We start from the raw sequence: 222,984 nt of genomic DNA, 5'->3' as shown, positions 1-222,984 counted from the left end.
CGAGGGCAACGTCGAATTTCTGGTGGCGGCGACGAACGGCACGGCTTGACGCGCTTTGAACCAGCCGCAACAAGCCACCCGTTTTCCCGAGCGAAGACGAGGGACTATGCCGGGCGCAGTCGCGGCTGCACCTCTGCAATTCTCGCTTCGCTCGAAGCGGCCCCTCGTCTTCGCTCGGGGATGCGCGAAAATTATGGAAAGAATGTCCGCAATGACCGAACTCGCCACTCCCGATCAGCTGCGCATGTCCTTCGTCCGCTGGGCGCTGGTGACAGTGCCTGCGACGGTGCTGCTCGGCAGCCTGTCGGGCCTTCTTTCAAACAGCGGCTTTGGCAACCCCTGGTTCGACGCGCTGGTCATCCCCGATTTCATGCCGCCGGGGTGGGCATTTGGGGTGGTCTGGCCAGTCCTCTACGCGCTTTTGGGGCTAGCGCTAGCGATGATCCTGAACGCGCGCGGGGCCCAGGGTCGTCGGGCGGCGCTGGCCCTGTTCGCCACCGCATACCTTGCCAATTTGGCTTGGTCGCCGCTCTTCTTTGCTGCGCACCAGATATCAGCGGCTTTCTATCTGATTCTGTTCATGATCGCGGTGACGATTGCCACCGCCTTTGCCTTTGGCCGCATTCGTAGCATCGCCGCGTGGCTGCTCGTGCCCTATCTGTGCTGGATCAGCTTTGCTGCCATGCTGAATTTCGCGTTCGACCAGCTCAATCCAGAGGCCGAAACCCTTGCACCCGCCGCCGCGCGCTCCCAAATCAATGCCAGTCCGCTTCAACCGGCAGAGGAATGACCCATGCAAAGTGAGAACCGCTTTTTCGACGATCTGGCGCGCGTGATGAACGGCGTCGCCGGCACTGTGGCCGGGGCGGGCCGCGAGGCTGAGGCGGCAATGCGCGAGCGCGCCAAGGAATGGATTGGCCGCATGGACTTTGTCAGCCGCGAGGAATTTGAAGCGGTCAAGCAAATGGCCGCCACCGCGCGCGCCGAAGCCGAGGCGCTGAAACAGCGGCTCGACGCGCTGGAGGGCAAATCTGCAGCTGCCAAGCCCGCCGCGCCGAAGCGTGCCGCCAAGCCCAAGGACTGATTGACTCGCCTTCCCCGACCCTGCCCGCTAAAGCGGCGAGGTGATGAGCGACAATATCTACGACGACGACGAACAGGAAGCCGCGCCGATTGACATGATCAGCGCCTATTTCGAGGCGCATGGCTGGCCGCACGAAATGGTCAGCGAGGACGAGATTGTCGCTACAGTGCAGGGTAGCTGGACCAATTACGAGCTGCGCGCGGTGTGGCGCGGCGAAGATCGGGTGATCCAGCTGCTCGCCTTTCCCGACATTCGCGTGGTTGAGGACCAGAAGAGCGTGACGCACGAGGCGCTGGCGCTGATCAACGAACAATTGTGGCTGGGCCATTTCGAGCTGTGGTCGAACAGCGGGACAATCCTCTATCGTCACGGTCTGCTGGTGGGCAGCGACGGGGCGTTAGGGCTTGATGCCGCCGAAACGCTGATCGAAACCGCGATTGACGAGTGCGAGCGTTTTTATCCGGTGTTTCAGTTCATCCTGTGGGGCGGCAAGACCCCGACAGAAGCGCTGGCGGCATCACTCATTGAAACGCGCGGCGAGGCCTGAAACCGACCCCAACTCTGCCTACCCTGAGCTTTTCCAATGGTCGTTCTTTTTTGGCGACGGTCAAGAAAAGGACATCCCTTCGACAAGCTCAGGGCGGACGGGGTAGGGATTGCAGAGTGGCTTACCGCCGCTCAAACCTTACCAAACCTTCACCGAGCTCGTTCACGCCAATCGCCAGTGCCTCGCCGCTCCAGTCCGCGACAAATACCGTGCGGCGGCCCAAATCACTGGGATGCGTCGCTCGATTGCCCGCAATAACCAGCCCTGCCGACGGATTCTTGCGCTCCTCAGCAGCAACGGCGATCAGTGCCGAATAGTTTTCCTTGTTGCGACCCTGCACCAGCAGATTGTTCGTTATCCGCCCGACCGAGCCAGAGGGCAGGTCGATCAAATAGTTGGTGCCAATGCCTTGACTGTCGTCGAAGCTGTTGTCGCTGATGTCGACTTTAACCGCCCGCGCCTTGAAATAATGGCCGCCACTGCCCTTTTCAAAGCGGCTGCGCGTGACGATTACTCGGCCCCAGATGCCGGCGTACACGCTGTGCGCGCACGACAGCCCGCGGTCGCAGCGACCAAGGCGCGAAAAGGTCGAGCGGTCGATGGTCAGCGTCGCGGCGGGATCATCGTGCGTGAGGATGCCCTCTTCACTATTGCGGAACAATGTGTTGCTGACACTTAGGTCGCTGCGCTCCAGGCGGATGCCAGCGCCGTTACCGTCGGGCACGCGCAAATTCTGGAACACCAGCCCGTCGACGCTGGCCCCGGCACCGCGCAGCACCAGTGCAGCTTTGCCCTCGCACGTCACGCTGTCGAAGATGGCAGTACCCGGTTCGACCGCGACAAGAGCAATCTGGCCCGACACCTGCACTGCGCAATCACGGTGCGTGCCGGGCGCGATGCGGATGGTACCGACACCGTCGCCGACCGCGTTGACCGCGTCCTGCAGCCGCATGAACGCCTGCCCGGTTTCAGCGATGACATAAGGTGCGCCGTCGGTTTGCGACTGCGCTGGAATCACCATCGCCAGGGCAATCAGCATCGCTATCGCGGTCAGCGGGCGCGGGCGCAGGAAGCGGATGGACATTCATTGCCATTAGCTGGCGTTCACCGCCCGGTCGTTTGCAAGGCTGGTTAATTTTTGCAATGTGCCAGCCTGGGACGCGAGGCGCGGCGCCGGTTAACGCCGCACGTCGCATTGCCAATAGTCTCCAATCAGTTATGGCCGCGAAAGCTGGGGTCGCATGAACTTAACCGAAATTTATCTGATCGCACTGCTGATCATCTTTGCCGTGCCGTGGCTGGTGTGGCGGCTCGGGCGTACCGATTATTGGGCGCCATTGGTGGTGGTGCAGATCGTCGGCGGCATCTTGCTTGGCCCCGGCGTGCTCGGCGCGGCCTTTCCGGCCTATTATGATTTCGTCTTTCGCCCCGATGTGATCACCGCGCTGAACGGCGTGGCCTGGTGGGCGGTGATGCTGTTCGTGTGGGTCGCGGGCATCGAGCTGGAACTGGGCGAGGCGTGGCAGCACCGGCGCGAAACCAGTGTAACGGCGGGATTGGCCCTTGGCGTGCCGCTGCTGCTGGGATCTCTGGCGGCCGCTTTCCTGCTGCAATGGCCGGGCTGGCGCGGGCCAGAGGGCGCGCATTGGCAGGCAGTGGCGGGCATCGGCATGGCCTGCGCGGTCACCGCCATCCCGATACTGGTTCTGCTGATGGAAAAGATGGCGATATTGCGCGCCCCGCTAGGCCAGCGCATTTTGCGCTATGCCAGCCTCGACGATATCGCTATCTGGGCGGTTTTGGCCATCATTCTGCTGGATTGGGAACGGATCGGGCGCCAACTGGTCTTCCTGATCGGCTTTGCCATCGCCGCCTGGGCCATCCGGCGGCTCATGCCGCGCCTGCGCGAAGCAGATCGGTGGGCGGTAGGGCTGGTCTGGCTGGCATTGTGTGGGCTGGCTGGCGACTGGTCGGGGCTCCACTATATGGTCGGCGCGTTTCTGGCAGGCACAGTTCTTGATGCCAAGTGGTTCGGGCATGAGGCCATGGACCGGTTCCGCGGCGTCGTGCTGCTGACCATGATGCCGGTCTTTTTCCTGTCGACGGGCCTGCGCACCCAATGGGATGGCGGCGGTATTGCGGTCTTTGCTGCGGCCGCGCTACTGCTTGTGGCGGCCATCGTTGGCAAGCTGGGCGGGGTTGCCATCGCCGGGCGCGTACTGGGCTGGCAAAAGGGGGAGGCGTGGCTGGTCGGCTGGCTGCTCCAAACCAAGGCGCTAATCATGATCATTTTCGCCAATGTGCTGCTGGACAAGGACATCATCTCGAACACCGCCTTTACCGCGCTGCTGCTGATGGCGGTGGGCAGCACGATGCTGACGGTGCCCGTGGTAACGCCGCTGCTCAAGCGGATGCCGGGGCTGATCGGCAAGGCCGGGTAGGGTCAGCCCGCCGGAATATGTATCATTCCGGGACGAAAATGCGTGCATCAAGCGCGTGTAATGATTGCACAAATCATGGTTGCTGATAGGTAAATGCCGAAGGTCGCAAACCGAACAAGAACCGATTCGCTCTTCCATTGGGGATTAGAAACATGAAAAAATTAGGTTTTGTGGCGCTTGCGAGTGCTGCCGCGCTCGCCGCCGTTCCGGCGTCGGCCGCTACGGTGATTTTCACGTCGGGCTTTGAAGGCCCGGGCAATAGTAACAATTCGCGCACTCCGGCCAATGACCCCGGGGTCAAGACGCCAGCCGGCACTTATGGTCTCTACACAACTGCCGACGGCTGGACAGCTGACAATCCGACACACCCGATTGAGTTGCAGAATCGCGTGGCCGGCAATCCGGCTCCGACTGGCGGCGATGTGTTCGTTGAACTCGACAGCACCAAGAACAGCTCGATGTCGCGTACCATCGTTAGCGGCGGCAGCTATCTGCTCTCGTTCCTCTATTCGCCGCGTCCGGGTCGCCCGGATTCGACGAATGGCATCCAGGTGCTGCTCAATGGCGTAGTCTTCGACCCGCCGGGCACGGTCACGGGTACAGGTGGTAGCAACACCACTTGGTCAACCATTTCGATCGGCAAATTCTATGCTGCCGCTGGCTCGAAGCTGACCTTCAAAGCTGTCGGCACCAGCGACTCCTTTGGCGGATATGTCGACAACATCACGTTGGCTGCGGTTCCCGAGCCGGCAACCTGGGCGATGATGATCATGGGCTTTGGTCTGATCGGCGGCGCATTGCGCAGTGCCAAGGGCCGTCAGACAGCGCGTGTGCGCTTCGCCTAACACTTAATATCGTATCAAAATCGGGGCTCGCCAGTCGGACTGGCGAGCCCTTTTTGCTGGGTGAGTTCATGTCAAATTTGTTTCAAATGGGGACAAGGCGACCGGATGCGCATGCGGACTTTGCTTGCGTCGCAGCAGCGGGGTTAATAGCCGTTTAATCACAAATTCCCGGGTCGCGACGGAATTTTGGTCGAGTCGCAGCAATGTTAGGGCCGGCCTTCACGGGAGTGACGCGCATGAAGAAATTTGTCCTGACTGCTGCGCTGGCATTCGCCGCAGTCTCCGCTGCCGCTCCGGCGCAGGCGGCCTTTCCGGTTTACCCCAATCCCGGCACCCAAAACCCGCAAAATTATCTGGTCACCGCCGCCAACACCGGCGTGCTACGCGCGATTTTTGTTGGCAAGGATGCGGCGCACACTTCGCTGCTCGGCGTACTGGTGGGCGGCATCGATCGTGGCACCGGCCTCAACAACCAGACCGCGACCTTTGGCCAAGTTTACAACTATGGCGCAATCACTGCGGGCCAGACGATCGAATATTATATTTTCAACACCACCACCGGCCAGAAGTATTTCCTCGACAAGTCGAAAAATCCTGGGAACGTCCAGCATTTCTGGCGCGCCAACTATAGCGGCACCGATTTCGGCTATGCAGTAACTGGCGGCTATTATAGCGGCGAAGATCTGCCCAAAGGAGGCGATTTCGACTACAATGACATGTCCTGGGTCAGCACCACTGGTGCCGTCCCCGAGCCCGCCACCTGGGCGATGATGATCATGGGCTTTGGTCTGATCGGCGGCGCACTGCGCAGTGCCAAGGGCCGTCAGACGGCGCGCGTCCGCTTCGCCTGACGCCGCAATCTTTCCCTTGGGGGGGGAAGTGAGGCCCGCCGGTTCCATCCCCGGCGGGCCTTTTACATTGGTCAGTCCATATTCGGGCGCAGCCAACGGCGCGCGGTGTCGAGATCGACGCCGCGCCGCGCGGCATAGTCGGCGACCTGACCTTCGCCAACGCGCGCGACGCCGAAATATTCGGCCTGCGGATGGCCAAAGTAGAAGCCGCTGACCGCTGCCGTCGGCAGCATCGCAAAGCTTTCGGTGAGGGTCAGCCCGGCATTGGCGGGTGCATGCAGCAGGTCGAACAGGATCGGCTTCAAACTGTGGTCGGGACAGGCCGGATAGCCGGGCGCAGGACGGATGCCGCGATATTCTTCCTTGATCAGCGCTTCATTGGTCAGCTGCTCGCCCGGGGCATAGGCCCATAGGGTCGTGCGCACATGCTGATGGAGCCGTTCGGCAAAAGCCTCAGCAAAGCGGTCCGCCAACGCTTTCAGCAAAATGTCCGAATAGTCATCCTTGTCGGCCTGAAATCGCGCCAGATGCGGCTCGATGCCGTGGATGCCAACGGCAAAACCGCCGATCCAATCGCCGTCATGATCGATGAAGTCAGCCAGGCACATATTGGCGCGTCCCTCGCGCTTGGCGATCTGTTGGCGCAGAAAGGGGATGCGGACATGCTCCTCCTTCTCGACCAGATGCACCACTACATCATCGCCTTCACGGCGGCATGGCCACAAACCCGCTGTGCCGCGCGCTATCAGCCACTTTTGCTCGACAATCTGCGCCAGCATGGCTTGCGCATCGGTCCACAGGGCGCGCGCGCTTTCGCCGACCACCGGGTCTTCCAGAATGGCGGGATAATTGCCGTGCAGCTCCCACGCGCGGAAAAAGGGCGTCCAGTCGATGCACTGCGCCAGATCCGCCAAATCCCAGCCGTCGAACACATGCACCCCGGGCTGTTCGGGCGGCGGCGGTTTGATGTGCATGTCGGCGATGAAGGCGTTAGCGCGGGCATCTTCGATGCTGATCAGCGCGCTCTGCCCCTTGCCTTCGCGTACCTCGCGGATGTGCGCATAATCATCGGCATAGCCTTGGACATAGGCGTCGCGCCCGGTGTCGCTAACCAGCGCCGTTGCCACCCCGACCGCGCGGCTGGCGTCGAGCACGTGCAGAACAGGGCCATCATAGGCAGGGTCGATCCGCAGCGCAGTGTGCACCTTTGACGTGGTCGCGCCGCCGATGAGCAAGGGAATAGCCATCCCAGCGCGCTGCATCTCCTCGGCCACTGTGACCATTTCATCGAGTGACGGTGTAATCAGGCCCGACAGGCCGATCATGTCGGCGTCATTCTCGTTCGCAGCATCCAATATCTTCGACCATGGCACCATGACGCCAAGGTCGATCACCTCGTAGCCGTTGCACTGGAGCACGACGCCAACGATATTTTTGCCAATATCGTGCACATCGCCCTTCACCGTTGCCATGATGATGCGGCCCTTGGCCTTGGCGCCTTCGGCCTTTTCCGCTTCGATAAAGGGAATGAGGTGCGCGACGGCTTTCTTCATCACGCGCGCCGATTTGACCACCTGCGGCAGGAACATCTTGCCCGAACCGAACAGGTCGCCCACGACGTTCATGCCGTCCATCAGCGGACCTTCAATGACCTCGATAGGCCGGGCAGCGATCAGTCGCGCTTCTTCGGTGTCGGCGACGACATGCGCGTCGATGCCTTTGACCAACGCATGTTCCAGCCGCTTGTGGACATCCCACCCCCGCCATTCCTCGGCGGCCTTTTCCTGCGCCGCGTCGGTGCCGCGGAACTTTTCGGCCAGCGCAATCAGCCGTTCGGTTGGGCTTTCGGCCTCGCCATCCGTCTTGCGGTTGAGAATGACATCCTCGCACGCCTGGCGCAGCGCCGGGTCGATCGTATCATAGACATCGAGCTGGCCGGCGTTGACGATGGCCATGTCCATGCCAGCCGGAATAGCGTGATAAAGGAACACGCTGTGCATGGCGCGGCGGACAGGTTCGTTACCGCGAAAGCTGAACGACAGGTTGGAAAGGCCGCCTGAGATATGGACGTGCGGGCAGCGCGCCTTGATTTCGCGCGTCGCGTTGATGAAGTCGACCGCATAGTTGTCATGTTCTTCAATCCCCGTCGCCACCGCAAAGATATTGGGATCGAAGATGATATCCTCGGGCGGGAAGCCTATGCCCGTCAGCAATTTATAAGCGCGCGCGCAAATCTCGACCTTGCGTGCTTCGGTGTCGGCCTGCCCGGTCTCGTCGAACGCCATGACCACGACGGCAGCACCATAGGCCATGCACTTGCGGGCGTGCTCGAGAAACTGGTCCTCGCCCTCCTTCATGCTGATCGAATTGACTATCGGCTTGCCGGGGACGCATTTCAGCCCCGCCTCGATCACCTCCCATTTGGACGAATCGATCATCACCGGCACGCGCGCGATGTCAGGCTCGGCAGCGATGAGTTTGAGGAAAGTGGTCATGGCGTGGACGGCGTCGAGCAGCCCTTCGTCCATATTGACGTCGATAATCTGCGCGCCGTTTTCGACCTGTTGGCGCGCGACTTCGACCGCGGCGGCATAATCGTCCGCGAGGATCAGCTTCTTAAACGCCGCTGAACCAGTAACGTTGGTGCGTTCCCCGATGTTGACGAAGGTGGAGGAGGATTGGGTCATGCGGCCATCGTAAAGGCTTCGAGCCCCGCCAATCGCGTGCGTACCGGCACGTCTGGAAGCGCGCGGGGTGGCTTGTCCTTTGCCATCGCAGCCATCGCCGCAATATGCGCAGGCGTCGAGCCACAGCAACCACCGAGGATGTTGACCTGACCTGCTTCGGCCCATTCACCAACCAGCGCCGCAGTCGTATCGGGCAGCTCGTCATAGGCGCCCAGTTCGTTGGGCAGTCCGGCGTTTGGATAGACCATTACCAGCGTATCGGCGATGGCGCTGAGCGTGCGGACGTGCGGGCGCAGCTGCGCGGCACCGAAACTACAATTCAGCCCGATGGTCACCGGACGCGCATGGCGCACGGCATACCAAAAGGCTTCGACCGTATGCCCCGACAGGTTGCGCCCCGACAGGTCGGTCAGCGTCATCGACAGCATCAGCGGCAATTCGCGCCCGATGGCGGCTTCGGCCTGCAGCGTCGCGGCAATGCCTGCCTTGGCGTTCAGCGTGTCGAAAACTGTTTCAATCAGGATGAAATCGGCTCCGCCCGCTGCCAGCGCTTCAATCTGTTCCCGGTAAACGGCGGTTAGCTGGTCGAAGTCAATTTCGCGATAGCCGGGGTTGTTGACGTCGGGCGACAAGGACAGCGTCTTGTTGGTGGGCCCCACGGCTCCCGCCACAAAACGGCGTTTGCCGTCTTGCCGCGCCGCGTCATCGGCCGCCGCACGCGCCATTCGCGCCGAGGCGAGGTTGATGTCACGCACGAGATGTTCGGCGCCATAATCGGCCTGGCTGATGCTGTTCGCGCTGAAGGTGTTGGTCGACACAATGTCCGAGCCCGCCGCCAAATAGGCGCGCGTAATGTTGTCGACGATATCGGGCCGGGTCAGCGCCAGAATATCGTTATTGCCCTTTTGGTCGTGGGTCAGTCCCAGTGACCCGGCATACGCCGCCTCGTCCAGCTTCCAATTCTGGATCTCGGTCCCGAATGCGCCGTCGGTGAGCAACAGACGCTGCGCCGCGGCCGCCAACAGAGCTTCGCGCGCGCTCATGCTGCTGCCTCCTGCTGCGCCTTGGCAGGGCGTAGGCCCAGCATATGGCAGATGGCATAGCTGAGCTCGGCGCGATTCAATGTGTAGAAATGGAAATCGCGCACCCCACCCGCATACAGGCGGCGGCACATTTCAGCAGCCACCGTCGCGGCCACCAACTGGCGCGCGGCAGGATGATCGTCGAGGCCATCGAACAAGGCCACCATCCATGCCGGGATCGCGGTGCCGCACATATCGGCCATGCGCCGCGTCTGAGACACGTTCGACACGGGCAGGATGCCGGGGATGATCGGCGCGCTGATCCCCGCCGCCGCCGCCGCGTCGCGAAACCGCAGGAAGGCGTCGGGCGAAAAGAAAAATTGGGTGATTGCGCGGGTTGCCCCTGCGTCAAGCTTGCGCTTTAGATTGTCGAGGTCCGCCTCGGCGCACCCCGCTTCGGGATGTACCTCGGGATAGGCCGCAACCGAAATGTCGAAATCGGCAATTTTCTTGAGTCCTACCACCAGTTCCGCGGCGCTGGCATAGCCATCGGCGTGCGCCCGAAAGGGCCCGCCACCCGGCACATCGCCGCGCAGCGCGACAATATGCCGCACACCCGCCGCCCAATAGGCCTCCGCCACTTCGGCAATGTCGCCGCGCGAAGCCTCGACACAGGTCAGATGAGCGGCAGGAGCAACGTCACTATCACGTGCAATACGCGCGACCGTGGCGTGGGTGCGTTCGCGCGTCGAGCCGCCTGCGCCATAAGTCACCGACACGAAATTGGGGTTTAGCGGGGCCAACGTTTCAAAGGCGCCCCATAATTGCTCTTCCATCCGCTCGGTCTTAGGCGGGAAAAACTCGAAGCTGACCCCGATGTCGCCGGGTAGCCCGGCGAACAATGGGGAGGCAGCGGCACGGCGCGCTTCGCTGTCCAGATCGAAACTCTGCGTCATGCGGCAACCCTTTTTGCTTTTGTCACGGCGCTGGCGCCGCCTTGATCCTGTGCTGCTTCACTGCGCCGCCGCGCCAGCCAGATTTTAACTGTCAGCGGATCACCCGCCAGCGCCTGCACGGTTTCGATCACCAGCCCGCACGACGCGAACCAGCCGCGCATCTGGGCGTCGGCAAAGCCAAGCCGGGCGTGCGCCGCGCGGGTGCGCAAATCTTCCTGATCATGCGCCGCGAAATCGACGATCAGCAAGTGGCCGCCAGGGCGCAGGACGCGTCCGGCCTCGGCAATAACGCGCTGCGGCTCGTGCGCGAAATGCAGCACCTGATGCATCACCACCGTGTCGACCGACGTGTCGCCCATCGGTAGCGCCACAAAATCGCCCTGCACCAAATCGGCAGCGATGGCCCGATCGGCGAGTTTGGCGCGCGCGATACGCAGCATTTCCGGGCTGCGGTCGAGCGCGGTGATGCGCCGCGCCGTGGGCGCGAAGATTTCGGCCATTCGCCCTGTGCCGGTGCCAATGTCGAGCAGATGGCCCAAGCGGCGGTTGTGCATCAATCGCAAGATCGCGGCCTCGACTTCTTCTTCACCGATGTGGCGGGCGCGGATGGCGTCCCATTCGTCGGCATGGTCGGCAAAGTAGCGACGCGCCGCCGCTGCGCGCTCCTCGCGCACCAATTCCAGTCGCTCGCGATCTGCAGCCATTGCCGCCGCTTCGGCGGCCGCGCTTGGCCAGATATCGAGCAGCGCAGTCACAGCATCCACCCCCGGTCCACTGGCCAGCCGCAGAAATACCCAGCCGCCCTCGCGCTGACGCACCACCAACCCGGCGTCGTCCAATATACGGACATGGCGCGACACGCGCGGCTGGCTTTGTTCCAGCACCACCGCCAGCTCGCCAATCGCCAGCTCCATGACCCGCAGCAACGCAACGATGCGCAAGCGCGTCGGATCGGCAAGCCCGTGGAATAGATACGATTGGTGACCCATCGAGGCAGCCATATAAAGATATCTTTATATAGCGTCAATGACGATAGCAGCCCCAAGCAACGCCGACTATTAGGCCGAGCCCTTTCACTTCGCCGTGATTTTGCCGCAACCTAAGAATTTGCCGTTGCGCCCGCGCGTCCATGCGTTTAGCCAACGCAGCGATGCAGTCGGGAAGCCTCCCGGCGACATCTGTCATACCATGAGAAGAGGGGTGCACCCATATGAAGAAGTCGATCACCATGTCGCTGGTCCTGGCCGCATCGCTCGGTCTCGCCGCTTGCGCCGAAAAGGCTGCTGACGACGCCGCTGCTGGCGCCGAAACCGCTGCTGAAGGCGCAGAAGCTGCTGCCGAAGGCGCGATGGACGCCGCCGAAGGCGCTGCTGATGCCGCCGCCACCACTGGCGACGCGATGGCCGAAGGCGCGACCGACGCTGCCGCTGCCGCTGGCGAAGCCGCCGACAAGGCTGGCGAAGCCGCCAAGGCTGCTACCGAAGCTGCCGACGCAGCCAAGGGTGCGATGGAAGAAGCCAAGAAGTAAGGTTTTTTTCTGTTTCCGGCGTTGCCGGAGCAGCAGAACAACCACAGGGCCGTCTGCGCAAGCAGGCGGCCCTTTGTTTTGGCGTACAGGCTTGCATGGCGCACGGCGTCGCCCTAGTTCTTTGATTCCAGCTTATTCGGGAGATAAGATATGCGCAGATTGATGATTGCCTCGATCGCCGCTGCGGCGTTCAGCCTGACCGCCTGTTCGCAGGCCGCGAAGGAAGAGACCGGCGAAGCTGCTGAAGCCGTTGCCGACGACGCGGCCGCAGGTGCCGAAGCTGCGGGTGATGCCATGGCCGAGGGCGCCGAAGCCGCTGCCGCCGCCGCAGGTGAAGTCGCCGCGGACGCCAAGGATGCGGCGGCTGAAGCGGGTGCCGCCGCCAAGGAAGGCACTGCCAATGCGCTCGACGCCGCGGGTGATGCCGCCAAGGAAGCCGCCGCGGAAGTCAAGAAGTAAGGCGCCGCGCCATTTTGCGATCACGGGGCGCCGACGATGAACCGGTGCCCCTTTTGCTTTGCAGCCCCTTTTGCTTTGCAGCAAGGGACGCTAGGTTCACGCGATGTTGCGCCATTCTGCCGTTGTTCTGCTGCTCGCCGCGTGCGGGAGCGTCGATGATCAACCCGGTCCGGGTGGCACGACCATGGGCGAGGCGCGGGCTTTGGATGATGCCGCTTCGATGCTCAACGAACGCGGCAAGCCCGAAGCCGAAACTCCTGGCATGGCGAGGAAATGACCATGGCCGCGCCCGTCCACCTGGTCTTTCCGATCTTCCCCAATCTGACCCAGCTGGATTTCATGGGGCCGGTTCAGTTCCTTTCGCGCCTGCCCGGTGCAGAGGTGCATGTCGCCGCCGCAACCCTTGAACCGGTACCGACCGATTGCAACGTCGCGCTGGTTCCGAATGTCACCTTTGCCGACTGCCCTCAGGCCGACATCCTCTGTGTGCCCGGTGGCCACGGCGTGCGCGAGGCATTGCATGACGGCGGCACCGTGCCCTTCATTGCGCGCCAGGCCCCCGGCGCGCGCTGGGTGACGAGCGTCTGTACCGGGGCTTTCCTGCTGGGCGCAGCGGGGCTGCTGAGGGGCAAGCGCGCGACCTGTCACTGGGCCTATACCCACTTGCTACCACTGGTCGGTGCGGAGCACGCGCCGGGCCGCGTGGTCGAGGACGGGAATGTCATCACGGCCGGCGGCGTGACCAGCGGCATTGATTTCGCCCTGACGCTGATCGCGCGCGAGGCGGGCGAAGAGGTTGCCCGGATGATCCAGCTCGCGCTGGAATATGACCCCGCTCCGCCCTTCGCGGGTGGGCATCCTGACAGCAGCGGGGCGGAGCGGACAGAAGCACTGAACGCGCGCGTGTATCGCCAAGCCGCAGAAGCTATGCAGGCTGCACTGGACCAGTTGTAACAGCATCATTTTTTGCCCATTTACTGGACTTTCAGATTGTCCTGCCATTGCTGGCGGATGGCCCAGCGCATTGCCAATTTGGATCAACTCCAGGCCGAGATTGACCGCTGGTTTAGCGCGAGCCCTTATGGATTATTGCTTGAGGGCGAAGATGGCCGCATCTGGCGGCTAACCCCGGATCAGGCCGCCGAGCTCAAACAGTTGGCCATGGACAATATCCAGAAATTCGTCATCTGGCAGCAGCGTTGTCAATTTCTTGCGCTGGGGTTGCTGTTGGCGCTGGCCTATAGTTTTGATTGGCTCGCGGTGACCCTGACGGCCGTCGGCGCTCCATGGCTGATGATCCCGCTCGGGCTCGTTTGTTTTGCGCCTCTGATGCCATTTCTTTGGGGTGCCGCTTATCGGCGGCAACAGAAGCGGCTACGCGAAAATTTCATCGGCAAACTCGATCGCTCGCTACCCCTGAACCCCGACATGACGCGCCGATACATGCCAGACAAACGCTTTGCTGGCGTCGCGCGTTGGCTTTTCTTTGGGGTGTTCGCGATTGCCATCGTGTTGGATCAATTTCTGCCGCGAACGATTGAGGCGACGATCGGGCCGCAGGGCGTCGCGGCATTCTTGCTGACTGGAATGCTGCTCGTGCTGGCGTTCTACCTGCTCGAATTGGCAGGCCGACGGCGCGACAGGCCCTGAAGCAATAACCACCGCTTGGCGCAGCGCGGCGTACGCCGCAACCAGAACTTCATGCCCCTTCGAACCGGGGAAGCGAGCCTTAGGACAAAAAAAGGGCCGGAGGTCTCCCCCCGGCCCTTTCCTATTTCGACCGGATGGCCGAGCGGTTTGGATCAGAAGTCCATGCCGCCCATGCCGCCCATGCCGCCGCCGCCCATGGGCATCGCCGGCTTGTCTTCGGGCAGTTCCGAAATCGTCGCTTCGGTGGTGATCAGCAGACCAGCAACCGATGCAGCGTTCTGGAGCGCAGTGCGCACCACCTTGGTCGGGTCGATCACGCCGGCCGCCACCAGATTTTCATAGGTGTCGGTTGCGGCGTTGAAGCCCTGCGTCACGTCGCCGACGCGCAGCAGATTGCCCGCCACCACGGCGCCATCGACGCCCGCGTTGGTCGCGATCTGACGCAGCGGGGTTTCAATCGCCTTGCGGACGATATCGACACCGCGGGTCTGGTCGTCGTTGGCACCTTTCAGGCCTTCGAGCGCCTTGGTCGCATAAAGCAGAGCGGTGCCACCGCCGGGGACGATGCCTTCTTCGACCGCTGCGCGGGTGGCGTGCAGCGCGTCATCAACGCGGTCCTTGCGCTCCTTCACTTCGACTTCCGAAGCACCGCCGACCTTGATCACGGCCACGCCGCCAGCCAGCTTCGCGAGGCGCTCTTGCAGCTTTTCGCGGTCATAATCGCTGGTGGTGGTGTCGATCTGGGCGCGGATCTGTTCGACGCGGGCCTTGATCGCATCGGCATCACCGGCACCATCGACGATGGTGGTGTTGTCCTTGTCGATGGTAACGCGCTTGGCCTGGCCCAGCATGTTCAGCGTAACGTTTTCGAGCTTGATGCCCAGATCTTCGCTGATCATTTCGCCCTTGGTCAGGATCGCAATGTCCTGCAGCATCGCCTTGCGACGATCGCCAAAGCCGGGGGCCTTGACCGCCGCAACCTTCAGGCCGCCGCGCAGACGGTTGACAACCAGCGTTGCGAGCGCTTCGCCTTCGATATCCTCGGCAATGATCAGCAGCGGACGGCCGGACTGCACGACCGCTTCGAGGATCGGCAGCATCGACTGCAGGCTGGTCAGCTTCTTTTCGAAGATGAGGATATAGGGATCGGCGAGTTCGACGATCATCTTTTCTGCGTTGGTGATAAAGTAAGGCGATAGATAGCCGCGATCGAACTGCATGCCTTCGACGACGTCGAGTTCGAACTCGAGGCCCTTGGCTTCCTCGACAGTGATCACGCCTTCCTTGCCGACCTTTTCCATTGCTTCGGCGATCTTCTCACCGACTTCGGTGTCGCCATTGGCCGAGATCACGCCGACCTGGGCGATTTCGGCAGTGCCGCTAACCGGCTTCGACCGGCCCTTGAGGTCTTCGACAACCTTGGTCACGGCAAGGTCGATGCCGCGCTTCAGGTCCATCGGGTTCATGCCGGCGGCGACCGACTTCATGCCTTCGCGGACAATTGCCTGCGCCAGCACGGTGGCGGTGGTGGTGCCGTCGCCCGCGCTGTCATTCGCCTTCGAGGCGACTTCGCGGATCATCTGCGCGCCCATATTTTCGAACTTGTCCTTCAGTTCGATTTCCTTGGCGACGGTGACACCGTCCTTGGTGATGCGCGGCGCGCCGAACGATTTGTCGATGACGACGTTGCGGCCCTTGGGGCCCAGCGTCACCTTGACCGCGTCGGCCAGGGTGTCGACGCCGCGCAGGATGCGCTCACGCGCGTCGCGGCCAAATTTTACGTCTTTTGCAGCCATGAGGATGCTCCTTACAAATTGGCAGAAATCTGCCGAACTTCACACAGTCTTGTTGGAAAAAAGCGATCAGGCGATCACGCCCAGAATGTCGCTTTCCTTCATGATGAGCAGCTCTTCGCCATCCACCTTCACTTCGGTGCCCGACCATTTGCCGAACAGGATGCGGTCGCCCGATTTGACGTCGAGCGGAGTCACCTTGCCATCATCGGCGCGGGCGCCCGAGCCGACGGCGACGACTTCGCCTTCCTGCGGCTTTTCCTTGGCGGTGTCGGGGATGATGATGCCGCCAGCCGTCTTTTCTTCGGCTTCGATGCGGCGAACCAGCACGCGGTCGTGCAGCGGACGAAATTGCATGGGTTACCCTCCAAAAAATGCAATTGAAAATGGGGTTAGCACTCACACACGGTGAGTGCCAACAAGGGGCATATGGGTGGGCCATGTGACAGCGTCAAGGCAGGCCCAGCGAAAAATTTCACCTGTTGTTCGTTGTCGCTGGCCGGGCGCGCAACTTGCCTAAGCGCCTCTGCGTGATAGGCTTCTTCGTCTTGCAATGGCACCGTGCCAGCATGGCACGAGTCGCATCACCGAAGGGGAGACGAGCCGTGGCCGAAGATTGGGCAATTGACGTCAGAAGATATGCACCGGACGCCGATGACGCGGTCATCAAGGGCATCGTGCGCTATTGCGGTATCGCCCTGACGAAGCGCGATTCCGCGCTCGTATCCTTCACCGACCCCAAGGAAACGGCCCGCGTGCGCGACGGTTATTGCCGCAAAAAGCTGGGGCTGACCGATCCCGACGCGATCATCGATGCCGCCATCATGAAGGTTGGCGAGCGGATGAGCGGCGACACGACGCGCAACCGCGTGACGGTTTATTATTTGCTCGCCGAGGCGTTCGACAAGCTGGGGGTATTCGCGGCCAAGCCGGCCAAAGCTGCTGCCGAAACTCCAGCCAAGAGCCCGGCCAAGACTCCTGCCAAGACCAGCACCAAGGCCAAGAAGACCACTGTCCCCGCCGCCTCGCTTGCTGCTGCCACGGCCGTGGGCGCAGCAGCCCCACTGGCCGCGCCCGTCGCGGCTGCATCGCCTCCGCCGCCAACGCGCACCACTCCGATGACGGCCAAGGCGGCACCCCAAACCGCCGAGCCGGCCCGGCGGAGCGCAGCTGCCGCGGCGCTGCCCGGCAACGGCGACAATGGCGGTTTTCTGGGTTTTGCTGGTGCCGTTGCCGGAGGGTTGGCGGTGCTAGTGTTCGGCACCATGCTGCTCGGCAATTATATCGGCTCGCGCGGCGATGCCCCGCCACCGACCCCGGCCCCGGTGGCCGCCGTGCCCACGCCAGCGCCCGCACCTGTTGCCCCGGCCATCCCCGATGGTGCGGGGGTGGTAGGGGAAACGGTGGACGGCAAGCCCAAGGTTTCGGTCTATTTCGACACCGGTAAAGCCGACATCGCCCCCGATTTCGCAGTGGCGGCCGCGCCCATCAAGGCCTGGATCGACGCCAACCCCGGTGACCGGCTGGCTGTATCGGGCTTCAATGACGCAACCGGCAACGCCGCCCAGAACGCCGAACTGTCCAAGAACCGGGCGGAAGCCGTCGCCGCTGCGCTGGAATCCGCCGGCGTGCCCGCCGACCGCATCGACCTCGTGAAACCCGCCGACACCACCGCCACCGATGCCGATATGGCTGAGGCTCGGCGGGTGGAGATTGTGGTGACGGAGGGGGGGGGGGTGAGGGCGTTCGTTCGAACATTCTTCGTCATCCCGGACTTGATCCGGGATAACACGCCCTCGTCGCTCGTTATCCCGGATCAAGTCCGGGATGACGACTGCTTGTAATTTTCCGCTCCTATGCAGCACGTTAAGGGAAAATTGGCTGTCGCCGATTAGTGGCGGGATTATGGGTATTCATCAGCCAATTGAACATCCAGCGGGTCGAGATGCACTACGCCGCGAGGGGCAGATTCTGCGAGGCCGATTCTTGGACGCCTTTGCACGACTAGAGTCGAGCGTTCAGGAATATGGGCGAATGATTGGCGTCAAGCAGTCACCCAATGCCCCATTCAGTCGACACTTGAAGGCGCTGCAGGGCGCCAAAGACAGTCCAGCTAAGCTGACCAAATGGTTTGACCAAGTAGCGGAAATCAATCTCATTCGAGCGGATATTGTCCACTCAGTGCTTGAAACGGTGCAGATATGCGATGGCAAGTCTGAGAAGGGCTCCTGGCAATTCCGAAACGTGGGCAATGCATCGGCGGGGCCGCGTGTGTTAACGAGTGAAGACTTCAATGCTTTGGTCAATCGGGTCGCCGCCTTGACCAACACTCTTAATCAACGGCTAAAGGTACCAACCCCAACCGTGCCCGCATCACCCACCGGATAAGCATTAACACCGCCACGATGCCTAGCCCCGTTGCGAGCCCCGTCCAGATGCCGACGCCGCCCCAGCCCGCCTCGAAGGCCAGCCAGGCGCCGACGCCGATACCGATGATCCAATAACCGAACAGCGCGAACAGCATGGGCACAAAGGTGTCGTGCAGGCCGCGCAGCATCCCCTGGCCCACCACCTGGGCGCCGTCGAAAATCTGAAAGAAGGCGGCGACCATCAGGAAGCTGATCGCGAGCGATACGACTTCGGTATTGGCCGCGACATTGCGGTCGATGAACAGCCCGGCCAGCGTGCCCGGGAACAGCCACAGGACCAGCGCCGTTGCGGTCATGAATCCGGTGCCAAGCACAAAGCTGACCCAGCCGGCGCGCCGGATATGGTCGGCGTCTTGGCGCCCATGACCGATGCCAACGCGCACGGTGGCCGCTTGCGCGAGGCCCATTGGCACCATGAAGGTCAAGCTGGCGATCTGCAGGGCGACCGCGTGCGCCGCGACGGCCTGCACCGAAATCCAGCCCATCAGCATGACAGCGGCAATGAACACCCCGCCCTCCAGCGCCAGACTGACGCCGATCGGCAGCCCCAATGCAGTGAGCGTGCGGAACCGCGCCCAGTCCGCGCGCCACCAGCGCCCGAACAAGTGATAGCGACGGAACTGGCGGTCGCGCGACACCACCCAGACCATCAGCCCCAGCATGAGCGCGTTGGTCAGCACGCTGCCCAGCCCCGCGCCGACAATGCCGAAAGCGGGCAGGCCCAGCTTGCCAAAAATCAGCACATAGTTGAACACGACATTGCCCAGCACGCCAATGACCCCGATCACCAGTGACCACATCGGTCGTTCGAGCGCCGAGAGGAAGTTACGCAGCGACATGGTCACCAGAAAAATCGGGATCGACCACAAATAGGCGCGGATATAATCCTGCGCGAGCTGCGCCAGCCGCGCGTCCTGGCCCAGCAGCAGCAGCACCGCGCCGGTGTTCCACAAGAGCAGCACCAGCGGCACCGTGACCATCGCCACCAGCCACAATGTCTGGCGAAAGGTGCGGCGGATATCGCGCACCGAATTGCGGCGTCGGCCAATCTCGCTCGCCATCATCGGCGATCCGGCGTTGACCAGCCCCATGCCGAAAATGGTCAGAAGCATGGCAAGGTTGAACCCCAGCGAGCTCGCCGCCAGTTCTGCCGGACCGAGCCAGCCCACCATCAACACGTCGGTGGCGCCGATGCTGGCCATGCTGACGTTGGTGAGGATAATCGGCCAGCCGAGCGCCAGCGTGGAACGCGCCTCGGCGCGCCACGGGCGGGCGGTCTGGTCGTCAGCCAAGGCAGAGGTGCGCAGCATAGCCGTCCCGGTTAGGCGATGTGGGGACGCTCCCGCAATGCCGGTGCGGCGCTTTGCGCTGACAATGTTACCTTATGGCAACAGCCAGTCGGCGGTCAGCTGGGCTGCGAACACCACAAAGGTGATGGTCAGTCCCGCCGCGAACAGCAGATAGGCGCGGGCGAGATAGCGATATTTGCGCCGCGCCAGGACCAGCCCGTTTTGATAGGTATCGCGCAGCATCGTTTCGTAAATATCTTCCTCGCTGCGCAGCCGTGCCTTGACCGCGTCGATGAATTCATCCTCATCCATCTGTTCAAAGCGGCCGAAGAACAGGATATTGCTGTGATCCTTGCCGTCGCGGAACACCACCGGCGGGGCCTTTCCCACGCGCGGCAGCACCGCCGATACGGCGAGCAGCGCCGACAGGAACGAAAAAGTGGCGAGGATCGCCAGCGGCAGCGCCAATGTGCCGCTGCGCGCCTGTCCCACCGCAAGCGTGAACACGACAAAGGTTGCGCCCATCAGGATCGAGGCCTTCTGGTCGGCCATTTGCGACAATTGCATCGTCAGCTGCTGCGTCGTGCGCACCAGATGCACTGCATTGGGCGGAAAGCTGGCCGCCGGTTTGTCGCCCTTTGGTGCTGTCATGCATGGTCCCCCTGCCGCAGAGATGCCATGCAGGGCGGGTGTGAGCAAGATGCGGCCCCAATCCCGCCGCAAATGCTTGCCATTGGCGCGGCGAAGCGGCAAGCGCGCCGCATAGTATCAACCACCGGGACGCCATCATGAGCGACGCATTGCAAAACCAGATCTACGCCCTGATCACCCCGTTCAACAAAAAGGGCGTCGCGCTGACCGATGCCACCACTTTCGCCGGCGACCTTGAATGGGACAGCCTGACCGTGATGGATTTCGTTGCCGAGGTCGAAGACACGTTCGACATTATCATCAGCATGAACATGCAGGCCGAAATTGAAACCGTCGGCCAGCTGGTGACGGCGGTGGACAAGCTCAAGGGCTGATTTTCAACCGTAGGGCTGAGCTTGTCGAAGCCCGTGGCGCATTCCGGCGCTACGCCCTTCGACAGGCTCAGGGCTACGGTTCAGGGACAAAATATGACCGACCTCTTCTCCAAATTCGACCCCCTCATCGAACAGCGCGCAGCGCTGCTGTCGACCGGGATCACCGACCCGTTCAGCCTAGTGATGGACGAAGTGAAATCGCCCACGCGCGCCATCTGCAACGGGCGCGATACGATTTTGCTGGGCACCTATAACTATATGGGGATGACGTTCGACGATGATGTCATCGCCGCGGGGCAGCAAGCGATGGCCGAATATGGCGCCGGCACGACCGGCAGCCGCGTTCTCAACGGCACCTTCCGCGACCACAAGGGCGTCGAAGAAGCGCTCAAAGAATTTTATGCCATGGACCATGCCATGGTGTTTTCCACCGGCTATCAGGCGAACCTGGGCATCATCTCCACGCTGGCGGGCAAGGGCGACTATGTCATCCTGGATATCGACAGCCACGCCAGCATCTATGACGGGTGCAAGATGGGCGACGCCGAGATTGTCGCGTTCCGCCACAATGACGTCGAGGCGCTGGAAAAGCGACTGAAACGCCTGCCGCCAGAGGCAGGCAAGCTGGTGGTGCTGGAGGGCGTTTATTCGATGCTCGGCGATGTCGCGCCGCTGAAGGAAATGATCCGCGTGTCCAAGGAGGCCGGCGCGATGGTGCTGGTCGACGAGGCCCATTCGATGGGCTTCATCGGCGAACATGGTCGCGGCGTCGCCGAGGAGCAGGGCGTCATCGACGATGTCGATTTCATCATCGGCACTTTTTCGAAATCGGTCGGCACCGTTGGCGGATTTTGCGTGTCGAACCACCCCAAGTTCGAGGTGCTTCGCTTGGTGTGCCGCCCTTACGTCTTTACCGCCGCACTGCCGCCCAGCGTGATGGCGTCAAGCATCGCGTCGATCAAAAAGCTGATGCATGGGTCGAACAAGCGCGCTCACCTGTGGGAAAACAGCCGCACATTGCACAAGAGCCTCAAGGATTTGGGGTTCAAGTTGGGCACCGATGCGCCGCAAAGCGCAATCATCGCCGTGATCATGCCCGATCTGGAACGCGGCGCAATGATGTGGGAAGCGCTGCTGCACGAAGGGCTGTACGTCAATCTGGCGCGCCCGCCCGCGACACCGGCAGGGATGACCTTGTTGCGTTGTTCGCTCTGTGCCGAGCATAGCGCCGACGAAGTGCGCGAAATATTGGCGCGCTTCGAACGGGCCGGGCGGAAAATCGGCATTATCGGCTGATGCTTGGCCGCGCACGCGCGATGCGGTAAACGGTCGCCGTGGACGCATATCAGACCAATGCCGATGCCGGAACGTCCGAGGCGCGCTGGCGCTTCTGGGCCACGGTGATCCTGTCGATGGCAATGGCAGGCGCGGTGATTGCGCTGATCCTGTTGCTGGTGCGCGCCAATGCCGATTACACCCGTTCGCTGGAACAGCAGAACCGCAGTATCGACGTGATGACGCTGGCCAAATCGGTCGAAGCGTCGGTGGCGCGCGGCGAAGCGGCACTGGCCCGCTTCGCCGTCGGGCTCGACCGACAGGATGGCCAGATTTTCCAGCAGCAGTTCGGTTTGGCCGAGCGCTACCTTGACAGCCTGCGCCAGCAGGTGCGCGACGACCCCGAACAGCGCGCGCTGGTTGTGCAGCTGACCACCACGGTGCAAGAGCGCAATGAGATTTTGGGCAAGGTCGCGCTCAGCGCCAATTACCGGCAGGAATTGGCGTCGATATCCAAATATTATGCCGCCGCACCCGAGATCCGCCGTGCGCTGCCCGAAAAACTGCTAACCGCCATCATCGCCAATGAACGCGAACGACTGGCCGAACGAACCGCGCTGGCCAATCGCGACCGCGTCCAGCTCAACCAAGTCATCATGTTTTTCACATTATTGGGTGCGGCGGCGGCCATCGGCGGCACGGTGGCGGCCAGCATGGTGCTGCGCGCGCGCAGCGACCGCCGTCTGGCCGAACGCGAAAGCGCGGCCGACAATGAACGCGCCGTGCTGCTGGAACGTGCGGTCGATGAGCGCACCCGCGAGCTGGCCGCCGCCAACCAGGCGCTGCGCCATGAAATCGAAGAACGCACCGCGACCGAAGCCAAGCTGCGTCAGGCGCAAAAAATGGAGGCTGTGGGTCAGCTGACCGGGGGCATCGCGCATGATTTCAACAATATGCTGGCCGTGGTCGTCGGCGGCATCGAACTGGCGCAGCGCTGGTTGACCGACGCGCCTGACAAAGCGGCGCGGCACATGGCGAGCGCGCTCGATGGTGCGGCGCGCGCCTCGGACCTCACCCGGCGCCTGTTGACCTTTGCCCGCGCCGAGCCGACCCGCCCCGAAATTTTGGCGATCGACGATGTGATTGGCGGCTTTTCCGATCTGATTGCCCGCACCATCGGCGACCGGATTGCACTGACGCTGAACCTCGGTTGCGGCCAGTCCGGCGCGCGGATCGACCGGTTGCAGTTCGAAAATGCCCTGCTCAATCTGGCCGTGAACGCGCGCGACGCGATGGAAGGCCATGGACGGCTGGAGATCGCCACGGCGCGTTTTGCCTGTCCTGGAACGGGCGACATCCAGCTGCGCCTGACCGTCATCGACAGTGGGTGCGGGATGACGCCTGAAGTGCTCGACCGGGTCTTCGATCCCTTTTTCACCACCAAGAGCGCGGGGCGCGGTACGGGGCTGGGGATGAGCCAGGTTTTTGCCTTTGTGCGCAATTCGGGCGGCGAGATCGAAGTGGATTCGACCCCCGGCACCGGAACCAGCGTGACCGTGTCGTTGCCGATGGCGGTGCACGATGTCACCACACTGAGCGCTGATCAGGGCGAGGTGCAGCTGGCTTTGCCCTCAATCGGCGACAGCATGACCATTTTGGTGGTCGAGGATGATCCCCGTGTGCTGGTTGCCACAGTTGAAGCGGTGACCGAGCTGGGCCACCGCCCAATTGCCTGTTCCGACCCGCGCGAGGCAGCAGTTATCTTGGAACGAAGCGGGCCATTCGACCTCATCCTTTCCGATGTGCTGATGCCCGAAATGACGGGCCCCGAAATGGTCGCGGCGCTGGCGGCGCGCTGGCCCGACATTGCAGTGCTGTTCGTCACCGGCTTTGTTGGCGATGCGGGCGAAGTGCCGAGCTTTGGCGACCACCCGGTGCTGCGTAAACCCTATACGCTGGCGGCACTGGAAAGCGCGATCCAGGACGCCGCACGGCGGCCAGTACCGGCGGACTAGAGCCTGTCCTGAAGAGATTGAGGCACCGTGATTGCCGCTGGAGGCTTCTCGGCAAGGAAGGCTGCGCGCGGGCGGACCGGTCGTCCGTCCAAGCAGCCTGACGCAGACCGAGAGGCCTCCGGCGGCAACCGCAAAGCGGCGGGCCCTTTTTGGCCGATCACGGCGTCCCTCGTCGGTCCCTATGCTTCGGCATGGCTCCCTCCTCGCTCCTTGTGCTCGGCCAAAATCGGCTCCGTCACGGCGCCTCAATCTCTTCAGGACAGGCTCTAGCGAATGGCGCCGCGCCACAGGAGGCGCGGGACTAGCACCAGCGCGGCGGCAAGTGGCCAGCGCCGCATCCACGGGCTGATCACAATTTCGGCGCCAGCGTGGCGATTGATCTTCCACGCCAAATAATCAATTCCGCCAGCATAGGTGAAGGCGGCCTTAGCAAGTCGAACCACGCTCAACGCTTTGCCTTCGATCCGCCGCCGCCGCCATTGCCAACGTGCACGCGCCCCTATTGCCGGTTTCCAGCTCCACGCCACGGCCTCGGCCGGCGGGCCGAAACGCGCATAGCGTGCCGGGTCGGCGTCCACGACCGAGGTTGCTCGGCCACTGCGTTCGGATCTAATTTCGGCGGTATAGGTCATTGCATAGCCGCGCCGCCAATGACGCAGCGGGTCGCCATCGCGGTTTTTTCCGGGGTTCGATACCTCTGGATCTAGACCTGCAACGGACCACAGCACCGTCGCCGCGGCCCGTGAAATCGCATCGACGGCCTGGTAGCGCGCGGCATCGTCTGCCGCCCAGACCAGACGACTCGGCTGCGAAAAGCGTGCCCAGACCGACACATTGCGCGTCTCCGGCCCATTGAGCCTGTGAAAATCAGTCTCGCTGAGCACCGCATATTTGGCGATCAACCCGTCATGTTCGAACGGAAATACATTGGGCGGGATCAACTGGTTAGCCAGCGCGAGCCAGCGGTGCGGATAGGCGGTGCGATAATCGGCAACGATCAGATAAAAATCGAGCATCAACCCATCGAGCTGTGCCTCGCGCAGGCAGCTGCCGTAAAAGAGCACCGCGCGCGCTCCGGAATGCTGTGCGGCGATAGCGGCGGCCATGGCGCTAACGCGCGCATCGACCGGCTCGGCCAGCTCGGCCGCGACCAGCCGCGCCAGATCGCTGTCCGTTGCCATGCCGCTGGTTCAGGCAGCGAGGCGCAGGAAACGCACCGGCGGCGTTGAGGTCAGGATGATCGGCAGCCCGTGCCGTGCCTCGAAAATCTCGCCGTCAAGGATGACGTTCGACCGCTCGCCCTCGATGCGGATTTCATCGCCATGTTCAAGATGGACGCCGTTAACCGGCTGTTTGCCGAGCGTGCCGCGCCATGTCGAGGTCATCAGCCGGATCATCGCGCCAAAGCTGCGGTCGACCGCGAGCAAGCGCATGCTGCCAACCGGCAGCTTGCCATCACCGGTGCGCACGCTGAGCAGCAGCTTTTCCAATGTGGTGACGATCAGCACAGAGAAGCGGCCCTGCAGCTGACCATGTCGGACCAGCGACACGCTGAGCGGCGACGGCTTGGGCGGCAAACGCCCGCCGCCCAGCCCGAACAGCATGGCGAACAACCCGAGTAACGCTGCGAGCACATGCGACAGACCATTGGGCAGCCCCAGCGGATAAATTTTGTGGCGGCAATAAAGCATCACGTCGGCAAGATAGGCCCCGCCCAGAAACATCCCCAGCACGGGACGTCCCGATCCCGATGATAGCGCAATCAGCTGGCGCTGAATGACGTGGCTTTCCAGGTCACAAGAAGCAAGATCGACCACCCGCTGCAACGCCCGCAGCGGATCGCCCTCTGCCCCCAGATCGAGCGCGATCAAGTTGGTCTTGCCGTTGGGCAGCACCGCGACCGGCGGAGGCGAGCCGCCGAAATAGCCGCCCGAGTGCAGCTCGGTCAGCGCCGCCTGCACCGTGCCGTCGCCGCCATTGATGGCAATGACGCGCGGCCCGACCAGCGCGATGGTGCGCATTGCTTCGGCAATCTGGGCCACATCCTCCACCTCATAATGAAAGATTTCGGGATGATCCGCGCAAAATTGGCGCACCTGCGGCAACAGCGACCGGTTGCCGGTCGATCGCGGGTTGGACAGGAGCGCGACGCGGGCCATCGACGCCTAGCTCACCGGATCAAACGAAAGGCCGTTGACATAGTTCAACGTCACCGGAACGCGGCGCGTGGTAGTCCCCACGGCGAAACTGGTTTTGGCCAGTGCCGGTTTGCGTTTGAACACAAAATCCGCAATCGACACGTCGGGGTTGCCGGACAGGCCGCCGCCATCGCTGCGGTCCGACTTGCCATTCCCGTTCAGGTCATGGCGCACCGAGACTACATAGCTGCCGGGTTTACTCACTGGCAGGCACACCCGCATCGTACCCGATTTGCTGACTGGCAGTTCGACGCGTTCCAGCCACTGACGCTTTTCCAGATAGGTTTTGGGGTTGGCGGCATAAATCTGCACGCGCAACGTGCCCGACCGCGCTTTAAATCCAGCGACTTCGACCAGCACGGCGGTGGCATTGGCATCGCAGCGCGCTGCTGCCGGGCCAAGGGTGGCGGCCTGCGCGGCGAGCGGCACCGCGAGCGCGCCCGCGCTCAGCAGCCCCAGCAATGCGGCAGGTGTAAAATTCGACATGACCAACTCACTCCAAGAGGATATAGCCCGCTCCAACAAAGTGCCGGATTGGGCCGACTATGCCCCGAATTGGCAGATCGTCTTTGTTTGCGGCCAAATCATGGTGATGGGGCGTCGGAAAGTTGAACGTCATTCCTGCAATTGACCGCTACATCGCCAGGCTGATCTTTCTGCCCATGGTCGGCACGCTGGTGCTTTCCGCGATGCTGCTGGTTCTCGACAAGATGCTGCGATTGTTCGATTTTGTGGCGTCAGAAGGCGGCCCGGTCAGCGTCGTGTGGCGGATGCTCGCCAATCTGATCCCCGAATATCTCTCGCTCGGCATCCCGATCGGGTTGATGCTCGGCATTTTGCTCGCGTTTCGCAGGCTGGCGACGTCGAGCGAGCTCGACGTGCTGCGCGGCGTGGGAATGAGCTTTGGGCGGCTGCTGCGCGTTCCCTTTGCCTTTGCCATTGCCCTGGCCTTTGTGAATCTTGCGATTGTCGGCTTTGTCCAGCCCTATGCCCGCTATGCCTATGAAGGGCTGCGCTTCGAGCTGCGTTCGGGCGCGTTGGGCGCGTCGATCAAGGTCGGCGAATTCACCAATCTGGGCGACCGGCTGACCCTGCGGGTTGAGGAAAGCAGCGACGAGGGCCGCAATTTGTCGGGCATCTTCGTGCGCGGGACCAATCCCGACGGCCAGATGGTATCAGCAACGGCGGCGCGCGGGCAGTTTCTGGCCACCGACGATCCCGACACCATCATCCTGCGGTTGACGCGCGGCACTTTGGTGCATGAATCGCCCAAATTCGACAGTCCCCGTGTGCTGACCTTTGACAACCACGACCTGCCCATCCCGCTGCCCAAAATCGAGGCGTTCCGCATGCGCGGCGATGCCGACCGCGAACGCACTATCCCCGAGCTGCTCAAGGTCGGCAATGACGGCGCCGAATCGCTGGCGACGCGGCTCGAAAGCCGCGCCAATTTCCATTTCCGCATCGTCGAGGTGGTGTCGATGCTGCTGATCCCGCTGATGGCGGTGGCGCTCGCCATCCCGCCGAAGCGCTCGACATCGTCGCTCGGCGTGTTCCTGTCGATTGTCATCCTGGTCACCCAGCACAAGATCAATGAATATGCCGAGGCGATGGGCGCGCGCGGGGCGGTGGATCCGCTGATCGCGCTGTGGGTGCCCTTCCTGCTGTTCGCGGCGCTCGCGATCTGGATGTATTACACTGTCGCGCACGTTCCCGGCGGCCAGCCCATTGGCGCGCTTGAGCGCGTTGCCGGCAAGGCCAGCGCGCAGGTCCGCAAGCTCGTCGCACTGTTCAATCGCCAAGTCGCGGCGCCATGATCCAGCAGCTGCGTTTTTTCCCGTCGCGCCGCATGGCAATCTATGTCGGCAAGATGTTTCTGGTGCGCAGCTTTGCGATCCTGATCGCGCTGGTGCTGGTCCTGATGACGCTGGACCTCTTGGGCGAAAGCGGCAAGATCCTGGCTGTCGCGGGCAATGGCGAGGCTGAGGTGTGGCGCTATATCGGGCTACGCCTGCCGCAGATTGTCGCGCGTTTCCTGCCCTTTTCGGTGCTGCTGGGCACGATCCTCACCCTCATCACCTTGAACCAGAATAGCGAGGTGGTGGCGATGAAGGCGGCGGGTATGTCGGCGCATCAGGTGCTGGCACCACTGTTTCTGGCTGCGCTGCTGGTGGCGGGGATCAGCTTTACCTTCAACGAGCGGATTGTGGCGCGCGCCAATGCCGCGCTCAGTGCTTGGCAAAAGATTGAATATGCCGAAATTCCCACCGACAGCGGCGTGCGTACCAATGTCTGGGCGCGGCAGGGTGATGATCTGATCAACGCGCGCACCGTTGCGGGACGCGGGGCCAACACGGTGCTGACCGGCGTTGCCATTTATGAACGCAGCCGCGGTGCGCTGACCTCGGTCCTGCGCGCGCCGCGCGCCACCGTGACGCAGGATGGTTGGCAGCTGACCGACGCGAGCCGTTTTCATGTCCGGTCGGGCAATGTCCTGCCCATCGGCACCATCACCGCCGCGCGCGGGGTACGGCCCGACCAGTTTACGCTGGCCAATGTCGATGGCGACGCGCTGCCCTTTTGGCAATTGCGCAGCGCCATCGCCGACCTGAAAGCCGCCGGCCGCCCCACCGGTGCGCTTGAGGCGATTTTGTGGCACAAGATTTCGGGGCCGCTGTCATCAATCCTAATGCCGCTGCTGGGCGCGGTCGCCGCGTTCGGCCTCGCCCGTTCGGGCAAATTGTTCGTACGCGCGATTATCGGCATGGCGCTGGGCTTTGCCTATTTCGTCGCCGACAATTTCGCGCTCGCGATGGGCGATTTGGGTGCCTACACGCCGTTTCTGGCCGCGTGGGGGCCGTTCCTGTTGTTCCTGCTGATCGGCGAGATGATCCTCATTCGCACCGAGGAATGACCGTCAGGGGCGCGCCGACCCCGCCACGAGCCGCGTCACCAGCCCGGGCAAGCCGCGATAATTGGCCTTGTGATACTGCGAATCTGTCGGCAACGCGCCGCTCAGCCGCCGGTGCGCTTCAGCCAGATTATGATAGGGCACGCCGGGCAGCAAATGGTGGATGGCATGATAGCGCAGTCCCACCGGCGCCCATAGCTCGGGCAACAGTCCCGGCGGCGGAACATTCACGCTGTCGAGGAACTGCGCGGTTACGGTCAGCACCGAACCGTCATTTTCCCACAGGTGCGCGACCAAGGTGCGGATCTGGTTGAGCACCAGCGCCGCCGACACGATGCCGAGGAAGATCAGCACCGCGCGGAGCGGCAGCAAGCCGGTGGCCGTACCGATAATCAGCGTCAGCGCCCACAGGCTCGCCCCTGCTTCCTGCCACGCCCAGTTGCGGCGCAGTTCGCCTTCGGGAGGTTTGCGCCGGAACATGGGATTGATGACTAAACCCGAATAGCGCGCGACAACCATCCGGCGCAGCGGCGGAATGAGCAGCGACAACGGCGTCAACACGCCATAACGCAGGAGCAGCGCGAGCGGTGCGAACGCAGCCGCCATCACGAACAGCGGCACGGTCCACGGCTTCATTAGCGCCAGCGGCAGATATTCGGGGTCTTCGACTGTGCCATATTTGGTGCGGTTGTGGTGCAGGCTGTGAATGCCTTCGTACATGAAGCTGGGCGCCAGCATCGGCACGCCGACGAGGATGTTCCACACGAGCCGGAACCCAGGCACCGCACCGGGACGAATGTGAGTGATTTCGTGGATGAAGCTGCCCGCACGGTACAGCGCAAGCACGGCGACCAGCGCGCCCGCCAGCGCCAGCCAGAGCGGCTGCGCCATGATTGCCACAGCAACACCGGCATAGCCGAGCAGCGCCGAGGCCAGAAAATCGGCATAATAGAGGCGCGGATTGGCGCTGGTTAGGTCGCGCGTGAGTTCGGACGCGGCGCGGATCATCGCCATGTCGTCCTTGATCGCTGCCTTGGCAATCGGCGCAGCGCTGGGCTCGGGCGTGGCTTCGCGGGCAAGATTGGTCATCAACATGCTGCGCCCTTCACCAGAATATTGGGGCAGGAACATGGCACAAAGCGGCTCGCATCCGCGCACTACTTGGAATATTGGCGATGACAGTCATTGAATTTGCCGCTCTGGGAAAGCCTGCATGCACGAACCCGTCACCATCGTTCCGGTTAAAAGCGCAAGCGACCGGCGCGAATTTGTCGATCTGGCGTTCCGGCTCAACCGCGGCGATCCAGCCTGGGTACCGCCCCTCAAGAGCGAAGTTCACGCCCTGCTGAACCCGCGCAAGAATCCCTGGTTCGGCCATGCCGAGGCGCAATTGTTTCTTGCCCGGCGCGGCGAGCGCACCGTGGGGCGGATTTCGGCGCATATCGACCGGCTGGCGCTCCAGCAGCCGCCTGAACAGGGCATGGGCCCTGGCACCGGCTTCTGGGGCTTTCTGGAGGTCGAAGATGGCGAGGTTGCCGCCGCGCTGCTGGCAGCTGCGGAAAGCTGGCTGCTCGCCAAGGGCATGACGCGCGCGGTGGGACCAATCAGCTTTGCCATGTGGGACGAGCCCGGCTTGCTCATCAGCGGACATGACATGCCGCCCACCGTGATGATGGGGCACCACAGCCCGCTGTATGAAGCGTGGGTCGAAGCGGCGGGCTATGCCGGGGTTCAGGATCTGCACAATTACGCACTGCGCATTGATGCGGGCCTGCCTGAACTGACCAACCGCATCGTTGCGATGGGGGAAAAGAACCCCAAAATCCATATTCGCCGCGTCGACAAAAGTCGGTTTGACCAAGAGGCCGCGCTGATCCTGGGCATCCTCAACGATGCATGGAGCGACAATTGGGGCTTTGTGCCCTTTACCGACGCCGAGGTCGCCTATGCCGGCAAGAAGCTGAAACCCATCGTGTTCGAGGATCTGATCATGATCGCCGAACTCGAAGGACGGCCAGTTGCTTTCATGATGACGCTGCCCGACTTGAATGCAAAACTGAAGGAATTCGACGGGTCGCTGTTCCCCTTCAACTGGGCACGGCTATTGTGGTGGCTGCGGCGGCCCAAAGTCAAAACGATGCGCGTGCCGTTAATGGGCGTGATCAAGGAACTGCAGTCAAGCCGCATCGCCGGGCAACTTGCCTTCATGATGATCGAGTTTATCCGCCGCGAGTCGGTTGCCCAATATGGCGCGACCCACGGCGATTTTGGCTGGGTGCTGGCATCCAATAGCGCGATGGGTTCGGTCGGCGAAGCCGTAGGCGGCCATGTCGCCAAAGTTTACCGCATCTACGAGAAGAAACTCTAGCCCCCGCCATGTGCCGCGCGCTCATCTACCTTGGCGAGCCGGTGCTGATTGACGATTTGCTGTTCAAACCCGACAGCAGCCTGGTCAACCAGGCCTATATGCCCAAGATGCTGCACATGCTGAACCTTGCCGGGTTCGGGATGATGGCGTGGGATGCGCGCAGCCACGCGCCGGACGAGCCTTGGCGCTATCGCTCGCCGTCGCTCCCGATTTTCGACGCGAATCTGAAATCGCTGGCGGCCAAGGCGCGCGCCGAATGTGTCCTCGCGCACGTGCGCGGCGTTGCCTATTCGACGGCGGTTCAGGTCAGCGAGCAGAATACCCATCCGTTCCGATTTCCCGGTGCGGCGGTGGCGATGGCGCATAATGGCGATATTTATCGCATCGGCGAGATGAAGCGCGCGCTGGTGGAACACATCAAGCCGGAGCTGGTGGCCCAGATCGCCGGATCGACCGACAGCGAGTGGGTTTATGCGCTGCTCTTGTCGCAGCTGCCCGACTGGCAGGTGGAGCCCGATGGCGGCACGCTGGTTGCCGCGGTGCAGACGACGGTCGACATTTTGGCTGAGCTGCGTCGCTGCCACGGCATTTCCATCTCCTCCTCGTGCAACCTGTTCGTCACCACCGGGCGGCAGATATTGGGACTGCGCCATTGCTTCGATTTCGGCCGCTATCGCACCGGACACCCCGACCAGTTGCACGAAGCAAACCTCAATTTCCTGTCGATGTGGTTTACCACCGGACGCGACTATGGGCTGCACGACGGCGAGTGGCAGATGATTGGGGGTGAGCAAGCGCCGCGCGCAATCATGATTGCTTCGGAACCGTTGTCGTCAAACAGCGCGGCGTGGTTGCCGGTACCCGAATATGGGATGGTGCATGCCTGGCTGGAAGGTGAAACGCCGCGGTTTCGCGTGTTACCGCTACACCTCTGACGCGGCCGCGCGCTGCATCGCGGCGATACGCGCCTCTACCCCGTCAAGCGCGTCGAGGCTGGTGACCAGATCGGCATTGATGAGGGCGCCAAGCGCCATGGCGAGTGCATCATCGCGTGCCAGCAACCCGCGCAGGGTAGCGTCCTCCCAGCCGACGAGCAGGCTGGCTTCGGTCGCGGTCAGCGCGCCGCCGGTTGCGCTGCCCGCTAAGAGCATGGCAACGCCGGCCAGCCGACCCGGCCCCAGCACTTCAATTTGGAAATCGCCGCCCGGCAGCGGCAGATCGCTGCGCAGTGCGCCGCGTGCGATCAGCCAGACCCTGCTGCGCTCCAGCCGGGCGCCACTCGCGACCTGCTGTATCCGCCCCGACGCCAGCAACGCCGCCCGTTGTTGGGCATCAAGCGCAGCACCAAACGGCATTTTGGCAATGAAACCGCTGGGATCAAACCCCGCTTCGGCGGCGGCACATCGCTGGCGCGGCGCGCGGCGCGGGGTGAAGCTATTCGGCAGCGCCGCCAGCGTGGCGGCAATATCACCCGTCTTCGCCAACACCCGCGACGCCAGTTCGGTTCCCAATGCGCGCTGCATCGCCAGCGAATCGGGCCGCAGCTGCGCCAATGCCGCACGAAACACTTGAGCAGGCAAAAACAAGGTTGCGACCGGCCCATCGGCAAGCACTGTGGCATGCCGTTCCCCCCCGCGCCCCACCAGCGCCATTTCACCCACTAAGCTGCCAGCCGCCAACCGCGCTGTGTCGGCAAAGCCGCCGCCAGGCAGCCGTCGCCCGACCCGCACAATGCCGCTGCTGACGATATGCAGCCCATCGCCCCGGTCATTCTGAACCATCAACGCATCACCATCGGCGTAGCAGCGCAGCTCCATCGCCGCGGCCAGCGCCGCACGGTCATCGTCAGTCAAACCAGCGAACAGCGGCACCCCGGCCAGCGCATCCGCGCCGATGCTCACCGCAGCGTGATCCATGTCGGCGCGTGATCGCTCGCCTTTTCGCGGGCACGGTGGTCCCTGTCGACACCAGCATCGATCAGCCGATCGGCCAGCGCTGGCGACAGCAGGAGGTGGTCGATACGGAACCCATGGTCACGCTGCCATGCGCCGGCCTGATAATCCCAATAGGTCCAGACATGCCCGGCAGGATTACGGCTGCGCAGCGCATCGGTCCACCCGTCGCCGAGCAGCCGGAAATAGGCGTCGCGCGATTCGGGCTGCATCAGCGCATCCATCGCCATAGCGCGCCTGTCCCAGACATCGTCGTTGTGCGGAATGACGTTGTAATCCCCCGCGAGCACGGCTGGCACCTCGTCGCCCCAGATCGCCGCAGCACGCGCGCGCAGCCGCTGCATCCAGGCCAGCTTGTAATCAAATTTGGGCCCCGGCTGCGGGTTGCCATTGGGCAGATAGATGCTGGCGACGCGGACACCGTGGACATTGGCTTCGAGATAACGGCTTTGCTCGTCATCGGGATCGCCGGGCAGGCCCTGCATCACCAGTTCTGGCTGGGCATCCTTCGCCAAAATGGCAACGCCGTTAAAGCCCTTTTGCCCGTGATAGAGTGCGCCATAGCCGAGTGCCTCGATCTCGCCGCGCGGAATGGTGTCGTCGCTGGACTTTAGTTCTTGCAAACAGGCGATGTCGGGACGCGTTTCATCCAGCCATTCGATGAGGCGCGGCAGGCGCGCCTTGATGCCGTTGATGTTAAAGGTGGCGATGCGCACGCGGGCGGATCAGACCGAGAAACTGGCGCCGCAGCCGCAGCCCGAGGCGGCGTTGGGGTTACTGACCTGAAACGCGGCGCCGCCGAGCGACGAAACGAAATCAACCGTACAGCCGCGCACCAGATCAAGGCTGATGTCATCGACCACTAACTGCACGCCATCGGTTTCGGTGACCAAATCGTCACCCGCGACAGCATCCGCCAGTTCGAAACGATAGGTAAAGCCCGAACAGCCGCCACCGTCGACGGCAAGGCGCAGCATCGCGGGCACGCCACCTTTACGCTCGGCAATCCAGCGCACGCGCGCAGCGGCGGCAGGGGTCAGCGTAAGATCAGCCACGGGCGGGATGAGTGTTTCAGCCATGGGGTCAAGATAAGCCTGCGCGGCGCAAATGAAAAGGGCAGCCGAAGCTGCCCCGTTCGTCATCGCCAGCAAGCGGGGCTTATTCGGGCCCGCCCATAGCCACCTGTGCATCGGCATCGGCCAGTGCGGCAAGTGCAGCCTCACCCGATTCCACGAACGGAATGGGATTGACCGGCGTGCCGGCAATCCGGACTTCATAGTGGAGGTGGTTGCCAGTCGACCGGCCAGTCGAGCCAACATAGCCCAAAATGTCACCCTTCTTCACGCGCTGGCCGGCGGCGACAATGAACGAGGACATGTGGCCATATCGGGTCTGAATATTGTTGCCATGCTCAACCTCGACGTAAAGGCCATAGCCGCCGAGACGCTGGGCGCGACCGACCACGCCGTCGGCGGTCGCGTAAATGGGGGTGCCGTGCGGAGCCGGAATATCGATGCCGTTGTGGCGCGCAAGCCGGCCAGTGACCGGATGCACGCGCATCCCATAGCCCGAGGACAGCTTCATCGCGTCGATGGGCTTGCGCGATGGAACGGCGATATTGCTGGTGCCGGTCATGCCGGTGTCAAGCTGACGCCAGGCGCGAAAGATTGAGCGGGCCTCATAATCAGCGCGGATTGCGGCGGCGTCGGCCGCGGCTTGGTTCGCAAATTCTTCTTCGGGGGCATCGACGCTGATGTCGCCAGCATCGGCAGCGTAAGCGACCGGGAGGTTGGTACCGATAAACAATGCGGCGATGGCCAAAAGCGCGCCGCGCACCGGTTTTACAAACGCTGAAATTTTCACTCTATGCGACCCCGTCACTTTGCGACTGCCCCGGGTTCTCTGTCACCCGATCGCGGCCTTTAGTGGCTGAAGCTGGATTTTTCCCAACACCTGAAAGCATCTGTGCGGGGAGGAAGGTTAACAAGCAACACGAGTGTAAATAAGTTGCGCCCAACCGGCATTGGGGCACGGTGAGTCGTTGAACCGCAGATGAACGGAGCGTCAAACAGCCGGATTTTCGCCGCTTACAACGCTTCGCCGCCGATGAATCCCCGTTTGCCGCAGTACGCAGCGTTAGAGCGATTTGAGCGCCGCTAGCACCGCTTCAGCGTGCCCCTTGACCTTCACGCCGCGCCATTCGGCGGCCAGCCGTCCATCCGCGCCGAACAGGAAAGTCGAGCGTTCGACGCCCATATAGCTGCGCCCATACATCGATTTTTCGACCCATGTGCCGAACGCTGTGCAGGTCGTTTCGTCGGCATCGGCGGCAAGACGCACGGTCAGGCCATATTTGTCGCGGAACTTGCACAGCTTTGCGGGCGTGTCGCGCGACACCGCGATCACCTGCGCCCCATGCGCCGCAAAATCATCGGCGAGCCGCGTGAAGTCTTGGGCCTCGGTCGTGCAGCCGGGCGTATCGGCCTTCGGGTAGAAATAGACAACAAACGGCTTGCCGACGAGCCCAGCCAGCGGCAGCGGCGCCCCATCGGCGTCGAGCGGGGTCACGGCGGGCACGGGATCCCCAACTTTGATCGTCATTTTTCTGCATCCTTTCTCGCGAATCGTCCCCACCAGTCCGCCACCTGTTGCCGCGCCCTATCGTGCGCTGCAAGCAGCGCGGCCCAACTCTCCAGCCCGCACCCCCGCGCCACCATCAATCGCCCCGCATCGGTGGCCGGTTCGCCCTCGGGCGCGGCAAGGCGCAGCAGGATGAGCATGCGGGTGAGCAGCGATTCGGCCGCAACAATCTGCGGTGTAACTTGCCCCTTGGCCGCCAGCACAGCAAGCGCGGGACCGATGGCGGGGTCCAGCCCCTGCCCCGATTGCAACTGTGTCACCTGCAGCGCAAATTCCAGATCAATCAGACCGCCCGGTCCGGCCTTTACATCAAACGGCCCTTTGGCAGGTTTGTGGGCCGCCATCTTGGCCCGCATGGCCGACGCTTCGTGCAGCAGTGTCACTCGGTCATGCGGACGCCGATGCAATTCCGCCAAAATTTGGTTCAGCCCAGCCCGCGCTTCGGCGCTGCCATAAACTGGCCTGGCGCGCAGCATCGCCATATGCTCCCACACCCAGGCGTCCTGTTGCTGGTAACGGGCAAAGCTATCGATTGATACCACCAGCGGTCCCTGATCCCCCGACGGGCGCAGCCGTGTGTCGACATCATAAAGCTTGCCGGCCGCCGTCGGCACGGACAGTGCGGCGGTCAGCCGCTGTGCCAGCCGATTGTAGTATTGCGTCGCGCCAAGCGGGCGCGGCCCATCTGACTCCGCCAGATGGTCACCGGTGAAGAGGTAAATCAGGTCGAGGTCAGATGCGTGGGTCAGCATACGGCCGCCGAACCGGCCGAGCGCCAATATCACCAGCTCGCTGTCCTGAACCTGACCGTGCGCGCGCTGGAATTCGGCAATGGTCGCGTCGGCCAAAATTGTCAGCGCGGCCTCGGCCAGCGCGGCATAACCAGCCCCTACCAGCAAAGGATCATGCGTCCCTTCGACCAGCTGCACACCATAGGCAAAGCGCAGCTCGCCCACCCGGTCGCGCACCGCATCGAGCAGCGCTTCATATTCCAGCGCTGCCAGCTGTCCGCGCCATTCGGCGATCAGTTCGTCCGCGCCGGCGGGCGGATCGAAGGCGCGCGTATCGATCAGCCCCTCAATCAGGCTAGCGCGCGTGCCAAGCGCGTCGGCAAGTGTTGGGGCCAGCACCAGCGTGCGCGTCAACACACGGGCGAGCTGCGGTTCAGCGGCCAGCAAGTGGAAGAAATTGATCGCGCTGGGCAAGCCCGCAATCATCCGGTCAAACCGTGTCAGCGCGGCTTCAGGATCTGGTGCGGCGGCAAAGGCCGCGATCAGATCGGGCAGCATTTTTTCCAATGCCGCAAGCGCAGCCGCGCTGCGCAGCACCCGCAGCGACCCGCTGCGCCATTCGGCAATGCGCGCGACGGCAGCAGCAACCGGAACAAAGCCCGTCGCCGCGACCGCATCTGCCAGCGCACCGGGATCGCGCGGCCAGCCGGTCACGGCCCCGCGCTGCGCGACCAACTGGTCGTACACCCCCGCCACGTCAGTCACCGCCGGTGCAAGCAGCGCCAAGAGGGAGGCACCGTCGGTCAATCCATCCAGCCGCGCCACTGCGTCAAGTGCGCCGCCGCTGGTCGGCAGGCTGTGTGTTTGTTGATCCTCGACCATCTGCAAACGGTGCTCCATCCGGCGCAGCAGCCGGTAATGATCGGTCAGCCGCACCGCGACGTCTGCTTCGATCCGTCCGGCCGCTGCGAGCGCCGCCAGCGCATCCATGGTGGCCGGAGTGCGCAGGGCAGTATCGCGCCCACCGTAGATGAGCTGATGCGCCTGCGCGAAAAATTCGATCTCGCGAATGCCGCCGCGTCCGCGTTTCAAATCAAAGCCAGGTCCAAAATCTTGCCCCCCGGAATAATGGTCACGGATCCGGTCGGTCATCGAACCAATTTCGCCCAGCTGCCGATAATCAAGCGACTTGCGCCAGATGAACGGCTGGATTGCGCGCAAAAAAAGCTCGCCCAGCGCGCGGTCGCCAGCCGCAACGCGGCTACGAATGAAGGCCGCCTGCTCCCATGGCAGCGCCTGGCTTTCATAGTATGATATCGCTGCCTCGACCGGCAGCACGATGGGCGTCACCTCAGGGTGCGGACGCAGCCGCAGGTCCACGCGCAGGACATGCCCGTCGGCGGTGCGTGCCGAAAGCAGTTCGACCATCCGCCGCGCCACCCGCACCGCCGCTTCGTTCGCATCGTCGCGCGCGCGGTGGGGGAAGGTATCGGGGTCGAAAATCAAGATAGGATCGATGTCAGAGGAATAGTTGAGTTCGCGGCTACCCAGCTTGCCGAGCGCGATCACCGCCAGCCCGCGCGGCGCTTCGTCGGGCGTCCGTTCGATGATAGCTTGGTTCAGCGCCAGATCGCACGCCGCATCGGCAAAGCCCGACAATTGGCGGCAGGTGGCAGCGACATCGTGCTCGCCCGCCAGATCGCCGAGTGCGGTCAACAGGGCATGCCGCCCACGCCATTGGCGCAAAGCGGCGGTCAAGTCGCTACCTGCCTGAGGTGGATCGAGTGCCGTCAGCGCCCCATCGGCACCATCCGCAACAAAACGCGCGACATCGTCGGGCCAGTCGGCAATCAGGCGCGCCAGAAAGGGCGCGTACGCCTGTGCCCGGGCAAGCGCGCCAAGGCGGTCTGGGGCGCGCGCAGCGGCGTGGTCGGGTTGCACCATCGTGGCACTATCGGCAGCATCGGCGACGCTGGCAAGTGGAGGCGGTTACGGCTAGCGTAACCATCATGTCCGAACGCCCGCTTCTTGCCCGCCGCGCGCTGCGCCTTGCGCGCACGCGGGTGTTGCTGGCGCTTGCGGCCGTTGGCCTGATTCCACTGGCGACGCTGGCGCTGCTCGAAAAGACGATCACCGACCGGATGGCGATGTCGCTGGGCGCCGCGATGGCGGTTGCATTGGTCGTTATGGCCGGCCTGACCTGGTTTGTTGACCGGCACCTGTTGCGACCGATCGGGCGTCTGGTGCGCCATTTGGCCGAGGACCGTCCTCAGGATTTCGCCGAGCCGCCGCCGCGCTGGATGCTCGAAGTCGACAAGCGGATGGGTGAGGCTGCCGAGCGGCTGACCGCCGACCGTATTGCGCTGGGCGATGCACGCGCGCTCCAGGCCAAATTGACGCGCGAGGTCCACCACCGCGTCAAAAACAATCTCCAGGTCATTGCCAGCTTGCTCAACCTGCATCGGCGCGGTGCCGAAACCCCAGATGCGCGGGCCGCCTTTCGGACCATCCAGCACCGTGTCGACGCGCTGACCAGCGTCCACCGCCATCTGGTCAGCAGCGGCGACGGGGCTGACCGGATCGGGGCACGCCAGCTGATTGAAGACATAAGCGGCATTTTTGGCGATCCCGATGGCGTCCTCGAACGCCCGCCGGTCGTTGCCGACGTCCCCGCCGACGTCATGTTGGCGCAGGATGTGGCCCTGCCGGTGGCCTTTCTGCTCACTGAGCTGGTCGAACTGGCGCTCCGCCACGACCCGCGCGCTGTGGTGCAGGTTGCCTTTGCGCGGGCAGACGAATCGTTCCATTTGTTGGTGACGTCTCAGGTTTTTGCCGACCCGGCGTGCGACGCCGCGCTGACCGAAGGCTATCTGGTGCGTGTGCTTGCGGGCCTATCGCGCCAACTGCGGACCGAACTGGCGCGCAGCGACGACCGGACGGGGTTTCGTTTGTTGCTCACGGCGGCCTAATCTTTGGCGTAACGCGCCGCAAAATCGGATTGAAACGCCGCAAAGCGCCCCTCGCGAATTGCCGCACGCATCCCCGCCATCAGCGCCTGATAAAAATGCAGATTATGCTGCGTCATCAGCATCGCGCCCAGCATCTCGCCCGAGCGGACAAGGTGATGCAGATAGGCGCGGCTCCAGGTCGTGCACACAGGGCAATCGCAGCTTTCGTCCAATGGCCGCTGATCCTCGGCATGTTTGGCGTTGCGGATGTTGACGGGTCCATGCCAGGTAAAGGCCTGCCCATTGCGGCCCGAGCGGGTCGGCAGAACACAGTCGAACATATCGACCCCGCGCGCGACCGCGCCGACCAGATCGTCGGGCTTGCCCACACCCATCAGATAGCGCGGCTTGTCGGCAGGTAGCTGACCGGGGGCATAGTCGAGCACGCCGAACATGGCTGCCTGCCCTTCGCCCACCGCCAGGCCGCCGATGGCATAGCCGTCAAAGCCAATGTCGATCAGCGTAGCGGCCGAGTGGGCGCGCAGCCGTTTATCCAATGACCCCTGCTGGATACCGAACAACGCCGCGCGCGCGGCATGCGCTTCGCCGCTGTCAAAGCCGTCGCGCGAGCGCCGCGCCCAGCGCATCGAGCGCAGCATGCTCGCCTCGGCGCGGTCGCGGTCCACACCATTGGGCGGGCATTCGTCGAAGGCCATGACGATATCGCTGCCGAGCAGGCGCTGGATTTCCATCGAGCGTTCGGGGGTCAGCATGTGGCGCGACCCGTCGAGGTGGCTTTTGAACGCCACCCCCTCTTCGCTCTGTTTTGTCAGCGCGGCGAGGCTCATCACCTGGTAACCGCCGCTGTCGGTCAGGATGGGGCGGTCCCAGCCCATGAAGCGGTGCAGGCCCCCTAGCCGGTCCATCCGTTCCGCCGAAGGGCGCAGCATCAGATGATAGGTGTTGCCGAGGATAATGTCCGCGCCGGTCGCGCGCACCTCGGCTGGGCGCATCGCCTTCACCGTCGCGGCCGTGCCGACGGGCATGAAGGCAGGCGTGCGAATTTCGCCGCGCTGCATGGCGATGACGCCCGTGCGCGCGGCGCCCTCGGTGGCCGCAATGCTGAACTGAAAACGGGGGGCAGTCATAGGGTCGCGAGTAACTCACCGTAGCCCTGAGCTTGTCGAAGGGCGTGTCGAAGGCTGGGCGGGCTTCGACAAGCTCAGCCCTGCGGTTTTTGGGTCTCCGCGCGCTATGGCAGCAGCAGGGACGAATCGCCATAGCTGTAGAAGCGATAGTCGTGGGCGATGGCATGCGCATAGGCCGCCTGCATCACCTCCAGCCCCATTAGCGCGCTGACCAGCATGAACAAAGTCGATTTGGGCAGATGGAAATTGGTCATCAGACCATCGATAGCGCGAAAACGATAGCCCGGGGTGATGAAGATGCTGGTGTCGCCTTCCCATGACTGGATGCGTCCCTCGGCATCAGCGGCGCTTTCCAGCAGGCGCAGCACCGTGGTGCCGACCGCAATAATCCGCCCGCCGCTCGCGCGCACCGCGTTAAGTCGCTCGGCGGTCGCGGCATCGATCCGGCCCCATTCGGCGTGCATCACATGGTCGTCCGTATCGTCGGCCTTCACCGGCAGAAAAGTGCCCGCACCAACGTGGAGCGTCAGCGTTTCGCGTCCGATGCCTGCTGCGTCGATTGCGCCGACAAGGTCAGGGGTAAAGTGCAGCGAGGCAGTGGGGGCAGCGACGGCCCCATCCTTGTCAGCAAACATCGTTTGATAATCGCTGCGGTCGGCATCATCGGTCGGGCGTTTGCCCGCGATATAGGGTGGCAGCGGCATTTGCCCGGCGCGATCGAGCAAGATTTCGACCGGCTCGTCGCCGTCGAAACGCAGATGGAAACTGCCGTCGGGCAGCCGCTGTTGCGCCAGTGCAGACACACCGTTCGCAAATTCGATGCGGTCACCTGCAACCAGCCGTTTGGCGTTGCGGATAAAGGCCTGCCAGCGCCGCAGGTCGAGCCGCTTGTGCAGCGTCACGCCAATCTTCGCTTCGCCGCCCTTGAAGGTGCGGCGCACGCCTTCGAGCTGCGCAGGGATGACGCGCGTGTCATTGAACACCAGGCAATCGCCCGCGCGCAGCAGCGACGGCAGGTCGCGCACGCCATGGTCGGCGAGCTTGCCCTCCGCGACCAGCAACATCCGCGCCGCATCGCGCGGGCGTGCAGGGCGCAGCGCGATGCGTTCGGGCGGCAGCGTGAAATCGAAGGCGTCAACGCGCATTTACGCCTCCCTATCCTCCCTAAACCGTTCGTCCTGAGCCTGTCGAAGGACCGCTCTTTTCTTCAGCAATGGTCAAAGAAAAGGACAGCCCTTCGACAAGCTCAGGGCAAACGGCAATCGGTGCAAGTGCAGTCTCAGCCAGCAGGCGCGTTCAGTTCCGCGATTGATGGCACGGTTTCAGCGGGCGCAGCGTCCTCCACCAGCGCGCTGGCAGGCGGCATGGGCTTATTGTCTGCCGCCACTGACACCTGCACCATGCGGCTCATCACTGCAGGCGGCTCGCCGCGCTGGATGGCATCGACATATTGCATGCCCGATACGACGCGCCCGAACGCGGTGTAATTCTTGTCGAGGCTGAAGCGCGGCTGGAACATGATGAAGAACTGGCTGTTGGCGCTGTTGGGGTCCTGCGCGCGTGCCATCGACAATGTTCCGCGCAGATGCGGGATAGGGTTGAATTCAGCCACCAGGTCAGGCAGCTGCGACGCGCCCGTCCCGGTCGCGGTGGGATCGCCCGTTTGCGCCATAAAGCCGTCGATCACGCGGTGGAATTTTAGCCCGTCATAGAAACCAGCGCGCGCCAGTTCCTTCACGCGCGCGACATGGTTTGGCGCAAGGTGCGGATAAAGCTGCACCGTCACGCGCCCACCAGTCGACAGGTCAATGTGCAGCATATATTCGGGCACGCCCAGATACTGCTCGGGCGTCAGCGTTGGTGCAGCGGCAGGTGCGGGGCTCGCCGGCGCGGCGTCCTGCGCGGCGACAGGGGCAGCAAAGCTGAGCGCCAGAGCGGACAAATACACCATCCGCGAAACAATAGACTTCATCAAAACATCCTGATCCTTAAGCGCACCCTGCTGTGTGCGCGGTCCCTAGCGGGAAAAAGCTGAACCCTCAATGATTGAGCGTGTGCGTCATTCGCCTTGGCGCAATCCGCGTTCGGCGATCCTTGCAGTTACGGCATCGCGCACCGCCGGGGTTACAAATTTTCCGATGTCGCCGCCAAAAATGGCAATTTCCTTGACCAGCCGCGAGGCGATCGGCTGCAGCGCCACGTCGGCCATCAGAAACACCGTCTCGACGCGGTCATTGAGCTGACGGTTCATGCCGGTCAGCTGATACTCATATTCAAAATCGGTGACACCGCGGATACCGCGGATCACCACCGACGCGCCCTGTGCATCAGCAAAATCCATCAGCAGCGAATTGAAACCGACGACCTGGATATTGCCGCCCGCAATCGCCGCGACTTCGCGCTCGACCATGCCCAAGCGTTCGTCATCGTCAAACATGGGCGCTTTGGCGATGTTGGTGGTCACGCCAACCACCAGCTTATCAACCAGCTTCGCGCCGCGCCGGATGATGTCGATATGCCCCAAGGTGATCGGGTCGAATGTGCCGGGATAGACGCCGATGCGCATCAATGGTCCCTTTCGACTACGTATCGAGCAATCGCGCGCAGCAAGTCGGCTTCTTCGCCAAAGCTGCCCAGGTGCGCTACCGCTTGGTGCATCAAAAGGTCGGCCTGCGCTTTGGCGCGGTCGAGGCCCATCAGCGTGACGAACGTTTCTTTGCCCGCCGCATCATCCTTGTGCAGCGCCTTGCCCGCTAGCGCCTCGTCGCCTTCGACATCCATGATGTCGTCGGCAATCTGGAAGGCGAGGCCAATATCGCGGGCATAGGCCATGAGCGCACGGCGGCCTTCGTGCGGGACACGGCCCAAAATCGCCCCCGCCTCGACCGAAAAGGCGATAAGCGCACCGGTTTTCAGCTGTTGCAGCCGGCTGACGGTAGCGAGGTCGAAATTGGCGCTTTCGGCCGCCAAGTCCATCATCTGCCCGCCCGCCATACCTGCCGGGCCAGCAGCACGCGACAGTTCGAGCAACAGTTCGGCGCGCACGAAGGGGTCGGGATGCGCGTCAGGATGTGCGAGCCATTCGAAGGCCAGGGCGTGGAGCGAGTCGCCCGCCAGCACCGCCGTCGCCTCGTCAAATGCCTTGTGCACCGTCGGCTTGCCACGCCTGAGGTCATCATCATCCATGCACGGCAAATCGTCATGGATCAGCGAATAGACATGCATCGCCTCCACCGCCGCCCCGACGGTCAGCGACAGGTTGCGGTCGACCCGGAATATATCCGCCGCCGCGCGCACCAGCAGCGGGCGCAGCCGCTTGCCGCCTCCGATCGCCGCGTGGCGCATTGCCAGATACAGCTTGTCGCGAGGGTCGCCGGGGACCGTCAGGCGCTGGTCAAAAAAGCGGTCAACCGCCTCGGCGACGTCAGCGAGCGCATCGCCCAAAAGGTCACTGTCGGCCACCGTGCCGAGGTTCATGGCGCATCCCCGAACGGAACGGTGCCCGTGGCCGCCCCATCGGCACCGACGCTGACCTGTTCGACACGCAGTTCGGCGGCCTTCAGCCGCGCCTCGCAATGCTGGCGCAGCGCCTGCCCGCGTTCATACAGCGCCACCGATTCCTCGAGGCTGACATCGCCGCCCTCCAGTCGCCGGACGATGGTTTCAAGCTCGGCCATCGCGGCTTCAAAGCTCAGGCTTTCGGGCGCGGGCGGGGGGCTGGTGGGGTCACTCATCGCGCACCGCTTTGACCGCAGTGACGCGTCCGGGTCAAGCTTGACGTTATGGCGGCGCGCGATAGGCTGCGGCCATGTTCATCGGTCACTGGGCCCCCGCGCTGGCCGCCGCCGCGCACCCAAAAGCGCCCGGGCTGGGGACGCTGTTCATCGGCGGCCAGTTGGTCGATTGGGCTTTCTTTGCGCTCGTATTGGCGGACATCGAACATCTGCGGCTGGCGCCGGGGATCAGCGTGATGAACCCGATGGACCTGTACCATATGCCCTATACGCACAGCCTTCTCGGGACACTGGGCTTTGCGGCGGTGTTTGCCGCGCTGATCTGGCGCACCACCAAAAGCCGCACCGGCGCGCTGATTGGCGGCGCGGTGGTGATGTCGCACTGGTTCACCGACTGGCTGGTGCATGTTCCCGACCTCACGCTGTGGGGCAGCCCGCCCAAGCTGGGGCTGGGGCTGTGGGACTATCCGGCCATTGCGATGCCGCTTGAACTGGGGCTGACCGTGCTCGCCTTCGCTATCCTTATCCGCGCGCGGCGACCCTCGCGGGCGGGATATGCGGCGCTGGCCGTGCTTGCATCGGTGATGCTGCTGGTGCAGGCGGTCAACTGGTTCGGCCCGCAACCGACCGAGCCCGGTGTAGCCGAAGCCATTACCGTGTTCGCCATCTACGGCATAATTACTGCCATCGCAGCATGGGCCGACCGCCGCCTTCCGCGCCAAGCAGAAAGTCCCGCATGACCACCCAGTTCATTGCCGCCTATGTCCTCACTGCCATCATTTTCGGCATCCTTGATGCCGTCTGGCTGGGGAAGATGGTGCCTACCGTCTATCGCCCAGAGATTGGCGAAATGCTGATGAAGGGTTGGCGACCCGCCCCCGCGCTGGTCTTCTACGCGCTCTACATGGTCGGGATCCAGATTTTTGCGGTCGCCCCTGCGCTCAAATCGGGCGAGTGGACAACCGCGCTCCTCTATGGCGCACTATTCGGTTTCTTCTGCTATATGACCTATGACCTCACCAATTATGCGACACTCAAGGTGTGGAGCCTGAAGGTCACCATCCTCGACATCATTTGGGGCACAGTCGCAACCGGCGCAGCGGCCGGAACGGCAGCGTGGACAGTGCTGACATTCTTCCCCAAGGCGGGGTAGCGCGCCGCGCACGGCCAAGCTAAAGGCCGCGCATGAGCCAGATCACCCCCGCCATCGTTGCCGAGCACGGCCTGTCCGAGGAAGAATATGCGCGCGTCCTTACCGCGCTGGGCCGCGCGCCCAATCTTGTTGAACTTGGCATCTTCTCGGTCATGTGGTCCGAGCACTGCAGCTATAAAAGCTCGCGCATTCATCTCAAGAAATTGCCGACAGAGGCACCGTGGGTGATCTGCGGCCCGGGCGAAAATGCGGGCGTCATCGACATTGGCGACGGGCAGGCGGCGATCTTCAAGATGGAGAGCCACAACCACCCCAGCTATATCGAGCCCTATCAGGGCGCGGCGACCGGCGTCGGCGGCATTCTGCGCGACGTTTTCACCATGGGCGCGCGGCCCGTGGCGAACCTTAACGCGCTGCGTTTTGGCCGCCCCGACCATCCCAAGATGCGCCATCTGATCAGCGGTGTGGTGCGTGGCATCGGCGGTTATGGCAATTGCGTCGGCGTGCCCACCGTGGGCGGCGAGGTGAATTTCCACCCAGCCTATGACGGCAATATCCTGGTCAACGCGATGACCGTCGGCGTCGCCGACACCGACAAGATCTTTTATTCCGCGGCCAGCGGCGTCGGCAATCCGATCGTCTATGTCGGCAGCAAGACGGGCCGCGACGGCATCCACGGCGCGACCATGGCGTCGGCCGACTTTGGCGAGGACAGCGAGGAAAAGCGGCCGACGGTCCAGGTTGGCGATCCCTTCACCGAAAAGCTATTGATCGAGGCGTGTCTGGAACTGATGGCGTCCGACGCCATCGTCGCGATTCAGGATATGGGTGCGGCGGGCTTGACGTCGTCGAGCGTCGAAATGGCATCCAAGGGTGGGGTTGGTATCCACCTCAAAATGGATGACGTGCCGCAGCGTGAAACGGGCATGACCGCCTATGAAATGATGCTGTCGGAAAGCCAAGAGCGCATGTTGATGGTGTTGAAACCCGGCAAAGAGGCCTTTGCCGAGGCGATCTTCCGCAAATGGGAACTGGATTTCGCCGTCATTGGCCATGTCACTGACACCGGGCGGATGGTGCTGGAACATAAAGGCGAAATCGTGTGCGACATTCCGCTCGCACCGCTCGCCGACGATGCCCCGCTCTATGACCGCCCACATGTGCCGACGCCGCCGCGCGCCGCGCTGTCCGATGCGCCCGAAAGCGTCGATCCAGCGACGGACCTGCTCACGCTCATGGGTAGCCCCGATATCGCCAGTCGCCGCTGGATCTGGGAGCAATATGACGCCCAAGTCGGCGGCGATACGGTCGCGCTGTCGGGCGGTGATGCTGCCGTGGTGCGCGTCCACGGGCATGACAAGGCGCTGGCGATGACAACGGATTGCACCCCGCGCTATTGCTTTGCGGACCCGGTGGAGGGCGGCAAACAAGCGGTGGCCGAGGCGTGGCGCAATCTGACCGCCGTCGGCGCGACGCCGCTCGCTATCACCAATTGCCTGAACTTTGCTAACCCGCAGCGGCCGGAGATTATGGGGCAGATTGTCGGGTGCTTGGACGGAATGGGGCAGGCGTGCCGGGCGCTCGACTTCCCAATCGTGTCGGGCAATGTCAGTCTCTACAATGAATCGAAAGCGACCGGCGGCGGCAGCGCCATCCTGCCCACGCCCGCGATTGCCGGTGTCGGCTTGATGCCCGACTGGCGGCAAGCCGTCACCATCGCCTTCAAGCGCACCGGCGACATTGTGCTCGCGGTTGGCGAACGCGGCGGCTATCTGGGCCAATCCATCTGGCTGCGCGAATGTCATGGCCGCGAGGATGGCCCGCCGCCGCCCGTTGATCTGGCCGCCGAGCGCCGCACCGGCGACTTCATCCGCGCCAGCATCCGCAAGGGCTGGATTACCGCCTGCCATGATGTGTCCGACGGCGGGGTTGCGGTCGCGCTCGCCGAAATGGCGCTGGCCGGCGATATCGGTGTGATGGTCAATGAAGAGCAACCCTTCGGTGTCGCGGGCAGTTTTTTTGGCGAGGATCAGGGCCTCTATCTCGTCACCGTGTGCGACACATGCCTCGCCGACTTTCTGGCAGAAGCACATAAGGCTGACGTGCCGGTCGACCCGCTTGGCCGCACGATCAAGAACCGCATTGTTTTCGAACTGCCCGAAGGCGATTTCGCGGTCAGCCTCGCCGACCTGCGCACCGCGCATGAAGGATTCTTCCCGGCATTGATGGAAGGCTGACCCGGTGGAGACGGCGGGTTATTCGGGAACGCCGCTCGCCAAGAAGCTAGGGCTGAAACCCGGACTGAGCCTGTGGACGCACGCGCAGCCCGTAAGCGTGGCCGCGGAAGTTGCCGACGCCGGATACACGCTTCTCGCTGAACCCGCCGCAGGAATGGATGCTGCTCATATTTTCGTGACCGAAGCAGCGCAGCTGGCGGTGCTGCTGGACGACCTGCGCCACACCATAGCAACCAGCGGCTTTGTCTGGGTGAGCTGGCCCAAAAAGGCTTCGAAGCAACCGACCGACATTACCGAAGATATCATCAGGGACGTCGCGCTGCCAATGGGCTGGGTCGACGTAAAGGTATGCGCTGTCGATGCGGTGTGGTCAGGGCTGAAACTGGTGATCCGCAAAGAACTGCGCTGACGGCTAAAGGCCATAGCGCCAGCTGAGCAGCGCCGACAAAGTGACGGTCATAATCGCCACCAGCGGCACGCCGGTGCGGACATAGTCGGCAAAACGATAGTCGCCCTCCTTCATGATGAGCATATTGGTCTTATAGGCGACGGGCGTGGCCGCCAAAAATCGGTGAGTTCATAGCGCACCCTAGCCGCAATGATGCGGAGGGGCAAAAAGGACTCAGGCAGTCTGCGGCGCGAGCGCGGTTTCGGCGGGGTTCAGCCCCGCCGCGCGCATCACTTCATGCGCGCGGTGATAGTGCACTGGCTTGCCAATACCGAGGCGCGCGCGCGCCGCATCAAGCGGTTCGCGTAGCAACGCGGCAATGTCCTGATGCGCGATATTGCCGGCCGCCTTGCCCAGCCGCCGCGCCTCGCGGATGCAGCCGAAAATGCCCGCCTCACGCGGGACATGTTTGCGGATTTGTGCTGCTCCCGCCCAGGCGATGAACAAGGAGCCCCAGCTAGGCGTGTGGCATTCGGAAAAGGCCAGCACGCACGCCTCGCCCAGCGCATCGCGGCCATAGCCGGTCAGCACATGGTGCAGGTCATGCGTATCGCGCAGCCGGTTGGCGTAAAGTTCGATCAGGTCGGTATAGTGCGGCTGTCCGCGGCGAAAGCGGGCGTATTCATCGACCAGCCCTTGAGCAGTCAGCCCTTCACGCTCCATGAACGCCAGGTAGGCGCGCCCCACCGTGCCGGGTTCGAGCCGGCGCAGCGCGCTATGATCGTCGAGCAGCGCGACCAGATCGACCGGCTGGTCGAGCGTTTGACGTCCGAAATCGCTGGCGTAGAAACGTTCGGCCGCGCGGGCAAAACGCTTGTCGCGCAGCGAATTGATGATGTGGAACACCTGTTCGGTGTCTTCCTTGTCCGCGACCAGCTTCTTGAAATGGCCCCACGCCTTGAGGGGGCGAAAGCCGCCATTGATACGGTCGGGGTGGGCAAGGGGAATGGCAGTCATCAACTTTGTCCTGAAACAGCGATTCGCTCGCTTATCAACATCGATGTTAATAAGCCGTTTCGATGGCGCTTTCAAGGGAGCGATTATTGCGATAGCCAGCCCCGACATGACCGACCACCGCGCCATACCCTTTCCGCCCCTGCCCGCGATGACCGATGGTGAACGCGTTGCTGCGGCCCAAGCCTTTGCCGATCATATTGCCCGGCGACACACGGTGCGCGCCTTTGCGGCGACGCCGGTGCCGCGCGCGGTGATCGAAGCGGCAATCCGAGCAGCTGGAACCGCACCCAATGGCGCGAACCACCAGCCATGGCATTTTGCGGTGATCGGCTCGCCCGACAAGAAGCGCGCGATCCGTGAGGCCGCCGAGGTGGAGGAACGCGAATTTTACGCCGGACGCGCGAGCGATGAATGGCTGGATGCGCTTGCGCCGCTCGGCACCGATGCCGACAAAGCGTTTCTGGAGATCGCGCCTTGGCTGATCGTCGTGTTTGCGCAGCGACGCGGCGGGATTGAGCCGGGCGAAAAGCGGCAAAATTATTATGTGACCGAGAGCGTCGGCATCGCCTGCGGCCTCCTCTTGACGGCGCTACACAGCGCGGGGCTGGCAACATTGACCCACACGCCATCGCCGATGGGATTTCTGCGCGACTTGTGCGGGCGCGACAGCGACGAAAAGGCGCTGATGATCATCGTGGTCGGGCACGCTGCCGCCGATGCCACCATCCCGGTGCAGGCAACGCGCAAGAAGCCGCTGGAGGCAATTTCGAGCTGGTTCTAGCCAGTCAGTCGCGGGGTCATTTTTCCCTTTTCATCATGGTTTTATCCTGCTCTTGTCCGCGCTGGCAAGGGGGCCGCCATGACCGAACAGGACCGTTTCATCAGCCTTGATGCCATTCGCGGCATGGCCGTGATGGGCATTTTGGCGATGAATATTTATGCCTTTGCGCTGCCGCTGGCGGGCTATTTCAATCCGCTCGCGGGGGGCGAACCAGCAAGCGGCGACATTGCCACTTGGGCGTTCAACTTCATCTTTATCGACAGCAAGATGCGGGGCATGTTTTCCATGCTGTTCGGGGCAAGCACGCTGCTTGTCATGGAACGCGCCACAGCGAACGGGCGCAGCGCAGCAAAGAGCCATTATGCCCGCATGTTTTGGTTGTTCGGGTTCGGCCTTGTCCATTATTATCTGATCTGGTTCGGCGACATTTTAACGCTCTATGCCGCTTGCGGAGTATTGCTCTGTTTCTTCCGCAACCTGTCGATCCGAGCCTTGCTCTGGTGGGCGGGCGGCTTTGCGCTGCTGTCGATGCTGATCTTCGTGCCCTTTTGGGCGCTGCTCGCCGCTTTTGAGGCGGGGATGTTGGCTCCCGAAATGCAGGCAGGACTGGCCGAAGCGATGGTCGACATCAACCGCGATTTTGGCGTCGACAGCAAAGCCTTCGCCAAGGAGGTCGCACTGATGCGCAGCGACTATGGCGCCATCCTCGCCGACCGTCTGGGGCCGCAGGCTGATGGGCCATTGGCGCAGATCATCTCCTTCATCTGGGAGACAATGGCGCTGATGTTGGTCGGCATGGCGCTGTTCAAGGCGCGGATGTTGACCGGCGAGTGGGACGCCGCACGCTATGCCAAATGGGCGACGCGCTGTTTCCTAATCGCGGTGCCGCCGCTGGCCGCGCTCGCATGGTATCAAGTCAGCAGCGATTTTTCGGTGGCCAGCGTGTTCGGCAGCAGCATCGCATTGTCGATGCCGTTCGATTTCATCCTGACCGTCGGTTGGGCGGCGCTTATCATGCTGGCGATCAAGAGCTGGTTGAACGCCGCGGCCGTTACGCGGCTGGCGGCGGCGGGGCAGATGGCCTTTACCAATTATCTGGTCACGTCGATCGTCATGACCACCATCTTTTACGGCTATGGCCTGGGGCTGTTCGCCAGCGTATCGCGCCCGGTGCTCTATCTGTTTTGTTTTGGCATGTGGGCGGCGATGTTGCTGTGGTCCAAGCCATGGCTGGCGCAATTCCATTATGGCCCGCTCGAATGGCTGTGGCGCAGCTTGTCGCGAGGACAATTGCAAAAAATGCGGCGCTGACCATTTACCTATTGCGAGGCATTCGCACTTAGAGTAGCGAATGATTCGCAATAGTGAGGTGCGCCAGTGATCGTCTGCGTTTGCAATGCCATTCGGGAACGCGAAATTCGCGAAGCGGTGCAGAAGGGTGCGCGCAGCCCGGCGCGCGCCTACCGCGACCTCGGCTGTCAGGTGAAATGCGGTCAGTGTGTGCCGTTCGCGCGAGACATTATCGGTCGCGAGCGCGCGACTGCTTGTTAGTCGCAATAGCCAAAAAACCTTGATTTTCAGCCATTTTTTGACTGTTCGCATGGCGCGGACGGCGCTATGACCCTGCGCATTACATATCAGCAGGACAGGTCAGATGAAGGGCGACGCCAAGGTAATCGAGCTGCTCAACGAGACGCTCAAGAATGAACTCACAGCAGTCAACCAGTACTGGTTGCATTACCGGATGCTCGACAATTGGGGCGTGGCCAAGCTGGCCGCGTTTGAGCGGCACGAATCCATCGACGAGATGAAGCACGCCGACAAGCTGGCCGAGCGTATCTTGTTTCTGGGGGGGCTGCCCAATTTCCAGTTGCTGGGTCGGCTGCGCATCGGTGAGACGGTCGAGGAAATATTGAAGGCCGACCTCGAGCTGGAATATGAAGCGCTGGATCAACTCAAGGGCGCGATTGTCCACTGCGAAAATGTGCAGGATTTTGTGAGCCGTGAGCTGTTTGCGCACATCCTTGCCAGCGAGGAAGAGCATGTCGACATGCTGGAAAAGCAGTTCGATCTGATCGAGCGCATGGGTATTGCCAATTACATCCAGCTCAATTCAGAGCATGCCGGGTCGGAATAATCCCCGTATTGTCGTCCCGGACTTGATCCGGGACGACGATAGAAGGGCTGGAACTTGCGTGGAGGTTAAGCCGCAAAACCCTTCGCGCGTCCGAAGCCGGTTACCGGGCGGCGCTGAACCAGCGGGTTGGTTTCGGCCTCTAGCGCGTCGAGCGTCGCGTTGAACAGCGAGCGCAGGCCGACAACCTTGGGCAGATATTCCTCGGGCGACACCCGCATTTCGACGCAGCGGCGCGCGAAGGTTTCGATATCTTCCGCCAGCAGCGCCAGCGTTTCGGCTCCGAATTGGCGCGACTCGCCCTTCAATGTGTGCGCCGGCATTACTAGTCCGCGCGCATCGCCTTCACGCATCGCATTTTCGATGGCGAGCACTGATTTGGTTCCATCCTCGCGGAAATAGCCGAGAATGCGAACAAAGGCCGCCCCCAGCTGCGCGCGTGAGGCGCGATATTCGTCCCAATCAATCAGCGTCTGGTCCTGATCCGTCATCACAATAGCCCTTGGACCGCTACGGTCCTGCCACCCGTCATGGCAGCGATGCGTAAAAAAGCGGTTACGGGCAGGTTAGCGTGGGAGGGAGCTGCGCCGCACGGATGTGCCAGATCGGGCCATCGCGGCGGACCGACAGCTGCCAGCCGTGCAGCGCGGCCAGCGCCGCCGCTTCGCCTTCTGCCTTGGGATCGTCAGCCAGCAGCAACGCTTCGCTATGCTCGCGCATTGTTTTCGCAAGCCGCAAGGCGGGCCAAGGGCAACGCATGCCGCGCGCATCCACGGTCACCACCTTTGCTCAATCCTCGTCAAACGGATTGCGGCTGTTGCGGAAGTTAAGGCGGATAGGCACGCCTTCAAAGCCCAGCTCGCGGCGCATGCCGTTGGTCAGATAGCGCTGGTAACTTTGCGGCAACAGGTCGGTGCGCGATCCGAAGATGATAAAGGTCGGCGGCCGCGTTCGCGCCTGCGTCATATAGCGCAGCTTGATTCGTTTCCCGCCAGGCGCAGGCGGCGGATTGGCGTCGCGCGCACGTTCGAACCAACGGTTCATCTTGGCCGTCGAAACCCGCTGTGACCAGATGGCACGCTGTTCGAAGGCGACGCGCAGCAGCACATCAATACCCTTGCCCGTCGCGCCCGACACGGTGAGCAGCGGCACACCGCGGATCTGGGCCAACCCTTCCTCGAGCGCCGCCCGCACGCCGTTGAACAGGCTGCTCGCATTTTCAGCGACGTCCCACTTGTTGAGCGCGACGATCAGCGCGCGCCCCTCATCAAGTACGCGGTCGGCGATGCGCAGATCCTGTGCTTCCAGCCCCTTGGTTGCATCGAGCAGCAGCACAACCACCTCGGCAAAATCGATGGCGTGCAGCGCGTCGGCGACCGACAGCTTTTCCAGCTTTTCCTGAACTTTGGCGCGTTTGCGCATGCCGGCGGTGTCGAACAGCTGAATCTCGCGCACCTGGCCTTCGCCGTCGGTCCATTGCCATTCGACGCGGATGGAATCGCGCGTGATCCCCGCCTCGGGTCCTGTAATCAGCCTGTCCTCGCCGATGATACGGTTGATCAGCGTCGATTTGCCAGCGTTGGGCCGCCCGACAATGGCCAGCTTCAGCGGAGCACTATCATCCTCTTCGTCGGACTGCGGCGCATCATCCTCGTCCTCCGGCGGCTCGACATGAGGCCGCAGCGCGTCGAACAGATCGACCACGCCTTCGCCATGTTCGGCGCTCAAGGGGATAGGATCGCCAAGGCCCAGCGCATAGGCCTCAAGCACCCCCTGCTCGCCCGCCTTGCCTTCGGCCTTGTTGGCGACCAGCACCACCGGCGTCGCCTGGCTGCGCAACCAACGCCCGATTTCTTCGTCGAGCGGGGTCAGCCCGGCGCGGGCATCGATCATGAACAGCGCGACGTCGGCGTCCTGTACGGCCTTTTCGGTCTGCGCACGCATCCGGCCGGGCAGGCTGGCCGGATCTTCCTCTTCAAATCCGGCGGTGTCGACGATCAGGAATTTAAGGCCGAGGAGGTCAGCATCGCCCTCACGCCGGTCACGCGTCACGCCCGGCTGGTCATCGACCAGCGCCAGCCGCTTGCCAACCAGCCGGTTGAACAATGTGGATTTGCCGACATTGGGGCGGCCAATGATGGCCACACGGGCCTGCCGCGCCATGGTTTATTCCCTCTTCAGGCGATTCAGCGCCACGCCGTAATCCGCCCGCTGTCGTCGAGCAGATACAGGACGCCGCCCGCCACGATCGGCGGCTGCGACAGGGGCGACTTCAATTCCTGGGTTGCGGCGATGCTCCCATCTTCGGGCAGCACTTCGGCCAGCTGGCCTTCGGTGTTGACCAGGATCAGCCGCCCGCCCGCGAGCACCGGTCCGGTCCAGCGGATTGGACCTTCCTTGTCTTCCTCGTCGCGAAAGCGAGCGAGTTGCCCAATCCAGCGGACTTTGCCGGTGGCGCGGGCGATGCACAGCAGTTTGCTGTCATCGGTCACCGCGTAAATCCACTCGCCCGCCACCCACGGTGTGGAAATGCCGGCAATCGAAATTTCCCAACTGCGCTGCCCGGTCAGCAGTTCATAGGACGCCATGCGCCCACCCTGCCCCAGCGCAAAGACGCGGCCACGGTCGATCACCGGGTCGGCGTCCACATCGGTCAGCGTTGCCACCGACAGGGCCATGCTGGTCCGCGCCAGCGCATCATCCCACAGATCGCGCCCGTTTTCATAGCGATAGGCCTGAACCTCGCCCGAAGAATAGCCCGCCACGATGGTACCCTGTCCGGCGGCGGGGGAGCCTGCACCAAACACGCTGCCTGCCTGGAGCGAGGCCGATGCCTGCCACTGCACCGCGCCATCGGCGGCGGACAGCGCAATAATCTGGTTGTCCTGCGTCATCGCATAAACGCTGCCGAAAGCCACCGTCGGGGCACCCCGCAGCGGGCCGGCCGGTTTGACCTTCCACAGCACCGCTCCGGTTTCGGCATTTATCGCCGCGACGTCACCCACCCCACTGGTAGCGTAGACAAAGCCGCCATCCGCCGCGACGCCGCCGCCAAACAGCGAATCGGCAAAGTCGCGCCCGTCCGACCCGATGCTGACGCGCCACAACGCTGCGCCGGTGTCAGCGGCAAAGCCATGCACCTGTGCGTCAGTGCCAATGACGAACAACCGTCCGCCCGCCACCACTGGCGGCGAGGCGAGCCGCACCTTGTTGCTGTTACCCGCGATGCTGGCCGACCAGATTTGCGTCCGGCTGTTGCCCAGCGCGACATGCCCCATCGACTTCGACGCATTGCCACCCGATTGCGGCCAGTCGGCATTGGCCTGCGCATCGGGGACCAGCACGGCCTGCCCCGCGATGGTCGGATCGAGTTTCACGCTGGCATCGTTCGACAGGATCGACACGCGGTTGCCGATGGTCGGCGTCTTGGGGCCGCCGTCGCCGCCGCCGAGCACGCCGCATCCCGCCAGCGGAACCGCCGCTAGCATCACCGCACTCAGTCGCCACATCATCCCGCGATGCTTATTTTGCATTCTGTCCGTCCTTCTGTGCCGCCGTCGAGGCACGGTCCTCGACCGCGTCGACGCCCAGCATGCCCGCCATTTGAATGGTGCGCGATTGCAGCGCCGGCGGGATGTCTTTGATCTTGGCTATTTTTGCATAGAGGTCGCCGGCCTGATCAAACCGGCCCGCCTGATAATGGGCAATGGCCGTCAGCTCAGCCGCGCTAGGGTACCAGGCAGAAACGGGGTCGGTGCTTCCGACAATCGGCGCCAGCCGCGCAATGACGACTTCCGGCTTCAGCATGTCAAATTCCAGTGCGGTCTGGCGGATCAGCGCCATGTCGCGGATCGACTGGTCTACGGCCGTGTCGGCGGCAACCGCAGCCAGCAACGCGGCGGCGGCTTTTCGATCGCCCTCGGCGGCGCGCAAATTGGCGAGCTGGATGGTGGCGGCGGCACGATAGGCAGGGGTGGCGTCGGCCTTGATGGCGTCGAGCGCGGCGCGTGCACCCTTGGTGTCGCCGCCCTTCAGCTTGTCGAACGCAGCGACCAGCGCTTCGCCCTTTTCTCCGGCGGCTGCAAGCTGCTGGTTCTGCCAGAACAGAAAGCCGCCGAAGCCCAGCAGCCCGGCAACGACTAGCGCGATGATCCAGCGGCCATAACGGCGCGCAAAATTGTCGAGCGCATCTTTGCGGACGGCGTCATCGACTTCCTGCAACAGGGCGGCGTTGGCGGGGGGCCGGGTGGCCAAGGCTGGTCTCCAATATCTCTTCGGTCGCTGCCGCGGCAGCGCGTGGCCCGTGTCCATAGCGAGCGCCCCCGCAAAGGCCAAGCCTTTCGCGGGGGCAGTCGGCCCTTGCAGAGGTCAATCGCGGTACAGTTGTTGCTCGGTCGGAAATGAACGCGCCCTGACTTCGCCGGCATAGTCGGCGACCGCGCCGGTCACCACCGCCGCCATATCCTGATAGCGCTTCACAAATTTGGGCACGCGGTCGAACATGCCCAGCATATCGTCGGTCACCAGGACTTGCCCGTCGCACTGCGCCGACGCGCCGATACCGATGGTGGGGCAAGGGACGCGCTGCGTGATTTCAATGGCAATCGATTCCATGACGCCTTCGATAACCAACGCAAAGGCCCCCGCTTTGGCGACCGCTACTGCATCTTCGACAATCGCACGCGCTTCTTCCTCGCTCTTGCCGCGCACGCCATAGCCGCCCAGGATGTTCACCGCCTGCGGGGTCAGCCCGACATGGCCCATCACCGGAATGCCGCGCTGCGTCAGGAATTCGATTGTCGGGGCAATCACTTTGCCGCCCTCCAGCTTGACCCCTGCCGCACCGGTTTCCTTGAGCAATCGCGCTGCATTGGCAAAGGCTAGTTCGGGCGAGGCTTCATAGGAGCCGAAAGGCATGTCGACGATGACCGCGGCATGATAGCTGCCGCGCACCACCGCCGCGCCGTGCAGCGCCATCATCTCCATCGTCACTGCGACGGTGTGCGGCAGGCCGTAAATCACCTGCGCCAGCGAATCGCCCACCAGCAGCATGTCACAATGCGGGTCGCACAGCTGCGCCATGCGCGCAGTATAGGCGGTCAGCATGACCAGTGGATCGCCGCCCTTGCGCTGGCGGATGCGCGGCACGGTCAGCCGCTTCATCGGCTGCGGCATCGGGTTGGCACGGCTCGTCGAGGTGTCGAGCGTCAGCGTTTTGGGAAGCGTGGACATGGGCGCTGGCTTTAGCGGGGAAAGGTACGCGGCAAAAGGGCGGATGCAGCCTTGTGTGAGTTCTGCTTGACTCTATGTTAGATATTATTAACATTGAGTCGCATTCAACGAACATTGGAGCAAGGTAATGACATTCCGTGAAAAGACGCACTGGGTGGCGCTGGTGGTGATGGTTGCCGCCTTTGGCTGGTTCTTCATCCATTCGCACACGGTGCTGCCGCGCGGGCCCGAGCATTTGGCAGCGAGCGGCGGGCTGCTGACTATCAGCACCATCGGTATCATCATTGCCATGTCGATCATCATCGGCTTCATCGCCGCACGCAATCCCAGCGAGGCGCACGCCGCCGCAGACGAACGCGAGCGCACGATCCACTGGCGCGGCACCCATTATGCCTATTATCCGGCGGTGCTGGGGATGTGGCTGTGCATCTGGCTGATCTTCAGCGGCTTTGACCGCGTAACGCTGCTTTACAGCCTGCTCGGCGTTGTCGTGTTCGCCGAGATCATTCGCATCTGCGCGCAGCTTTGGCTCTATCGGAAGGGAGCATGATCATGACCTTACGTGAAAAAGCAGCCTGGGCCGGGCTGATCGGCACACAGGGCCTGTATGCGCTGTGGTTCCTTGAGTGGCTGCCCATAGGCGCACCCTTGCTGCTGCTGGTGCATTTCCTGTTGTTGGCGCTGGTGCAAGTGCTGCTAGCCGCACGCCACGGGGCCGAGGGCGCTGACGAACGCGACCGCCAAATTGCGGCGCAAGCGGCAGCCATTGGTTTCTTCGTGGCGATTGGCGGGCTGGCCTTTGCCGTGCTGATGCTCGGCTTTGGCACATCACCCGCCACGCTGACGCTGGTGCTTGTCGCGGGCTTCGCGCTCGCCGACCTGAGCCGCTATGGCACCCAGTGCCTGCTCTATCGGGCGGACTGAGCCATGGCGCTGCCCTTTACCAACGACATCCGCACGCTGCGCTTTCTGTCTGGCGAAATGACGCAGGCAGAGCTCGGCGAGCGCGTCGGTGTCACCCGCCAAACCATCGCGGCCATCGAGCAGGGCAAATATTCGCCCAGCCTGGAGGTCGCGTTCCGCATCGCCGCGGTGTTCGGCAAGCCGCTCGACAAAGTGTTTATTTGGGGCGCGCCGCCAACCCGCTGACCGCCGCCGCCGCTTCGGTCACATTATCACTGAACAGGCCATCGATACCGGTGGCGAGGAAGGCCCGGATTTCCGCCACCAAATCACCGGCGTTGCGGGGGTCCGGGCCGCTGCGATGATCGGCGGGCAGGAAATAATTTTCGCGGCGAAACGTCCAGACATGGACGGCGAGCCCTGCCTTGTGCGCGTCGGCAACCAGCGCGGTTGGGGTAGCCAGGCGGCCGTCGGCGCCGCGCGGAATTACCATGGCTTTGGCGACGCCAACACCATTGGCATAGACCGCAATCTGCTTCAGCCCGTCGGGTTTCGCCATATCGCCATAGGCAATGGCCGGGCGGTCGGCTGGCCCGCCAGCGTCCGCCATCAACTGAATCAAGCGCAATTTGGTGCGCCCGCGCAGCTCGATGAGGTTGCCGATTTCAAAGCTTTGGATGAACACTGGTGCCGTCGCATCACGGTGCCCGAAGCGCTCGAGCGCCGCAAGCAATGGTTCCTGATGGGCAAGGCCAATGCTGGCGAAATAGCTGGGATGCTTGGTTTCGGGATAGACGCCAATCACGCGCCCGCGCTTTTTCCCTTCATCGCGCGCCAGCGCCAGCACCTCGTCAAAGGTTGGGATTTCATATTGCCCGTCATAAGCAGTATTCGCCCCGCGCAATTGCGGCAGCCGCTCTTTGGCGCGCAGCATTTTGAGTTCGGCGAGCGTAAAGTCCTCGGTAAACCAGCCGGTAAAGCTCTCACCGTCAATCACCTTGGTTGCCTTGCGCGCTGCAAATTCCGGGCGATCAGCGACGTCGGTGGTCTCCGAAATCTCATTCTCGTGCCGCGCCACCAGCACGCCGTCTTTGGTCAGCACCAGATCGGGTTCGATGAAATCCGCGCCCTGCTCGATGGCAAGGCTGTAGGCCGCCAGCGTATGTTCGGGGCGCTCGCCCGACGCGCCGCGATGCGCGATAACGATGGGTTTGGCAGCGGCGGTCATGGGCAGCAGCAGGGCGAGCAAGATGAGCAGGAAGCGCATCCTGCGCGCCTTGCATCTGCACATGACAGATGCAAGACGGCGCTCACACCAGGCGCGCCGCCCATTCGCCTTCCTTAAAGCCGACCAGCAGCCCGCCAGGATATTCTACCACCGGCCGCTTGATCATCGCCGGTTCGGCCAGCATGAGCGCGCTGGCTTTGGCGGCGTCCAAATCGGCCTTGGCATCATCCGTCAATTTGCGGAACGTCGTGCCACTCTTGTTGAGCAGCACGTCCCAGCCGAGCGTCGCAACCCAGCCGTTCAGCCGCGCGCCATCCAGCCCGTCTTTACGGAAATCGTGGAAGCGGTGGGGAATGGCCGCCGCGTCGAGCCACCGCCGCGCCTTCTTTACCGTGTCGCAATTCGGTATCCCGTAAACCGTGATCATGCCGCTCCGCCCGCCACCAGCCCCGATTGGGCTGCGCGGGCATTGGCATCGCCCAGCTTGCTGCGCAAGGCCTGGGCAAAGCCATCTTGCAAGACTGCCCGCGCCGCCGGATTGGCCGCGAGAAAGGCGCGCAGCCGCTCGGCCGGCACAAACCACAGCCGCGCATTGGTGATGAGGCGCACGGTGGCGGTCGCACTGCCGCCGTCAACGACCGTGGCTTCGCCGATCAAGTCGCCCGCGGTGCATTGCCCTACGTTCACTTCGTCGCGGACCACCTCTGCGGCACCTGCCGCGATGAAGAACAGGCATGGCGCGGCCTGTGCCTGATGGATGAGCACATCACCGCGCGACGCTTCGATCCAATGCCCTTCATCGATCAACCGGCGTGCGGTGACCGGCTCGAGCCCGCCAAAATGCGCCTCGCGCAGCGCCGCGTCATCCGAAGTGAACCGCACATCGGCGCGCTTGAGCGCTCCCAGCGCATATTTGAGCAACATGGCCACAACGAGCAGGCTGAACAGCAGGGCATAGGATGGCCGGTCGATTACGAAAATACTGGTGGCAACGCCAAACAGCGCGCCCAGGCCGAACAGCATCGAACGCACTGGCTCGCGTGTGGCCAATACCGCCGCGATAAGCAGCAATATGCCAACGTGGCCCAACCACGCTCCATCCGCCAGCCAATTCATCTCATCCTGCCCGTTCTGTTTTTTCTCAGGCGCGACCCGGTGTTCAGCTTAACCCAAAGCCAGTCGATTTCCCATAGCAAGAAATCTTGTTTCACGGTGACGCAGATTTGGCGTAACGATCGCGCTGGATGACGGCATTATAGGAAACGGCGCGGCCTTTGACTTGCCTTATCGCTGCCACCGCGCCATGGGGCTGCCCCCATTGCCGTGACAATTTGGACTGAAACAAGATGACGCAACCTTGGCAACCGCACAGCTGGCGTAACCACGAAGCCCGGCATTTGCCGGCCTATCGCGACGCAGCCGCACTCGCCGCAGCCGAACGCGAGCTGGGCAATTATCCACCATTGGTGTTTGCGGGCGAGGCGCGTGACCTGACGCGCGAATTGGCACGCGTGGTCGAGGGCAAGGCGTTCCTGCTCCAGGGCGGCGATTGTGCCGAAAGCTTTGCCGAATTTCACCCCAATAATATCCGCGACACCTTTCGCGTGCTGCTGCAAATGGCGGTGGTGCTGACCTTTGCGTCTAAGCTGCCGGTGGTGAAGGTGGGGCGCATGGCGGGCCAATTCGCCAAGCCGCGGTCGAGCGATGTTGAAGTGCAGGGCGATGTGTCGCTGCCCAGCTATTATGGCGACATCATCAACGATATCGCCTTCGATGCTGCCGCGCGCGAGCCCGAGCCGCAGCGCATGGTCAAGGCGTACAGCCAGTCGGCGGCGACGCTCAATCTGCTGCGTGCTTTTGCGAACGGCGGCTATGCCAATTTGCATCAGGTCAACAGCTGGACGCATGATTTCATGGGCCGCAGCCCATGGGCGAAGAAATATCAGGAAACCGCCGGGCGCATTTCCGAAGCGCTCGCCTTCATGGAAGCGTGCGGGGTGACGCCGGAAACCGTGCCGCAAATCAAGGGCACCAGCTTCTTCACCAGCCATGAGGCGCTGCTGCTGCCCTATGAACAGGCGTTGACGCGGCAGGATTCGCTGACCGGCGGCTGGTACGACACTTCGGCCCATTTCCTGTGGGTGGGCGACCGCACGCGGTTCGAGGGCAGCGCGCATGTCGAATATCTGCGCGGCATCGGCAACCCCATCGGCATGAAGTGCGGGCCTAGCCTCGAACCCGACACGCTCTTGCGCCTGCTCGATACATTGAACCCCGGCCATGTACCGGGGCGCATGACGCTGATCACCCGCTATGGCCATGATAAGATCGAGGCCGGGCTGCCCAAGCTGGTGCGCGCGGTCAAGGCGTCGGGCCATCCGGTGGTCTGGTCATGCGATCCGATGCACGGCAATGTCATCAAGGCAGCGAGCGGGTACAAGACGCGTCCCTTCGATCGCATCCTCGCCGAAGTGCGCGGCTTTTTCGCCGTGCACCGCGCCGAAGGCACGCACGCGGGCGGCATCCACGCCGAAATGACCGGACAGAATGTCACCGAATGCACCGGCGGCGCAGTGGCGATTACCGACGAAGGGCTGTCGGACCGTTATCACACGCACTGCGACCCGCGCCTGAACGCTGCGCAATCGCTCGAGCTTGCGTTCCTGCTCGCCGAAATGCTCAATCAGGAAATGAGCGAGCGGGCGAAGGTCGCGGCGTAAAAATCCTCCCCGGAACAGGGAGGATTTATTTGCCCGCCCAGCGCTTGATGCTGCCGAATGCCCGCGCCAGTGCAACGTGCAGGTCGGCATCTTCGGCGGCACCGCCGAGCGGGTAGGGCTGACCAGGCTGGTCGGCGGGGCCGTGGTAATTGCTGCCAAGGAAGGCTTGCAGCAGCGCCATGTCCGAAAAGCTGCCGCCCGCCATCAGCGACACAACACCCTTCGCCCCGAACGCCCAGCCGTCCTGCCGCTGGACAAAGGCATCGGCCTCGCCGTCGGTATCGAGCTTGCGCCCCAGCTTGGTCGCGACTTCGGCAACCAGCGCATCATGCGGAACCGAACCGCGTCCGATGGTCGCGACCGGCGTCCCGCGCGGGCTGATGGCAATGGTATCGATGTTGAGCGCGACGGTAATGTCGGTCAGCGGCACCACTGGATTGTCGGCAAAATGATAGGCGCCCAGCAGTCCGCTTTCCTCCGCCGTGGTGGCGAGGAAATAGATGTCGCGGTCGGGCCGCGCGCCCTGTCCCAGCCTTTTCGCCACCTCGATCATCACCGCAATGCCGCTGGCGTTATCGACCGCACCGTTGCAGATGCGGTCCGGCGCACCTTCGGGGCGGCATATACCCAGATGGTCCCAATGCCCCATAATGACGATCGCTTTGCCATCGGGTTTGGCACCCGGCAGCTTGCCAATGATATTGTGGCTGTCGAAGGCTCGGATCGCGGTTGATGCGGTCAGGTCGGCGCGGATGCCCAGATCGCGCATCATGAAATCGGGACTTTTGGCCGCAGCGCGCAAATCATCCGATTTTTCGCCTGCACGCGTCACCAGCGTGTCGAAGGCGGTGGGGGCGAGGAAACCGCTGACCCCCGGGCCGCTCGCCGCATTGGTGCCCAGCGTCACATTGGCGTTCATCAACGCACCCTTAAGCTGCGCCCAGGGCAGGCTTTCGCCAGCGACCACCAGCACCGCCGCCGCGCCCGCTTCACCCAGCAACCGCCGCCGGTCGCGATAGCGCGGCAGGTTGGTGCCAAAAGGCACATTGTCGAACAGCATGACGGCGATCTTGCCGCGCACGTCGGCGGCGACCTTGCCGGTCGCATCGACGCCATAGCCGACAAAAACGACCGGCAAATCTTTGAGCTCGGCGCTGGCGGTGCGACTGGTCAACAAAATACCATCGTCTTCCAGCGCAATGGCGCGGCCATCGCGGCGAAAGCTGGCGGTTCCGCCCAGATTTTTGGATTCGACCAGCGGTACCGGTTGCAGCCACGGCGTCGCGCTGCCCGGCACCGGGACCAGACCCGCCTTGGCCCATTCGCCCGTAATATAGGCGATGGTTCGATATTCGCCGGTTGTCCCCGGCGCGCGCCCCTCGAAAATATCGCTGGCAAGGATGTCGATATGCGCGGCGAGTTCGGCCTCGGTAACCGGCTTGTCGGACTGCGCAGCGGCAATGGGGACAAGGGCGAAGGCCGCAGCGGCGGCAAGCAAAGCGCGTGTGATCATGGCGCGCAGCGTTGCCACGCGCTCGGCGTCAGCGCAAGATGCGCGCCAGCAGCGCGGGTCAGCTCGTTTGGCGCGCCAACAGCGCGCGGGCCTGCGCCACGTGCATATCCTCGATCATCCGCCCGCGAAAACGCTGCGCACCGCCGGTCGCGGCGGCGATAATGGCTTCGGCTTCCTCGATCTCGGCGGGCGTGGGCGCAAAGGCGGCATTGCAGGGATCGACCTGCGACGGATGCACCAGCGTCTTGCCATCGAAGCCCAGTCGTCGACCTTCGGCGGCCTCGGCGGCGAAGCCCGCAGCATCGTCGATGGCGTTATACACCCCGTCAAACACCAGCTTGCCGCCCGCGCGCGCCGCCAGCACGATCGTCTGGATGGCCAGGGTCATCGCGCCGCGGTCGGTGACGTCAGGGAGCTTCAATTCGATGGCGAGGTCATTGAGCCCCGCCACCAGCGCCGCGACGCTGGCATGCGCGGCAATATCGCGCGCGGCAAAAACCCCCGCCGGGCTCTCGATCATGGCGAACAGCGGTTTGCCGAGCGCGGCGGGCGCGGCAAGTTCGCCAGGCGCATCCACCTTGGGCACCACAATGGCGTCGCATACGACCCCAACCATTGCCGCAAGGTCCGCCGCCTGTTCGGGATGCCCGTGCGCATTAATCCGCGCCGCGACGCGCTTGCCGGGATACCCCATGGTCAAGGCTGCGCGCATCGCATCGCGCGCCTCGGCCTTGCGGTCGGCCGGGACCGAATCTTCAAGGTCGATAATCAGCATGTCGGCGGCCAGCCCGCGCGCCTTTTCCAGCGCGCGCGCATTGGCAGCGGGGACGTAGAGCAGCGAGCGCGGCGGTGGGGCAAAATTAACCGTCATGTCCGAATATGCTTGGCGCGCGTCACCGCACTTGGCAATGATACACGGTAATCAACAGGGGATAATCCATGGAATATTTCGTTCTGGTGCTGCTGGGTCTGGCCATCATCTTCCTGATGATGGGCGTCACCGTGGTCCGGCAGGGTTTTGTCTATACCATCGAACGCTTTGGCCGCTTCACCCACGCAGCGCAGCCCGGTTTCAACTTCATCATTCCGTTCGTCGATCGCGTCGGGCGCAAGGTGAATGTGATGGAACAGGTGCTCGACATTCCGGGGCAGGAAATCATCACCAAGGACAACGCCATGGTCGCGGTCGATGGCGTGGTCTTCTTCCAAGTCCTCGACGCGCCGAAGGCAGCCTATGAGGTTAGCGACCTCTATCTGTCGATCATGAACCTGACGACCACCAACTTGCGCACGGTGATGGGGTCGATGGACCTCGACGAAACGCTGTCCAAGCGCGACGAGATCAACGCGCGCCTGCTGCACGTGGTTGACGATGCGACGACGCCGTGGGGCGTGAAAATCACCCGCGTCGAGGTGAAGGACATCCGCCCGCCCGCCGATATCAGCAATGCGATGGCGCGGCAGATGAAGGCCGAGCGCGAAAAACGCGCGACGATCCTCGAATCCGAAGCCGCGCGGCAGAATGAAATCAACCGCGCCGAGGGTTTGAAGCAGGCACAGATTTTGGAGGCCGAAGGGCGCCGCCAGTCGGCCTTCCTCGACGCCGAAGCGCGCGAACGCGCCGCACAGGCTGAAGCCACCGCGACGCGGCTGGTGTCCGACGCCATCGCCGGCGGCGATGCGAAAGCGATCAATTACTTCATTGCACAAAAATATGTCGAAGCCGTGGGCCAATTTGCCACGTCGCCCAATGCCAAGACGATCTTGTTCCCGGTCGAGGCCACCCAGTTGATCGGCACGCTGGGCGGCATCGGCGAGATTGCCAAGGATGCTATCGGCAAAATGGGTGAGGGGCGTTGAACATGAACGGTTGGCTCGAAGGGATGGATCCACACTGGTTCTGGCTGTCAATCGGGCTCGCGCTCGGCGTGCTCGAAATGCTGCTGCCGGGCTTTTTCCTGATCTGGCTGGCGGGCGCAGCGATCATTACCGGGCTGATCGCGTGGGTGCTGCCCATCCCCTTCGCGGGGCAAATCGCACTATTCGCTGTGCTGTCGATTGTGGCGGTGTTCTGGGCACGCAAATATATGAAGGACAACCCCATCGAAACCACTGACCCGCTGCTCAACCAGCGCGGGGGCCGCTATGTCGGCGAAGTGGTGACATTGGTCAGCGCGATTCAGGACGGGCGCGGTCGGGCCAAGATCGGCGACGGCGAATGGCCGGTGCGCGGGCCTGATGCGGCCGCCGGTGCCAAGGTACGCGTGGTCAGCGCCGAAGGCGGGATATTGGTGGTAGAGCTGGCTTAAGGCCGCACCCGCGCCCACACATTGACCGGGTCGGGCTCCATGACATGGTGCCCGATCACCGCGAACCCCAGCTTCGTCGCTACCGCTTCGGATGCGCGGTGGCCGGGGTTGATGATGCAGCGGATTTCGGGCGCGGCGAGGTTCGCATCGGCCCAGGCGATCACCGCCATCATCGCCTCGGTTGCCAGCCCCTGCCCCCAATGGTCGGCATCCAACGCCCAGCCCGCCTCGGGCACGCCTTCAAGCAGCGGCACACCGCGCGCAAAGTAAGACAGGCCACCCATACCGATGAGCCGGTCGCTCGCCCTGTCGGCGAACACCCAATAGCCGAAGCCCATCACCGGCCACAGCCCGGCGGCGGCGAGGAATTTGCTCCAGCTCAATGTTTCGTCGCGCGGCTCGCCGCCGATGAAGCGCGTGACCCGCGTATCGGCCCACATCGCGACATGGTCAGCTTTATCGGATAGACGCTGCGCACGCAGCCGCAGGCGCGGGGTTTCAAGGGTTGGCGGGATCATCCACCGCGCCTAATCGCTCAGGCCGCTTTTGCCAACTCCACGCTCGACGGCATTTTGGCGTCGGCATAGTCGCTGTCATACTTGCCGATCAGCGCGCGGTCGTCGTGGTTCCACGGGTGGAAACCGGGCAGGAAATAGGCTGCCCACGGCACGAAAATCCGGCGCAGCAGCCCCGGATTGCCCAGCATGTACCAAGCAATCCGGGCGTTGACGCGCCAGCCGGTCAGGCCATCCTGCTTCAGCAATGCCTTCATGCCTTTGATGCGCTTGGCCCAGAACATGACCGTGATGATCAGCATCAGCCGCGTCTTGACGCTCCAGCGTTTCCAGCGCGACCAATGCTTGGTGGCGTGCAGCCAGGTATCATAGGCGACGCCCTTATGCTCAATCTCCTCGATCGCGTGCCAGCGCCACATATCCGCCCAGTCGGGGTCGGCCCCGTCGAAGATCGACGGGTCTTTGAGAAACAATTGCGCCAGCACCGCGGTATAATGTTCAAGCGCAATGGTCGCGGCCAGATTAATGATCGCCGGCCGTTCCTTGATCAGCGCCATAATATGATCGACATCGGCCTGCAGCGGCGAAAGATCATAGCCGGTTTCGGCGATCTTGCGGTTGAACACCACATGTTCGCGGCTGTGGATCACCTCTTGCTGCACAAAGGCGCGGATTTCGCCTGCCAGCTTCGGCGGCACGCCATCGCGGTGCGCCTTCACCGCTTCGATGAACATGGCTTCGCCTTGCGGAAAGGTCACCGACAATGCGGTGAACAGCGAAGAGCCGATGGGATCGCCGCCCAGCCACCAGCGCTTTTGCTTTGCCTCGCGGCCAAAGCGGATGTCGCGCGGCGTAATGGCGAGGTCGGCGGGGGTGGGCGAGATTTTCGAAAGGCTGGACATTATGACATTCCAAGCGAAAAGGGAGTCGGGAGCAATCAGTTTTGCGGCCAAAGGATTAACGGGTAACTTACATAGATGTCAATAGTTGAACTCGCCCCACGCAAACGTCTGTCGCCCGAGGAAAGCCGCGGGCAGGCGCTAGTCGCGGCGCGCGACATTTTGCTCGAGGCCGGGCCGCAGGCGGTAACATTGAAGGCCGTCGCGGCGCGCATCGGCCGCACGCACGCCAATCTACTGCACCATTTCGGCAGCGCCGCCGGGCTGCAAAAGGACCTTGCCGGATTCCTGACCGAAGGCGTGTGCGCGACGATCGCCGAAACGATGCGCGCCAGCGAGCTGGGGCACCGCGACGTCCGCGCGATCGTCGATATGGCATTCGACGCCTTTGACCAGGGCGGCGCGGGTGCGTTGGCAAGCTGGATGCTGCTTACCGGCAACGACGACGCGCTGGATCCCGTTGTCGCGGCAATCCATCGGCTGATCGACGATCTGACCCCCGATGCCGACGAAAAACGGCTGATGCGCGAAGACACGCTGGTGCTGGTGCTGATGGCGCTGGGTGATGCACAGATGGGCGCGCCAATGGCCGCGGCGCTGGGCCTGCCGCGCGACACCTCGCGCACGCTGGCCTGCGAGTTAATCGAAGGACGCATTGCGAAGTTTCACGCGGCCAAGACCGACTAGGCCAGCTGCCAGACTCGCGTTTTCTGTGAACCTCGCCTAAGGAAGCCGCCAATCCCTCTCCGTTCCTGTCGAGCGTAGTCGAGACACCCCGAAGGCGCGCATGACTTCACGGCCTCTCGACTTCGCTCGAGGTGAACGGGAATATGGCAACAGATAGGCCTCCATGCATTTCCTCGATCAAGCCAAGATTTTCGTGAAGTCCGGTGACGGCGGCCCCGGTGCCGTCGCCTTCCGGCGCGAAAAGTTCATCGAATATGGCGGTCCCGACGGCGGCAACGGCGGCAAGGGCGGCGACATTATTTTTGAAGCGGTCGAGGGTCTCAATACCCTCATCGACTTCCGCTATACCCAGCATTTCAAGGCGCCGCGCGGCACCCCCGGCGCCGGGCGCAACCAGACCGGCGCGGGCGGCGATGACATTGTTATCAAAGTGCCGGTTGGCACGCAGGTGCTGGCCGATGACGAAGAACGCACGCTGCTGCTCGACCTGACCAAACCCGGCGAGCGCGTGCGCTTCCTGCGCGGCGGCGACGGCGGGCGTGGCAACGCCAGCTATAAGTCGAGCACCAACCGGGCGCCGCGCCAGCACGGCCCGGGCTGGCCGGGCGAGGAATGCTATGTCTGGCTGCGGTTGAAGCTGCTCGCCGATGCGGGCCTCGTCGGCCTGCCCAATGCGGGCAAATCAACCTTCATCAACGCGGTCAGCAATGCCGGGGCCAAAGTCGGCGCCTATGCCTTCACCACCACGCGTCCCCAATTGGGCGTGGTCAGCCACCGGGGGCAGGAATTTGTCGTCGCCGACATTCCGGGCCTGATCGAAGGCGCGGCCGATGGCGCGGGCATCGGCGACCGCTTTCTCGGCCATATCGAACGCTGCCGCGTGCTGCTGCATCTGGTCGATGCCAATGATGAGGATGTTGCCTCAAGCTACCACATCGTCCGCGACGAGCTCGACGCCTATGGCGCGGGGCTGACCGACAAGCCGGTGGTGGTTGCGCTCAACAAGGTCGACACATTGGACGCCGAACTCATCGCCGCGCTGTCGGCGGAACTGGCAGAGGCGAGCGGCGCACCGGTGTTCGCGCTGTCGGGCGCGAGCGGTGCGGGCATCCCGGCTGTGCTGGACGCGTTGCAGGACGCGATTTTCGGCGACAAGGATGACGGCACCGGCGAAAGCATCGGCGAATGGTCGCCGGTTTGATCGATACGGTAGACGGCCTCTGCCGATTTCGCTTTCCTACATCGACACAGCTTTCTAGCAATGCAGTCCCATGACACCCGCTTTGCGCCCGCTTGACGCTCAATTTTGCGCCCCGACACCATCAAACTGGAGCGCGATAGAGGGGGGGTATAGCTTCTACTTTCTGAGAATTCGGCCATTCTTGACCGGTCCGCCAAGGTGCCGGATCGCCGATGACCGCAGGCAACCACCCGCGCCACAATGACCCTGTTCCCACCCCGCACCATGCCGCGCCTGATTGTGAAAATCGGGTCGGCGCTGCTTGTCGACGATGCGGGCACAGTCAGACGCGCCTGGTTGGAGGGGGTGGTGGATGACATCGCCGCCCGGATCCGCGAAGGCCAGCAGGTGGCGGTGGTATCCTCCGGGGCAATTGCGCTGGGCGCGCGGCGGTTGAACCTGCCCAAGGGCGGGCGCGCGAGCCTGGAAGATGCGCAGGCGGCGGCGGCCACCGGGCAGATTGCGCTGGCGGGCGTGTGGGCCGAGTTGCTCGCCGCCGAAGGGATGACGGCGGCACAGATGCTGGTCACGCTGGATGATCTGGAGGACCGGCGGCGTTATCTGAATGCCAGCGCGACGCTGGACCGGCTGCTGTCGCTTGGCGTCGTGCCGGTTATCAACGAGAATGACAGCGTCGCGACCGAGGAAATCCGCTTTGGCGACAATGACCGGCTCGCCGCGCGCGTGGCGCAGGCGGCCGGGGCAAGCGGCGTCATTCTGCTGTCCGACATCGACGGTCTTTATGACCGCAACCCCGCCGATCCTGCCGCGCAGCATATCGCGCGCGTCGAGCGAATCGACAGTGCCATTGAAGGCATGGCCGACAATCGTTCGGCCAGCGGCATGGGGTCGGGCGGGATGGTGTCCAAAATCGCCGCCGCGCGCATCGCCGCGAGCGCCGGATGCGATCTGGCGATTGTTTCGGGGCGGATCGAGCGGCCGCTTTCCACACCCGCGCGCCACACCTTGTTTGTCGCCGAGCGCGGCGCCACCGCGCGCAAGGCCTGGCTTGCTGGCGGGCTCACCGCCAAGGGGCGGCTGACCATTGACGCGGGTGCAGCCAAGGCGCTGCGGGGCGGCGCGAGCTTGCTTGCCGCCGGAGTAACCGCCATCACCGGCCAGTTCGAGCGCGGCGATGTCTTGGAAATCGACGGGCCCGATGGCCATCCGATTGCGCGCGGCCTGTCCGAATATCCGGTGCGCGATGCCATCCGCATCAGGGGGCTGGGCCGCGACGCGCAGGAAGCCGCGCTCGGCTATGCCCCGCGCAGCGCGCTGGTGCACCGCGACCATCTGGTGCTGCTGTGACCATCGCCATTACCGGCGCGACGGGATTTGTCGGCAGCCATGTGCTTGACGCGGCGTCAGTCACGGGCGTCCCCGTCCGCGCGCTGGCGCGTCGGCAGCAGCCCGAGCGCGCGGGGGTAACGTGGATCGCAGGCGCACTCGACGATGCGGCGTCGCTCGACCAGCTTTGCGCCGGCGCAAACGCGGTCGTGCATATTGCCGGCGCAGTGAACGTGCCCGACCGCGCTGCCTTCGCCGCTGCCAACATCGCTGGTACGCAGGCGATAGTCGATGCCGCAAGGCGCGCGAAAGTCGCCCGCTTTGTCCACGTCAGCAGCCTGGCTGCCCGCGAACCCGCGCTTTCCAACTATGGCTGGTCCAAAGCCGGGGCCGAAGAGGGCGTTCGCGCCGCGCCGCTGCCGTGGGCCATCGTCCGCCCGCCTGGCGTCTATGGTCCGCGCGATCGCGACATGCTGGAACTGTTCAAAATGGCGCAAAGGGGCTTCATCCTGCTGCCGCCAGCGGGGCGTGGATCGTGGATCCATGCCACCGATTTGGCCAAACTGCTGGTCGCGCTCGCCGTAACGTCGGACTTTCCGACTGGGGCACTCTATGAGGTTGATGATGGCACCCCAGGCGGCATTTCGCACCGCGCGATGGGCGCGGCCATTGCCGCCGCCGTGGGACGCAACGGCGCGCTCAAGTTCAGCGCGCCGCGCCCGCTGCTCAAGCTGGCGGCGCATGCCGACCGGTTGTTACGCGGCGACCGCGCGAAGCTGACCCCCGACCGCGCTGCCTATATGGCGCATCCCGACTGGGTCAGCGATCCCGCCAAGCGGCCTGATCCGGCGCTATGGGCACCCGAAATCGCCTTCGCTGCGGGCCTCGCCGCCACCGCCGCCTGGTATCGCGATGCCGGATGGCTGCGCTGACGCCGGTCGGTGTGGGAGAGGTGCCGGTCGAAGCCGCCATTGCCAAGCGGCCGGGCCAACCCTAGCTATAGCACCATGAACGATATCGCTGCGCCCGCCCCTGCCTCCGTGCCGCCTTCGGCCCCCGTCCGGCGCGCGCCGCCGCCGCCGACCGACGGCGTCAGCTTTCCGCGCAAAGTGTGGCGACTGCTGGTAGCCATCAAAGACGCGCTGGCGCTCTTGTTCTTGCTGCTCTTCTTTGTGGTGCTGTTCGGCCTGCTGACGGCGCGGCCCAATGCGGCGCTGCCGGTGAGCGAGGGCGCGCTGCTGCTCAAGCTCGAAGGCGTGCTCAGCGAGCAGCCCGCCGATATCGACCCCTTTGCCACGCTGACCGGCGCGGGCGGGATGCCGGTGCGCGAATATCGCGTCCGCGATGTCGTCCACGCGCTCGAAACGGCTGCGACCGACAAGCGTGTCAAAACGGTCGTCCTCGACCTCGACAGCTTCATGGGCGGCGGCCAAGTCGCGCTCGCCGAAGTCGGCGAAGCGATCGGCAAGGTGCGCGCCGCCAAGAAGCCGGTGCTGGCCTTTGCCTCAGCCTATGGCGATGATGCCTATCAGCTTGCCGCACATGCCAGCGAAATCTGGGTCGATCCCATCGGCGGCGCGCTGATTACCGGGCCAGGCGGGACCAATCTTTATTATAAGGAATTGCTCGACAAGCTGGGCGTCACCGCCAATGTTTATCGGGTTGGCACCTTCAAAAGTGCGGTCGAGCCCTTCATCCGCAGCGACCAGTCGCCCGAGGCCGAAGCCGCTGCGCGTGCCTATGTCGACGTCATCTGGACCAAGTGGCAGGCCGATGTTGCCAAGGCACGGCCCAAGGCGAAGCTGGCTGAGTTCATCGCCAATCCGGTAGCGCCGACGCTGGCCGCGCAAGGCGATCTGGCGACCGCCGCGCTACGCGCCGGATTGGTCGACAAGATTGGCGGGCGGCTGGCGTTCGAAGCCCGCGTGGGCGAAATTGCCGGGCGGCCTGACGACAACCAGCCCTGGGCCTTCAATGCCATCGACTATGACGCGTGGCTGGCCAACAACCCCTTCCCCACCAGTGGCGCGCCCATTGCCGTCATCCCGGTGGTGGGCGAAATTGTCGATGGCGAGCAGCCCAATGGCACGGCAGGTGGTGACACCATCGCCGGACATATTCTGACGGCTATTGCGGATAGCAATGTAAAGGCCATTGTCCTGCGCGTCGATTCACCCGGCGGCTCCGTTATGGCCTCGGAACAAATCCGTCAGGCACTGCTGCGCGCCAAGGCCAAGAAGCTGCCCATCGTCGTGTCGATGGCCAATGTCGCGGCATCGGGCGGTTACTGGGTGGCCACGCCCGCCGACCGCATCTTTGCCGAACCCGACACCATCACCGGATCGATCGGGGTTTTTGGCATTTTGCCGAGCTTCGAAAAAGCCCTAGACAACATCGGCGTCGGCGCCGACGGCATCAAGACGGGGCCGCTGTCGGGTGAGCCCAACATCTTGGGCGGTGTCAGTCCCGAATTTAACCAGATGGCACAGGCCAGTGTCGAAAATATGTATGCTCGCTTCACCGGGCTGGTCGCAAATTCGCGCAAGATGGACATCGCCAAGGTCCGTGAAATTGCCGAGGGGCGCGTCTGGGCTGGGGGAACCGCGCGCCAGCTGGGGCTGGTCGACCAGTTCGGCGGGATCGGCGATGCGGTGGCTTATGCCGCCAAACTCGCCAAGGTCGAGGGCGAATTTTACCCGCTGTATTTTGAAAATGCACCCGATCCCTTTGCGCAATTTCTGGCTGCTTTTACCCAGCAAGCTGCGCCGACAACAGCCAGCGCGCCGCGCGGCTGGTTTGCGCTGGCCGGGGTCAACCGCCAGCTGATCCAGGCACGGTTGGTGCAGGATATGAGCCTGCTCGCTGCCAATCCGTCGGTGCAGGCGGCCTGCCTCGAATGTCGCGGCTGGGTGCCGGCGGTGCCGCGCACGGCGAACAAGGAAGTCAGCTGGCTGACGCGTCTGCTAGATTAAGTTGCAGCCAGGACCCCGCGCGCATGGTCGGTGATGGCGTCGGCCAGCGTATCGACCAGCGCCAACGGCAAATCATGTCCCATGCCGGGGATAGTCAGCAGCCGCGCACCGGGAATATTGTCCGCCGTGTCCTTGCCGCCCGCGAGCGGCACCAGCGGATCGTCCTCACCATGGATGACCAGCGTCGGCACCGTGATCGTCCGCAGCAGCGGCCGCCGGTCACCGTCGGCGATGATCGCGGCCATCTGGCGGGCAAAGCCCGGCGGATACCAGGCGCGATCGAAATCACGGCGCACACGCCAGTCGAGCCGTTCTTCGGTCGGCGGATAGGCCGGACTGCCGATGATGCCGGCGGCGCGCTTCATATAGGCAATCATGTCTTCGGGGTCGCCGCTGGTCGGCCGCCCGGCGAGCGCTTTCATCGCCTCCGGCTTGGCGCGCGGCAGACGGCGGTTGCCGGTGGTCGACATGACCGACGTAAGCGACAGCAACCGCTCCGGCACACGCGCAGCCACGTGTTGGGCGATCATCCCGCCCATCGACGCGCCAACAACATGCGCGCGGTTGATATCCAGCGCATCCATTAGCGCGGTGGCGTCGCTCGCCATATCGGCAATCGTGTAGGGTGATGTGGGGCGCAAGCCGAAGATCGATTTGACCACCATCCATTTGACATTGGGCACCCCCGCCGCATCGAAGCGCGTCGAATGTCCAACGTCACGATTGTCATAGCGAATGGTGCGGAACCCGCGACCGTTCAGGGCATCGATAAATTCGTCAGGCCACAGGGTAAGCTGGCCGCCCAACCCCATGATCAGAAACATGACGGGCGCATCGCGTGGCCCCTTGTCCTCATAGGTGATGGTAATGCCATTGGCGGTAACTTGCTGGGGTTGCATATTGGCCTTTCAGGCAGTGGCAGGGCGATATTCCGCCGCGTTGCTGGTGAATTGCGCATGGCCATAGCTGTGCAGCTGGCGTTTGATGCGCGCGACGAGGCGGCGGTCCGCCAGTTCGCCGATGACGGGCAGACGGCTGGCCAAGCGATAAGCCGCCATCCGGCCCATCAGCGCGAGCATGGTCGCGGCGTGAATCGCACGGTCGGCGGGCGTGACTACCACGCCAACGCTCGCCGCGCGCTCGACATCGCCATTCAGGAATGCCTGCACGAAGAATACCCGGCTGACCGACCGTTCGAGGCGGCGCATGATCCGTCCCTTCAGACTACGGTCGCCCGATAGCTCGGCCTCCATCGTCGCGCGTAGCAGGCCGCCACAGATTTTATCGTCATAGTCATAGCGCAGCGTGGCACTGCGCGTGCGCCAGATCTTAACGATCTCCTCGGGCGTGTCGGCGAGCAGATCTTCGGGCAATCCCAGCAGGAAACAGCGATACCGTGCAATCTCCACGCGCCCCCGCTCTTCTCGCGTAAAATGTTGGCGTCCCTTGCCCAGCACCTCCTGCGACAGGAAGTAAATGGGGATGAGCCCGGCAGGCATCTGGTCGAGCTGCGGGATCGGTACGCCATAGGTGGCGGCATCCCACATCCCCTCGCGCGACAACACATTGACGCGCACCATCGAATGCATCAGCCGCACCATCGCCGCCGCCTTGAACCCTGGCCCAAAGCGTTCGAGCGCACCGGGAAGTGTGGTGGTGGCAAAGAAGGTCGCGGTTTCCTTTACCCGGCGCGCGGCAGTGGCGTGGCTCAATGTCCCGGTGAGCGCCATCGGCAGCGCACTATATTTGTTGAGGAAAGTAGCGATGAACGCGCCGCGGATCAGGAAGGGCGAAAGGTTGGCCGTAGCGTTGCGCTCATAGGCCGCGCCTTCGGCTACCAGTTGCATGTCCACCCAGTCGGGCCGTGCCTCCATCTCGGCAATTAATGCGGCAAGTTCGGGCGGGGCATCGGGGACAGCCTCGACCCCCTTGTCGCAGGCGGCCACCAGCATATCGACGGTCTGGCGGAACCCCAGCGCACGCGTGAGCGCGGCATAGGCGTCACCCGCCCGATCGCCCAACATCGTATATTCGCGGATGCGCGCGGTGAGATCGGGGTCGGCCAGGTAGGGTTCGCGTGCCACACCCCTTGTGCGACCGAGTTCGGTCGTGTCCGTCGGCGCCGCCGCCCAGCGTTCGGGCGCCCGGTCGAAATCGAAACGGCCATACAGCGCGGGCAGCGCCGTCGCTTGCGCGCGCACTCGGGCGGCAATGGCGGGAAGTCTGGCGCTGGTCATCGGTCACAAGCTGCCAGATTTGGAGCGAAAGGCAAGCCGGGATGATTCGCGGAAAGCCCCAGAAAACTGCGCAACTTCACTCGGTATCGCACATATTCTGACAATGGATTGGCGGCCAGTTCGAACATGCCACGATGGAAGCACAGTGGTGCGATATAGGAAAGCGCGTTGTTTTCAATGATCATTCCCGCGATAGGCCGGGAGCGCCAGTGACCAGCGGATCGCGGCACCGCGCAAGATGAAGCCAGCCATCGCTCCCGCCACTGCGGCGACGGGCAAAGTGGTGCCGATCCAAAGCAGTAACAAGAACAGCCCCGACGCAAGCGCCGCCGCTGTCACATAAATTTCGGGCCGCACGATGATCGACGGCACGCCCGCGAGCAAATCGCGGATGATCCCGCCAACGCAGCCGGTGATCACCCCCATCAGCAGCGCTGGCACCGGCGGCACACCCCATGCTAGCGCCTTCGCCGTGCCGAACACACTGTAGGCCGCCAGCCCCACCGCATCGGCCCATTCCAGCAGCCGCCCGTCCCACCAGCGCTGCGGCGTCAGCCAAACGATCAGCGCAATCGCAATACACACCGCGGCTATCGCACCGTCCTGTACCCAGAAGACCGGTGCCCCGATCAGCAGGTCGCGCACGCTTCCCCCACCGACACCGGTGACGAGCGCGAAAAAGCTGGCGGTGACGAGGGTTTGCCGTAGGCGAACCGCCATCAAAGCGCCCGACAGCGCGAACACGCCGATGCCCGCAAGGTCGAGCAGACGGATGAGGATGATGTTGTCGAGGCCGGGCATGGCGCCCTTTCGCGCTAGATATGGATCGGCTTGCCTGTCACCGCCATCGCCGCTTCCTTCAGCGCCTCGGCATGGGTCGGATGGGCGTGGCAAGTGAGCGCGATATCTTCACTGGTCGCGCCGAATTCCATCGCAACAGCAGCTTCTGCGATCATAGAGCCCGCGACACTCGCGATAATCCACACGCCCAGCACCTTGTCACTGTCGGCGTCGGCGATGACCTTGACCAGCCCGTCAGTCTGGCGGTTGGTCTTGGCGCGGCTGTTGGCCATCATTGGGAATTTGCCAATCTTGACGGGCCCGCGCGCCTTCGCCTGCTCCTCGGTCAGACCGACGCCCGCGATCTCGGGAAAGGTATAGACGACCGACGGGATGACGGCGTGGTTCACGATACCGGTGTGGCCCGCGATATTGTCGGCGCAGGCAACGCCTTCATCCTCGGCCTTGTGCGCCAGCATCGGGCCGGGAATGACATCGCCGATCGCCCAGATGCCGGGGACAGTGGTGCGGAAATCATGGTCCGTTTCGATCTGCCCGCGCGCGTTGACGGCGAGCCCCGCCTTGTCGAGCGCCAGCCCGTCGGTGTTGGGACGGCGACCGATGGCGACCAGCACGACGTCGGCGTCGAGCGTTTCGGCTGCACCGCCTTTTGCGGGCTCCATCGTCAGCGTCGCTTTCTTGCCCTTCACACTGCAGCCGGTGACTTTGGTGCCGGTGCGGATGGTGAAGCCTTGTTTCTTGAAAATCTTGTTCGCTTCCTTGCGGATATCATCGTCCATGCCGGGCAGGATTTGATCGAGAAATTCGACGACGATCACCTCGGCGCCCAGCCGCCGCCACACGCTGCCCAGTTCCAGCCCGATCACGCCGCCGCCGATCACGACCATCTTTTTCGGGACGGCTTTGAGCGTCAGCGCGCCGGTCGAGTCGACCACCACGCCCTTGTCATTGTCGATGGTGACGCCGGGCAGCGGGGTGACGCTGGAGCCGGTGGCAACGAGGATATTCTTGGCGGTGTAGCTGGTGCCGCCGACATCAATCGTGTTGACGCCGGTAAAGGCGGCGTGCCCCTTCAGCCAGTCGACCTTGTTCTTCTTGAACAGAAATTCGATCCCGCCGGTCAGCTCGCCGACCGCCTTGTCCTTTTCCGCCAGCATCGCCGCGACGTCGAGTTTGGCGGTGCCAAAGCTCATGCCATATTTGGCCAGATGCCCGCCCGCGACCTCGTCATAGAGTTCGGAGGCATGGAGCAGAGCCTTTGAAGGGATGCACCCGACGTTGAGGCAGGTGCCGCCCAATGTCGCGCGGCTTTCCACGCACGCGACCTTAAGCCCATGCTGTGCCGCGCGGATCGCGGCGACATAGCCGCCGGGGCCAGCGCCGATGACAATGAGGTCGTAGTTGGTGTCAGTCATTGTTCACGCCCTTACAAATCCACCAACAAACGGCCCGGATCCTCAATCGCTTCCTTGATCGTCTTCAGGAAGGTCACCGCCTCACGCCCGTCGATCAGGCGGTGGTCGTAGCTGAGTGCCAGATACATCATCGGACGGATGACAATTTGCCCGTCGCGCACGACGGGGCGGTCTTCGATGCGGTGGAGGCCGAGCACCGCCGACTGCGGCGGGTTGATGATCGGAGTGGACATGAGCCCGCCGAAAACGCCACCGTTGGAAATGGTGAAGGTGCCGCCGGTCATGTCCTCCATGGTCAGCGTGCCATCCTTGGCGCGGCGGCCAAGATCAGCGATCGCCTTTTCAATGTCGGCAAAGGACATGGCGTCGGCGTTGCGGACCACCGGCACGACCAGCCCATTGGGTGCGCTGACCGCCACCGAAACGTCGAGATAGTCGAAATAGACGATTTCATCACCGTCGATGCGCGCGTTGACCGCAGGGATGGTCTTGGCTGCGAGCGCCGCCGCCTTGGTGAAAAAGCTCATGAAACCCAGACGCACGCCATGCTTTTTCTCGAACATGTCGCGGTAGCGGTCGCGCAGCGCCATCACTTCCGACATATCGCAGTCGTTGAAGGTGGTCAGCATCGCCGCAGTTTCCTGTGCGGATTTCAGGCGCTTGGCGATGGTTTGCCGCATCCGCGTCATCTTCACGCGCTCTTCGCGGCGGGCTCCTGTGGGGGCGGCGGCGGGCGCGGGCGCGGGGATCGGCGCCGCAACCGGCGCGGGCGCGGCTTCCGGCGCGGCGTTGGCGGCAGCGAGCACATCTTCCTTGGTCAGGCGGCCGTCTTTGCCGCTGCCCTTGATCTTGCTGGGGTCAAGGCCGTGCTCAAGCACCAGACGGCGCACGGCGGGCGACAGGGTCGTGACATTGTCGACCGCTTCGGCGGCAGGCGGTGCAGTTACAACCGCCGCCGGAGCCGCCTTGGCAGCGACCGCTTCCCCGGTCTCGATGCTGCCAATTACCGCACCGACACCGACGGTGTCGCCCGCTGCATAACCATGCGCGCCCATCACGCCTGCAACGGGGGCAAGCACCTCGACCGCCACCTTGTCGGTTTCGAGGCTAGCGATGGGCTCGTCAGCGGCTACCGCTTCGCCCGGCTGTTTCAACCACTCGCCGATCGTGGCTTCGGTCACACTTTCGCCCAATGTGGGGACTTTGACTTCGGTGCTCATTTTCGTTTCTCTTTGTTGTTCCCCTGCCAAAGCAGCGGTCCAGCTTCTGTCTTATCCGCTCTGGACCCCGGCAATCGCCGGGGCACAGTTATTTCCGCGTCCGCCGGATTTCCGCACGGCGGCTCAGCCCCAGTGCATCGGCGACCAGCGCGGCCTGTTCGGTCTGGTGGCGCGACATCAGGCCGGTGGCTGGCGATGCCGCCGCGAGCCGGCCGGCGTAGCGCGGGCGCATGCCCTTTTTGCCCGCCACCGTCAGCGCCTCTTCGATATAGGGTTCCACGAAAGACCAGCTGCCATTGTTCTTCGGCTCTTCCTGCGCCCAGACGACGTCTTCGAGGCTTGGCATGCGCGACAGGCGCAGCGCCAGCGGATCCCCGGGGAAGGGGTAAAGCTGTTCGATGCGGATCACCGTCGTGTCCGCCTGGCCCGCCGCATCGCGCGCCTCCATCAGATCATAACCAACTTTGCCCGAACACAATACGACGCGCTTCACATCGGCATCGGCGGGCGGGGTGCGGTCGGACATGATGCGGCGGAAATGCGCCTCGCCAATAAAATCGCGGCGCAGCGAAACGGCGAGTTTGTGCCGCAACAGCGATTTGGGCGTCATGATGACCAGCGGCTTGCGGAACGGGCGCAGCATTTGGCGGCGCAACACATGGAAGTAATTGGATGGTGTTGAGATATTGCACACCTGAATATTGTCGCTGGCGCACAGCTGGAGAAAGCGTTCGAGCCGCGCTGAACTATGTTCGGGCCCTTGCCCTTCATAGCCATGCGGGAGAAGCATCACGAGCCCATTGGCGCGCAACCATTTCGCCTCGCCCGCCGCAATAAACTGGTCGATCATGATCTGCGCGCCATTGGCGAAGTCGCCGAACTGCGCCTCCCACAGCACCAGCGCTTTGGGGTCGGCCATGGCATAGCCATATTCAAAGCCGAGCACGCCATATTCGGACAGCGGCGAGTCCAGCACCTCGAACCGGCCATGCGGCACAGTGGTGAGCGGGATATATTTTTCTTCCGTGTTCTGATCGACCCAGACGGCGTGGCGCTGGCTGAAGGTGCCGCGCCCCGAATCCTGCCCCGACAGGCGGACCTGATAGCCTTCGCTGAGCAGCGTGCCGAAGGCGAGGCTCTCGGCAGTGGCCCAGTCGAACACTTCGCCATCTTTGGCTGCGAACATCGCGCCGCGCGCCTCGATCACCCGGCGCAGCGTTTTATGCACCTCCAGCCCTTCGGGGATGGTGGTCAGCGTTCGGCCGATGCTGTCGAACAATTTGTCCGACACGCCGGTCGAAACATTGCGCCGCGCGCCTTCGGGATCGGCGGGCATATGCAGTCCAGACCAGCGCCCCGCGAACCAGTCGGCCTTGTTCGCCTTGTAGCTTTTTGCCGCGTCAAAATCGCTTTCAAGCCGCGCAACGAAGGCGGCGCGCATCGCGTCGGCTTCGTCCGCCGCGATCACGCCTTCGCGCTCCAGCCGCCCGGCATAGATGCTCGAAACCGGCGGATGCTGACGGATTTTGGCGTACATCAGCGGCTGCGTAAAGCTCGGCTCGTCGCCTTCATTGTGGCCGAAGCGGCGATAGCACCACATGTCGATGACGATGTCGCGCTTGAACTGCTGGCGAAAATCAATGGCGAGTTTGCAGGCAAAGGTTACCGCTTCGGGGTCGTCGCCGTTGACGTGCAGGATGGGCGCCTGCACCCCCTTTGCCACATCGCTGGGATAGGGCGACGATCGCGCGAATTGCGGGCTGGTTGTAAAACCGATCTGGTTGTTGACGATGAAGTGGATGCAACCGCCGGTGTTGTACCCACGTATCCCTGAGAACCCCAGGCACTCCCACACAATTCCCTGTCCGGCAAAGGCCGCGTCGCCGTGGATTAACACCGGCAGCACCTGTTCATGGCGGTCGAGGTCGCCGCGTGCCGCCTGCTGCGCGCGCACCTTACCCAGCACGACCGGATTGACCGCTTCCAGGTGCGAGGGGTTGGGGACCAGCGACATATGTACCGACACGCCGTCAAATTCACGGTCGGTGCTGGTGCCGAGATGATATTTGACGTCGCCCGACCCGCCAACATCGTCGGGGTTGGCGCTGCCGCCCGAAAATTCGTGGAAAATCACCTGATAGGGTTTGGCCATCACATTGGCGAGCATGTTCAGCCGCCCACGATGCGCCATGCCATAGACGATTTCTTTGACGCCGTACTGGCCGCCATATTTGATGATCGCTTCCATCGCCGGGATCATCGACTCGCCACCGTCAAGGCCGAAGCGCTTGGTGCCCACATATTTGCGCGCGAGATATTTCTCCCACTCCTCGGCCTCGATCACCTTGTTCAGGATCGCCTTTTTGCCGGCGGGGGAAAATTCGATATGCTTGTCGGCACCCTCCATCCGCTCCTGCAGGAAGCGGCGCTCCTCGACATCGGCGATGTGCATATATTCAAGGCCAACGGGGCCGCAGTAATTGGCCTGCAGGATCGCGACAATCTGACGGATGCTGGCTCTGTCCAACCCCAGCGCGCCGCCAAGATAGATGGGCGTATCGAGTTCAGCGCCAACAAAGCCGTGATATTCGGGCGTCAGGTCGGCCGGAATCTCCTGCTTCTGGATGCCGAGCGGATCGAGCTTCGCCGCCAGATGCCCGCGCACGCGATAGGTGCGGATCAGCATCATCGCGCGGATCGACGCATCGGCGGCGCGCGCTACATCACCATCAGCGATGGGCGCCCCGGCTTTGGCCGCCGCCGACTTGACCGCGACCTGCATCTGCATGGGGTCGAGCGCCGCGGTGAAATCACCATCGTCAACCAGCGGCCAGCCCGCGCGCGCCCAGCTGGGACCGGGTTGCACCTCGTCGGTGTCAAAGCTGATGCGTTCGATGTTCATTTTATCTCTCCGCGGACGCAGCTACACCCGCTCTTTCAGCACCCCAGCCAGCGTCTCACCTAGCAACGACGGCGACGGCGAAACTTTAATACCGGCCGCTTCCATCGCTGCGATCTTGCTTTCGGCGTCACCCTTGCCGCCCGACACGATCGCGCCGGCGTGGCCCATGCGGCGACCGGGAGGCGCGGTGCGGCCGGCGATAAAGCCAACCATCGGCTTTTTGCGGCCCTTCTTTGCCTCGTCGATCAGGAACTGCGCGGCCTGTTCTTCGGCATCGCCGCCGATTTCGCCGATCATGATGATGCTCTTGGTCGCTTCGTCGGCGAGGAACAGCTCGAGCACATCGATGAAGTTGGTGCCATTGACGGGGTCACCGCCGATGCCGACCGCAGTGGTCTGGCCGAGCCCCACATTGGTGGTCTGGAACACCGCCTCATAGGTGAGCGTGCCCGAGCGGCTGACGACGCCGACGCTGCCCTTGGAAAAGATGCTGCCCGGCATGATGCCGATCTTGCATTCGCCGGGCGTCAGGACGCCGGGGCAGTTGGGGCCGATCAGCCGCGATTTGGAACCCGAAAGCGCGCGCTTGACGCGCACCATGTCGAGCACCGGGATCCCTTCCGTAATGCACACGATCAGCGGAATTTCGGCGGCAATTGCCTCGAGGATCGAATCGGCAGCGAACGGCGGCGGGACATAGATGACGCTGGCGTCGGCGCCGGTTGCATCGCGCGCGGCGGCGACGGTGTCCCAGATGGGCAGGCCGGTTTCGGCATGCATCGTCCCGCCCTTCCCCGGCGTCACCCCGCCGACCATCTGCGTGCCATAGGCGAGCGCCTGCTGGGTATGAAAAGTCCCGGTCGCGCCGGTCATACCCTGCGTGATGACTTTGGTGTTCTTGTTGATGAGGATGGACATGACTTCTTTATCCTAGCGAAATGCCGCAGCAGCAAAGAAAGCTGCGGCAGTGAGAATCAAAACGGACAAATTTCGATCCAGCGTCGCTCGCGAGAAGAGTAGGCTGAAAAGAAAATTACCACATGCAACAACGAACCAGATCATCCCAAGTGTCGGGAAAAACCAAGTTGCAATAAACACGATCCCAAAGCCGACCAACCCTGCGACACCGTTAACAACCACGGCTTCACGCATCTTTGAGCGACCTAACTTCGTGCAAGTCGCCCCAAGCAATCATGCCAATGACGAATCCAGCGCCTTGCACGCCACCAGCAATTCCTCGACAGCATCGGTCGACACTTTGAGGTTGGCCTTTTCGGATTCCGACAGCGCGATTTCGACGATATCCTCGACACCGCCCGCGCCGATCACCACCGGAACGCCGACATAGAGCCCGTCCAGCCCATATTTGCCATCGACATAAGCGGCGCAGGCTAGGATGCGCTTCTGGTCACCCAAATAGGCCTCGGCCATCGCGATCCCCGACGCGGCAGGCGCGTAGTAGGCAGAGCCGGTACCAAGCAATGCAACAATCTCGCCGCCGCCGCTGCGCGTCCGCTTGACGATCTCGTCGAGCCGTCCCGCATCAACACCCTTGATCTTGGCGAGATCGGGGACGGGAATGCCGCTGACGGTCGAATAAGAAAGTACGGGTACCATCGTGTCGCCATGGCCGCCCAGCACGAAAGCATTCACATCGCGCACCGACACGCCAAATTCCCACGCAAGGAAGGTCGCGAACCGGGCCGAATCGAGCACGCCCGCCATGCCGACGACCATGTGATGCGGCAGGCCTGAAAATTCGCGCAGCGCCCACACCATCGCGTCCAAGGGATTGGTGATGCAGATGACAAAGGCACCGGGGCAATTGTCGCGGATGCCCTCGCCCACCGCCTTCATGACTTTGAGGTTGATGCCGAGCAGGTCGTCGCGGCTCATCCCCGGCTTGCGCGCTACCCCGGCAGTGACGATGACGACATCGGCGCCCGCGATATCCTTATAATCATTGGAACCGGTGACCTTGGCATCGAAGCCTTCGACCGGGCCGCACTGCGACAGGTCCAGCGCCTTGCCCTGCGGCACGCCTTCGACCACGTCGAACAGGACGATATCGCCCAGTTCCTTTTGCGCGGCGAGATGGGCGAGCGTGCCGCCGATGTTGCCGGCGCCCACCAGCGCGATTTTCTTGCGAGCCATGAGTCGTCCTTCCTGAAGTCCTGCAAACGGAATTGCCGCCGAATTAGGCCGATTAATGACAGCCGACAAGTCGCAATCTTGCTGCTATCAAGACTATCTTTGCAATCAGTTCGCAATAGCGATAACTTGCCTACCCAGCGACGCGGCGGAGCATTTCCATCCAGATGGGCACAGAATCGTGAAAGCCATCGGCGGCCACCCGCTCGTCGAGCCCGTGGATGCCATAGCTTTCGCCGACGCGGCTCCACAGTCCGCCAAAGCCATAAACGGGAATGCCCGCCGCGCGAAGGAAAGCGCCATCAGTCGCGCCCGCAGACTGGAAAGGGATGATCGGTGCATCCTTGAAGCGCACCCCCACGGCCGCGCGATAAGCATCGACAATGTCCTGCCGCACCGGCGACGGCACGGTTTCGGGCGTCGTCGATTTGGGCTCGACCGCCACCGTCACATCGGGCCCGGCGAGGACCTGCAGTTCCTGCCGCACGGCCTCGATGGTGACGCCGGGAAAGATGCGGCAATTGACGTTGGCTTCGGCGCGCTGCGGCAGCGCGTTCGGGGCGTGGCCGCCGCTGAGCTGGGTCGCGACGCAGCGCGTCCGCGTGCCGCCGGGATCAAAAGCCTCAAGCAGGTCAGCATTGACCCGGTCGGCGGGGTTGGCGAGGAAAGCCTGCACCAGCGCACCAAGCTGCCCCGTCTCTCCCTTGGCCAGCAGCTGATAACCCGCGCGGGTCGCGTCGTTGATCATCGGGGCAAAGCGGTGGCGCTCGATTGCCGTCAGGGCATGCGCCAGCGCGTAAATGGCATTATCGGGGCGCGGCACGCTGCTGTGTCCGCCAGGATTGGTCGCGGTTAGCTTGAAGTCGGCATAAGTTTTCTCGGCAATTTGCATGTAATAGCCGTCGACCCGCCCATCGCCATAAACCGCGCCGCCGCCTGCGTCGCTGTTCAGCGCATATTCGGCGTCGATCAGGTCGCGCCACTCGCTGGCTGCACGCCGCGCGGCGTTGCCGGTCGTTTCCTCGTCCCCGGTAAACAGTATGATGATGTCACGCGTCGGGGCGAAGTTTTCGGCGCGCAGATATTTGAGCGCCAGCAAAATGCCCGTCAGTCCCGCCTTATTGTCGTTGGTCCCGCGCCCGAGATAATAGCCGCCTTCGGCGCGAAACTCGAACGGCGGATGCTTCCAGTCGGCGGGGTTGGCGTCCACCACATCCATATGGGCCATCAGCAAAATCGGTTTTTTTCCCGACGGCTTAGAGGCCGGCCAGCGCGCGATCAGCGAACTGGTGCCGTCATGGTCTTTGATGACAACATTGGTGATGCCTGCGCGGCGAAATTCGGCGGCGAGCAGGTCAGTCAGCTGCTTGAAGGCCTGCGGCTGCCCCGCCACCGTGGGAATTTCAACGATGCGCTCAAACAGCGCCCTTTCGGCAAGGCGCCGCTCGTTATTGCCTTGCGCAAATGCTGGAGCTGCCGCCAGCAACGCCGCCAATGTGATGAGCCGCTTCATGGCAATCCCTCTCCCTCGTGTCAGCGCGGGCCGTGCCCTTCCGCCAGATAATCGTCCGACTGCATTTCAGCGAGGCGGCTTGCGGTGCGTTCAAATTCGAACGCGCCATCGCCCGCGACATAGAGCTGATCGGGCAACGCGGCCGCACTCGCCAGCAACTTGACGCGATATTCATAGAGCGCATCGATCAGCGTCACAAAGCGCGCCGCCTCGTTCCGGTTCTCCGGCCCCATGCGCGGAATGCCGACAATGAAGACTGTATGATAGCGCCGCGCGATAGCCAGATAGTCGCTCGCCCCGCGCGCCTCGCCGCACAGCCGTTTGAAGGAGAATACGGCGACGCCCTTCAAATCCTTGGGCACATGCAACGTGCGACCGCCGCCCACATCCAGCTCGTACGTCGGCACATGCGCGCGATCTTCGGGCGGGTAATCCGTCAGGCGGAAAAACGCTGCGGCCATTGCATCGCTGGCCACCTGATCGGCTGGCACAAACCAGCGCGCGCCGTCGCCGAGCCGCTGGCGGCGATAATCAGTCGGGCCGTTGAGACCGATAACCTCCATCCGCTCCTTGATCAGCGCGATGAAGGGCAGGAAATGTTCCCGGTTCAGCCCATCCTTGTACAAGTCATCGGGCGGACGGTTGCTGGTTGCGACCAAAGTCAGCCCCTGTCCGATCAGCGCGGTAAACAATCGCGACATGATCATAGCATCAGCACTGTTGTTCACGACCATTTCGTCGAAGCATAGGCAGTCAAGGTCGGCGGCCAGCGCGTTAGCAACCGGCGCGATGGGATCGCCGCTCTCCTTCGCACGCTCGGTGCGTAGGCGCGCGTGCACCTCGGCCATGAAAGCGTGGAAATGGACGCGGCGTTTACGGGTTATGGCGAGATGGTCGTAAAAAAGATCCATCAGCATCGATTTACCACGCCCGACCCCACCCCAAAGGTAGATGCCGCGCGGCGCCTCTGGCTTGCGTCCCGCAAGCCGCCAGAGCAGGCTACCGCGCTGCGGTTTGTCGGTCAGTGCACGGCGGAGCGCCGCGAGCCGCGCCGCCGCTGCGCGCTGATCCGGATCGGCGCGCAGCTCGCCTGACGCCACCAGTTGGTCATAGACAGACATGGGCGATTGGGGATCAGGCAAACTGGAAAATCTCCGGCGCGGTGCTGCACGCCCATGCCAAGCGCTTCGCCATGCCGCAACAAGCAAAACCCCGGCGGTGCATCGGCACCACCGGGGTCTGCAAATTCACAGCACCGGCCGCTACGCAGCCAGCACAGGTCAGGCGAAGCTGATCTTGCCCTGCGTCCGGCGCGAACGATAGGCGCCGCCGATCAGGCCGAAGCCCATGATCATCATCGCCCAGGTCGCCGGCTCGGGGACCGCAGCCAGCGACAGGCTGATACCGCCGAAGTTGTCGGTGGTCGGCGTATCGCGCAGGAAGGCACTGAAGTTCTGCCCACCAGCACCAACAATAATTTCTTTTGTATACACGCTGGCATTGAGCGGGTTGCTAGCATTGGCAAAAGAAAGCGCCGCCGTGCGGAAGCGGTTCGCCTGGGCCGAAGAACCAATGGTCTTGTAAGTGGTGGCATCCGAACCGAGATAATAATCAGCGCGGTTAAACCAGCCGCGTACGCAATTGGAGCCAGACGAATTGCAGCCGGAACCGTTGTTGTTGTTCCAGACGTTGACCGCCGTGAACGCACCGACCGGGGGGGCGACGAACGTCAGCAGATAGCGACCCTGTTCCAGAAACACGGTTACCGGCTGGGTCAGCGGCGTGCCCGGAGGGGTCACCACACCGGAATTGGTCTTGCCATTGACGTCGATAATGATGGAGGCTTGGGCCGGAAGGGCAAAGCCGAGCGCGGCCACACCTGCCAGCGCCAGAAACTTCGTTTTCATGAGAGAACCTTTCGATAGTGAATCGATTTGTTATGGGGAGTGCGACCTCTGACCGCTCCAATATCGACGGCGACAAAAGTTACAACCGGTTTAACCGTGTTTATGTATTGATTTGATACAGAATTAGCCCGTGACGGGTTGCGACTGCTCAGTTTCCCTCAGCGGTGAGCGACTGTCGGCCCCTGCCTTGCGGATCGTGCCTGAAAAAGCCGCGACAATGTGACGGTCGCCTGGGCCCTGCACGACCGTGCCGCGCAGGAATACCAGCCGCCCGGTTTCGCGGACCAGCTCGACTACTGCGTCCATGGGTTCGTTGATACGCCCACCGCCCACGAACTGCGTGCTCAAATCCAGCGTCACCGAAAAGCCCGCGTTGAGCGACCCGAACTGGTGCGCGGCAGCGAATAGCGCAACATCAATCAGCGCCAGCGTCACCGCGCCGTGCACGGCATTGCCCAGATTGCTGTGCTTGTGCGAAGGGTGCATCCGCACCCGCGCCACCGGGCGGCCATCGGGCATCGGGGGCTCGCGCCGGACGCTTAACGGTTCGATAAAGCCGTTGAAACGGGTCGCATCTTTCAGGTTCCAGCTGAGCCAGCCGTCCTGCCCCGCCACCGCATCAAAATGCGCGGGAGGCGGGGGTTCCTCTATCCCATCGTTCAAGCAGCGCGCTCCGCCGTCATTTTCTTGACCTCGGCGATTGCCCGTGCGGGGTTGAGGCCCTTGGGACAGGCGTTGGCGCAATTCATGATGGTGTGGCAGCGATAGAGGCGGAACGGGTCCTCGAGCTCGTCGAGCCGTTCGCCGGTGAGTTCATCGCGGCTGTCGGCGAGCCAGCGATAGGCCTGGAGCAGGATGGCGGGGCCGAGGAATTTGTCGCTGTTCCACCAATAGCTGGGGCAGCTGGTTGAGCAGCAAGCACACAGGATGCATTCGTAAAGCCCGTCGAGCTTTTCGCGATCCTCCGGGCTTTGCAGCCGTTCCTTGCCCGACGGCGTGGTCGTCTTGGTCTTCAGCCACGGTTCGATGCTGGCATATTGCGCATAGAAGTGGGTGAAATCGGGGACGAGGTCCTTGATCACCTCCATATGCGGCAGTGGGGTAATTTGCACGTCGCCCTTGCAATCCTCGATCGCCGTCGTGCAGGCGAGTCCGTTCTTGCCATTGATGTTCATCGAACAGCTGCCGCAAATCCCCTCGCGGCACGAGCGGCGGAAGGTGAGCGTCGAATCCTGCTCGGATTTCATCTTGATGAGCGCGTCGAGCACCATTGGACCGCAATTGTCGAGGTCGATCTCGAACGTGTCATAGTGCGGATTCTTGCCGCTGTCGGGGTCGTAACGATAGACTTTGAAGCGTTTGACGTTGCTCGCGCCCGCGGCACTGTGGACCGTGCCGTCCTTCGTGGGACGGCTGTTGGCGGGCAAACGAAACTCGGCCATCGTGATAAAGACTCCGATCAACAGCCGGACGCCAATACGTCCGACGTGGCGGAGTTAGTCCTGCCCAACAGGCGTTTCAAGCGCCAATTGGCGCTTACGACAAGCCGCTGGCAGTAAAGCAAGCGCGCGGCTATGCCCGCCCCCAGCATGACCCACGCCAGACCGCCTGTTGCCAGCGCCAGCCATCGCGTCGCGCGCGGCATCGGCACGACAGTGCTGGCGCGGCTGGGGGCACTGGTCGAAATCATTGCCCAGCCGCTCTATGTGCTGATGTTCGGGCTGACCGGTTACGGTCTGCACGCGGTGCTGTGGGCTGCCATCAACCTTGCTGAGAATATCTTTGATCTGGGCATGACCAGCGCACTGCAGCGGACCGTGCCGCGCAGCGCCGACGATGCGGAAGCGGCGACAGCGCTGCGCACCGCGCTGCTGCTGGGGGTTGCCCCATGTCTGGTCGTGGCCATCGTCGTTGCGGCGGCGGCTCCGCAGCTCGCACCGTTGGTCAATGTCGCGGAAGCCGATGCAGACAAAGTGACCCCCGCCATCCAGCTGTTCGTCTGGGCGTTGCCGCTTTGGGCATTTGTCGAGATCGCGACCTCGGCGCTGCGCGCGCGGATGTTGTTTGGGGCGGAAATCCGGCTGCGGATCTTCTGGGAGCAGCTGATCCGCTTGGCGCTGGCAGCTGTGCTCTTTGCCGCTGGGTGGGGGCTGATGAGCCTGTTCGCGGCGCATCTGGCATCGCTCGCCATCACCGCGCTGCTGTCGGTGCGCTTGCTGGCGCGCCATTATGACCTGCGGCTGATGCTGCACAGCGGCTGGCCGCCCGTCGCGCATGACACGGCGCTGGCGGGGCTGTCGGTGTTGCCCTCCAATCTGGTCGCGCGGCTTTATGGCGATGCACCAACTTTGCTGCTCAACCAAATGCTGCCCGGCGCGGCGGGAGCGGCGGCAGGCGGGCTGTTCACCGTCGCGCGCAAGCTTTCCAGCGTCGTGCAGCTGGTGCGCACTGCCTTTGTTCACGTCCTCGCACCGCTCGCGGCGAGCAGCGAACGCCACGACCGCGCGGAGGTTCAGGAGATCTATGCTTATGCGGTGCGGCTGATCACCGCGCTGGCGCTGCCGCTGGCTGCGGTGCTGGCGGCGGGGGCGGGCAAGTTGCTGACCTTGTTTGGTCCCGGCGCGGGCGTGGCCGAGGCGGCGGTCATCACCCTGTTCGCTGCGCGCGCGGTCGAGGCCATAGTGGGAATATCCGTGCCGGTCCTTCAGGTGGTTGCAGCTTTCCGCCACCAATTGGCCGCAAGCTTTGCCGGACTGGCGGCGGCGCTATTGACCGGTTTGCTTTTGTCCAATCTGGTCGCGCCGCTCACGGCGGTAACGCTGGCGGTAGCGGCAGGGCTGGTCACAAGTGCCGCCATTCCGCTAGCGCAGTTATGGCGGGCCGAAACGTTGCACCCCTTTACCGCCGCCTTTCCACGCGTGCTGGCGCTGGCGCTGGCGGTGGCAGCAGGCGGGGCCGCGCTGATGCTGCTCGCCGCGCGCCTGCCCGATGCAATCGCACTCGTGCTACTGGTCGCAATTGCGCTGGCAAGCATTTGGGTCTCGCTGCGCTTTGCTCTGCCACATGCCGACCGGCTATCGCTGGGTCAGGTAGGGCGCACATTACGACTGGGGTGATGGCTCCTTGGGCAGCTGCCGCGCGGTCACTCCGCGCAGAAATTCGATCATCTCGGGCAGCACGGCCGGCCCCCTGAACTGCAACGGACCGGTTAGCGCCATCACCAGATCATTATGGCTGAGATCGTCATAGACCCGCAGCTGCGCCGACCCGCCTGCCTTGGCCATGGCGGCGGCCAAATTCTTGCTATTGCGCACCCGCACCACCGTGTCGGCGCTGCCATGCCCCAGCCACAGCGGCGGCGCATCGGCGCGCACGAAGCTGATGGGCTGGGTGCGCTCTAATGGCCGGATGTCGCCCATCGCCACGTCGGCACGGCCGCCCTTTTCAAACGGAATGAAGTCATAGGGGCCCGCCAGCGCCGCCACCCCGCGGATGACGCCAGCGTCGCTGCCTGCCGCCTTCATCCATTGCGGATCGAGCCCCAGCATGACCGCATTATAGGCGCCCGCCGAATGGCCCGACAGTGCGATGCGCGCGGGATCTCCGCCATAATTGCTAATGTTCCGCTCGGTCCACACCACCGCTGCTGCGCTGTCTTCCAGAAAATCGGGCCAATGGCCGTCGGGGACAATGCGGTAATCCGGGATAACAACAATGAAGCCAGCCCGCGCAAAGGCGCGCCCGGCAAAGCCATAGTCGTCGCGCGCGCCGCTGTACCAGCCGCCACCATAGAGCCAGACCAGTACCGGCAATCGATCGGACTTTCGCGTGCCAGCGGGAACCCAGATATTCAGCTTGTTGCGTGGTCCCGGACCATAGGGTTGCCCCTGCACCTGTAGGGTCGCACCATCGCCGCCGCCCAACAGCCGGTCTCCGCTGTTAAGCGATTTGGCCCCACCCGACACGACTAGCTTCGCCGCTCCGCCAAACAGGACCATGAGCAGCAGCACCAGAAACAACAGCTTGAGCAAGCGTCCTCCTTTGCGCGTAATCGGTGTCATAGCTTGCCTTCGTCCGCGCCGTGCCTATCGTGACGCAATGCGCTATCAGCCATGATAGCCCGACAGGCAAGCTGGGAGAGCAGATGATGAGTTCCGTTACGACTGAAAGCCCGCGCGGTTGGGGCCTAAGGGTCAGCAATCTGGCCCGTTTGATGGCGATCATAGCCGCGCTTATCGCCCTCGGTGCAATGGCAGCGGCCTGGCTTGGGATCGCCGAGCCACTGCAGGGCTTTCTGTGGTTCCGTACCGGCGTGTTTGTGGCGGCCGGAGCGCTGTTCGTCAGCCTGCTTGCACTGTGCATCCACGCCATCAAGAAGAGCGCGTCGATGGGCCGAATTGGCCTTGCCTGGCTGCTCGCTGCGCCAATTGTTGCCTACGCCGCCTTTTTCATCAGCCAGGCGCAGAAAGTCCCTGCGCTGCACGACATCACTACCGATCTGGCCAATCCGCCGCAGTTCACCGCGATCAAGCTGCGCGGCGACCTCAACCAGATTGTGCCTGATGGTGGTCGGGCTGACCTAAAGGCACTGACCCCGGCGCAGCGCCGCGCGCGGCTGCATGCCGAGGCATATCCCGACCTTCAGCCCATCATGGTTCCGATGACAATCCCGCAGACGGTCGAGCGCATCACTGCACAAGCGCGTGCGCGCGGGTGGGAGGTCGTGCTGGTCGACCCTTCGCGTGGGCGGGTTGAGGCGACCGAGACCGTTTCGGTGTTCCGGTTCAAGGACGATATTGTGTTCCGCGTGGTGCCGGACCCAGCCGACGACCGGCGTAGCATGGTCGATGCGCGCTCGGTCAGCCGGGTCGGCATCAGCGATGTCGGCGTGAACGCGCGGCGAATCAGGACGGCGTTTGACGAACTGGCGGCGAACTGACCCGCTGATGCTCACCAAAGGCGATGATTTCCCGCTGCATCAGACCAGCGAACCTATTGCCTTCGCCGGGACCGACCGGAATTTTTACGACCGCTATTTCTTCAACGGTTATAGTCCCGACGGGTCGATCTTCTTCGCCGTTGCAATGGGGTTTTACCCGCAGCTCGGCATTGTCGATGCCAGTTTTTGTGTGTTGGTGGATGGGGTCCAATACAACCTGCGCGCCAGTCGCCGGTCGGGGGGCGAGCGGCTGGACCTGTGCGTTGGCCCGGTCAGCATCAGCATCGATGTGCCGCTGGAGCGGTTGACGCTGGCCCTCGCGGAGAACGACGGCCCCACCCGCGCCGAACTGACCTTCACAGGGCGGCATTTCCCGATCGAAGAGCCGCGCTTCATCCGCCGCACCGGCACACGGCTGTTCATGGATTACACGCGGCTGACGCAGAACGGCCATTGGTCGGGCTGGGTCGACGTGGCCGGACAGCGGCACGCGGTAACGGGCTGGGCCGGCACCCGCGACCGCAGCTGGGGTATCCGCCCGGTGGGTAATGCCGACAGCCAGCCCCCGCCCGAAGGCGCGTTCAGCCAGTTTTTCTGGATCTGGACGCCAATGAACTTCGCCGACCGGTCGCTGTTTTTCCACAGCAACGATGATGGCGATGGCAATCCGTGGAACCGGCGTGCAGTGGAAGTTGGCGAAGGTGGCGCGGAGCGTCATTTCGCGGCGGCGCACTTTGCCATCGATTGGCAACCCGGAACGCGGCGGATTGCGCGGGCTAAAGTGGTGTTGGAACCGGGCCGCACGCTGACCCTGATCCCCACCGGCCCGGTCTTCGCCATGAGCGGGCTGGGTTATACCCATCCGGTCTGGGGGCATGGCCGTGATCACGGGCCGGAGCCCGTTTTCGCGCACGATAGCCTGAGCGAGGCCGAGCGCGGTTGGGGCAATCCGCTGGCGCTGCACATCCAGGCGTTGGTGTCCGCCGAGCTGGCGGAAGGTTCGCAGGTGCATCGTGGCATGGGCGTGCTCGAACAATTGTTCGTCGGCCCGCACGCACCCACTGGCCTGACCGGATTGATGGACCCGGCGTGACGGGATTTCCCACGCGGCCCGATCACATGACGGCCGACTGGCTGGCGAACAAGCTGGGCGCGCCGCCGGGAGCGCTTCGGGGCTGGAGCAGTCGCGCCGTTGGCACCGGGCAGATGTGCGACAGTTTCCGGCTGACGCTGGACTGGGCCGCTCCGTGCGCCGACCGCCCCGCCAGCGTGATTGCCAAATGCCCCAGTCACGATGCCGCCAGCCGCCACGTCGCGGCCCTGACCGGGACCTATGTCAAAGAAGTCGGTTGGTACCGCGAGCTGCGCGGGCAGGCCAACGTTGCCGCGCCGCACTGCTATTTTGCCGATATTGCGCCCGACGATGTCGATTTCATCCTCATTCTGTCCGATCTCGCCCCGGCGCGACAGGGCGACCAGCTCGGCGGACGGGACCTGGCCGGGCTGGCCCCGTGCATTGATGAAGCCGCGCGGTTGCACGCGATGCTGTGGGACAGCCCGCGCCTCGACACGATTCCCTGGCTGAAACGCGACAATGCTGACATCGTCCGCGCGCTGTTTCCGCAGCTCTATGCCGGTTTCCGCGAACGTTACGCGACGCGGCTGAGCGCCGAAGTGCTCGATCTGGGCGCAGGCATAGTTGCCAAGCTGGACCAGTGGCTGACGCGCAAACCGGCCGGCCGCACGCTGGTGCACGGCGATCTGCGCGTCGACAACATTCTGTTTGCCCCCGATGGCACGAAATGTTGGCTCGTCGACTGGCAGACGCTGGGCATCGGCAGCGGTGCGACCGACCTTGCTTATCTGGTCGGCACGAGCATCGCCGACCCGGCGCAGCGCGATGACCGGGCTGCCTTTGGCCAATGGATTGCGGCATTGGCGCGGGCGGGCGTGGACGCCGACGACGCCGCACTGTGGACCGACTATCGGATTGGCGCGCTGAGCGGCTATTTCATGGCGGTGTTCGCTTCGATGAATGTCGAACGCACGCCGCGCGGCGATGAAATGTTCGCGGTGATGGCCGAGCGACCCGCGCGGCAAGCGCTGGAATTGGGCAGTCTGGATTTGCTTTAGAAAGACAGGGGGCGTTGGTGCAGGGACAATGGGGGGCAGAATTGGAACTGGTGGTGGCCGTGATGCAGGCCGCGCTCGCCCCGGCCTTTCTGCTCACCGCGGTCGCCGGATTGCTGAATGTCATGACGGCGCGGCTGGCGCGGGCCGTGGACCGGGCGCGCGAGTTGCAGCGCTGCTATCGCGATGCCGACGACCGCGAGCGCCGCTGGCTGGGCGCAGAATTTGACCTGATTATCCGCCGCAAAAAGCTGATTCGCCTGGCCATGCTGCTGTGCGTGGGCGGGGCCGTGCTGATCTGTTTGCTGATCGCGCTGCTGTTTATCATGGGGCTGTCGCGGCTGTCGCTGGCATGGCTGATCAAATCGCTGTTTGCGGGCGCCATGGGGCTGATTGCCGCCGCGCTGATGATGTTGCTGCGCGAAACGCGGTTGGCCGCATCGTTCGGCGAGCTGACCATCGCCCCACCCGACTGACGAGACGAAAAAGGGCGGCCCGTCGCCGGACCGCCCCCTTCCTGTTTCCACCCGTCGGCAGAAAAAGCTGTTTAGCGCTTCGAGAACTGGAAGCTGCGACGGGCCTTGGCCTTGCCGTACTTCTTGCGTTCGACCGCACGGCTGTCGCGGGTCAGGAAACCGGCCGACTTCACCACGCCGCGCAGCGCGGGTTCATAGCGGGTCAGCGCCTGCGCGATGCCGTGCTTGACGGCACCGGCCTGCCCCGACAGCCCGCCGCCCTTGACGGTGGCAACGACGTCATAGGCACCGACGCGGTCGGCAACCCCGAAGGTCTGGTTGATGACCAGACGCAGCGTCGGACGCGCGAAGTAAACTTCCTGATCGCGGCCGTTGACCGTGATCTTGCCGGTACCGGGCTTCAGCCATACGCGCGCGACCGCATCCTTGCGGCGACCGGTGGCGTAGGCACGGCCCTGCTTGTCAATCTTTTGCTCGCGCAGCGGCACGGGCGCATTGTTATTGACCGCGGGCGTGCCGCCTTCGGTCATGGTGCCGAGGTCGGCGAGGGTCTGGACATCGGACATTATGCACCCACCTTGTTCTTGCGGTTCATCGCCGCGACGTCGAGGATTTCGGGGTTCTGCGCTTCATGCGCATGTTCCGCCCCGGCAAAGACGCGCAGGTTGCGCATCTGCTGGCGACCGAGCGGGCCGCGCGGGATCATGCGCTCAACCGCTTTTTCCAGCACGCGCTCGGGGAAGCGGCCTTCGAGCACCTTTTGCGCCGTTACGCCCTTGATGCCGCCGGCATAGCCGGTGTGCTTGTAGTAAACTTTGTCGCCCAGCTTGTTGCCGGTGAAGCGCACCTTGTCGGCGTTGATGACAATGACATTGTCGCCGCAATCGACGTGCGGGGTGAACGACGGCTTGTGCTTGCCGCGCAGGATGTTGGCGATGATCGATGCCACACGGCCGACCACCAGGCCATCCGCGTCGATCAACACCCATTTCTTTTCAACCGTGGCGGCTTTGGCCGAAACGGTCGATTTGGTCAGCGCCTTCATGGCGACCTCCTCGTGATGGATGGGCGAATCGCGCGCCCCGCCAATCGGGACCGCCGCGTCGCTTCGGAGCGCGCCAATGGCGATATGCCCCGCGAAAGTCAAGCGTATCGCCGCTTTGCTGACGGGTATTATGATACCGCGTGATTATTCGGGTGCGAGGCGACGGGTGGTAGTGCCATCCAAAACGGTCCAGGCATCCGCGAACGAGCGGCGCCATTGTTCCTCACTTTGCTCGCTCACCAGACCGGTCGACGCATCAACCAACCATCGGGTGTGAAATGAAATGGTCATCGCATCATCAGTCGAGAAGCTTTGCTTTTCGAGCTGCAGCAGGTTGCAGTTGGTGGCGCGATCCCTGGAAGGGTTGAAATCCGCTTCAGGCTGCTGCCCGGCAAATCGGAGCATGTGACGCAAGTCAGCGGCGAGCAACGCCTCGCGCTCTTGGACGGGCAAAGCCAGCAGCGAGCGCGCCAACTGGCGGGCTTCGTCCGGTTGCGCAGACTGCGCCCGCGGGATCATCCCACTGGCCAGCATCTGCCATAACGCGTCAGATTCCCGCACGGTCAGCACGCCGCGCTCGACGTCGACGAGGAAAGAAACCGGCAGGCCCACCAAGGGAGACAGAATTGCCTCCATCGCTTGCCCCGCCGGCATTGCCACCGGTGCGTTGACCGATACCAATGTCGCGGTCATCCCATATCCTCGACCAATCGAATGGAATTGGACACGATAGGCGAGCTTGAACGTGGCCGCACCGCCATCCCGCAACATGCGTTCGGTTTCGACGGTGAAGCGCAGCGGATGCGCAGGCGGTTCAAAGGGCAAAACGGCCGGGACCGACGCACAATCGGGCGACACGGGTTGTGCCGCGACCGGCTGCGCCGCGCCAAGCAGCAGGAGCAGCGCCAGCCGCTTCAAACGCGCGACCCTGTGCGGTGCAGCGCCAGCACCGTCGCCAGCACTAACAGCGCGCCGATGGCCTGATGCGCGACCGCAATCCATATTGCCACGCCCGACAACACCGTCACGATGCCAAGGAGCACTTGCCCCAACACCAGCCACAACAGCAGCGCCGCTTCACGCTTGCCGCCGGCATGGCCCGCGCGGATGGCAAGGCCGACCAGCGCCGCCGCCGCGATCCACGCCCACCAGCGGTGGAGGAAGTGAATGAGAAAGGGATCGTGGGTGAAGGCGAACACCATCCCCTGCGACCAGTCGATCCCCGCGGGCATGAGAAAATCGTTCATCAGCGGCCAGGTGCTGGCGACCTGCCCGGCATTGAGCCCTGCCGTCCACGCACCGAGCAGCAGCTGGAGGGTCAGCGCCGCCGCCGCCAAAATTCCATAGCCGGTCAGCCGCGCCGGACGGTTGACGCCGGTGCGTGCGAGCTTTTGCAAATCGAGCGCAGTCCAAACCAGCCCGCTCAGGATCAGCAGCGCGGTCAGCAGATGTGCCGCCAGCCGGAAATGGCTGACGTCGGTGCGCACTTCCAGCCCCGAGGCGACCATCCACCAGCCGATCGCCCCCTGAAAGCCGATCAGCGCCAATATGGCGATCAGGCGCGGCATGTAGGTGGCAGGGACCCAGCGGCGCAGCGCGAACCACAGCAAAGGAACCGCCATCGCCGCGCCGATCAGCCGCCCCCACAGCCGGTGCAGCCATTCCCAGAAATAGATATACTGGAAATCGGCGAGCGACATGCCCTTGTTAATTTGTTGATATTCCGGGATTTGTTTGTATTTTTCAAACTCGGCCTGCCAAGCGGCGTCGGACAGCGGTGGCAGCGTGCCCAGCACCGGTTTCCACTCGGTGATCGACAGGCCTGATTCGGTCAGCCGCGTGATCCCGCCAATGATAACAATGGCGACCACCATCGCAGCGACCGCCCATAGCCAACGGGCAAGCAGCAATGGACGGGAGGCCGTGTCTGATGCGGTAAAGGGGAGCGTGGCCATAGCCGGTCTGTGATCCTGTCTCAGGGTCTTGACCCTAGTGTCCCCCGCTCGCCCCTTACCGGCGCGAACGGGTCCAGACAATATGCATGGCGCGCGGCGTGCGGGTGCGATAGGTCGCGCGCCATGCGTGCGCTGATGTCCATATTTGCCGGGCTGATGATGGTGGTGGCGAGCCCCGTGGCTGGCGCAGCCGCCGCAGCGGCGCCGGCATCGAACAACGACCGGCGCATCGCCGCCGCGCTTACGGAGATTATTGCCATGGAGGCGCGCGTGGCCCCGCTGGCGGCGCGACTGGCGCGCGGCGCGGCGGGTTGGTGTCCGCACACCATGCCCACCCCGGGCTGGTTGCTGGGCGACCGGCGGCTCTATTCCGACCGCGTCTGGCCGCAGGCGCGTGCGGCCTACGCTGTTGCCGACACCGACGCGCTGTTCATCGCCGCTCTCGACCCCGAGGGCGCGGCCGCCCACGCGGGCCTGCGCGTTGGCGATAGCATCACCGGGATTGACGGGATGGCGGCGACCGCAATCGACGACAGCCCGCACGGGCGGATGGCGTGGGCGCAGGCCATGCTGGCGGATTTGCCGGCCGCCACGCCGCTGGAGGTGCATATCGCGCGCCTGCCCCGCCCAGTGCGGCTGGCGCCCGCACCCGGCTGTAGCAGCGAGTTTCGCGTCGAGGCCGATGATGCGGTCAAGGCGCAGGCCGATGGCACCGTCGTTTATATTCCCGGCGGCATGGTGCGCTTTGCCGCCAATGATGAAGAGCTGGCGACGGTGATCGCGCACGAGCTGGCCCACAATATCCTGCGGCACCGCGCGCGGCTCGACGCCGCCGGGATTGATCGCGGGCTGGGCCAGCAATTCGGGCGCAGCGCGCGGCTGACGCGGCTGACCGAGATCGAGGCCGACCGGCTGTCGGTGTGGCTGCTTGCCGATGCGGGGTTCGCGCCGGGGACCGCCGCGCGCTTCTGGCAAAGCTATGGCAAGCGGCGCGGCGGCGGGATTTTTGCTGCCCCGACGCATCCCAAATGGCGCGAGCGCGTGCGCATTGTGGCCGAGGAAGAAGCGGCGATGCAGCGGCTGCGCGCCGCCAATCCTGTAACCGCACCGCCGCTGGTCGCGAACCCCACACCATTGGAATGATGCACCGCGACCCTATATCGCAGCGGTTGCAGCGCAAAACATAGGAGCCAAGCATGACCGACGCCGTCGCTACCTTCGCCGGGGGCTGTTTCTGGTGCACCGAAGCGGTGTTCCAAAGCCTTGCCGGGGTGAAATCGGTCGAAAGCGGCTATATCGGCGGCAGCGTGGCCAATCCGACCTATGAACAGGTGTGCAGCGGCACGACGGGCCATGCCGAAGCCATCCGCATCACCTTTGACCCCGCCGTCATCGGCTATGCCGACTTGCTCGACGTGTTCTTTGCAACGCACGACCCGACCCAGCTCAACCGCCAGGGCAATGACATTGGGACCCAGTATCGCAGCGCGATTTTTCCGCACGACGACGACCAACGTGCTGCCGCGCATGCCGCGATTGCCCGCGCCGCCGGGGACTGGCCTGCGCCCATCGTGACGACCATCGAGGCACTGGCCACCTGGTATCCGGCCGAGGATTATCATCAGCAATATTGGAACGGCGCAGGCCAGCGCAACGGCTATTGCCTGGCGGTGATCCCTCCCAAGCTGGCCAAGCTGCGCAAGGGCTTTGCCGAGCGGCTACGACCTTAAGGCATGTGACAAAGTCGAAGTTGAATTTCCGGCGCGCTTGACCCAGTGGGGGATTGACCATCCCCTTCCGGAGTAAGCTGCCTTGAAGCCCATTCGCAAAGCCGTTTTTCCTGTCGCCGGGCTCGGTACCCGTTTCCTGCCCGCAACCAAGGCCATTCCTAAAGAAATGCTGCCGATCGTGGACCGGCCGCTGATCCAATATGCCGTCGACGAGGCGCGCGAGGCGGGCATCGAGCAGATGGTCTTCGTCACCGGGCGCGGCAAAACCGCGCTGGTCGAGCATTTCGACATCGCCTTTGAGCTCGAGGCCACCATGGCCGAGCGCGCCAAGGATATGTCGGCGCTTGATGCCACGCGCTTTCTGCCTGGCAACCTGATTACCGTGCGGCAGCAGGTGCCCTTGGGGCTGGGCCATGCCATCTGGTGTGCCCGCGCGATCGTGGGCGATGAACCCTTTGCGATTTTCCTGCCCGACGAATTCATGTTCGGCACACCCGGCTGCATGAAGCAGATGGTCGATGCGTATAACGAAGTCGGCGGCAACATTATCTCGGTGCTCGAAGTGCCGCGCGAGCAGGTTTCGAGCTATGGCGTGATCGCGCCGGGGGCCAGCCGCGGCGCGCTGACCGAGGTGCACGGCCTGGTGGAAAAGCCCAAGCAAGAGGACGCGCCCTCCAATCTGATTATTTCGGGCCGCTATATCCTGCAGCCCGAAGTGATGCGCGTGCTGGAAGGTCAGGAAAAGGGCGCAGGCGGCGAAATCCAATTGACCGACGCGATGGCGCAGATGATCGGCAGCCAGCCGTTCCACGCCGTCACATTTGCCGGCCGGCGCTTCGATTGCGGGTCCAAGACCGGCTATATCGAGGCCAATCTGGCCGTCGCGCTCAGCCGACCCGACATGGCCGACGACATACGGCGGATTGCACGCGGATTGCTCGACTAGGCAAAATTACAGAAGAATGACAGAAAACCGGGCTTTATCCCTAACTCGGCGTTAACCAGGGCAGCGTAGGGACGGTGGGGTTGTTCCCCCGCCAGAGGTGAAAATGTCGCGCCTGCCCACCATGCCCAGCATCGCGCTGCCAGCGACTCTTCGTAAACTGCGGCTCGGCGGGCGCTTCCTGCTCGGCGTGGCGCTCGTGATCTTGTTGTCGCTCGCCTTCAGTTTCGCCAACTGGATGACCTATCGCGAGACGATCGCGCAGACCGCCGTGCTGGAAAATGTCGCGCTCGCCATTGCCGAACATCAGCGCGCCGACCGCCTGCATCTGGCGATTCAGGTCGATGTTTTGGCGTCGCGGCTTGCAACCGACCCTGCGGTGCTGGCGAAAGCGGGCGACAATCTGCGCCGGGACTATCGCCAGCTGCGGCAGACGCAGGATGCGATCCGCAAGATTCCGCTCGACGATGACGTGCGCGCCCGCTTCGAAGTGCTGACGGGCGAGTGGACCGATTATATGACAGCCGCCGAACAGGCGTATGCCGCGCGCGCCGCCGACAGCCCGCGCGCCGACGCGCTGGCCGAACGCTTTGACAGCGCAGCATCATCGGTGCTGGCGGTAATGAACCAGGCGAATGACGATTTCGCCATTGTCTATAGCGACCAGTTGCAGCGTGTTCGCAGCACCGCGCAGCGCGCCGAGTTGCTGTTCGCGCTGCAGCCGCTGGCGTTGCTGCTGATCCTGGCGCTGGGCGCGTGGGTGATGCGGCAAGCGGTGATCAAACCGGTGTCGGTCATGGGCGACACCCTGATCGCCCTGTCGCGCGGCGAGGACAGCGTGACCTTGCCCGCCACCGACCGTACCGACGAAGTTGGCGATCTGGCGCGCGGCATTGCCGCCTTTCGCGCCCGCGCTGACGAAGTGTCGGCGGCGCTGGCCGCGCAGCGGGCGGCCGAAACCAAAGCGGTGCAGGCGGGCGAGCGGGCGATGCGCGAAAATGACCGGCGCGAGGCGCTGGTACGGCTGGCCGTATCGCTGGAGACCCGTGTGCAAACCGCGGCGCAGGCGGTTGCCGGAACAGCGGGGCGGGTGCGCGAGGCCGCGGTCGCGGTCGAGGCGGCAACCAAAGCCAGCCGCAACGACATCTCCCGCGCCAGCGCCACGGGCCAACAGGTGATCGGCAGCGTCGATGAAGTCGCCGTCGCCACCCAGCAACTGGCGACCAGCGCGCAAAGCATCGCCGGGCTGATGACCGCGTCGGTGACCCAGATTGAGACCGCCGCCAAACTGGGCGAACGCGCCACCGCGCAGACCAGCGAGCTTAACCGGATCGCCGCGGGAATCGACACGATTTCGAGCTTTATCAGCGATATCGCGCGGCAGACCAATTTGCTGGCGCTCAACGCCGCAATCGAGGCAGCGCGCGCGGGCGCCGCAGGACGCGGCTTTGCGGTGGTCGCCGACGAAGTGAAGGCGCTGGCAACACAGGCAGGCAGCGCCGCCGGTTCGATTGCAACCCAGATTTCGACGGTGCGCCAATTGGCGGGCGATGTCGCGGCGGCCTTTGCCCAAGTGAACGCTGCGGTCGGCGGCTTGCAGCAAGCATCGCTGGCGGTGGCAAGCTCGGTCGAGGAACAGGAACTGGCAACGTTGGCCATCGACAGCAGTGTCCAGCGTGTTGCCCATGGCACGCGCGGGCTGGGCAGCACGATGACCAGTTTGAACAGCATCGCCGGTAAGGTCGATGACGAGGCGCGCGGGCTGGTCGCCACCGCGCAGGATCTCGACCGGCTGTCCCAGAGCCTGGCCGAAGACGTCAGCCGCGCCATTGCCGATGTGCGTGCCGCCTAGGGTCGGGACCTAGGGTCCGGGCCTAGGGTCAGGACCCTAGAGCCTGCCCGCAATCAGTCATGGCACATTCACGCCAAACGGCTAGATAGGCTGTATGCGCACCGCAATCATCATCGCCCCGCTGTTCGTCCTGACGCTGTCGGGCTGCGTCAGCACCGTGGCTTCGGTCGTTACAGCACCGGTCAAGGCCGTGGCGCAGGCGGCCGACTGGGCAACCACCAGCCAGGATGAAGCCGACCGCGATCGTGGCCGCGCGCTGCGCGAGCGCGAAGAACGTGTCGGCAAGCTGGCCCGCCAACGCGACAAGGCCGCCGAACAATGCGCCGACGGGGATCAGCAAAAATGCGCCCGCGTGGAAGTGCTGGAGCATGAAATCGAAGCCGAGATGGCGCGGCCGATCTGACCCTGGTGTTGCTTCACCGTAGCCCTGAGCTTGTCGAAGGGCGTGGCGCGGACTGGCCCTGCCGGTTTGCCGCTGCGCCACCGGCTTCGACAAGCTGAGCACTAAGGTTTGATTTCGGCCCCTTCCCTAGCGTCGTCCACACCGCTAGGGCCAGCCGATGCTGACTGTATCCGAAGCGCTCGACCGCGCCGACCATATCATCACCGCTGCGCGCAAGGCCGGGGCCGACGCCGCCGACGCGCTCTATTATTGCGACGCCGCGACATCGGTATCGATGCGGCTGGGCAAACTTGAAGATGTCGAAAGCTCGGTCAGCCAGGACATTGCCCTGCGCGTCTTCATCGGCCAGCGCAGCGCCAGCGTGTCAAGCGCCGACATGGACGCCGCCGCGCTGACCGCGCTGGTCGAACGCTGCGTCGCCATGGCACGTGAGGCCCCCGAAGATGAATTTGCCGGACTGGCCCCCGCCGACCGGCTGATGACCGAGCCTGGCGCGGATCTGGACCTTGACGATGGCAGCGAGCCCGACCCGCAGGCGCTGCGAAGCGCCGCACTCGCCGCCGAGGATGCTGCCCGCAGCGTCGCGGGCGTGACCAACAGCGAGGGCGGCAGCGCCGGGCACAGCCGCGTGCGCTTTGCGCTCGCCACCAGCCACGGCTTTGCCGGCGGATATGGAATGAGCGCACACAGCCTGTCGGCCAGCGTCATCGCGGGCGAGGGCAGCGGCATGCAGCGCGATTATGGCTGGCACAGCGCCCGTCACCGTGGCGAGTTGGAGGCACCCGAAGTCATCGGGCGACGCGCCGGGGATCGCGCGGTCGCGCGGTTGAATCCTGGCAAGGCGCCGACCGGCAAGCTGCCCGTCCTTTTCGACCCGCGCGTCGGCGGATCGCTTGTTGGCCATTTGATCGGGGCCATCGGCGGGCCGGCCATTGCCAGGCGGACCAGCTTTCTGCTCGAAAAACTGGACGACGTCCTGTTCGACAGCGCCGTTGTGATTCGCGACGAACCGCACCGCCCGCGCGGACTGCGCAGCCGCACCTTTGATGGCGAAGGGTTGCCCACCGCAGCGCGCGATATTGTTGCGGGCGGGCGCGTTACCGGCTGGCTGATCGACAGCGCATCGGGGCGTCAGCTCGGCCTGCCCCCCACCGGCCACGCCAGCCGCGGTGGCGGCGCGTCGGGTGTCGCCGTGTCGAACGTGCACCTCGCCGCTGGCAGCATCACCCCCACCGCGCTGATGGCCGATGTGGCGACCGGCATTTATGTCACCGAACTGATCGGGCAGGGCGTCAACCCGGTCACCGGCGATTACAGCCGGGGCGCATCGGGCTTTGCCATTCGCGGCGGCGTGCTGGCCGAGCCGATTGCCGAATTCACCATCGCGGGCAATTTGATCGACATGTTTGGCGCGTTGATTGCCGCCGATGACCTTGAGTATCGCTATGCCACCAATGTCCCCACGCTGCGCATTGATGGCATGACCGTTGCCAGCAGCTGACGTTGAGCCAGGTCAATCTGGAGGCGGTAGTCGCGGCAACGCGCGAGGTGGGCGACATGGCGCTGGCGCGCTGGCGCGGCGAGGGCAAGGGCGTCACTGTGTGGCACAAGAGCCCCGACAATCCGGTAAGCGACGTTGATCTGGCCGTCGATGCGCGGTTGAAAGCGGTGCTGGGCGCGATCGCCCCCGACGCGGGCTGGTTGTCGGAGGAAACGGCCGACGACCCCGCGCGCCTCGCCTGCCGCGCCATGTGGTGCGTTGACCCCATCGACGGCACGCGCGACTTTGTCCGCGGGCGGACGGGCTGGGCGGTATCGGTGGCGCTGGTCGTCGATGGTGCGCCCCAGCTGGGGGTGCTGTACGCACCGGCGCGCGACGAATTGTGGATCGCCCGGGCGGGGCGCGGCGCGACGCGCAACGGGCTGGACCTGGCCGCCAGCCAGCGCCCGGTCTTTCCTGGCGCGCGCGTTCCCGCCGACGCGCTGCCGCGCATCGACAGCGATCTGGTGATCGTTGCCAAACCGAACAGCATTGCCCTGCGCATGGCGATGGTCGCCGCCGACGAAGCCGATCTGGTGGCCACATTGCGCTGGGGCTATGAATGGGATGTTGCCGCCGCGGCGCTGATCGCAGCCGAGGCCGGGGCGCGGGTCAGCGATGCTTTTGGCGCACCGCTTGTTTTCAACACCCCGCGCGCGCAGGCCTTTGGCGTGGTGGTGTCCAGCGCCGCGATCCATGGCGCGGTGATCGACAGGCTGGCCGCGCGCGCCGCCGAAATCGCCCCGCGCACGCGAAGCTGAGGTCCCTGGCTCGCGTTCCACCAGCGTGGAATCGGCACCGGCCCGCACCGGATGGGTCAGCGCGGCCGAAGCGGGCGCCTATTTCCGCGCGATCGCGACCAGATCGCCCAGCCCCAGCGCGGTAAGCAGCACGCTGCCTTCGGTTTCCACCAACATCATGGCCGCGATGGCCGCGCGTTCGTCAACGGGCACGTCCAGATGCCGCGCCAGCCAATCCGCCAGCGTGCGCCCGATCCGCGCGCCAACCTCGCGGATCGCGGCGTCGCCTTGCGCCGCGCGCGATGCCATTTCCAGCCACAGCCGCATGAACGGCCACACGGCAGGGTCACCCAGCATCGGATCAAGCTGCGCCCGCAGCGCCTCCGGCGCCAGCGGCGTTGGCGGCGCGGCGGCATCGAGCAACGCCACCATCCGCACCGCCACCCGGTCCAGCGCCGCAGCAATGACGGCATCCTTGTCGGTGAAATAATAGATCAACATGCGGTCGCTGGTGCCCGCCGCCTTGGCCAGCGGGCGCAGGCTGGAGGCGGCGAGGCCATGTTCCAGCACATGGTCCGCCAGCCGGTCGATCAGCAGATCATGGCGGTGCGGCGTGTTCATGCACCCCTGTTGCACAAAAAAGACGCGGGCGAAATCCCCAGCGCCGCGCTTGACTTTGCGCCCGACTCACCGTAGTTAGCGCTCCATTCCGATAGTCAGAGCGGACAGCGGAGCGCACCGATGCGCCTCGTGGTCCGTTTTTTGCGTTGGAAACAGACGCTTTGAGATGGGGCCGTGTGCCAACGCGCCCTGTGGAGCAGGAGAAATTTGACCATGGCACGTATTGCGGGTGTAAACCTGCCCACCAACAAGCGCGTGATTATCGCGCTCACCTATATCCACGGCATTGGTCGCAAGACCGCGGTGGACATCGCCGACAAGCTGGGCATTGCCCATGACCGCCGCGTGCAGGACCTGTCGGACGCCGAAGTCCTGCAGATCCGCGAGACGATCGACGCCGACCAGACGGTCGAGGGCGATCTGCGTCGCCAGACGGCGATGAACATCAAGCGGCTGATGGACCTCGCTTGCTATCGCGGGCTGCGCCATCGCAAGGGCCTGCCGGTCCGCGGCCAGCGCACGCACACCAATGCGCGCACCCGCAAGGGCAAGGCCAAGCCGATCGCTGGCAAGAAGAAGTAATCGCTTTTTGTCCCCCCGTGCGGTCGGCCAGCCCGATCGCCAGCGCTTTTCGGATATAGGAACAAGAAAATGGCTCGCGAACCCCAGCGCCTGCGTCGGCGCGAACGCAAAAACATCTCTTCGGGCGTGGCGCATGTCAACGCCACCTTCAACAACACCATGGTGACCATCACCGATGCGCAGGGCAATGCGATTGCCTGGTCAAGCGCGGGCATGATGGGCTTCAAGGGCAGCCGCAAATCGACCCCCTATGCCGCACAGGTGTGCGCCGAAGATGCGGGCAAAAAGGCCGCCGAACATGGTGTCCGCACGCTCGAGGTCGAAGTCAAAGGCCCCGGTGCGGGCCGCGAATCGGCGCTGCGTGCGCTGCAGGCGGTCGGTTTCCACATCACGTCGATCCGCGACGTGACGGCGATCCCGCACAATGGCGTCCGCCCGGCCAAGCGCCGCCGCGTCTGACCGTGCCTCCCGGCCCGGCGCAACCGCGCCGGACCGCTTTTACATTCCGCCGGACAGGCTGGCCAAGCGCGCCGACCCGTCCCGCCAAAGCAAAGGGAAATCCATGACTGTCAATATCCGGAACTGGCAGGAATTGAAGAAGCCCAGCAACCTGGAAATCAAGGCTGGTGCCGACAGCAAGCGCAAGGCGACTTTTGTTGCCGAGCCGCTCGAGCGCGGCTTTGGCCTGACGCTGGGCAACGCGCTGCGCCGCGTTTTGCTCTCCTCGCTCCAGGGCGCGGCGATCACCTCGATCAAGATCGAAAATGTGCTGCACGAATTCTCGAGCCTCGCGGGTGTGCGCGAAGATGTCACCGACATCGTGCTCAACGTGAAGCAGATCGCGCTCAAGATGGAAGGCGAAGGCCCCAAGCGGCTGCAGCTGTCGGCCACTGGCCCGGCTACGGTCAAGGCGGGTGACATCATGGTCGCGGGTGACATCAAGGTGATGAACCCTGACCTGGTCATTTGCCACCTGGACCAGGGCGCGACGCTCAACATGGAACTGGTTGCCGACACCGGCAAGGGCTATGTCCCCGCGACCGCCAACCGGCCGGCCGACGCGCCGATCGGCCTGATCCCGGTCGACTCGCTCTATTCGCCGGTGCGTCAGGTCGCCTACAAGGTCGATAATGCCCGCATTGGGCAGGAGCTTGACTATGACAAGCTTAACCTGACGGTCGAAACCGACGGCACGATCAGCCCTGAAGATGCCGTCGCTTACGCTGCGCGCATCCTGCAGGACCAGCTGCAGGTGTTCGTCCACTTCGAAGACGCGATCAGCGATTCGGGTATGATCGGCATCGCCGTTCCCAGCGCCGCGACCGAGGAATCGGACGTCAACCAGCTCAACCGCTTCCTCCTCAAAAAGGTCGACGAGCTGGAATTGTCGGTGCGCTCGGCCAACTGCCTCAAGAACGACAATATCATCTACATTGGCGATCTGGTGCAAAAGACCGAAGCCGAAATGCTCCGCACGCCGAACTTTGGCCGCAAATCGTTGAACGAAATCAAGGAAGTGCTGTCGTCGATGGGCCTGCGCCTGGGCATGGACATCCCCGGCTGGCCGCCCGAGAATATCGAAGAAATGGCCAAGAAGCTGGAGCAGGAATTGCTTGGTTAAGTCTGGACTGTTCCCCGGCGCAAGCCGGGGCCCAGCTCCGACGTTGCTTGGACCCCGGCTTTCGCCGGGGAGCATAGGGTAGGTGGCCCCACCTCAAGCGGGCCTGGCTTGGGGTACCTGAAACGGCCCCTCTGACAAACGAAGGAAGTTATCATGCGTCACAAATCTGGCGGCCGGAAACTGCAGCGCACCGGCGCACATCGCATCGCGATGTTCCGCAACATGTCGGCCTCGCTCATCAAGCATGAGCAGATCACCACCACCTTGGCCAAGGCCAAGGAACTGCGTCCTTACGTCGAAAAGCTGGTCACGCTGGCCAAGCGCGGCGGGCTCGCTAATCGCCGCCTGGCGATGAGCCGGTTGATGGACGAAACCCAGCTGACCAAGCTGTTCGATGTCCTCGCCCCGCGCTACGCCGACCGCGCCGGTGGCTACACGCGCATCGTCAAAGCCGGCATCCGCGCGTCGGACGCCGCGCCGATGGCGATCATCGAATTCGTCGACCGCGACGTCGATGCCAAGGGCCAGGATTCGGGCCCGGTGATGACCGAGGAATTTGAAGAGGCGTAAGCTGTTCGCCTCGGGAAGTTGAAGAAGGGGGTCGGAAGCATTGCTTCCGGCCCCTTTTGCTTACCACCCCGTCAGCAGCCGCACCGCCACAAACCCGACCAGCAGCGCCGTCAGCCGCCGCAGCAGCGCGGGGTTGGCGAGGCGGATGGCGATGTGCGTGCCGATCGCGCCGCCGACCAGCACCGCGACCAGCAGCGGCCAGTGCGCCGCGACGGTCGCGGCCAGCGCGCTGCCCTGACCCTTGATGAGCTGCCCGGCGAGGCCGAACAGGCTGTTGACGAGGATGAACAGGCTGGCGGTCGCCGCCACTTGTTTCGCCTCGGCCCAGCGGATGAGGTGGAGGATGGGGGCGAGGAAAATGCCGCCGCCGATCCCGACCACGCCCGCCAGCAGCCCCAAGGCACCCGCCACCGGGTAGAGCACCGCGCGCGGCAGGCTTCGCGGCTGCACGCTTCGCGGCTGGGCGAACAACAGGAGCGCCGATACCAGCAGCGAGCCCCCGAGCAGATATACCAGCACGCCTTCCTTCACCGGCGTGAGCCCGCCAAGGAATGCCAATGGCGCAGCAATGCCGACCAAGGGCAGCGCTTTGCCCCACGGCAACTCCCCCGCACGCGCAAAGCGCAGCGTCCCGCCGCTGACCACGATGATATTGCACGCCAGGCTGATCGCCGGAACCAGCGCCAGCGGCGTCCCGAACAGGATCAAAAGCGCGGTATAGGTCGACCCGCCGCCAAAGCCGACGCTGGCGTAGAGCGCGGCGGTGAGGGCGAAAAGCGGGGCGAGGATGGTCATAGTCTCTCCGGCTCCCACCCGTTCGTCATCCCGGGCTTGATCCGGGATAACATGCCACCGCCCACTTGCTATCCCGGATCGAGTCCGGGATGACGATGGGGATGGTTACAAAGCCTCCCCGCATCGGCGGATCAAATCGCCCCGTGGCAGTGTTTATACTTGCGCCCCGACCCGCACGGGCACGGCGCGTTGCGGCTGATGTCCATATTGGCAAAGGCGTTGTCGCCTTCGGGTAGCGGCGGACGGATGCTTTGCAGCGGCGGCAGCGTCGCGGCGATGGCGCCGAACGAGCCGCCATCAATGTCGGCGCTATTATCTTCGCCCGTGAACGGGTCGATGTGCGTCGTCAGAAAATCGGGCAAGTCGGGCAGCGGCATCGCCTCGGGCGTCTCGATGCGCAGTTGCAGCGTCGCCACCGTGCGCGTCACATCCTCGCGGATGCGCGTCAGCATGCGTTCGAACAGCGCGAACGCCTCTTGCTTATATTCGTTGATCGGCTGTTTCTGGGCATAGGCACGCAGGAAGATCGCCTGGCGCAGCGCGTCGAGCGTCGCCAGATGTTCTTTCCAATGATGGTCGAGCGTGCGCAGCAGCACCGATTTTTCGATGTTGCGCCAGGTTGCGGCATCGACCGCGGTCTTCTTGTCCTCGACCGCCTGATCGGCCAGCGCCTGAATCCGCTCGGCAAAAATCTCTGGCTCGACCGCATCCTCGGTCACCCATTCCTCGACGGGCACCAGCTGGTCGAGCACGTCGGCGACGCGGTCCTTCAGCCCCTGCACATCCCATTGTTCGGGATAGCTGCCCGGCGGGCAGGCATCGCCCACCAGCGCGTTGACCGTTTCGGCGCGCATGTCGGCGAGCACATCGTCGACCGCCTCGCTGTCCATGATTTCTTCGCGTTGCTCGTAAATCACCTTGCGCTGGTCGTTCATGACGTTGTCATATTCGACCACCTGCTTGCGGATGTCATAGTTGCGCGCTTCGACCTTTTTCTGAGCGGTTTCGATGGCTTTGGAGAGCCATTTCGACCCGATCGCCTCGCCGTCCTCGAGGTTTTTGTTCATGATCTTGGCAAAGGCGGTGTCGGGGCCGAAAATACGCATCAGATCGTCGTCGAGGCAGAGGTAGAATTTGCTGCGCCCGGGGTCACCCTGGCGCCCCGAACGGCCGCGCAGCTGGTTGTCGATGCGACGGCTTTCGTGGCGCTCGGTCGCCAGCACGAACAGCCCGCCGGCGCTCTTCACGCGCTCGCGCTCTTCGGCCACCTCGGCGCGGATCTTCGCCACGGCGGCGTCGCGCTCGGGCCCTTCGGCCATGCCAGCGAGCTCATCGTCGATGCGGAATTCTTCATTGCCGCCAAGTTTAATGTCGGTGCCGCGCCCGGCCATGTTGGTGGCGATGGTTACCGCGCCCGACCGGCCAGCCTGCGCGACGATGCGCGCTTCCCTTTCATGGAAGCGCGCGTTCAGCACTTCGTGCTTCACCCCTTCCTTTTCGAGGTAGGAGGAGAGCAGCTCGGACTTTTCGATCGACACGGTGCCGACCAGCACCGGCTGTCCCGCTTCGCTCGCCTCGCGGATGGTGCGCGCAATGGCGGCAAATTTGTCGGTGATATTCTTGTAAAACTCATCCTCTTCATCGCGCCGCGTAATCGGCCGGTTGGTGGGGATGGACACGACATTCATCTTGTAAATGTCGAAAAATTCGGGCGCCTCGGTCGCCGCCGTCCCGGTCATGCCCGAAAGCTTGGGATACATGCGGAAATAATTCTGGAATGTAATGCTGGCGAGCGTCTGGTTCTCGGGCTCGATGGCCACGCCTTCCTTGGCCTCGACCGCCTGGTGCAGCCCGTCCGACCAGCGCCGCCCGTCCATCATGCGCCCGGTGAATTCGTCGATGATGATCACCTTGTCATCCTTGACGATATAATCGGTGTCGCGGCGGAACATCATGTTCGCTTTCAGCGACTGGTTGACATGGTGCACGACCTGCGTGTTTTCGATGTCATAGAGGTTGCTGCCCTCGAGCAATCCGGCAGCTTCGAGCAGCCGTTCGACATGCTCGGTGCCTTCCTCGGTCAGCGAGACACTCTTGGACTTTTCGTCCTTTTCATAATCGCCCTCGACCAGTTGCAGCACAACCTCGTTGACGCGGACATAGAGTTCGGATTTGTCGTCAGTGGGGCCGGAAATGATGAGCGGGGTGCGCGCTTCGTCGATCAGGATCGAATCCACCTCGTCGACGATGCCGTAATTGAACGGGCGGTGGACCATGTCGGTGCGCGTATATTTCATATTGTCGCGCAGATAATCGAAGCCCAGTTCATTGTTGGTGGCATAGGTGATGTCGCAGCCATAAGCCTCGCGCCGCTGCACTTCGTTGAGGTTGGGGACGATGACCCCCGTGGTCAGACCCAGAAAGCCATAAACCTGCCCCATCCATTCGGCGTCGCGGCGGGCGAGATAGTCGTTGACCGTGACGACATGGACGCCCTTGCCCTCCAGCGCGTTCAGATAGGCGGGCAAAGTCGCCACCAGCGTCTTGCCCTCGCCCGTCGCCATTTCGGCAATCTCGCCGCGATGCAGCACAATGCCGCCGATCATCTGCACATCGAAATGGCGCAGGCCGAGCGTGCGCACGGCCGTCTCGCGCACGGTGGCAAAGGCTTCGGGCAATATGTCGTCAAGGCTGGCGCCGCCGGCGAGCCGTTCGCGGAAAATCGCCGTCTGGCCGCGCAATTCGTCGTCGGACATGGCGGAAATGGTGGGTTCGAAGGCGTTAATCTTGTCGACGACCTTACGGATTGTGGCGACATAGCGGTCGTTCGACGAGCCGAAGATGGATTTGACGATGGCGTTGAGCATGGGGATTCACCTGAAAATCGAAATGGGGAATTTGGCCGCGACTGGCCGCCAACAACGGGGACGCGCGGCACGAAAAGGGAGGCAGGCACGCCGCTGGGGCGTGCGCAGGCGCTATTCCAGCGCGCGCAACCCGCGCGGGGTGAAATCGGACGGCGCGGGCAGGGTCACCGGCGGCGCATCGCTGCAAGCGCTGTCGAATAAGCTCGGAAGGCCCTGAACCGGGCGATGGCCCGCAATCCGTGCACCGGCCTCGACGCTTGCTTCGGCCAGCACCGCAGCCGCGCCCAGCGCGGAAGGAGCAGCCGCCGCCACGCGCACCGCTTCGCCGCCGGTCAAACCGGTCAGAATGGCAAGCAGGGCAAGCAATAGTTTCAAGGGCGGAACGGTCCTGAGCGCCGGGTGCGCACGTTCGTGCCCATAGGGATTTCCATGGCACGCGTCCAGCGTTAGCGGCAAATGCTTACCAACCGACTTTCACCCGCACCCGGTCGGCGGCCGCATTATTTTCCTTGTCAAAGCCCGGGACGAACAGCTTTTGCCCGGCAAACAGCCCGCAAGCGAGCGCGGTGCGCGCCGCATCGGCATCGCCGCCATCGAGCGTGCAGCGCGTAACGCTGCCTGTGCGGTCGAGGTCGAGCCACACATAGCTTTTGCCGCGAACCGGGCCGCGCACCCCGGCACGCCATGCTGCCACGCGCGGATCGATGCTGAGCAACTCATCGCGCGGTGCCGGGGGTGTTTTGGCGCTACCGGCCTGGCGCGGATCGACCATCACATAGCCTTCATTGGGCAGCACCCAGCGAACGCGGCTGCGCCACTCGCTCTCGATGGGCTTGCCGTTCAGCCGCGCCGGGGTGAAGCGCGCGCGCTGGCGCGCCAGGGCACAGGCGCTGATATCGAGCTGCGGATGGCCGCTGCTGGCGGTGACGCTGCACGCCGTCGCGCGGCCATTGGTGCCCACGGTCAGCATGATCGCGGTGATCCCTTCGGCATCATCAAACATCGCCTGTTCAGGATAATCATCCTCGCCAATCATCGGCACTTCGGTGCCGAGCCGCACCAGGCCGGTGACATTGGGCGACGGCAGAGGCGGCGGCGGCGGCGGCGCGTCAACGCGCGGAGCGGCGGTGGTGGTCTGGGCGGATTGGGCGGCAAGCATTGCTCCGACAAGAAATGCGACTGACATAGCTTTACTCTTTTGCTTTGGTGCTGACAGATGGCAGCTCGGCACTTCCTGCCAAAGTTTCCACCTTTGCGGTGGTTGTGATTGTGACTCGGCGCGCGACCGCGTTGCCGGAGGCGTCGCGAAAGGGTTCCATTGGATCACCTCGGCAAATTGTTGCCGCCACAGCCGGGTTTGCGGAACCGTCGACATCGGTTGCCTCGCAATCGGTAAAGTTCCCTTCCCTTGAGAGGGTAAACTTCAGAATTTGGGTGCCGTTCACAATCTGGTTGGGCATCACACCGCCGGGATTCTGCCAGCGCACGCGGTTCGTGTAGCTACCGACCACCGGCTTGCCCTGGCGGTCGGTCGCAGGCGTGAAACGTGCCCGCTCCATCACCAAACTACAAGCGGCAGCATCAAGGTCAGCATGCCCGCTGCTGCTTAGCAGCTTGCAGTCGCTCGGCAGGCCGTCAATCCCAACAGTCAATCGGAACACTGATGTGCCCTCACGCTTTTCGTATCTCGCTTTCGAGGGATAATCGTCGTTGGTCACCCAGCTCCCCGGTCCGTTTATGGCCCGCGCAGGCGCCGATTTGTCCTCGGAGTCGGCTGGCGGAGGGGGCGCGGGCACGGCCACCTGCAAAACCATTGCCAGTGCCAGACTTGTGCCAATCATCATTTCAGTCCCGGATTAAGTTTTTGCACTTCTTCCAGAAAACTCCGCGGTTTCCTGAAAAATTTGCTTTTGCGATTGACCTTCAGCCCCGCAACCTCGGCCAGTTCCATCACGAAATGCACGCAGTTGCGTTTGTCGAGGCTGTAGCTGGGCTGCGGCAACGCCTTCCATTCATTCACTTTGCGCATCAGCCGCGCATAACCCGCATCGTCGAGCGTGACGGTGAATTTGCGGTCGGCCTTGGCCATATACGCAGGCTTTAGCGCTGACACCTCACCCTTCACCGACCCCAGCAGAATGCCGGGGGTGACGTTGACCGCGGTGAAGCCATAATTGCCCGACACTTTGGTGCCGCCCGCATCCAGCGTGCCTTCGACCAGCACGAAGGCGTGCGGAAACTGGTTGCCGAATTCGCGGCTGTAGAAATGGACCTGGACCGCCGCCGCCGCGGTGGCGGGCAGCAAGGCAGTCGTGAGGGCGAGCAACAGCGCCAGCACGGCGCGGGAGAGGATAGGCATGCGTTCTGATTACCAGCCGCAAGCTGCGCGCCAAGCACAAAGTTGCGCTTGACCCGCACCCCGCATATCCGCCACTTACTGACATCAATGTTGATAAGGGATGAGCTATGACGGCGGCACGCAAGGCAATTTTCATCACCGGCGGCGGATCGGGCATTGGCCGGGCGGTGGCGCAGCATTTTGCGGGCCAGGGCTGGCTGGTCGGGCTCGCCGATATCAGTCAGCGCGGGCTCGACGAAACCGCCGCGCTGCTGCCCACGGGACAGGCGACCCGCCATGTCATGGACGTGCGCGACCGCGATCAGTGGGCGGCGGCGCTGGCCGAATTTGCGCAAGCCAGCGGCGGTCGCCTCGACGTGCTGTTCAACAATGCCGGTATCGGTTTGGGCGGGCATTTCCCCGATGTCGACCCGGCCGATGCCGACCGGCTGATCGCGATCAATTTCGGCGGCGTGGTCAACGGCGTCTATGCCGCGCTGCCGCTGCTCAAGGCCACACCGGGTTCGGCCATCCTCAACACCGGCTCGGCATCGGGCTATTATGGCTCGGCGGGCCTGGCGGTCTATTCGGCAACCAAACATGCGGTGCGCGCGCTGACCGAGGCGCTCGACATCGAATTCACACGCTATGGCATCAAGGTGCGCGACCTGATGCCCAGCTTTATCGACACGCCGATCCTGGATGTCACCCCGGCCGACAGCAATGCGCCCGTGCGCGACCGGCTGACCGCAGGCGGGATTGAAATCAGCCCGGTTTCGATCGTTGCGGCCGCTGCATGGGAGGCCGTGCACGGCGATCGGTTGCACACGCCGGTGGGGCCGACGGCCAAACAAATGGCCTTTTTCTCACGCTGGCTGCCCGGCCTGATTGTCAAGCGCAGCCGCAAGATGGATGAAATCGCGCAGCGTCAGGGCTGACCGCAGGTCACGCTGCCGCTGCCCAGATTGCGCACGGTGCAAGCGGGTTTGCCCGCCACGCTGACCGTTCCGACGCCGCGCGCCGTGACCATTGCCGTGCGCACCGCGCGGTAACGCTGATCGCCCGCGCCTTCGGCATTGGCGTTAAGGTCGGTGACAGCAAGCCCGGTGGCGTCGACCAGCCCCGCCCCTGCGACGCGCGTTTCGGCGGCCTTGGCGCGCCCCGACAGCACCACTTTGCCGCTGCCAACCATGGCCAGCGTCAGCCGGTCAGCGGTGATATCTTTGACCGCCAAACTGCCCGGACCGCGCAAATTCAAGGCCACGTTCGCGCCCGCCAGCTTGTCGATTGTCAGCGAACCCGCGCCCACCACCGTGGCGCCGGTCAGCCGCGCGGCGTTGATCCGGATCGTCACCGCCCCGGCGCTCGCCCCGCGCGCGCGGTTGCTGCTGAAACGCCGGTCGCTGATCGTCAGCGTCCCGTTGGCGCTGACCAGTTCCAGCCGGTCCAGCGCGTCGAGCGATCCGTTGGCCACCGCGCTGACCGGGCCGCGCGTCGTCACTTCGACGATGAAATCGCCGTTGAGGACGATGCGCTCAAAGCTGGTCAGGCCATAGCGTTTCTCGCCCGCCACGGCCGGGGGCGAACCCAGCAGCAGCGAAGCCAGGGCCAAGGCCAATGCCATGGTGCATAGTCGTGCCGTCATGCCGCGCTCCCGCCGGGGAGCGGTGATCAGCTGCAGCTGACCGTACCCGATCCCAGCTCGCTGCTATCACATTTTGCGCCGCCGCCAAGCCGGACGTCGCCCGACCCGAGGACGGACACATCGGCGGTGGCCGTTGCGGTCGCATCGACGTCACCCGATCCGGCGATCGAAATGTCGGCGGTCGTCAGCGTCACGCCCTTCACATCAATGTCGCCCGATCCGGCGAGCGCCACTTCGCCCTTATCCGCCTTGCCGCCCTTGATACTAAGATCTCCCGAGCCTGCTAGCGCGACATTAAGCTCTTTCGCCGTTACGCTGGCAATGCCCAGATTGCCCGAACCGGCGAGCGCCACAGCCACTTTATCCCCCGACGCGCTATCGATGCTGAGATCGCCCGAACCAGTGAGTTCGGCCTTGTCGAGACGCGGCAGCACGACCTTCACCGTCGCGCCCTTATGATTGCCCCAACTCATTTTTTCAGATTGGCGGCCGACAACCAGAACACCATTCTCGACCTCGATCCGCAACTTGTCCAGCTCCTCTTGCGGGCCTGTGGCAACAACCGAGAAGCTGTCGCCGCGCGTGACCACCACATTGTCCGGCCCCTCGAGTTCGACGCCCGTAAAGCCGGTCGCGGCAAAGCTGCGGCTGCCGTCGGGGCCAGACTTTGCAGCAATGCCGCTGCCGTCGCTGCTACGCCCATCCTTCATGCCGCAGGCGGCAAGCGCCGCCACAGCGGCGACGACAGAAACGATTCGGACAGCATGCATGTGCCTTCTCCTCCAATGTGTGTTGTATGGATAATACACATTGGAGGATTGGCTGTCCATCCCTTACCAGCGCAGCAACGGCGGCAGCGCGATACGCCCGACGACGGCGGCGATGGCGATCGCCAGCCCATGCCAGATGCCGACATGCATCAGCGCGTAGACCGGGCAGTGCAGCGCGACGATTGTCACGCCGGTCGCGCCGGCGGCAATGCCGGTGACCAACCCGGCCCGCTCGGGCGACGAGGGTGCACCTTGACGTAGCCACAGCGTCAGCGCCGCGGCCACAACCGATCCGGCAAGCAGCCCCTGCCACACGCAATCCATCGCCGCGTGCGGCTGGGTCAGCGGCCAGCGTTCGGCCGGTGCGGCCAGCAGCGACACGATGGCTGCAAGCGGGACGATGGTGGCCACCGCCGCGGCCCAGCGCCACCCGCCATGGTCGCGGCCAACCCCCGGCATCGCCATGCGTACGGCAAACCAGCTCGCCACCAGCCCCAGCGAACCCGACCAGAAAATCTGCAACAGCGCGCCCGGCACCAGCATGTCCCTGCCCAAATCTTCGCGCACGCCGAGCATGACCAGCAGCGCGGTTGCGGCCACCACCCATGCGGCAAGCGCATAGCTGATCCCGCGCCGCTGCTGCTGCGGTGTGACCGGCGCCAGATCGGCGGCAAGGCCTTCGATCAGCGGCGTGAAATCCCGGGGAGTGGAGTGCATCATTCGCTTTCAACCAGCTTGGCGAGCTTTTTCAGCCCGCGGTGGATATTGACCTTGACCAAGGATTCGGTCTGGCCGGAGATGGCAGCCGCCTCAGCGATCGAGGCGCCTTCGATTTTGACCAATGTGATCGCCTGCGCCTGTCCGGCGGGGAGCTGAACCAGCAGCCGGTCGAGGCTGAGGCGGGCATGCACCGCCTCGTCTTCAGGGCCGACCGAGCCCAAATCATCATCCAGTTCGTCGCCTTCGCGCTGGCGGCGCAGCATGTCGATCCAGCGATAGCGCGCAATCGCCGCCAGCCACGGCAAAAAAGCGCGCGACGCGTCCCAGCTGGCGCGTTTGCGGTGCAGTGACACCAAAGTTTCCTGAATCAGATCGTCCACCAGGTGGGGGGCGATGCGGCGGCGGAAATAGCCCGCCAGCCAGCGCTGGCATTCGGCCAGCAATGCGCGATAGGCATTGCGGTCCCCCGCCTGCGACGCGCGCATCAATTGCGCGAGCGAAGCGTCGTCGGCCCTCATGGCCGGGCACCTGCATGGGCAGAGGAAAAAAACATCGGCACGGCGCAAGCTCCCGTTCAGCCGCAACGCTGACCAAAAACGGGTGCGCACCAGTGAGCTGGAAAGTTACAGCCCGCACCCCACTTGCGAAAAAAATGCAAGATGGCCGCGCACCCGCCGCGGCGCAGGCACGCACCAACCTGAATAGTCCGCGCCACGGTCACGAAATAGCGGGCAGGGCGCATGGTTTCGATAGCTGCACAACCAGCGGCGATTTGGCGCGCCCGGCAGGATTCGAACCTGCGACCACCCGCTTAGAAGGCGGGTGCTCTATCCAGCTGAGCTACGGGCGCCCGCCGAGCGCCATAGCCCCGTTTGCGCTGCGGCAAAAGGCAAGTTAAACGCTTGGCCCAATGAGCCTCCCCCCCTCCCCGCCGCGCGCCAATGCTGCCACTGTTCAGCATTTCCGCTATTACGACCTTGTCATGGCGGCGTTCGTCGCCATCCTGCTGCTGTCCAATATCATCGGCGCGGCCAAGCGGTCGGTCGTCGATTTGCCGCTGATCGGGGAATGGCCGTTCGGCGCGGGCGTGCTGTTCTTTCCGATCAGTTACATCATCGGCGATATGCTGACCGAGGTTTACGGCTATGCCCGCGCGCGGCGGGTGATCTGGACCGGCTTTGCCGCGCTTGCCTTCATGGCGTTCATGGCATGGGTCGTCGTCGCGCTGCCGCCCGCACCGGGCTGGACCGGGCAAGCGGCTTATGTCGAGGTATTCGGCAACAGCTGGCGCATCGTCATCGCCTCGATGCTGGCCTTTTGGGTGGGCGAATTTGCCAACAGCCTGGTACTCGCCAAGCTGAAGGTTAAAGACAATGGCCGCCGCATGGGGCTGCGCTTTGTCGCCAGCACGCTCGTGGGTCAGGGGTTGGACAGCCTGATCTTCTATCCGGTCGCTTTTTACGGGCTCGACGGCTGGCCGACCGAGGCGCTGTTCCAGACCGTGCTGTCGCAATGGGCGATCAAGACGGGGTGGGAAATATTGCTGCTGCCCGTGACCATCGCCATCGTCACCTGGCTGAAACGGCGCGAGGGCGTCGATGTCTATGACGACACCACCGACTTTTCGCCCTTTCACGTCAAAGCGTGATCCCCATGGATATGCTGCAACTGTCCGCCGATTATCAGGCGGTTAAATGGGCACTGTTGGAGGGCAGCGGCCTCGCCAAAGACGCGCTGCACATCTATTTTGGGTTGGCGCTGTTTCTAGCAGTGCGGCTGCTGTGGCGTCGGCGCGGCGGCTGGGCGCTGGCGTGGCTCGCTGTGCTGGCGGTCGCGTTGGGCGGCGAATGGCTCGACCTGCGCGGCGAGGCGCTGGCGGGCGCGCTGCAACCCGACAGCGCGCATTGGCACGATGTTTGGAATACGATGTTCTGGCCGACAGTGCTGGCGCTGGTCGGTCGCTGGTTGCAGCCTGCGCCGCGGCCGACCGACGCCCTATCCGACGAGCGCGCCGAGGGCGGCGGCGAATAGCCGTGCGCCGTCCTGGTTGCCATGCGCGGGGTCGCAGGCGCGTTCGGGGTGCGGCATCATCCCCAGCACATTGCCCGTGTCATTGAGCACCCCGGCAATATCGCGCGCCGACCCGTTGACGGCTTCGCTGTAACGAAACGCCACCCGCCCATCGCCTTCCAGCCGGTCGAGCGTGGCATCGTCGGCGAAATAATTGCCGTCGTGGTGCGCCACCGGAATCCGGATCTCTTCGCCCGCGGCATAGCCGCTGGTGAACAGCGACTGGTTGTTGGCGACGGTCAGTCCAACGCTGCGGCACACGAAATTCAGCCCCGCGTTGCGCATCAGTGCGCCCGGCAGCAGCCCCGCCTCGGTCAGCACCTGAAAGCCATTGCAGACGCCCAACACCGGCACGCCGCGCGCCGCGGCCCCGCGCACCGCATCCATCACTGGCGAGCGCGCGGCCATCGCGCCCGAGCGCAGATAATCACCATAAGAAAAGCCGCCGGGCAGCGCGATGAAGTCCGTCCCCGGTGGCAGCTCGCTGTTGCGGTGCCACACCATCGCCGGGGCGTTGCCCGTCGCGGCCTTGAGCGCCACCGCCATGTCGCGGTCGCAATTCGATCCGGGAAAGACGATGACCGCGGTTTTCATGGGCGCACGATCCGGTAATTTTCGATCACCGTATTGGCGAGCAATTTGGCGCACATAGCATCAAGCGCGACATCGGTGGTGCCGTCGGCGACGTCGAGTTCGATAAAGCGGCCGGCGCGCACATCATTGACCCCGGCAAAGCCAAGTCCTTCCAGCGCATGGTGGATGGCGCGCCCCTGCGGGTCGAGCACCCCGGGCTTGAGCGTGACATAGACGTGGATCTTCATGGGCGGTGGGTCCTGAATGCGCGGCGGCGATGGCGCGGCCTATGCCCGCATCTGGTGTGCGGGGCAAGGCTCAGCGGCGGCAGGTCGGCGCGCCCAGCGCCGCTTCCACCTCGCGCCCCCGGTCGGTCGCCACCACCACCGCCCCGTCGCGTTCCAGCGCGGCAAATTCGCTGGCATCGCCGTCCGCCAACCAGCGGTCGTCCAGCCGTTCACCGGGGCGGCCCAAGGTGCCGAACAACGGTTCGATCCCGGCGCTGCGCAATTGCGCGAACAACGCCGTATCGGCGGCGCGCGTCCCCGTCCACGCCAGCAAGCGTTCGCGGGGCATGCCGGCGGCGATCAACGCATCGGCCGCCTGCAGCGAATTGACGCCCGCTGACACCATCAACTCCGGCGCCAGACGTGCAACCGTCAGCGCATCTTGATCGCGGTAGGTGATGATGATGGCATTGCGCTCTGCCCCGGCCTTCCGCACGGCGGCCACCACAGCGGCAAAATCGACGCCGCGCTTGACATCCAGCTGCACCACCCCGCCTTGCGCGATGGCAAGCGCCAGCGCATCGGCCAGTGCAGGAATGCGCGCGTCCACCCGGGTCCCGGCATTGTCGCGCAGATTCAGCCGCGCCAGCTGCTCCCACCTTAGTTCGCTGGCTCGCCCGCTGCCACTGGTCGTGCGGTCGAGCATATCGTCGTGCAGCAGGAATAGCACCCCGTCGGCGCTGACCTGTACATCGATTTCGAGCAAAGCATCGGGATTGCGCGCCAGCGTTGCAGCCATCGTTTCCAGCGCATTTTCGGGCAGGCCCGGCGCTGGCCCCGCACGGTGCGCGCCGATCACCGCCTCGCCGCGATGGCGCAGGCAGTCGAACCATTCGGCCAGATCGCGGTTGGCCGGTGAAGGCGCGGATTGCTGGACGCTCTGCGGGCTCGCCGCGCAACCACCGATCAGCAGCGCGGCAACAAGCGCCCCAATCCTCATTTGGGCGCTTTGTCGCTGATCGCCCGAATGACGAGCAGGCGGTCGTCGGTCAGATATCTGGCGGCAACGGCTTGCAGCTCTTGCGGCGTAATCGCTTCAACAGAGGCAATGCCGGTGCGAATGCGGTCGAGCCGATGGGCACGGCTGGTGGCATAGCCCAGCCAATTGGCCCAATAGCCGTTTTCGCGGCGCGATTTGATCATCGCTTCCAGCATCGGCTTGCGCGCGCGTTCGACCAGGTCGGCACTGGGCGGGGCAGCGACAAGATCGGCCGCCACCTTGCGGATCGCAGCTTCGGTCGCCGCCAGGTCGGCGAAATCGACATTGGCGGCGGCAAAGAAATGGCCATAGCCAGGGTTCAAATCCTCCCAATCAGCACCCGCGCCCGGGCCATAGGTTTTGCCCAGCCGCTCGCGCAGCTCGTCGGTCAGCGCGATCTGCATCAGCCGAGCCAACAGCAGCGCGCGGACATATTCCTGAAAATCATTGTCGTCGCGCGCCGCCCAATAGAGCCGCACCTCGGCTTGCTCGGCGGGGCCCTTGTGAATCAGCGTGCGGGTGCTGCGATCCTTGGCGAAATTGCGCCGCCGCGCTTCGGCCCAATCATTGAAGGCTGCATTGCGTTCGGGCAGCGCACCAAAGGTTTTGGCGATGACATCGATTGCAACCTGCTCGTCGATATCACCGACCACAGCGATCTCGATCGCGCCGCGCGCACGCATTTCGGCGCTGGCCGCCTTCACCCCTTCCCAATCAAGCGCCAGCATGGTCTCCAGTGGTGGATTGACCAGCAGCGGATCATTGTCGGCAAGAATTGCACCGACATCGCGCGCCATCACCGCGCCGGGGGTGGCATCGTTGGCGGCATATTGCTGCGGCAAAATCCGCCGCACCAGCGCCAGCCCGTCGGCGCGCCAGCCCGGCTGGGTCAGATAGGCCGCCATCACCTGCGCTTGCAGCAGCAAATCCTTTGGCGTGGTGGTCGCGACACCGCCAAAGCCATTATCGGTGCTGCCCCAGCCGGTCGAGACCGAGCGCCCGGCCAAAATTGTCTGCAAGTCCGAATAGCTGTGCGCCACCAGCCCGCCGATGCTGAGCGCCCCCGCCAGGGCCATGCGCGTCGGGTCGTCGCGCGTCGCCAGCGCGCTGCCGCCATCGACCCGCACGCCGAGCCGCACCCGGTCGGCTTCAAAATCGGTGCGCTTGATATTGAGCATGACGTTGTTGGCGAAGCGGACGCGGCGGATGCCCAAATCTTCGATGCGTTCGTCGCTCACCACCCGCCCTGGCGTGCCGAAGTCGGTATAGGCAAAGGCCTGCACCGCCTGCGCGTCGGGCGGCGCGACGGCCACCGCGGTCGCTTGCCGCCATGCCGCCAGCACCGCATCGGTGCCGCCGTCGATGGGCTTTTTCGCGGTCACCCGCACCAGCGGTTCGCCATAGCCTGCATGGCGGTCGCGAAAGGCCGCGCTCACGCTGGCGGCGGTCAGGGTCGGTGCCACTTCCTCGAACAGGTCACGCGCCACTTCGGGTCGCGAAAAGACAAAGCTGCCGTCGCCGTCGGCCATGCCCAGAATCGCCGCCGCCAGCGCCTCGCTGCGCCGGGTGGTCACGCCGCCAACGGCATTGTCGAGGGCCGTGCGGCGGTTGGCGATGGCCTCGGCCAGTTCGGCATCGGTAAAGCCATGCTCCAGCGCGCGCCGCCATTCGGCGTCAATCAACGCCAGCCCCGCTTGCCACGCGCCTTCCTTGACGCCCGCGCTGACCCCGGCCTGATCCACCGCATCCCAGTTGCGGCTGAGGCTAAAGCTGGCGCCCTGAATCGGCGAATCTTCCGCGAGCGCCAGTTTCTGGAAGCGGCGATTGAGGATCGCGCTGCCCAACGATTCGGCCAGCGTGCGGGTGCGCCGTGCGCGCGTGTCGGCCTCGAACTGCCATGGGCGGAACCGCGTCAGTGCGACGCCGTCACCAATTGCCGGGTCGACATAGACATCGGCGGCGGCGGGGCGCGCGGGGTCGGGCTTGCCAATCACCGGATCGGCGCCATTCGCGCCCTTGCCTTGCCAGTCGGCAAAGCGCGCGCGGATTTTGGCCTCCATCGCCGCCACGTCAAAGTCGCCAACCAGCACCAGGGTCGCACGTTCCGGACGGTAATAGGCCTCGTAAAAATCGCGAATACGCTGTGGCGGTGCGGTCTTCAGCACTTCTTCGGTGCCGATGGGGAAGCGGTCCTTGACCAGCATGTCGGGAAAGTAAAAGCCGATCGACGCCAGCACATTGCGCAGCTGAAACGTATCGCGCGCGCGCCGTTCGGACAGGATCACGCCGCGCTCGCGTTCGACCGCCGCAGCGCTGATGATGAGCTCGCTCGCGGTTTCGCGCATCAGCATGAGGCCCGTATCGACCAGATCGTCCGACGCATTGGGCAGGTCGAGCTTATATTCGGTCGCATCGAAATTGGTTGACGCATTGGTGTCCGCGCCAAATGCCAGCCCCTTGCGCTCCAGCAATTTCACCATCTCGCCTTCGGGCACATTGGTCGACCCGTTGAACGCCATATGCTCGAGGAAATGGGCGAGGCCGCGCTGGTCGTCGGCCTCGGCAAAGCTGCCCACATCGAAGCGGAAACGGATCAGCACCGTGTCCTTGGGCGTGGCATTGGCCATCAGCGCATATTTCATCCCGTTGGGCAGCACACCCAGCCTGACCGCCGGGTCGAGCGGGATGTCGCTCGCCGCGACCCCCCATGCTTTGGCGGCGGCATCGTGCGGGCTCACCGGCGCGATCGCGGCGGCGGGAACCGCCGGGGCCTGGCTGGCCGTCGCTGCAGCGCAGCCGGTGAAGATCAGGGCGAGGGCGGCGAGCGCCGCAAAACGCGGATGGTGCATGGCCTGATGGTGACGCCCGGGCCCGGACCGGTCAAGCCATTGTCATTGCCATTAGTCGAACAAAATTAAACTTTTGGCGGCATACGGACGCAGCAATTCGCCCAAATGGAGTCGTGACAATGCGTTTGCTGTTTTTCGCCCCCTTGCTGCTCGCGCTGTCGGCTTGCGGCGGACTTAAAGAGCTTGCCAAGACCGAGATGACGGTCAATGCCCCGCGCGCCGAGGTGTTTGACACCGCCTTTCCCGTGGACGAGCTCAAGCGGTCTATTCCGCTTGTCAGCAATGGCGGCACCGACCAGCTGTTCGAGCTGGTGGTCGATGAACAGTCGCCCGGCTGGGAGCGGATGAAGCCCGACGCGGTGCCTTTCGCCAAAAAGGTCAAGCTGACCATGGAATTGGAAGACCGGCGCGAAGCCACGCTGCGCTTTTCGGTCAACGATGGCGAGGTCAAGACCGGCGTCAAATGGCATTTTGAAGATGTCGATGGCGGCGGCACCAAAGTGTCGTTCGACCTGATGCCGCTGGAAGGTGAGCGCACCGAAGGCCTGACCATCAACCAGCTGGAACTGCGCGCGCTTGCCCGCCAGTCGCTCGACAGGATCGAACGCATGGCCCGCGATCGCGGCGACGTGACGATCAACGGGTAAAGGCCCTCCCTCCCCACAAGGGGGAGGGACCATCGTGAACTTGCCCGATTAGTTGCAATAACGAACCCAAGGCGCTTGCATCCCGCCGCCGCTTCCACCACCTTGGTGCCCGAGTGGATTCGGCCCCACGCGGGCAAAGAGGAGCAAGCGCGATGAGCGATACGGAAACGCACCTGAAGCAAAATTATATCGGCGGCAAATGGGTCGACAGCATCGGCGGCACGCCGCACGGTGTCATTAACCCCGCCACCGAAGAAGTGTGCACCACCATCACGCTTGGCACCACCGCCGATGTTGACGCCGCCGTCGCCGCCGCGAAGGAAGCGTTCAAGACCTTCAGCCAGACCACGCGCGAGGAACGGCTGGCGCTGCTGGAGCGCATTGTCGAGGAATATAAGAAGCGCGGGCCGGATCTCGCCAAATCGATGGCGATGGAAATGGGCGCGCCGGTCAGCTTTGCGCAAATGGCGCAGGTTGGCGCCGGAATCGGCGGCTTTATGGGCACCATCGCCGCGCTGAAAGAGTTCAGCTTCACCGAAAAATATCCCAACGGCATTGTCGCCTACGAACCCATTGGCGTCGTCGGCATGATTACGCCGTGGAACTGGCCGCTGAACCAGATCGCGCTCAAAGTCGCGCCCGCGATTGCGGCGGGCAACACCATGATCCTGAAACCATCCGAAGAATGCCCCGGCAACGCCACAATCTTCGCCGAAATCCTCGACGCGGCGGGCGTACCGTCGGGCGTGTTCAACCTGGTGCAGGGCGACGGGCCGACGGTGGGCGCGGCGATCAGCGCGCACCCCGGCATCGACATGGTCAGCTTCACGGGCTCAACCCGCGCTGGCATTGCGGTGGCGGTGGCAGCGGCGCCAACCGTCAAGCGCGTGCATCAGGAACTGGGCGGCAAATCGCCCAACATCGTCCTGCCCGACGCCGATTTCATGACCGTCCTGCCCCCCACGGTGCAGGGCGTGCTCGTTAACACCGGGCAAAGCTGCATCGCGCCCACCCGCATCCTGGTGCACAAGGACCGCAAGGACGAGGCCGTCGCGGTCATCAAGGGCATGTTCGACCAGACAACCGTTGGCGACCCGATGCAGGAAGGCATGCACATCGGCCCTGTCGTCAACAAGACGCAGCACGACAAGATCCAGGGACTGATCCAGTCGGCGATCGACGAAGGCGCGACGCTCGAGACCGGCGGCACCGGCCTGCCCGCGAACGTCAACCGCGGTTACTACATCAAGCCCACGGTGTTCAGCGGCGTCACCCCCGACATGCGCATCGCGAAGGAAGAAGTCTTCGGCCCGGTTGCGACGATCATGGAGTATTCAAGCATCGACGAAGCCATCGAAATTGCCAACGACACCGAATATGGCCTGTCGAGCGTGATCAGCGGCGACCCCGCCAAGGCCGCCGAAATCGCGCCAAAATTGCGCGCCGGAATGGTCGCCGTCAACGCCTGGGGCCCCGGCCCGGGCGCGCCGTTCGGCGGGTACAAGGCGTCGGGCAACGGCCGCGAAGGCGGCGTCTTTGGCCTTAAAGACTTCATGGAAATGAAGGCGATCAGCGGGATTCCGGCGTAACCCTGTCCTCCTCCCCATGCAGGTCATGGGGAGGAAGAACTGCCTCGCCGCTTTGCCTTCGCTGTTGCTCGCGCTAAGCCCGCGCCATGACGCTCACCATCGCCGCGCTCCTGTTCCTTATCGGCTATGCCAGCCAGCGCAGCGGGGTGTGCATGGTGCGCGCGGTGCGCGAAGTCGTCGAGCGGCGGCGCATTCACCGCATTTCCGGCTTTGCACTGGCGGCGGCGAGCGCGACCTTGGTTATGGCGGCGGCGGAGCTGGCGGGCGCGCGGCCCTTTGCCACCATCCTGGGCGCGATGCCCGACGCGCTGGCGCTGGCGGGCGGGGTGGTGTTCGGGCTGGGCGCGCTGATCAGCGGGCAGTGCGCCATCGGCACGCTCGCAGCGCTTACGGCGGGCGAGCTATGGCGGCTGGGGGCAATTGCCGCGATGTTCGTGGCCGCATTGCTGCTCGGCCCCAATATGTCGGGCGCGGCCCTGATGCTGCCCGAGCGCAGCGCCACCATCTCGCCGTTTGCCGACCAGCCCGCGCTGGCGATCGGCGTCGGGGTGGCGCTGGCGGCGCTCGCTGCGACCTATATCTACCGCCGCCTCGGCTGGAAGCAGCCGCGCGGTGGCTGGTCGCCGCTGGTCGCCATGCCGCTGATCGGCGCGGCGTCGGGCGCGCTGTTCGCGCTTGATCTGCACTGGGTTTACACCAGCCAGCTCGCTGCGCTGGCGCAGGGCGCGCTGCCGCTGACCCTCGCTACTTTCCTCACCCCCATGCCGCTCATCGTCGGCATGCTGATTGCCGCGCGCATCGGGGGCATGCAGCGCTGGCGGCTGGGCCGGCCCCGCGACTGGGCGCTGGCGGTCGCGGGCGGGCTGTTGATGGGGCTGGGCGCAACGCTGGTGCCGGGGGGTAATGACACGATGCTCTTCACCGGCGTGCCGCTCTTGCTCCCCAATTTGCTCGCCGCCTATGCCGCTTTCTTTGTCACGCTGGTGCTGGGCCTGTATCTGCGCCCCGGTCGCAAGCATGTGATGCCCATTTACGAGTAAGCCGCCGATGACCCGTTCCCCGCTCGCTCCCGCCGCCTTCCCCGACCTGCCGGCCATCGGCGGTGTCACGCTGCGCGTTGCGCGCGCGCAGTATAAGGCATGGGACCGCTGCGACCTGACATTCGTAGAGCTCGCCCCTGGCACCGCGGTGGCGGGCGTGTTCACGCAAAGCCTGTGCCCCAGCAGCGAAGTCGAACTTGGCCGCGAGCAGGTGAAATCCGGTGCCGCGCGCGCGCTGATCGTCAATGCAGGCAACAGCAACGCCTTCACCGGTTATCGCGGGCGCGATGCGGTGGAGGCGATTCAGGCGCAGGTTGCCGCGCACCTTGGCTGCGCGGTCGGCGACGTGTTTGTCAGCTCGACCGGGGTCATTGGCGTGCCGCTGCCGCAGGACAAGGCACGCGCCGGGGTGGCAGCCGCGCTGATTGCCGAACCTTGTTCGTGGGAGGAAGCGGCAGCGACGATCACGACAACGGACACTTTCCCCAAGGGCGCGAGCGCCGCCGCGATGGTTGGCAGCACGCGCGTGGCAGTCGCGGGCATCGTCAAGGGCAGCGGCATGATCGCGCCCGACATGGCAACGATGCTGGGCTATATCTTCACCGACGCCGCCGTCGCGCCCGCGTTGCTACAGGCGATGCTGACGCAGGCGACCGCCAGCACTTTCAACAGCATCACGGTCGATAGCGACACATCGACCAGCGACACGGTACTGCTGTTCGCCACCGGTGCATCCGGCAACGCACCGCTCACGTCATGGGATAGCCCGGGGGCCGATGCGCTCTATGCGGCGATCCATGCCGTCGCGCTCGAGCTGGCGCAGCTGGTCGTGCGCGATGGCGAGGGAGCGAGCAAGTTTATCACCATCAGTGTGACCGGCGCGGTCAGTGACGCCAGCGCCAAACGCGTCGCGCTGAGCATTGCCAACTCCCCCCTCGTCAAAACCGCCATTGCGGGCGAGGACGCCAATTGGGGCCGCGTCGTCATGGCGGTGGGCAAGGCCGGCGAACCCGCCGACCGCGACAAGCTGAGCATCCGCTTCGGCGACACCCAGGTCGCGCGCGACGGCCTGCCGGTCGATGGCTATGACGAAGCACCGGTCGCCGCGCATCTTAAGGGCAGCGACATCCGCATCGGCGTCGACCTTGGCCTCGGCGGTGGTCGCGCGACGGTGTGGACCTGCGACCTGACCCACGGCTATATCAGCATCAACGCGGATTACCGGAGTTAACCGCAGCACGGCCAAGTCGATCCAGTTGTTCGTCATCCCGGATCAAGTCCGGGATGACCAATGGATAGGATTACAGCGCGCCCTCAAGCCACCCCTTGAGCGCACTCTTGGGCGCGGCGCCGACCTTGGTGTCGGCAATCTCGCCATTTTTGAACAGGATCATCGTCGGGATACCGCGCACGCCATATTTGGCCGGGGCATCGGGATGATCGTCGATGTTGAGCTTGGCGACGACGACCTGACCCGCCAGCTCGTCCGAAATTTCCTCGAGCGCCGGGCCGATCATCTTGCACGGGCCGCACCATTCGGCCCAGAAATCGACCAGCACGGGGGTGTCGCTGTCGAGCACATCGGCCTGAAAGCTGGCGTCGGAAATGGCCTTGGTCGGCATGGAAATTCTCCTGAAGTGCAGTTTCGCCTAAGCTAGGGTGTCGCAGCGTCCGGCTCAAGGCCCGGTCCGTGCAAATTCGCCTTCGCGCCCTCCAAGTCCGGCTTGTGCTGCGCCAGCAGCGCGGCAGGGAGCGCAATCAGCGTGGGCGCGGCGGTGTACAGCAGCGCCGCTGCCACCCTTCGCCCAGGGAATATCACGGCCAGCGCCGCAACATAGGCCGCCATCTGGCGCAAATAGGCGGGCGCGACATCCTCGGCGCGCGCGGGCACATGCGCGCCGGTCTTATAATCGACCACCAGCACTTGTTCGCCCGTCACCAGCAGCCGGTCGACCGTGCCCGCAACGACAATCCCGCCGTCGATCACCGCCGAAAAGGGGGCTTCGGCGAGCGACCCTGCGCCGAAGATTGCGGCCCAGTCCGGATTGTCCAGCACCCGGCAGGCTTCCCCCGCCATTTCGGCGCGAGCGGCGGCGGCCAATCCGGGCGCGTTGATTGCCAGCCAGCGCTGCGCCGCGTCCATCCTGCCTTCCATGGCAACGTGCGGCAGCCGTTCGATCAGGCTGTGCAGCAAAATTCCGCGCTGAATCGCTGCGGCGCGTTGGCCGCCGGCGGGGCGCTGCGGCGCATCGTCCGCGCCGAGTTGCGATGGCGCGAGCGGCCTCGGCGGCCGCGCCTCTGCGGCAGCGCGCCGCGTCGCCCAGCCGGGCAGCGCCGCGTCCGCCTGCCTTGTGCCCGTCTTCTTGTCATTCAGCGGCTGCCGCGACCAGTTCCCTGCCGCCGAGGACGTGCGCCAGCCCGGCCCGCCTTCCCAGTCATGATCGAAAGGCGCAGCGTCCATGGCAGCCAGCGCGCGCTGTGCGGCCAGATACCAGCTATGCTCGGGCGGTTCGGCATCGGCCTTGCGCAGCGTGCCGGTGATGACCAGCAGCCGTTCGGCCCGCGTCGCGGCCACATAAAACAGCCGCCAATGCTCCTCCAGTTGCGCCGCGCGCGCCGCATTCCATGCCGCCTCCAGCGGCGGTGGCCGAGCCTCCTTGCTCGTGCGAAACACCGGCAAGCCGCGCCACCCGGCGATGGCGAACGTGACATTCGGGTCCTGGCGCGTTGGATCGCCCGTTGCATCGGCCAGAATGACAATCGGCGCCTGCAACCCTTTGGAACCATGCACGGTCATCACCCGCACCAACCCGCCACGCGCATCGGTCTGGCGCTTTACGTCCAGCGGCGCACGGTCGATATGATCGAGGAAGCCGATGATCGAGGGTATTTCGCGACTTTCGAAAGCCAACGCCTCGGCCAACAGGGCATCAATGGCGTCATTGGCTTCCTCACCCAGCCGCGACGCCATCGCCTTGCGCGCTTGCAGCGGCCCCGACAGGATCGTGTCGAGCAGGCGATAGGGCGTGGTGAATTCCGCCGATCCGCGCAGCAACTCCAGTTGGGCACTGGCGTGATGGCACGCCGGGGTGTTCTGCCCCGCGATCCATTGCCGCAGCGGAGTGCGCCCGCGCTGCGCGGTTTCGTCATACAGCTGCTGCTGCGTCCAGCCGATCAGCGGCGATACCAGCAACACCGCCAGACTATATTCGTCATCGGGCTGAACAATGAAGCGCAGCGCCGCGAGCAAATCCTGCACCGCCAGCGGACTGGCGAGGTCAAAGCGGTCGACCCCTGCCACCGGAATGCCAAGCGTCTGCAACTGGGCAACGATCCGCGCCGCGAGCGACCGCCGCTTGCGCACCAGCACCAAAATATCATCGGGTCGCACCGCCACGCCGTCGATGCCAGCGCGCGTCCAGCCCGCAATCCGTTCGGCCAGCGCGCGGGCGAGTTTCAAGCTGGCGGGGTCGGTCGCGGCGCGCAGGCTGTCGTCGCTGCTCGCCAATTCTTCGTCTTCGTCGCCGTCATCGGCCTTTGGGGCGACCACCAGCGGCGGCCATAGTTCCACCCGTCCGGGCCGGTTGTTGCCGTGAAAGGCGTGGTGGGCGGGCACCGGCGGCGCAACGCCCATCGCCGTCACCCCGCTATCGGCCAGCCAGCGATCGACAAAGGCCAGCACCGCCGGTGCCGAGCGGAAATTGCTGGTCAGGTCGGCGGGAACAAAGGGACGTGCCCCGGCTTCGGCGCGCGCGGCAAAATCCTGCCGCGCCGCTTCGAATGCCGCCGGGTCGGTGCCCTGGAAGCTGAAAATCGCCTGTTTGCGATCGCCCACGGTGAACATGCTGGGGACGCGCCCCGCTTCGCGCGCGCCTTCCCCGGCAAAAAATTCGCCAGTCAGCCCATCGGCAATGGTCCATTGCGCTGCGTTGGTATCCTGCGCTTCGTCGATCAGCAGATGGTCGATACGCTGGTCCAGTTTGAAACGGACCCATTCGGCCAGATCGCCATTGGCCAGCAACTGCGCCGTGCGCGCGATCAGGTCATCAAATTCGGCGAGTCCCTCGGCAGCCTTGCGATGCTGCCACTCACCCGCAAACTGCGCCGCAAGCTGCCAGCCAGCGGCGAGATCATCGGCGAGTGCCATTTGCTGGGGGATCTGCAGCAGATTGCGGCACGCTGTGCCCACCCGCGCTGCGGCGTCGGCAACATCGACCAGCTTGCCGCGCTTTGCGCCTTCGACATACTCGGCCCGCAATTCGCCTGTCTGCTTGAAAACTGTTGGATAAAGCGCCGCGATCAACGCCTTGCGCCCTTCGGTGTCTGCCGCCCGCCATTCGGCTAATGTCGTTAGCCACTTGTCGGCTGTCGCCGTTCCCCAGGCGCGCCAACCCACCGCCAGAGCATCCAGATCGGCATCACCAATACAGCCGCCGTCGAGTTCATCCGTCACCCACGCGGCAGCGTCTTGCAGCGGTAGGCCGAGCCCCGCGCGGACATCCTGCCGGGCGGGCGCAAGTCCGGGATCCGGTCGCCGCGCGAAACTGGATGCCGCCGTTTCGATGAAAGTAACGGCGCCCTGCTCACCCAGCCGCCGACTCAATTGACCCAGCCATCCGCGCCGCCGCGCGCCTTCGCCAACATCGCTCAACAGGTCGGCCAGCGCGGCCAGTCGCTCGGTTTTCGCCTCGCTGCCCTCGATCAGGCGAAAGCCTGGAAGAACCGCCGCTTCGAACGGAAAGCTGGCGAGCAGCGACTGGCAGAAGCTGTGGATCGTTTGCACCCGAATGGCACCAGCCGGGCTGTCGATGACGCGCGCAAAAAGGGTGCGGGCCTGCCCACGCACGTCGTCGCCATAATCGAGCCCGATCGCTTCGAGATCGGTGTTAAGCTCGCCATCGCTGCACCCCACCCACAGCGCCAGCCGTTCGTGGATGCGGTGCGCCATTTCCGCCGCCCCGGCCTTGGTAAAGGTGATGCACAATATCGCGTCGGGTGACACGCCCTGCAGCAACAGCCGCAGCACGCGCGCCGACAGCACCTGCGTCTTGCCGGTCCCTGCCGACGCGTTGAGCCAGACGTGCGCGGCGGGATCGACGGCGATGCGCTGCGCCGGGTTGAGCTGGGCAAGGCGGCCCCCTTCACTCATGGCTCGCGCTCCAGCGGCGCGCGCCCGATCCATTCCTCGTGCCGCGACAGTTGGTCATAATCGCCATTGCTGTCGCGGGGAGAAAAGGGGGTGGTGCCAAGCAGATAATCGTCGCGCAGGGCTGCAAAGCCTTCGCACGCGTATTCAACCAGCGATGCGAAATCGGGCACCAGCTTGCCGCCATAGGGCACGACGGCCTCGCCATCGACGGCCTTTTTCCTGTTCGCCTTCAGCAACCAATACTCCGCCGCAACGGGTGCGATATCGGGCAAGCCCTTAAATGCCCCTGCCTCAATCATCGCGGCAAGCAGGCCGAGCTGCATTGCCTTTCGTTCGGCGATATCCTTGGGCTTGGCCGCACTGCCGCTCTTGTAATCGATAACGACCAAACCCTCTGCGGCCCGGTCGATGCGATCGGCCTTGGCAGTGATGGTAATGCCGCCCACGGTCCATTCGCCCTTGATTTCATTCGCCACCGGCACGCGTCCGGCCATTTTGCCAGCGGCCAGCTCTGCCGCAACCCACCGCAGCGCCGGGCCGATCCGCGGCAGCCAGCTGGCCGCTTCGACCGGCCCCAGCGCCGGATCAGCCGCCAGCGCGGCGATTGCGGCCTCTAGCGCAGCGGGATCCTGCCCGCCTTTCACCCATTGTTCGATTAACGCGTGCACCCGCGTGCCGCGCCACCGCGCATCGGCCTCCTTGCCCAAACGGTCGAGCGGGCGCAGGCGTAGGATGAAGTCGGCGTAAAAAGCAAAGGGATCCCTGGCCAGCACGTCGAGCGCGGTCAGGCGGACGATAGACGGGCGCTGGCCTACCGCAACCATCGGCCTGGATGCGGGCCGCGGCGGACCGGGAACATGGTCAAGCGCCGCCGCCAGTTGCGGCACCGACTGGCCATCGATTGCCGCCTCTTCGAGCGGTCCTGCGAGCGCTTGCAGCCGCAGCCACAGCCGCGATGCCACCGCAGGGTCGCCGCCCTGCCGCTTGGCGCGCGTTACCACCACGTCGGGCGCGCCAAGCGCGGTGACAAAATCATGCGCCGCGAGCCCCTGCGCGCGTTCGATCGAGGGCAGGCCAAGTTGCCGTCGGATCCCCGGAGCGAGCCAGGGATCGGGGCTGGTCTCGGCGGGCCAGCTGCCTTCGTTCAGGCCGCCGAGGATCATCACGTCGGCGCGCTGCAGCCGCGCTTCGAGCAGGCCCCAGATGAACAGGCGGGGATGGCGGCCGAACGGCGGGCGCACGCTTTCGCCGGCCAGCAGATCGTCGAGCTGGCGGGCAATCGCGGGCGCGGGCAAGAGCGCCGGGCCTTCGGGTGCCGCGAGTTGCCAGCGGTCGAACAGCGCAGCCAGTTGGCGGCCCGCCGGTCCAGCCCAGACAGACCCATCGCTGAGCCGGTCGATGACATCAACCAGCGCCGCGAACAGCTGCGCGGGCGGGACATCGATGCCATCCTGCGTCAGGGCCCAAAGGGGTGATAGCTCCGCTACCACCAAATCCCACCAATCGGCGAGCGCGATGTCGCCGGCGGTGAGCGGCTGGTCGTCCCGCGGCGCTGTGCGCAGATAGGCGGCAATGCCAAAGAGCGAGGCCGGCTTGCCCGGCCCGCGCAATCGCAGATCGAGCGCCCGGACCTGCGCCAGCCAGCCGGCGCGATCGCCAGCCGGTCCCAACAGGGGGTGCGCCAGCAAGGCCATGAGCCCGACAAGATCGCGCTTGGTCGCGGCAGCGAGCGCGAGCCGCGCCAGCGCGCCAGCCGGGGTCTTGCCGAGCGGCAAGCCCGCGCTGTCATCGGCCGCAATACCCCATCGCGCGAGCGCGCTGGCAACGCGTTCGGCAAGCTGGCGGTCGGGGGTGACCAAAGCGGCCGTACGCCCAGGCGTTTCGAGCGCATGTCGCAGCAGCAAAGCGATGCCCGTTGCTTCGCCCATGTCGTCGGCGAACTCGGCGATGCGGATGCCCGACACGCACCCGGGCACGACGCGGCTGCGCCAATCGGCGGTAAAGCGCGACGGAATGAACAAAGCGCTGGCCAGGCTGGCCCGATCGGCGGCGGTGGGGCCGTCGCTGGAATTGGGCCAGCTTTGCACCTCGCCGCGCGCGATGCCCATATGGTCCAATAGCTGCTTGAACTGATATTGCGGATGCGCGTCGAGCGGACGCGGGGCCAAGGGGTCGGGCCGGGCCGGGCCGATCGCTTCCCATTCGGCGTCGGGCATCGCGATATCGAGCCCGGGTAAAACCACCATGCCGCGCGGCAAATCGGCCACCAGACGCAGCAACCGGGCAACGGCCGGTGCGGTAACGGTAATACCCGCGGCGACGACGAAGCCCGCCGGCGGGACCGCCCGCCATTGTTGCACGATCCGGTCGAACATCCGATTCCGCCGGTCGGCAAGATCGATCACGCCCAGGCGCGCTAACGTTGCAGGCCATTGGTCGAGCAGCAGTTGCAGGTGGCGCATCGAGATTTGCCAATGCTGCGACAGATTTTCCTGATCGATGCAGTCCAGCGCCTTGGCGTCCAGCCCTTCGAAATGCAGTTGGTCAATCACCCGCGCCAGCGCATCGGCCATGCGGAGTGACGCCGGCGCCGCGATCGGGATGTTCAGCGCCGCGCAATTGTTGATAATCAAGCGCGAAAGGATGAGGCGGCGGCGTAGCGGTTCGATAGCCGGAGGCAGCGGGTCGACCAGATCATCCTCGTCAAGCGCCAGTCCCAGACCGTCTTGCAGTTCGGCATCACCCAGCGCAACCAGCCGCGGCAGCAGCAATCCCGCCCCAGCCGCGCGCACAAAGGCGGCCTGCACCGCATCGCGGGCGCGCTGGTTGGGCAACAGCACCATGGCGCCCGCGAGCGCCAGCGGATCGCCGCCATGACGGTCAAGCAGGCCGCCGGCCAGCGCATCGGCAAACGCCCGCGTAACGGGAATGGTGTAGACGGACGCGCGGCGATCAGTGGCCACGCAGCGCCGCCTCGACCAGCGGAATGGCATCGGGCGTGCCGACCTCGAACCATTGGCCTTGATGCGCCAGCCCATAGAGCCGACCTTCGGCGATGGCGCGGTCCCACAAGATGTTGGTCGAAAACGGCCCCTTGGGGGCATCGCGCAGGAACCGGCGGCTGACCAGCTGGATGCCGGTATAGACAAAGGGTGCGACCCGCCCCGGCTTGCGGCGACTGATCAGGCCGCGCGCGTCCATGTGGAAATCGCCGCGCCCGCCGTGGCCAACCGCACTGGCATGGCGCACCAGCAGCAACAGAGCGTCCATCCGCGCCGCATCCCACTGACGCGCGAGCAGGCGGATGGTGTCGGTAGGACCGTCGGTCCAGATATTGTCGCTGTTCACCGTCAGGAAGGGATCGCCCGCCAGCAGCGGTGCCGCCTTCACCATGCCTCCCCCGGTTTCAAGCAATTGTTCACGCTCATCGGAAATGGTGATGGCAAAGGGCCATTTTCTGGTTGCCAAATGGGCCTCTAATGCGTCGGCAAGATAATGGGCATTGACGACCACGGCGCCGATCCCGGCGGCGGCAATACGTTCCAGGCTGTGATCAATCAGCGCCTTGCCGTCGACGCGCACCAGCGGCTTGGGGCGCGTCGCCGTTAATGGACGCATGCGTTTGCCCAGCCCCGCCGCCAGCACCAGCGCCGATTCCAGCTTGGTACCGCTCACAGGCCATTTTCCCACGCCGCGGCGCGCGCTGCGAACGGCACATTGGCCGCAAACCAGTCGCGCAATTGTTCCAGCCCCGGCTGCGCCAGATCGCGCTCCAGCAGGCCCCACATGCGCGGCTGGAACGCTTTGTACCCCGGCTTGCCGTCGCGCCGCCACAGCCGGGTGAAGACCCCCAAAATGCGCGTATTGCGCTGCGCTGCCAGCGCCCAATAGGCCCGGGTGAAGGCATCGTCGGTGCCGGTGGCGGCAATATAGTGCGCCAGCATGGCCGCCTCGACGTCTGGTGAAACATCGCGCCGTGCATCTTCCAGCACCGACACCAGATCATAAGCGGGGTGCCCGATCAGCGCATCCTGGAAATCCAGCAAGCCAAGCCCGGCCACCCCCGCGCGTCCCGGCAGCAGCATGATATTTTCGGCATGATAGTCGCGCAGCACCGTGACGCGCGTCAGTCCATCTGCATCGACCGGGGCGAGCAGGTCACGCCAGGCCGCTGTCCACCCCGCAATGTCAACGTCCAGCTCCAGCGCCGGGCAATACCAGTCGGTAAACAGCGCCACTTCGCCCAACCATTGGTCCAGCCCGTGCGGTGGCAGTCCGGCAAGCGGTTCGCGGCCATGCAGATGGACCAGCAGGTCCGTTACCTTGCCATAAAGCTCAAGCTCGCGCTCGGGCGCGGCATCGGCGGTTTCGCGCAGCCGGGCGTCCCCGAAATCTTCGATCAGCAGCAATCCCTGGTCAAGGTCGCGCGCCAGAATGCCCGGCGCGGACAGCCCCTGTGCAATCAGCCATTCGGCAACGGTGATGAACGGGCGCGGATCCTCGTGCGGCGGCGGCGCGTCCATCAGCACGGCGCGCCGCGCGCCGTCTGTCACGCGAAAATAGCGGCGGAACGAGGCGTCGCCCGCCAACGGCGCGACGGTCGCACCCGCCCAGCCATTTTGCGAGAGAAACAGGTCGGTGCCAGCAGGCGGGATCATCGGGGCGGCCATCGCCCTTCCCAAGCCGCAGGCACTTTGGCTGTCAAGCGGCGGGTGGTGCCAGTGCCTTCAAGCCGCAGCAGCAGAAGTTCGGGCCATGTCCCGGCAGGGAGCCGTTCGGGCCATTCGATCAGCAGCGCGCCGCCATCGGCATAATCCTCCAGCCCCAGTTCATGGACGTCGTCAGGATCGTCGAGCCGGTAAAGATCGACATGCGCCACGGGTAAGCGGACGTCGGGCACATCATAGGGCTGAACGATGGCAAAGGTCGGCGAAGGCGCTTCGCCCGCCAGCCCCAGCGCGGCCAATATGGCGCGCGCGAGCGTGGTCTTGCCAGCGCCAAGGTCGCCCGACAGGCCAATGACGTCGCCCGCGCGCAGCTGCGCCGCCAGCCGCGTGCCCAATTCCGCCATCGCTGCCTGGTCGAATTCGCCGGTCATGGCTGCTTGTCTGCATGCCGGGGCAGCCGCACGCGCACCAGCGTGCCCTGTCCCTTTTCCGTAATCACCTCCAGCGTCCCGCCATGCGCCTCGACCAGCTGCCGCGACAGCGCCAGACCGATGCCGCCGCTGGCGGTCCCGGTCGCCTTGGCGCGCAGCGCGCGCGCGACGGCATCGGGCACGCCCGGCCCATTGTCGGAGATGATGACCTCGACGGCAGCATCATCGCCTTCGGCATGCAGCAGCACGCGCGCCCCGCTGCGCCGCGCCAGGGCCGTGAAGCGCACCGCATTGTCGAGCAGCTGAGCAAAGAGCCGTTTCAGCCGTGCGGCGTCGCCGTCGATCACGCCCAGCGCACCCACCACATCGCGCGCAATTTCAACCCGCTCGCTGACCGCCAAGGGGGCTGCGGTGGCAAGTACTTCGTCGAGCAGCGGCGCAAGCTCCACCGGGCCGCGTTCGATTGCCAAAGTGCCCGCTTCGGCCTGCGCGAGGTCGAGCACATTGTCGATATGGCGGCCCAGCACCGCGACCGATTCAAGAATGGCCGCAACATAGGAGCGCGCGGCCGGTGCAAGTTCGCCAGCATAACCGCCACCGAGCATTTCGGCAAAGCCGCCAATCGAGGTCAAAGGCGTGCGCAGTTCATAGCTCATGCGCGACAAGAAGGCGGTTTTGACCTGATCGGCCGCCTCCAGCGCCTCATTGCGTTCGCGCAGCGCGCCTTCCATCCGGCGGCTGTCGGTCACGTCAAGCATGATGAGGAGCGCGTTGCCATCGGGCAGCGGGATCGCGGCAAAGTCAAAATGGCGGCCATCGGCGAAGCGGATCTGGCCGCTGCGCTGGGTACGCTCGAGGGTCGCGGCGCGAATAATCTCCTGCACCACGGTGACCTGGGCGGGTTTGGCGAGCCGGTCAGCCAGCCCCGCCATCAGCGCATCAACGCGCGGGTGAGCGGCGAGCAGATTTTCTTCCACCGCCCACAATTTGCGGAAGCGCTGGTTCCACAGGTGCAGGCGACCGTCGGGCGCGAAGACGGCAATCGCCTCGAACAAATTGTCGAACGTCGCGGTTCGCACGCGCAGCAGCGTGTCGCGGGTCGAGGCGAGCTGGACCTGCTCGGTGCGGTCCTCGACAATCAGCAGCAGGCCGCCGTCGGGCGTCGGCTGGGCCACCAACCGCAAATTTGTGCCGTCCCGCAGCAGCCAGTCTTCTTCGGCCGCCTCCGCGCGCGCAAACCAGTCGACATGGGCCTGCCGCCATTCGGGATAGTCGCGGACTTCGGGCGTTTTGCCGGCCTCACGCCAGCCATCGAGCAGCCGGGAAAAATCCGGGCTGTCGGCAACCTCTTGCGCGTCGAGCGCAAACAGGCGGCGAAACGGCTGATTGGCAAAGGCAAGGCTGCGGTCGGCGTCAAATTGGGCCACCGCCGCCGACATCCGATCGAGCATGTCACGCTGGGTTTCGGCAAAGCGGCGATGCGCGGCGCGCTCGCTGTCGAGTTCCTGAACGTCGATGGCATAGCCCGCGACGCCGATAGGTTTGCCATCGGTACCCGCAAGCGGAACGTCGACGACCTGCATCATCCGCCGTTCGCCCGCGATGGTGACGGGCACCAGCCGCTGCAGGGCCGCGCCTGCGGCGGCGGCGCGATAGGCTGCCTCAATGGCCCCAACCCCGGCCACGTTTTCAACCAGTTCGATCCCGCCATCGATGACGCTGGCGGCGCTGTCGGCCTCGATCGCTTTGACATAGGCATCGTTGACGAGCGCGAGGCGCGCGTCGCTGTCGCGGAACCACATGGGAAAGGGTGCGGCCTCGATCAGCCCCGACAGCGCTGCAAATGCGGCGAGCGCATCGTCGCGCTCGCGCCGCATGGTGTTGAGCGACGCCTGCGTTTCGGTGGTATCGCTAATCCACAACAGCACCGATCCGGGGCCACCGACGGCGGGCGGGGCAGCCATGCCCTGCACCAGCAACTCGCGCGCGCCGCCCAGCGGGCGCAGCACCAGCGTAAAGGGTTTGCTGCCACGCTGGGCCCCGATCACCGCTTGCCGCAGGGCTTCGTGCGTCCGCGCATCAAGGCCCTCGTCGGCGCCCTTGAGCTCATCAAAGCTGGCGGGCGGCTCTGCCAGACCGAGCCAGGTGCCCAGCCGCCCGCTCGCTTCCAGCCGCCAATCGCCGCGCAGAATGACCGGGATTTGCGGGCTCGCTTCGACCAGACTGGCCAGCCTGATGGTTGCACCGCTGGCGACCGAGGCGCGCCGCTGCATCGCCACGCCGCGCAGGATGGCCCACAAAGCCAGCGCGAGCCACAGCATCAGAAACAAGCCGATGCCGAACAGCGCGGGCGCAGTAAACACGCCGGTCATGGGCGGGTGGTGGTGGCGGGACAGGCGCAGGGCATCGCGCTTGCCCTAAAGCGAGCGCGGGCCGAGTTCAATGTTGGTGCAAAGCCTATGCCATCGTCATCCCGGGCTTGACCCGGGATAACAAGCCAACCTTCGCTCGTTGTCCCGGATCAAGTCCGGGACGACGACGGTGTGGGTTCAATGCTCAATAGCGGTAATGGTCGGGTTTGAACGGTCCGGCCTGCGGCACCCCGATATAGTCGGCCTGCTTCTGGCTCAGCTGGGTCAGCTTTACCCCCAGCTTTTCCAGGTGCAGCGCCGCGACCTTTTCGTCGAGATGCTTGGGCAGGACATAGACTTCGTTCTTATACTGGTCGCCGCGCGTCCACAGCTCGATCTGCGCCAGCGTCTGGTTGGTAAAGCTGGCCGACATCACAAAGCTGGGGTGACCGGTGGCGTTGCCCAGGTTCACCAGACGGCCCTTTGACAGGATGATGATCTGCTTGCCATCGGGGAATTCGACGAGATCGACCTGCGGTTTGACTTCGGTCCATTTATAGTTGCCGAGCGCCGCAATCTGAATCTCGCTGTCGAAATGGCCGATGTTGCAGACAATGGCCATATTCTTCATGCCCAGCATATGCTCGGCGGTGATGACGTCGGCGTTGCCGGTGGCGGTGACGAAAATGTCGGCCCGCTTGACCGCCTCTTCCATCGTCACGACCTCAAAGCCTTCCATCGCTGCCTGCAGCGCGCAAATCGGATCGATCTCGGTCACCAGCACGCGCGCGCCGCCGTTGCGCAGGCTTTGCGCGCTGCCCTTGCCGACATCGCCAAAGCCCGCGACGACCGCGACCTTGCCCGCCAGCATCACGTCGGTGCCGCGGCGGATGGCGTCGACCAGCGACTCCTTGCAGCCATAAAGATTGTCGAACTTGGACTTGGTCACGCTGTCGTTGACGTTGATTGCGGGAAAGGGCAGCTCGCCCTTTTTGGCGATGGCATAAAGGCGGTGGACGCCGGTGGTCGTTTCCTCCGACACGCCCTTGATGTTGCGCACCGTCTTGGTGAGGTAGCCTGGCCGCGCGGCGACGAACGCCTTCAGCGCGCGCTGCATCTCCACCTCTTCCTCGTTTTCCGGCGGCGGCATGGTCTCGCCCGCCTCCAGCTTCGCGCCCCACAGCGCGAACATGGTGGCATCGCCGCCGTCATCAAGGATCAGGTTACAGGTTGTGCCGTCGCCATCCTTTTCCCAGTCGAAAATGCGGCCGACATAGTCCCAATAATCGGCCAGGCTTTCGCCCTTCACCGCAAACACCGGCACGCCCGAAGCAGCGATGGCCGCAGCAGCATGATCCTGCGTCGAGAAAATATTACAGGTTGCCCAGCGCACCTCGGCGCCCAGCGCGGTCAGCGTTTCAATCAGCACGGCGGTCTGGATGGTCATGTGCAGCGAGCCGGTGATCCGCGCGCCCTTGAGCGGCTGAGCTGCGCCAAATTCGGCGCGCAGCGCCATCAGGCCCGGCATTTCGGTTTCGGCAATGTCGATTTCCTTGCGGCCAAAATCGGCAAGACCGATGTCGGCAATCACATAATCACGGGTGTCGGCGGCGAGAGAGGCCACGGGCGATGCTCCTGAACTGGCGGGCTGGCGCGGCCCGCAGGACGCACGCCAAAGATGACGCGCCCCTAGCCGAAACCATTGCCCCGTTCAAATATAAACTTTTCTTTATATGGCCCCTCCGCACCCAAAAATGCGACGAACCGAGTGAAAAAATTTTCAGCGCGCACAGAATATGACAGCGCGATTGGCCCCGAAGGCATAGCCACGAGGTAAGCAACCATTTGATTTCAAAAGCTTATAAACGCCCTAGCGAAAGCATAATCTGTCAATGTGACACGACTGTTACATAAAGGCGATTTTATTGCTTATCTGCCAATTTCTGGCATCTTCTTGAGCAAGGAAGAGGGAGATTTGCGATGAAAAATTTGATGTTGGCAGGCGTTGCCATGGTCATGGCCACCCCGCTGGCAACGGCGCCGGCGACGGCGCGCGAACTGGTCGCCGACGGGGTAACGGTGCTGCCGGTCGCTTTTGACGACATGCGCAGCGGCCGGACCGAGGCGGCGATTGCCAAATTGCAGGCCGAAGGTGATCTGTCGGCGCGCGATCCGTCGCGCCTCATCAACCTGGGGAGCGCTTATGCGCGTCAGGGGCGCGACGCCGAAGCGGCCGCCATGTTCCGCGCCGCCATCACCAGCCCCATCCGCTATGACGTCGAATTGGCCAGCGGCGAATTTATGGATTCGCGCTGGGCCGCGCGCATCGCGCTGGCCCGGCTCGAAAGCCGTCCGCGCGGCACCGTTACCATCGCGCAAAGCCAATAGGCCGGGCGCACACAACCCCAGCATCCACGGGGGAGGGGGAGGGCGGTGACGGCTGCGGCCGTCGCCGCCCTCATTTTTTAGGCCCTTCCGCCCTCCGCACTCAACATTCGTGCATCGACCCCCACGCTGGCGAACGCCGCACTCCAGCGCTCGTCCGGCGGGGTATCGAACATCAATTCAGCGCTGGCCGGGGCGGCGTGCCAGGCGTGGCGCGCGAATTCGCTTTCCAGTTGCCCGGCATCCCACCCCGCATAGCCCAGCGCAAAATGCCACTGCGACGGCCCGCGCCCGGCGGCAATGGCGCGCAGCACGTCGGGCGAACTGGTGACCATCCAGCGCCCGGCGACGTCAACCGAATCGACCCCCGCCCAGTCGCGGCTGTGAATCACAAAGCCCCGCTGGCGCTCGACCGGGCCGCCATCGAGCAGCGCGACATCGCCAACCCCGCCGGCGTCGATGCCAAGCTGGCCCAGCACATCGGCCATGGTCAGCGCGGCATGCGGTTGGCCAATGGCGATGCCCAGCGCACCTTCGCCATCATGGCGCACCATGGCAAGCACCGCGCGGTCAAAGCGCGGGTCGCCAACACCGGGCAGCGCGAGCAGCAATTGGCCAGTCAGCCAGGGCACATTTTCGTCCATCGCCACTACCTTGGCGCAGCACAGCCGCACGGTCCACCCCGCCCCTTGACAGTGAGCGCGCCGAAGCCGATTTCCGCCGCGCAAACGCTGCACCCCTATCTCGCGGAGAATCACCGATGACCATCGCACCCGGCGACAAATTGCCCACCACCACCTTTGTCAAAGTCGGCACCGACGGGTCCGAGCCGGTTACCAGCGATGAATTTTTCGCCGGCCGCCGCGTCGCGCTGTTTTCGGTTCCGGGCGCTTTCACGCCCACCTGCTCGGCCAAGCATCTGCCGGGTTTCGTTGATCGCGCGGCCGAGCTGAAGGCAAAGGGCATCGACGAGATTGCCTGTACCGCTGTCAACGACCCCTTCGTCATGGGGGCCTGGGCGAAAGCATCGGGGGCCACCGACGCCGTCACCATGCTGGCCGACGGCAATGGCGATTTCCCCACCGCCGTGGGCCTGGAAATGGACGGCAGCAAATTCGGCATGGGCAAACGCGGCCAGCGCTTTGCGATGGTCGTCAACGACGGCGTGGTCGAACAATTGTTCGTCGAGGCGCCGGGCGAATTCCGCGTGTCGAGCGCGGACCATATGCTCGAAAACATTTGAGGCTATCGGGCGGGGCGGGGCTTTCCCTCGCCCCCGCTTTGCGGCACAAGCCGCGTCATGAACGACCAATCGACAATCTCCCCCGGCGATGCCGAGATCGCCGCCACCATCACCCGCATTCAGAGCGAGCTTCGCGCGCATTTTCGCGCCTCGGTCGATGCGCTGAAATCGGCCATCGCCGACTATGTTGCCGAAGGCACCCTGCCCCCCGCCGACGCACCATTCGATTATCCCGCGCTGCGTATCATCGCCGAGGGCAAGCTGCGCGAGGGCGTCAAGGACCATAATCTGTCCTTCGGGCGCATCGACCGCGCGGGCGATTTTGTTACCACCATCACCCGACCTGACCTGTTCGCCGATTATCTTGCCGAACAGCTGACCCTGATCCTGCGCCATTATGATGTGCGCATCGAGGTGACGGGGTCGGGCCAACAAATCCCCTTCCCTTATGTGCTCGACCCGTCGGGATCGACCGACATGGGCGGCGTCGCCCCGCTCGAGCTGGCGCGCCATTTCCCTACGACCGAGCTGGCCGACATCGGCGACGAGCTGGCCGACGGCCTATTCGGCTTCGATGCGGCCGCCGATCAGCCACTGGCGCTGTTCGACGCGCTGCGTACCGATTTCTCGCTCGCGCGCCTGCGCCACTATACTGGCACCGCGCCCGAGCATTTCCAGCGCTACATCCTCTTCACCAACTACCACCGCTATGTCGACGAATTCGTCCGCTGGGCGGGCGATCAGGTGGGGAAAGGCCGCTATACCGCGCTCGCCGGGGCGGCAGGACTGTACGTCAACCAGCCCGGCGTCGATGCCAGCCAGCAGGTCGCCGACAGCGCCTGGCGGCGGCACCAGATGCCGGCCTATCACCTGATCGCGCCGGGCGGCGATGGCATTACTTTGGTCAACATCGGCGTCGGCCCGTCGAACGCCAAGACCATCTGCGATCATCTTGCCGTGCTGCGGCCCGAAGCCTGGCTGATGATCGGCCACTGCGGCGGGCTGCGCGCCAGCCAGCGCATCGGCGATTATGTGCTGGCCCACGCATACCTGCGCGATGACCATATCCTGGACGAAGTGCTGCCCCCCGAAATCCCCATCCCGCCGATTGCCGAGGTGCAACAGGCGCTGGCCAGCGCGGCGGGGCAGGTGTCGGGCGAAACCGGGGCGGACCTTAAACGCCGCATGCGTACGGGCACGGTGGTGACCACCGACGACCGCAACTGGGAGCTGCGCTTCACCGACAGCGCGCTCAGGTTTTCACAGTCACGCGCGATCGGCATCGACATGGAAAGCGCGACCATCGCGGCGCAAGGCTATCGCTTCCGCGTGCCTTACGGGACGCTGCTGTGCGTCAGCGACAAGCCGCTCCACGGCGAGCTTAAGCTGCCGGGGCAAGCCAACCGCTTCTATGAAGAGGCGATCGCCGCCCACCTGCAAATCGGCATCCGCGCTTGCGAAATGCTGCGCGACGAAGGCGCAAAACTGCACAGCCGGAAATTGCGCGCGTTTAACGAGCCGCCGTTCCGGTGAGGCGACAGCGGCGTTCAACGACCGCGCCAACCATGCCCCCAACAACGGCGCCCCCAATGTAAATGGGCAAAGTTGCCGATGCGAACCGCACTCCGTTAAATCCAATGCCAAACCCGCGCGAGAAATCGGCGGGCAGGAGCGCCAGCACCATAAGCACCGCAAGACCGCTGATGCCGGCCCACAGGATGATCTGTTCCGGCGCAGAGTAATCACGTCGCCGCGTGGCGGCTAGCAACACTGCCAGCACGGCGACGAAAGCAATTTTGGCGACTGGGCCTACTTCATCAGCGAGCTGCCATACCGTTGCCAGAGCTGGCAGCGTTCCGGCATTCATTCCTGCCAGCATGGCACTCGTGCCAAATATCTGGACGACCCAAACGGCCAGCAATCCGCCCAGCCAGCATTTCATTGGCAAGGCACTTGCAAGTGCCTCACTGCGCTCACCACCCCTTCGCCTCGCCCTTGTTCTGCTCTTTCAGCCATTCCAGCAGCGGCGCGAAATATTCGAGCATTGGCTTACCCGACATTTCGCGCGTGCCCGTGAAGGCCTCCAGCGCATCGGGCCAAGGCTTGGACGCGCCCAGCTCGAGCATCGCGTTCAGCTTCGCGCCGACCTCTTTATTGCCATAGAAGGAACAGCGGTGGAGCGGGCCTTTCCACCCCGCCGCGTCGCACGCCGCCTTGTAAAACTGGAATTGCAGCACGCGCGCCAGGAAATAGCGGGCATAGGGGGTGTTGCCGGGGATATGATATTTGGCACCGGGATCGAAGGCATCGGCCGGCCGCTCGACCGGGGCCTTGATCCCCTGATATTGCAGGCGCAGCGCGCCCCAGGCCTGGCTGTAACCCCCGGGCTTGATGGTGCCGGAAAACACGCCCCAGCGCCATTTGTCGACGAGCAGGCCGAACGGCAGGAACGCCACCTTGTCCATCGCCTGGCGCAAGAGCAGCCCGGTGTCCTTGTCGGCGCCCGGCACCTTGCTGGCGTCGAGCAGGCCGATCTGCACCAGATAGTCGGGCGTGATCGACAGCGCGAGCATGTCGCCGATGGCCTCGTGGAAGCCATCATTGGCACCGTTCAGATAGAGGAAGCTTTTGTCATTATAGGCGCGCTGGTAATAATTATGCCCCAGCTCGTGATGGATGGTGATGAAATCATCGGTGTTCACCTTGATGCACATTTTGATGCGCAGATCATCCTTGTTGTCGAGGTTCCACGCGCTGGCATGGCAGATCACCTCGCGGTCGGCGGGCTTCAGAAATTGTGAGCGCGTCCAGAAGGTGTCGGGCAGCGGCGCGAGGCCCAGCGAGGTGAAAAAGCCTTCGCCATATTTGACCATGTCCAGCGGCGTCTTGCCTTTGGCGGTCAGCAACTCGCCAATGTCATAGCCGATGTCACCCGCGCCCGGGGGCGCGACGATGTCGTAAATCCCGCCCCATTCCTGCGCCCACATATTGCCGAGCAGGTCGGCGCGGATCGCGCCCGTTCGGGGCTGCACCGCGTCGCCATATTTCTCGTTCAGCTTGCGGCGAACAAAGGTGTGGAGCTCGTCATAGAGCGGTTTCACGTCCAGCCACAGCTGGTCCATCGTGCGGCCGAATTGTTCGACCGGCATGTCGTAGTTGGAACGCCATAGCGCGCCGGTATCGGCAAAACCCAGTTCGCGCGCGCCTTCGTTGGCAATCTCGACAAGCCGGGCATAGTCGGCCTTCATCGGCTTGCCGACATTGTCGTGCCAGCTGGCCCACATTTCGGCGAGCTCGGCGGGGTTGCGATTGGTGCCCATTTCGGCCTCGATATCCGAACCGCTGATGGGCTGGCCGCGCAGCGTTCCCTTGCCCTTGCCATAGATGGAACCGAGCTTGGTCGCGATGGTGGCGAGTTCGGCCGCCGCCCCGTCGCGCGTCGGCGCGGGCAGGACGATGCCGGTGCGCAGCATCAAGAGCTTGCGCTTGGTTTCGGCGTCCAGCCCCGCCGCCTGATCAAATTTCGCCGCCGCGAGCGCCAGACCGACCGCCAGCTTGGTATCTTCCTCGCCCTGCTGCGCGGCGAGCGCGTCGGTATCGTCGGTGATATAGGTGTTGTTGATCCAATAGACTTTGGACGCGCGGTTCGACTGCGCGAGCAGCTTGGCCTCGGCATCAGCGACAAATGTCTTGGCGTCGGCCGCAGAAGGCGCGGCGTCCTGCGCGGTGGCGGGCACGGCGACGAGCGCGACGCTTAGCGCCAGCGCGGAAACAAAGCTTTTCATACATTCTTCTCCCCGGATTTCATTGCCGCCGTCATGCCGCGCGCAGGGCGCAGGTCGAGTCCGGCTGCGACCAATGGCGCAGAGGCTTCGACCAAAGACCAGCGGGGGTCAAGCCGTCAGAAAGGCTGCTATCGCTTCGCCCAGCGCCGCCTCGGTCACGCTCGACATATGCGTGCCCGGCACTTCGGCATAGCGCGCGTCGGGCAGCGCGGCGGTCAGCTCGGGCGCGCTGCCATTATCGCGGTCATCGGCGCCGCACACCACCAGCGTCGGCATGGTCAAGCGCGCCAGCAGCGCGGGATCGGTATCGGTAAAGCTGTGCAGCAAGTGCCCTGCCGCAATGCGATCGACCCCCATCGTTTTCATGAACTGGATGGCGAGCCAGGTGTCATCGCCGCGCTTGGCGGTTTCAAACTCGGCAATCGCACGGTGAAAGAAACCACCGCGCCGCTGCCAGCCGGCCAGCCCCGCCAGCCCCATACCGCCCAAGATCAACCGCTGCGGGCGTAGTCCGGCCACCACCGCGCGCGCGCTCGTCCGCGCGCCCAACGAAAAGCCGCCCAAGTCAAAGCTATCGAGCGCCAGATGGTCGATCAGATCATGGAGATCATCGACCAGCACATCGGGCGGATAATGAACCGCGCCATGCGGCGCGCCGCTGTCGCCGTGCGCACGCAGGTCGGGCGCGATGACGCGGTAACCAGCGGCGGCGATACGCGCGGCGTGACCGAATTTGAACCAGTTGACGGTCGCATTGGAAAACAGGCCGTGCAGCAGAACGACCGGCGGCCCTTCTCCCAATTCCCGCCAGACAAGCTGGATGCCGTCACGCGCGGCGAAGCGGTGCACGGTGGGGGCGGTCTCAGGGATCAAAGCGGCACAACCCAACGCGCATGCTCTGTGTCGCGCACGGCAGCAATCAGGCGTTGGTCAGCCGTGACCAATTCCAATGCCTCGGACTCGGCGGCTGCGAGATAGTAGCAATCATAAATCGGGTGCCGCAAATTGCATGCGATTGCTAACGCGCGATCGGCCAGTGTCGGCATTGCGATCCACCGTGCCACAAAATATCCGACTGCATTAAATGCAGACACTACTTCTTCGCCATTGATATCGCCACGTCGCAACTTCGTGACCAGTGCATTGCCAACCTCGGCACGCAGCAGTTCGGGCGCAACAAGTGGGACAGTGTTGGCGAGCTCAGCCGCAGCTTCGCTGCCGTCCTCGTCCACCAGCCATTTCATTGCCACGCTGGCATCAACCAGCTTCACCGCTCGTCGCGGCCTTCGTTGATCAGCTTCCACGATTCAATCGAACCGGGCTTGTTTGCCGTGCGCTTGCGAATTTTGCGCGACAGTTCGGCAAGATCAACCTTGCGGTCAGCTAGGCCACCTTCCAGAGCCGCGCGAACCTCGGCCTCTAATGAACGCTGATTTAGTTCGGCCAAAGCCTTATAGCGTTCAATGACAGCATCGTTGAGGTTGCGGATGAGAAGTTGACCCATGGGCCAATGATAGCATTTTGCTATCATCTTCTCAAGAGCGCGCCGTCAGCCCCTTTTGCTCCATCCGCCACTTGGCCATCTCAATCCGGTCCTGCCCGAAGAAGGGTTCGCCGTCGAACACTAAGGTGGGCACACCCCAATGGCCTGCCGCCTCGAGCGCAGTCTGGTTGGCATGAATTTCGGCGTCGAGTGCATCGGCATCCGCCGCCACCTCGGCTTCCAGCTCAGCGAAATCGAGGCCAGCCCGTGCCGCCGCACCCGCGAGATGATTGCCCTCGTTCCAGCCCTCTTGCCCGCCCCAGATCAGCATCCCGACCTCGTGACAAAAGGCCAGGCTCTTGCCCCGCCGGGCTGCTGCCTGCCCCAGCCTCGTCAGGCGAAAGATATGCGGTTGTTCCGCCGAAATTTCGCGCGTCATCACATTCTGCACGATCGGATCGGGGCGCGGCGGGCCAAAGGGGATGCCGTGGAACTGTGCCACGCGCATCATGTCGCGAAATGTATAGCCAAGCCAGTTGGGGTGGTTTTTCTCGAAGAAATCGGGCTGGCGAATGGCGAGCGGATAGACGGGCCGGACGATGATATCGACAGCATGGCTTTCGCCGAGCGCGCGGTAGCGGCCGATGGCGAGATAGCTGTAGGGCGAGCGGAAGGACCAATAAAGGTCAGCGGCAAAAGTCATGGCTTACTCCTACCAGCGCAGCGACATGCACGACAGTCCGGCATCGATGCGGCCAATTTGCTCGACCGGCAAGGCGATTGTCTTGATGCCCAGACCTTCGATGATGGCGCGGCTTTCGGGAAAGTTCGCCCCGATCAACGCGACATCATTGACGCGCAGCTTGTTCGCGGCCTTGGTTTCGCCGTCGGGCACCGGCACCACCGTCAGGCCGGCAAAGGCCGGCAAATCCACCATCTGCGGCAGCGCAAAAATCGTGCGCTCGTCGATCAGGCTGCACCCTGTTTTGAAATGCAGCACCCCGGGCGGCGTTTCGGCGATTGCGCCGCGCAAACCAAGCTGCGCGAGCAGGCCGATCAGTTCCTCCGCGCCCGCCCGGTCGGTGCGGCCCGACAGGCCGATCAGCACGCGGTCAGCGAGCCGCAGCACGTCGCCGCCATCGACATGTCCGGGGCCGTTCATAGCGAGCACAATGGCGTGATGGCCGCGCAGGGCGGCGGCGATGTACGCGACCTCGCCTGCGCGCGCGGGCGCACCGGGGCGCAGCAGGATCGCGCCTTGCGGAAAGGTCAGCGCGACATCCTCGACAAACAGCGCGTCAGGATGGTCATCGAGCGGCGGCAGTTCGGTGACGGCCAGCCCGCACTGCCGGAGCGCCGCAACATAGGCGGAATGTTCCGCCAGCAGCGCCGGGAAATCGGGGTCAGGCCCATCACCGGCGCGCAAGCCGTGCACCGCCGATGGCGCGGGCGTGCGCACGATTGCTTGAGTGAAGGCAAAGGGAAGCGTCATCTCTCGCCGTTCATTCCCCGATTGCCTGCCCGAAAACCACCAAATTGCCATCCGGAGAGCGAATCATCAGCTCACGCTGACCATAGGCCTGATCGACCGGACCATGAACATCGCCGTTCGGCAACAATGCTAACCCCGGTTGCAATTCGGCAAACAGCCCATCGACATCCCGAACGTCAAAGTAATAGGCGAAGCCACGATGAGGCACACCAACCGCGCCAGCCTCTTCATGCTCCAGTATGCGAAGTCCCGCACCTTCGCGCTCGACATAAGCGTAGCCGGACAGGCGAAAGGCGGTGGTGAACCCGAGAGTATTTTCAAAAAAGGAAACCGCGCCACCGAGGTCTGCGACGTGCATGAACGGCGTGACCTGCAAGATGTTGCGTTCCGCCATCGCTGCCTCACCCTTTCTTCAGATGTCGCCGCCCCAAGAGCTCAGCAATCTGGACCGCGTTCAGCGCGGCACCCTTGCGCAAATTGTCCGACACGCACCAGAAGGCCAGACCATTATCGACCGTCGCGTCATCGCGCACGCGGCTGACGAAAGTGGCATAATCACCGACGCATTCGACCGGCGTAATATAGCCGCCGTCCTCGCGCTTATCGATCAGCATCACGCCGGGCGCCTCGCGCAGGATGCGCTGGGCATCTTCGGCGCTGAGCTCTTCCTCGAACTCGACATGCACGGCCTCGCTGTGCCCGACGAACACGGGTACGCGGACGCAAGTGGCGATGACCTTTACCTTGGGGTCGAGGATCTTCTTGGTCTCGACCACCATCTTCCATTCTTCCTTGGTCGAACCGTCGTCCAGGAATTTGTCGATGTGCGGAATGACGTTGAAGGCAATCTGCTTGGTGAACTTCTGCACATCCTTTTCGTCGCCGACGAAAATCTGGCGCGTCTGGTTCCACAGCTCGTCCATCCCGGCCTTGCCCGCGCCCGAAACCGACTGATAGGTCGATACAACGACGCGCTTGACCTTCGCCACATCGTGCAGCGGCTTCAAGGCGACGACCATCTGCGCGGTCGAGCAATTGGGGTTGGCGATGATATTCTTGCGCTTGTACCCGTCGATCGCATCAGGGTTCACTTCGGGCACGATCAGCGGCACGTCGGGATCCATGCGGTAAAGCGAGCTATTGTCGATCACAACGCAGCCCGCCGCGGCCGCGCGCGGCGCGTGAATGGCGGTCGCGTCCGAGCCGATGGCAAAAATTGCCATATCCCAGCCGGTGAAATCGAAATGCTCGATATTCTGGCACTTCACGGTCTTGCCGGTATCGCCGATCTCGACATCCTCGCCCTGGCTGCGCGACGAGGCGAGCGCGGCAAGTTCGGCAATCGGAAATTCGCGTTCGGCCAAGATGGCGAGCACTTCGCGCCCGACATTGCCCGTGGCCCCGGCGACGGCGATGCGATAACCCATGTTTGAAAACTCCAGCAAAAGCGGCGCGCCTTTTGGGCTTTTGGTCCCGCTATGCAAATGTTTTTTGCGGAACCAGTGTTGCGCCGGCGCGGCGGCGCTTACGCTTTGTTAACCCTGTTGGGTAAGAGATGCAGCAAAGCTAGCTGCAAAAGGACCGCACCATGCCCATGCTGAGCGACATCGCGCAGAAGAAGAAGATCGATTATTTCCTCTCGCCGCTGCCCAAGGATGCGGCGATACTGGAGATCGGCTGCGGCGCCAAATGGGTCGGCGATCATCTGCGCAGCGCCGGTTATACCAATTATGTCGGCAACGACCTGTTCCCGCCCGCCGATATCGTCGGCGACATTCGCGAATGGGCCAAGCTGGGGCTGAAGGCCGAGAGTTTCGACGCCATCGTCGCGTTCGAGGTGGTCGAGCATGTCGATCTGTTTCAGGAGGCCTATGACCTTTTGAAACCCGGCGGCACGCTGCTGCTGACCTCGCCAGTGCCCGAAATGGACTGGGCGATGCAGATTTTGGAAGCGGTGGGCCTCAACCAGAAACGCACCAGCCCGCACGACCACCTCATCGATTTCCGCACCATTCCGCTGTTCGAAGCGGTCGAAATCCGCCGCGTCGCGGGCCTGTCGCAATGGGGGATTTTCAGGAAGCCGGTGGCCGCCGAACAAAAGCTGGCGGCTTAGCCACCCCTCTCGTCGTCCCGGACTAAATCCGGGACCACGAAAGTTTTGTTTTTGACCCCAACGAAAAAGGGCCGGGATTGCTCCCGGCCCTTTTGCATTTCGCTTGGCGCAGCGCTTATTCGGCGTCGCTGCGGTTGTCGCGGCGCTCGGCGATACGCGCCGACTTACCGGTGCGGCCACGCAGATAGTAAAGTTTCGCACGGCGCACCGCGCCCTTGCGGACAACGGTGATGCTGTCGATGTTGGGCGAATAGAGCGGGAAGACGCGCTCGACGCCTTCGCCGAACGACATTTTGCGCACGGTGAAGTTCGATCCCATGCCCTTGTTCGAACGCGCGATGCACACGCCTTCGAAATTCTGGACGCGGGTGCGCTCGCCTTCGACCACTTTCACGCCAACCTTCAGCGTGTCGCCGGGGCGGAATTCGGGAACAGCCTTTGCCGCTTTGGCAATTTCTTCGGCTTCAATCGTCTGGATGAGGTTCATGACCTAGTCCTTATCTTCATGCCGCGCGCCAGAGGCAGGTCGGGCCCGAGCGCCGATATGGCGCTCCCAAAGGTCCGGCCTGCGTAACCGTGTATGATCTTCGGATTGGCGTTGCCGCCAGGCCGCGATCTTCGCATGATCCCCCGATCGCAGCACTTCGGGGATCGTGCGCCCTTCCCATGTCGTGGGCCGGGTATAGTGGGGATATTCGAGCAAACCGCCTTCAAACGATTCGTCGTCCCCGCTGGAAGCCGCGCCCATTACGCCGGGAAGCAGCCGAATGCAAGCATCGAGCAGCATCAGCGCCGCGACCTCGCCCCCCGACAGGATGATGTCGCCCATGCTGACCTGTTCGATCTGGGGCCGCGCTTCGAACAATCGCTCGTCAAACCCCTCGAACCGCCCGCACAGGATGATGACGCCGGGGCCTTGGGCCAGCTCGCGGATGCGCGCTTGGGTGATAGGGGTGCCGCGCGGGGTCATGGCGAGGATGGGCCGTGCACTGCTGTTCCCCGGCGAAAGCCGGGGTCCAGGGCTTTCCCAGCCAGCGGGTGGGTGTGAGGGGCTTGGACCCCGGCTTTCGCCGGGGAACGGAAAGTCCGCCACCGCATCCACCGCCCGCGCCAGCACATCAGCGCGCAGCACCATCCCCGCGCCGCCACCCGCCGGTGTATCATCGACCGTGCGATGCTTGTCGGTCGCAAAATCGCGAATGTTGGTCGCCGCGCACGACCAAATCCCCTCGGCCAGCGCGCGCCCCGCCATACTGTGCCCCAGCGGCCCGGGGAACATGTCGGGGTAAAGCGTGAGGATGTGGGCAGCGAAGGTCATGCCGCCCAATTCTCAACCTTCAGCCCCGGCACATCGGCGAAATCTTCTTCATTGTTCGTCACCACCGTCGCGCCGATGCTCAGCGCGTGCGCGGCGAGCAATCGGTCAAAACGCGCGCGCTTGAAGGGCAATTTGGCATATTCGCGCGCGGCGGCTTCGTCGAATTCGACAATCGGCACGGCCTGAACGAAGGCGTCGAGTACCTCCTGCTTCGGCGGCTTGCCATTCCACGTGCCTAGTGCGACTTCGGCGAAGCTGACCGCAGAGATCAGCACCTGGCCCGGCGCGCAGGTGCCAAGCCGCTGATTGAGCCGCGAGTCAACTTCGCCGCCCATCGAATAGATGGCAAGGTCGGAATCAATCAGGAAAAGGTTCACGAATCGCCTTGGGCCAGTCGCCGCGCCCGCGCGCTCGGGCGTTCCTCAAAATCTTCGCGCGGCGCGGGTTTGAAGCCCGGAAGCTTTCCGGCAAAGCCGCTGACATCGATGGTCTTGCGCGGCATGCGTTCGGGTTCGAAGATGAACTGGCGATGCTCCTCGCGCAGCACCATCGTCTGACCCTCTTTCAGGCCAAGCTCCTTGGGCAGCCGCAGCGCAACCGAATTGCCCGACTTGAAAACCTTGGCTCTATATTCCTTGGCCATGACACGCTCCGTATATACACGCCGTATATACATCGAGCCGCCAAAAGTCAATCACGGCTGCGCCACAAACCGCAGCCCCAGCGCTTGCACCGTCAGCGGCGTCGTTGGCGCGAGCAGCAGCTGCCCATCGACAAACCCTTTCTCGCAATTCCAGCGGAACACCGTGCCCATCGCGCCGCGCGGCGAGAGGGGGTCGGTGGTGGTGCACACCCCCGCCTGCGCCTTCACCGCCGCCAGTTCCTTCGCCCAATTGGCGGCGCTGCGGTCGAGCAGGAAATTGTTCGCGAGCCGCCCTTCGAGCGGGCCGAGGTCGCCCGCGTCATAGGCGGCACGCGCGGCGGCGACGAATTCGGTCAGGATCGGCGCGACGGGTTCGGCACGGCGCAACAGCAGCCCCGCCTGATGCAGCTTTACCGCCGTGTCCCACGCGGGGGCGCTGGGCCCGGCATAGGTGCGATTGGTGAGCGCGAACACCGCGACGCCATAGTCGGGCATCAGCATGATGTGGCTGCCATAGCCCGGATAGCCGCCACCGTGCGACAGAGTCAGGCCAAGGTCGCAGTCCTGCATTACGCGCCAGCCCATGCCATAGGCGAGCGCCAGCTTGCACGCGCTTGCACCGCTTGTGCCGGTGCGGTTGACCACGCTGACGAAATTCAGCCCCTGCGCCATTTCGCGCACCGTCGCGCGGCGGACCGGACCAATTTCGGCATCATCGCGTGCGGGCCAGGCCGACAGCAGAAACTGCACCCATTTGGCATAGTCATTGGCCGTAACCTGCAAGCCGCCCATCGCATTGAACGCGCCGTCGCGCATGGTGGGTTCTTCGGCCCAGGCGTCATTTTCCCAGCGATAGCCGATGGCGCGGGCTTCAATGGGGGCGTCGGTCACCTCGAACCCGCTAGCGGTCATGCCAAGCGGCGCGAGCAGGTTGCGCTCGACATAACGGCGATAGGGCATGCCCGATGCGCGCGCGACGATACGCCCCAGCAACGCATAGCCATAATTGCTATATTCATGGCGGCTTTGCGGCACGCGGCTGAACGGCGGGCCCTGGCGCAGCAGCGCGGTAAATTCATCCTGCGTCAGCACTTGCTGCCGGTCGCCCCATGGATCATCGGTCACCAGCCCGCCGACATGGTGGAGCAGATCGCGCACGCGGATGCGCGGGCTGTCTTTGGTGGGATAGGTCCAGCGCTTGAGCTCGGGCACATGGGCCTCGGCAAGATCATCGAGCCGCAGCTTGCCGTCGTCGCGCAGCTTCAGGATGGCGAGCGCGGTGAACGCCTTCGTCATCGAGGCAATACGGAAGCGCGTGTCGGGGGTGACCGGGCGCTTGGCGTCCAGATCCTGCACCCCGCGCGTGCCGACCAGCGTCAACCCGTCGGTGGTGACAATCGCATAGGCAAGGCCGGGAACATGCGCGGCGGACTGAAACTCGGCGAACAGCGCATCAATCTCACCGCGCAGCGGCTCGATGGTCGCGGCGGTGACATCGCTTTGCGCGTGTACCGCTTGGGGCGATGCCAAAAGCAGCGCCGCGACAAACCATCCTGCCCGCATGTCCATTCTCCCGACCGATTGGCGGGCGGGCTAACATTGCATCAGCGGCTAGGCAATGAAGTCGGCATTGATGGTGACGCTGTCACCCCATTCAGGCACCGCCTGCGCCGTCATCGGGACCATGAAGCGCTGGGGCTTTTTCCCCGGCAGCGCGGGGCGCTCGATCTCGAGGATGTCGCCCGCGCCGAAGTTTTCGACCGCGACGACATGGCCCAGCGCGTCACCGCTGGTCGAAACAGCGGCAAGCCCGATCAGGTCGTGATGATAATATTCGCCTTCGCCCAGCGGCGGCAATGCGCTGCGGGGAACGGTCAGCAAAGTGCCGCGCAGCGCCTCGGCGGCATCGCGCGATGCGATTTCGGCAAAGGCCGCGACGGCGCCCTGATTGGCGGGGCGGATGGATTTCAGCGTCAGTCGGCGGTCGCCTGCAGCAAATGCGGAATAGCGGCGCAGACTGTCCGCATCATCGCCGAACAATTTCAGCCGCACCTCGCCCCGCACGCCGTGCGCACCAGCAATGGCGGCCAGCGTAACGGGGCGGTTGGGATCAACCAAGGCTCAGCCTTCGGCCTTTTCTTCGCCAGCTGCTTCAGCCGGTGCCTCTTCGGCGGCCGCTTCCGGAGCGGCTTCTTCGGCAGCTTCGGCAGCAGGCGCTGCTTCTTCCGCTGCTTCGGCAGCAGGCGCTGCTTCGGCAACCGGCGCTGCTTCGGCGGCCGCTTCGGGGGCAGCTTCTTCGGCGGCCGCTTCGACTTCGGCGGTTTCGGTCACGGCTTCGGTCGCTTCCGGCGCAGCTTCAGCTGCCACTTCTTCGACGACCTCTTCCACCACCGGCGCGGCGGCAGCGGCAGCGGCAGCCTCAGCAGCTTCGGCCAGCTTGGCGGCCTTGTCTTCGGCGCGGTCCTTGGCCTTCTGGCCCGGAACGCCCTTGTTCGGGTTGTTGCGCGCGGCGCGTTCCTTCACCCCGGCAACGTCGAGAAAGCGCGCGACGCGGTCGGTCGGCTGCGCGCCGACGCTCAGCCAATGCTTGGCGCGGTCGGTGTCGAGCTTGATGCGCTCGGGATTATCCTTGGCGAGCAGCGGGTTATAGCTGCCAATGCGCTCGATGAACTTGCCGTCGCGCGGGCTGCGCGAATCCGCAACCACGATCTTGTAATAGGGGCGCTTCTTGGAACCGCCACGCGAAAGACGAATTGAGGTAGCCATTAGTAAGTCCTTTTCCGTGTTAATTCAGTTTGTTGGTTGAAATCATTTTTTCTTGAGCAAATTTGCAAGGTCCGGCGGCATCCCGCCGCCACCGCCAAGCCCGGGCATCCCGCCCATGCCGCCGGGCATACCGCCGCCCATTCCGGGCAAACCGCCGCCGCGCCCGAACATCGCACCCAGGCCCTTCAATCCACCCATTTTGCGGATCTTCTTCATCGCCGTTGACATTTCCTGATGCATTTTCAGAAGCTTGTTAACCTCTTGCACCGTCCGCCCTGCCCCGTTGGCGATGCGGATCTTGCGCTTGGCGTTGACGATTTCGGGCCGCGCACGTTCTTTGGGCGTCATCGACAAGATGATGGCATCGAGGTGCAGCAGCACCTTGTCGTCCATATTGCTGGCGGCCATCTGCGCCTGCGCCTTTTTAAGGCCCGGGATCATCCCGGCGAGCGCGCCTAGCCCGCCCATGCGGCGCATCTGGCCCAGCTGCGCGCGCAGGTCGTTTAGGTCGAACTGCCCCTTCGCCAGCTTGGCCGCCATCGCCTCGGCCTCGTCGGCCTGAATGGTCTCGGCGGCGCGTTCAACCAGACTGACGACGTCGCCCATGCCCAGGATGCGCCCGGCAATGCGGCCGGGATGAAAGGGCTCGATGGCATCCAACTTCTCGCCCGTGCCGGCGAACTTGATGGGTTTGCCCGTTACCGCGCGCATCGACAGCGCCGCGCCGCCGCGCGCATCGCCGTCCATGCGCGTCAGCACGACGCCGGTCAGCGGCACCTGGTCGGTGAAACGCTGCGCCACCTGCACCGCGTCCTGACCCGTCAGGCTGTCGACGACGAGCAGCGTCTCGGTCGGCGCGGCCACGTCGGACACGGCGCGCATTTCGTCCATCAGCTGCTGGTCGACGTGCAGGCGGCCCGCCGTGTCGAGCATCAGTACGTCAAAGCCCTGCAGCTTTGCCGCCTGCAACGCGCGGCGGGCGATTTCCACTGGCTGCTGGCCCGCAATGATCGGCAGCGTCGCGACGTCAACCTGGCCACCCAGCGTCGCCAGCTGTTCCTGCGCCGCCGGGCGGTTGACGTCGAGCGACGCCATCAGCACCTTTTTGCGCTCTTTTTCCTTCAGCCGTTTGGCGATTTTGGCAGTCGTTGTGGTTTTGCCCGACCCCTGCAGACCCACCATCATGATGATAGCGGGCGGGGCAACGTTCAAATCCAGCTCGGCCGCCTCTGCCCCCAGCATGTCAGTCAGCGCGTCATTGACGATCTTGACGACCTGCTGTCCCGGCGTGACCGAGCGCAGCACATTCTGGCCAACGGCCACTTCGGTGACCTGATCGACAAAGCTGCGTACCACCGGCAGCGCGACATCGGCCTCGAGCAGCGCGATGCGCACCTCGCGCATCGCGGCGCGCACGTCGGCTTCGGTCAGCGCACCGCGACCGCGCAGCTTTCCGAACACATCGCCAAGCCGCTGGCTCAGACTGTCGAACATAGGTCCAAATCCCGTTTGATTCGTCCGTTCCGGCGCCCCAACGCAAAGCGCGCCGGTGAGCGAAACCTCGCCAACCAGCGGCTATCCGTGGACAGACTTACCGTCGCGGATGATCCTGTTTATCGGCAGACACGAATCTGCCGACACGCGGCGCCCCTAAAGCAACCGGCCCGCAAAAGCAAGCTGGGGTCGGGATGGCAGAACAAAGGCGAAATTTACCAAATCCTCATATCTGACGGGCATCTCCGGTCGCAGGACCAGCGGGGGCTCATTTATCGCCATGACGGGCTATGCCGACCAACTTTACAGCGAACAGGAAGCGCCCGTTGCGATAAAAGCGCGCCGCGACGTGATTACCGGCGGCATCATCGTCGCCGCGGCCATTTTGTTTGTCGGCACGGGCAGCTCGGTGCTCACCCAGGTGGTGGAATCGGTCGCCGGGATCGGCGGCGGCCCCGACCGGGTGCTAGCCGCCGCGCTCATCCTCAACATTGCGCTGATGCTGTTCGGCTGGCGGCGTTACCGCGACCTGCTGGTCGAGGTGCAGGAACGCAGCGCCGCCGAGGAGCGCGCCCGCCATCTGGCCGACGTCGATCCGCTGACGGGTTACCTTAACCGCCGCGCCTTCATGGAAGCTGGCGCCGAAGTCGCGGCCAAAGCGCTGCCCGCGGGGCGCGAAGTCACTCTGTTTCTGGTCGATCTCGACCGGTTCAAGAATGTGAACGATGTTTACGGCCATGCCGTCGGCGATCTGGTGCTGCAGGAATCGGCGCGGCGGTTGGCTGGCACGCTTCCCGCTTCGGTCAAAATTGCGCGGCTGGGCGGCGACGAATTTGTCGCGCTGATGTGCCACGAAACCGACAATGACATGGTCGAGCGGCTGGCCGGCCAGCTGATCGCCGCGATGGAAGCGCCGATCACCTCGCAGGGACGCGCCGTGCGCGTCGGCGCATCGATCGGCATCTCCCGCGCCGATGACCATGACAGCAGCATCGAAACGCTGATCCGCCGCGCCGACATTGCGATGTACCACAGCAAGGGACTGGGCCGGAATCGCTTCAGCTGGTTCGAACCCGGCATGGAACTTGCCGTTCAGGACCGCAACCAAATCGAAAATGGCATCCGCGACGGCCTGCCGCGCGGCGAATTTGTTCCCTATTTCGAACCGCAGGTCGACATTGCGACGGGCGCGCTCAAAGGCTTTGAGATGCTGATGCGCTGGCATTCGCCGCAGCTTGGCCTGGTCATGCCCGACCGCTTCATTCCCATCGCCGAGGCCTCGGGGCTGATTGCCGAACTGTCGACCGACGTCACCCGCCGGGCGCTGGAAATTGCCAAGCATTGGGATCCCTCGCTGACGCTGGCCATCAATATCTCGCCGCAACAGCTCAAAGACCCCTGGTTTTCGCAAAAGTTGATGAAGCTGCTGGTCGAAACCGGCTTTCCGTCGAACCGGCTTGAGGTCGAAATCACCGAAACCTCGTTGTTCGAAAATATGGCATTGGTGCGATCCATCGTTACCAGCCTGAAAAATCAGGGCGTGTCGCTCAGCCTGGACGATTTCGGCACCGGATACTCCTCGCTGTCGCATCTGCGCGCACTTCCTTTCGACCGCATCAAGGTCGATCGCAGCTTTGTGACCGCGATGAAGGAAAGCGAAGACGCCGCCGCCATTGTGCAAGCCATCGTGCGGTTGGGCGAAAGCCTGGGCATGCCGATCACTGCCGAGGGCGTGGAGGATGAAGCCATCGCTCGCGAGCTCGCCAAACTCGGCTGTTCCAAGGCGCAAGGGTGGCATTATGGCAAACCTGCGTCGGCATCGGACACGCGCCGGATGCTCGCGGCGCGCGGCTTGCTGCCCGCGCGCGCCGCGCCGGTCAGCGACGACGACGACGCGGCCAAGCCCGAACGAGCGCGCCGCTCGGCCTGACGCGCGCTGGACTTGCACCCGCCCACCCCCTAAATGCCGCCGTCAATGGCGGACCATTTCCTCAAAATGCACGGGCTGGGCAATGACTTCGTCATTGTCGATGCGCGCCAGCAAGCGGTGTCCATGACCCCGGCGCGCGCGCATGCCATTGCCGACCGCCGCCATGGCATCGGCTGTGACCAGGTTATCCTGCTCGAACCTTCTGAAGCCGCCGACGTGAAGATGCGCATCTTCAACGCCGACGGCGGCGAGGTCGAGGCGTGCGGCAACGCCACGCGCTGCGTTGCTACGCTGCTCGATGGCCCGGCGACCATCGAAACGCTGGGCGGGTTGCTCCATGTCAGCGCCAACGACGGCCTGGCTGAGGTTGAACTGGCCGAACCCTTGTTCGACTGGGAACATATCCCGCTCGCCATGCCAATGGATACCGCCGACATGCCGGTCGGCTGGGGCACGCTGGAACGCCCGGTGGCGGTCAATGTCGGCAATCCGCACGTCGTCTTCTTTGTTGACGACGCCGACACCGTTGCGCTCGGCGAGCTTGGGCCCCAGATCGAAACCGACCCGCTCTTTCCCGAACGGGTCAACGTCAATGTTGCGAGCGTGACCGGCCCTGCGGCGCTGAAACTGCGCGTCTGGGAACGCGGCGTTGGTTTGACCCAGGCCTGCGGGACGGGCGCCTGCGCCACCGCCGTTGCCGCCATCCGCAGCGGGCGGGTGACCAGCCCGGTTGCGGTTGACCTGCCCGGCGGGCGGCTCACCATCGGCTGGTCGGCGGGCGGGCCGATCCGCATGGCGGGGCCGGCAACGCCGGTATTCGAGGGCGAAACCGACTGGAACCGCTTCGGATGAGCGGCCCTGACGTCATCAACTTCGGCTGCCGCCTAAATATCGCCGAGGGCGAAGGCGTGCGGCACGCCGCGACGGGCATCGGCGCCGCGACCATCATCAACAGCTGCGCCGTCACCCACGCCGCCGAACGCGAGGCGCGCCAGGCCGTGCGCCGCGCCGCCCGCGCGCACCCGGAACGCCCCGTCTATGTCACGGGCTGCGCCGCTGAAACATCGCGCGCCGCCTTTGCCGCCATGCCCGAAGTCGCAGGCGTCGTCGCCAACAGCGACAAAGCGCACCCCGCCGCCTGGGCGCGCCCGGGCGCGCTGGTCAGCACGCCGCTGATGGACCGGCGCGACGCCTTTGCCCCGGTGGTCAGCGGGGCGGGCCATGCGCGCGCCTTCGTTGCGATCCAGACCGGCTGCGACCACCGCTGCACCTTTTGCATCATTCCCTTTGGCCGGGGGAACAGCCGGTCGGCGCCAGTTGCTGACGTCATTGCCGCAATCGAGCAGGTCGTGGCGCGTGGCCAGCGCGAGGTGGTGCTGACCGGCGTGGACCTGACCAGCTATGGCCACGACCTGCCCGGCACGCCGACCCTGGGCGCGCTGGTTGCGCGCATCTTGGTGGCCGTTCCCGCGCTGCCCCGGCTGCGGCTGTCTTCACTCGATTCCATCGAGATCGATCCGCTGCTGTTCGAATTGCTGACCGGTGAGACGCGGATGATGCCGCATGTGCATCTGTCGCTCCAAGCGGGTGACGATATGATCCTCAAACGCATGAAACGTCGCCACGCCCGCGCCGATGCAGTGCGGCTGGTCGAGCGGTTGAAGGCCGCGCGCAGCGAAATTGCCATCGGTGCCGACCTCATCGCCGGCTTTCCCACAGAGGACAACGCCATGGCTGCCAACACGCTGGCGCTGGTTGGTGATTGCGCGATTGCCTTTGGCCATATCTTTCCCTTCAGCCCGCGTCAGGGCACGCCCGCCGCACGCATGCCGCAGGTCGATCCGGCGGTCGCGCGGGAGCGCGCGGCAAGGCTGCGGGCAGCATGCACCGAACAGCTTGAGACATTGAAATTGGAAATGATCGGAACGCGCCAGATGATGCTGGTCGAGAATGACGGACACAGCGGCCATGCCGAGAATTTTGTGCGGCTAACGCTTGATGCTGCGGCACGCCCAGGGGAAATCTTGCCGGTGACGATGACCGACAAATCGGGCAATGCCCGCGCGCTCGAAATGGCCGCGGCATGAGCAGCAGCTGGACCGAGCGGCTGTTCGGCGGCCTCAAGCGCACGTCGGAACGACTTGGCGAGAATCTCGCCGGGCTGACCGGCAAGGCGTCGCTGGATGACGACGATCTCGATCGCATCGAAGAGGCGCTGATCACCGCTGACCTCGGCCCGGCCATGGCCGCGCGCATCCGCGAGCGGCTCGCCGCCGGACGTTTCGACAAGCCGTTCGATGACGCCGCGCTGCGCGCGATACTGGCGGAGGAAATCACCGCCGTGCTGGCTCCCGTCGCAGAGCCGCTGGAGATTGATGCCTTCCCGCGTCCGCAGGTCATCCTCGTCATCGGCGTCAACGGGTCGGGCAAAACCACCACCATCGCCAAGCTCGCGCATCTGTTCCAGGAACAGGATTATGGCGTCATGCTGGTCGCGGGCGACACCTTCCGCGCCGCCGCCATCGGCCAGCTCAAGGTCTGGGCCGAGCGGCTGGGGGTGCCCATCGTTGCGGGTCCCGAGGGCGGCGATGCGGCGGGCATTGTCTTCGACGCGGTCAAGCGCGCGACCGCCGAGGGCATCGACGTGTTGATCGTCGACACCGCGGGCCGTCTGCAAAACAAGCGCGAACTGATGGATGAGCTCGCCAAGATCCGCCGCGTGCTGGGGCGCATCAACCCTGCTGCGCCGCACGATGTGGTGCTGGTGCTCGACGCAACGACGGGGCAAAATGCGCTGTCACAGATCGACGTGTTCCGCGAGGTCGCCGGCGTCACCGGGCTGGTCATGACCAAACTCGACGGCACCGCGCGCGGCGGGGTACTGGTCGCCGCTGCCGAGCGCCACGGCCTGCCCATCCACGCCATCGGCATCGGCGAAAAGATGGACGATCTGCGCCCGTTCAAGCCCGCCGAGCTTGCCAATGCCATTGCTGGAAATTTGAGATGACCGAAGAAACCGCTGCCGCTGCTCCCAAGAAAGGCGGCTTCCTCCCCTTTCTGATCGATTTCGGGCCGCTTCTGGTCTTTTTTGCGGTGTTCAAATTGACGCAGGACGGCGATGGCGCCTTTGCCGCCACTGCCGCCGCCATTCGCGGCACCCTGGCCTTTATGGTGGCGATCACGATCGCGCTGGTGGTTTCCAAATGGAAGCTGGGTCGCGTGTCGCCGATGCTGTGGATGTCGGCGGTGCTGGTGCTGGGCTTTGGCGCGCTGACCATTTACCTCAACGACCCCAAATTCATCCAGATCAAGCCGACGATCATTTACGCGGGCTTCGCCGCCATCCTGCTCGGCGGCTGGTGGCGCGGCAAAGCGATGCTCAAATTTCTGCTCGAGGCGGCTTATGACGGCCTTGATGAAGCCGGCTGGATGAAATTGTCGCGCAACTGGGGACTGTTCTTCGCAGGCCTGGCGCTGGCGAACGAGGTGATGCGCGCGGCGATGGATTTCGACCTGTGGCTGACGGTCAAGGTGTGGGGCGTCACCACGGTCACCTTCCTGTTCGCCATGTCGCAACTGCCGCTGATGATGCGCCATGGGCTGGCAATGCCCGAAAATGCGGACGACGCGCAAAAATCTTGAGCATCGCCGGGGACGCGCGCATAGCGCGACACATTCAATCACAAACAGGGGAGCAATATATGGCGAAGTTTTTCGGAAATCTGCACGCGGTGCTCGGGGTGGGTTTTGTCGCCGCGATTCTGCTGATGGTGGGGATCGCCCCCGCTGGCGATCTGGAACAACAAGCAATCCGCTGGCTCCATACCTTCTTCGGCATCCTCTGGATCGGCCTCCTCTATTATTTCAACTTTGTGCAAATCCCGACGATGCCGACCGTGCCCGCCGAATTGAAACCCGGCGTGTCCAAATATATTGCACCCAAGGCGCTGTTCTTTTTCCGCTGGGGCGCGGCGCTGACGGTGCTGATGGGGGTGATCATCGCGGCGCGTGCCGGATATCTGGTTCCCGCGCTGACGCTAGATCCAACTTACCGGCTGATCGGCGTCGGCATGTGGCTGGGCCTGATCATGGCGTTCAACGTGTGGTTCGTGATCTGGCCGGCGCAGCAAAAAGCGCTGGGCATGGTCGAGGCCGATGATGCCACCAAAGCCGCCGCCGCCACGCGCGCGATGATTTTCTCGCGCACCAACACGCTGCTGTCGATCCCGATGCTTTATGCGATGATCGCGTTCAACGGGGGGTAAGCCTTTCGGCCACCGCCGCGGCATGGTCAGCGGCGTTGTGCACATAATGCGCGACGCCCATGGCCATGCCGGCGGCCATCATATCGTCAATTTCGCGCACCAGCCGCGCCGGGCGTCCGGTCCACAGCTCGCGCGCGCCGATTTGCTTGTGCTGCGGCAATAGCGCGCCCGCGCCCAGCATCGCTTCGCTGCCGATCACGCAGCCGTCCATCACGATCGCGCCTAGCCCGACGAAAGCGCGGTCGTGCAGGATGCAGCCATGGATCATCGCCATATGACCGATCAGCACATCTTCGCCGATCAGCGTCGGATAGCCCTCGGGCGGACGGCCCGGTCCCGGGCCGTCGCAATGGATGACCGTGCCGTCCTGAATATTCGACCGCGCGCCGATCTTGATGACATTCACATCGGCGCGGATGACGCAGTTATACCACACGCTCGCTTGCGGTCCGATTTCGACATCGCCGATGATGCGGCACCCGGGCGCGATGAACGCGCTCGCATCGATCCGCGGCGTCTTGCCGTGCAGGGGGATGATCGAGACATCGGGACGGTGTGTCATCCTCAGTCCCCCAGTCCCGGGAACATCCCGCCCCATTCGACGATGGGCAGGATTGAGGCATAATCATCGGTCCAGCCGCGAAAGCCCGGCTTGGCCTCGGTTGCGGTCCAGACGTTGGGCAGGTCCGCCTTGTCGCGTTCCACCAGCGGCCCGGTGAGCGCCGCCAACCGCGATGGATCGCTGGAAAAGGCCACCCAGGTGGACCCGGTTGCGCCATCGGCCTCGGCCTTCTTGGTCGGGGTATCGAGCCGCACCGCCGTTGCCCAGCCGCGCCGCCGCGCTTCGTCCGCCAGCACCGGTTCCAGATTGAAGAAGCGGTTGGAGATATGCACCAGCAAAATCCCACCGGGTTTCAGCGCCCGGTTGTATATGCCGAACGCTTCACTGGTCAGCAGATGCAGCGGGATGGCGTCAGACGAAAAGGCGTCAATGGCCAGCAAATCATAGCGCCCGGCGGGCTGTTTCGCGAGTTCGATGCGCGCATCGCCCACCAGCATCCGCGCGTCGGGCGTGCATTTGGGGACAAACAGGAACTGGCCGCTGTCCTTGGCAATATCGACCATCGCCTGATCGATTTCATAGAAATCCCACGCCTGCCCCGGCTGGCGATAACAGGCGAGCGTGCCGGTGCCGAGGCCGACGATACCGATGCTGGCCCCGCTGCCGAACAGTGTTGGCGCCGCGCGCAGCGCGATGCCGACGCCCGACTGTCCGGTATAATAGGTCGTCGGGGTCAGCTCGCGCCCCTTGGCGGTCAGCATCAGTCCGTGCAACGTCGTGCCATGCGCCAGCATGCGGCGCTTCAGCTGGTCATCGTCGCGCACCGTATACACGCCAAAATAGCTGCGCGTGCGGTTGCCCTCGATACTTTTCGCGATCGTGGTCGCACCGCCAACCGTAAACATCACCAGCGCCAGGCTGGTCGCGAAAGCCCAGCGCCAGGGAATGACCAGCAACCCGATTAGCACCGCCAGCCCGATGGCGGCAAGCTGCATATTGCCGGCGTCCCAGCGATTGGCATAGGGCATGGCCACCACCGCCGCGAGCGCGACCAGCCCCGCCACCGCCAGCCGCGCCGTGGTCGGGTGCAGCTTGAAGCGTTCGGCCCAGGGCAGCAGCGCAGGCAGCGGCAGCAGCAGCGCGGCCGCCACCACCAAAATCGGATGTTCGTACACCCAGTCGAACAGCAACGGCGCAAACAGCGCCGCGAACAACCCGCCGAGCGCGCCGCCCGCCGACATCACCAGATAGAAAAGCGTCAGCCGATCGGTTTCGGGGCGCAGTTCATACAGATGGTTGTGCAGCGCCGTCGACACCACGAACAGCATGACGAGGCTGGCTCCCGCCACCAGCAGCGAGCCGTTCGAATGGCTGAGCATCGACAGCCCGCCCGCAATCAGCAGAAAGGCGGGCGCGATCATGCGGATGGTGTCTGCCGTGCGCGGCCAGTTGCCGAAGGCAAAGACAAAGCTGAGCAGATAGAGCCCCAGCGGGATCACCCACAGCAGCGGCATCGCGAAAATGTCGGTGGTCAGGTGCGTCGTGGTCGACAGCATCAGCCCCGACGGCACGGCGGCGAGCAGCAGCCAGTGGACCATACGTCCTGCGCTGGGGCGCGGGCTGGTGGGCGCTGCATGCACCGCGCCGCCCGCCGACCAGCGCGCGCGGGCGACCAGCAGCACGAGCAGCGCCAGCAAACCATAACCGACCGCCCAGCCCCAGCTTTGCGTGGCGAGCGGCATCAACGGTTCGACCAGCAACGGATAGCTCAGCAGCCCTGAAAAGCTGCCCAAATTCGACGCGGCATAGAGCGCATAGGGGTCCGCCGCATTCCCATCGGCGGCGAACCAGCGCTGCATCAACGGGGCCTGAGCCGCCACCGCAAAGAACACCGGGCCAATCGATGCGGCGAGGAACAGCGGCACCCACAGCGCCTCCTGCCCCGCCGCGGGCGGTGCTATATTGGCAAGGCCCACGGGCAGCCACAATGCGGCAACCGCCAGCAACGCAATATGCACAATTGCCTGCCGCCGCACCGCAAAACGCCCGAGCCAATGCGCATAGGCATAGCCGCCCAGCAGCAACGCCTGATACACCAGCATCGCGCTGTTCCACACCGCGGGGGCGCCGCCGAGTTGCGGCAACGCCATGCGCGCCACCATCGGTTGCACCATGAACAGCAGGAAACTGCCAACAAAGATGGTCAGGGTGAAAAGCCAGCGGCTGGCGCTGGTCGTGGCCGTTTCTGTCATCAATTATCCACTGAGCAGCCGCGCGGCATCGCGCGCATAATAGGTCAAAATGCCCGATGCTCCCGCGCGTTTGAACGCCAGCAGCGTTTCCAATATCAGCGCGTCACGGTCGCCCGCGCCTGCCGCAGCCGCGGCCTCGATCATCGCATATTCGCCCGATACCTGATAGACGAATACGGGCACTTTGAACCCTTCGGCGACGCCCCGCACAATGTCCAAATAGGGCAGTCCCGGCTTCACCATCACGCTGTCCGCGCCCTCGGCGATGTCCAGCGCCACCTCGCGCAGCGCCTCGTCCGAATTGGCTGGGTCCATCTGGTAACCGCGCTTGTCGCCCTTCAGCAGCCCGCGCGAGCCCACCGCATCGCGGAACGGCCCATAGAAGGCACTCGCATATTTGGCGGCATAGCTCATGATCTGGACGTCATGGAACTCCGCGGCCTCCAGCGCCGTGCGGATGGCGCCGATGCGCCCGTCCATCATGTCGCTCGGCGCAATAATGTCGGCCCCGGCACGCGCCTGGTTGACCGCCTGCCCCACCAGCATCGCGACCGTTGCATCATTGACCACCGCGCCCGCCGCATCGACCAGCCCGTCCTGCCCGTGGCTGGTATAGGGGTCGAGCGCGACATCGGTCAGCACGCCAATGGCATCGCCATGCGCCGCCTTGATCGCGCGAATCGCGCGGCACATGAGGTTATCGGGATTCAGCGCTTCCGAACCATCGGCGCTGCGCTTTTCGGCGGGCGTGTTGGGGAACAAGGCGACGCAGGGGATGCCCAGCGCAATCGCCTCGCCTACGCGTTCGACGATCCGGTCCACCGACCAGCGCGACACGCCGGGCAGCGTCGCAATCGGCTCTTCGACACCCTGGCCATCGGTGACGAACAAGGGCCAGATCAGGTCGGCGGTGGTCAGCGCATTTTCGGCGACCAGCGCGCGGCTCCATGGGGTTTTGCGGGTGCGGCGCAGGCGCGTCGCGGGATAGGCTCCATCGCTCATGCCCGCTTGATACGGTTTATCGGCAGGAGCGCAAGGCGCGCGCTCAAACGGGTTCAAAGGCCGCCACCCGCGCGCTTGGCCGCCGTATCGGCGAGCGAGCCGAGCAGCGGTTGCGGCAGCACCGGCGCTGCTGCCACCGGCGCCAGCGCCGCGCCCGGCTTCACCGCCGTCAGCTCGCGGATACGCGCGCGGAAGGCGGCGAGTTCCTTGCCCTCCAGCTGCGCGCGCGTGACGAACGTCACCGACGCCGGATTGACGGCGCGGCCGTTGCGATACAGTTCGTAATGCAGGTGCGGCCCGGTCGACAGGCCGGTCGAGCCGATATAGCCGATCAGCTGGCCGCGCGACACGCGCTGACCGCCGCTCACGGCAATGCGGCTCATATGGCCATAGCCCGACCCCAGCCCGCCGCCATGATTGATCCGCACATAATTGCCATAGCCGCCGTTGCGTCCGGCATAGGTCACCGTGCCGTCGGTCACGGCATAAATGGGCGCGCCATAACCGCCGCCAAAATCAATCCCGCTGTGCATACGCAGATAGCCGAGGATCGGGTGACGCCGCATGCCGAAAGTAGAGGTCACGCGCCCCGCCGTCGGCCGCGCCATGCCGCCGCGCGTCTGGCCCACGCCCGACGCCTCGAACCAGCTTGTCCGACCGCCCGTCGTCCATTCGATCATCGCGACCTTTTGCCGTCCGCCGCGCACGAGGCCCGCATAAAGCAGCTTACCCACCTCGCTTTCGCCCGTTTCGGCGCGGCGGTGGGCGACGATGATGTCATATTCGTCATCGGCAAGCACCTCGCTGCCGACCGCAATCTGCTGGTTGATAACGCGCAGATAGGATTGAACCGCGCTCGCAGGCGCCCCCGCCGCGCGCGCGGAGCGATACAGGCTGTCGCCCACCCGCCCGCGAATGCGCAGCGGTGTCGCGTCGACAGCAATCGGAATCCGTCGCAGCACCAGCCGCCCGTCGATGCGCTCCATCTCTACCCGCAAATCAAAGCGCGCGCGCATGGCCAGCGCGTCGACCGGGCGCGGCATGGTGCGCGCGGCGCGGCGGCCGAGCACCAGGTCAATGCGTGTGCCGGGGGCAAGCTGGCCAAGCGCGCCCGCTGCGTTCAACTGGCTTGTCAGCGCGCGCGCATCGGCGCTGCCCACCCCAGCACGCTCGAGCACGCGGGCAAAGCTGTCGCCGCGCCCCATGGTGGCGGTCAGTTCGATCTGCGGGCGTTCGGGCGTCTGCGCCAGCGGGCGCACCGCATCGGTCGCCGCCATGCGCCGCCCGGTGTCGCTGCCAAAGGCCAGCGGGGTGATGGTCAGTGCGCGTGCCTCGTCAAAGTCGCGCGAGCTTGCCGCCGGGGGGCTCGCACCAACAATCGGCGGCATGCCGGGATAGGTCGAAAGCGCCGCGCCGCACAGCAGCACGAGCGTGCCCAGTCCGCGCCACCAATCGCGCGAGCCGATATCGCTGCCTAGGTCTGGGACCAGATCGACGCTATCGATCCAGTCGCGCAGCTCGGCCAAACGTCCGCCGCCGCGCCCATGGCGCGCAGGCGCCTGCGCCACCGGCGCAAAGGCCATAGCGTCAGCCATGGTCAGCGCCGCCGTGCCCGACGTCATCCCCGCGAGTGGCTCATGCCGCTGAAACAAATGGCAACCCCTGCCCAATCAACCGCGCCGCCCGCGTCATCGCGGTGCAGCCAGCGGCAACGACCCTCCAAACTGCGGCTTTAGTGTAAAGTTTGACGGTTAAAGTCAATTTAACGGATTCGGGGCGGGGCAAGGGTGCGGCAGGGCGTGGCGGGGGTGCGGTTGTTCGACCGTGCCACGGGAATACGCTTTGCCGTGTTCCTGTCTCGCGTATCGCCCGAGTTTGGGAATAACGTAAATTGTGACCGTAATTTAAAGTGGCGCCGCAATTTCGGCATTTCCATATTAGACAAAGCGCCCTGCCGAAAAAGCGACGCATCGCCTTTGATGTTGAAAAAGACAATTTATAATTCTGAAATAGTGATCTCCTGTAATTTCGGACAATTCCCTGATACGAAATGGCTATGCGATTACGGAGATTACGGTGACACGTTAATTAACCCCTGAAATCATTGGAGTCCCGAAGGTATGGAGCAGTTTACGACAACGACGAAAATTTGGGAATTAATTAACGTGTCACCGTATTCCTCGAGCGAACATCATAAGATGTATATATATCCGCATGGATTAGATGCATCGCCCCATTTCAAGAGCGAATTCGATGCAGAATCATTTACTGAACAGGATTAAGCAAGGAGCCGATTGTAATCTGAGAATTCTTTTTCTTTAAACAGAACTGTTTGCTTTTAAAATTGTATCATATTTTAATGGACATTCCATACTATGAAACGCCACCTTATTTTTAGCACCATTGCCGCCTGTGTGATGTTATCGAGCTGCAGCTCGGCGGCATCTAAAGGTGCAACCTTTAGAATAATTGGCAGAATTGATAATGATTTATTGATTAGATTTATCTCGGGTATCGACAAATTCGATAGAATATCAATAACAAGTGAAGGGGGAGATATAGTAGCCGCATCGAAGATAGCTCGCCTCGTTAAAGAAAGAAATATCGACGTTGACGTAGTTAGATATTGTTTATCTGCCTGCTCTCAGATGATACTTCCGGCAGCCAGATCAATTTATATTGAGAGAGATGCCATTTTAGCAATGCACAATAGCCCTTTAACGTTGGGTTATTTATTAAAAGTCAGCGGATTTGAACGTTATTCACAAAAATATGAAAAGTTAGTTAGTATAGAAAATTCTTTTTACTCTGATTTAGGTGTAGATGCTAATTTTTTAATAAATGGTATTTGGAAGTTAGAACCGATATGTATAGTTGAAAATACGGGTGATCAGGATTTCGCAGGCGTCGCCTTTAAGTACGCATTTTATGTGCCTTCGCGATCACTTTATGAAAAGTGGATTGGAAAATCTGTCGATGGATTCTGGCCCAGCTCAAAAAAGGCATTTTTTGTTTCTGCAAGAAAAAGCATTCCTAAGCGCGTAAATTTATCGTTTGTTTTTGGTGAGGAGAATGAGTCCATTCACATCACGAAAAAAATTGAGTTGTGCGAGAAGGAAGATTTACAGTGATAGGTACGCCGTGCCTAATCTGGGCTGTAGATTGAGGCAAGGCCTCACCAAATCCCCAATTATGGCGCACAGGGTTACGGTGACACTTTACTTAACCCCTGAACTCACAGGAGTCCTGAAGATGTGGAGCAGTTTACGACAACGATGAAAATTTAGCGGTTAATTAAATTGCTATTGTAATTCTTGCGTTTTACGATGGAGTTATTTGCTAGGATTTCTATGCTGCGTAAACTATCTATAATTGCAGTTATCGCCGCCCTTTTTTTGACGGCGCGCTATATGGTTTATGGAAATATAGCATTTAATGCATTTCATATCATATTTACTTTTCCATTCCTGATGGGCTCCATTTACTTTTTGTTGCGAGACAAATCTCGCGAGCGAGATCGTTGAATGTGCTTGGCAGTAACATGTTGGCTTGCCGTGGGGGTGTCGATTGCGGCGGAATTGCGCTGACAAGGGTGATAACCCCCAAATTCCGTACGCGTCTGAGGCACGGGTGCGCGAGGGGGGCATGCCCCCTGGATAATGAACCCGCGCCCTTCGCACTTTCACCGCGGCTCCGGGCCTTCGCGTAACCCCGCTTTCCTACACCCCCCGGCCTGTGTCATGCCGGTGCCAACGGCTCTTTCGCATGGTCCGCCCTGCGCCGCCGCGATCCCCCACCGCCCCGCTTAAAGCAACAAAGGATACATATAGGGGGATGGGTGGCCGTATCCTTTGTATCTTTAAGCGCGTTTGACCCCACCCCCACCCACCGCGAACCCCCCTTGCGCGCGTGCCGCCGCCATGCCAGCTAATGGGCAAGGCCATGGCCACCCGCTCTTCCCCCGTTCGCGCCGTTCTGGGCCCGACCAACACCGGCAAGACCCATCTCGCCGTCGAGCGGCTGTGTGCGCACAGCAGCGGGATGATGGGCTTTCCGCTGCGCCTGCTCGCGCGCGAAGTTTATGACCGCGTCGTCAAGCTGAAGGGCGAAAAACAGGTCGCGCTGGTCACCGGCGAAGAGCGAATCCTGCCGCCCGATGCGCGCTATCTGCTCGGCACCATCGAGGCGCTGCCGGTGGAGCGCGATGTGGCGTTCGTTGCGGTCGACGAGGTGCAGATGGGCGCCGATCCCGAACGCGGGCATATGTTCACTGATCGGATGCTGCGCGCGCGCGGGCGTGAAGAAACATTGCTGCTCGGTTCGGCGAGCGCGACCGAGGTCGTGCGTGCGCTGGTGCCCGAGGCCGAAATCACCGCGCGGCCGCGTTTTTCGACGCTCAGCTTCGCGGGCCATTCCAAGCTGTCGCGCCTGCCCAAACGCTCGGCCATCGTCGCCTTTTCGGCCGAGGAGGTTTACGCCATCGCCGAAATGCTGCGGCGTTTTGCGGGCGGCGCGGCGGTGGTGATGGGCGCGCTCAGCCCGCGCACCCGCAACGCGCAGGTCGCGATGTTCGAAGCCGGCGAGGTCGATTATCTGGTCGCCACCGACGCCATCGGCATGGGGCTGAACCTGAATGTCACGCACGTCGCCTTTGCCAGCCTGTCCAAGTTCGACGGCCGCCGCCACCGCCGCCTGCACCTCAGTGAAATGGCGCAGATCGCCGGGCGCGCCGGGCGGCACCAGCAGGACGGCAGCTTCGGCACCATCGGCCAGCCGCAGGGTGGTTTTACGCCGGAGGAAGTGGAGGGGCTAGAGGCGCACCGCTTCGCGCCGCTGCCCAGCCTTTATTGGCGCAACCATGACCCCGATTTCACCAGCCTCAATGATCTGGTCGCGAGCCTGGAAGTTTTGCCCGACCAGCCAATGTTGCGCGCCGCACCGCAGGCGGTCGATCTTGCGGTGCTCAAGCATCTGGCGGGCGATGCCGATGTTAGCGCGTCAGCCCGCAACGCGGATGCGATGCGCCGACTGTGGGATGTCTGCGGCCTGCCCGATTTCGAACAATTGGGCGCCGAGCATCACAGCCGCACCGTCCTGAAATTGTGGCAATGGCGGATGCAGGGTGACGGCCAGATCGACCGCGACTGGTTCGCCGCTCGGCTTGCGCGGCACAGCAGCACCGATGGCGATATCGGTGCGCTCGCCGCGCGGATTGCCGCCGTGCGCACGCTGTGCTTCATCGCGCAGCGCGGCGACTGGATCGCCGATGCGCCAGGCTGGGCGGCCGCCACTGCCGAGCAGGAGGCCAAATTATCCGACGCGCTGCACGCCGCGCTGGCGCAGCGCTTTGTCGATCGGCGGCTGGCGCTGCTGCTGCGCGATGCCGGACGGCGCGGCGGCGAGCTGCCCGTCGCCATCGGCCCCGAAGGCGCCGTCGCGGTCGATGGCGAGCCCATTGGCACGCTGGAAGGGTTCCAGTTTCGCGTCGATCCGGCGGCGCGTGCGGGCGATCACAAGCTGCTGCTCGCCGCCGCCGAGCGCCATTTGCACGCCGAACTGGCGCGGCGGATGCAGGCGCTGGCGGCGTGCGAGGATGGCGCGCTGGCGCTGGTCGGCGCGCGCGGCGAAGCGCCGATGCTGGCATGGCAGGGGCAGCGCGTCGCGCGGCTGGCACGTGGCCCTTCGCTCACCCGCCCGCTGGTCCAGCTTGAGCCCGCATTGAAACGCCTGGACCCCGCGCTGGGGCAGGCGGTGCGCGAGCGGCTGGCGGCCTTTGTCGCGGCCAGCCTTGCCAAACAGGCCGCGCCGCTGATTGCCATGGCCGACGCCAGCGGCGACCTGTTCACCCCGCCCGCGGTGCGCGCGCTGCTCGCGGCATTGACCGACGGCGGCGGGCAGGCGTCGCGCCATCTGGTCGATACCGCGCTTGGCGCGCTGACCCCCGACGATCGCAAGACGCTGCGGACCTATGGGCTGCTGATTGGTTCGCTCGATCTCTATCACCCGCAATTGCTCAAGCCTGAAGCGGTGCGCTGGCGCGCGGCGCTGCTCGCGGCGTGGCGCGGGCAAATGCTGCCCGCGCTCCCCCCGGCCGGTGCGGTGCAGGTGGCCAGCGGTGATCCTCATGGACTGCGCATTGCCGGCTTTCGCGCCGTGGGCGATGGCTGGCTGCGCGCCGATATGGTCGAGCGCCTGGCACGCCAGGCGCACGCGGCCCGGCTTCAGGCCGAAGCGCCGGTGAGCGCACTCCCGGCCCCGGTTGATGCGGACACAGCAGAAGTTGGCGCCGAGCCGGAACCGCTGCCCGGCTTTGCCATCGACCCTGCGCTCGCCACTTCGCTCGGACTCAACGACACCGCGCGGCGACAATTGCTCAGCGCGCTGGGCTTTCGCACCGCAGGTGATCCAGCCGCCGATCGCTGGCGCTGGACCGGCAAGGTGCGCCGCGCCAAGGTTCGCGAAGCCCGCCCACAGCGCGTGCCAGCCACAGCAGCACCGGCGCGGCACGCCAACCAGCGCGAGGCCAAGCCAGCACAGCGGCATACGCCAACCGCCAAAGCTGCGCCCTCACCGCGTCCACCGCAGCGGGGCGTCAACAGCCCCTTCGCGGGACTTGCCGAACTAATGGCAGCCGCGCGCAAGCCGTGACCAGCCTGCGTATCGACCGGCTGCTATGGTTCTTGCGCCTCGCGCCGTCGCGCAGTGCCGCGCAGAAACTGGTCGAGACAGGGCATGTCCGCCTCGGTGGCCAGCGCGTGAGCAAGCCAGCGCAGCCGGTAAAGGCAGGCGATGTGCTGACCCTGCCGCTGCGCGGGGGCGTGCGCGTCATCGAAATCACCACGGTTCCGGCGCGGCGTGGCCCCGCCGCTGAGGCAACCGAATGCTATCGCGACCGCATTGAAAGTGATTCGCAACATGGTGAAGTCATTGACGGCGGCGCGGCTGCCGCCTTAGGACGGCCAGCGGGAAGGGCGGGCGAGCCATGGGGGCACCCGCCAAGCGGAGCTGAAGAGCCATGACTTATGTCGTCACCGACGCGTGCATCAAATGCAAATATATGGACTGCGTCGAGGTTTGCCCGGTCGATTGTTTCTATGAGGGCGAGAATATGCTCGTCATCAACCCCAATGAATGCATCGATTGCGGCGTGTGCGAACCCGAGTGCCCCGCCGAGGCGATTTTGCCCGACACCGAAAGCGGTCTGGAAAAATGGCTGGAGCTCAACAGCAAGTTCAGCGCCGAATGGCCGAACATCACCTCCAAGAAGGACAGCCCCGCCGACGCCGATGATTTCAAGGGCGTCGAGGGCAAATTCGACGCGCATTTCTCGCCCGAGCCCGGCAGCGGCGACTGACCCCTTGAAGGCGGCGGGCGGCGTCGCCATCTGCGTGAATTGTTGGGGTGCGGCGTTCGTTCTGATCTGCCGTTGACTAGTATGAAGGTTTATCCATGATCGATCCGCTGAGCGCACTGGTGCCCGTTGTCGTCGAACAGACGAGCCGTGGCGAGCGCAGCTTTGACATTTTCTCGCGCCTGCTGCGCGAACGGATCGTGTTCGTGACCGGCGAGGTGGAGGATCAGATGGCTTCGCTGATCGTCGCGCAATTGCTGTTCTTGGAATCGGAGAATCCCAAGAAAGATATCTTCATGTACATCAATTCGCCGGGCGGGGTCGTCACGGCGGGTATGGCGATCCATGACACCATGCAATATATCCGGCCGCGCGTCGGCACCTTCTGCATCGGTCAGGCCTGTTCGATGGGCAGTTTCCTGCTCGCGGCGGGTGAGCCGGGGATGCGCGTTGCGCTGCCCAATGCGCGTATCATGATCCACCAGCCATCGGGCGGCGCGCGCGGCCAGGCGTCGGACATCGAAATTCAGGCGCGTGAAATTTTGCGTATCCGCGCGCGAATGAATGATCTTTATGTGAAGTATACCGGCAAATCGCTCGAAGAAATTGAAAAGGCGATGGACCGCGACAATTTCCTCGAGGCCGAGGAAGCCAAGGAATTCGGCTTGGTCGACCATGTTTTTGGCAGCCGTCCGACCGACGGCGAAGGCGCAGAGAGCAAAGGCGAATAGCCATCGGGTCCGCCGCCAGCAGGCCTTTGGTAACCGCGTTTCTTGACGCCGATTTTGCCGCTTGTGCCCTAAAGGGGCAGGTGGCCGCGTCACCCAATTGCCATATTGTATTTGGGTCGCCAGCCTCTACGATAGCATTTTGCGGGCGAACGACCATGGGTTCGCCCCACAAGGGAAGATAATGACGAAGTTGTCCGGCTCGGATTCCAAGAGCACCTTGTATTGCTCTTTCTGCGGCAAGTCGCAGCACGAGGTCCGCAAGTTGATTGCCGGGCCAACGGTGTTCATCTGCGATGAATGCGTCGAGCTGTGCAACGATATCATCCGCGAGGAAATCAAGGGCGGGGTCGCCGCGCGTAAGGATGGCGGCGTGCCGACACCGCTGGAAATCTGCCAGCATCTCGACGCCTATGTCATCGGCCAGAATGTCGCCAAGCGCGTGCTGTCCGTGGCGGTGCACAATCATTACAAGCGGCTCGCCAATTCGGGGCGCGGCGATGATGTGGAATTGGCCAAATCCAACATCCTGCTCGTCGGCCCGACCGGCAGTGGCAAGACGCTGCTCGCGCAAACTCTCGCGCGCTTCCTCGACGTGCCGTTTACCATGGCCGACGCGACCACGCTGACCGAGGCGGGGTATGTGGGCGAAGATGTTGAAAATATCATCCTGAAACTGCTCCAAGCGTCAGACTATAATGTCGAGAAGGCGCAGCGCGGCATCGTCTATATCGACGAAATCGACAAAATTTCGCGCAAAGCCGAAAACCCCTCGATCACCCGCGATGTGTCGGGTGAGGGCGTGCAACAGGCGCTGCTCAAGCTGATGGAAGGCACCACGGCGAGCGTGCCGCCGCAGGGCGGGCGCAAACATCCGCAGCAGGAATTCCTTCAGGTCGATACCACCAATATCCTGTTCATCGCCGGCGGCGCCTTTGCCGGGCTCGACAAGATTATCGGCGACCGTTTGCAGCGCAAATCGATCGGCTTTGGGGCGCATGTTGCTGCCCCCGACGAGCGCAAGACCGGCGCGATGCTGCGATCAATCGAGCCAGAGGATTTGCTCAAATTCGGCCTGATTCCGGAATTTGTCGGCCGACTGCCGGTCATCGCGACGCTCGAGGATCTCGACATTGACGCGCTGGTCAAGATTTTGTCCGAGCCCAAGAATGCGCTGGCGAAGCAGTATAAGAAGCTGTTCGATTTGGAAGATGTCCAGCTGACGCTGACCGACGATGCGCTGGTTGCCATCGCCAAGCGTGCGATCGAACGCAAAACCGGCGCGCGCGGGCTGCGCTCGATTGTCGAGGGGATCCTGCTCGATACCATGTTCGAACTGCCCGACCTTGCCGATGTGGTCGAAGTGGTAGTCGACAAGGATGTCGTCGACGGACGCAAGGCACCGGTGCGCGTCTATGCCGACAAAAAGGCGGAGGCCGGCGACGCCGCCTGACGGTTTGCGGTCTGCTGATTCGGCGGGAGCGCGCAATTATGTTGCGTCGCAGCAACAGTGCAAAAAAACTTGCGCGGCACATTGACGCCGCAGCTATGTTAACCGGCTGATTCTAGTTCGCTAATTTTCAGCGGGCACGGTTTGTTACAACTCCCCCCTTGCACTGTCACAATCATGCCATAGAGCGCCGCTTATGGGCCTGTGACCCGTCGTGCGCGCTCTCCCAATTCCGCGCCCCGACTGTTCCACAAACATCAGGGGAAGACCGAACATGCATATCCGTCATTATCTGGCCGCGAGCGTCGCGGCGATCAGCTTTGCCGCCGCGATGGCCGCTCCGGCCTATGCGCAGGAAACCACCGCTGCTGTGCGCGGGACCGTTGACTCTGCTAGCGGTCCGGTCGTCGGCGCAAATGTCACCTTGACGCACGAACCTTCGGGCACGGTCTTCACCACCTCGACCGACTCGGCCGGTAACTTTACCGCAAACGGCCTGCGCATCGGCGGCCCCTTCACGATTTTGATCGAAGCTGAGGGTTTTGAATCGGCGCAGGTGACTGACCTTAATCTTCAGGCCGGTTCGCCTTTCCGTTTGCCGGTAACGCTGCAGGAACAGGCTGCCATTGTCGTGACCGCATCGTCGGTCTCAGGTGCGCTCGCGACCTCAACCGGTCCGATTACCGCGCTCGGCCGCGAAGAAATCGAAGGCGTCGCCTCGATCAATCGCGACGTTCGCGACCTTGCCCGCCGCGATCCGTTCGCCACCATCGACCTGACCAACAGCCGCACCATCGAAATCGCTGGCCAGAACGGCCGCCTCAACCGCTTCTCGGTTGATGGCGTCGCTTTTGGTGACGACTTCGGCCTAAACAATGGCGGCTTGCCCACCAACCGCGGCCCCGTGCCGTTGGAAGCGATCGAGCAATTCTCGGTCAAGGTTGCCCCGTTCGACATTACCGAGGGCAATTTCCAGGGCGGCGCCATTAACGTCGTGCTGCGTTCGGGCGGCAACAACTTCCGCGGCACTGGCTTCTTCACCTATACCGACGACAGCTTGACCGGCGATTCGACCCGGGGTGTTGGTGTCAACCTGACGCTGGAATCGAAGCAATATGGCGGGATTCTGTCGGGCCCGATCGTCAAGGACAAATTGTTCTTTATGGTGGCGTATGAACGCACCGAAGAATCGGTTCCCTTCGACAGCGGCCCGCAAGGCCAGGGCTTTGCCGCGCCGATCCCGGGTCTCAGCCAGGCGCAGATCGACACGGTCAGCGGCATCGCCGACACCGTTTATGGCTATGATACACTCGGTGTGATCCGCAACGCCGACGAAACCGACGAAAAGCTGGCGGTCAAGCTGGACTGGAACCTGTCGGAAACGCAGCGTGCTTCGTTCACCTATCTCCGCAGCGTCGGCGACAACAGTTTCCAGCGCAACACTTCGACCAGCGGCACCTCGCCCAGCATCGGCCTGTTCTCGACCGGCTATCAGCTGACCGAAGAGGTCAATTCAGGCGTGTTCCAGCTGAACTCGACCTGGTCGGATGCCTTCTCCACCGAACTACGCGTGCGTTACACTGACTATAACCGTGGTCAGATCCCGTTTGGTGAAAAGACGCTGGGCCAGATTTCGGTGTGTACCGATGCGACTTCGACCGGCAGCTTGCTCGCTTGCTCGACCGGCGTGCCACGCGTCATCTTTGGTCCCGATCAGTTCCGCCACGCCAACGAACTCAACACCGAAAATCTGGGCGTTGAATTCAAGGCAACGCTCGATGCCGGTGCCCACAGCTTCAAACTGCTGGCGGGCTATACCGACCTCAGCACTTTCAACCTGTTCGTGCCGAACAGCTTGGGCGTCTATTATTTCGACTCGATCGCCGACTTCCAGAATCGCAACGCCGGGTCGCTTATCTATCAGAACGCCGTTCCCAGCCTGAACCCTGACGATGGCGCGGCTGATTTTTCGGCGCAAACTTATACTATCGGCCTGCAGGACGATTGGCAGGTCACCGATGACCTGACCGTCACCATCGGTGCCCGTTATGACCTGCTCGGCAGCGGTGACCGTCCGCCGCTCAATAGCAATTTTGTCCAGCGCCATGGCTTCTCCAACCGCGAAACCTTCGCCGGCAAGGGCGTACTCCAGCCGCGCTTTGGCTTTGCCTGGAATGCGACCGATCGACTGGTGGTCCGCGGCGGCGTTGGCGTGTTCGCGGGTGGTTCGCCTAACGTGTTCCTGTCGAACAGCTTTTCGAACACGGGCCAGCTGACCAACCAGATCAACATCGACCGCAACACATCGGCCGCTGGCTGCAACGTCCCCGCGACGGTTGCCAACGCGGCGCAGATTTGCAGCGACGCTCTCAACAATGTTGACCTTGGCAACTTCGATCCCAGCGTCAGCAACTTCCTGACCACCAACACCGCATCGCTGGCCGTCGCGCCGGTCAACGCGATTGACCCCGATCTTGATCTCGCCAGCCAGCTGCGCGCGACAATCTCGGTCGATTATGACGCCGACCTTGGCCCATTGGGCGATGGCTGGCTGTTCGGTGCCAACTTCCTCTATGGCAATGTGATCGATGCCTATACGTGGACCGACATTCGTTCGGTGCAGATCGGTACGCTGCCCGACGGTCGTCCGCGCTTCGGCAACCTGCCCGGCACCACCGGGAACAACCAGGACCTGCTGATGACCAATGACAGCCGCGGCCGGTCATACATCGGCGTGCTGCGCTTCGCCAAATCTTGGGATTTCGGCCTGGATATCGGCGGCAGCTATACCCGTTCGGATGTGAAGGACGTCAACGCCATCACGTCGGCCACCGCATCATCGCTGTACAACGCCAACGCGATGGTCGGTGCGAACGGAGCCACCTATGGCCGCTCGATCTACGAAATCAAGGACCAGTGGAAGTTCAACCTTGGCTTCAAGACCGAGCTGTTTGGTGACAATGAAACGCGCTTCAACCTGTTCGGCGAATATCGCTCGGGCCGTCCTTACAGCCTGACAATGAACGATCTGGGCGGCGGGCGTTTGCCGGTGTTCGGCACCGTCGGCACCAATGGGTCACCGTTGCTCTATGTCCCGACTGTGGGTGATGCGCGCGTCAGCTTTGACTCGGCCGCATCGGAAACGGCGTTCAACACGCTGGTCACCAACCTAGGACTGGAAAAGTTCCGCGGCAAGATTTTGCCCAAGAATAGCCAGACTTCACCCGACTTCTTCAAAGTCGACCTGAACGTCAGCCAGGAACTGCCGCTGTTTGTGGGCAACGCCAAGCTGAAGCTGTTTGCCGATGTTGAAAACGTCCTCAACTTGATCGACAGTGATTGGGGCGCGCTGCGTCAGGTCGGCTTCCCGCAGACCGCCAGCGTGGTCAGCGTCCAGTGTCTGACGACGGCAACTCCTACTGGAACGGCTCCGGGGGCAGGCGTTGTCAATACGGCGTCGACCCAGACTTGCGCCCAGTATCGCTACTCCGGCGTGCGCAATCCGAACGTCAATCTGGTCACGCGCCAGTCGCTTTACGGTATCCGCGTTGGGGTGAAGGTTTCCTTCTAACCCGCGCCGCAAGGCCAAGAAACTAGGGCGCCGGGGGAAACTCCGGCGCCCTTTCTTTGTCAGCTAGCCGCGATCCGCCGCGCGGTGTCCTGCACCAGCGCGATCATGTTGGGCACGCCCTGCGTGCGGTTCGACGACAATTGCGCCGTCAGATTAAAGGGTGCGAGCGCGGCGGCGATGTCCATCGCGGCGACCTCGGAGGCGGGCTTGTCCTGCACGGCGCTGAGCACCAGCGCGACAATACCTTTGGTGATCGCGGCATTGCTGTCGGCAAGGAAATGCAGGCGTCCGTTTTCGCTAGGCAGCGGGTAAACCCACACGCTGGCCGAACAGCCGCGCACCAGCGTGGCGTCGGTCTTGAGCGCATCGGGCATAGGCTCAAGGCTGCGCCCGAGATCGATTAGCAACCGATAGCGATCGTCGCCATCAAGGAAGTCATATTCGTCGAGAATGTCGGAGAGGCTGCGCATGGCGCATGCCCCTGCCACAGCGGCGATTAGAGGTCGACCCCCGCCGCAATCGCTTCCAGCTTACGCAGCCGTTCCTTAAGGTCCGCAAGCTCGATCCGCGAGGCCGCGCTGGGCACACCCGCGTCGCCATTGGTGGCTGAGCCATGCGAGCGCGCCAATTCGTCACGCTTCAGCGCGATCCAGTCGCGCCATGCCTTCAATGCGGCGAAGGTGACGATGGTTACGCCTATAAGCATTACCAGCGCGGTGGCGAGGGGGAGGTCGGGGGGCAGGATCGGGGACATGGCGTGTTCCTCCTGTTGGTTTTCCGCGGCTTAGCGCGGCGTCCCGTCGCGCAGCCGTTCGATTTCGGCATCGAGGCTGATGGCGCGGTTGTTGTCGGTGGCGATGCGTTCGAGCACCTGGATGCGCTCTTTCAGCGCGCGGATTTCGGCTTGTAGCGCCTTGGTTTCGGCGCTGTCGTTCACCATCACCTCATTGCCGTTGGCGTCTTTGCGGATGCCGTAGCGCGCCTTTACGACGCTGGCGATCATGACGATGGCGACAATCGCAACCACCATTTCAAACGGACCCATGATGCAAACTCCCTGTTAGTTCGGTTCAGTTCAGCGGGCGTTCGTCGCGCAGCGCGTCAATTTCGGCGGACAGATCGACGCCCTTGTCGGTGGCGATGCGTTCGAGGACGCGGACACGTTGTTCCAGCCGTTCGGTGTGCGCGGCATATTGCGCGGCCTTTTCGGCGGTTTCGTTCGTGATCGCTTCGAGCTGGCGCTCTTTGAATTTGAGGTGGCGCTTATACATGTCGCCGCCCACCCCGACGATTACCGGGATTCCGACGACGATGAAGAAAAAGCCCAGAATGAAAAACTCGTTCATGGCACGCGCTCCTTAATTCGCCGGACCGCGCAGCGCTTCAATCTCGCGCGCGACACGGCTGCTTTCGTCGGTGACGATGCGCTCGACCACCGCAAGCCGGTCCTTCACCGCGCCCAGTTCGGCGCGCAGCTGGGCATTTTCCTGGCTGAGCAATTTGACGCGTTCGATCGTTTCGTCGCTGTTCTTGGGATAGACAGCCTGACCCCATGCGCCGTCGAGCGGATAGCCATGTTTCACGCGCAACCAGGTGGTGAGCACCCAGCCGCCGATGGCAAGGATGCCAAGGATCGCGACGGACGGAACAAGCGCTTCAACTATTACAGGATTTTCCAACATCATCTTTCGTCCTTGTTTCAGCGCAAGCTGTCGATCTGCTCGCTCAATTGCGCGGCGCGGCTGTTGCTTTCGGTGGCAATCCGCTCGAGCACGGCGATGCGATCTTCGAGCCGGGTGATTTTGTCGGTCAGCTTGCCATTCTCGGCCGAGAGCAGCTCGATCTTGCGATCGGTGTCGGGGCTGGTCGGGGTGACCATGCCGCCCCATTCATTTTCCACCGGATAGCCATGCTTGGCGCGGATCCAGGTGGTGAACATCCAGCCCATGGTGCAAACCAGCACGATGGCGACAACAAAGCCGGGTCCCTGAAAACTCATCTTGCTTCCCCTGCTTCAACCCACACGCTCAGCGCAGGCTGTCGATTTCGTCGGCCAGCCGCTTGTTATGGCTGGTGTAATACATTTCGATATCAGCCAGGCGGCGGTCGAGATCGCGGAAGCGCGACTTGATGTCGCGGGTCGAGGCCGACGGGTTCGAACGCACACCCTGCCAGAAGCGCGCCTCATCGTTCGAGGCATAGAGCGCATAGGGCTTGGCATCGGCGAACCAGGCGATCAGGAAATAGGCAATCAGCGTCATTCCCGATCCCATGATCGTCAGCAGCACGGCGCCGACGCGGATCCAGACAACATCAATCCCGCTGTAATCGGCGATCCCCGCGCACACGCCGCTCCACTTGGCGTTTTGTTTGTCGAGGTAGAATTTGGTCCGGCTGGCAGACATGTCAGTTCCTCCTGTTGCGTTCGATCTGCGCCATCGTGTCATCGCTGCCCACCGAGGGGCGGAAGTCGGGATGGTCGGCCGAAACAATCCGTTCAATGGTGTGCAGGCGGCCCTCCAACCTGCGCGCCGTATCGTAAAGTTCATCGAGCAATTGCTCATCCTCACCGGTCAGCGTTTTGGCCTGTTTCCACTTGGTGACATAGTGGAGGATGAGCCAAGGGAGGCCGAGGAAGAGGATTCCGATGACAATCGGAGCGATAATAACCTCTTCCATCGGACTTACCCCTTCTTCTGCGCGGCCTTCAGCGCGGCCAGTTCTTCGGCCACCTTATCAGCCGCCTGCAGATCGGCGAACTCTTCTTCGAGGCTCTTCTTCTGACCCAGGCCCAGCGCTTCGGCGCGGCCTTCGGCTTCGTCGACGCGGCGCTCGAGGATTTCGAAGCGGGCGAAAGCATCCTGCGTCCGGTCGCCATGCGTCATTTCGCGCAGGCGGATGCGGTTTTCGGCGCTTTCGAGGCGGTTGACGACGCTCGACTGGCGGGCGCGCGCTTCGGCGAGCTTTTTCTGCAGCTTGGCGATGTCATCTTCATAGCCCTTGAGCGCGTCGTCGAGCACGGCAATCTCGCTTTTCAGGCGCTCGGCCATGTCGCCGGCCTTCTGCTTTTCGACGAGCGCGGCGGTGGCCAGATCCTCGCGGTCCTTCGACAGCGCCAGTTCGGCCTTTTCGTGCCAGTTCGCCTGGAGGCTTTCCAGCTTGGCGATGTGGCGGCGCATTTCCTTTTGATCGGCGATGGTGCGCGCGGCCGAGGCACGGACTTCAACCAGCGTCTCGTTCATTTCGAAAATGATCTGGCGGATCATCTTTTCCGGGTCTTCGGCCCGATCGAGCAGGTCGGTGACGTTGGCGGCGATGATGTCGCGGGTGCGAGAAAAAATACCCATCGTAAGTTCACTCCAAATTGACCCTCTTGTCAGGGCCGGTGAAAAATATGGCGCCGGGGCGGGGCAAGGGGGGAGAGGTGCCCCGGCGCCAGTGCCGGTCAGGCCAAAGTCCTGACCGCCGGGGTTTCGGTCACAAAGGCGGCAATCGCCACCGCGGGGGTCCCCGCGCTGTGCGCAGCGAGCTGCGCCGAATCGATCACACCGACGATGATGGCGAGTGCGAGGCAAGCCGTCGTGGCAAGTCCGGCAATGCGCGACATGGGGCTGGTCATGGTCAATCCTCTTTTGCTGTCTTCGTGATGGCCGGAGCCTGATGCGCCGGTTCGAATGATGTTATGCAGAAGCCGTGCCAATTTGCGGGGAGCGAGGATTTCCGCCATTTTTGCTGCATCGATTGGCCGGGTGGGAAAAATTACTTGCCAATCATTGGGAATTTTTCCCATCTAGCGCGATGGAACGCGAAACCCAGTTCATTGGCCAGTCGCCCAGCTTTCAGGATGCGGTCGAACGCGCGGCGCTGGCCGCCAGCCTCGACCGCCCGGTGCTGGTGATTGGCGAGCGCGGTACGGGCAAGGAATTGATCGCCGAGCGACTCCACCGCCTGTCGCAGCGCTGGGACAAGCCCTATATCGTTATGAACTGCGCCGCGCTGCCCGAAACGCTAATTGAGAGCGAGCTGTTCGGGCATGAGGCGGGTGCGTTTACCGGGGCAACCCGGTCACGCGCGGGCCGGTTTGAAGAGGCCGACGGCGGCACATTGTTCCTCGACGAGCTCGCCACGCTGTCGATGGCGGCGCAGGAGCGGCTGCTGCGCGCGGTGGAATATGGCGAGGTGACGCGCGTCGGATCGTCGCGCCCGGTGCGCGTCGACGTGCGCATTGTCGCGGCAACCAACGAGCATCTGCCCGCGCTGGCGGACCAGCATAAGTTCCGCGCCGACCTTCTCGACCGGCTGTCGTTCGAGGTGATCACCCTGCCGCCCCTGCGCGTGCGCGAGGGCGACATTGCCGAGCTGGCCACCTATTTTGGCCAGCGCATGGCCGCCGAGCTGGGGTGGGAGGAATGGCCGGGCTTCGGCCCGCGCGCGCTCGCCGCGCTCGAGGGGCATGACTGGCCGGGCAATGTCCGCGAGCTGCGCAACTGCGTCGAGCGCGCGGTGTATCGCTGGCGCGAGCCCGAACGGCCGGTGGATGTGGTCGAATTCGACCCCTTCGCCAGCCCCTGGGCCCCGCGCGGCACGCCGGCGCGCGCAGCAACCCCAGCGCCGCCCGCCGACGGGGCCGAACCGGCCGCACCGACCGCGCCGTCGCCGCCGAGTGGCACGGTGAGCGACCTGCGCGCCGCCGTGGACGGCTATGAAAAGTCGATCCTGGAAGCCACCATGGCGCGCTGCCGCTTCAACCAGAAGGTTGCGGCGGAGGCACTGGGCCTAAGCTACGACCAAATCCGCCATGCGTTGAAGAAGCATGGGTTGAATCAGACGGGGTAGATTCCTGTTCTTGTTATCGGCATCGTGCGTCGGCTTTCGGCGGACAAGATGAGCAAGTCGAATGGCGGAAGGTGGGTGGTTAGCGGAGTGGCAGGTCCTGAATGAGGCGAGCGCTAAAGCGGAAGCCAAGCGAACCGTTTGCGGAGTTCCTGTGTTGCATGCTCTCGGAACCACTCCCCGTGCGAAATGACGGCCTGAGTTGCCCCCCATTCCAATATTGCCGCCACCGCTTTGGCACCCGCTGCCCTGTCCTGCATTCCGAGACGATAAAGCAACGGCGTGCGCCCATTGGGATAAGCGACCCCTTCAATGTGCGCCATCAGACGACCAAGCGTTGTCTGACCATCAAGTCGCACATTCACGATTAGATCGGTGAGTATTGCCGTTCGCGATGCACGGTGGAAAAACACATGCTCATCGAAAGCGCGGCTGCCGTCAAAAACAACCCGGTCGATCTCGCTGGACCATGGGTCGCATCGTCGATCATCAAACAAGGCGGAAAAAGTCAGGTCTGGCCGTTTGGCAGGAAGGTCACGTGGCCCAATAAGCTCAGCGTCAGGGTAATGGTCCTGCCATTCCTTCAAGAAGAAGTGGTGATAGACATTGGGCGCCACCAGAAAGCGGATCGGCCCAAGATACTCGACCTCCGCCGCGAGGTCGGAATTGTACGAAACTGGCGAGTGGATCCACATGCCTCCATCGTTGAGACGGACGATCGTGGAGCGGGTGCCCAAGAGCAAACCCATGAATTTGATTTCGTTGCCGTTCGTCACCCATATGTTGGGGCCGATCGGCTCGAGCTGCATTGCGACCATATTCGAACCTCGTGCGAAGAGCTCATGCTATTTCAGCTTATGGCATGCGTAAACGTTCGACTTAGCGGCGTAATTGGGGCCGCTTTCAGAATGTCGGCTGCTGGCGAAAATCCACTGAAGCTGCCGGACAGGTTTCGGGAGTGGTCGCGGCCGCCGATTGTGAACGGGGATGGGTGGTTAGCCGACGGCAGGTTTGAGACCGTAATTGCCCATAGCTTCCATCCCTCTGGATACCGGCTTCAGAAAAAAGGATCGAGAAATGGGAAGCGCAAAAAGGCGCTTCCCAAAACTTCCGCCTGTCACAGATCAGCTTAAATCAATGATCCGGGCTAGCTTTCCACCCGAGATTTTGATGAACGAAGCGCCACGCATTACCAATTGTTCTCCAGCCTTCATTGGACCTAAATCGACGGCCGGGGTGCCTGTCCAATCCACCTCCAACGCGACGTGATCGCCGTCGATAACAGCGTTCCTGACCGCTTGGTGGCGAACAGTGAACATCGTTGCGGCCTGTTGCGCGAGTTCAGCAAAGGCAGTACTCCCCTCGATCTTCATGCTCTGCCCTGAATTGGAAACATTCTCGAACACAACATCGTCGGCAACACATGCCACCAGTGCAGCAACGTCCTTGCGATTGTATGCGTCGAGGTAACTTTTGATGATTGCAGGTAGGGTCATGGCTATTGCCCTTCTTCCACAAACGTGTCGCCAATCGTCGGACTGTTAGACGAGGTACACACGCAGATTAATGAAGATGCCATTTGGCATCTGTTCACTCAGACGGACCCGGCCTGACGTATCAGGCCGGGCGATTAAATCGCCTGCCGGCCGCAACTGCGATGTGAACAAAGAATGCCATCCGCTCACTGTTCTGGTTTGACCCTGATTGTCAAGGTGGCGGTGTGATAGGCAGGCCCGGTTCAGAGCGGGATCAAGTCCATTATTCAGCCAACGGCGCGGCCAATATCGTGAGGATCGCATCCTGTTCGGCAAGGCGCCGCGCCAGTTCATCGCGCAGCGCCACAATCTCCGGCAACCCGTCAATCGCGTCGCCGTCCTGCCGCGCCACATAGAGCGCGTCGATGTCGCCCAGCGCCACCGTCAGCGGGCCGCGCGCGACGGCGAGGCGCGAGAGGGCCTGCTGCGCGACGACCCATGCCTCGCTGGCCGGAGCCGCGCCGCGCGCGGCGGCGACGGCGGCTTCGGCTTCACCGCGCTGTGCGGCAAAAGCGCTGTCGGCGGCCGCCGCGTCGCTGCGCCAGCGCGCGAGCCGCCCGGCCAGATCGGCGGGCAATGGCCCCGGCGGCGGCAGCGGGGTGGTTGCAACCACGGCGAATCGGTCTTCGATGGCGCGTTTTTCCAGGCTGGGGGTTGCGCCGCTCATCCCGCTGGCGCAGGCGGCGAGCGCCAGCGCGGCAAACGGCGTCAGAAAAAACATGGGGCGGTGCAGCATCGCCCCCGCTGATATGGCGGCCACCGGCGGGCGGCAAGCGCCGAATCGGGTTGGTCGCGGGCGGGCCACCGTCCACCGGCCTTTGCCGAGCCGAAAAGCGCGGAAATTGGCGGTTGACAGCGCGGGCCTCGGTCGCTAGGGCGCGCTTCTTTCCTGCCTGTCCGGAAAAATGCCCTGCTTTGGCGGGCGCATGGATGCGCGGGTCATTTTGTTTTGTTTGGAAGATAAGACCATGTTCGCAATCGTGCGCACGGGCGGCAAGCAATATCGCGTCGCCGCCGGAGACAAGATCGCCGTTGAAAAGCTGGCTGGCGAAGCCGGCGAAACGGTGACGCTGGGCGATGTCCTGCTGGCCGGTGACGGCGGCGAGGTGAAGAGCGCCGAGGGCGTGGTCGTGTCCGCCGAAATCATCGCGCAGGCGCGCGGCGAAAAGGTGATCGTCTTCAAAAAGCGTCGCCGCCACAATTATCGCCGCAAGAATGGCCATCGCCAGTCGCTGACGCTGCTGAAGATCACCGCCATCGGTGCCGCCGAAAAGAAGGCCGCGCCGAAGAAGGCCGAGAAGGTCGAAGCCGCACCGGTTGAAGCCGCTGCAGACGCTGCTCCGGCCCCCGCCAAGAAGCCCGCTGCCAAGAAGGCAGCCCCCAAGAAGGAAGCCTGAGCGCGCACGTCGCAGCTCGGCACAGGCAACGAAGGAGTTTAGGTCATGGCACATAAGAAAGCAGGCGGTTCGTCGCGCAACGGTCGCGATTCGCAGGCCAAGCGCCTTGGCGTCAAAAAGTTCGGCGGTCAGGAAGTGATCGGCGGCAACATTATCGTGCGCCAGCGCGGCACCCGCGTCTATCCGGGCGTGAACGTCGGGCTGGGCAAGGACCACACGCTGTTCGCCACCGCCGATGGCCGCGTGCGATTCCATGATGGCAAGCTTGGCCGCAAATATGTGTCGGTCGACACTATGGCGGACGCCGCCGAATAATCGGGACCAGCCGTCCGGCGCGTCCCACCAGGGATGACCCGGACCAGCCCTTGCCGCCAAGGCAAGCCTGATCGAAACGAGGGAGACGGGTCACCCCGGGCTCCCTTTTTTCTTGGGCGCGGAACCGACGCTCGCGAAAATCGGGCCGCTCATCTCCCTCGCTAAAACACTGACCCGAAAGCGTCATTTGCGCACGCCAAAGGGACGGCAAGATTGGGAGTGATACTATGTTTGCGCGTACCGAAAGATTATTGCTGCGGCCGGGCTGGCCCGAAGACGCAGCCGCGCTGACCGCCGCCATCGCCGACGAAGGCATTGTCCGCAATCTTGCGCGCGCGCCCTGGCCCTATGGCGAGGATGATGCGCGCGCCTTTCTGGCGGGCTGGGCCGAGGCGCCGCTGCCGCGCTTTGTGATGGTCCAGCGCACCGTCGCGCAGCCGCGCCTGATCGGCTGCATCGGCATGGACCGGATGGAGGATGGCGAAACCGAGCTGGGATATTGGATCGCGCGGCCCTTCTGGGGCCTTGGCTATGCCACCGAAGCGGGGCGGCACATGATCGATTTGGCGTGCACCTTGGGCATCCGGCGGCTGACGGCGGGGCATTTCACCGATAATCCGGCGTCGGGCAGCGTGCTGCGCAAATTGGGGTTCCGCCCCACCGGGCGCATCGTCGAACGCATGAGCAAGGGACGCGGCAATGCTGCCCCGACCGCCGAATTCACGCGCGACATTGCCGCCCCCGGCAATGATGTGGGCGAGGATGACGAGGTATCGCTTACCGGCCCGGCCATGCGATGGCCCGAAACGCTGCGCGAGGAATGGCGGCTGGCAGCGGCGTAAGCTTGTGGGGCCCTTCTCTCCAGCTTTCCAGCCATCGCATTCAGTCATTGTTCGGCGCGGTCCGGCGGCAGATGCTTGCGCCGGGCCGCGACCGAAAACAGGCGATCGCGGGTGTAAAAGTTGAGCGGCCAATCGCGCGCACCTCGGGGCCCACTCAGCAAAGCATTGATGGCCTCGACCAAGGGAAGCGCCGCGGTCTCCGCGTGGTGCGCGCGCACCTCGGCGATGTAAAACTGCGTTAGCGTTTCATGGTAGCCCTGCGTATCGTCATTCACCCCGCCAACGCTTTCGTTGTACGCGCGGATGATCGCGGGCAGCTCGGCCTCTAGCGCGATATCGCCCCGCTCGCGCACCAGCCACAGGCAGGCGGCGAGATGCGCTTCGTGCGTCCATTCGGCGCGCGGCAGGGTGCGGGCGAGCAGGCCTTCGCCAACACGGCGCACAGCGGCGGCTTCGGCAAACAGGCGGATCGGGTGGTCGGTGGTCATGCTTTGGTCCTTCCGGGTGATTGGTCACCCGGTCAGAGCCAGGTGAATTAAGCGGCGATCGGTGCGGCTTGCCGCACGCCTTCGTCGACATGCGCAGCAAATTCCGCGAAATTGTCGATGAATTGCTGCACCAATTGGCGCGCGGTCGCGTCATATTGGGCGGCATCGGCCCAGGCGCTGCGCGGATCGAGCAATTTGCTGTCCACCCCGGCCACCGCGACGGGCACTTCGAAACCGAACCACGGGTCTTTACGGAATTGCGCGTCGTTCAGGCTGCCGTCGAGCGCGGCGTTAAGCAGCGCGCGCGTCGCCTTGATCGGCATGCGGCTAATCCCTGGCATGGTCGCCATCCCGCCCGACCAGCCGGTGTTGACCAGCCAGCAAGTGACGCCGCCGCGCGCAATCCGCTCTTTCAGCAAATTGCCATAGACGCTGGGGTGGCGCGGCATGAAGGGCGCGCCGAAGCAGGTTGAGAAGGTCGCCTCAGGCTCGGTCACGCCAATTTCGGTCCCCGCAACGCGCGCGGTGTAGCCCGACAAGAAATGATACATCGCCTGATCGGGGGTCAGCCGCGCAATCGGCGGCAACACGCCATAGGCATCGGCGGTCAGCATGATGATATTCTTGGGCACGGGGCCCATGTTCTTTTCCGAAGTGTTCGGGATAAATTCGATGGGGTAGGAACCGCGGCTGTTTTCGGCGAGGCTATTGTCGTCGAGGTCAATCTCGCGGCTGACCGGGTCAATCACCACATTTTCCAGCACCGTGCCAAAGCGTTTGGTGGTGGCGTAAATTTCCGGCTCAGCCTCGGGCGACAGGCGGATCATCTTGGCATAGCAGCCGCCTTCAAAGTTAAAGACCGCCGTGTCCGACCAGCCATGTTCATCATCGCCGATGAGCGTGCGCGACGCATCGGCGCTGAGCGTGGTTTTTCCCGTGCCCGACAGGCCGAAAAAGACAGCGGTGTCGCCGTTCGGGCCAATATTGGCCGAGCAATGCATCGGCATCACCCCGTCCATGGGCAACAGATAGTTGAGAATGCCGAATACCGACTTCTTCATTTCGCCGGCGTAGGCGGTGCCGCCGATCAGAATCAGCTTCTCAGCGAAGTTGACCGCGACCACCGTTTCGCTGCGCGTACCGTGACGCGCGGGATCCGCGCGGAAGCTGGGCAAGTCAATGATCGTGTATTCGCTGCTATGCGCGGCGAGTTCGGCAGCAGTCGGTCGCACCAGCAGCGTGCGGATGAACAGGCTGTGCCAGGCATATTCGGTGACGACCTGCACATCGACGCGATATTCCGGCTGCGAGCCGCCGAACAGTTGCTGGCGATAGAGGCGCGGCTGGGCGGCCAAGGCCGCGAAGAAATCAGCCTTCAGCGCGGCAAAATGTTCGGGCGTCATACCGACATTGGTCTTGCCCCACCAGATCGTCGATTCGGTCGTCGCATCGCGGACAATGAATTTGTCTTTGGCCGAGCGGCCGGTGTGCTTGCCGGTAGCGACGACCAGCGGACCGTCTTTCGCCAATAACCCCTCGCCGTGGCGCACCGCTTCCTCGATCAGCGGCGCAGTGCCCAGATTTTCGAGCAAATCTGCCGCCAACTTGATGCTGGTTTCGCCAATTTTGAGTTCAGTCATGCCCTCTAATCCTTTGTCCGTCCGGCCCGCCTGCATTCGTATGCACTCGACGGACAGGGCCGAAGGCACCGGCAGTGGTCCGCCGCGAAGCCATTCGAGAAAAACGCGTGGTCGCCCGTTAGCCACCCGCCACCACGCTTGTCAAAACGATTATCGCTTGCGGCCTGTCCCACGCTGCGCATGCTGTCATCGAAGCGGCGAAGTGCCTTGGTTGTGCGTCGCACGGTGCTGGTCTAAAAGGATGGGAACAGGAATTATCGCGCCGATGACCGCCACCATTGCTCTGGTCGATGATGACCGCAATATCTTGCAATCGCTGTCAATCGCGCTGCAGGCCGAGGGGTTTGTGACGCGCATCTATGCCGACGGCGAAGCGGCGCTAAAGCCGCTGATCGACAATCCGCCCGACCTTGCCGTGTTCGACATCAAAATGCCGCGGCTTGACGGGCTCGAGCTGCTGCGCCGCGTGCGCGAGAAGAGCCAGCTGCCGGTCATATTCTTGACCTCGAAGGACGACGAACTTGACGAGGCGTTGGGCCTGGCGATGGGCGCCGACGATTATATCGCCAAACCCTTTTCGCAGCGGCTGTTGATTGCCCGCATCCGGGCGATCCTGCGCCGCGTCGAGCTCAATCGCACCCCCGATGCACCCGGCGACGAACCCGTGGCCGACCCTATCGAGCGCGGGCGGCTGGTGATGGACCCGGCCCGGCACAAGGTGCTGTGGGACGGCCAGGCGGTGACGCTGACCGTCACCGAATTTCTGATCCTTGAGATGCTGGCATCGCGTCCTGGCATTGTACGCACGCGCAACCAGTTGATGGACGCGGCCTATCAGGACGATGTCTATATCGACGACCGCACCATCGACAGCCATATCAAACGGTTGCGACGCAAATTCCGCGAAGTCGACGGCGAATTCGATGCTATCGAAACGCTCTATGGCGCGGGCTATCGCTTCTCTGATGACGGCTGACGCGGCGCTGCCCCGCGACGAGCCGCAGCGGCTCGTCTGGTCCGCGCGCTGGTCGCTGACCACCCGGATATTGGCCGTCAACATCTTCGCCATTGCGCTGCTTGCCGTGGGATTTTTCTACCTCGACAGCTATCGCACGCGCCTCATCGACATGCGAACCTCGGCGCTCGACAGCCAGTTGTCGCTGCTCGCGCCGGCCTTAGAGGCCGCCCGCCCGGACCAACGGCCGCAGTTAATTCGCCAATTTGCCCGCACCAATGCTGCGCGGTTGCGTTTCTACCACGCCGATGGCCGCCTGCTTGCTGACAGTTTCAAGGACGCACCGCCCGCCTATATGCTCCGCGATCCGGATGGTCAGCCCTGGTTTCGCGAAGCCGCGCGTATCATGGACCGCGCGCTCGACTGGGTGGTGGGCGCGCCAATTCCGTCGCGCTTTGTCGAACCGCGCGTCGATGCGGTGAACAGCTGGCCCGAACTGCGCGCGGCAAAGGCCAGCGGCACACTGGCCCACCGCTACCGTTATGCCCCCGACCGCACGCCGATGCTGAGCGCCGCAATGCCCGTCCGCTTTGACGACCGCGCACTGATGCTGATGACGGTGAACGCACGCGACATCACGCGCACCGTCCGCGCAGAGCGCTGGCGGCTGGGCGTGGTGCTGGCAATGGTGACACTGGCATCGGTGCTGCTGTCACTGTTCCTGGCGCGCACAATTGTTGATCCGCTCAGGCGACTGGCGCGCGCAGCCGTGCGCGTCCGGTTGGGGCGTGCGCGCGAGGTTATTGTCCCGCGCTTGCCCTCGCGCCGTGATGAAATCGGCACGCTCGCGCGTGCATTGTCGGACATGACCCAGACTTTGCGTGAGCGCATCGACGCCGGCGAACATTTCGCCGCCGATGTCAGCCACGAGCTTAAAAACCCCATCGCTTCATTGCGGTCCGCTATCGAAGGCCTGGAGCGCGTGACGGACCCCGGCCAACGCCAGCAATTGCTGACCATCGCGGGCGAGGATGTGCGGCGGCTGGACCGGCTGGTGTCCGACATCAGCGAAGCGTCACGGATGGACGCCGAGCTGTCGCGCACCCGGTTTGAACGAATCGATGTCGGCGCGATGATCGAGGCGATGCTGGCAGGGCGCGCGGCGCGGCGCGGCGCGGGCGAGACGGGTCCGCGCATCGCTTTTGCCCGCCCACGCAAGGGCACCGCACAGGTAATGGGCGACGGTCACCGGCTGGAACGCGCCATCAACAATATCATCGACAATGCGCTGTCGTTTTCACCGCCAGACGGACTGGTTTGCGTATCGGCCACCGCGACGCAAAATCAGGTCCGCATTCGCATCGATGACGACGGTCCCGGCATTGCCATCGGCCAGCGCGAGGCCGTGTTCCGCCGTTTCCACAGCGAACGTCCGGCGGGTGAGGCCTTTGGCAAACACAGCGGACTTGGCCTTGCCATCGCGCGCACAATCGTGGAGGGTCATCAGGGCAGCATCGCGGCGCTCGATCGTGAGGATGGCAAGGGCGGGGCGTCAATCCTGATCAGCCTGCCCGCGGCCTGAGCCAATTGGACACAGCAGCCACGCTTGCGACGGGGCAAGCAGCCCGATACACCGCAGCATGGCTCCGCCACTTCCGTCCGTGACCACCATTCACGCCAGCTGCGTTGCCATCGGCGCGCACGGCGTGCTGTTGTTGGGGCCATCGGGAGCGGGCAAATCCGACCTGGCATTGCGCCTGATTGACCGCGGCGCCAGCCTGGTGGCCGACGACCAGTGCGAGCTGGCCGAAATTGCGGGGCAATTGCATTGCGCGCCGCCCCCAACCATTGCCGGACGAATCGAGGTCCGGGGGTTGGGGATCATTGAACGCGCGTGGACAGGGCCGGTGCCGCTGTTGCTCGCCGTGCGCCTGACCGATCGCACCGAGCGTATGCCCGATCCAGTGATTGAGGAGATTGCCGGACATGTCCTGCCCGCCTTCCGCATCAATGCCCTTGAGGCGAGCGCGCCGATCAAGGTTGAACTGGCGCTGGCACGGCAACTAGCGCCATGAAAGCGCATGAACCACCGCTGCTGATCGTCACCGGACTTGCCGGGGCAGGCAAATCGACCGCGCTCAAGGTGCTCGAGGATCTGGGCTGGGAGGTTGTTGATAATCTGCCCGTGTCGCTGCTTGAGGCGCTGTTGATGACGCCCAAGCCGCGCGGCGCGACCGAACGCCCGCTCGCAGTCGGCCTGGATGCCCGTTCGCGCGGCTTTCGCCCCGCCACGCTGGTGCGCGATCTGAAGGCCATGCGCGCCGAGCAGGACCGCGATATCGGCGTGCTATTTCTCGATTGCGCCGGCGCCGAGCTGGAGCGCCGCTTTTCCGAAAACCGCCGCCGCCACCCGCTGGCCGATGACCGCCCGGTGGCCGACGGAATCGCGCGCGAACGCGAGCTGCTCGAACCGTTGCGGCGCTGGGCCGAGCAGGTCGTCGACACCACCAATTACAGCAGCAATGATTTGCAGCATGAAATCCGCCAGCGCTTTCAGCTTGGCGAGGCCAGCACCCCCGCGCTGACCATCACCAGCTTTGGGTTTGCCCGCGGACTGCCGCGCAACGCCGATCTGGTGTTCGACATGCGCTTTCTGACCAACCCGCACTGGGTCCCTGCGCTTAAACCCAAAACCGGGCTGGACCCCGATGTTGCCGCCTATGTCGCCACCGATCCCTATTATGCTGCGGTAGTGGGACAAATCGAAACCCTGCTGCTCACTGTGCTGCCGCGGTATGCTGTCGAGGGCAAAAGCCATATCAGCATTGCCATCGGCTGCACCGGCGGGCGCCATCGTTCGGTCCATGTCGCCGAACGCATCGCGGAAACGCTGCGCGCGCATGGCCATAGTCCCATCGTGGCACACCGCAATCTTGACTCGACCCCCCAAGATGGGCTTGAGGGCGCACCCCCTCCGCCGCGCGCGACATGAGCCGAGAGTCGATCATCTATGCCTGACACCAAAGCAATGCCGCTGCTCGGCCTGGTGCTCGTGACCCACGGACGACTGGCCGAGGAATTTGTGACGGCGATGGAGCATGTTGTCGGCGCGCAGCGCGCCATCGCCACCGTATGCATCGGGCCCAATGACAATATGGAGGCGCGCCGCGCCGAAATCGCCGAAGCAATCCGCAAGGTCGACGGCGGGCGCGGCGTGATTATCCTGACCGACCTGTTCGGCGGGACACCATCGAACCTGGCGATCAGCCTGATGGACAGCGGGCGGTTCGAGGTGATTGCTGGCATCAATCTGCCCATGCTGATCCGCCTGGAAAGCGCGCGCAAGACCATGTCGGTGCAGGACGCGGTGCGCGCCGCACGCGAGGCCGGGCAGAAATATATCTCGGTTGCCTCCGAACTGTTGGGCGCGACGCCATGACCGAGCTGTCGGAAACCGTCGAAATCACCAACCAGCGCGGTCTGCATGCCCGTGCCAGCGCCAAATTCGTGACCTTTGTCAGCCGCCTGCCCGAAGGCGTAGCGGTCGAGGTGGAAAAGGGCGGATCGCGCGTCAACGGCACGTCGATCATGGGATTGATGATGCTGGGCGCCGCCAAGGGCGACAGCATCACCATCCACACCCGGGGCGAAGGAGCCGAGGTGGCGCTGACCAAGCTGGTCGGGCTGGTCAAGGACAGCTTCGGCGAGGATTGAGCGCGTCGTGATCCCGCCCGGCCGCCGCAGCCACATCGACAGTTTGAGCAATCCACTGGTCAAGCGACTGCGGCTGCTACGCGAAAAGCGCCATCGCCGTGCCGAAGGGTTGTTTCTGGCCGAAGGGTTACGCATCGCCACTGAAGCGCGCGAGGCCGACGTGCTGCCCCGCTGGCTGTTCCTGACCGCGGCAAGCGAGGCGCACCCGCTGGCGGCCGCGCTGGCGAACGCAACACTGGCGGCGGGCGGCGAGGTGGTGACCACCAGCGAACCGGTGCTCGCCAAATTGTCGGGCAAGGAAAATCCCCAGACCGTTGTCGGCATTTACAGCGAACCGCGCACCACGCTTGCCGATATCGACCGGAATGCTGCACCGATCTGGTTGGTCGCCGAGCGGCTGCGTGATCCGGGCAATCTGGGCACGATGCTGCGCACCGGCGATGCGGTGGGCGCAGGCGGCCTCATCCTGATCGACGAATGCACCGACCCCTATGGCGTCGAGGCCGTGCGCGCGAGCATGGGGGCGATTTTCACGCAAAGGCTGGTGCAGGCGCCATGGGCCGAGTTCCTGCGCTGGCTGCGCAGCGGGCCGGGCCAGCTGGTCGCGACGCATCTGGAGGCGGCACAGGATTATCAGGCCGTGCGCTATGACGCGCCGACCTTCATCCTGGTCGGCAACGAATCACAAGGGTTGCCCGCAGAATATGCCGCCGCTGCCGACGTGCGCGTCAAAATGCCAATGCTCGGCAAGGCCGACAGCCTGAATGCGGCTGTTGCGGCGGCGGTGATGGCCTATGAAGTGCTGAACCAGCGGCGCCGTTAAACCCACCCCAGCGCATCGGCGCCGAACCACAGCCCGGTGGCCAAGAATAAGCCCGCCGCCACGCGCCGAACCATTGCCAGCGGGATACGTTTCACCAGCGCCTGACCCAGCAGCACGGCGGGGACATTGGCAATCATCATGCCCAGCGTGGTTCCGGCGGTGACCCAGAACAGCGCCTGATATTGTGCCCCAAGCGCGACGGTGGCAATCTGCGTCTTATCGCCCATTTCGACCAGGAAGAAGGCGATCAGCGTGGTGATAAAGGCGCCGCGCGCGCTGACAGCCGGGGCTTCATCCTCTTCCAGCTTGTCAGGCACCAAGGTCCACGCCGCCATAGCGATGAAGCCCGCCGCGAGCGCCAACCGAAAGCCCGGTCCGCCGAGCCACCCCGCCGCGAGCGTGCCAATCCATGCGGCGAGCGCATGGTTGGCCAGCGTCGCCGCGGCAATCCCGGCGATAATCGGCAATGGCCGGTTGAACCGCGCCGCGAGCACAATGGCGAGCAGCTGGGTCTTGTCGCCAATTTCGGCGATGGCGACAAGCAGGGTTGAGGCGAGAAAGGCTTCCATGGCGCCCGCGCCTAGCCCTAATCTTCGTTGCCGACCACCCGCAGTGTGTCGCCAGACGCCAATTTGGTGAGTGGCCGCGCGACTTGTTCAACCGGGAGAAGGTCGGGAATATTCTTCCCTGCTGTATCGATATCGAGCGCCTCGAATCGCTTCGCTTGCGGCAGTACTTGTGCCTCCAGACTGGCGATGAAACTATTGTATGATCCCGTCGCCTGATCCAGATTCTTGCCAAGCCGGACAATGTGCGTCGCCATGGTAGCGAGGCGGCTGTACATCTCTTTGCCAAGCGCCGCGATTTCGCGCGCCTGACCCGCGACCTTTTCCTGTCGCCACACACCCGCGACGGTGCGCGCGATCGCGACGAGGTTGGTCGGCGTTGCGAGCAGCACCCGCCGTCCGAAGCCATAGTCCCACAGCCCCGGGTCCTGTTCGAGCGCGGCGGCGAGGAAATGTTCGCCGGGGACGAACATGATGACATAGTCGGGGGCTTCGTCGAACTGGTCCTGATAGGCCTTGGCCCCCAATGTCGTGACATGCGCCTTCATCGCGGCGGCGTGCGCGGCGAGGTGGCGCGCGCGTTCGGCCTCGTCCGATGCACTGCCCGCATCCTGAAAGGCATTGAGCGAAACCTTGGCATCGACGACCAGCTTCTGGCCGCCGGGGACATTGATGATCGCATCCGGGCGCAGCCGCCCGTCGTCGGTGTCGAGGCTGACTTCGGTGGTGAAATCGACATGCTCGGCGAGGCCGCAGCTTTCGAGCACGTTGCGGAGCTGCTGTTCGCCCCAGCGCCCACGCGCCTTGGGGGCGTTGCGCAGCGCATTGTTCAGGCTGGCGGTGACAGATTTCACCTCTTCCTGCCCCATGCGCATCGTTTCGATGAGTCCGGTCAGATTGCCATAGGCCTCGCGCCGGTCGGCCTCGACCTTTTGCACCGCCGCTTCATAGGCCCCCAGCCGTTCATTGACCGGCGCCAGCAGCTCGGACAATTTCTGGCCCGCCGTTGCCTCGCTTTCCTTGAAGCGGGCTTCGGCGCGGGTCAGGAAATCGGCCTGTGCCTTGTCGAGCATCGCCTGTCCGACCTCGCGAAATTGCGCGGTAAGGGCCGCCTGCGCGTCCTTGAGCTGCGCAATTTGTTCGCCCAGTGCCGCTTCACGCGCGCCTCGTTCGGCCTCGATGGTGGCGAGGCGCAGCTCGGCAGTTTCGCGCCGCCGTACCTCTTGCTCCAAATCGCTGATCGCTGCGCCGAAGCGCTGGGTCACGCTGTCGCGTTCGACTTTGAGCGCACCCGACTGGCGCGCCGCGACCAGCCAGCCAATGAGCGCACCGACGAGCAGCGCGGCGACAGCGACAAGGAGCGACGTTCCATCCATGGACAGAACATAGGACGAACGTCGCTGCCTTGGCTAGAGCCTATTTATGCGATCAGATTTTCCAGCAGTTGCGCACGATTTTCGTCGCGGTGCTTTTTCAGATATTTCATGAACGGCGTTCCGCCGGTGCCGACATCAGGATCGTTGCCCGCGCCCGAAGAAGCCTGTTTGTTGATATAGCTCGCCGCATATTCAAGGTGGCGGGTACGGAAATCGGCAACGTGCGTCAGGTTCGCGTTGAACGCATCGCGCAGCGCAGCATCGCCGCTGGCCTTCACAAAGGCGCGCAGCGTCGATTGCGCCTTCAAATCATCAATGAAGCGGCGATGCGGCACCGGGCGATAGCTGTGCAGTTCGTCGAGATAGGCGCGCAGCGGGTCGTTGCTGTGTAACACGCCAAATAGCGCGTCCATCGCGGGCACGATGCTGGACTGCGATCCGGTTTGGCCACGAAACGCCTGCCCCTTGCCGCCGAATTTTTCGACGCCTTCGTAAATCAGCCCATTGGGCAACGCCGGATTGTTCGTCCAGCCGTGGATATAGGGGCGCACCCGTTGGTAATAGATATAGGGGTCGCAGCGTTCGGGCATGCGATCGAAGATCGCGTTGATGCGCGCCCAAACGACGGCCATTTCGGTCAGGCGCGCGGTCGCCCCCGCGACATCCCCTGCAGCCGCGCAGTCGACCAGCTCACAGGCGAGCGCGAGCGCCCGGCCGGCTTCGGCTTCGATCGCGACATGGACCAGCACAAACCAGTTTTCATCCGCGCCGCCCAGAAAGGTTTGGACCATCGCGATATTGTCGAGCGCGATCGGACCAGCCTCATCCAGCCGCGCCCAATTGTCGAGGACATAGGATGAGTAGGGCAGCAGCGGCGCCTGCCCCAGCGCGTCGGCGATGGCGACCACCGGGACCGCGAGGTTGGCTGGCAGCACGGCGGGCGCATCGGCTTCGCCCCAGACATAGGCCTGGATCAGAAAGCCATAGCGCACCATTGCGGCGCGCAGCTCGGCATCGCTGGCCGTTTCCACCCATTGCACAACGCCAGGGTCGGGCAGCCGGTCGAGAAAAGTGCGGACCCGGCCACTGGTGAGCAGCGCCGAAAGATCTTCGGCGGCGTGCAGCACCGGGGCCCATTCGTCGGGCAGCGCGATTTCGGGCAACTCGAACGGCGACAGAAAGCCGCGCTCTGCGGTCATCGCATAGTCGGAAAGTTTCATCGATTGTCTCATGGGTGAGGCGCGGGTTCGGCCGCCTCTGCCGTAATTGGTATCAAATGATACCAATTACGGCAAGCGCAGTGACGTGCGCTAGCTTTGCCCAAAGGCGGCGGGTAGCACAGCGCGATAGGCCTCCACCCCCGGCGCGCCCGCCACGGTGACGCCCTGCGTCAGCAGCCAATAGTGGCGCACAATTTCTGCCTGCTGTTCGAGCCCATAACGCGCCAGCGGCCAGCCGGGCTTCAGGCTGTAGCTGTAGTTTGCAAACGGGTGACGCATCAGCACCAGATACCAGCGGCCGCGCGTCTGCGCCTGCCACACATGCGTCATTTCATGCAGGAACAAGCCCTTGGCGCGGCGTACCGCGTCGCGGTCATCGCCCGGCGGGCAGGAAAAATCTTCGCAATAATTATCGCCGTCGGGGTGGAAGTGCAGATGCCCCATCGGCGCCATTACGATGCTGCGCGGCTGGAAAAAGGCCCATTTGCGCGTCCGGATGCGCACCGGTGCATAGTCGATGGCATCGCCGAAGACGCTGCGCGCCAGCGTGATTTCGCCAGGGGTGAGCGGCCGGTCGATGGGCATTAATGGCCCTTGTGCTCCTCGCCCGCCTTGGCGGCATCCTCTGGTTTCTTGATTTTCAGGTCAAAGACGATGCGGTCATTGTTCGAAAAGATGAACACCATCGGCAAACGCCCCGCGCGCACTGCCGCGCCGTTGATGCTCCAGATCATCAGATGGTTGGCCCCGGGTTTGAACTCCAGCTTGCCTTGCACCGGTACCGGCGCGCGCAGCAATTCCTTCATGCTGGTCATGCCGTCTTCCTTCACCGTCTGGTGCATCTCGACGCGCTGCGCGAGATCCGCAGTAACCGCGACCAGATCAACCGGCGCGCTGCCGCCTTCGACGGTGAAATAGCCCGCCGCCGGACGGTCGGGCGTTGCGGGCAGCACGATATGCCCGCTCACGACACGCAGGACCTGACGGCTTTCACCCTGTTCGTTGCAGGCCGCGAGGCTGGTCACGGCAAGTGCGAGGGCGGCAAGGCGAAGCATAGTCATGGCGGCGATGTCCTGTCCGGGGGTAAATCCAGTGCTTCAGATAGGGCGGCGCAGCCCTTGTGCCAAGCCAAAGCCCACCTATATCGCCCCCATCATGTGGGGAATGCGGCGTGCCGAAACCGGGCGCCGCGCAGATATTGCAAGGAAGAAAGACACGATGGCCAAAGTAATTGGTATCGACCTCGGCACCACCAACAGCTGCGTTGCCGTGATGGAAGGTGGCAAGCCCAAGGTGATTGAAAATGCCGAAGGCACCCGCACCACGCCCTCGATCGTCGCCTTTGCCAAGGATGGCGAGCGGCTGATCGGCCAGCCCGCCAAGCGGCAGGCGGTGACCAACCCCGAAAACACCATTTTTGCGGTGAAGCGCCTGATCGGCCGCCGCTTCGATGATCCCATGACCAAGAAGGACATGGAACTCGTCCCCTATAGCATTGCCAAGGGCGCCAATGGTGACGCGTGGGTCAAGGCGGGCGGTGAAGATTATTCGCCGTCGCAGATTTCGGCCTTCATTCTGCAAAAGATGAAGGAAACCGCCGAGAGCTATCTTGGTGAAACGGTGACGCAGGCCGTCATTACCGTGCCCGCTTACTTCAACGATGCGCAGCGCCAGGCAACCAAGGACGCGGGCAAGATTGCGGGTCTCGAAGTGCTGCGCATCATCAACGAGCCGACCGCGGCGGCGCTCGCCTATGGTCTCGACAAGACCGACAACAAGACCATCGCCGTTTATGACCTTGGCGGCGGCACGTTCGACATTTCGATCCTCGAGGTTGGCGACGGCGTGTTCGAGGTGAAGTCGACCAATGGCGACACCTTCCTTGGCGGTGAAGACTTTGACTCGAAGGTCGTCGAATTCCTGGCCGACGGGTTCAAGAAGGACGAAGGCATCGACCTGCGCGGCGACAAGCTTGCCCTGCAGCGGCTGAAGGAAGCCGCGGAAAAGGCCAAGATTGAGCTGTCATCGGCAGCGACGACCGAAATCAACCTGCCCTTCATCACCGCCGACGCGACGGGTCCGAAGCATCTGGTCAAGACGATCACCCGCGCTGACCTGGAAAAGCTGGTCGAAGATTTGGTCCAGCGCACGCTGGAGCCGTGCCGCAAGGCCATCAAGGACGCCGGCGTTTCGGCCAAGGATATTGACGAAGTGGTGCTGGTCGGCGGCATGACCCGCATGCCGCGCGTGCGCGACGTGGTGAAGGATTTCTTTGGCAAGGAACCGCACACCGGCGTGAACCCCGACGAAGTCGTCGCCATCGGCGCCGCCATTCAGGCGGGCGTGCTGCAGGGCGACGTCAAGGATGTGCTGCTGCTCGATGTGACCCCGCTCTCGTTGGGCATCGAAACGCTGGGCGGCGTTTTCACGCGCATGATCGACCGCAACACCACCATCCCGACGAAAAAGTCGCAGGTCTATTCGACCGCTGATGACAATCAGTCGGCAGTGACCATCCGCGTGTTTCAGGGCGAACGCGAGATGGCGGCGGACAACAAGCTGCTCGGCCAGTTTGATCTGGTCGGCATCCCGCCGGCGCCGCGCGGCGTGCCGCAGATCGAGGTGACGTTCGACATCGACGCCAACGGCATCGTTTCGGTCCACGCCAAGGACAAGGGCACGGGCAAGGAACAGCAGATCAAGATCCAGGCCTCGGGCGGATTGTCGGACGCCGACATCGAGGCGATGGTCAAGGACGCGGAAAAGTTCGCCGAAGAAGACAAGGCGCGCCGCGAGGCGGCCGAGGCGAAGAACAACGCCGAATCGCTGATCCACACCACCGAGCGGCAGCTGGCCGAACATGGCGACAAGGTTGACGCGAGCCTGAAGGCCGAAATCGAAGCTGCGCTAGGCGAAGCCAAGAGCGCGGTCGAGGCCGGCGATGCTGCAGCCATGAGCGAGAAGAGCCAGGCGCTGGCGCAGGTCGCAATGAAGCTGGGCCAAGCGATCTACGAAAAGGAACAGGCCGCCGCGGCATCGCCCACCGCCGACGATGGCAGTGCCGGGAAAGCCGGGGCCGACGAAGATGTCGTCGATGCCGAGTTTTCGGAAGTCGAGGACGACAAGAAGTAAGGCCCTTCTCCCTCTCCCCTTGATTGCGCCCAGTTGCGCTGTGCGGGGGGAGAGGGTCGGGGAGAGGGGTAGGCCATGTCACTCGACATCGATTATTACGAATTGCTCGAGGTTCAGCGCGGCGCCGACGATGCCACGCTGAAATCCTCGTACCGCAAGCTCGCCATGCAGTATCACCCCGATCGCAACCCGGGGGATAAGCAGGCCGAGGCGCGCTTCAAGGCGATCAACGAGGCCTATGACTGCCTGAAAGACCCGCAGAAACGCGCGGCCTATGACCGCTTTGGCAAGGCGGCGTTCCAGAATGGCGGCGGCCCCGGCGGCGGCGGTGGCGCCGATTTTGGCGACATTGGCGACATATTCGAATCGATCTTCGGCGGCGCTTTTGGCGGCGCGCAGCGTCAGCGCGGTCCGGCGCGCGGCGCGGACCTGCGCTATGACTTGGAAATCAGCCTCGAGGATGCCTTTGCCGGGGTGAACCGCGAAATCCAGATCGATGTCGCCGCGCGCTGCGACACATGCGATGGGTCCGGCGCGCGCAAGGGCACCGGCACGCGGCGCTGCTCCACCTGCGGCGGCGCGGGCAAAGTGCGCGCGCAGCAAGGCTTTTTCATGGTCGAGCGCACCTGCCCGACCTGCCAGGGCGCGGGCGAGATTATCGAAGACCCTTGCCCCGCGTGCGATGGCAACGGGCGGGTTGAAAAGCGCAAGACGCTGACGGTCAACATTCCTGCCGGCGTTGACGAAGGCACGCGCATCCGCCTGTCGGGCGAGGGCGAAGCGGGCGCGCGCGGCACCGCTTCCGGCGATCTCTATATCTTCCTGCATCTGGCGCGCCACCGCCTGTTCGAGCGCGAGGGCACCACATTGTTCACGCGCGCGCCGATCAGTTTCACCACCGCTGCGCTGGGCGGCGATATCGCCATTCCCGGCCTCGACGGCACGCGCCACGAAATCCGTATTCCGCCGGGTATCCAGTCGGGCAAGCAGCTGCGCCAGCGCGGGGCAGGCATGCCCGTGCTCAACGGCCGCGGTCACGGCGACCTGGTGATCCAGGTCGATGTCGAAACGCCCACCAAGCTGACCGCCGAGCAGCGCGAGCTGCTTGAAGCCTTTCGCAAAACCGAAACCGGCGAGGAATGCCCACAATCGCGCGGCTTTTTTGACCGGCTTAAAGGCATGTGGGAAGATTTGACCTGAAAAATTGAGGGTGCGCCATCGCGATGCTGTGCTAACCATGGTGAAAGCACAGGGGAGTCCAGCCATGCGTCCATTTTCTTTCGTCGTCGCCGCCCTGTTCGTGGCGGTCGGCCCCGCCGCCGCGCAGCAGGATTTTTCCAAGGTCGAGATCAAGACGCAAGCGCTGGCCCCCGGCATTGCGGTGCTGTTCGGCGCGGGCGGCAATATCGGCGTGTCGCATGGCCCCGACGGCACCGTGCTGATCGATGACCAGTTCGCGCCGCTGACCCCCAAGATTCAGGCTGCTGTCGCCGCGCTGGGCGCGAGCCCGGTGAAATATCTGATCAACACCCACTGGCACTTCGATCATACCGGCGGGAACGAGAATTTCGGCAAGGCAGGCGCGCTGATCCTGGCGCACGACCATGTTCGCGACCGGATGGCGAGCGAACAGAAGACGCGGTTCGGCATCACGCCGCCATCGCCCCCCGCGGCGCTGCCGGTCATCACCTATCATGACGGGATCAGCCTGCACCTTAATGGTGACCGCGTGCGCACGGTGCATCTGAAGCATGCGCACACCGACGGCGATTCGGTGGTGATTTGGGAAAAGGCCAATGTCATTCACATGGGCGACACGTTTTTCCATCAGGTCACGCTTCCTTTCATCGACCTCGACAGTGGCGGGTCGGCCAAAGGTTTGCTTGCTGGCATCGGCAAGGTGCTGATGATGATCGACGACAAGACTGTTGTCATTCCCGGCCACGGCCCGGTCGCGACCAAGGCTGACCTTACGGCCTATCGCGACATGCTGGCCAGCGTGATTGCGAGTGTCGAGGCCGCCAAGTCGGCAGGCAAAACGCTGGCCGAGGTGCAGGCGATGAAGCCGGCGGCGCGGTGGGACACCAACCCCAACGCCTTTATCAAGGGTGATGATTTTGTCGCGGCGATTTATGACAGCCTCGGTCGCCCCGAGCATGACCATGGCACCGGCAAGCCGCACGACCATGGACCGGGCGGGCATCAGCATTGATCCAACGGTAGCGCTGAGCCTGTCGACGTGCACGCCGCGGTCGTGCGCGGCGGCGATCGAAAGACTCAGGCCTGACGGTCTAAGCCCTCGATTTCTGAGCGCAGCTCTGCAACCAGTTTCGCTACCTGTGTCAGGCGTGGTTCTTCTTCGTCCAAAATCGCGCGAAAGGCATCGCGCTTGAGCATCGCGAGCGTCGCAGGGGCCAGCGCCATATCCTCTCCCAATGTCGAGGCGACAATGTCGACCAGCCGGTCAGCGCCGTGGAGCCGCCCCCACAGATAGTCATTTTCCCGGTAGGCGCGGCTGAAAAAGGCGCCGAAGCTGTTGAATTCGATGCCCTTCAGCACCTCGACCGCGCCGCCGGCGCGGATGGCATTGGCGTCGCTGGGAGAGATGCGGTCGATCTTGATGGGATCATATTCGTCGAGCCCCTCGCCCTGCAGCAGCGGCAATGTGGCAATGTCGTAGAAGGGATAGCCGAGGTAGGCGAACAGCATCGCCCGTCGCTCGTCTTTCGGCAACGCCGCAAGCGGTGCAGCCAACAGGGTATCAACCTCGCCATCGGTTTCGGCGAGCGCGCGCCGCGCCGCCACCGCATCGAGCCATGCCGCACTTTCAGCCGCTGGCAGGCCCGCGAACCAGGCGTCGCCTTCGCGCTCCAAAAACAGCGCCAGCGCCGCATAGATGGCGGTGCGTAGCGCCTCAGCCGCAGGATCGGGCTGGGCGCGCCGCGATTCGACGCGCGTATCGAGTTGCCGCGCTAGAAAGCGGAGACGGCGGATGCGAAAGCCGATGTCATGCTGACGGAAAAAATCGATCACCGGCGCGCTTGCCCCCGCGCCGCGCTTGCCGCCGATACGGTCGATCCCGCGCGCGCGCACCGCCGCCCACAGCGCGGCGCGCAGCGCGGCAGCATCCTGGGCCGGAGCGAGCCGCGCCGCCAGCGCGGCCAGGTCCTCCACCACCACCGACAGCTTGAGGTGGCCATAGGGAGCATAGGCATAGCCCGCGCGCGTTGCCGCTTCCTCCTGCGCGCGCGCGCGCCACTTGGCGAGCCGCGCGGGAGTTGGCGTATCGATGAAGAAGCTGCTGCCAAACAACCCCTCAACCTGTTCCTCGACCTCGACGCGCATGCCGTCGCTGACATGCTGCATACGGCGGATCCGCATCGACAGCCCTGCGAGCGCTTCGACATTGTCACCGATCGGCTGTTCGCGGGGAATTTCGCTAAGGGCGCCCAATATGACGCTGAGCCAACCCGGCGGGTCGGTGCTGCCTGGCGAGGGTCTGCCCAGGCTGACCGCCCGGTGGTCGGGCTTGGGGTCAATATAGACGAAGCGCCGGTCCACCTCGCGCCGCGCCGGGCGTTGCTTGAGCGCGGCGATGGCCGGCCGGAAGGGTGCGTTCGCCAGCACCGACCCGTCGATATAGCAGCGTGTAGCCGGATCCTCGTCACACGGGGGCAGCTGCGCCGCGATAAAGGCCTCGCGCGTCGGCCACGCCATGCCGCGGTGGCGCAGCACGGCATCCGCCTCGGCCAGGGTGAAGGGCGGGAAAGCCCCGGGGAAGCTGGCGGTTGCGCGCGCCGCGGCGGCGAGCGCTGGCGTATCGCCAAGATCGCTCCCAGCCGCACCATCTTTGCGAAAGGCGAGCGTCAACCGATGTTCACGTTCTTCCACCATAGCTGGTGAATTGAGAGCCAGCGGGCGGTGATACCCCGCAAAGTCCGTAACAGTGACAAAGAGGTCAAAAGGCTGCGCCGCCGGCACCAGCACCGAACCGACCGGTCCAGCAGCCATTGCCGAAAAGGCGTCGTGGAGCAGGTGAGAAAAAGTTTGGCCGCCAAAGGGGGCGGCGAACCAGCGCGCGCGCACCAGCTGTGATACTTTCATCCGTACCTCGTCCTGCGCCTCGCGCGCGACGGTGCGGTCGATAGCGTTGCCGCGCCGCTTCATCGCCATCCACACCAGCGGCGCGGCCCAGAATTTGGTGGCGCGCGACAGCGGACGCGCGTCAGGGTCGATCAATGCATCAAGGTCGGCGCGCGTCAGCCACATATCGGTCAAGGGGTCGAGCGACTGGCCAGTGGTAAGCGCGCGCGCCAGAAAAATCCCGTTGATCCCGCCTGCGCTGGCACCGGCGACAATGTCAGCGAAAACGCGCAACCGCACGCCGCGCGCGCGCCCGATTTCTTCGAGCAAGCGCTGATAGACGCCTGCGCTGCCCGTCAGCGCCGAACCGCCATCCTGCGCGCGGCGCGATGCAGCAGCGAGTCGCCACACCTCTTTGGTGATGCCATGCATATAGACGGCCAGGCTGATGCCGCCGTAACAAATAAGGGCAAGGCGGAGTTCCTTTTCGCGCACGCGCGAACGCTATGCCCCGCGCCGCCTGTTGGCAAGGCGGGCGCGGGGCGCGGGCGGCCGGGTCGCAAGCGGCCGCCGCAAGGTTTGACAAGTCAGGCGACGGCGTAGCGGACTGTTGCAGCTTTGCGCTGGCGCAGCGCACCGCCAATCAAGCCAAAGCCCATAATCATCATGGCCCAGGTCGCGGGTTCGGGGATCGCTCCGGCGACATCGCGAAGCTGATAGCTGAAGCTGGCACGGTCAACTGTATAGGGCGCACCAAGTTTGTCGATGGTCTGCGTCAGCTTGATGCCGTCAAAGGTGAAGGGGCCGCCAGGAATCTGGCCGTTGATCGCGCTCAGGCAATTGCCGCATGCGCCGCCCTGCGTATCCGACGACAATCCCGTCGGCCCCATGCTGTAGGAGTAAATGCTGCTTCCCGAGACCGTGGTTTCGGGTCCCGTCGCCGTGATCAGCGGATCAACACCATCGGCACGGAAGAAATTGATCGCAAACAATTGTTCCATTGATCCGGGCACGGTAAAAGCGCCTGCCAGTGTCAAGGTGAGCTCGATTGTATCGCCTTCCTCGACGGTGAATTCGTCGAACGGATCAAACACCAGATTGCCAACGTTAAAGACGCTGGTCCCGATGGTAAAGGTGCCGGTCGTCGCATTCACCGGATTGGCGGTCGCAGTGATGATGTGGACGGTGGCCGCCGCCGGCGCGGCTTGCAATGCGGCAATACCAGCCAGCGCAAACAGCGCACTACGGAAAATTTGGGGAGTGGCGAAGGTCATGAACGCTCCTGTTGCTTGTCGGTTGTCGCATCGGCGGGACGGCCTGAATTCACGTTTTGGTTACCATCCCTCGCCTGCGCCCGCGCCTCTCGAATCCGACAGGTTTGCATTGGCGTCCGAACACGGGACAATGTCAGGCACCCCCTTGCGGCCGGTACGAAAGATGCGGATAACCGTGGCTCCGTCAGGGGGCCGAACGATGCTGCAGACGATTCTCCCGCTTACCGAGGCCGCGCTTGCTGCGCCAAATTTGGGCAAGGCCGCCGACCAATTTCACGCTGCGCTGCGACCGCATGACGTCACCTATTTGCAGGCGCGCGCTTATCATCGGCCCTTTGGCCCGCTGACGTCGCAGCGGCATTGGCAGGCAGGCGGCTTTGTCGCGCGCCATGCCAAATCGGGCTGGGAGGGCAGCGCTGCCTTCAACTATATCTGCTTCGAGAAAAACCCGCTGGTCGATGCCATCGCCCAATCATTGACGCGCTATCGCTTTTCCGATTTCGCGCCGCACGGCGCGCGCAGCAACACCAGCTATTGGGAAGCGCTCGCCGAAGCCGATATGGCCGAGGCACTGTGCGCTACCGCCTATGGCAGCGGACGGCGCATCACATCCTTTCACATCGGGTTCGACCGCAAGGAATTTGCACCGGGCGAGGCCGAAGCGATCCAAATCGCCGCGCTAATGATTGCGGAAGCCTTTTTGCCGACCGTCGGCGCCGCGCAAGACGCCGGCCCCGCCCTTACTCGGCGCGAACGCGACGTCATGGCCTATGTTGCAGAGGGCAAGACCGATTGGGAAATCGGCGTGATCCTATCGCTATCCGAAACCACCGCACGCTTCCATGTTGACAATGCACGGCGCAAGCTGGGTGCGGTCAACCGTGCGCACGCCGTCGCGCGCTATCTGGCGCTGCGTAGCTGAACGTGCCTATAGCGGGCGGCCATGGCCCGCGCCCGCACCCTCCTCCTCACCGCTGCATTGGGTCCGCTCGATTACCGGGTGCCGCAAGGGGAGGTCGTCGCGCTGGGCAGCGTCGTCATCGCCCCGCTGGGTCCGCGCCGCCTTGGCGGGGTAATCTGGGAGGACGAAGCCTTTGGCGCGCCCGAGCCCGTTGGCGACAACCGGCTGCGCAATCTGCTCGAGGTGGTCGATGTGCCGCCACTCGCGGCACCGCTCCGCCGCCTGATCGAATGGGTCAGCAGCTATTACATGGCCCCGCCCGGCGCGGTGCTGCGCATGGTGCTGCCCGGCGTCGCCTTTGCCGACGCGCGCCGCCCGATTATCGAATATCGGCTGACCGGCGTAGTTCCAACGCGGCTAACCGCGCAGCGCCAGGTCGCGCTTGACGCGCTGGCGGGCGAACAGGGGACGGTCCGCGAGCTGGCCGCCAAGGCAGGGGTGAGCGAAGCCGTTATTCGGGGGTTGGTCGAAGTCGGCGCGGCGGAGGCGGTCGCGATCAGCAGCGACACCCCTTACCCTGCGCCCGATCCCGATTTCGCCCCGCCTGCACTATCGGCAGAGCAGGCAGAAGCCGCCGCCTCGCTCGCCGCTGCTGTTGCCGCGCGGTCCTTTGACCCGGTGCTGCTCGACGGGGTCACCGGATCGGGCAAGACCGAGGTTTACATGGAGGCGGTGGCGGCGGCCATCCGCGACGGTCGACAGGCGCTGGTGCTGCTGCCCGAGATCGCGCTGACCGAGCCGATGCTGACGCGCTTTACCGCGCGCTTCGGCGTTGAACCGGTGGCATGGCATTCGGGCCTCAAGTCGAGCGAACGCCGCCGCGCATGGCATGCGATTGCGCGCGGCGATGCCACTATCGTGGTGGGTGCGCGCTCGGCGCTGTTCCTGCCCTATACCCAGCTAGGCGTCATCATTGTCGACGAAGCGCATGAGGCGAGCTTCAAGCAGGAGGACGGCGTCCATTATCACGCGCGCGACGTCGCGGTGATGCGGGCCCAGATCGAGGGAATTCCGGTGATTCTGGCGAGCGCCACGCCGGCGCTGGAGAGTTTGGCGCAGGTCGAGGCGGGACGCTATCGGCGGCTCGCCCTGCCCGCGCGCTTTGGCGGGGCCAGCCTGCCCGCCATTGCCGCGCTCAACCTGCTGGATAATCCGCCCGACCGCGGCACCTGGCTCGCGCCACCGCTGGTCGCCGCGCTCGCCGACCGGCTGGCGAAGGGCGAACAGTCACTGCTGTTTCTCAACCGGCGCGGCTTTGCACCGTTGACCCTGTGCCGCACTTGCGGCCACCGCATCCAGTGCCCCAACTGCACATCGTGGATGGTCGAGCACCGGCTGGTTCGCCGTCTCGCCTGTCACCATTGCGGCCATGTCATGCCGCCGCCGGCCCAATGCCCCGAATGCGGCGACGAGGATGCGCTGGTCGCCTGCGGCCCCGGCGTCGAACGCGTGGCGGATGAGGTAAAGCTGCGCTTTCCCGAGGCGCGCACGGCCATCGTCACGTCCGATACGCTGTGGTCGCCCGCGCGCGCAGCGGAGTTTGTGGACAATGTTGAGGCAGGCCTGATCGACATCATCATCGGCACGCAGCTGGTCACCAAAGGCTATCACTTCCCCAATCTGACGCTGGTCGGCGTGGTCGATGCCGATCTTGGCCTCGACGGCGGCGATTTGCGCGCCGCCGAGCGGACGTTCCAGCAGGTGCAGCAGGTCGCAGGGCGCGCGGGGCGCGGGGTCAAGCCCGGCGCGGTGCTGGTGCAGACGCGCATGCCAACCGCGCCGGTCATCGCCGCGCTGGTCGCGAATGACCGCGACGGATTTTACGCCGCCGAAGCCGCGGCGCGCAAAAATGCCGGTTCGCCCCCCTATGGCAGGCTCGCCGCGATAATCATTTCGAGCGAGGATGCCGAAGTCGCGCGCCGCACCGCCGACCAGCTCGCCGCCGCCGCGCCGCGCGGCGTGGGCGCGGATATCTATGGACCCGCCCCCGCGCCGCTGGCGATGCTGCGCGGCCGCCACCGTTTCCGCCTGCTCGCCCACGCACCGCGCAGCTTTGCGCTGCAAGAAATGATTGCGGAGTGGACCGCGCGGATCGACTGGCCCGCCAAGGTGCGGCTGACAATTGATATTGATCCCTATAGCTTTCTGTAATTGCTTTACTTTTTATATACGCACGGCAGTGTGGCAGGACTTGTCGATTCGCCGGAGAATGGATTGATGCTGCGCCCGTTGCTTTGTTTCATATTGCTGTCATCGGGTGCCTTTGCGCCCGCACACGCAGAGTGGCGCGAGGTGGAGACAGCACATTTCCGCATCTTTGGCGAGGCCAACGAGAAAGAGCTGGTGCGCTATGCTGAGCGATTGGAAGGCGTCCATTATCTGATGAAAATCGCCACGGGTCTGCGCGACGATCGGCAGGTGGTGAAAGTGCGTGTTTTTTACGTGGCGGATCAGGACACGCTGCATCGCGTGATGGGCGCGCCGGCCGGATCATCGATCGCGGGCGTTTACAAACCAGGTATCGAAGGGCCGGTCGCTATCGTGCCGCGCGAAACCGGCGGCGGCAGTGACTTTTCGTCTCAAGTCGTGCTGTTCCACGAATATGGTCATCATTTTATGCTGCAGTATCAAGCAGTCGCCTATCCGCCCTGGTATGTCGAAGGATGGGCCGAGCTGGTGTCGACAGCCTCGTTTGAGCGCAAGGGCGCGATCACTTTTGGCAAGGCCGCGAACCACCGCCAGTGGGAAATCCGCGAAACCGACTGGATTCCGCTCGAAGAATTGATGGCGCGCCCCGCCAAGGGCAAGAAATCGGCACGCAGCAGCGAAAATTTTTATGGCCAGTCATGGCTGCTGACCCACTATCTAACATTGTCGGATAAACGGCCGGGTCAATTGCGCGCCTATCTGGTCGCGCTCAACAGCGGCAAGAGCGACGAGGAGGCCTTTGCTGCCTTTGGCGACATGAAACAGCTCGAGCGCGAATTTCGTGCGTATGGCCGCGCCGGCAACTTTGCCTATAAAGCACCACCGTTGCCGCCCGAAGTGTTGAAGGTCGAGCGCACTCGTGTGCTGCGTCCCGGCGAGGGCGCGGTGGTCGAAAAAATGCTGCGCCAACGTTTTCACCTCGACGATGAAGAGCGGGCGAAGCTGATCGCCGATGTCGAGGCGCTGCGCCCAAGCTTTCCCGGCGAGGTCGAGATCGATCTGTTACTCGCGGCGCTGCACGAGGAAGCCGAGGATTGGACGGCAATGGCCGCAGCGGCGAAGCGCGCCCGGGCCAGCGACCCGACGAGCGCGCGGGCGATGGCGATGTTCGGTGTGGCCGAGCTGCAGCGGCTCGACGCCGCGCGCGTCACGGACCCAGATGCTTACGCCCGTGCCCGCGCGCCGCTGGCCGAAGCGGTTACCGCCGCGCCCGACGACCCCTTTGTCCTCGCCAATTTCTATTACAGTTATGGCATGGCAGGCGAGCGCGCCGACGAGGCGGCGCGGCTGATGCTGGTCAAGGCCAGCGACCTTGCCCCGCAAGATCAGGGACTGCGCATCAACGCTGCCCAGGTGCTAATCGCGCGGGGCGATTTGCGCGGAGCGCTGCGCCGCCTGCTCCCTGTCGCCAATGGCCCGCACGAATCGGGGGCGCGGCGACGGGCGCAGGACTTGGTGGCATGGGTCAGCGAAGGCGCGACCGGCGACCCGCCGCCGATATTAGCCGACGTCCCAGCACTAACAGAAACCGACGACTAAAGCAGTCGCGCCCCGCCTGCCCCTTCTCGCCGCAGCAGCTCGGCTTTGATATCCGGGCCCCAGGCATAGCCGCCCACGCCGCCGCCCTTGGGCACGACGCGGTGACAGGGGATGAGTACTGCCACCTGGTTGGCGCCGTTCGCCGTGCCTGCGGCGCGCACCGCCGCGGGTTTGCCGATGGCGGCGGCGATGTCAGCGTAGCTGCGCGTTTCGCCGGGCGGAATCCGTCGCAATTCGCGCCACACCGCCTCCTGAAATGCCGTGCCCTGCACATCGAGCGGGATATGGCTGTTGGCGCGCGCGGGGCTTTCGACCGCCGCAACCACATCGGTGAGCAAGGCCGCGAATTCGGCAGCTCCTTCGACCAAAGTGGCATTTGGAAACTGCACCGCCAGATCACCACCGGTCAGCCCAAAGGCAAGGCGGCATACCCCTTGGTCGGTCGCCGCAACCAGCATGTTGCCCAGCGTCGTCGGCACCACCGCCCAGTGGATGGTCACCCCGCGCCCGCCGTCTTTCCAAACCGACGCTGTCATCCCGAGGCGCCCAGCCTGTTCATCATAAAAGCGCGACGGCGCCGAATAGCCTGCATCATATATTGCATCGGTGACCCGATCCGCACCGGCCAGCGCCTGCCGCGCCCGTTCGGCCCGCAAGGCACGGGCATAGGCGGCCGGGGACAGGCCGGTGGCGCGGGCGAAGACGCGCTGGAAATGGGTCGCGGAATAGCCGGTGCGCCGCGCCAGGTCGGCGAGCGCCAGCGGCTCTTCGCTGTCCTTGATTGCTGCGATGGCGGCGAGCACCGCGCCTCCGTCGCGCGCAACATCATCCGGCAGACAGCGCTTGCAAGGGCGCAGCCCCGCCCCGCGCGCCGCCGCACCATCAGCAAAAAAGCGCACATTGCCACGCGCCGGATGCCGTGCGGCGCAGCTGGGGCGACAGTATATCCCCGTGGTCAGCACACCGGTGACAAAGCGCCCATCGAGCGCCCGGTCGCGGCGCAACACCGCCGCCCAGCGATCATCATCGGAGATGGTCATGCCAGCCGCTCCACCTTGGCCGCAAAGCACCCGTGCGCGGCGTTGTGCGCATGGATATAGGCGATGGCAGGGTTGGCGAACAGGTCCAGGATCTTGTCCTCGGCCTCTCCGGGCAGCGCCAGCCGCGCGTCGCGCAGCGTGCCGCCCGCATCGAACCCGCGCAGCCCCAGCGGCCGGCCAGCGAATACCGGCGGCAATTCGCCGACATGGTCCGCCTGTGCCGCGCCTTCGCGCACATAAATGGCATAGGCGCTGCGATACGGGGTCGCGACATCGTGGCTGACGTGGTGGAGCAAAATCAGGTCTTCGCCGGCACGGGCATCAGCAAGGCTGACGCGGCAGGGAAAGCCCCTGTCGGCGGATGCGGTGACACGGCGCGCGCCCCGCGCGGCCAGTTCCGCGTCGGACAAAGCGAACAAGGGGGCAAAGGGCACGGGGTCGAGCCCAGCGATGCGATAAGTCATGGCGGCGTCTCCTGTTGGGGTGATGCCGCTTTCTAGCCCGCGCGTGCGCCCGCGCCGTCCCGCACCTTGCGGTCAAACCTCGATTGCCTCCCAATCGTCATCCCGGACTTGATCCGGGATAACGAGCAACAGGGGCGTGTTATCCCGGATCAAGTCCGGGATGACGAAACATTGGCTATTTTTCTACGATTCCCCCCTCAGTCAAAAATATCGTGCAGCCAATGCTTCTTCTTATACGGCTTGCCATAACCATAGCCCTGCTGCGGATAGCCCGGCGAGGGCGGGGCATAGCCGTGCGGCTGTTGCGGCGGGGGCGGCGGAGCGGCGCGCGGACGGCGATCGTCATCATCGTCGCGGCTGGACCGCTCGATGATCTTGTCGAGCTCACCGCGATCGAGCCACACCCCGCGGCAGGTGGGGCAATAGTCGATCTCGATCCCCTGACGCTCGGCCATGATCAACGTCGTGCCGTCGATGGGACAGGCCATGGGGCCATTATGGTTGGGCATTGGTCGCTCCTGACAATTGGGTTTCCGGTTTAACGAATGACCGGGCGGCGGCGTTCCCGATGGTCCGCAACGCGTGCAAGAAATCGCTTTCCTAGGCGGTCATGGCCGCATAGCGAGGGTGCATGTTGCGTTTCATTGCCCTGATTTGCGCCCTTGTTGGATTCGCGGTGCCAACACTCGCCGCCGATGATGTCGGCGCAGCGGCGCGCGGGGTTGTGCGCGTTGTCACCGTCGCGATGGTCGATGGCGAGGTTGTCGGTTTCGGCCATGGCAGCGGGGTTGCGGTGTCGCCGACGCGCATTGTCACCAACGCGCATGTGGTTGATTCGGCGGTGCGTTACCCGTCCAATGTCGCTGTCGGTGTGGTGCCGTCCGAAGGGCAGAAAAGCTATGCCGCGCGGCTGGTGGCGGTCGATGCGCGGCGCGATCTGGCGCTGATCGAGCTGACCGAAGGGCGGCTTCCGCCTGCGACCATTTACACCGGGCCGGTGACGGCGGGGCTGGACGTGGTGGCGCTGGGCTATCCCGGCAATGTCGACCTCGCCAGCGCGCGCACCGCGCAGGATTATATCATCCCGCGCGCGCCGGTCCGGTCCGAAGGCGATGTATCGGCGCTGCAGGCCGTTCAAGGCGTCGCGACGCTGCTCCACACCGCCAATATTGCACGCGGCAATTCGGGCGGGCCACTGGTCGATGGATGCGGGCGGGTGCTGGGCATCAACAGTTTTCTGACCCGCGCCGACGAGGGCGATGCAGGGTTCGCCTTTGCGGTGAGCGCACGCGAGCTGACCGCGTTTCTGGCCGATTCGCGGCAAGCCTATAGTGGCGTCGGCACGCCCTGCATCAGCCTGGCCGAGGCCGAAGCGCGCGACCGCGCGGCGGCAGAAGCCGAGGCGAAAGCCGCCAGCGCCGCCAACGCCGACCGCGAAGCCGCGAGCGCACAAGAACTGAAGCAGCAGGAGCGCGCCGCGACCGAGGCGGCCTTAACAGCGCGCGAGAACCGGCTGGCGCTGGCGGGCCTTGCGCTGGTGCTGGCGGCGATGGCGGGCGGCGCGGGCTGGGTGTGGCGGCGCGAGGGCGACGGCAAAGCGGGGGCCGGGATGGGCGCCGGCGCGTTGCTGGCACTGGGTGCGGTCGCGCTGTTCGTAACCCGGCCTTCGCTGGTCGAAGCGACGCCGGAGGCAGGGGCCCCTGCCGAAACCGGCCCCGAACTGGTCACCGCCGCGCCAGTGGGCAAGCGCGTCTGCACCCTGCGTCCCGAACGCAGCCGGATTACGGTGTCGAAGGCCGATGATGTCGAACTGGCGCTGTCCGCGACTGGCTGCGCGGCAGGCGCGCAATTCATTCCCGGTGCTGACGGCGGCTGGACGCGCGCGACGGTGGCAAGCGATGCGGGGGCGGCGAGCATCGCCACGCTGTCGGCCGACGGCGCGACTTACCGCGTCGAACGCTGGCTGCCCGACGCCGCAACGCTGGCCAAGCTGCGCGAATTGCAGCGCGGCGGCGCGGCGAGCTGCACCAGCGACCCAGCGGCACTCGAGCAATTGGGCGCGACCCAGGCCGCCATCCGCGCCGCGCTGAACGAGGCGCCGAATGAGCGGCTGGTCTATGGGTGCACGGGGGCGGAAGAGTGAGACCTTCGATAATCACTGCGCTTTTCTGTTTAGCTGGGCTGTCAGGCTGCACCGCTGAGGAGTCACAGAAAATTGCCACCACTGCCGACCGCGCAGCCATTCAAAGCTTGGCGACCGCCGCGTGCGAATGCGCGCTCACGCTTTCGAACAAGGATTGTTGGACAAATTACGAAGTTGCTGTCCGGCCGTTTCGACAGAAATCGGACGGTGAAGGCTACGGTATGGCAACAGCTTGCGCGCCGGTTTCTACTGAGTTTGACTGCTTCAAGGATGCTGAAGGCAAGTTTTGCATCGTAACGGGCTATCATGTGAACGGCGTAAAGTTGCCCAATTCGCAATTGTGCAAACAGGAAGAAGCGCAAGCGATTGAAGACGGATACAATGCGGGATTGGACTTGCCCAACGAGACGCAGGCCGATGCCGAAAAGCTAGCGAAGGAAGCCTTGGCTGCCGTACGCGCCGGCAAGTCGCGTCCAACCACGTCTTCGGGTCAGGGCTGCGTCTAACCGCCACCTTGCAATGCAGCATAATCATTGCTAGGCGCGCCGCGACCTTGCCGCTGGGGTGCTTTTTGCGCCTCCCTTTGCGGCAACCCCAATCCCCCCTCGGGATCATTGATCAAGGACGTTCGCGCGTGGATAATTCCAGCGGCAATCAGGCCAATATCACGGCAGGGCTGGCCGGTCGTTATGCGTCGGCGCTGTTCGATCTGGCGCGCGATGGCGGCAGCATCGAGACGGTCGAATCGAGCCTCTCTGCGCTCAGCGCCGCGCTGGCCGAATCGGCTGACCTTGCCGCGCTGGTTTCGAGCCCGCTGATCAGCCGCGCCAATGGCGCCAAGGCGATTGCCGCCGTTGCCAAATCCATGGGCCTCGACGACCTCACCACCCGTTTCCTCGGCGTGCTCGCCGACAACCGCCGCCTGGCCGATCTGCCCGCGATGATTCGGGCATTTGGCATGATCGTGGCAGCGCATCGCGGCGAAGTGACCGCCGAGGTCACCACCGCGCACCCGCTGGACGATGACCAGCTTGTCGCACTCAAGCAGCAACTGCGCAGCCGTGTTGGCCGCGATGTTGCCGTTATTGCAAAAGTCGAACCCGCCATCCTTGGCGGGCTGGTGGTCAAGCTGGGCAGCCAGCTGATCGACGCCAGCATCCGCACCCGTCTCAACACCCTCGCGCAAGCGATGAAAGGCTAAGTCATGGAAATCCGCGCCGCTGAAATCAGCAAGGTCATCAAAGACCAGATCGCCAATTTTGGCACCGATGCCCAGGTGTCGGAAATCGGCCAGGTTCTCTCGGTCGGCGACGGCATCGCCCGCGTCCACGGCCTCGACAATGTTCAGGCCGGTGAAATGGTCGAATTCGCCAATGGCGTGCAGGGCATGGCGCTGAACCTGGAAGCCGACAACGTCGGTATCGTGATTTTCGGCAGCGACGCCGAGATCAAGGAAGGCGACACCGTCAAGCGCACCGGCACCATCGTTGACGTGCCCGTGGGCAAGGGCCTGCTGGGCCGCGTGGTCGACGGCCTTGGCAACCCCATTGACGGCAAGGGTCCGATTGTCGCCGAGAAGCGCATGCGCGTCGAAGTCAAAGCCCCCGGCATCATCCCGCGCAAATCGGTGCACGAACCGGTGCAAACGGGCCTGAAGGCGCTCGACGCGCTCGTCCCCGTGGGCCGCGGCCAGCGCGAGTTGATCATCGGTGACCGCCAGACCGGCAAGACCGCTGTGGCGATCGACACCTTCATCAACCAGCGCGAAGCCAATAAGGGCAACGACGAATCGAAGAAGCTGTATTGCATCTATGTCGCCGTCGGCCAGAAGCGCTCGACCGTGGCGCAGATCGTCCGTCAGCTCGAAGAAAATGGCGCGATGGAATATTCGATCGTCGTCGCCGCGACGGCGTCGGAGCCTGCACCGCTGCAGTTCCTGGCGCCGTACACCGGCTGCACAATGGGCGAATATTTCCGCGACAATGGCATGCACGCCGTGATCGTTTATGACGATTTGTCGAAGCAGGCGGTCGCCTATCGCCAGATGTCGCTGCTGCTGCGCCGCCCGCCGGGCCGCGAAGCCTATCCCGGCGACGTTTTCTATCTGCACAGCCGCTTGCTCGAGCGCGCGGCGAAGATGAACGACGCCAATGGCAATGGTTCGCTGACCGCGCTGCCGATCATCGAAACGCAGGCGGGCGACGTGTCGGCCTATATTCCGACCAACGTGATTTCGATCACCGACGGCCAGATCTTCCTGGAAACAAACCTCTTCTACCAGGGCATCCGTCCCGCGATTAACGTCGGTCTTTCGGTGTCGCGCGTGGGTTCGGCGGCGCAGACCAAGGCGATGAAGAAGGTGTCGGGCTCGATCAAATTGGAGCTCGCCCAGTATCGCGAAATGGAAGCCTTTGCGCAGTTCGGGTCGGACCTTGATGCCTCGACGCAGAAGCTGCTCAACCGCGGTGCGCGCTTGACCCAGCTTTTGAAGCAGGCGCAGTTCCAGCCGATGCCGTTCGAAGAACAGACCGCTTCGATCTTCGCGGGCACCAACGGCTATCTCGACGCCGTGCCGGTGGCCGACGTGACGCGCTATGAACAGGCGATGCTCGCCTATCTGCGCAGCGACCATGCCGGCGTCCTGAAGGAAATCCGCGACACGCGCGATTTGACCGACACGGCCAAGGCCGGGCTGGTGGATGCGCTGACCGCCTTCGCGAAGATTTTTGCTTAAATTGCCTGTTCCCCGGCGTAAGCCGGGGTCCAGAGCGTCCATTCTCACTGGACCCCGGCCTTCGCCGGGGAACATGAAAGAAACAAATGGCTAGCCTTAAGGAACTTAAAGGGCGGATCGCCTCGGTCAAATCGACCCAGAAGATCACCAAGGCCAAAAAAATGGTCGCCGCCGCCAAGCTGCGCAAGGCGCAGGCCGCCGCCGAAGCCGCGCGCCCTTATGCGGCGCGGCTGGAAGCCGTGGTGGCCAGCCTGGCGGCCAAGGTCAGCGGCGACAGCGCGCCCAAGCTGCTGGCGGGCACCGGCAAGTCGGAAACGCATATGCTGGTGGTGATGAACAGCGACCGCGGCCTTGCGGGTGCGTTCAACAGCAACATCGTCAAAGCCGCCCGCGACAAAGCACTGGAACTGCAGGCGGCGGGCAAAACCGTCCGCTTCCTCCTTGTCGGCCGCAAGGGCCGCCCGGTCATCGCGCGCCTGTTTCCCGGCCAGATTGCCGAGCATTTCGAAACGACCGGCATCCGCAACATCGGCTTTGTAGAGGCGCGCGCCATCGCCGACCAGCTGATGGGCATGTTTGAAGCGGGCGCGTTCGACGTCGCGCACCTGTTTTTCAGCAAATTCCGCTCTGCCCTGGTGCAGGAAGCCACGGGGCAGCAGATCATCCCCGTCGCGCCGCCCGCCGACGCGCCCGCCGCATCGGGTGCTGCCGTCGAATATGAGCCGGGCGAAGAAGAAATTTTGGCTGACCTGTTGCCGCGCAACATCGCCATCCAGATTTTCAAGGGCCTGCTGGAAAATGCGGCATCCGAACAGGGCGCGTCGATGACCGCGATGGACAATGCCACGCGCAACGCCGGCGACCTGATCAGCAAGCTGACCATTGTTTACAACCGCCAGCGTCAGGCGGCGATTACAACGGAACTCATTGAAATTATTGCAGGGGCCGAGGCCCTCTAATCCACACTGTTCCCCGGCGAAAGCCGGGGTCCAGTCCAACCCCAGTCTGGACCCCGGCTTTCGCCGGGGCACGAAAAGGCAAGAAGGTAAGATATCATGGCCACCGCCA

Annotated in this window: 232 protein-coding genes, 1 tRNA gene and 1 pseudogene (1 of these 234 cut by a window edge); 102 read left to right on the top strand and 132 right to left on the bottom strand. The window is 63.8% G+C overall.

Features of this window, described 5'->3' with window-relative positions:
- The 4 genes from AC2TC0_RS04575 to AC2TC0_RS04560 all read left to right on the top strand — a co-directional run.
- Window positions 1–49, top strand: the final stretch of a protein-coding gene (locus AC2TC0_RS04575; RefSeq protein WP_484716298.1) for a TlyA family RNA methyltransferase. 692 nt of this gene lie to the left of the window's left edge; the window shows 49 of its 741 coding nt (coding positions 693–741); its start codon lies beyond the left edge, outside the window; the stop codon is at window positions 47–49.
- 162 nt (window positions 50–211) lie between these two features.
- Window positions 212–790, top strand: coding sequence for a TspO/MBR family protein (locus tag AC2TC0_RS04570; RefSeq protein WP_484716297.1), 579 nt, complete (start codon window positions 212–214; stop codon window positions 788–790).
- Window positions 791–793: 3 nt separating this feature from the next.
- Window positions 794–1,084: an accessory factor UbiK family protein gene (locus AC2TC0_RS04565; protein WP_484716296.1), complete on the top strand. Its 291-nt coding sequence runs from the start codon at window positions 794–796 to the stop codon at window positions 1,082–1,084.
- Between the two features lie 43 nt (window positions 1,085–1,127).
- A complete protein-coding gene (locus tag AC2TC0_RS04560; protein ID WP_484716295.1) occupies window positions 1,128–1,631 on the top strand; it encodes a type III secretion system chaperone family protein in 504 nt (167 codons plus the stop codon).
- A 121-nt stretch (window positions 1,632–1,752) separates the two neighbouring features.
- Here the strand turns inward: AC2TC0_RS04560 and AC2TC0_RS04555 are convergent, their stop codons facing one another.
- Entirely contained in the window at window positions 1,753–2,715 is a 963-nt protein-coding gene (locus AC2TC0_RS04555; protein ID WP_484716294.1) for a right-handed parallel beta-helix repeat-containing protein, read from the bottom strand.
- 157 nt (window positions 2,716–2,872) lie between these two features.
- Here AC2TC0_RS04555 and AC2TC0_RS04550 point away from each other — a divergent pair, with 157 nt between their 5' ends.
- The 3 genes from AC2TC0_RS04550 to AC2TC0_RS04540 all read left to right on the top strand — a co-directional run bounded on the left by AC2TC0_RS04550 (window position 2,873) and on the right by AC2TC0_RS04540 (window position 5,768).
- A complete protein-coding gene (locus tag AC2TC0_RS04550; RefSeq protein WP_484716293.1) occupies window positions 2,873–4,072 on the top strand; it encodes a cation:proton antiporter in 1,200 nt (399 codons plus the stop codon).
- Between the two features lie 152 nt (window positions 4,073–4,224).
- Window positions 4,225–4,917, top strand: coding sequence for a PEPxxWA-CTERM sorting domain-containing protein (locus AC2TC0_RS04545; protein ID WP_484716292.1), 693 nt, complete (start codon window positions 4,225–4,227; stop codon window positions 4,915–4,917).
- 236 nt (window positions 4,918–5,153) lie between these two features.
- Window positions 5,154–5,768, top strand: coding sequence for a PEPxxWA-CTERM sorting domain-containing protein (locus AC2TC0_RS04540; RefSeq protein ID WP_484716291.1), 615 nt, complete (start codon window positions 5,154–5,156; stop codon window positions 5,766–5,768).
- A gap of 71 nt (window positions 5,769–5,839) precedes the next feature.
- On the opposite strand, the gene metH is transcribed toward AC2TC0_RS04540, so the two are convergent.
- The 4 genes from metH to AC2TC0_RS04520 are packed head-to-tail and all read right to left on the bottom strand — an operon-like array spanning window position 5,840 to window position 11,422.
- Window positions 5,840–8,455: a methionine synthase gene (gene metH, locus AC2TC0_RS04535; RefSeq protein WP_484716290.1), complete on the bottom strand. Its 2,616-nt coding sequence runs from the start codon at window positions 8,453–8,455 to the stop codon at window positions 5,840–5,842.
- Window positions 8,452–9,498, bottom strand: coding sequence for a homocysteine S-methyltransferase family protein (locus AC2TC0_RS04530; protein ID WP_484716289.1), 1,047 nt, complete (start codon window positions 9,496–9,498; stop codon window positions 8,452–8,454). The genes metH and AC2TC0_RS04530 overlap by 4 nt, the downstream gene beginning before the upstream one ends.
- Window positions 9,495–10,433, bottom strand: a complete 939-nt coding sequence (gene metF, locus AC2TC0_RS04525; RefSeq protein ID WP_484716288.1) for a methylenetetrahydrofolate reductase — start codon at window positions 10,431–10,433, stop codon at window positions 9,495–9,497. Before metF ends, AC2TC0_RS04530 begins: the two co-directional genes overlap by 4 nt.
- Window positions 10,430–11,422: an ArsR/SmtB family transcription factor gene (locus AC2TC0_RS04520; protein ID WP_484716287.1), complete on the bottom strand. Its 993-nt coding sequence runs from the start codon at window positions 11,420–11,422 to the stop codon at window positions 10,430–10,432. The genes metF and AC2TC0_RS04520 overlap by 4 nt, the downstream gene beginning before the upstream one ends.
- A gap of 221 nt (window positions 11,423–11,643) precedes the next feature.
- Between AC2TC0_RS04520 and AC2TC0_RS04515 the strand changes: the two genes are divergently transcribed.
- From AC2TC0_RS04515 to AC2TC0_RS04495, 5 genes are all read left to right on the top strand, one after another.
- Window positions 11,644–11,961 carry a hypothetical protein gene (locus AC2TC0_RS04515; protein ID WP_484716286.1) on the top strand — a complete coding sequence of 106 codons (318 nt, stop codon included), beginning with the start codon at window positions 11,644–11,646 and terminating at the stop codon, window positions 11,959–11,961.
- Between the two features lie 150 nt (window positions 11,962–12,111).
- Window positions 12,112–12,420 carry an entericidin EcnAB gene (locus AC2TC0_RS04510; protein ID WP_484716285.1) on the top strand — a complete coding sequence of 103 codons (309 nt, stop codon included), beginning with the start codon at window positions 12,112–12,114 and terminating at the stop codon, window positions 12,418–12,420.
- A gap of 103 nt (window positions 12,421–12,523) precedes the next feature.
- Window positions 12,524–12,697, top strand: coding sequence for a hypothetical protein (locus tag AC2TC0_RS04505; protein ID WP_484716284.1), 174 nt, complete (start codon window positions 12,524–12,526; stop codon window positions 12,695–12,697).
- A 2-nt stretch (window positions 12,698–12,699) separates the two neighbouring features.
- Window positions 12,700–13,374 (top strand): DJ-1/PfpI family protein, encoded by a 675-nt coding sequence (locus AC2TC0_RS04500; protein ID WP_484716283.1) that lies wholly within the window; start codon window positions 12,700–12,702, stop codon window positions 13,372–13,374.
- 57 nt (window positions 13,375–13,431) lie between these two features.
- The gene (locus AC2TC0_RS04495; protein ID WP_484716282.1) at window positions 13,432–14,070 is read left to right on the top strand and encodes a hypothetical protein; all 639 of its coding nucleotides are present in this window, start codon (window positions 13,432–13,434) and stop codon (window positions 14,068–14,070) included.
- Window positions 14,071–14,222: 152 nt separating this feature from the next.
- Here AC2TC0_RS04495 and groL read toward each other — a convergent pair whose 3' ends face one another.
- Window positions 14,223–15,866, bottom strand: a complete 1,644-nt coding sequence (gene groL / locus AC2TC0_RS04490; RefSeq protein ID WP_484716281.1) for a chaperonin GroEL — start codon at window positions 15,864–15,866, stop codon at window positions 14,223–14,225.
- A 66-nt stretch (window positions 15,867–15,932) separates the two neighbouring features.
- Window positions 15,933–16,220 carry a co-chaperone GroES gene (gene groES, locus AC2TC0_RS04485; protein WP_484716280.1) on the bottom strand — a complete coding sequence of 96 codons (288 nt, stop codon included), beginning with the start codon at window positions 16,218–16,220 and terminating at the stop codon, window positions 15,933–15,935.
- 248 nt (window positions 16,221–16,468) lie between these two features.
- Here groES and AC2TC0_RS04480 point away from each other — a divergent pair, with 248 nt between their 5' ends.
- Window positions 16,469–17,707: a DUF2853 family protein gene (locus tag AC2TC0_RS04480; protein WP_484716279.1), complete on the top strand. Its 1,239-nt coding sequence runs from the start codon at window positions 16,469–16,471 to the stop codon at window positions 17,705–17,707.
- Between the two features lie 208 nt (window positions 17,708–17,915).
- On the opposite strand, the gene AC2TC0_RS04475 is transcribed toward AC2TC0_RS04480, so the two are convergent.
- From AC2TC0_RS04475 to AC2TC0_RS04465, 3 genes are all read right to left on the bottom strand, one after another.
- On the bottom strand, window positions 17,916–18,041 hold the full coding sequence (locus tag AC2TC0_RS04475; protein ID WP_484716278.1) for a hypothetical protein: 126 nt from the start codon (window positions 18,039–18,041) through the stop codon (window positions 17,916–17,918).
- A gap of 154 nt (window positions 18,042–18,195) precedes the next feature.
- On the bottom strand, window positions 18,196–19,602 hold the full coding sequence (locus AC2TC0_RS04470; protein ID WP_484716277.1) for an MATE family efflux transporter: 1,407 nt from the start codon (window positions 19,600–19,602) through the stop codon (window positions 18,196–18,198).
- A 72-nt stretch (window positions 19,603–19,674) separates the two neighbouring features.
- Window positions 19,675–20,232 (bottom strand): Pycsar system effector family protein, encoded by a 558-nt coding sequence (locus AC2TC0_RS04465; RefSeq protein ID WP_484716276.1) that lies wholly within the window; start codon window positions 20,230–20,232, stop codon window positions 19,675–19,677.
- 137 nt (window positions 20,233–20,369) lie between these two features.
- Between AC2TC0_RS04465 and AC2TC0_RS04460 the strand changes: the two genes are divergently transcribed.
- The 3 genes from AC2TC0_RS04460 (at window position 20,370) to AC2TC0_RS04450 (ending at window position 23,896) form a co-directional block, all read left to right on the top strand.
- On the top strand, window positions 20,370–20,606 hold the full coding sequence (locus tag AC2TC0_RS04460) for an acyl carrier protein (RefSeq protein WP_484716275.1): 237 nt from the start codon (window positions 20,370–20,372) through the stop codon (window positions 20,604–20,606).
- Between the two features lie 93 nt (window positions 20,607–20,699).
- Window positions 20,700–21,902, top strand: a complete 1,203-nt coding sequence (gene spt, locus AC2TC0_RS04455; RefSeq protein WP_484716274.1) for a serine palmitoyltransferase — start codon at window positions 20,700–20,702, stop codon at window positions 21,900–21,902.
- Window positions 21,903–21,940: 38 nt separating this feature from the next.
- Window positions 21,941–23,896 carry an ATP-binding protein gene (locus tag AC2TC0_RS04450; protein ID WP_484716273.1) on the top strand — a complete coding sequence of 652 codons (1,956 nt, stop codon included), beginning with the start codon at window positions 21,941–21,943 and terminating at the stop codon, window positions 23,894–23,896.
- A 266-nt stretch (window positions 23,897–24,162) separates the two neighbouring features.
- Here AC2TC0_RS04450 and AC2TC0_RS04445 read toward each other — a convergent pair whose 3' ends face one another.
- From AC2TC0_RS04445 to AC2TC0_RS04435, 3 genes are read right to left on the bottom strand one after another with little or no spacing between them, the layout of a single operon-like run.
- On the bottom strand, window positions 24,163–25,077 hold the full coding sequence (locus tag AC2TC0_RS04445) for a hypothetical protein (protein ID WP_484716272.1): 915 nt from the start codon (window positions 25,075–25,077) through the stop codon (window positions 24,163–24,165).
- A gap of 9 nt (window positions 25,078–25,086) precedes the next feature.
- Window positions 25,087–26,055 (bottom strand): diacylglycerol/lipid kinase family protein, encoded by a 969-nt coding sequence (locus AC2TC0_RS04440; RefSeq protein ID WP_484716271.1) that lies wholly within the window; start codon window positions 26,053–26,055, stop codon window positions 25,087–25,089.
- Between the two features lie 6 nt (window positions 26,056–26,061).
- On the bottom strand, window positions 26,062–26,580 hold the full coding sequence (locus AC2TC0_RS04435) for a DUF2141 domain-containing protein (protein ID WP_484716270.1): 519 nt from the start codon (window positions 26,578–26,580) through the stop codon (window positions 26,062–26,064).
- A gap of 122 nt (window positions 26,581–26,702) precedes the next feature.
- Here AC2TC0_RS04435 and lptF point away from each other — a divergent pair, with 122 nt between their 5' ends.
- Together lptF and lptG are read left to right on the top strand one after the other, a co-directional pair.
- Window positions 26,703–27,911, top strand: a complete 1,209-nt coding sequence (gene lptF / locus AC2TC0_RS04430; RefSeq protein ID WP_484716269.1) for an LPS export ABC transporter permease LptF — start codon at window positions 26,703–26,705, stop codon at window positions 27,909–27,911.
- Entirely contained in the window at window positions 27,908–29,008 is a 1,101-nt protein-coding gene (gene lptG, locus AC2TC0_RS04425) for an LPS export ABC transporter permease LptG (protein WP_484716268.1), read from the top strand. The genes lptF and lptG overlap by 4 nt, the downstream gene beginning before the upstream one ends.
- A 3-nt stretch (window positions 29,009–29,011) precedes the next feature.
- On the opposite strand, the gene AC2TC0_RS04420 is transcribed toward lptG, so the two are convergent.
- A complete protein-coding gene (locus tag AC2TC0_RS04420) occupies window positions 29,012–30,100 on the bottom strand; it encodes a fatty acid desaturase family protein (protein WP_484716480.1) in 1,089 nt (362 codons plus the stop codon).
- Between the two features lie 118 nt (window positions 30,101–30,218).
- On the opposite strand from AC2TC0_RS04420, the gene AC2TC0_RS04415 reads away from it, so the two are divergent.
- Together AC2TC0_RS04415 and AC2TC0_RS04410 are read left to right on the top strand one after the other, a co-directional pair.
- Complete coding sequence (locus AC2TC0_RS04415; RefSeq protein WP_484716267.1) at window positions 30,219–31,373, top strand: N-acetyltransferase; 1,155 nt, start codon at window positions 30,219–30,221, stop codon at window positions 31,371–31,373.
- Window positions 31,374–31,381: 8 nt separating this feature from the next.
- Window positions 31,382–32,308 (top strand): class II glutamine amidotransferase, encoded by a 927-nt coding sequence (locus AC2TC0_RS04410; RefSeq protein ID WP_484716266.1) that lies wholly within the window; start codon window positions 31,382–31,384, stop codon window positions 32,306–32,308.
- Here AC2TC0_RS04410 and AC2TC0_RS04405 read toward each other — a convergent pair.
- From AC2TC0_RS04405 to glnE, 6 genes are all read right to left on the bottom strand, one after another.
- Window positions 32,297–33,274: a cyclic nucleotide-binding domain-containing protein gene (locus AC2TC0_RS04405; RefSeq protein ID WP_484716265.1), complete on the bottom strand. Its 978-nt coding sequence runs from the start codon at window positions 33,272–33,274 to the stop codon at window positions 32,297–32,299. The two genes, AC2TC0_RS04410 and AC2TC0_RS04405, sit on opposite strands and share 12 nt — an antisense overlap.
- Window positions 33,271–34,041 (bottom strand): exodeoxyribonuclease III, encoded by a 771-nt coding sequence (xth, locus tag AC2TC0_RS04400; RefSeq protein ID WP_484716264.1) that lies wholly within the window; start codon window positions 34,039–34,041, stop codon window positions 33,271–33,273. The genes AC2TC0_RS04405 and xth overlap by 4 nt, the downstream gene beginning before the upstream one ends.
- Window positions 34,042–34,050: 9 nt before the next feature.
- Complete coding sequence (locus AC2TC0_RS04395; protein WP_484716263.1) at window positions 34,051–34,404, bottom strand: HesB/IscA family protein; 354 nt, start codon at window positions 34,402–34,404, stop codon at window positions 34,051–34,053.
- A 79-nt stretch (window positions 34,405–34,483) separates the two neighbouring features.
- Window positions 34,484–35,188 (bottom strand): M23 family metallopeptidase, encoded by a 705-nt coding sequence (locus AC2TC0_RS04390; protein WP_484716262.1) that lies wholly within the window; start codon window positions 35,186–35,188, stop codon window positions 34,484–34,486.
- 273 nt (window positions 35,189–35,461) lie between these two features.
- A complete protein-coding gene (locus AC2TC0_RS04385; RefSeq protein WP_484716261.1) occupies window positions 35,462–35,926 on the bottom strand; it encodes a peroxiredoxin in 465 nt (154 codons plus the stop codon).
- The gene (gene glnE, locus AC2TC0_RS04380; RefSeq protein ID WP_484716260.1) at window positions 35,923–38,640 is read right to left on the bottom strand and encodes a bifunctional [glutamate--ammonia ligase]-adenylyl-L-tyrosine phosphorylase/[glutamate--ammonia-ligase] adenylyltransferase; all 2,718 of its coding nucleotides are present in this window, start codon (window positions 38,638–38,640) and stop codon (window positions 35,923–35,925) included. The genes AC2TC0_RS04385 and glnE overlap by 4 nt, the downstream gene beginning before the upstream one ends.
- A gap of 65 nt (window positions 38,641–38,705) precedes the next feature.
- Here glnE and AC2TC0_RS04375 point away from each other — a divergent pair, with 65 nt between their 5' ends.
- Window positions 38,706–39,665, top strand: coding sequence for a histidine kinase dimerization/phosphoacceptor domain -containing protein (locus tag AC2TC0_RS04375; RefSeq protein ID WP_484716259.1), 960 nt, complete (start codon window positions 38,706–38,708; stop codon window positions 39,663–39,665).
- On the opposite strand, the gene tgt is transcribed toward AC2TC0_RS04375, so the two are convergent.
- The 6 genes from tgt to AC2TC0_RS04345 all read right to left on the bottom strand — a co-directional run bounded on the left by tgt (window position 39,662) and on the right by AC2TC0_RS04345 (window position 44,526).
- Window positions 39,662–40,792 (bottom strand): tRNA guanosine(34) transglycosylase Tgt, encoded by a 1,131-nt coding sequence (gene tgt, locus AC2TC0_RS04370; protein ID WP_484716258.1) that lies wholly within the window; start codon window positions 40,790–40,792, stop codon window positions 39,662–39,664. The two genes, AC2TC0_RS04375 and tgt, sit on opposite strands and share 4 nt — an antisense overlap.
- A gap of 104 nt (window positions 40,793–40,896) precedes the next feature.
- Complete coding sequence (gene queA / locus AC2TC0_RS04365; protein ID WP_484716257.1) at window positions 40,897–41,937, bottom strand: tRNA preQ1(34) S-adenosylmethionine ribosyltransferase-isomerase QueA; 1,041 nt, start codon at window positions 41,935–41,937, stop codon at window positions 40,897–40,899.
- Window positions 41,938–42,071: 134 nt separating this feature from the next.
- Complete coding sequence (locus tag AC2TC0_RS04360; RefSeq protein ID WP_484716256.1) at window positions 42,072–42,764, bottom strand: peptidylprolyl isomerase; 693 nt, start codon at window positions 42,762–42,764, stop codon at window positions 42,072–42,074.
- Between the two features lie 87 nt (window positions 42,765–42,851).
- A complete protein-coding gene (coaD, locus tag AC2TC0_RS04355; RefSeq protein ID WP_484716255.1) occupies window positions 42,852–43,358 on the bottom strand; it encodes a pantetheine-phosphate adenylyltransferase in 507 nt (168 codons plus the stop codon).
- A complete protein-coding gene (locus tag AC2TC0_RS04350; protein ID WP_484716254.1) occupies window positions 43,358–44,269 on the bottom strand; it encodes a polyprenyl synthetase family protein in 912 nt (303 codons plus the stop codon). The genes coaD and AC2TC0_RS04350 overlap by 1 nt, the downstream gene beginning before the upstream one ends.
- Window positions 44,266–44,526 (bottom strand): exodeoxyribonuclease VII small subunit, encoded by a 261-nt coding sequence (locus tag AC2TC0_RS04345; protein ID WP_484716253.1) that lies wholly within the window; start codon window positions 44,524–44,526, stop codon window positions 44,266–44,268. Before AC2TC0_RS04345 ends, AC2TC0_RS04350 begins: the two co-directional genes overlap by 4 nt.
- Before the next feature lie 74 nt (window positions 44,527–44,600).
- On the opposite strand from AC2TC0_RS04345, the gene AC2TC0_RS04340 reads away from it, so the two are divergent.
- The 4 genes from AC2TC0_RS04340 to AC2TC0_RS04325 are packed head-to-tail and all read left to right on the top strand — an operon-like array spanning window position 44,601 to window position 48,325.
- Window positions 44,601–45,266: a hypothetical protein gene (locus AC2TC0_RS04340; protein WP_484716252.1), complete on the top strand. Its 666-nt coding sequence runs from the start codon at window positions 44,601–44,603 to the stop codon at window positions 45,264–45,266.
- Complete coding sequence (locus AC2TC0_RS04335; RefSeq protein WP_484716251.1) at window positions 45,263–45,679, top strand: DUF2177 family protein; 417 nt, start codon at window positions 45,263–45,265, stop codon at window positions 45,677–45,679. The genes AC2TC0_RS04340 and AC2TC0_RS04335 overlap by 4 nt, the downstream gene beginning before the upstream one ends.
- A 32-nt stretch (window positions 45,680–45,711) precedes the next feature.
- Entirely contained in the window at window positions 45,712–47,916 is a 2,205-nt protein-coding gene (purL, locus tag AC2TC0_RS04330) for a phosphoribosylformylglycinamidine synthase subunit PurL (RefSeq protein WP_484716250.1), read from the top strand.
- 4 nt (window positions 47,917–47,920) lie between these two features.
- Window positions 47,921–48,325, top strand: coding sequence for a hypothetical protein (locus AC2TC0_RS04325; RefSeq protein WP_484716249.1), 405 nt, complete (start codon window positions 47,921–47,923; stop codon window positions 48,323–48,325).
- A gap of 3 nt (window positions 48,326–48,328) precedes the next feature.
- Here the strand turns inward: AC2TC0_RS04325 and AC2TC0_RS04320 are convergent, their stop codons facing one another.
- Both AC2TC0_RS04320 and AC2TC0_RS04315 read right to left on the bottom strand, forming a co-directional pair.
- Window positions 48,329–48,481: a hypothetical protein gene (locus tag AC2TC0_RS04320; protein ID WP_484716248.1), complete on the bottom strand. Its 153-nt coding sequence runs from the start codon at window positions 48,479–48,481 to the stop codon at window positions 48,329–48,331.
- 57 nt (window positions 48,482–48,538) lie between these two features.
- Window positions 48,539–49,321 carry a Coq4 family protein gene (locus tag AC2TC0_RS04315; protein WP_484716247.1) on the bottom strand — a complete coding sequence of 261 codons (783 nt, stop codon included), beginning with the start codon at window positions 49,319–49,321 and terminating at the stop codon, window positions 48,539–48,541.
- Window positions 49,322–49,427: 106 nt separating this feature from the next.
- On the opposite strand from AC2TC0_RS04315, the gene AC2TC0_RS04310 reads away from it, so the two are divergent.
- From AC2TC0_RS04310 to bfr, 4 genes are all read left to right on the top strand, one after another.
- Window positions 49,428–50,102, top strand: coding sequence for a nitroreductase family protein (locus tag AC2TC0_RS04310; RefSeq protein WP_484716246.1), 675 nt, complete (start codon window positions 49,428–49,430; stop codon window positions 50,100–50,102).
- 78 nt (window positions 50,103–50,180) lie between these two features.
- On the top strand, window positions 50,181–51,413 hold the full coding sequence (locus AC2TC0_RS04305) for a DUF418 domain-containing protein (RefSeq protein ID WP_484716245.1): 1,233 nt from the start codon (window positions 50,181–50,183) through the stop codon (window positions 51,411–51,413).
- A gap of 66 nt (window positions 51,414–51,479) precedes the next feature.
- On the top strand, window positions 51,480–51,653 hold the full coding sequence (locus AC2TC0_RS04300; protein WP_484716244.1) for a (2Fe-2S)-binding protein: 174 nt from the start codon (window positions 51,480–51,482) through the stop codon (window positions 51,651–51,653).
- 103 nt (window positions 51,654–51,756) lie between these two features.
- Window positions 51,757–52,239, top strand: coding sequence for a bacterioferritin (gene bfr, locus AC2TC0_RS04295; protein WP_484716243.1), 483 nt, complete (start codon window positions 51,757–51,759; stop codon window positions 52,237–52,239).
- A 65-nt stretch (window positions 52,240–52,304) separates the two neighbouring features.
- Here the strand turns inward: bfr and AC2TC0_RS04290 are convergent, their stop codons facing one another.
- The 6 genes from AC2TC0_RS04290 to panB all read right to left on the bottom strand — a co-directional run bounded on the left by AC2TC0_RS04290 (window position 52,305) and on the right by panB (window position 57,468).
- A complete protein-coding gene (locus AC2TC0_RS04290) occupies window positions 52,305–52,727 on the bottom strand; it encodes an Hpt domain-containing protein (protein WP_484716242.1) in 423 nt (140 codons plus the stop codon).
- Window positions 52,728–52,791: 64 nt separating this feature from the next.
- On the bottom strand, window positions 52,792–53,010 hold the full coding sequence (locus tag AC2TC0_RS04285; RefSeq protein ID WP_484716479.1) for a sulfurtransferase TusA family protein: 219 nt from the start codon (window positions 53,008–53,010) through the stop codon (window positions 52,792–52,794).
- A 15-nt stretch (window positions 53,011–53,025) separates the two neighbouring features.
- Window positions 53,026–54,399, bottom strand: coding sequence for a ribosome biogenesis GTPase Der (gene der, locus AC2TC0_RS04280; protein WP_484716241.1), 1,374 nt, complete (start codon window positions 54,397–54,399; stop codon window positions 53,026–53,028).
- A gap of 23 nt (window positions 54,400–54,422) precedes the next feature.
- A complete protein-coding gene (locus tag AC2TC0_RS04275; RefSeq protein ID WP_484716240.1) occupies window positions 54,423–55,769 on the bottom strand; it encodes an outer membrane protein assembly factor BamB family protein in 1,347 nt (448 codons plus the stop codon).
- Entirely contained in the window at window positions 55,759–56,490 is a 732-nt protein-coding gene (locus AC2TC0_RS04270; RefSeq protein ID WP_484716239.1) for a tetratricopeptide repeat protein, read from the bottom strand. The genes AC2TC0_RS04275 and AC2TC0_RS04270 overlap by 11 nt, the downstream gene beginning before the upstream one ends.
- Window positions 56,491–56,604: 114 nt before the next feature.
- A complete protein-coding gene (gene panB, locus AC2TC0_RS04265; protein ID WP_484716238.1) occupies window positions 56,605–57,468 on the bottom strand; it encodes a 3-methyl-2-oxobutanoate hydroxymethyltransferase in 864 nt (287 codons plus the stop codon).
- Between the two features lie 127 nt (window positions 57,469–57,595).
- On the opposite strand from panB, the gene AC2TC0_RS04260 reads away from it, so the two are divergent.
- The 3 genes from AC2TC0_RS04260 to AC2TC0_RS04250 are packed head-to-tail and all read left to right on the top strand — an operon-like array spanning window position 57,596 to window position 58,617.
- Window positions 57,596–58,018, top strand: a complete 423-nt coding sequence (locus tag AC2TC0_RS04260; RefSeq protein WP_484716237.1) for a hypothetical protein — start codon at window positions 57,596–57,598, stop codon at window positions 58,016–58,018.
- Window positions 58,019–58,020: 2 nt separating this feature from the next.
- Complete coding sequence (locus tag AC2TC0_RS04255) at window positions 58,021–58,392, top strand: hypothetical protein (RefSeq protein ID WP_484716236.1); 372 nt, start codon at window positions 58,021–58,023, stop codon at window positions 58,390–58,392.
- Between the two features lie 3 nt (window positions 58,393–58,395).
- Window positions 58,396–58,617, top strand: coding sequence for a helix-turn-helix transcriptional regulator (locus AC2TC0_RS04250; protein ID WP_484716235.1), 222 nt, complete (start codon window positions 58,396–58,398; stop codon window positions 58,615–58,617).
- Here AC2TC0_RS04250 and AC2TC0_RS04245 read toward each other — a convergent pair.
- The 3 genes from AC2TC0_RS04245 to AC2TC0_RS04235 are packed head-to-tail and all read right to left on the bottom strand — an operon-like array spanning window position 58,589 to window position 60,715.
- Complete coding sequence (locus tag AC2TC0_RS04245; protein ID WP_484716234.1) at window positions 58,589–59,638, bottom strand: glycerophosphodiester phosphodiesterase; 1,050 nt, start codon at window positions 59,636–59,638, stop codon at window positions 58,589–58,591. The genes AC2TC0_RS04250 and AC2TC0_RS04245 overlap by 29 nt on opposite strands.
- A gap of 43 nt (window positions 59,639–59,681) precedes the next feature.
- Complete coding sequence (locus AC2TC0_RS04240) at window positions 59,682–60,026, bottom strand: ArsC family reductase (RefSeq protein ID WP_484716233.1); 345 nt, start codon at window positions 60,024–60,026, stop codon at window positions 59,682–59,684.
- Entirely contained in the window at window positions 60,023–60,715 is a 693-nt protein-coding gene (locus AC2TC0_RS04235; protein ID WP_484716232.1) for a Crp/Fnr family transcriptional regulator, read from the bottom strand. The genes AC2TC0_RS04240 and AC2TC0_RS04235 overlap by 4 nt, the downstream gene beginning before the upstream one ends.
- A gap of 230 nt (window positions 60,716–60,945) precedes the next feature.
- Here AC2TC0_RS04235 and AC2TC0_RS04230 point away from each other — a divergent pair, with 230 nt between their 5' ends.
- On the top strand, window positions 60,946–62,319 hold the full coding sequence (locus AC2TC0_RS04230) for a class II 3-deoxy-7-phosphoheptulonate synthase (protein WP_484716231.1): 1,374 nt from the start codon (window positions 60,946–60,948) through the stop codon (window positions 62,317–62,319).
- 25 nt (window positions 62,320–62,344) lie between these two features.
- On the opposite strand, the gene AC2TC0_RS04225 is transcribed toward AC2TC0_RS04230, so the two are convergent.
- Complete coding sequence (locus AC2TC0_RS04225; RefSeq protein ID WP_484716230.1) at window positions 62,345–63,832, bottom strand: M28 family peptidase; 1,488 nt, start codon at window positions 63,830–63,832, stop codon at window positions 62,345–62,347.
- Between the two features lie 58 nt (window positions 63,833–63,890).
- On the bottom strand, window positions 63,891–64,703 hold the full coding sequence (locus tag AC2TC0_RS04220) for an HpcH/HpaI aldolase/citrate lyase family protein (protein ID WP_484716229.1): 813 nt from the start codon (window positions 64,701–64,703) through the stop codon (window positions 63,891–63,893).
- A 68-nt stretch (window positions 64,704–64,771) separates the two neighbouring features.
- On the opposite strand from AC2TC0_RS04220, the gene AC2TC0_RS04215 reads away from it, so the two are divergent.
- Both AC2TC0_RS04215 and AC2TC0_RS04210 read left to right on the top strand, forming a co-directional pair.
- Entirely contained in the window at window positions 64,772–65,692 is a 921-nt protein-coding gene (locus tag AC2TC0_RS04215) for an SPFH domain-containing protein (RefSeq protein ID WP_484716228.1), read from the top strand.
- Window positions 65,693–65,694: 2 nt separating this feature from the next.
- Window positions 65,695–66,141 carry an NfeD family protein gene (locus AC2TC0_RS04210; protein WP_484716227.1) on the top strand — a complete coding sequence of 149 codons (447 nt, stop codon included), beginning with the start codon at window positions 65,695–65,697 and terminating at the stop codon, window positions 66,139–66,141.
- Here AC2TC0_RS04210 and AC2TC0_RS04205 read toward each other — a convergent pair.
- Window positions 66,138–66,659, bottom strand: a complete 522-nt coding sequence (locus AC2TC0_RS04205) for a GNAT family N-acetyltransferase (RefSeq protein ID WP_484716226.1) — start codon at window positions 66,657–66,659, stop codon at window positions 66,138–66,140. The genes AC2TC0_RS04210 and AC2TC0_RS04205 overlap by 4 nt on opposite strands.
- Before the next feature lie 17 nt (window positions 66,660–66,676).
- Window positions 66,677–67,558, bottom strand: a complete 882-nt coding sequence (locus tag AC2TC0_RS04200; protein ID WP_484716225.1) for a metal-dependent hydrolase — start codon at window positions 67,556–67,558, stop codon at window positions 66,677–66,679.
- 75 nt (window positions 67,559–67,633) lie between these two features.
- On the opposite strand from AC2TC0_RS04200, the gene AC2TC0_RS04195 reads away from it, so the two are divergent.
- From AC2TC0_RS04195 to sppA, 5 genes are all read left to right on the top strand, one after another.
- Window positions 67,634–68,242, top strand: coding sequence for a TetR/AcrR family transcriptional regulator (locus AC2TC0_RS04195; protein WP_484716224.1), 609 nt, complete (start codon window positions 67,634–67,636; stop codon window positions 68,240–68,242).
- A 163-nt stretch (window positions 68,243–68,405) separates the two neighbouring features.
- Complete coding sequence (gene obgE / locus AC2TC0_RS04190; RefSeq protein ID WP_484716223.1) at window positions 68,406–69,443, top strand: GTPase ObgE; 1,038 nt, start codon at window positions 68,406–68,408, stop codon at window positions 69,441–69,443.
- A gap of 240 nt (window positions 69,444–69,683) precedes the next feature.
- On the top strand, window positions 69,684–70,790 hold the full coding sequence (gene proB / locus AC2TC0_RS04185; protein ID WP_484716222.1) for a glutamate 5-kinase: 1,107 nt from the start codon (window positions 69,684–69,686) through the stop codon (window positions 70,788–70,790).
- Window positions 70,787–71,701: an SDR family oxidoreductase gene (locus tag AC2TC0_RS04180; protein WP_484716221.1), complete on the top strand. Its 915-nt coding sequence runs from the start codon at window positions 70,787–70,789 to the stop codon at window positions 71,699–71,701. Before proB ends, AC2TC0_RS04180 begins: the two co-directional genes overlap by 4 nt.
- 75 nt (window positions 71,702–71,776) lie before the next feature.
- A complete protein-coding gene (gene sppA / locus AC2TC0_RS04175; RefSeq protein WP_484716220.1) occupies window positions 71,777–73,741 on the top strand; it encodes a signal peptide peptidase SppA in 1,965 nt (654 codons plus the stop codon).
- On the opposite strand, the gene AC2TC0_RS04170 is transcribed toward sppA, so the two are convergent.
- The 15 genes from AC2TC0_RS04170 to AC2TC0_RS04100 form a co-directional block, all read right to left on the bottom strand.
- Window positions 73,738–74,640, bottom strand: a complete 903-nt coding sequence (locus tag AC2TC0_RS04170; protein ID WP_484716219.1) for an alpha/beta fold hydrolase — start codon at window positions 74,638–74,640, stop codon at window positions 73,738–73,740. The two genes, sppA and AC2TC0_RS04170, sit on opposite strands and share 4 nt — an antisense overlap.
- A 9-nt stretch (window positions 74,641–74,649) precedes the next feature.
- Window positions 74,650–75,978 carry a hypothetical protein gene (locus tag AC2TC0_RS04165; RefSeq protein WP_484716218.1) on the bottom strand — a complete coding sequence of 443 codons (1,329 nt, stop codon included), beginning with the start codon at window positions 75,976–75,978 and terminating at the stop codon, window positions 74,650–74,652.
- Window positions 75,975–76,163 (bottom strand): hypothetical protein, encoded by a 189-nt coding sequence (locus AC2TC0_RS04160; protein WP_484716217.1) that lies wholly within the window; start codon window positions 76,161–76,163, stop codon window positions 75,975–75,977. The genes AC2TC0_RS04165 and AC2TC0_RS04160 overlap by 4 nt, the downstream gene beginning before the upstream one ends.
- The gene (locus tag AC2TC0_RS04155; protein WP_484716216.1) at window positions 76,153–76,779 is read right to left on the bottom strand and encodes a trimeric intracellular cation channel family protein; all 627 of its coding nucleotides are present in this window, start codon (window positions 76,777–76,779) and stop codon (window positions 76,153–76,155) included. The genes AC2TC0_RS04160 and AC2TC0_RS04155 overlap by 11 nt, the downstream gene beginning before the upstream one ends.
- A 14-nt stretch (window positions 76,780–76,793) precedes the next feature.
- Window positions 76,794–78,194 carry a dihydrolipoyl dehydrogenase gene (gene lpdA, locus AC2TC0_RS04150; RefSeq protein ID WP_484716215.1) on the bottom strand — a complete coding sequence of 467 codons (1,401 nt, stop codon included), beginning with the start codon at window positions 78,192–78,194 and terminating at the stop codon, window positions 76,794–76,796.
- An 11-nt stretch (window positions 78,195–78,205) separates the two neighbouring features.
- On the bottom strand, window positions 78,206–79,414 hold the full coding sequence (odhB, locus tag AC2TC0_RS04145; protein ID WP_484716214.1) for a 2-oxoglutarate dehydrogenase complex dihydrolipoyllysine-residue succinyltransferase: 1,209 nt from the start codon (window positions 79,412–79,414) through the stop codon (window positions 78,206–78,208).
- A gap of 88 nt (window positions 79,415–79,502) precedes the next feature.
- Window positions 79,503–82,316 (bottom strand): 2-oxoglutarate dehydrogenase E1 component, encoded by a 2,814-nt coding sequence (locus AC2TC0_RS04140; protein WP_484716213.1) that lies wholly within the window; start codon window positions 82,314–82,316, stop codon window positions 79,503–79,505.
- Between the two features lie 21 nt (window positions 82,317–82,337).
- Entirely contained in the window at window positions 82,338–83,234 is an 897-nt protein-coding gene (gene sucD / locus AC2TC0_RS04135) for a succinate--CoA ligase subunit alpha (protein ID WP_484716212.1), read from the bottom strand.
- Between the two features lie 12 nt (window positions 83,235–83,246).
- Window positions 83,247–83,468, bottom strand: coding sequence for a hypothetical protein (locus AC2TC0_RS04130; protein ID WP_484716211.1), 222 nt, complete (start codon window positions 83,466–83,468; stop codon window positions 83,247–83,249).
- A gap of 39 nt (window positions 83,469–83,507) precedes the next feature.
- Window positions 83,508–84,470, bottom strand: coding sequence for a malate dehydrogenase (mdh, locus tag AC2TC0_RS04125; RefSeq protein ID WP_484716210.1), 963 nt, complete (start codon window positions 84,468–84,470; stop codon window positions 83,508–83,510).
- 130 nt (window positions 84,471–84,600) lie between these two features.
- Window positions 84,601–85,980, bottom strand: coding sequence for a M20/M25/M40 family metallo-hydrolase (locus tag AC2TC0_RS04120; protein ID WP_484716209.1), 1,380 nt, complete (start codon window positions 85,978–85,980; stop codon window positions 84,601–84,603).
- Between the two features lie 20 nt (window positions 85,981–86,000).
- The gene (gene zapE / locus AC2TC0_RS04115; protein WP_484716208.1) at window positions 86,001–87,101 is read right to left on the bottom strand and encodes a cell division protein ZapE; all 1,101 of its coding nucleotides are present in this window, start codon (window positions 87,099–87,101) and stop codon (window positions 86,001–86,003) included.
- 159 nt (window positions 87,102–87,260) lie between these two features.
- Window positions 87,261–87,887, bottom strand: a complete 627-nt coding sequence (locus tag AC2TC0_RS04110; RefSeq protein WP_484716207.1) for a PEPxxWA-CTERM sorting domain-containing protein — start codon at window positions 87,885–87,887, stop codon at window positions 87,261–87,263.
- Between the two features lie 123 nt (window positions 87,888–88,010).
- Window positions 88,011–88,550, bottom strand: a complete 540-nt coding sequence (locus tag AC2TC0_RS04105) for a PaaI family thioesterase (protein WP_484716206.1) — start codon at window positions 88,548–88,550, stop codon at window positions 88,011–88,013.
- A complete protein-coding gene (locus AC2TC0_RS04100; protein ID WP_484716205.1) occupies window positions 88,547–89,329 on the bottom strand; it encodes a succinate dehydrogenase iron-sulfur subunit in 783 nt (260 codons plus the stop codon). The genes AC2TC0_RS04105 and AC2TC0_RS04100 overlap by 4 nt, the downstream gene beginning before the upstream one ends.
- Before the next feature lie 147 nt (window positions 89,330–89,476).
- Between AC2TC0_RS04100 and AC2TC0_RS04095 the strand changes: the two genes are divergently transcribed.
- Window positions 89,477–91,003, top strand: coding sequence for an oligosaccharide flippase family protein (locus tag AC2TC0_RS04095; RefSeq protein ID WP_484716204.1), 1,527 nt, complete (start codon window positions 89,477–89,479; stop codon window positions 91,001–91,003).
- Here AC2TC0_RS04095 and AC2TC0_RS04090 read toward each other — a convergent pair.
- On the bottom strand, window positions 90,989–91,918 hold the full coding sequence (locus tag AC2TC0_RS04090; protein WP_484716203.1) for an alpha/beta hydrolase: 930 nt from the start codon (window positions 91,916–91,918) through the stop codon (window positions 90,989–90,991). The two genes, AC2TC0_RS04095 and AC2TC0_RS04090, sit on opposite strands and share 15 nt — an antisense overlap.
- A 113-nt stretch (window positions 91,919–92,031) precedes the next feature.
- Here AC2TC0_RS04090 and AC2TC0_RS04085 point away from each other — a divergent pair, with 113 nt between their 5' ends.
- Genes AC2TC0_RS04085 through AC2TC0_RS04070 form a run of 4 tightly spaced genes read left to right on the top strand, consistent with a single transcriptional unit; the run spans window position 92,032 to window position 95,432 of the window.
- A complete protein-coding gene (locus AC2TC0_RS04085) occupies window positions 92,032–92,826 on the top strand; it encodes a DUF1499 domain-containing protein (protein ID WP_484716202.1) in 795 nt (264 codons plus the stop codon).
- Between the two features lie 7 nt (window positions 92,827–92,833).
- Window positions 92,834–93,919: an Rv3169 family protein gene (locus AC2TC0_RS04080; RefSeq protein WP_484716201.1), complete on the top strand. Its 1,086-nt coding sequence runs from the start codon at window positions 92,834–92,836 to the stop codon at window positions 93,917–93,919.
- On the top strand, window positions 93,916–94,959 hold the full coding sequence (locus AC2TC0_RS04075; protein ID WP_484716200.1) for a phosphotransferase family protein: 1,044 nt from the start codon (window positions 93,916–93,918) through the stop codon (window positions 94,957–94,959). The genes AC2TC0_RS04080 and AC2TC0_RS04075 overlap by 4 nt, the downstream gene beginning before the upstream one ends.
- A gap of 17 nt (window positions 94,960–94,976) precedes the next feature.
- Window positions 94,977–95,432, top strand: coding sequence for a DUF2721 domain-containing protein (locus AC2TC0_RS04070; RefSeq protein WP_484716199.1), 456 nt, complete (start codon window positions 94,977–94,979; stop codon window positions 95,430–95,432).
- Between the two features lie 71 nt (window positions 95,433–95,503).
- On the opposite strand, the gene rpsI is transcribed toward AC2TC0_RS04070, so the two are convergent.
- From rpsI to AC2TC0_RS04050, 4 genes are all read right to left on the bottom strand, one after another.
- Complete coding sequence (gene rpsI / locus AC2TC0_RS04065) at window positions 95,504–95,998, bottom strand: 30S ribosomal protein S9 (RefSeq protein WP_484716198.1); 495 nt, start codon at window positions 95,996–95,998, stop codon at window positions 95,504–95,506.
- Window positions 95,998–96,477: a 50S ribosomal protein L13 gene (gene rplM, locus AC2TC0_RS04060; RefSeq protein WP_484716478.1), complete on the bottom strand. Its 480-nt coding sequence runs from the start codon at window positions 96,475–96,477 to the stop codon at window positions 95,998–96,000. Before rplM ends, rpsI begins: the two co-directional genes overlap by 1 nt.
- 144 nt (window positions 96,478–96,621) lie before the next feature.
- Window positions 96,622–97,302 (bottom strand): hypothetical protein, encoded by a 681-nt coding sequence (locus tag AC2TC0_RS04055; RefSeq protein ID WP_484716197.1) that lies wholly within the window; start codon window positions 97,300–97,302, stop codon window positions 96,622–96,624.
- Window positions 97,303–97,391: 89 nt separating this feature from the next.
- Entirely contained in the window at window positions 97,392–98,432 is a 1,041-nt protein-coding gene (locus AC2TC0_RS04050; protein WP_484716196.1) for a COX15/CtaA family protein, read from the bottom strand.
- Between the two features lie 135 nt (window positions 98,433–98,567).
- Here AC2TC0_RS04050 and AC2TC0_RS04045 point away from each other — a divergent pair, with 135 nt between their 5' ends.
- From AC2TC0_RS04045 to AC2TC0_RS04015, 7 genes are all read left to right on the top strand, one after another.
- Window positions 98,568–99,575: a M48 family metallopeptidase gene (locus AC2TC0_RS04045; protein WP_484716195.1), complete on the top strand. Its 1,008-nt coding sequence runs from the start codon at window positions 98,568–98,570 to the stop codon at window positions 99,573–99,575.
- Between the two features lie 53 nt (window positions 99,576–99,628).
- Window positions 99,629–100,162, top strand: a complete 534-nt coding sequence (gene msrA / locus AC2TC0_RS04040) for a peptide-methionine (S)-S-oxide reductase MsrA (RefSeq protein WP_484716194.1) — start codon at window positions 99,629–99,631, stop codon at window positions 100,160–100,162.
- Between the two features lie 82 nt (window positions 100,163–100,244).
- Window positions 100,245–101,108 carry a UTP--glucose-1-phosphate uridylyltransferase GalU gene (gene galU / locus AC2TC0_RS04035; RefSeq protein ID WP_484716193.1) on the top strand — a complete coding sequence of 288 codons (864 nt, stop codon included), beginning with the start codon at window positions 100,245–100,247 and terminating at the stop codon, window positions 101,106–101,108.
- Window positions 101,109–101,211: 103 nt separating this feature from the next.
- Window positions 101,212–102,957 carry a methyl-accepting chemotaxis protein gene (locus AC2TC0_RS04030; RefSeq protein ID WP_484716477.1) on the top strand — a complete coding sequence of 582 codons (1,746 nt, stop codon included), beginning with the start codon at window positions 101,212–101,214 and terminating at the stop codon, window positions 102,955–102,957.
- 94 nt (window positions 102,958–103,051) lie between these two features.
- The gene (locus AC2TC0_RS04025) at window positions 103,052–103,360 is read left to right on the top strand and encodes a hypothetical protein (RefSeq protein ID WP_484716192.1); all 309 of its coding nucleotides are present in this window, start codon (window positions 103,052–103,054) and stop codon (window positions 103,358–103,360) included.
- 157 nt (window positions 103,361–103,517) lie between these two features.
- Window positions 103,518–104,861 carry a TldD/PmbA family protein gene (locus AC2TC0_RS04020; protein WP_484716191.1) on the top strand — a complete coding sequence of 448 codons (1,344 nt, stop codon included), beginning with the start codon at window positions 103,518–103,520 and terminating at the stop codon, window positions 104,859–104,861.
- Between the two features lie 2 nt (window positions 104,862–104,863).
- Window positions 104,864–105,661, top strand: a complete 798-nt coding sequence (locus tag AC2TC0_RS04015; RefSeq protein WP_484716190.1) for a 3'(2'),5'-bisphosphate nucleotidase CysQ — start codon at window positions 104,864–104,866, stop codon at window positions 105,659–105,661.
- 78 nt (window positions 105,662–105,739) lie between these two features.
- Here AC2TC0_RS04015 and AC2TC0_RS04010 read toward each other — a convergent pair whose 3' ends face one another.
- On the bottom strand, window positions 105,740–106,261 hold the full coding sequence (locus AC2TC0_RS04010) for a TetR/AcrR family transcriptional regulator (protein WP_484716189.1): 522 nt from the start codon (window positions 106,259–106,261) through the stop codon (window positions 105,740–105,742).
- 213 nt (window positions 106,262–106,474) lie between these two features.
- Between AC2TC0_RS04010 and rpsM the strand changes: the two genes are divergently transcribed.
- The 4 genes from rpsM to rplQ all read left to right on the top strand — a co-directional run bounded on the left by rpsM (window position 106,475) and on the right by rplQ (window position 109,034).
- Window positions 106,475–106,843, top strand: coding sequence for a 30S ribosomal protein S13 (rpsM, locus tag AC2TC0_RS04005; RefSeq protein ID WP_484716188.1), 369 nt, complete (start codon window positions 106,475–106,477; stop codon window positions 106,841–106,843).
- Window positions 106,844–106,912: 69 nt separating this feature from the next.
- Window positions 106,913–107,302: a 30S ribosomal protein S11 gene (rpsK, locus tag AC2TC0_RS04000; RefSeq protein ID WP_484716187.1), complete on the top strand. Its 390-nt coding sequence runs from the start codon at window positions 106,913–106,915 to the stop codon at window positions 107,300–107,302.
- 103 nt (window positions 107,303–107,405) lie between these two features.
- Entirely contained in the window at window positions 107,406–108,464 is a 1,059-nt protein-coding gene (locus AC2TC0_RS03995; protein WP_484716186.1) for a DNA-directed RNA polymerase subunit alpha, read from the top strand.
- A 153-nt stretch (window positions 108,465–108,617) separates the two neighbouring features.
- The gene (rplQ, locus tag AC2TC0_RS03990) at window positions 108,618–109,034 is read left to right on the top strand and encodes a 50S ribosomal protein L17 (protein WP_484716185.1); all 417 of its coding nucleotides are present in this window, start codon (window positions 108,618–108,620) and stop codon (window positions 109,032–109,034) included.
- Window positions 109,035–109,094: 60 nt separating this feature from the next.
- On the opposite strand, the gene AC2TC0_RS03985 is transcribed toward rplQ, so the two are convergent.
- From AC2TC0_RS03985 to AC2TC0_RS03960, 6 genes are all read right to left on the bottom strand, one after another.
- A complete protein-coding gene (locus AC2TC0_RS03985) occupies window positions 109,095–109,829 on the bottom strand; it encodes a sulfite exporter TauE/SafE family protein (RefSeq protein ID WP_484716184.1) in 735 nt (244 codons plus the stop codon).
- A gap of 131 nt (window positions 109,830–109,960) precedes the next feature.
- Complete coding sequence (secA, locus tag AC2TC0_RS03980; protein ID WP_484716183.1) at window positions 109,961–112,696, bottom strand: preprotein translocase subunit SecA; 2,736 nt, start codon at window positions 112,694–112,696, stop codon at window positions 109,961–109,963.
- 111 nt (window positions 112,697–112,807) lie between these two features.
- The gene (locus AC2TC0_RS03975; RefSeq protein WP_484716182.1) at window positions 112,808–113,071 is read right to left on the bottom strand and encodes a hypothetical protein; all 264 of its coding nucleotides are present in this window, start codon (window positions 113,069–113,071) and stop codon (window positions 112,808–112,810) included.
- Between the two features lie 85 nt (window positions 113,072–113,156).
- Complete coding sequence (locus AC2TC0_RS03970) at window positions 113,157–113,882, bottom strand: energy transducer TonB (protein WP_484716181.1); 726 nt, start codon at window positions 113,880–113,882, stop codon at window positions 113,157–113,159.
- A gap of 4 nt (window positions 113,883–113,886) precedes the next feature.
- Window positions 113,887–114,414, bottom strand: coding sequence for an energy transducer TonB (locus tag AC2TC0_RS03965; protein WP_484716180.1), 528 nt, complete (start codon window positions 114,412–114,414; stop codon window positions 113,887–113,889).
- Between the two features lie 122 nt (window positions 114,415–114,536).
- Entirely contained in the window at window positions 114,537–115,055 is a 519-nt protein-coding gene (locus tag AC2TC0_RS03960) for a hypothetical protein (RefSeq protein ID WP_484716179.1), read from the bottom strand.
- Between the two features lie 107 nt (window positions 115,056–115,162).
- Here AC2TC0_RS03960 and AC2TC0_RS03955 point away from each other — a divergent pair, with 107 nt between their 5' ends.
- The gene (locus AC2TC0_RS03955) at window positions 115,163–115,972 is read left to right on the top strand and encodes an SDR family oxidoreductase (protein ID WP_484716178.1); all 810 of its coding nucleotides are present in this window, start codon (window positions 115,163–115,165) and stop codon (window positions 115,970–115,972) included.
- Here AC2TC0_RS03955 and AC2TC0_RS03950 read toward each other — a convergent pair.
- The 5 genes from AC2TC0_RS03950 to AC2TC0_RS03930 all read right to left on the bottom strand — a co-directional run bounded on the left by AC2TC0_RS03950 (window position 115,963) and on the right by AC2TC0_RS03930 (window position 119,019).
- Complete coding sequence (locus tag AC2TC0_RS03950; RefSeq protein ID WP_484716177.1) at window positions 115,963–116,679, bottom strand: GIN domain-containing protein; 717 nt, start codon at window positions 116,677–116,679, stop codon at window positions 115,963–115,965. The genes AC2TC0_RS03955 and AC2TC0_RS03950 overlap by 10 nt on opposite strands.
- Window positions 116,680–116,705: 26 nt before the next feature.
- Window positions 116,706–117,449, bottom strand: coding sequence for a head GIN domain-containing protein (locus AC2TC0_RS03945; RefSeq protein WP_484716176.1), 744 nt, complete (start codon window positions 117,447–117,449; stop codon window positions 116,706–116,708).
- Between the two features lie 63 nt (window positions 117,450–117,512).
- Window positions 117,513–118,169 carry an NrsF family protein gene (locus AC2TC0_RS03940; RefSeq protein WP_484716175.1) on the bottom strand — a complete coding sequence of 219 codons (657 nt, stop codon included), beginning with the start codon at window positions 118,167–118,169 and terminating at the stop codon, window positions 117,513–117,515.
- Window positions 118,166–118,687, bottom strand: coding sequence for a sigma-70 family RNA polymerase sigma factor (locus AC2TC0_RS03935; RefSeq protein ID WP_484716174.1), 522 nt, complete (start codon window positions 118,685–118,687; stop codon window positions 118,166–118,168). The genes AC2TC0_RS03940 and AC2TC0_RS03935 overlap by 4 nt, the downstream gene beginning before the upstream one ends.
- 255 nt (window positions 118,688–118,942) lie before the next feature.
- Window positions 118,943–119,019, bottom strand: a tRNA-Arg gene (locus tag AC2TC0_RS03930).
- A gap of 60 nt (window positions 119,020–119,079) precedes the next feature.
- On the opposite strand from AC2TC0_RS03930, the gene AC2TC0_RS03925 reads away from it, so the two are divergent.
- Window positions 119,080–119,817 (top strand): queuosine precursor transporter, encoded by a 738-nt coding sequence (locus AC2TC0_RS03925; RefSeq protein ID WP_484716173.1) that lies wholly within the window; start codon window positions 119,080–119,082, stop codon window positions 119,815–119,817.
- Between the two features lie 5 nt (window positions 119,818–119,822).
- Window positions 119,823–120,200 carry a hypothetical protein gene (locus tag AC2TC0_RS03920; protein ID WP_484716172.1) on the top strand — a complete coding sequence of 126 codons (378 nt, stop codon included), beginning with the start codon at window positions 119,823–119,825 and terminating at the stop codon, window positions 120,198–120,200.
- Here the strand turns inward: AC2TC0_RS03920 and purQ are convergent.
- From purQ to AC2TC0_RS03900, 4 genes are all read right to left on the bottom strand, one after another.
- A complete protein-coding gene (purQ, locus tag AC2TC0_RS03915) occupies window positions 120,165–120,833 on the bottom strand; it encodes a phosphoribosylformylglycinamidine synthase subunit PurQ (protein WP_484716171.1) in 669 nt (222 codons plus the stop codon). The genes AC2TC0_RS03920 and purQ overlap by 36 nt on opposite strands.
- Complete coding sequence (gene purS / locus AC2TC0_RS03910; protein ID WP_484716170.1) at window positions 120,830–121,060, bottom strand: phosphoribosylformylglycinamidine synthase subunit PurS; 231 nt, start codon at window positions 121,058–121,060, stop codon at window positions 120,830–120,832. Before purS ends, purQ begins: the two co-directional genes overlap by 4 nt.
- Before the next feature lie 70 nt (window positions 121,061–121,130).
- The gene (locus AC2TC0_RS03905; protein ID WP_484716169.1) at window positions 121,131–122,039 is read right to left on the bottom strand and encodes a glycerophosphodiester phosphodiesterase family protein; all 909 of its coding nucleotides are present in this window, start codon (window positions 122,037–122,039) and stop codon (window positions 121,131–121,133) included.
- Window positions 122,036–124,927, bottom strand: coding sequence for a M16 family metallopeptidase (locus AC2TC0_RS03900; protein ID WP_484716168.1), 2,892 nt, complete (start codon window positions 124,925–124,927; stop codon window positions 122,036–122,038). Before AC2TC0_RS03900 ends, AC2TC0_RS03905 begins: the two co-directional genes overlap by 4 nt.
- A 119-nt stretch (window positions 124,928–125,046) precedes the next feature.
- Between AC2TC0_RS03900 and AC2TC0_RS03895 the strand changes: the two genes are divergently transcribed.
- The 4 genes from AC2TC0_RS03895 (at window position 125,047) to argJ (ending at window position 129,434) form a co-directional block, all read left to right on the top strand.
- Window positions 125,047–125,574, top strand: a complete 528-nt coding sequence (locus tag AC2TC0_RS03895; RefSeq protein ID WP_484716167.1) for a hypothetical protein — start codon at window positions 125,047–125,049, stop codon at window positions 125,572–125,574.
- Window positions 125,575–125,726: 152 nt separating this feature from the next.
- Window positions 125,727–127,163, top strand: a complete 1,437-nt coding sequence (locus tag AC2TC0_RS03890; protein ID WP_484716166.1) for an aldehyde dehydrogenase family protein — start codon at window positions 125,727–125,729, stop codon at window positions 127,161–127,163.
- A gap of 86 nt (window positions 127,164–127,249) precedes the next feature.
- The gene (locus AC2TC0_RS03885; protein WP_484716165.1) at window positions 127,250–128,203 is read left to right on the top strand and encodes a YeeE/YedE thiosulfate transporter family protein; all 954 of its coding nucleotides are present in this window, start codon (window positions 127,250–127,252) and stop codon (window positions 128,201–128,203) included.
- A 7-nt stretch (window positions 128,204–128,210) separates the two neighbouring features.
- Complete coding sequence (gene argJ / locus AC2TC0_RS03880) at window positions 128,211–129,434, top strand: bifunctional glutamate N-acetyltransferase/amino-acid acetyltransferase ArgJ (RefSeq protein ID WP_484716164.1); 1,224 nt, start codon at window positions 128,211–128,213, stop codon at window positions 129,432–129,434.
- A gap of 70 nt (window positions 129,435–129,504) precedes the next feature.
- On the opposite strand, the gene trxA is transcribed toward argJ, so the two are convergent.
- The 8 genes from trxA to ahcY form a co-directional block, all read right to left on the bottom strand.
- The gene (gene trxA / locus AC2TC0_RS03875; protein WP_484716163.1) at window positions 129,505–129,825 is read right to left on the bottom strand and encodes a thioredoxin TrxA; all 321 of its coding nucleotides are present in this window, start codon (window positions 129,823–129,825) and stop codon (window positions 129,505–129,507) included.
- A 32-nt stretch (window positions 129,826–129,857) separates the two neighbouring features.
- Entirely contained in the window at window positions 129,858–133,352 is a 3,495-nt protein-coding gene (addA, locus tag AC2TC0_RS03870; protein WP_484716162.1) for a double-strand break repair helicase AddA, read from the bottom strand.
- Window positions 133,349–136,315, bottom strand: a complete 2,967-nt coding sequence (gene addB, locus AC2TC0_RS03865) for a double-strand break repair protein AddB (protein ID WP_484716161.1) — start codon at window positions 136,313–136,315, stop codon at window positions 133,349–133,351. The genes addA and addB overlap by 4 nt, the downstream gene beginning before the upstream one ends.
- Window positions 136,305–137,027 carry a nucleotidyltransferase family protein gene (locus AC2TC0_RS03860; protein ID WP_484716160.1) on the bottom strand — a complete coding sequence of 241 codons (723 nt, stop codon included), beginning with the start codon at window positions 137,025–137,027 and terminating at the stop codon, window positions 136,305–136,307. Before AC2TC0_RS03860 ends, addB begins: the two co-directional genes overlap by 11 nt.
- Window positions 137,024–138,022, bottom strand: coding sequence for an aminoglycoside phosphotransferase family protein (locus AC2TC0_RS03855; RefSeq protein WP_484716159.1), 999 nt, complete (start codon window positions 138,020–138,022; stop codon window positions 137,024–137,026). The genes AC2TC0_RS03860 and AC2TC0_RS03855 overlap by 4 nt, the downstream gene beginning before the upstream one ends.
- On the bottom strand, window positions 138,007–138,450 hold the full coding sequence (gene tsaE, locus AC2TC0_RS03850; RefSeq protein WP_484716158.1) for a tRNA (adenosine(37)-N6)-threonylcarbamoyltransferase complex ATPase subunit type 1 TsaE: 444 nt from the start codon (window positions 138,448–138,450) through the stop codon (window positions 138,007–138,009). The genes AC2TC0_RS03855 and tsaE overlap by 16 nt, the downstream gene beginning before the upstream one ends.
- The gene (locus AC2TC0_RS03845; protein WP_484716157.1) at window positions 138,447–140,822 is read right to left on the bottom strand and encodes a sensor histidine kinase; all 2,376 of its coding nucleotides are present in this window, start codon (window positions 140,820–140,822) and stop codon (window positions 138,447–138,449) included. The genes tsaE and AC2TC0_RS03845 overlap by 4 nt, the downstream gene beginning before the upstream one ends.
- 184 nt (window positions 140,823–141,006) lie before the next feature.
- Window positions 141,007–142,425, bottom strand: a complete 1,419-nt coding sequence (ahcY, locus tag AC2TC0_RS03840) for an adenosylhomocysteinase (protein WP_484716156.1) — start codon at window positions 142,423–142,425, stop codon at window positions 141,007–141,009.
- A gap of 356 nt (window positions 142,426–142,781) precedes the next feature.
- On the opposite strand from ahcY, the gene AC2TC0_RS03835 reads away from it, so the two are divergent.
- Window positions 142,782–143,189, top strand: coding sequence for a hypothetical protein (locus tag AC2TC0_RS03835; protein ID WP_484716155.1), 408 nt, complete (start codon window positions 142,782–142,784; stop codon window positions 143,187–143,189).
- A 77-nt stretch (window positions 143,190–143,266) separates the two neighbouring features.
- On the opposite strand, the gene AC2TC0_RS03830 is transcribed toward AC2TC0_RS03835, so the two are convergent.
- Entirely contained in the window at window positions 143,267–143,860 is a 594-nt protein-coding gene (locus AC2TC0_RS03830) for a YqgE/AlgH family protein (RefSeq protein ID WP_484716154.1), read from the bottom strand.
- Between the two features lie 86 nt (window positions 143,861–143,946).
- On the opposite strand from AC2TC0_RS03830, the gene AC2TC0_RS03825 reads away from it, so the two are divergent.
- Window positions 143,947–144,429 (top strand): redoxin family protein, encoded by a 483-nt coding sequence (locus AC2TC0_RS03825; RefSeq protein WP_484716153.1) that lies wholly within the window; start codon window positions 143,947–143,949, stop codon window positions 144,427–144,429.
- Between the two features lie 57 nt (window positions 144,430–144,486).
- The gene (locus AC2TC0_RS03820) at window positions 144,487–145,962 is read left to right on the top strand and encodes an AMP nucleosidase (protein WP_484716152.1); all 1,476 of its coding nucleotides are present in this window, start codon (window positions 144,487–144,489) and stop codon (window positions 145,960–145,962) included.
- On the opposite strand, the gene AC2TC0_RS03815 is transcribed toward AC2TC0_RS03820, so the two are convergent.
- From AC2TC0_RS03815 to AC2TC0_RS03775, 9 genes are all read right to left on the bottom strand, one after another.
- Window positions 145,940–146,371, bottom strand: coding sequence for a hypothetical protein (locus AC2TC0_RS03815; protein ID WP_484716151.1), 432 nt, complete (start codon window positions 146,369–146,371; stop codon window positions 145,940–145,942). The genes AC2TC0_RS03820 and AC2TC0_RS03815 overlap by 23 nt on opposite strands.
- A gap of 31 nt (window positions 146,372–146,402) precedes the next feature.
- Window positions 146,403–148,214: a M2 family metallopeptidase gene (locus AC2TC0_RS03810; RefSeq protein WP_484716150.1), complete on the bottom strand. Its 1,812-nt coding sequence runs from the start codon at window positions 148,212–148,214 to the stop codon at window positions 146,403–146,405.
- Between the two features lie 108 nt (window positions 148,215–148,322).
- A complete protein-coding gene (locus AC2TC0_RS03805) occupies window positions 148,323–149,063 on the bottom strand; it encodes an alpha/beta fold hydrolase (protein WP_484716149.1) in 741 nt (246 codons plus the stop codon).
- 20 nt (window positions 149,064–149,083) lie between these two features.
- Entirely contained in the window at window positions 149,084–149,485 is a 402-nt protein-coding gene (locus AC2TC0_RS03800) for a type II toxin-antitoxin system VapC family toxin (protein ID WP_484716148.1), read from the bottom strand.
- The gene (locus AC2TC0_RS03795; protein WP_484716147.1) at window positions 149,482–149,718 is read right to left on the bottom strand and encodes a FitA-like ribbon-helix-helix domain-containing protein; all 237 of its coding nucleotides are present in this window, start codon (window positions 149,716–149,718) and stop codon (window positions 149,482–149,484) included. Before AC2TC0_RS03795 ends, AC2TC0_RS03800 begins: the two co-directional genes overlap by 4 nt.
- Before the next feature lie 31 nt (window positions 149,719–149,749).
- Window positions 149,750–150,400, bottom strand: a complete 651-nt coding sequence (locus tag AC2TC0_RS03790; protein ID WP_484716146.1) for a DsbA family protein — start codon at window positions 150,398–150,400, stop codon at window positions 149,750–149,752.
- A gap of 9 nt (window positions 150,401–150,409) precedes the next feature.
- Window positions 150,410–151,189 carry an arginine deiminase family protein gene (locus AC2TC0_RS03785; RefSeq protein ID WP_484716145.1) on the bottom strand — a complete coding sequence of 260 codons (780 nt, stop codon included), beginning with the start codon at window positions 151,187–151,189 and terminating at the stop codon, window positions 150,410–150,412.
- A 10-nt stretch (window positions 151,190–151,199) separates the two neighbouring features.
- Window positions 151,200–151,583, bottom strand: a complete 384-nt coding sequence (locus AC2TC0_RS03780) for a bleomycin resistance protein (protein WP_484716144.1) — start codon at window positions 151,581–151,583, stop codon at window positions 151,200–151,202.
- Between the two features lie 7 nt (window positions 151,584–151,590).
- Window positions 151,591–152,616 carry an aspartate-semialdehyde dehydrogenase gene (locus AC2TC0_RS03775; RefSeq protein WP_484716143.1) on the bottom strand — a complete coding sequence of 342 codons (1,026 nt, stop codon included), beginning with the start codon at window positions 152,614–152,616 and terminating at the stop codon, window positions 151,591–151,593.
- Between the two features lie 161 nt (window positions 152,617–152,777).
- Between AC2TC0_RS03775 and AC2TC0_RS03770 the strand changes: the two genes are divergently transcribed.
- Window positions 152,778–153,302, top strand: a complete 525-nt coding sequence (locus tag AC2TC0_RS03770) for a class I SAM-dependent methyltransferase (protein WP_484716142.1) — start codon at window positions 152,778–152,780, stop codon at window positions 153,300–153,302.
- Between the two features lie 115 nt (window positions 153,303–153,417).
- On the opposite strand, the gene rplS is transcribed toward AC2TC0_RS03770, so the two are convergent.
- From rplS to ffh, 8 genes and pseudogenes are all read right to left on the bottom strand, one after another.
- The gene (gene rplS, locus AC2TC0_RS03765; protein WP_484716141.1) at window positions 153,418–153,789 is read right to left on the bottom strand and encodes a 50S ribosomal protein L19; all 372 of its coding nucleotides are present in this window, start codon (window positions 153,787–153,789) and stop codon (window positions 153,418–153,420) included.
- Window positions 153,790–153,792: 3 nt separating this feature from the next.
- Window positions 153,793–154,620: a tRNA (guanosine(37)-N1)-methyltransferase TrmD gene (trmD, locus tag AC2TC0_RS03760; RefSeq protein ID WP_484716140.1), complete on the bottom strand. Its 828-nt coding sequence runs from the start codon at window positions 154,618–154,620 to the stop codon at window positions 153,793–153,795.
- Window positions 154,617–154,997 (bottom strand): PIN domain-containing protein, encoded by a 381-nt coding sequence (locus tag AC2TC0_RS03755; protein WP_484716139.1) that lies wholly within the window; start codon window positions 154,995–154,997, stop codon window positions 154,617–154,619. The genes trmD and AC2TC0_RS03755 overlap by 4 nt, the downstream gene beginning before the upstream one ends.
- Complete coding sequence (locus AC2TC0_RS03750) at window positions 154,994–155,263, bottom strand: AbrB/MazE/SpoVT family DNA-binding domain-containing protein (RefSeq protein ID WP_484716138.1); 270 nt, start codon at window positions 155,261–155,263, stop codon at window positions 154,994–154,996. The genes AC2TC0_RS03755 and AC2TC0_RS03750 overlap by 4 nt, the downstream gene beginning before the upstream one ends.
- A gap of 51 nt (window positions 155,264–155,314) precedes the next feature.
- Window positions 155,315–156,832: a serine hydrolase domain-containing protein gene (locus tag AC2TC0_RS03745; protein WP_484716137.1), complete on the bottom strand. Its 1,518-nt coding sequence runs from the start codon at window positions 156,830–156,832 to the stop codon at window positions 155,315–155,317.
- A gap of 42 nt (window positions 156,833–156,874) precedes the next feature.
- On the bottom strand, window positions 156,875–157,381 hold the full coding sequence (gene rimM, locus AC2TC0_RS03740; protein ID WP_484716136.1) for a ribosome maturation factor RimM: 507 nt from the start codon (window positions 157,379–157,381) through the stop codon (window positions 156,875–156,877).
- Window positions 157,382–157,528: 147 nt separating this feature from the next.
- Window positions 157,529–158,029, bottom strand: a pseudogene (rpsP, locus tag AC2TC0_RS03735) (30S ribosomal protein S16); the annotation flags it as partial.
- 42 nt (window positions 158,030–158,071) lie between these two features.
- Complete coding sequence (gene ffh / locus AC2TC0_RS03730; RefSeq protein WP_484716135.1) at window positions 158,072–159,523, bottom strand: signal recognition particle protein; 1,452 nt, start codon at window positions 159,521–159,523, stop codon at window positions 158,072–158,074.
- Window positions 159,524–159,803: 280 nt separating this feature from the next.
- Between ffh and AC2TC0_RS03725 the strand changes: the two genes are divergently transcribed.
- From AC2TC0_RS03725 to AC2TC0_RS03700, 6 genes are read left to right on the top strand one after another with little or no spacing between them, the layout of a single operon-like run.
- Window positions 159,804–161,453, top strand: a complete 1,650-nt coding sequence (locus AC2TC0_RS03725) for a putative bifunctional diguanylate cyclase/phosphodiesterase (protein ID WP_484716134.1) — start codon at window positions 159,804–159,806, stop codon at window positions 161,451–161,453.
- A gap of 45 nt (window positions 161,454–161,498) precedes the next feature.
- Window positions 161,499–162,305, top strand: a complete 807-nt coding sequence (gene dapF / locus AC2TC0_RS03720; RefSeq protein ID WP_484716133.1) for a diaminopimelate epimerase — start codon at window positions 161,499–161,501, stop codon at window positions 162,303–162,305.
- Window positions 162,302–163,540: a MiaB/RimO family radical SAM methylthiotransferase gene (locus AC2TC0_RS03715; RefSeq protein WP_484716132.1), complete on the top strand. Its 1,239-nt coding sequence runs from the start codon at window positions 162,302–162,304 to the stop codon at window positions 163,538–163,540. The genes dapF and AC2TC0_RS03715 overlap by 4 nt, the downstream gene beginning before the upstream one ends.
- Entirely contained in the window at window positions 163,537–164,460 is a 924-nt protein-coding gene (gene ftsY / locus AC2TC0_RS03710; RefSeq protein ID WP_484716131.1) for a signal recognition particle-docking protein FtsY, read from the top strand. Before AC2TC0_RS03715 ends, ftsY begins: the two co-directional genes overlap by 4 nt.
- Window positions 164,457–165,095, top strand: a complete 639-nt coding sequence (locus AC2TC0_RS03705) for an inner membrane-spanning protein YciB (protein WP_484716130.1) — start codon at window positions 164,457–164,459, stop codon at window positions 165,093–165,095. Before ftsY ends, AC2TC0_RS03705 begins: the two co-directional genes overlap by 4 nt.
- Before the next feature lie 59 nt (window positions 165,096–165,154).
- On the top strand, window positions 165,155–165,718 hold the full coding sequence (locus AC2TC0_RS03700; protein WP_484716129.1) for a urate hydroxylase PuuD: 564 nt from the start codon (window positions 165,155–165,157) through the stop codon (window positions 165,716–165,718).
- Here the strand turns inward: AC2TC0_RS03700 and AC2TC0_RS03695 are convergent.
- Genes AC2TC0_RS03695 through AC2TC0_RS03680 form a run of 4 tightly spaced genes read right to left on the bottom strand, consistent with a single transcriptional unit; the run spans window position 165,705 to window position 171,156 of the window.
- Window positions 165,705–166,280 carry a gamma carbonic anhydrase family protein gene (locus tag AC2TC0_RS03695; protein WP_484716128.1) on the bottom strand — a complete coding sequence of 192 codons (576 nt, stop codon included), beginning with the start codon at window positions 166,278–166,280 and terminating at the stop codon, window positions 165,705–165,707. The genes AC2TC0_RS03700 and AC2TC0_RS03695 overlap by 14 nt on opposite strands.
- A 2-nt stretch (window positions 166,281–166,282) precedes the next feature.
- A complete protein-coding gene (locus AC2TC0_RS03690) occupies window positions 166,283–168,532 on the bottom strand; it encodes a spermidine synthase (protein ID WP_484716127.1) in 2,250 nt (749 codons plus the stop codon).
- 3 nt (window positions 168,533–168,535) lie between these two features.
- Window positions 168,536–169,534, bottom strand: coding sequence for a porphobilinogen synthase (gene hemB / locus AC2TC0_RS03685; protein ID WP_484716126.1), 999 nt, complete (start codon window positions 169,532–169,534; stop codon window positions 168,536–168,538).
- Between the two features lie 53 nt (window positions 169,535–169,587).
- A complete protein-coding gene (locus AC2TC0_RS03680; protein WP_484716125.1) occupies window positions 169,588–171,156 on the bottom strand; it encodes a peptidoglycan DD-metalloendopeptidase family protein in 1,569 nt (522 codons plus the stop codon).
- Between the two features lie 753 nt (window positions 171,157–171,909).
- Here AC2TC0_RS03680 and AC2TC0_RS03675 point away from each other — a divergent pair.
- The 7 genes from AC2TC0_RS03675 to AC2TC0_RS03645 all read left to right on the top strand — a co-directional run bounded on the left by AC2TC0_RS03675 (window position 171,910) and on the right by AC2TC0_RS03645 (window position 182,634).
- The gene (locus tag AC2TC0_RS03675; RefSeq protein WP_484716124.1) at window positions 171,910–172,665 is read left to right on the top strand and encodes a hypothetical protein; all 756 of its coding nucleotides are present in this window, start codon (window positions 171,910–171,912) and stop codon (window positions 172,663–172,665) included.
- 811 nt (window positions 172,666–173,476) lie between these two features.
- Window positions 173,477–176,182: a helicase-related protein gene (locus AC2TC0_RS03670; protein ID WP_484716123.1), complete on the top strand. Its 2,706-nt coding sequence runs from the start codon at window positions 173,477–173,479 to the stop codon at window positions 176,180–176,182.
- Window positions 176,179–176,553: an RNA-binding S4 domain-containing protein gene (locus tag AC2TC0_RS03665; protein WP_484716122.1), complete on the top strand. Its 375-nt coding sequence runs from the start codon at window positions 176,179–176,181 to the stop codon at window positions 176,551–176,553. Before AC2TC0_RS03670 ends, AC2TC0_RS03665 begins: the two co-directional genes overlap by 4 nt.
- Window positions 176,550–176,888 carry a ferredoxin FdxA gene (gene fdxA, locus AC2TC0_RS03660; RefSeq protein WP_484716121.1) on the top strand — a complete coding sequence of 113 codons (339 nt, stop codon included), beginning with the start codon at window positions 176,550–176,552 and terminating at the stop codon, window positions 176,886–176,888. Before AC2TC0_RS03665 ends, fdxA begins: the two co-directional genes overlap by 4 nt.
- A gap of 95 nt (window positions 176,889–176,983) precedes the next feature.
- Entirely contained in the window at window positions 176,984–177,616 is a 633-nt protein-coding gene (gene clpP, locus AC2TC0_RS03655) for an ATP-dependent Clp endopeptidase proteolytic subunit ClpP (RefSeq protein WP_484716120.1), read from the top strand.
- A gap of 181 nt (window positions 177,617–177,797) precedes the next feature.
- Complete coding sequence (gene clpX / locus AC2TC0_RS03650; protein ID WP_484716119.1) at window positions 177,798–179,066, top strand: ATP-dependent Clp protease ATP-binding subunit ClpX; 1,269 nt, start codon at window positions 177,798–177,800, stop codon at window positions 179,064–179,066.
- A gap of 271 nt (window positions 179,067–179,337) precedes the next feature.
- The gene (locus tag AC2TC0_RS03645; protein ID WP_484716118.1) at window positions 179,338–182,634 is read left to right on the top strand and encodes a TonB-dependent receptor; all 3,297 of its coding nucleotides are present in this window, start codon (window positions 179,338–179,340) and stop codon (window positions 182,632–182,634) included.
- A gap of 59 nt (window positions 182,635–182,693) precedes the next feature.
- On the opposite strand, the gene AC2TC0_RS03640 is transcribed toward AC2TC0_RS03645, so the two are convergent.
- From AC2TC0_RS03640 to AC2TC0_RS03595, 10 genes are all read right to left on the bottom strand, one after another.
- Window positions 182,694–183,104, bottom strand: coding sequence for a SufE family protein (locus tag AC2TC0_RS03640; RefSeq protein ID WP_484716117.1), 411 nt, complete (start codon window positions 183,102–183,104; stop codon window positions 182,694–182,696).
- A gap of 26 nt (window positions 183,105–183,130) precedes the next feature.
- On the bottom strand, window positions 183,131–183,379 hold the full coding sequence (locus tag AC2TC0_RS03635; protein WP_484716476.1) for a hypothetical protein: 249 nt from the start codon (window positions 183,377–183,379) through the stop codon (window positions 183,131–183,133).
- A 39-nt stretch (window positions 183,380–183,418) separates the two neighbouring features.
- On the bottom strand, window positions 183,419–183,679 hold the full coding sequence (locus tag AC2TC0_RS03630; protein ID WP_484716116.1) for a hypothetical protein: 261 nt from the start codon (window positions 183,677–183,679) through the stop codon (window positions 183,419–183,421).
- 25 nt (window positions 183,680–183,704) lie between these two features.
- Entirely contained in the window at window positions 183,705–183,980 is a 276-nt protein-coding gene (locus tag AC2TC0_RS03625; RefSeq protein ID WP_484716115.1) for a hypothetical protein, read from the bottom strand.
- 12 nt (window positions 183,981–183,992) lie between these two features.
- A complete protein-coding gene (locus tag AC2TC0_RS03620) occupies window positions 183,993–184,319 on the bottom strand; it encodes a hypothetical protein (protein WP_484716114.1) in 327 nt (108 codons plus the stop codon).
- 14 nt (window positions 184,320–184,333) lie between these two features.
- Complete coding sequence (locus AC2TC0_RS03615; RefSeq protein WP_484716113.1) at window positions 184,334–184,633, bottom strand: hypothetical protein; 300 nt, start codon at window positions 184,631–184,633, stop codon at window positions 184,334–184,336.
- Window positions 184,634–184,661: 28 nt separating this feature from the next.
- On the bottom strand, window positions 184,662–185,039 hold the full coding sequence (pspC, locus tag AC2TC0_RS03610) for an envelope stress response membrane protein PspC (protein ID WP_484716112.1): 378 nt from the start codon (window positions 185,037–185,039) through the stop codon (window positions 184,662–184,664).
- Window position 185,040: 1 nt separating this feature from the next.
- Complete coding sequence (gene pspB, locus AC2TC0_RS03605; protein WP_484716111.1) at window positions 185,041–185,313, bottom strand: envelope stress response membrane protein PspB; 273 nt, start codon at window positions 185,311–185,313, stop codon at window positions 185,041–185,043.
- 5 nt (window positions 185,314–185,318) lie between these two features.
- Window positions 185,319–185,981, bottom strand: coding sequence for a phage shock protein PspA (gene pspA, locus AC2TC0_RS03600; protein WP_484716110.1), 663 nt, complete (start codon window positions 185,979–185,981; stop codon window positions 185,319–185,321).
- Between the two features lie 98 nt (window positions 185,982–186,079).
- Entirely contained in the window at window positions 186,080–186,253 is a 174-nt protein-coding gene (locus AC2TC0_RS03595) for a hypothetical protein (RefSeq protein WP_484716109.1), read from the bottom strand.
- A 179-nt stretch (window positions 186,254–186,432) separates the two neighbouring features.
- On the opposite strand from AC2TC0_RS03595, the gene pspF reads away from it, so the two are divergent.
- The gene (gene pspF, locus AC2TC0_RS03590) at window positions 186,433–187,470 is read left to right on the top strand and encodes a phage shock protein operon transcriptional activator (protein WP_484716108.1); all 1,038 of its coding nucleotides are present in this window, start codon (window positions 186,433–186,435) and stop codon (window positions 187,468–187,470) included.
- Between the two features lie 113 nt (window positions 187,471–187,583).
- Here pspF and AC2TC0_RS03585 read toward each other — a convergent pair whose 3' ends face one another.
- From AC2TC0_RS03585 to AC2TC0_RS03575, 3 genes are all read right to left on the bottom strand, one after another.
- A complete protein-coding gene (locus AC2TC0_RS03585) occupies window positions 187,584–188,276 on the bottom strand; it encodes a DUF4336 domain-containing protein (protein ID WP_484716107.1) in 693 nt (230 codons plus the stop codon).
- Between the two features lie 315 nt (window positions 188,277–188,591).
- Window positions 188,592–188,963 carry a nuclear transport factor 2 family protein gene (locus tag AC2TC0_RS03580; protein WP_484716106.1) on the bottom strand — a complete coding sequence of 124 codons (372 nt, stop codon included), beginning with the start codon at window positions 188,961–188,963 and terminating at the stop codon, window positions 188,592–188,594.
- A 262-nt stretch (window positions 188,964–189,225) separates the two neighbouring features.
- Complete coding sequence (locus tag AC2TC0_RS03575; protein WP_484716105.1) at window positions 189,226–189,738, bottom strand: hypothetical protein; 513 nt, start codon at window positions 189,736–189,738, stop codon at window positions 189,226–189,228.
- A gap of 232 nt (window positions 189,739–189,970) precedes the next feature.
- On the opposite strand from AC2TC0_RS03575, the gene rplU reads away from it, so the two are divergent.
- The 3 genes from rplU to AC2TC0_RS03560 all read left to right on the top strand — a co-directional run bounded on the left by rplU (window position 189,971) and on the right by AC2TC0_RS03560 (window position 191,556).
- On the top strand, window positions 189,971–190,399 hold the full coding sequence (rplU, locus tag AC2TC0_RS03570) for a 50S ribosomal protein L21 (RefSeq protein ID WP_484716104.1): 429 nt from the start codon (window positions 189,971–189,973) through the stop codon (window positions 190,397–190,399).
- Window positions 190,400–190,444: 45 nt separating this feature from the next.
- On the top strand, window positions 190,445–190,714 hold the full coding sequence (rpmA, locus tag AC2TC0_RS03565; protein ID WP_484716103.1) for a 50S ribosomal protein L27: 270 nt from the start codon (window positions 190,445–190,447) through the stop codon (window positions 190,712–190,714).
- Window positions 190,715–190,941: 227 nt separating this feature from the next.
- Window positions 190,942–191,556: a GNAT family N-acetyltransferase gene (locus AC2TC0_RS03560; RefSeq protein ID WP_484716102.1), complete on the top strand. Its 615-nt coding sequence runs from the start codon at window positions 190,942–190,944 to the stop codon at window positions 191,554–191,556.
- A gap of 44 nt (window positions 191,557–191,600) precedes the next feature.
- Here AC2TC0_RS03560 and AC2TC0_RS03555 read toward each other — a convergent pair whose 3' ends face one another.
- Together AC2TC0_RS03555 and AC2TC0_RS03550 are read right to left on the bottom strand one after the other, a co-directional pair.
- Window positions 191,601–192,044, bottom strand: coding sequence for a hypothetical protein (locus tag AC2TC0_RS03555; protein WP_484716101.1), 444 nt, complete (start codon window positions 192,042–192,044; stop codon window positions 191,601–191,603).
- Window positions 192,045–192,091: 47 nt separating this feature from the next.
- Window positions 192,092–193,684: a phosphoenolpyruvate carboxykinase gene (locus tag AC2TC0_RS03550; RefSeq protein ID WP_484716100.1), complete on the bottom strand. Its 1,593-nt coding sequence runs from the start codon at window positions 193,682–193,684 to the stop codon at window positions 192,092–192,094.
- 265 nt (window positions 193,685–193,949) lie between these two features.
- On the opposite strand from AC2TC0_RS03550, the gene AC2TC0_RS03545 reads away from it, so the two are divergent.
- From AC2TC0_RS03545 to AC2TC0_RS03515, 7 genes are read left to right on the top strand one after another with little or no spacing between them, the layout of a single operon-like run.
- A complete protein-coding gene (locus tag AC2TC0_RS03545; RefSeq protein WP_484716099.1) occupies window positions 193,950–194,660 on the top strand; it encodes a response regulator in 711 nt (236 codons plus the stop codon).
- Window positions 194,650–196,221 (top strand): sensor histidine kinase, encoded by a 1,572-nt coding sequence (locus AC2TC0_RS03540; RefSeq protein ID WP_484716098.1) that lies wholly within the window; start codon window positions 194,650–194,652, stop codon window positions 196,219–196,221. Before AC2TC0_RS03545 ends, AC2TC0_RS03540 begins: the two co-directional genes overlap by 11 nt.
- A gap of 58 nt (window positions 196,222–196,279) precedes the next feature.
- A complete protein-coding gene (locus AC2TC0_RS03535; protein ID WP_484716097.1) occupies window positions 196,280–196,714 on the top strand; it encodes an HPr kinase/phosphorylase in 435 nt (144 codons plus the stop codon).
- Window positions 196,711–197,631 (top strand): RNase adapter RapZ, encoded by a 921-nt coding sequence (rapZ, locus tag AC2TC0_RS03530; RefSeq protein ID WP_484716096.1) that lies wholly within the window; start codon window positions 196,711–196,713, stop codon window positions 197,629–197,631. Before AC2TC0_RS03535 ends, rapZ begins: the two co-directional genes overlap by 4 nt.
- Window positions 197,632–197,673: 42 nt before the next feature.
- Window positions 197,674–198,078 carry a PTS sugar transporter subunit IIA gene (locus AC2TC0_RS03525; RefSeq protein ID WP_484716475.1) on the top strand — a complete coding sequence of 135 codons (405 nt, stop codon included), beginning with the start codon at window positions 197,674–197,676 and terminating at the stop codon, window positions 198,076–198,078.
- Complete coding sequence (locus tag AC2TC0_RS03520) at window positions 198,075–198,353, top strand: HPr family phosphocarrier protein (protein ID WP_484716095.1); 279 nt, start codon at window positions 198,075–198,077, stop codon at window positions 198,351–198,353. The genes AC2TC0_RS03525 and AC2TC0_RS03520 overlap by 4 nt, the downstream gene beginning before the upstream one ends.
- Window positions 198,354–198,360: 7 nt before the next feature.
- Window positions 198,361–199,176, top strand: a complete 816-nt coding sequence (locus AC2TC0_RS03515; protein WP_484716094.1) for a TrmH family RNA methyltransferase — start codon at window positions 198,361–198,363, stop codon at window positions 199,174–199,176.
- Here AC2TC0_RS03515 and AC2TC0_RS03510 read toward each other — a convergent pair.
- From AC2TC0_RS03510 to AC2TC0_RS03490, 5 genes are all read right to left on the bottom strand, one after another.
- Window positions 199,173–199,745: a TMEM165/GDT1 family protein gene (locus tag AC2TC0_RS03510; RefSeq protein ID WP_484716093.1), complete on the bottom strand. Its 573-nt coding sequence runs from the start codon at window positions 199,743–199,745 to the stop codon at window positions 199,173–199,175. The genes AC2TC0_RS03515 and AC2TC0_RS03510 overlap by 4 nt on opposite strands.
- Before the next feature lie 17 nt (window positions 199,746–199,762).
- Window positions 199,763–201,118 (bottom strand): DNA recombination protein RmuC, encoded by a 1,356-nt coding sequence (locus AC2TC0_RS03505; protein WP_484716092.1) that lies wholly within the window; start codon window positions 201,116–201,118, stop codon window positions 199,763–199,765.
- Window positions 201,119–201,162: 44 nt separating this feature from the next.
- Complete coding sequence (locus AC2TC0_RS03500) at window positions 201,163–202,338, bottom strand: PrnB family protein (protein ID WP_484716091.1); 1,176 nt, start codon at window positions 202,336–202,338, stop codon at window positions 201,163–201,165.
- A gap of 90 nt (window positions 202,339–202,428) precedes the next feature.
- The gene (locus AC2TC0_RS03495; RefSeq protein WP_484716090.1) at window positions 202,429–202,923 is read right to left on the bottom strand and encodes a vgr related protein; all 495 of its coding nucleotides are present in this window, start codon (window positions 202,921–202,923) and stop codon (window positions 202,429–202,431) included.
- Window positions 202,923–203,399, bottom strand: a complete 477-nt coding sequence (locus AC2TC0_RS03490; RefSeq protein ID WP_484716089.1) for a copper chaperone PCu(A)C — start codon at window positions 203,397–203,399, stop codon at window positions 202,923–202,925. The genes AC2TC0_RS03495 and AC2TC0_RS03490 overlap by 1 nt, the downstream gene beginning before the upstream one ends.
- 157 nt (window positions 203,400–203,556) lie before the next feature.
- Between AC2TC0_RS03490 and dnaK the strand changes: the two genes are divergently transcribed.
- From dnaK to AC2TC0_RS03475, 3 genes are all read left to right on the top strand, one after another.
- Complete coding sequence (gene dnaK, locus AC2TC0_RS03485; protein ID WP_484716088.1) at window positions 203,557–205,470, top strand: molecular chaperone DnaK; 1,914 nt, start codon at window positions 203,557–203,559, stop codon at window positions 205,468–205,470.
- Window positions 205,471–205,545: 75 nt separating this feature from the next.
- Complete coding sequence (gene dnaJ / locus AC2TC0_RS03480) at window positions 205,546–206,670, top strand: molecular chaperone DnaJ (protein WP_484716087.1); 1,125 nt, start codon at window positions 205,546–205,548, stop codon at window positions 206,668–206,670.
- 64 nt (window positions 206,671–206,734) lie between these two features.
- Window positions 206,735–207,682, top strand: coding sequence for an MBL fold metallo-hydrolase (locus AC2TC0_RS03475; RefSeq protein ID WP_484716086.1), 948 nt, complete (start codon window positions 206,735–206,737; stop codon window positions 207,680–207,682).
- A 65-nt stretch (window positions 207,683–207,747) separates the two neighbouring features.
- Here AC2TC0_RS03475 and AC2TC0_RS03470 read toward each other — a convergent pair whose 3' ends face one another.
- Window positions 207,748–210,048 (bottom strand): patatin-like protein, encoded by a 2,301-nt coding sequence (locus AC2TC0_RS03470; RefSeq protein ID WP_484716085.1) that lies wholly within the window; start codon window positions 210,046–210,048, stop codon window positions 207,748–207,750.
- 92 nt (window positions 210,049–210,140) lie between these two features.
- On the bottom strand, window positions 210,141–210,827 hold the full coding sequence (locus tag AC2TC0_RS03465; RefSeq protein ID WP_484716084.1) for a PEPxxWA-CTERM sorting domain-containing protein: 687 nt from the start codon (window positions 210,825–210,827) through the stop codon (window positions 210,141–210,143).
- 199 nt (window positions 210,828–211,026) lie between these two features.
- Between AC2TC0_RS03465 and AC2TC0_RS03460 the strand changes: the two genes are divergently transcribed.
- The 3 genes from AC2TC0_RS03460 to AC2TC0_RS03450 are packed head-to-tail and all read left to right on the top strand — an operon-like array spanning window position 211,027 to window position 215,535.
- The gene (locus AC2TC0_RS03460) at window positions 211,027–211,749 is read left to right on the top strand and encodes a helix-turn-helix transcriptional regulator (RefSeq protein WP_484716083.1); all 723 of its coding nucleotides are present in this window, start codon (window positions 211,027–211,029) and stop codon (window positions 211,747–211,749) included.
- A gap of 21 nt (window positions 211,750–211,770) precedes the next feature.
- Entirely contained in the window at window positions 211,771–213,939 is a 2,169-nt protein-coding gene (locus AC2TC0_RS03455; protein WP_484716082.1) for a primosomal protein N', read from the top strand.
- Window positions 213,940–215,535 (top strand): tetratricopeptide repeat protein, encoded by a 1,596-nt coding sequence (locus AC2TC0_RS03450; protein ID WP_484716081.1) that lies wholly within the window; start codon window positions 213,940–213,942, stop codon window positions 215,533–215,535. It abuts the gene before it with no gap.
- Here AC2TC0_RS03450 and AC2TC0_RS03445 read toward each other — a convergent pair.
- The 3 genes from AC2TC0_RS03445 to AC2TC0_RS03435 form a co-directional block, all read right to left on the bottom strand.
- Window positions 215,532–216,575, bottom strand: coding sequence for a bifunctional transcriptional activator/DNA repair enzyme AdaA (locus tag AC2TC0_RS03445; protein ID WP_484716080.1), 1,044 nt, complete (start codon window positions 216,573–216,575; stop codon window positions 215,532–215,534). The two genes, AC2TC0_RS03450 and AC2TC0_RS03445, sit on opposite strands and share 4 nt — an antisense overlap.
- Entirely contained in the window at window positions 216,572–217,039 is a 468-nt protein-coding gene (locus tag AC2TC0_RS03440; RefSeq protein ID WP_484716079.1) for a DUF1203 domain-containing protein, read from the bottom strand. The genes AC2TC0_RS03445 and AC2TC0_RS03440 overlap by 4 nt, the downstream gene beginning before the upstream one ends.
- 197 nt (window positions 217,040–217,236) lie before the next feature.
- A complete protein-coding gene (locus AC2TC0_RS03435) occupies window positions 217,237–217,548 on the bottom strand; it encodes a TFIIB-type zinc ribbon-containing protein (RefSeq protein ID WP_484716078.1) in 312 nt (103 codons plus the stop codon).
- A 167-nt stretch (window positions 217,549–217,715) separates the two neighbouring features.
- Here AC2TC0_RS03435 and AC2TC0_RS03430 point away from each other — a divergent pair, with 167 nt between their 5' ends.
- From AC2TC0_RS03430 to AC2TC0_RS03410, 5 genes are all read left to right on the top strand, one after another.
- Window positions 217,716–219,182, top strand: coding sequence for a S1C family serine protease (locus AC2TC0_RS03430; RefSeq protein ID WP_484716077.1), 1,467 nt, complete (start codon window positions 217,716–217,718; stop codon window positions 219,180–219,182).
- A 107-nt stretch (window positions 219,183–219,289) separates the two neighbouring features.
- A complete protein-coding gene (locus AC2TC0_RS03425) occupies window positions 219,290–219,688 on the top strand; it encodes a hypothetical protein (protein WP_484716076.1) in 399 nt (132 codons plus the stop codon).
- A gap of 107 nt (window positions 219,689–219,795) precedes the next feature.
- Window positions 219,796–220,383, top strand: coding sequence for a F0F1 ATP synthase subunit delta (locus AC2TC0_RS03420; RefSeq protein ID WP_484716474.1), 588 nt, complete (start codon window positions 219,796–219,798; stop codon window positions 220,381–220,383).
- Window positions 220,384–220,386: 3 nt separating this feature from the next.
- The gene (gene atpA, locus AC2TC0_RS03415; RefSeq protein ID WP_484716075.1) at window positions 220,387–221,916 is read left to right on the top strand and encodes a F0F1 ATP synthase subunit alpha; all 1,530 of its coding nucleotides are present in this window, start codon (window positions 220,387–220,389) and stop codon (window positions 221,914–221,916) included.
- A gap of 86 nt (window positions 221,917–222,002) precedes the next feature.
- A complete protein-coding gene (locus AC2TC0_RS03410) occupies window positions 222,003–222,875 on the top strand; it encodes a F0F1 ATP synthase subunit gamma (RefSeq protein WP_484716074.1) in 873 nt (290 codons plus the stop codon).
- The last annotated feature ends 109 nt before the right edge of the window (window positions 222,876–222,984 follow it).

The organism is Sphingopyxis sp. sgz302558, from assembly GCF_057220455.1.
Note: the sequence above shows the minus strand (reverse complement) of the source record. Positions and strands in the feature narration are given on the sequence as shown.

Bases quoted from the DNA above. Each gene is read 5' to 3' on its own strand.
- rplS (WP_484716141.1), bottom strand. From the start codon at position 153,789: ATGAACCTCATCCAGACGATTGAAGCCGAAGAAATTGCCAAAGCGGCA.
- groL (WP_484716281.1), bottom strand. From the start codon at position 15,866: ATGGCTGCAAAAGACGTAAAATTTGGCCGCGACGCGCGTGAGCGCATC.
- AC2TC0_RS03575 (WP_484716105.1), bottom strand. From the start codon at position 189,738: ATGCTGCACCGCCCCATGTTTTTTCTGACGCCGTTTGCCGCGCTGGCG.
- AC2TC0_RS04170 (WP_484716219.1), bottom strand. From the start codon at position 74,640: ATGCAACCCCAGCAAGTTACCGCCAATGGCATTACCATCACCTATGAG.
- AC2TC0_RS03500 (WP_484716091.1), bottom strand. From the start codon at position 202,338: ATGAAACTTTCCGACTATGCGATGACCGCAGAGCGCGGCTTTCTGTCG.
- AC2TC0_RS03490 (WP_484716089.1), bottom strand. From the start codon at position 203,399: ATGACTATGCTTCGCCTTGCCGCCCTCGCACTTGCCGTGACCAGCCTC.
- AC2TC0_RS03435 (WP_484716078.1), bottom strand. From the start codon at position 217,548: ATGCCCAACCATAATGGCCCCATGGCCTGTCCCATCGACGGCACGACG.
- AC2TC0_RS03595 (WP_484716109.1), bottom strand. From the start codon at position 186,253: ATGACCAGCCCCATGTCGCGCATTGCCGGACTTGCCACGACGGCTTGC.
- AC2TC0_RS03900 (WP_484716168.1), bottom strand. From the start codon at position 124,927: ATGCACCATCCGCGTTTTGCGGCGCTCGCCGCCCTCGCCCTGATCTTC.
- rplU (WP_484716104.1), top strand. From the start codon at position 189,971: ATGTTCGCAATCGTGCGCACGGGCGGCAAGCAATATCGCGTCGCCGCC.
- AC2TC0_RS03705 (WP_484716130.1), top strand. From the start codon at position 164,457: ATGACCGAAGAAACCGCTGCCGCTGCTCCCAAGAAAGGCGGCTTCCTC.
- AC2TC0_RS03505 (WP_484716092.1), bottom strand. From the start codon at position 201,118: ATGGATGGAACGTCGCTCCTTGTCGCTGTCGCCGCGCTGCTCGTCGGT.
- AC2TC0_RS03540 (WP_484716098.1), top strand. From the start codon at position 194,650: ATGACGGCTGACGCGGCGCTGCCCCGCGACGAGCCGCAGCGGCTCGTC.
- metH (WP_484716290.1), bottom strand. From the start codon at position 8,455: ATGACCCAATCCTCCTCCACCTTCGTCAACATCGGGGAACGCACCAAC.
- AC2TC0_RS04165 (WP_484716218.1), bottom strand. From the start codon at position 75,978: ATGACCAGCGCCAGACTTCCCGCCATTGCCGCCCGAGTGCGCGCGCAA.
- AC2TC0_RS03550 (WP_484716100.1), bottom strand. From the start codon at position 193,684: ATGACTGAACTCAAAATTGGCGAAACCAGCATCAAGTTGGCGGCAGAT.
- AC2TC0_RS04465 (WP_484716276.1), bottom strand. From the start codon at position 20,232: ATGACAGCACCAAAGGGCGACAAACCGGCGGCCAGCTTTCCGCCCAAT.
- AC2TC0_RS04385 (WP_484716261.1), bottom strand. From the start codon at position 35,926: ATGACGATCAAAGTTGGGGATCCCGTGCCCGCCGTGACCCCGCTCGAC.
- AC2TC0_RS04230 (WP_484716231.1), top strand. From the start codon at position 60,946: ATGACGCAACCTTGGCAACCGCACAGCTGGCGTAACCACGAAGCCCGG.
- AC2TC0_RS04375 (WP_484716259.1), top strand. From the start codon at position 38,706: ATGTCCGAACGCCCGCTTCTTGCCCGCCGCGCGCTGCGCCTTGCGCGC.
- AC2TC0_RS04240 (WP_484716233.1), bottom strand. From the start codon at position 60,026: ATGATCACGGTTTACGGGATACCGAATTGCGACACGGTAAAGAAGGCG.
- AC2TC0_RS04200 (WP_484716225.1), bottom strand. From the start codon at position 67,558: ATGTCCAGCCTTTCGAAAATCTCGCCCACCCCCGCCGACCTCGCCATT.
- AC2TC0_RS03935 (WP_484716174.1), bottom strand. From the start codon at position 118,687: ATGAGGGCCGACGACGCTTCGCTCGCGCAATTGATGCGCGCGTCGCAG.
- AC2TC0_RS04310 (WP_484716246.1), top strand. From the start codon at position 49,428: ATGACCGACCACCGCGCCATACCCTTTCCGCCCCTGCCCGCGATGACC.
- AC2TC0_RS04515 (WP_484716286.1), top strand. From the start codon at position 11,644: ATGAAGAAGTCGATCACCATGTCGCTGGTCCTGGCCGCATCGCTCGGT.
- zapE (WP_484716208.1), bottom strand. From the start codon at position 87,101: ATGTCTGTCTATGACCAACTGGTGGCGTCAGGCGAGCTGCGCGCCGAT.
- pspA (WP_484716110.1), bottom strand. From the start codon at position 185,981: ATGGGTATTTTTTCTCGCACCCGCGACATCATCGCCGCCAACGTCACC.
- purL (WP_484716250.1), top strand. From the start codon at position 45,712: ATGAGCCAGATCACCCCCGCCATCGTTGCCGAGCACGGCCTGTCCGAG.
- AC2TC0_RS03455 (WP_484716082.1), top strand. From the start codon at position 211,771: ATGGCCCGCGCCCGCACCCTCCTCCTCACCGCTGCATTGGGTCCGCTC.
- AC2TC0_RS04050 (WP_484716196.1), bottom strand. From the start codon at position 98,432: ATGGCCACGCTCCCCTTTACCGCATCAGACACGGCCTCCCGTCCATTG.
- AC2TC0_RS03545 (WP_484716099.1), top strand. From the start codon at position 193,950: ATGACCGCCACCATTGCTCTGGTCGATGATGACCGCAATATCTTGCAA.
- AC2TC0_RS03620 (WP_484716114.1), bottom strand. From the start codon at position 184,319: ATGATGTTGGAAAATCCTGTAATAGTTGAAGCGCTTGTTCCGTCCGTC.
- AC2TC0_RS04045 (WP_484716195.1), top strand. From the start codon at position 98,568: ATGTCCATATTTGCCGGGCTGATGATGGTGGTGGCGAGCCCCGTGGCT.
- metF (WP_484716288.1), bottom strand. From the start codon at position 10,433: ATGACGCAGAGTTTCGATCTGGACAGCGAAGCGCGCCGTGCCGCTGCC.
- AC2TC0_RS03555 (WP_484716101.1), bottom strand. From the start codon at position 192,044: ATGACCACCGACCACCCGATCCGCCTGTTTGCCGAAGCCGCCGCTGTG.
- AC2TC0_RS03985 (WP_484716184.1), bottom strand. From the start codon at position 109,829: ATGACCATCCTCGCCCCGCTTTTCGCCCTCACCGCCGCGCTCTACGCC.
- AC2TC0_RS03750 (WP_484716138.1), bottom strand. From the start codon at position 155,263: ATGGCCAAGGAATATAGAGCCAAGGTTTTCAAGTCGGGCAATTCGGTT.
- AC2TC0_RS03855 (WP_484716159.1), bottom strand. From the start codon at position 138,022: ATGGCCGCCCCGATGATCCCGCCTGCTGGCACCGACCTGTTTCTCTCG.
- dnaJ (WP_484716087.1), top strand. From the start codon at position 205,546: ATGTCACTCGACATCGATTATTACGAATTGCTCGAGGTTCAGCGCGGC.
- AC2TC0_RS04210 (WP_484716227.1), top strand. From the start codon at position 65,695: ATGAACGGTTGGCTCGAAGGGATGGATCCACACTGGTTCTGGCTGTCA.
- pspF (WP_484716108.1), top strand. From the start codon at position 186,433: ATGGAACGCGAAACCCAGTTCATTGGCCAGTCGCCCAGCTTTCAGGAT.
- AC2TC0_RS03615 (WP_484716113.1), bottom strand. From the start codon at position 184,633: ATGAGTTTTCAGGGACCCGGCTTTGTTGTCGCCATCGTGCTGGTTTGC.
- AC2TC0_RS04085 (WP_484716202.1), top strand. From the start codon at position 92,032: ATGATGAGTTCCGTTACGACTGAAAGCCCGCGCGGTTGGGGCCTAAGG.
- AC2TC0_RS04120 (WP_484716209.1), bottom strand. From the start codon at position 85,980: ATGAAGCGGCTCATCACATTGGCGGCGTTGCTGGCGGCAGCTCCAGCA.
- AC2TC0_RS03625 (WP_484716115.1), bottom strand. From the start codon at position 183,980: ATGAACGAGTTTTTCATTCTGGGCTTTTTCTTCATCGTCGTCGGAATC.
- lpdA (WP_484716215.1), bottom strand. From the start codon at position 78,194: ATGACTGACACCAACTACGACCTCATTGTCATCGGCGCTGGCCCCGGC.
- AC2TC0_RS03520 (WP_484716095.1), top strand. From the start codon at position 198,075: ATGACCGAGCTGTCGGAAACCGTCGAAATCACCAACCAGCGCGGTCTG.
- AC2TC0_RS03890 (WP_484716166.1), top strand. From the start codon at position 125,727: ATGAGCGATACGGAAACGCACCTGAAGCAAAATTATATCGGCGGCAAA.
- AC2TC0_RS04470 (WP_484716277.1), bottom strand. From the start codon at position 19,602: ATGCTGCGCACCTCTGCCTTGGCTGACGACCAGACCGCCCGCCCGTGG.
- pspC (WP_484716112.1), bottom strand. From the start codon at position 185,039: ATGTCTGCCAGCCGGACCAAATTCTACCTCGACAAACAAAACGCCAAG.
- AC2TC0_RS04560 (WP_484716295.1), top strand. From the start codon at position 1,128: ATGAGCGACAATATCTACGACGACGACGAACAGGAAGCCGCGCCGATT.
- AC2TC0_RS04260 (WP_484716237.1), top strand. From the start codon at position 57,596: ATGACATTCCGTGAAAAGACGCACTGGGTGGCGCTGGTGGTGATGGTT.
- AC2TC0_RS04275 (WP_484716240.1), bottom strand. From the start codon at position 55,769: ATGCAAAATAAGCATCGCGGGATGATGTGGCGACTGAGTGCGGTGATG.
- queA (WP_484716257.1), bottom strand. From the start codon at position 41,937: ATGCGCGTTGACGCCTTCGATTTCACGCTGCCGCCCGAACGCATCGCG.
- AC2TC0_RS03835 (WP_484716155.1), top strand. From the start codon at position 142,782: ATGAAAAATTTGATGTTGGCAGGCGTTGCCATGGTCATGGCCACCCCG.
- AC2TC0_RS03960 (WP_484716179.1), bottom strand. From the start codon at position 115,055: ATGCCTATCCTCTCCCGCGCCGTGCTGGCGCTGTTGCTCGCCCTCACG.
- secA (WP_484716183.1), bottom strand. From the start codon at position 112,696: ATGCTCAACGCCATCGTCAAATCCATCTTCGGCTCGTCGAACGACCGC.
- AC2TC0_RS03785 (WP_484716145.1), bottom strand. From the start codon at position 151,189: ATGACGCTTCCCTTTGCCTTCACTCAAGCAATCGTGCGCACGCCCGCG.
- AC2TC0_RS03780 (WP_484716144.1), bottom strand. From the start codon at position 151,583: ATGGCGGAACGCAACATCTTGCAGGTCACGCCGTTCATGCACGTCGCA.
- hemB (WP_484716126.1), bottom strand. From the start codon at position 169,534: ATGAGCGATGGAGCCTATCCCGCGACGCGCCTGCGCCGCACCCGCAAA.
- AC2TC0_RS04160 (WP_484716217.1), bottom strand. From the start codon at position 76,163: ATGATCATTGAAAACAACGCGCTTTCCTATATCGCACCACTGTGCTTC.
- AC2TC0_RS03695 (WP_484716128.1), bottom strand. From the start codon at position 166,280: ATGACACACCGTCCCGATGTCTCGATCATCCCCCTGCACGGCAAGACG.
- AC2TC0_RS04540 (WP_484716291.1), top strand. From the start codon at position 5,154: ATGAAGAAATTTGTCCTGACTGCTGCGCTGGCATTCGCCGCAGTCTCC.
- AC2TC0_RS04545 (WP_484716292.1), top strand. From the start codon at position 4,225: ATGAAAAAATTAGGTTTTGTGGCGCTTGCGAGTGCTGCCGCGCTCGCC.
- panB (WP_484716238.1), bottom strand. From the start codon at position 57,468: ATGTCCACGCTTCCCAAAACGCTGACGCTCGACACCTCGACGAGCCGT.
- AC2TC0_RS04020 (WP_484716191.1), top strand. From the start codon at position 103,518: ATGCTGACTGTATCCGAAGCGCTCGACCGCGCCGACCATATCATCACC.
- AC2TC0_RS03920 (WP_484716172.1), top strand. From the start codon at position 119,823: ATGGATATGCTGCAACTGTCCGCCGATTATCAGGCGGTTAAATGGGCA.
- fdxA (WP_484716121.1), top strand. From the start codon at position 176,550: ATGACTTATGTCGTCACCGACGCGTGCATCAAATGCAAATATATGGAC.
- AC2TC0_RS03950 (WP_484716177.1), bottom strand. From the start codon at position 116,679: ATGACGGCACGACTATGCACCATGGCATTGGCCTTGGCCCTGGCTTCG.
- AC2TC0_RS03810 (WP_484716150.1), bottom strand. From the start codon at position 148,214: ATGAAAAGCTTTGTTTCCGCGCTGGCGCTAAGCGTCGCGCTCGTCGCC.
- AC2TC0_RS03510 (WP_484716093.1), bottom strand. From the start codon at position 199,745: ATGGAAGCCTTTCTCGCCTCAACCCTGCTTGTCGCCATCGCCGAAATT.
- AC2TC0_RS03700 (WP_484716129.1), top strand. From the start codon at position 165,155: ATGGCGAAGTTTTTCGGAAATCTGCACGCGGTGCTCGGGGTGGGTTTT.
- trxA (WP_484716163.1), bottom strand. From the start codon at position 129,825: ATGCCGACCAAGGCCATTTCCGACGCCAGCTTTCAGGCCGATGTGCTC.
- AC2TC0_RS04010 (WP_484716189.1), bottom strand. From the start codon at position 106,261: ATGAACACGCCGCACCGCCATGATCTGCTGATCGACCGGCTGGCGGAC.
- coaD (WP_484716255.1), bottom strand. From the start codon at position 43,358: ATGCGCATCGGCGTCTATCCCGGCACATTCGACCCGATCACCTTGGGG.
- dnaK (WP_484716088.1), top strand. From the start codon at position 203,557: ATGGCCAAAGTAATTGGTATCGACCTCGGCACCACCAACAGCTGCGTT.
- AC2TC0_RS04350 (WP_484716254.1), bottom strand. From the start codon at position 44,269: ATGAACCTCGGCACGGTGGCCGACAGTGACCTTTTGGGCGATGCGCTC.
- rplM (WP_484716478.1), bottom strand. From the start codon at position 96,477: ATGAAGGCGCTGACCAAATCGACCGTTTCGGCCAAAGCCGCCACGGTT.
- AC2TC0_RS03885 (WP_484716165.1), top strand. From the start codon at position 127,250: ATGACGCTCACCATCGCCGCGCTCCTGTTCCTTATCGGCTATGCCAGC.
- rpsI (WP_484716198.1), bottom strand. From the start codon at position 95,998: ATGTCCGATGTCCAGACCCTCGCCGACCTCGGCACCATGACCGAAGGC.
- AC2TC0_RS03845 (WP_484716157.1), bottom strand. From the start codon at position 140,822: ATGACCGGCGTGTTTACTGCGCCCGCGCTGTTCGGCATCGGCTTGTTT.
- AC2TC0_RS03585 (WP_484716107.1), bottom strand. From the start codon at position 188,276: ATGCAGCTCGAGCCGATCGGCCCCAACATATGGGTGACGAACGGCAAC.
- AC2TC0_RS04220 (WP_484716229.1), bottom strand. From the start codon at position 64,703: ATGACGGTTAATTTTGCCCCACCGCCGCGCTCGCTGCTCTACGTCCCC.
- AC2TC0_RS04340 (WP_484716252.1), top strand. From the start codon at position 44,601: ATGTTCATCGGTCACTGGGCCCCCGCGCTGGCCGCCGCCGCGCACCCA.
- AC2TC0_RS03905 (WP_484716169.1), bottom strand. From the start codon at position 122,039: ATGAGGATTGGGGCGCTTGTTGCCGCGCTGCTGATCGGTGGTTGCGCG.
- AC2TC0_RS04315 (WP_484716247.1), bottom strand. From the start codon at position 49,321: ATGACTGCCATTCCCCTTGCCCACCCCGACCGTATCAATGGCGGCTTT.
- AC2TC0_RS03630 (WP_484716116.1), bottom strand. From the start codon at position 183,679: ATGGGTCCGTTTGAAATGGTGGTTGCGATTGTCGCCATCGTCATGATC.
- odhB (WP_484716214.1), bottom strand. From the start codon at position 79,414: ATGAGCACCGAAGTCAAAGTCCCCACATTGGGCGAAAGTGTGACCGAA.
- AC2TC0_RS04095 (WP_484716204.1), top strand. From the start codon at position 89,477: ATGACCCACGCCAGACCGCCTGTTGCCAGCGCCAGCCATCGCGTCGCG.
- AC2TC0_RS04305 (WP_484716245.1), top strand. From the start codon at position 50,181: ATGACCGAACAGGACCGTTTCATCAGCCTTGATGCCATTCGCGGCATG.
- AC2TC0_RS04235 (WP_484716232.1), bottom strand. From the start codon at position 60,715: ATGAATTGGCTGGCGGATGGAGCGTGGTTGGGCCACGTTGGCATATTG.
- AC2TC0_RS04500 (WP_484716283.1), top strand. From the start codon at position 12,700: ATGGCCGCGCCCGTCCACCTGGTCTTTCCGATCTTCCCCAATCTGACC.
- AC2TC0_RS04110 (WP_484716207.1), bottom strand. From the start codon at position 87,887: ATGAAAACGAAGTTTCTGGCGCTGGCAGGTGTGGCCGCGCTCGGCTTT.
- AC2TC0_RS04550 (WP_484716293.1), top strand. From the start codon at position 2,873: ATGAACTTAACCGAAATTTATCTGATCGCACTGCTGATCATCTTTGCC.
- AC2TC0_RS03925 (WP_484716173.1), top strand. From the start codon at position 119,080: ATGAGCCTCCCCCCCTCCCCGCCGCGCGCCAATGCTGCCACTGTTCAG.
- obgE (WP_484716223.1), top strand. From the start codon at position 68,406: ATGCATTTCCTCGATCAAGCCAAGATTTTCGTGAAGTCCGGTGACGGC.
- AC2TC0_RS03995 (WP_484716186.1), top strand. From the start codon at position 107,406: ATGACTGTCAATATCCGGAACTGGCAGGAATTGAAGAAGCCCAGCAAC.
- AC2TC0_RS04250 (WP_484716235.1), top strand. From the start codon at position 58,396: ATGGCGCTGCCCTTTACCAACGACATCCGCACGCTGCGCTTTCTGTCT.
- AC2TC0_RS04460 (WP_484716275.1), top strand. From the start codon at position 20,370: ATGAGCGACGCATTGCAAAACCAGATCTACGCCCTGATCACCCCGTTC.
- AC2TC0_RS03675 (WP_484716124.1), top strand. From the start codon at position 171,910: ATGAAACGCCACCTTATTTTTAGCACCATTGCCGCCTGTGTGATGTTA.
- AC2TC0_RS04420 (WP_484716480.1), bottom strand. From the start codon at position 30,100: ATGTTGATGACCAATCTTGCCCGCGAAGCCACGCCCGAGCCCAGCGCT.
- ftsY (WP_484716131.1), top strand. From the start codon at position 163,537: ATGAGCAGCAGCTGGACCGAGCGGCTGTTCGGCGGCCTCAAGCGCACG.
- groES (WP_484716280.1), bottom strand. From the start codon at position 16,220: ATGCAATTTCGTCCGCTGCACGACCGCGTGCTGGTTCGCCGCATCGAA.
- AC2TC0_RS03475 (WP_484716086.1), top strand. From the start codon at position 206,735: ATGCGTCCATTTTCTTTCGTCGTCGCCGCCCTGTTCGTGGCGGTCGGC.
- AC2TC0_RS03815 (WP_484716151.1), bottom strand. From the start codon at position 146,371: ATGAAATGCTGGCTGGGCGGATTGCTGGCCGTTTGGGTCGTCCAGATA.
- AC2TC0_RS03795 (WP_484716147.1), bottom strand. From the start codon at position 149,718: ATGGGTCAACTTCTCATCCGCAACCTCAACGATGCTGTCATTGAACGC.
- spt (WP_484716274.1), top strand. From the start codon at position 20,700: ATGACCGACCTCTTCTCCAAATTCGACCCCCTCATCGAACAGCGCGCA.
- rpsK (WP_484716187.1), top strand. From the start codon at position 106,913: ATGGCTCGCGAACCCCAGCGCCTGCGTCGGCGCGAACGCAAAAACATC.
- AC2TC0_RS03560 (WP_484716102.1), top strand. From the start codon at position 190,942: ATGTTTGCGCGTACCGAAAGATTATTGCTGCGGCCGGGCTGGCCCGAA.
- AC2TC0_RS04130 (WP_484716211.1), bottom strand. From the start codon at position 83,468: ATGCGTGAAGCCGTGGTTGTTAACGGTGTCGCAGGGTTGGTCGGCTTT.
- AC2TC0_RS04100 (WP_484716205.1), bottom strand. From the start codon at position 89,329: ATGGCCGAGTTTCGTTTGCCCGCCAACAGCCGTCCCACGAAGGACGGC.
- sppA (WP_484716220.1), top strand. From the start codon at position 71,777: ATGAACGATATCGCTGCGCCCGCCCCTGCCTCCGTGCCGCCTTCGGCC.
- AC2TC0_RS04155 (WP_484716216.1), bottom strand. From the start codon at position 76,779: ATGCCCGGCCTCGACAACATCATCCTCATCCGTCTGCTCGACCTTGCG.
- AC2TC0_RS04225 (WP_484716230.1), bottom strand. From the start codon at position 63,832: ATGATCACACGCGCTTTGCTTGCCGCCGCTGCGGCCTTCGCCCTTGTC.
- AC2TC0_RS03580 (WP_484716106.1), bottom strand. From the start codon at position 188,963: ATGACCCTACCTGCAATCATCAAAAGTTACCTCGACGCATACAATCGC.
- AC2TC0_RS03715 (WP_484716132.1), top strand. From the start codon at position 162,302: ATGAGCGGCCCTGACGTCATCAACTTCGGCTGCCGCCTAAATATCGCC.
- trmD (WP_484716140.1), bottom strand. From the start codon at position 154,620: ATGACCTTCGCTGCCCACATCCTCACGCTTTACCCCGACATGTTCCCC.
- purS (WP_484716170.1), bottom strand. From the start codon at position 121,060: ATGAAGATCCACGTCTATGTCACGCTCAAGCCCGGGGTGCTCGACCCG.
- AC2TC0_RS03535 (WP_484716097.1), top strand. From the start codon at position 196,280: ATGGCTCCGCCACTTCCGTCCGTGACCACCATTCACGCCAGCTGCGTT.
- AC2TC0_RS03495 (WP_484716090.1), bottom strand. From the start codon at position 202,923: ATGCCCATCGACCGGCCGCTCACCCCTGGCGAAATCACGCTGGCGCGC.
- AC2TC0_RS03945 (WP_484716176.1), bottom strand. From the start codon at position 117,449: ATGCATGCTGTCCGAATCGTTTCTGTCGTCGCCGCTGTGGCGGCGCTT.
- AC2TC0_RS04530 (WP_484716289.1), bottom strand. From the start codon at position 9,498: ATGAGCGCGCGCGAAGCTCTGTTGGCGGCCGCGGCGCAGCGTCTGTTG.
- AC2TC0_RS04505 (WP_484716284.1), top strand. From the start codon at position 12,524: ATGTTGCGCCATTCTGCCGTTGTTCTGCTGCTCGCCGCGTGCGGGAGC.
- AC2TC0_RS04440 (WP_484716271.1), bottom strand. From the start codon at position 26,055: ATGGCCCGCGTCGCGCTCCTGTCCAACCCGCGATCGACCGGCAACCGG.
- dapF (WP_484716133.1), top strand. From the start codon at position 161,499: ATGGCGGACCATTTCCTCAAAATGCACGGGCTGGGCAATGACTTCGTC.
- AC2TC0_RS04555 (WP_484716294.1), bottom strand. From the start codon at position 2,715: ATGTCCATCCGCTTCCTGCGCCCGCGCCCGCTGACCGCGATAGCGATG.
- AC2TC0_RS04080 (WP_484716201.1), top strand. From the start codon at position 92,834: ATGCTCACCAAAGGCGATGATTTCCCGCTGCATCAGACCAGCGAACCT.
- AC2TC0_RS04195 (WP_484716224.1), top strand. From the start codon at position 67,634: ATGTCAATAGTTGAACTCGCCCCACGCAAACGTCTGTCGCCCGAGGAA.
- rapZ (WP_484716096.1), top strand. From the start codon at position 196,711: ATGAAAGCGCATGAACCACCGCTGCTGATCGTCACCGGACTTGCCGGG.
- AC2TC0_RS04570 (WP_484716297.1), top strand. From the start codon at position 212: ATGACCGAACTCGCCACTCCCGATCAGCTGCGCATGTCCTTCGTCCGC.
- AC2TC0_RS04245 (WP_484716234.1), bottom strand. From the start codon at position 59,638: ATGCGCTTCCTGCTCATCTTGCTCGCCCTGCTGCTGCCCATGACCGCC.
- AC2TC0_RS04495 (WP_484716282.1), top strand. From the start codon at position 13,432: ATGGCCCAGCGCATTGCCAATTTGGATCAACTCCAGGCCGAGATTGAC.
- AC2TC0_RS04140 (WP_484716213.1), bottom strand. From the start codon at position 82,316: ATGAACATCGAACGCATCAGCTTTGACACCGACGAGGTGCAACCCGGT.
- rplQ (WP_484716185.1), top strand. From the start codon at position 108,618: ATGCGTCACAAATCTGGCGGCCGGAAACTGCAGCGCACCGGCGCACAT.
- AC2TC0_RS03970 (WP_484716181.1), bottom strand. From the start codon at position 113,882: ATGTCAGTCGCATTTCTTGTCGGAGCAATGCTTGCCGCCCAATCCGCC.
- AC2TC0_RS03790 (WP_484716146.1), bottom strand. From the start codon at position 150,400: ATGACTTTTGCCGCTGACCTTTATTGGTCCTTCCGCTCGCCCTACAGC.
- AC2TC0_RS03770 (WP_484716142.1), top strand. From the start codon at position 152,778: ATGCCCATGCTGAGCGACATCGCGCAGAAGAAGAAGATCGATTATTTC.
- AC2TC0_RS04215 (WP_484716228.1), top strand. From the start codon at position 64,772: ATGGAATATTTCGTTCTGGTGCTGCTGGGTCTGGCCATCATCTTCCTG.
- AC2TC0_RS03440 (WP_484716079.1), bottom strand. From the start codon at position 217,039: ATGACTTATCGCATCGCTGGGCTCGACCCCGTGCCCTTTGCCCCCTTG.
- AC2TC0_RS04415 (WP_484716267.1), top strand. From the start codon at position 30,219: ATGCACGAACCCGTCACCATCGTTCCGGTTAAAAGCGCAAGCGACCGG.
- atpA (WP_484716075.1), top strand. From the start codon at position 220,387: ATGGAAATCCGCGCCGCTGAAATCAGCAAGGTCATCAAAGACCAGATC.
- AC2TC0_RS04335 (WP_484716251.1), top strand. From the start codon at position 45,263: ATGACCACCCAGTTCATTGCCGCCTATGTCCTCACTGCCATCATTTTC.
- lptG (WP_484716268.1), top strand. From the start codon at position 27,908: ATGATCCAGCAGCTGCGTTTTTTCCCGTCGCGCCGCATGGCAATCTAT.
- bfr (WP_484716243.1), top strand. From the start codon at position 51,757: ATGAAGGGCGACGCCAAGGTAATCGAGCTGCTCAACGAGACGCTCAAG.
- AC2TC0_RS03670 (WP_484716123.1), top strand. From the start codon at position 173,477: ATGGCCACCCGCTCTTCCCCCGTTCGCGCCGTTCTGGGCCCGACCAAC.
- rpsM (WP_484716188.1), top strand. From the start codon at position 106,475: ATGGCACGTATTGCGGGTGTAAACCTGCCCACCAACAAGCGCGTGATT.
- tgt (WP_484716258.1), bottom strand. From the start codon at position 40,792: ATGACTGCCCCCCGTTTTCAGTTCAGCATTGCGGCCACCGAGGGCGCC.
- AC2TC0_RS03445 (WP_484716080.1), bottom strand. From the start codon at position 216,575: ATGACCATCTCCGATGATGATCGCTGGGCGGCGGTGTTGCGCCGCGAC.
- glnE (WP_484716260.1), bottom strand. From the start codon at position 38,640: ATGGTGCAACCCGACCACGCCGCTGCGCGCGCCCCAGACCGCCTTGGC.
- msrA (WP_484716194.1), top strand. From the start codon at position 99,629: ATGACCGACGCCGTCGCTACCTTCGCCGGGGGCTGTTTCTGGTGCACC.
- AC2TC0_RS03775 (WP_484716143.1), bottom strand. From the start codon at position 152,616: ATGGGTTATCGCATCGCCGTCGCCGGGGCCACGGGCAATGTCGGGCGC.
- sucD (WP_484716212.1), bottom strand. From the start codon at position 83,234: ATGTCCATCCTCATCAACAAGAACACCAAAGTCATCACGCAGGGTATG.
- AC2TC0_RS04445 (WP_484716272.1), bottom strand. From the start codon at position 25,077: ATGGCAACGGACAGCGATCTGGCGCGGCTGGTCGCGGCCGAGCTGGCC.
- AC2TC0_RS04345 (WP_484716253.1), bottom strand. From the start codon at position 44,526: ATGAGTGACCCCACCAGCCCCCCGCCCGCGCCCGAAAGCCTGAGCTTT.
- der (WP_484716241.1), bottom strand. From the start codon at position 54,399: ATGGCGCGGCAGGCCCGTGTGGCCATCATTGGCCGCCCCAATGTCGGC.
- proB (WP_484716222.1), top strand. From the start codon at position 69,684: ATGACCCTGTTCCCACCCCGCACCATGCCGCGCCTGATTGTGAAAATC.
- addA (WP_484716162.1), bottom strand. From the start codon at position 133,352: ATGAGTGAAGGGGGCCGCCTTGCCCAGCTCAACCCGGCGCAGCGCATC.
- AC2TC0_RS04520 (WP_484716287.1), bottom strand. From the start codon at position 11,422: ATGGGTCACCAATCGTATCTATTCCACGGGCTTGCCGATCCGACGCGC.
- AC2TC0_RS03725 (WP_484716134.1), top strand. From the start codon at position 159,804: ATGACGGGCTATGCCGACCAACTTTACAGCGAACAGGAAGCGCCCGTT.
- AC2TC0_RS03465 (WP_484716084.1), bottom strand. From the start codon at position 210,827: ATGACCTTCGCCACTCCCCAAATTTTCCGTAGTGCGCTGTTTGCGCTG.
- AC2TC0_RS04395 (WP_484716263.1), bottom strand. From the start codon at position 34,404: ATGGCTGAAACACTCATCCCGCCCGTGGCTGATCTTACGCTGACCCCT.
- AC2TC0_RS03640 (WP_484716117.1), bottom strand. From the start codon at position 183,104: ATGCGCAGCCTCTCCGACATTCTCGACGAATATGACTTCCTTGATGGC.
- AC2TC0_RS03940 (WP_484716175.1), bottom strand. From the start codon at position 118,169: ATGATGCACTCCACTCCCCGGGATTTCACGCCGCTGATCGAAGGCCTT.
- clpX (WP_484716119.1), top strand. From the start codon at position 177,798: ATGACGAAGTTGTCCGGCTCGGATTCCAAGAGCACCTTGTATTGCTCT.
- tsaE (WP_484716158.1), bottom strand. From the start codon at position 138,450: ATGACCGGCGAATTCGACCAGGCAGCGATGGCGGAATTGGGCACGCGG.
- rpmA (WP_484716103.1), top strand. From the start codon at position 190,445: ATGGCACATAAGAAAGCAGGCGGTTCGTCGCGCAACGGTCGCGATTCG.
- AC2TC0_RS04205 (WP_484716226.1), bottom strand. From the start codon at position 66,659: ATGATCCCGCCAACCCTTGAAACCCCGCGCCTGCGGCTGCGTGCGCAG.
- ffh (WP_484716135.1), bottom strand. From the start codon at position 159,523: ATGTTCGACAGTCTGAGCCAGCGGCTTGGCGATGTGTTCGGAAAGCTG.
- AC2TC0_RS04025 (WP_484716192.1), top strand. From the start codon at position 103,052: ATGCGCACCGCAATCATCATCGCCCCGCTGTTCGTCCTGACGCTGTCG.
- AC2TC0_RS03460 (WP_484716083.1), top strand. From the start codon at position 211,027: ATGCTGCAGACGATTCTCCCGCTTACCGAGGCCGCGCTTGCTGCGCCA.
- purQ (WP_484716171.1), bottom strand. From the start codon at position 120,833: ATGAAAACCGCGGTCATCGTCTTTCCCGGATCGAATTGCGACCGCGAC.
- AC2TC0_RS03645 (WP_484716118.1), top strand. From the start codon at position 179,338: ATGCATATCCGTCATTATCTGGCCGCGAGCGTCGCGGCGATCAGCTTT.
- clpP (WP_484716120.1), top strand. From the start codon at position 176,984: ATGATCGATCCGCTGAGCGCACTGGTGCCCGTTGTCGTCGAACAGACG.
- AC2TC0_RS03825 (WP_484716153.1), top strand. From the start codon at position 143,947: ATGACCATCGCACCCGGCGACAAATTGCCCACCACCACCTTTGTCAAA.
- pspB (WP_484716111.1), bottom strand. From the start codon at position 185,313: ATGGAAGAGGTTATTATCGCTCCGATTGTCATCGGAATCCTCTTCCTC.
- AC2TC0_RS03955 (WP_484716178.1), top strand. From the start codon at position 115,163: ATGACGGCGGCACGCAAGGCAATTTTCATCACCGGCGGCGGATCGGGC.
- mdh (WP_484716210.1), bottom strand. From the start codon at position 84,470: ATGGCTCGCAAGAAAATCGCGCTGGTGGGCGCCGGCAACATCGGCGGC.
- argJ (WP_484716164.1), top strand. From the start codon at position 128,211: ATGACCCGTTCCCCGCTCGCTCCCGCCGCCTTCCCCGACCTGCCGGCC.
- AC2TC0_RS03410 (WP_484716074.1), top strand. From the start codon at position 222,003: ATGGCTAGCCTTAAGGAACTTAAAGGGCGGATCGCCTCGGTCAAATCG.
- AC2TC0_RS04030 (WP_484716477.1), top strand. From the start codon at position 101,212: ATGTCGCGCCTGCCCACCATGCCCAGCATCGCGCTGCCAGCGACTCTT.
- AC2TC0_RS04255 (WP_484716236.1), top strand. From the start codon at position 58,021: ATGACCTTACGTGAAAAAGCAGCCTGGGCCGGGCTGATCGGCACACAG.
- AC2TC0_RS04565 (WP_484716296.1), top strand. From the start codon at position 794: ATGCAAAGTGAGAACCGCTTTTTCGACGATCTGGCGCGCGTGATGAAC.
- AC2TC0_RS03820 (WP_484716152.1), top strand. From the start codon at position 144,487: ATGAACGACCAATCGACAATCTCCCCCGGCGATGCCGAGATCGCCGCC.
- AC2TC0_RS03680 (WP_484716125.1), bottom strand. From the start codon at position 171,156: ATGACGTCGGGCACGGCGGCGCTGACCATGGCTGACGCTATGGCCTTT.
- AC2TC0_RS04410 (WP_484716266.1), top strand. From the start codon at position 31,382: ATGTGCCGCGCGCTCATCTACCTTGGCGAGCCGGTGCTGATTGACGAT.
- AC2TC0_RS04510 (WP_484716285.1), top strand. From the start codon at position 12,112: ATGCGCAGATTGATGATTGCCTCGATCGCCGCTGCGGCGTTCAGCCTG.
- AC2TC0_RS03895 (WP_484716167.1), top strand. From the start codon at position 125,047: ATGCGTTTGCTGTTTTTCGCCCCCTTGCTGCTCGCGCTGTCGGCTTGC.
- AC2TC0_RS03690 (WP_484716127.1), bottom strand. From the start codon at position 168,532: ATGACAGAAACGGCCACGACCAGCGCCAGCCGCTGGCTTTTCACCCTG.
- AC2TC0_RS04290 (WP_484716242.1), bottom strand. From the start codon at position 52,727: ATGACGGATCAGGACCAGACGCTGATTGATTGGGACGAATATCGCGCC.
- AC2TC0_RS04360 (WP_484716256.1), bottom strand. From the start codon at position 42,764: ATGAAGTCTATTGTTTCGCGGATGGTGTATTTGTCCGCTCTGGCGCTC.
- AC2TC0_RS03745 (WP_484716137.1), bottom strand. From the start codon at position 156,832: ATGGACATGCGGGCAGGATGGTTTGTCGCGGCGCTGCTTTTGGCATCG.
- AC2TC0_RS04435 (WP_484716270.1), bottom strand. From the start codon at position 26,580: ATGTCGAATTTTACACCTGCCGCATTGCTGGGGCTGCTGAGCGCGGGC.